Here is a 212,393-nt window from a genome sequence, read left to right as displayed (position 1 = left end):
ACCTTATTCGAAAACTGCGAACCAGCCTTGTCCTCTATACCATTACCTTGGTTCATAGCTGTAACCGAGGCTAAGCCAGATGCCATAGATGGTGGAGGATTGTTTTTTGTTTCAGGAAGACCCGCCCCTTTCTCAGCGATTTGGTCAAATTCCGTTAAACCAGGCATGACACTATTAGCAAATGTTGCTCCAACCATACAAACTAGCGCAAAAAATACAATTAACTTTTTCATTGTGAAATAAATAGACATAAACGAGATATTTGGCAGAGAGTATCTACTATTTGAGATAATTATGCAAATTAAATTAGCTATTTTTTTCGCATAATGCTACTATTTTTAGAAATTTGCACAGTTAAAAACACACCATATAAAACAATATGTCGGCAGAATTCAAAAAATCTCTAATAGAACACAAAGCTGTGATATGGGGATTACTCAATAGAGAGATTACCACCAAGTTTGGTGATAGCTACTTCGGCTATGCATGGATAGTTATAGAACCAATGCTTTTTATAATAATGTTCTACGCCATGTACACGTTTTTAGGAAGATCTACAGGCAATATGTCTATACTACTTTTTCTCCTAACAGGAATAATTCCTTTTTTCTTTTTTAGAAATTCATTCCAAGGCGCATCTGGCGCCATCTCTGCTAACCAGTCATTACTGGCATACAGGCAGGTCAAAATTATTGATACTATTTTAGCCAGAATACTACTCCAAGCAGTGACATCTGCAATATCAACAATAATATTAACCGCACTAATAATATACCTAAATAGTGGCACAACCATTTACCACCCTATTCGCATAATCTACATAGTATTTATATTACTAGCACTTACACTGGGGGGGTCATTGATACTCGCTGTAATCTCATATTACTATATAGATTTACCTAAGTTTATGGGGATAGTTAACCGCATTTTGTTCTTTACTTCTGGAGTGTTTTTTAGTTTAAATGACTTCCCTCCAAATATTGCTTACTATCTTTCATTTAACCCAATTCTTCAAATTATCGAATTTATCCGCTCTGCATTTAGTGTCGAGCATCTTAATACCTATTTAAGCTACAACTATTTGATTACTTTTACAATTTGCACTCTTTTTTTAGGTATTTTGTGCTACTATGTGGCAAGAAAAAATATTATAATGAATGCAAGATCAAGGTAACTTACAAATATGATACAACTAGTAAATGCTACTAAATTTTATAATATTCGTGGTCATAGGCACTATATTTTAAAAGATGTTAATTATACTTTTCCTGAAGGCAAGAGTATAGGCATACTTGGTCGTAATGGCGCTGGTAAATCCACATTTTTGCGTATGCTTGGTGGTCTTGAATACCCAAACTCTGGGAAAATAATTACTACCAGCTCGATATCATGGCCTGTAGGACTAACCGCAGGTTTTCAAGGTAGCCTCTCGGCACGTGAGAATATCAAATTTGTTTGTCGTATTCACCGCAAAAATCGTCGTGAGATGAAGCAGATTGAAGAATTTGTCTATGATTTTGCAGAGATTGGAGAGTTCTTCGATATGCCTATCAAAACATATAGTTCCGGTATGAAAGGTAGAGTAAATTTTGGATTATCTATGGCTTTTGAATTTGATTACTATTTAGTCGATGAGGTGACGGGAGTAGGAGATCCAAAATTTAAGAGCAAAGCTAAATTAGAATTTGACAGGGTAAAAAAGAAATCGAATATCATTATGGTTACACATAGTATGACCGAATTAAAAAAAAATGTTGATATTGCTGTACTACTAGAAAATGGTAAAATAACTATATTTGAAGACATTGACGGAGCTATTGAAGCTTACCAAAAATAAGTATCCTACTGGTAATAACACAACGAGCAAGAATAAAACATGAAAAATAAGCTTAAGAACTCATATAACATAATATTTAGATCATTATATAAAAAAATCAGCAAGATCTTTAAAACTAGAAGCCTACGAAAAGATTTAAGCGAGAAATATAATAACATAACCTTGAAAGTGAAGAACTATAGCAATATAACTTACTGTTTTAGCATAAGAAATAGTTTTGTTTCATTTGTAATACTACCCACATTAATTGTTGCATTGTACTACATTCTCTTAGCTACTCCAAGGTATGAGAGTCAAGCAATAGTATCTCTAAGGCAAAATAGTACTATGCCTATGGTTGATACATCACTATCAAGCATACTTGGTGGTGGCGGATCTGATACTTCCGCAAATAGCTACCTACTGATAGACTATATCCTATCTCCACAAATGCTAGATACCCTACAAACAGATCTAAACATCAAAGCAATGTACCAAAGTCCCAAAGTAGACTTTTTCTCACGCTTATCACGCAATGCAGATCAACTTGATTTTCTAGATTATTATAACAAAATGGTATCTCTAAGTTATAATCAACAATCAAATGCTATAACAATAAATGTGCAAGGCTATACCGCGGAACAAGCACAAAAAGTGTTAGACACCATCACTAAAGATAGCCAAGAAATAATCGACCATATCTCACACACTTTAGCTGAGAATAGAATGAAGTTTAACAAAGAGCAACTTGATATAATCAAAGTCAAAGCCATGAAAGCACAAGATGCTCTAGTTGAATTCCAAAATAGCCGTGGAATAGTCGATCCAGAAGGGTCTGTATCAACTAAAGCTACTGTAATAGGTACTTTACAAGGACAGTTAACAGCTGCAGAGACACAGCTAACGAGTCTAAAATCATATTTATCACCAAACTCTAGTGAAGTGAAAGCTACAGAACAACAAATCATCGCTCTAAAAAAACAAATTGATAAAGAAAAAGCTGACTTCTTAGCAGAAGATAAAGAAAGTCAAAAGCAATCGCAGCTTGATGATATGGTATCTAATTATACATGGTTAAAACTAAATGCTGAATTTGCAATGACAGAATACCAATCAGCACTACAATCATTTGAAGCGGCTAAATTAGATAGCCAAAATCAACAGAGCTATCTTGTAAATGTTGTCAAGCCAACTTTACCAGACTCTGCCAAATATCCACGCATTATATATAATCTAATCACCATATTTGTGATATTAAGTGCATTATATGGCTTAGGGCGTATGATTATCACAATTATACTTGAAAATCGCTAAAGCTAAAATATGCAATATACGTTAGCAAATCCTGTATACATATCTGGCAAAGGTCTACATACGAATAGACACAATACCATCATCATTTCTCCTGCTCCTGCTAATACCGGCATTATGTTTTGTATAAATGGTAAAACCATACCCACTCACTATAGTCATGTAATGGATAAACCACTATGCACATGTATAGCTGCCGATAAGCAGCACTATATTCGCACTATAGAACACTTATTAGCAGCACTATTTTGTATAGGCATCGATAATGCTTACATATACTCTCAGACAGATGAGATACCAATACTAGATGGCAGTTGCAATGGCTTTTATCAGCAATTACAACTAGCCAGTATTCAGCAAAATAATTTCCCAGTTAAGAAGCTTATAATCAAAAAAACCATAGAGTACCGCCAAGGCAATAGATATATCCAGGCTTCCCCAAGTGAAAACTTTAGCATCAATCTTCAGATAAAACCAAAGTGTGGCTATCAAAACTACAATAAAATAATCACCCCTAAAACACTAGTTACAGACTGCATCGATGCACGTACTTTTGGGCCGCTATACAAAGGTATTCTAGCAAAAATCTTTACAAAATTTAGTAAAACTCCAGTTGCTCAAGGTGCAAGTACTCATAACACGATCTTACTGACTAAGAAAAAGTCATATGTCAAAAACGGTTTGCGTCATATAGATGAACATGTTCGTCATAGAGTTATGGATTTAGTGGGCGATCTAATGCTAAGTGGAACACGCCATATTAATGGACATTTCGAAACCTTTAGCACCTCTCATGCGATGAATGCTAAACTACTTGAGAAAATTTTCGCAGATGAAAGTAATTTTGAATGGTGCGCTAAAGATTAAGATCCAAGAGTTTAGAACCCAATATCAACTAACAACTCTATTATTAGACTCACTTTTGACGCTTGCATTAACACAGCTCTGACTAGCATTAAAGCTCTTAGGATAAATATTAGCGCCATCTATACCATCAGCAATCAAATGCCAAGTACTACCATCTTTGTCAAACATTTGAGTATATACTCCATTACCCTTAATACTAACCATCTGAACATCTCCAGTATTATTCATGAATTTTAATTTCGCCTCTCTATCTTTAGGTAAGTTTGTGACAGCCACATCAACTCTCGCAGCAGCAACAGGCCAACTATCAAAATCAAGATTAATATTACTAGTTTTATCCTTAAATAAAGACACCTGTGAATCTGGAGCTTTATACACTCTACCATTTGCAATATAGATATTCGCTATGACTGTGTCCTTACCTTCAGCAACAGGGATATCATAAATTGTATTTTTCTTATTAAATATAAGCGTACCCTGATACAATACAGACCCTTTAGAATCAACAATTTTAACTCCCACATTTCCTGATATAGCTGCCTTTGGATATATATTTAAACTAGCTGCATGAGAATTCTTATATTTTATCGATACCTTTTTGACTTCAGCCATATCTAAATTAATGACACCTTGACTAGCATATCCCTGGCTTGAACCAATGCCCTCAACAACAATGGTAAACTGACCTATAGGAAGATTAACTTTTTTGTTAGTCCCCCAATCAAGATTCTTAAGATCTGCAACTTGGTTATGATTCTCATCATATATAATGATATGTGGTTTATTTGAAGAAGCTATAAATACTGGTTTTGATGGTATACGTAAATTCAATACAGGTTGCAATACATCTTGACAGTATACCCAGTGATCATTACTCCCAGGAGAGTCCACAGTCCACCAATCATTTTTTAATTGATATACTTTATTATTGTACCTAACAAAATCACCAACAGAATATCCGTGCCAATTCTCCCTAGATGCTCCTTTGAACTGCTTGACTAGTCTTGGAATATTATCACATTGAGCAGAATCATCAGCATAAGCTATACTTACAATGCCATATAAACATAGAAGCAAACCTAATATACTCTTTTTCATAAAAATTAATTCCTTAATTAAATTTGATCATAGCCAACAAAACCGAAACTCTAACTAGCCATATGCAATTGCTAATACTACACTACATAAAGTAGTTCAGATTAATCTGAGTATTGTAACAAGACTAGTTAGAACCATCAACATTTTCATCACTAAAGACAATTAATTTAATACCCAAAGATCATTAAGTTTATCAAGATAACCTCTGTAAACCAAACAAAATAAGGCTCAGACTGAACTTAGTCAACTTATTTTTATAAAAATTCGCCATTCTGCTTTAAGGTAATACTTGACCTAATAGTTTATAATTTAGTTATTTTTTATATTTAGATCTGAATTATAAGATTCTCACCTACGTAAGGAGGATAATTTATGCTAGAGTTCTTAACGCTGCACTCTTAGCACTTTCTTACATAGGCGCTATAAATACTCTCGCTGCAAAGGCAATCTGGAACACAATCTGTGATATCGTCGCCAGAATAGGTAATGCCTCTGACATTCCCTCATTCGGAACTATTATCTGATCGCCACCCTTAACCGCTGTAGTATATGACATCCATGATGTAAACATTCCCGTATCTACTCGCTCCGCCGTACCATTCTCATGAAGCAATAATACATAACCAGTTTCAGCACTATCTGTATAACCACCAACAGCATTAATATAGTCTTTAACACTAAACTTCTCATTGTAATTAATAGCCATCGGCGCCATTACCTGACCACTAATTGTAACCACCTGATTCTGGTTAGGAATATTTATCACATCATTATTCTGTAGCGCTATATGTTCCCACTTCGTCTTGGATCCTACTATAACTTGACCTTTAGGTTGCACCTGCTTCGCTTTCTCAACAAATGTTGATACCAAGCCAGCATACTGCTGCTGCATTAGCAAACCATCTTTTGTCAATGCACTCTTAGTATATGCTTGCTGCTCTAGATAGTTCAAACTAGCATCAATGGCTGCCTTCTGCGCTGCCGCTACGCTCTTTCTAAATAACTGCAAGTCATCAACATTTGCATTTGATCTAAACTTAAGCTTCTCTACTACATCTTCTAATGTGGTTCCTATCGGCACTACAAACTGATGTGGCCCCAATACAGCTCCTGTCACAGATATCGTAATCTGCTTAATATTCTGATCTGATGTTAACGTAATCTGCTCACCACCCTTAACAACCTGATCACCTACCGCACTTAAGGGAATATATTTATTAGTAGGGTTCAGACCTCTATTATCCTCTATAAGTACATAAGTAGCTTCTGGTAACACACCAACCAACTTAAGTAAACCAGGCAAATCAAACTCTCCATTCTTAGGCTCATACATTGCTGGCGACTTAACTTGACCTATAACTGAAACGGATGCAGCCTTTTGTCTAACTACTATACTGTCACCTTGTTGCAGTTGTGAAAATGGTATAATACCATCAACTAAAAAATTATATAAATCAATATGAGAAATAACCTTGCCATTTCTAATCAAATCCACATGTCTAAAACTTCCCTTATCAGGCTGTATACCTCCAGCCTTACACAAAAAATATAATACCGAATCAGATGACATACCATCGTACAAACCAGGCTTAGATATATATCCCGATACAAATATCTGTACCGGTTGTGCACTCATCAGGTTAGCATATACTGTTACGTTTTTCTCAAACGTCCTCTTAATTGCATCTCCTATAACCCTATTTAGATCCTTATTCGGTATATCTGCCACATGAACAGGTCCAACCTTTGGAATAAATATATTACCCTGACTATCTACCTCTGCTACCGCAGCATACTCAAATGCTCCCCATAACGTGATAGAAACCTTATCCCCTATACTTAGTAGATAATTAGGATTATATAATGCCATCTGCGGTAAGTTTTGACATTGACTACTAAACAAATTAGCTCCAAACACCTGCAAACTATTTAACTGTGGTATAACATCTTCATTAATCACCTTATTCGAAAACTGCGAACCAGCCTTGTCCTCTATACCATTACCTTGGTTCATAGCTGTAACCGAGGCTAAGCCCGCATTTTTATTAAGTTGCGCATCATTAGTTTGTTTAGAAGATGCTGGAACTCCTCCTTGTGCTGTTGCAAACTGATTTGTAATTGCATCCATAGAACTTTGAGCTGCTGCTAGTGGGTCAGCTGCATTTGCTTGAACAAAGACTAGCCCTATCAGCGCCATTAAAATTAGAACCCTTTTTTTCATAAAAACTCTCTTAATTTAAACATTTAATTCTCAATAGAGAGAATACTAAATTAGCACAATATTATGTCTTAAAAATACTTCATTTTCAAACTTATTTAGGCTCTCTTAATAATAGCTAAATGATTAAATAAGATCTACATAATAATTCTAAACAGTGGTAAAATACCATGTTATGAGCGTGACATATATAAATAGTAGATATGAACATAACTCCACACTCGAGAAGTTTTCTGTTTCTTCAGGGGCCCATTTCTCCTTTTTTTAATGATTTAGCTCATGAATTTTGTCGCGAAGGTTATCATCGTGTACATAAATTAAGACTTTGTGAAAGTGATAGCTTATGGTGGGATTTCTCTACTATTGACTACAAAGGTAAATTTGAAAACTTTGAAGCTTTTATGATAAAGGAACTGCAACATTTTGAAATCACAGACATACTACTACTTGGAGATTGCCGTCCTTATCACGCTAAGGCTATAGAGGTTGCAAAGAAGCTTAATATTGATTTTTGGGTATTTGAAGAAGGCTATATTCGTCCTGACACAATTACACTAGAGCATAACAAATATGCTAATGCTCGTAATCAGACTCCATCAGATAAAAGTTTTTACGAGAACTACCAAGTTGTTCGCAACTACCCACTCATACGCACCCAAAATCCCGTGTCTGTACGCTTAAAGTGGGACTTAGTCTATCATCTTAAAAATGGTTTATCTCCTTTTAGTTTTAGAAATTATAACCACCACCGTCAAGTAAAAATATATCGCGAATACATCGGCTGGATCATAAGATTCAGCAAAAAATTTTTTACAGATCGATTAAGTCTACCAAACAAACTAGAAAAAATAACAGATAAAAAATTCTTTTTGGTACCACTCCAGCTCAGTCACGATTATCAAATTCTGGAACATTCAAAGTATCAATCCACTTTAGAGATGATTGATGAGGTTTTAATAAGTTTTGCCAAAAATGCTAATGATGATACATTATTAGTATTTAAGCTTCATCCTTTTGACACAATGGTTGTCAACCCTCTAAAACATATTCAAAAGAGCATAAAAAAACATCCTAGCATAAAATCTAGAGTAATCACGCTAGATGGTGGTCATTTGCCTACTCTGATCGACAACTCTCTTGGAGTTGTTGTTATAAATAGTACAGTAGGCTTGCAATCCTTAGCTCATGGAAAACCTACAAAAGCACTTGGTAGAGCAATATATAATTTTAATGGACTGGTCGACACTCAACATCTAGATAGTTTTTGGCTAAATCCACAAAAGCCAGATAAAGGAATCGTTATAAATTTTAAGCGTTATTTACTTGACCATAACCAGTTTAATGGTAGTTTTTATAGTAAACATGGTATTAGTATTGCAGTACCATTTGTAACACACAAAATTTTAGGAAATTAGAAGCAATGAATGTTTTGATAATTGGTGCCTCCAGAGGCTTAGGTAAACATCTAGCAATCAATTATGCTAAAAGCAAAGCATCTCTAACTCTGATTGCGCGCAATCAACAAAACCTTGAAGAAACTAGCTCAATATGTAGAAAGTTAGGAGCACAATCTGTCAACTTGAATATTTGTGATTGTGGAGATATTGAGCAATTAAAAGCAACCCTAAGTAATATCATAACAAAACAAAATATAAACCTATGTATTTATGCTGCCGGAATCACATCAGTAATTAATGATAGTTTTGAAAATACAGATCATGCTAATGAGCTACTTAAAATAAACCTTAATGGTGCAATTGCTACAACAAACATTTTACTCCCTAAAATGCTTGAGAGAAATTATGGACAAATAGTTTACTTCTCTTCGCTTGCTTCATACTATGGTATGGCTTATTCACCAGTATATTGTGCTAGTAAAGCTGGACTTCGCGTCTATGCAGAATCTGTGCGTCAATATTGCCACAAAAGTAATGTAAAAATATCTGTAATAACGATGGGATTCGTAGATTCTGATATGAGTAGACAGTTCATGCGTCCAAAACCATTTCTTGTACCCACGCAAAAAGCAGCTGACTATATCTATAAGCGTATCAATAAACACAAAGCATACATTCGCTTTCCATGGATCTTACAATTAGCTATTAGAATACAGAGCATCCTTCCTTATAAGCTTGCTGACTGGTTTATGATAATATCAGGATATGGTAAGAAATAGTATGTCAAGTACTATAATTATAATATCTATTACTATCCTAGCAACCATTTTAAATAAATCTATAAAGTTAGGTTTTTATAATGCTCTAGCATTTTGCTGGATATATTCTTTGATCGGTATATTCATATATAGCTCTATCCTTTGTCTAATTATTAGCATAGTATTACTAGGTGTAATTTCAGGTATAGATTCAGCCAAATATAAAATTTTAAAAGAACGCTTTCAATATGAAGATCTTTTTTTATATAGCCAAGTATTTCGTTTTCCTAAATTTTATATCCCTTTTGTCGGAGCAGTACGTTTCTGGACACTAACGATTGGTATATTATGTGCGACTGGACTAATATTCTATCTCAATTACATATGGTTAAATAGCTTCGATATTTACATTTGGTTTACAAATGTTATATTTTTCATAACAATAAATATCATAATACACAGACTTGTTTCTATAAGTAGAGAACTCGCTTTTGTTGAGTGCATATCACAATTTGGTATGCATATGACCGTGATAGTATATATATATCGCAATAGGGCTAAAATTACAAAGCTTAAGTCCCCTAGTCTCCATATAGAAAATCTACCTAAAACTATCATTACTGTACAGTCAGAATCATATATTTTAGCAGATCAAATCTTTGACTTTAAATTCTCCAATGATAACCATGCATATAGTACAGGAAAGCTTGAAGTTCCTTGCTATGGCGCATACACAATGCGTTCTGAGTTTGCATTTTTGACAGGTATTACAAATAGCCAGCTAGGACATGCAAGCTTTAACCCTTATAGAAAAGCATATAAAAATATAACCCAAACCTACATCAAACAACTAAAAAAACTTGGATACTACTGTGTAGTAATACATCCTTTTAACAAAAAATTTTTTAACCGTGAAAAAGTCTTCAAACATCTTGGTTTTGATGAGTTTATTGATGAGTTTTATTTCAATAAAATTGATATCTTCACTCCCGATGCTCAACTAACTGATTATATCAAGCAGTACTTAGATCAACATTCAGACCGAAAAATTTTCATGTTTGTGATCACAATAGCGGGACACGGTCCATATACTCTACCACGCAACGACCCTCGGGTTTATAACGCTAATAATAGCGATGATGAAGTTAATGTATACCTTGATCTCAACTACAAAGCCACACAAATGTTAAAATCGCTAGAGCAACAAATTAATAAAGATAGTATGCTGATATGGTATGGCGATCATAAACCAAGTATTCAAAACTGGAGCTTTTCTCAGTCAGAGCTATATCAAACCAACTACATTATTATCACCAATCCAACAAATAGCTCTCATAACATACAACAAGATATATCTATTGAAAATCTATTAGAATATAGTCTAAAAAGGTATTCAAGCTCTTATAGAAGTGAAATAGCTTAATAACAATGCTATAATCTTTATTATTTTTGGTGTTTCATAGCTTAATGAAAAGAGCGGTTTTTTATATATCAGGATTTGACCCAAGAGGAGATAAATTCTATAAAAGAGTTTTCAAAAATGAGTTAAGTAAGTTCTCTAAAAACAATCATCTTGAAGCTGTTTTTTCACAAAGAAATAACTCAGAATATAAGATCAAATCAAACAATGCTAACTGTGATCTATTCCTTTTGAGCTGGATAGATATAATTCAAAAAATATACCAAAAATCTAGATTAAAAACTTGGTATGCTGCTTTTGTGTCGTTTTTATATATTATTTCTAATAATAAAGTGTTGAAAAATATCACTCCATACAAATATCAATTTATATTTAGCTCTCTAGTATTTACGGATCTAATTGTATACGGTTGCTTATCATTAAGTATTTTAATACTACTAATAAAGCAACTATACATATATGCCATGATTATGTTAGTTACAGCATCTTTTGTAATATTTTTATATAAAAAGATTATCCAAAAAATCATACCTGACAAGATTAGAATATGGGTACAGGGATTTATATCTCTAGGATACTTTTCAAATAAATACCAAAGCAATTTTATAAAAAATGCTCAATACCAAGCTAGCAAAATAATGCGGATTATAGATTCAAATAATCATGATGAATACATAATAATCTCTCACTCAGCTGGAGGATATCCACTAATATTTATTCTAAATATACTTCCCGTTGAATATTTTAAAAAAATCAAAATTATAACTTTAGGTCACTGCATACCTGGATACATTAACCTAAAGCATCTCCAAAATTATAGAGATAGCCTAATACCTAAACTTCAACAAGCTAAAACCATATGGCTAGATATATACTCCCCTGCGGACCCTGTATCATCTATGCTAAATACAGAAAAGGCTTTTGCAAATCTAGGTATTACAAGTCAGAATAGTAAATTCTTTAATATGTACGACCAAGAAACATATACAAAACTAAAACAAAACCCTCTGATAATACATTTTCAATATATTATGAGTGGTGACATATCAAATAACACTCTAAATTTTTATAAAATTTTGACTTCCACGAAACCTATAACTAACTACGATATATAAATGATGAATAAAATTAAAGAAAAAAATTACAATATTTATGCACCATTTCCTCCGTACTATACTGATGAAAAAGTACCGCTGAGAAAACTTCTTAAGGCTAAATCTTTTATAGAATTCTATAAAGAAAGGCATTATAAAATGAAAATGGGGTATCCAAAAAAAAAGACTGGTAAAAAAGAGATATCTTTATGTGTTAATGAATATGTCTTAGATGTTTTATCTGATTACAAGAGATATCCTAAAAGTAAAAATCTACATAGACTTTTGAGCCCTCTGTTAGGCAATAGTATTTTCACTACAAATGGCGACATCTGGCGTTTCCAAAGAAATATTATGAATAAATCTTTTGCAGCCTTACAACCTAAAAAGACTTTTTCACTAATGGCTGAAGCAACCAAAGCTCTTATAGATCTAATCGATAATAAATCTAAGGACTCTAATATTATTGCGATAGACTCAATGATGACATATGTTACAGCCAATATTATTTTTCGTACCATTTTCTCTATCGATTATTCATATGATAATGCTATAAGACTATTTAATGATTTCAACCTATACCAAGAAACTTCATACCTACTAAATAGCCCATACAAGTACATTCTATATCCGTATTTAAAATATAAACAAAAAAAATATGTAAAAAAGATACACAATCAATTCTATCCTGAAATAGCTAAAAGATATCACACAGATGATACTAATCAAAACAATGATATTCTAGGTAATTTAATCTTAAAAACTGATGAAAAAACTGGCAAAAAGTTTTCTCAAAAAGATTTAAATGAACAAATTTGCATGCTTTTTTTAGCAGGACATGAAACATCTGCCACGGCTCTCACTTGGGCTCTGTATTTAATATCACAAAGTGAAGAACTCCAAAAAGACCTATATCATGAAGTACAAGCTTCACTTGAAAATGGCAAAATAACATATTCTTCGCTAAGAAACATGCCTTTAATGACTGCTGTATTTGAAGAAACATTACGCCTCTATCCACCAGTAATAGGATTACTAAGACAAAGTTCTGAAGATGTCGTAATGTATAATAAAAATCTCGTAAAACCACATGATGAAATATTAATCCCATTATGGATACAACATCGCCATACAGATAAATGGGATAATCCTATGGAGTTTAATCCATATAGATTTTATAATAAAAAGTCTTCAAATGTATGTCCTGTGTATATGCCATTTGGAAAAGGCGATAGAGTCTGTATTGGATCAGCATTTGCTCTTCAAGAATCATTACTAATTCTAAGCACTATCATCAATAAATATAGGCTTGAAAATCTCACAAAGGATGTAATGCCTATAGGTCGTGTGACACTCAAACCTAGTCAGGCTGTTAATGTTAGATTTATAAATAGATAAGTTTAATATTATATTTATAGTCTACTGAGACTAATATTTCTATCAATGGAATAGCACATATATAGCTAAAATTATATATAAATAATACTTTATCAAATTTATTTCTTTATAAATATGTGAGTCAATATTATTAATTTTGTATTGAATAAATTTAAGAATGAGTATAATTCATTATTATGATTGCAATATATTTAGACTGGTTGAAACAAACTCGCAAACATTGGTCCCATAACGATAGTTACTGGGATTTTAGGTCAAAACTCGCTAAGACAAACAATTTTCTACTAGTACAGTTACAATATCAAATTAATACAACTGAGTATAGTTTTTCTCCTGGTAAAGCTATTATCAAAACTACCGGTGACATAACAACTTTATATGATGCTAAAGATTCTCTAGTGCTTAAGTATATTGCTGAAAATATCAAAAATAATTATACATTTAATAAATATATACTTTCTAATAAAGGTAATGGTGGCGTATCAAGAGCAGTTAAAACTATTAATCGTTTGATAAAAACTCATAAATACATCTATAGAACAGATGTTAAAAAATTTTATGAATCTATAAATCACGAAATATTGATCAGTAAACTACCTAAATATACATCCAATATAATGTCTAGATTGATAATAAAGCACTTAGATACTCCACAGTGGTTTTGTGGTGAATATAACACGATGAAGCAAGGGATATCAAAATCATCACCTTTATCTCCCGTACTTGGCTGCATATATCTTGATGAATTAGATCAGGCTATGAGTGAGATGATAGATATCAAATACCTAAGATATGCTGATGACTGGATAATTTTGGCCAAAACTAAGCACAAACTACGCAAGGCTGTAAAAAAATCTAAACAGATGCTAAGTAAATTAAAGCTAAAAGAACATCCAGATAAACTGACTATAGAAACTATAAGTTTCGATACTAAACAAAAGTTTGATAGTAACAATAAATTAAACTCAAAACCTTTTGCTTTTTTAGGTGTAGAATTCGATTATAATGGTGCTAAGGACATCAAAAAACAAACAAAGCGAAATTTCTTTGTAAAAATTTCCAGACTTTATGAGTGCATTCAACAACTAGCAAAGGCTAAAGCATATTTAAATAAAGAGAATGCCAAAGGTAAAAGGCTTTATGATTATATCAATTTGTTTGAATTGGAGGTGATTAAGAAGTTCACTAGGTCTCTAATTGGATTTAGGCGGTACATATTCCATATTTTGAAATATGCTAATTAGTGACACTATGCTGGAAAGCATCCTATATCAAATTCGAATGAAAAAGAATCGCTAGCATTTACATTCGTATAATAACTGTTGAATGCGTTTGTGACCCAGATAGTGCCGTTCCAATTGATCTGGGCCATGTCAATACTTTCGAAGCCAGGATTATATATATGAACTTCTCCCCACGCTGGGTCGAAGTCCACTGGCCATATCCAACTGTCATCGCAAATAATTGTTAAATTGTTATTTTGATCAACTCCAAAGGTGCCATTTGCACTTGCTTTATTTACATTAAGTGCATCAGCAACGTTCGTCATTGTCTGACCTTCAGGTAGCGGGTATGCATCATTATAAATAAAAGTGTGACTTACAGTAGACGGCATAACAATATCCTGAGGAGCTGACTGCTCAATTGATCTTTCAATTGTAACGCTAGTAGCTCCAATTCCATGAGCTACCACCTGAACAATATATGTGCCAGACTCAAACCCCGGAATAGCTGTCAGATCCAAAGTCATACCAGAGCTTGTTTGATCTAAACTAGAGTATACTGCCTCAAAAGTACCTGGCTTAACTAGATAAATATCATAGTATAGGGTTTCTCCTGCACCATCTACTATTTCAGCATTCCATCTTGCTTCTAGTATAGTATCTGATACTGTAAACGATGGTGTCTGATTCCATTGCACCATTAAATATCCTATTGGGCATCGCTATACCATCTTGCAGTACAGCAACATCATAATTATCCACTGGATCGCCTGCATCATTAGCTGCAGCCCATTCACATGTAACCGATTTTGATTGTGCACTACATGCTGGAGCTGTAGTCCACGTAATAGCCGCTTGTGACCACATCGGCAATAACAACCCCGCAAAACCTATACTTGACAATACTTTACTTCTTAATTTCATTATTATTCCTTTTTTTAAATTAATTAAAGATTATAACAAGGTAAGGTATAAAAAATACAAATAAGAATTGTTGATGTATTTTTATCAATCGATAAATTAAATTAGTATATTAATATAGAACAATTATGACTCACAATTAAATTCACATTTAAACTATAAGTATCTGACAAAACGTCTACTTTTGATTCAAACCTTTAAAAAAATATTTTATTACTTGACTTGATAATCCAGTACCAATTATTGGAGAAATAGTTTTTTCGAGAATAATATTTTTAAAACTATATTTAGAAGTAAGTTTAACCTGAGATGACTTATCATCTATTTTCTTAAATTCCCAATGTCCTTGCATAACCTTAAATGGCCCACCTTGCATTGATACTTCTATATTATTATCATCTATAATTTTATAATCTGTAATTAATTCCACTTTCAATAACGGTATCTTAAGCTTTATCAATGCCTTTTGAAAGGTAGGCGTTTTCTTTAATAATTCTGCTTCAGAATAACGCATTGGAATGAAGTTCTTATAATTATCAACATCTAACAATAAAGATGTTACTTCATCAATAGGATAATTAAACTTTTGAGTTTTTACAGATTTTTTCATAATATCAACTTTCCTTAAAACCAAATAGTAACATTTAACTAAAGCTAACCGCTATCACATATCATTCTATCAGGTAATCACTGAGCTATGTCAAAAGTATTTACCATAAAATTTAACAAATAACTTACTTATAAAGTATACAATCTATAATGTTTTAAAAAATTATTCAATGTCCTTTCTTAAGAAATAGATTTTAAGCTTTGTTTCACTTATAACACACTCCTGATAAACCTTAAATCCAAGTTTTTTATAATATGAAATATTTTCTGACTTACTCGTCTCTAGCAATAATGGAACTTTTTTTATCTTAGCTTGTTGATAACCATACTCTATAACTTGTTTAGCTAAGCCTTGACCTCTACAATACTCATCTGTACAAAGATATATAAGGTGCAGAAACTCCTTATCATGGCGCGACTTCTCAACCCTCGCTTGTATCTTGAGGATTCTGATAATTCCTCGAATACCAAACTCCTTTAACATCTTAAGATTTGCTACAATGTGAAATTTCCACGAAAGCTTTGTCTTACCAATATAAGCAAAAAGCCCTACACTTTTGAGATTATCATCACATGCTATAAAACCTTGTGTATATGCGTGATCGAGATTATAAAGCATAAAAGCATCATAGCACTTGGTCTCTAAAAGGTTAGCTTTATCATTGGTCGTAAAGAACTCTCGAGTATGTGGGTCTGTTGTAAAACTTTTTTTCAGTAGCTTTAGTAAACTTAATCTAGTTTGAGTTCTTAAAACATTTAACTTATTTGAGAAAACTTGCATATCTATTTCACAATACTATATTTTGTTTTAGGCATTCTACAGTATAATCAAGCTGCTCTTTAGTATGTTCACTTGATATAAAAAAACGGAGTCTCGCCTTTCTTTCTTCAACCGCTGGGTACATTATAGGCATCGCATTAATATTATAATCATCAAAGAGCTTATTTGATAATGCTACTGCATTGCGTGAGCTGCCTACAATAACTGGTATAATAGCTCTACCAATAGAGTCACCAGTATCCAAACCATGATTCTTTAACTGAGTCAAAAGATACTCACTATTATAATGCAATCTATTAACCCTATCAGGTTCAGCTAACATAAGTTCTAACGAACTAATTGCCGCCACTGTATTAGCTGGTGATAAACCAACACTATAAACTAGTCCTGGAGCATAATGACGCAAAATATCTATGATTACATTATTTGCAGCTATATATCCACCACAACTACAAAGCGTTTTGCTTAATGTCCCCATCCAAATATCCACTTCTTTAGGTGAAAAATTATAATGCTCAAAGATACCTTTACCTGTCTTGCCTAAGACTCCTAAACCATGAGCTTCATCTACCATCAATACTACACCATACTCTTTTTTTAGCTTAATAATCTCTGGTAAATTTGGGATATCACCATCCATACTATACAAGCCTTCAACAACTACAAATATCTGCTCATACTTATGGGCATTTAGCTGTAATAATTGAGAAAGATGATTAATATCGTTATGTCTAAAACCAATTGCTTTTGCAACCGATAACTTTACACCTTGGATTATACTATTGTGGGCTAATTGATCATATAATATGAGACTTTTATCATGAGTTAAACAACTAATTACTGATACATTTGTTGCATGACCACTTACAAAAACAATAGCATCCTCAGTTTGATACAACTCTGCCAATTTATCTTCTAGCTTTTGATGAATAACTCTTTGACCTGCAACAATTCGACTTGCAGAAACTGTTGTACCTTCTTCAGCTAGCACTTCTGTTACAGCTTGAATTGTTCTTGGATCACCATTTAGCCCTAAATAGTTATAAGAGCCATAGTTTATTAGCTCTCTAGCAGCATAATTAATTTTAGCACCCGCAACTCCTTGATAATTACGATATAAAGGATCGGCAATTCCAAATTTTTTGACAGTTTCGCGCATATACTGCAGCTCTTGATAAAGGGGATGTGCTCTAAAATCATAATCTGCTTTTTGCTCAGATAAATCTTCCAATGTTGTTTGTGTTTGTAACACTCTTGATTTAACTTGAGATAGGTTACCAAAAAGTTTTTTTGCCATTAGCTCTCCCCATGTCTTTGTTTAATTATATCAAGAATATCATCTGAATTACTGTCTTGATTATCATCTGCGTAAATATTGCGTAAAATCATATCTACAATATCACCAGATGTTTTTAACTGTGCAATAGACATAGCTGAGATAGTAATTCCTGTAAATTTTTCTTCTAAACTTACAGCAAGCTCAAATGCCATCAAAGAGTCCATACCAAGATCACGAAGATCTGTAGATAATGCAAGTCCATTTATATTCACACCTAATATACTAGCAACTTGAGCCAAAACATTAGTCTGTACTATTTTTATACTTTGCTGTTTTGAAGATGCTCGTAAAGTACCTAAATCAAGACTAGATATAGTTTTAATTTGCTCCTGATCTATCACCTCTTGATAGCGTAAAGTTTTTAGAATAGGCAAAACTTTGGCAATTCTACTACCTTCAAACTTTGATGCAATTATGTGAGACTTGGCATTTAGCAAAATCTCATTAATAATTCGTTGAGTATCAATACTAGACAAAGGTGTAAACCCTAAACCACTCTCCATGAGCTTTTTGATACTTTGATCTCTTGTTAAAAGACCAAAATCAGCTATAGGCCCCCAAGCTATATATTGAGCAACAAGACCTTGCTCTCTACGCTGTGCAGCCAATCCCTCTAAATATGCATTAGCCGCTACATAATTTGATTGATTAATATTGCCAACAACTGTAGCAATTGAAGAGAACATTATAAAATGCTCTAATCTCCAGTAATTAGAATATTTACTCAGCCACTGTCCTCCTAGGGCTTTAACTTCAAAAACCTTATCAAAACTATGCTCTGACATATCAGAAAATGCAATATCATCATATACTACAGCAGCATGTACTATACCTTTTAGATCTTCACCTCTTTGGTACAAGTCCACCATCAAATCTCTAACACCAATTTCATTACTTACATCTAAAGATAATATTTCATAACCAACACCAATTTCATCAAGCTTATTTCTATTCTCTATAGAAATAGTACCACTACGATTAATCAATATTAGTTTTGTTGCCCCATATTTTGCAAGTTCCATAGCAGTATAAAAGCCAAAACCTTGTGTTCCCCCTGTTACAATATAAGTACCACTAATATTAGCTTTTTCATTGCTCCACATATCTAAATAAATTCTATCTTTAGTTCGCATATTTACTATAACTTTACCAAGCTGTCTTCCTTGCTGCATACATCGAAATGCTTCTTGAATATTATCCATAGTAAACTCTTGATAAGGTAAAGGCATAAGAATTTGATCATCAAAATATGTTGTCAATTCTACGAGCATTTGTTGTATAAGCTCTGGCTTATATTTGATTAACTGATCAAGATCAATACCGGAGAAAGTTATATTATTGCGAAAAACTTTCATTGCTAAAGAGTTATTATCAAATATATCCCTTTTGCCAAGTTCTACAAAATGGCCAAATGGTGCCAAAACAGACAAACTTGCTTCAAGAAGATCATTTGATAATGAGTTTAATACAATATCAACTTTGAGATCAGAATTTTCAAACTCGACTAAAAAATCAGTACTCCGAGAATCATAGGCAGCTGTAACACCTAAAGACTCTACCAAAAGTTTTTTCTCAACAGAACCCACTGTTGTATAAATATCTAGTTCTAGTAAATGTGCAACTTGTATTGCAGCAAGACCTATAGCCCCAGCCCCTCCATGAATCAATATCTTTTGCCCTGGTTTTGCTTGAGCTAGCTCTTTAATAGCATAATATGATGTCATAAATGCAACAAGCATAGTTGATCCTTGCTGCATAGAACAAGTTTCAGGTAATTTAGCAATAAAGTTTTGGTTAACAACTAATTCTGTAGCAAAGCTTTGCTGAGCACATCCAAAAACCCTATCACCAATTTTGAAATCACTAACATTATTACCAATAGCTATAACTTCACCACTAAATTCCATACCTAAGTATGCACCTAAATAACCAAACTCTAATGATTCTTGTGGAATTAGTCCTAAACTATACATAACATCTCTGAAGTTTAATCCTGTATAGTGCACCTTAATACAAACATCTTCAACACCACAGTTTTGGGGCTTTTTAGTCAGCCACTTAAGATGAGTAAATGAGCCTCTATTTATAATATCAAGTTTATACTCATGCTCTGGAGCATTTAATTTAAAAGGCTTGAGATTATGCTGATATACAACACCATTATCTACAAAAATTTCTTGAGCAAAATACTTATCTTCAAGAATAAAATTCCAATCTAGTACTTCATCTATTTTTTTTGCAACAACCCTAGTTATACCAACCCCAGGATTCTCATTAACAAACACTCGTAATGATGCTAATAGTGACTGGTGTAATGGTGAGGATAGGACTCCATCACACCATGAGCTTTCAAGAATAACTATATTATTCTTTGATGAGCTAACATGGATCTGCTGCAATATATTATAGATGCAAGAATAATCACAGCTTTTATCAATAACAAAAACCATTGGCAATTTTGAATCTTCAACATGAAAAATATTGCTAAGTTGAGTAGTACCGTAAATATTTTTTTGACAATGTAACTTTTGAGAATCTTCTAAGTATGCTTTCGCAACAAAAGGTTTCTGTAATAAAATCTCTACACTTAGTACACATTGCTTAGTTGTCGCATCACAACTACGAACTTGCGATAAAATATCATCAACAGTACTTCTAGAAACACCTTGAATTCCAGAGTCAAACATACTCGTGAATACTTGACTCTCCAAGCTTGCAAGCCAAATGTAAAACTTAGCTATACCACCAGACTTTAACTTAGATAATACCAACTCAACATAGTCATTCTTAGCAAAACTAGGATGTGACTCTATAAAAATACAGTCGTATGTGTCATTTACAGTATCATATAGATCACTCCATCCTGTAGAGTATTCAATCTCAAAATTCTCTGCTGTAACCAGCTCAAACATTTGTCTTTGAATACCAGCACCAATTACTAACACTTTTAACGGAGTTTCGATATTATTATATGCTTTGTGTAACTCTCCAATAATATCATCAATACCTCTAGCCATACTAGAGACTAGAGCTATTTTCCATAATGTATCTATATCTTTCAGGGTCTGTGTGAGCTTAAAATCATTTATCTCAAGTGATAATAATGCTTTATAACAAAGCAACATCGGTTTTAAGAGGTTTGGATACTCCACAAAAAGAAGTTGTAACATTTCTCGTATTTGATTATCTACGAGATCTAAGCCAGGAAAATCTTTAAATATTTTTGCTACTGAAGAACTGTGTCCACTAATCTGACCATTTTGTATATCTTGATGAGCTTTCTTAGCAATTAAAAGTTTTATAAAACCTACAATTACCTGTTGCTCCTGCACTTCAATATCATCATATTTAAGACATGGTAAACTAGGAGACCTAACATATTGATATTCTAAGCCAGCAAAAGGCTTAAGAGATTCAGCTAAGCAATCTTGTGGTAACAATCCTTTAATACCATTTGCAACTCTCTCAAATCTAGCACCTTTAATAACACTTATTAACTTGTTTTCTAAATCAGTATAATAAACATCTGCAACAATGAGATTTGAGCTCTTATATCTAAGCTTAATGACGGCTCTATCAATCCTTGTCTGTGTTCTTAAAATATAATTAAAATCAAACCCTGTAGGCAAGAACAAGTTTGATTGAGTACTCTCAAATTCAAAAAGTAATGAAATGATAGCTTGGAAGCCTCCATCTATACCAAATGGCGATTGAGCATAATTTTGAGCATAATTTTCTTCATTAAAGAATACTATTGCCGAATTTATACCTAACTCTATTTTGTTTACTATTGCAAACTTATCTATATAGTTAAGCCCTATACGCCTACAGTTAGCATAATGTTTTGCTGCTGAAACAACAACATTAGATAAATCTAGGTTCTTAGGTACAATTGGTTTGGAATCAATATTTTGCAATAAATAACGAGCTTTAACATGCAAACTTTCGTTATTACCGTATTGTGAAACACTCTTTATTATAACTGAACCATCTTGATTACTAGTACTAATAAGAGTGCGCATATCATCTTTTTGTAGCAACAATGGAGCATATATCTGTATATCCTTAAGAAGGATGACATTTGTGTCGTCTAATTCATTTGCTTTTCTTACAAGCTGATATAGCAATTCCAACCATGCCGAAGCTGGTAATACAACATCTTCTCCAACTTGATGTCCATGGAAATCAGTCGCAAGCTGATAATCAAGATAGCTTACCCATGTTTTAGCCTTATTAGTAATTTGCCAACCTAATAATTCGCTCCCAGAATATATCATTGATTTGTTATTTTTTGCATACCAATGATATTTCAGATCTAATTGAGACCTAATAATCTCGGTATTTCTGCTATAGTGAGCCGTGGTATGCCATAATGCTCCTGATAGATACAGCTTATCAATAATATCTCGACTAACTAATCTAGATTTCTCAACAGTCGAAAAATAATTAACTTTAAAACCATCACTAATCTTATTAAGATAGTTCTTCAATACTACCTTAGGCGTAACTTCTATAAATGTATCAATAGATGAATTTAGCAAGTTTGTTATCGCAGTAGCAAAATCAACTGGTTCTACAATATTTTTCCACCAATACTCAGAGCTACGCAATTCTTCAATCGATAATTTTTTGGCAAAAACAGTTGAAATAAAGTCAATGGAAGTATCAGAAGCATAACCATCCAAACAAGGAAATCTGACATCAAATTCAGATTTAACCTCTTTATCCATATATCTCGAATGAAAAGGATACTCAACATCTAAAAAGCGATGAAATATACCCTGTGTTTCACAAAATTCAGCCAAGACATTCAACTCTTTAAAATCACCTGCTATTGTCAACGAGTCTTGACAGTTAATAGCAGCAATATCTAAATCACTAAGCTCTAAATCAACAATTAACGACTTATACTCATCTCTTGTAATATTAACTGCTAACATAGCACCTTTGCCACGTGTTATAGCTTGGGCATTACTACGCGCTACCACCAATCCATATGCCTCTGACAGAGACAATACTCCACTAGTATATGCCGCAGCTATTTCACCAACACTATGTCCCGAAACAGCTTGTACATTAACTCCGCTATTTAATAGATATTTTACTATAGATACTTGGAATATAAATAACGCTGGCTGAGCAATTCTAGTATCACTATAAGATCCACTATCAATATCTAACCAATCTTTTAAACTCATCTCACTAATTTCTTGAAGTTCAGAAACAGTATTTTCAAGATAGCTTGTTAGCTCACTAGACTCATGCAACAATCTCAACATACCAGAATACTGGCAACCATTTCCAGCAAATAACAAGGCAATATTTTTAGAAGCAAAGTCTATATCATAATCTCTAGATTTATTATCAGAAAAATCTTTAAAACTATCATACAAAGCAAAAAATCCTTTAGTGCCCCTATAGCATTGAGAGGCTATTGAATTGCTATAGTAACTCAACTGATTATTTATAGTTTCCTTAGTTAACTTTTTTTGATCAGCTAAAAGCTTAGCACTGTGTGTCTTTACAATTAATTTATTAGAGAAGTACTCTGCTATTTCATATCTCTTTGTTGGAGATTCTTCTAGATATGCTTGCAACAACACATGCGCGTTAGTTCCACCAAAACCAAAAGAGTTAACTCCAATTAAACTTTCTTTATTAACATCGATATCTACAATTTCATTAGGTATTTCAATATTATTACGCTGCAATTGTAATTTAGGATTTGGTTCATCAAAGTGTATATTTGCTGGGACTTTTTTATTTTGCAATATTAGTAATGCTTTTATGATGCCTGCTAGACCAGAAGCAGGCTCTAGATGACCAATATTTGATTTTATAGACCCAGTTATAAGACTAGATTTCTTCTTTGATGCTATTGCTTCTGCAATAGCCTGGATCTCTAGAGGATCACCTACAGGGGTGCCTGTCCCATGCGCCTCAATATAAATCAAATTGTTTAAATTTACTCCATCGTAAATACTCTTTAATAAATCACGCTGTGCCTCATAACTAGGCAACGGTAGACCTGATGTTTTACCATCACTATTCACAGCAGTTTTATTGACCAGTGCATATATACTATTGCCATCAGCAATAGCTTTTTCATAATCTTTGATAATAACAACAACACAGCCTTCTGACCTGACATATCCATCTGCTTCAGCTGAAAAACTTCGACATCTGCCAGAAGGCGACATCATATGAGCCTTAGAAAAACCAATAAATGGCGTATGGTGTAATAAACAATTTACTCCACCGACTATAGCGGTATCTATTTGATTCGCTTGAATCGCTTTTACAGCTATATCTAAAGCTACTAAAGAAGACGAACAAGCTGTATCAACGACCATACTTGGCCCTTTGAAATTAAAACTGTAGGAAACGCGATTAGCTATAATGCTTTTAGCAGCCCCTGTCATGGTATATGAATTAATTTCTTCCCCGTTCTCAACAGAGAAATAACTATAGTCTGGGTTTGAAGCCCCAACATACACCCCATAGTTTTCTCCCGAAAGCTTTTCAGGTATATATCCAGCTTTTTGTAGAGCGAAGTAAGTATGATTAAGTAACATCCGTTGCTGGGGATCAATTTTACTAGCCTCTCTTGAGCTTATATTGAAGAGAGTTGAGTCAAATTCTTCAATACCTGGAATTACTCCTGCTGAAAAACTATATGACTTGCCAGCTTTTTTCTTTGATAAATGCAAAAATCTTTTTTTATCGATTCGTGAATTTGGTATTTCAGAAACCAGATCTCTTGACTGCTCCAAAGCTTGCCACAGATCACGATCACTACTTATACCTTCAGGTAGCACAAAACTATAGCCAATTATCGCAACTTTTTTCATAAAGTATTTTTTTTATTAATCTAAAATTATTTTAACACAAACTAACGTAAAATTTATTTAACAAACTTTAATAGACTATCTTCTATAGTAAATAATCAATATTATCCTCATTATCAAATGAATCTAATATGTAATCAAAATCAACAGAAAAGCCAATCACCTTAAACACTTCAGCAAGCTTGTCGTTAAGTAGAAGTTCTTTGATATCATTAGCATATCTCAGTTGATCTTTAGATTTAAGATTCTTAGATACATCATCAAAAACATCTGCAATACCAGCTTTTTTGAGAAAATTTGCTTGTGTCATATAACCATCTAACTGAAATCCTGCTTCTGTTGCAGCTTCTGCAACAGTTGTAAAATCAACATGTGCCGTAATATCTTGCTCGCCAATATTAATAAATGGATCATAATTAATCTTATGCTGATGGTAACACGCTAAAGTTCCCATACATCTTTCTTTTGAATAGTATAAACTCCTATGATAACCATAGTCGCACAAAAATATCATACCACTCTCTAAAATATCATATAAAGACTTAATCCATGGACGGATCCAAGTATTTATCTCACTAGTGTAACCATCTTCAAAATTGATATTATCAAGCAATACTCTATTAGCCTCATACTCAAAAAGCTTATCATTTCTAGCCATATCAGCGAGTTTAAACTTATTATCAACCCAGTCTACACCTTGCTGTATAAGTTGATTATTTTGAGCTGTGAAAATATCTACTGACATAGCATCTAAGACTTCATTTGCAAAAACTACTGCCTTAAGCTTATGCTTTGGAAGCTCTGTTACCCACTCAAACCTATCATAAAGCTCAGGAATATTTTTCCTTACATTTTCTTGTTGCTTAGATTTTAGATCATTACTTAATTCAACTATTATATATTTGTCAGGTAAGCTACCTAGACTATTAAGCTCATGCATACAATCAACAGCAAACTTACCACTACCTGCTCCGAATTCTATAACATTAGAATCACTACCCAATTCTGAAATTACTAGTGCAAACTGCCTTGCAAAAGTACGCGCAAATAGAGATGTTTGAGACGTTGCCGTAATAAAATCTCCAGTTGAAGATATTTTTTCTTTAGACCCAGAGTAATAGCCAAATTTAGGATAATACAAAGCTAAATGCATAAAATCCCTAAATACAAGGGGTTTGTTGGTAGTTTTTATTTTTTTTAGAATCACATTTTCAATAGACACAAAACAATAACTATTTTCAGTAAAAATATAATTATTTTAAGTTTAAAATGGATTTTAATCAAAAAATATATGACTTTCTAAAAAAAAAATATTAAAATCTGTGCTCAAATGATTTTTTACGATGAAGGCGTAGATGAGCGTGATACAAACTTATCCAATTGGTATAACTGGTGGTATAGCTAGTGGCAAATCAACGGCAACAAAAATTCTAAAAGAAAAAATGAATTTAAATGTTGTATGTGCAGATACAATAAGTAGAGAGATTACCAAAAAACCTTCTGTAATTAAAAAAATAGCCGAGAAATTTGGCAACGATGTAGTAATGAACAAGCAAATAAATAGAGCTATGCTCAGAGCGATCATTACCGAATCTAAAGAGTCCAAAAAATGGCTTGAAGACTATTTACACCCAGTTATCAATAGAGAAATAAAAAAACAAGTAAAAGAATCAGACACTGTAATGACTATCGTCGACATTCCTTTACTAGGACCATATAATTTTCGACACTACGACTATCTTAAAAATGTAATAGTTATCAAAGCAGATCTTGAGACTAGAATTAGAAGACTAATGGAACGTGATGGCAAAAATAGACAACAAGCAGTTGCATTCATAAATCTACAAATATCTGATAATGAAAGAGAAAAAATTGCTGATTTCATTATAGACAATACAAACCTAAATGATCAAGAATTAGAAGATAAACTAATTGCGACAATTAATAACATTACAAACTTGACTAACTAACAATAGTCATATATAATACGCTTCAACTTTTGCACCCATAGCTCAACTGGATAGAGTACTCGGCTACGAACCGAGCGGTTAGGGGTTCGAATCCCTTTGGGTGTGCCATAGTTTCTGCGGGAATAGCTCAGTGGTAGAGCACAACCTTGCCAAGGTTGGGGTCGCGAGTTCGAGCCTCGTTTCCCGCTCCAAAAATTAATACATTCCTATTCTTTTCAAATTTCATAAAAAATAGTCAAAACCAACAAGCATATGATTTTGTATGTGGCTAAATTGCTTGTTTTGTATTGATTAATACCTAACAAAACACATCCCTTGCAAATATGCATAATAGCTATGCGATATTCTAGATATAAAAACATACTCCTTCATGATTATAATTCCAATACAAAATCAAGGTTTTTTAAACATAAACAAAAAAGGAAGTATCTCATGATAAAGAAAACCATTATAACAAGCTTACTTATAGCATCATCAGCGATAGCTTTTGCTAACAGCTCTGTTCCATCAAATACTAGTTCCACAAACTCTAGTAATAGAGTAATGGCCGGATATATTGATGTTGCTGCTATGGGTGCAGCAAGCAATGTCGACTTCTCTCAAGTAGCTAAAGATGGCTATAATGAAGTAATCATATCTTTCGCAACTATTGATGCAAATAATCAAATATTTTTTGACCCTAGCTATTCGGAGTTTGCTGTTCAAAAAGTACAAGAAGCAAAAGCTGCTGGATTAAAAGTTCTTGTCTCTGTAGGTGGTGAAAACAACACTTACACGCCTAATGGTACTGATGCAAAAGGTCTTGCTCAAAATATAGTTAACTTCCTAAATAAATATGGTCTAGATGGTATTGATTTTGATATCGAAATAGTTGAAACAGCAACTAATAATGGTACATATCTAAGAGATGTAATCGCAAACATAAAAGATATTGATAGCTCAAAACAAGTAGTAATAGCTCCTCAAATCAATGGTGACAAGCTTGTTTCAAAAGAAAATAGTGAATTTTATGCACCACTATTTAGTCAAGCTAATAAAATATTAAACTTAGTTGATTACGTATTTGTACAGAACTATAATACAACTCCTGAACAAAATCCTGAATTTGTTCAAAATGCATTCAAAATTACTACTGACTATATCGGGGCAAAAACAGCAAAAGTAGTTATCGGCTACCCTACTGCTGCTCAAGGTGCTGGTGCTGCCACAGTATATTTCCCTCATTTTGACGGCGATTATAATAATCCTCCTGCAAAATCTTCAGCACTAACTACTTACGATGCTATGAAATCAGTATATGATAATTTAGGTAATATTCCACAAAATAATAAATTTGCAGGTTTTATGGGTTGGTCTTTAAACGTTGATTACGCTCCAAGCATGTATACTGGCGCTGATAAGTTTCCAGCTCATGGTAAAGGTGACTTTGCTTACTATATGTCTCCTTGTGCTCTAGATAGCGAAAAATGTAGTGCCATTAAAGAGGAGCGACCAGTTGATCAAGTAGCTGATATTTTGATAAATAACAACAGCACAGCTTACGGTTTCGACGGAATAACTTTTACTGATGCCAATGGCAAATCAGAAACTACTAATGGCTGGATTGGTGTAAAAACATCCAATAACAATGCTACTTCACCAATTGGAGCAAGCGTAACAGTATCTCCCTTAATTGGATGGTATACTAAACCTCTAAAATGCCCTACTAAAATGGATACTACAAAAGATAAAGTTGTTGAAATAAATGTTACTCAGAATGCAGCTACAGGAACTTTAAATATTGTTTGTGAGTTCCATAAATAAATTTCTCAGTATTTTCTTACACTTCTAAAAAATCATTTTTCATCTTTATTTATAATTATAAAAATGTGAAAAATATTTTAAAATATATCTAATTTTAACTTATGCAGCATGCCAATCTTTCCTTTGGTTCTATCAATAATTTTGACAAGTTTTAATTACCCCTAGGTCTTATAGCCCTATCTTTGTGATTTTTAAATTTAGTCGATTTTATTTCGCCTGTACCAGTCCAAACAAGCTTCTTATATGATAAAATTGTGAGACTGTTATTCTAATTTTTAATTATTAAATGTCTAAAAAAATAGTTCTTACAGGTATAACACCCTCTGGTACGCCTCATCTAGGAAATTATATAGGCGCTATTAAGCCCGCAATAGAAATGTCTCAAAGTAATGAGTATAATTGCATGTACTTCATAGCTGATCAGCATTCATTGATAAAGCTTTGGGATAAAAAACTACGCCAGCAATATATATATGAAATAGCTTCTTCATGGTTAGCATTAGGACTTGATCCTACAAAAGCTTCTTTTTATCGTCAATCAGATATACCTGAAATCATGGAGCTAACATGGATTATCAGTACAACCACTGCTAAAGGTCTACTAAATCGTGCACATGCATACAAGGCATTAGTAGATCAAAATATTCAAGAGGAAAATGCCGATCCTGATAAGGGCATAACTATGGGTCTATTTAACTATCCTGTCCTTATGGCTGCAGATATTATGATGTTTGATGCAGACTTAGTTCCTGTAGGAAAAGATCAGATCCAACATATTGAAATTGCTCGTGATATTGCAAATAGATTTAATCATATATATAAAAATCTAATACTAAAAGCGCCTCAAGCCCTAACTAGTGAAGACAGTCAAACAATACTTGGTTTAGATGGTCGTAAAATGTCAAAGAGTTATGATAATACTATACCTATATTTTCTACAGAGAAAAAGCTTAGAAAACAAGTCATGAAAATCATCACAAACTCTCAAACACCCGAAGAAAAAAAAGATCCAAAAAACTGTACTGTATTTGCAATATATAAGAGTATTGCTACTAAGGCTGAAGTTTCTTCTCTAGAAGAAAAATACTTAGCTGGTGGATTAGGTTGGGGAGATGCCAAGCAAATACTTTTTGAAAAAATAAATGAATATTTGACAGATGCACGAGAGAAATATGATTACTACATTAACAATCCCAAAGTTGTAGATGATATTCTTAATCAAGGTGCAGAGAAAATGCGCCCTCTAGCTATGAATAAACTTAGCGAAATTAAAGATTTAATAGGAATGTAAAATGATGCAGAGGTTAGATAATATAATTATAGCTAACTATAGCATTCATTCTTTGGCTCTTATATGCTGGGCAAAGAAAAATTTACACAATAACTTTTGCGTATTATCTGTAGATACTGGTTTTGCTGCTGAGAATTGGAATAGCTATTTAGGTAATGTATTCGCGTGGTTAAAAAATGAAGATATCGAGTTTTATCACCTAAAATCAGAAAACTCTTTTCAAGAATTAGTTAAAGCACGTAAGCAATTTCCTTCTCAGAAATTTAGCTGGTGTGCTGGCTTCTTAAAAGGTATCACACTGTTAAACAAAATTGATGAAATTGATCCTGATGCTGAAGCTACTATACTTCTGAGTCACCGAAAAGACTTATCAAAAGTTTCACAACTTTTGAAAGACCTGGAAGAAGAGGAAAAATATGACTATAGATCACTAGAGTACCCTTTATTGGATCTAAATCATGATGATATTTTAGAATTAACTAAAAATCTACCTTTTAAAGCGTTTTACCATAGTCTTGAATGTCAACCTTGTATACACTTAACACAACAAGAGTTTGAAAAGATAGCAAAAGCAGATATAAAAAAAGTTTCAGCTCTAGAAAATGAGACAGATAGTTTTATGTTTAATAATGTACCTTTCGACAAATTAGATAACCATGCCTTTATTCATGGCAATATTTTAGAAGAATTATCAAAAGCCTGCAGTTGGGAATATAGCTGTGGGCTTTAGGGGAATAATATGAGTGAGTTTTTTTTATTTAGTTTACTTACTGTCGTAGCTGCACTGATGAGTTACATCAATACAAAATTTCTGAAACTACCAAAGGCAATTGGATTAACAATATTATCAATAACCTTTTCAGCACTATGTGCTTCTTTTCTTAGTCCTTCAAACTTTTTAGTAGTTGCTCTATCTAGTTTTGATTTCAAAAAAACAGTTTTGGATGGGATGCTGTCTTTCTTACTATTTGCAAATGCTCTGCACTTCAATATGATCGATCTTAAGAAAGAACTTAAAGCCATATTTGGACTTGCTAGTATTGGCTTAATTTTATCAGCACTAACAACAGCAACTCTAATCTACGGATTCTGCTTATTGGTTGGTTTTGATATAAGCTTTGGATACTGTTTGGTATTTGGTGCGCTTATTTCACCTACCGACCCAATAGCTGTCATTAGTACCCTTGCTGGTAATAAATCAATACCTAAACATCTCAAAACACGTGTTGTTGGTGAATCATTATTTAATGATGCTACTGGTATTGTATTATTTGTAATACTTTCAAATATTGTGTTTTTTGGTAGTGGAGGAGACTTCGGTCAAGGAATAACTAGCTCAGGTGTCAACTATATTTGGATTATTACTAAGCAGATTGGTATTGAAGCTGGTGGTGGAATACTGCTTGGATATATATTTGCAAAAGTAGCTTTAATCTTCCTAAAAACAAATGACGATTCTGAGACATCAATTTTTGTAACACTGGCTATAGCTAGTATGGGTTATGTAATTGCTCACAGTCTACACGTATCTGGACCAATTGCCATGGTTGTTGCAGGTCTAGTTATAGGTAATAGTCTTTCTGATCGTAAAAAAACTCATCCAAATCAGGTTGAAAAAATTGATAAATTTTGGATGATTATTGATAATATGTTGAACTCATTTTTATTCATATTGATAGGTCTAGAACTAACTAGCATACCTTTCGATCATGGTGCTTTCTGGGTTGGCGCTGCGGGTATATTTATAGTAACATTTGCTAGATTAATCAGTATCTCAATCCCTATAACAGTTATAGATAAAAAACTATCTAGAGCATCTGCTAGAGACAACCTTCTTGTAGCATGGTCTGGGGTCCGAGGGGGAATATCTTTGGCTTTAGCACTATCACTACCTGATGAGGGTCACGTTATAGTCAGTATAACTTATACTGTCGTGATATTATCAATATTAGCGCAAGGCTCAACACTAAAAATAGTTCTAAATATGATATATCCTCATAACCCAACTAAACAAGCAGCAAACACATCTACCGAGCTAAAATAAATTATTAGCTATCTTCTCGAATTCTGTGATGTTGATGATGCAAACCGTTAACTAGCTCTTTACGCTGCTGTTTTGCTATATGATGAAACTCTTTGATAGTAAGACTACCATCATCTTCAAAGGCAGATTGAATAGTTTCTTGTGAATAGGAAATCTTAATCAAACAAGACATAAAAACAATTAGTATAAGATTTTTTCTCATTATTCAACCGACTAATAATTACTTTGTAAACGTCTATTATTAGCGCCATTTTCAGCATACATACTTTGCCCCATAGTTGATGACATTAAACTATGATATTGATAATTTCTACCATAAAAATCAAAGTAATTATCTGTAAACTCTTCTGGGAAAGCTGCTTGTAGCGTATCTTGATATGGTTGTGAATAATCTTCATAGCCATATTGCCTATTACCATTCCATACAATTTGCTTTGGAATATTATCAGTATTTATTACAGTAATAGCGTCATCTGCCAAATTCAATTTAGTTGCTCCTTTTGACGGAGTATTAGTAAACTCTGGCACTCCGTTACTATATGATTCATAAACAGCACCATACCCATTTAGACTGATTAATGTAATAGTAAGCAATATAAATAATCTCATCCTAACTCTTTATAAAATTATTATTCTTCTTTAATATTGCCAAAGCTTGCTCATAATCACAATCATTTAATATCATTACAATCGCTACTTTTACAGACTTATTAGCTTTCATATAAAAATCTTGGGCTGTCACATAATCAACCCCTGTTGCCTCACAAATGATATTCTTAGAGCGCTCAACCAATTTTTCATTAGTTGGTTTAACATCAACCATCAAATTTTGATACACCTTGCCAACCGATACCATAGATAACGTTGATATTATGTTTAAAATAAGTTTTTGTGTTGTTCCCGCCTTAAGCCTAGTTGACCCAGTTAAAACTTCAGGACCAGGTACTGCCTCAACATTATAATCAGCATAACTAGATATCTTAGCTTGCTTAGTACAGCTAATCGCAATAGTAGTAGCACCGATAGAATTTGCATACTCAAGAGCTCCTATAACATAAGGTGTTCTTCCACTAGCTGCGATACCTATTACAACATCTTTAGCTGTCAAATTTATTCTTAGCAAATCTGCTTTACCAAAATTAGGATTATCTTCAGCACCCTCTTGGGCTTGAATAAAAGCTTTTTCGCCACCTGCGATTAATCCAATAATAGTATTATAATCAACACTAAATGTTGGTGGACACTCAACAGCATCAAGTATTCCTAATCGACCACTTGTTCCCGCACCTACATATATGACTCTACCACCCTTTTTCAAGGCCTGTGATGTAACCTCAACTATCTTAGCAATATTTAGACTTTGCTCTTTTAATGCTTCAATCACACCATACTCTTCATCTATCATTAGATTCACAGATTCTTGGACTGACATCGAATCAAGGTTAAAGCTTCTTGGATTTCTTTTCTCTGTATTTATATTTTTTAACATACTCATATTTTAACTTCCTTAACAATTCCTAATGGGTAGAGATATTTACTTTCTAAATAAACTGGAGCGGCAGGTTCTATTTCTTCCTCCTCAGCTTTCTTATTTTTCTTTGCTTGCTCTTTCTTTCTTTCAGCTATTGATTTTGATTTATTTCTAGATTTATTTGACTTATCATTAACTTCAGACTTATCTTCAGGTTCTGCTTCGTCACCCAACTCATCTTTTACTTCTTGAGCTTTAAAATCTAATGCTTCTGATTGAATATATATTTTATTAATTGTATTTTTGATAGCATCAAAATCAGCAAGAATCTGAGGAGACTGAGGTCCTAAATCAACCTCTTGAAGTACATCAAAATCATAATTAAGTTGCATAACCTTATCTGGAGTAAATACAAATAGATAACCAAACTTAGGTATTACAAGTTGAATACCATTATCATCTTCATCTTCCGTATCCTTACTCTTACTTTTATCTCCACCAAGTCTTTTAGGTTTATTCTTTTTTTTCTTAGGAAGTCCTACTACAACATTAGGATTATCATTATCTTCGAAATTAAATTCTTTTTCTAAACCATTAGAACCAAAATCTAAGCTAACAAAACTACCAAAACCTTTTTGATATTCATATCTATGAAGTTTATTTGGTTCATACGTTATGATATACATTGACTCATCAGATTTAGAAACTATAACAGGTTTACCAAAACTCTCACCATCTATATATGTATCTAGACTCTTGCCAACCCTGTGATCTCCATTAAAATTAAAATCACTAATCCCCATAATAGTTTTACTTTCGTTATTCGGATGAAATATTAAAACCATATTTGCTTCTAGATTATTTGCCATATCAGGCACTAAAAGTTTTATATTATCTTCATCTAAATCGCCTTTGAAATTAATTTTTTCTGCTAACTTAAGAACGTAACTTTTATTTGTTGTAGAGTATTCAGAATAATACACTTCTAAAACCTGTCTATTACCCTTTTTTTGACTATCTTTTCTTACTAGCATAATTTCTGGAGCACCGTCACTATTATCAAAATACCAAACCACTCCAAGAATATTATCTTTGACAAATTGAGCTCCTGATGATGAACGACCCTTACCACTAGCTACCATGACCGCCTGCCATTTCCCAATTTCATCACCAATTTTTTTATTATCTTTGGCTAAACCTTTAACATCTTCACTAAGTAAATCATCTAATGCTATGCTAGAAGTAAATAATTTATCAGTATCGTATAATAATAAATATAAAGTCCATTTTCCCTTTTCGAGATTCCAACCTATCTTAACCTTATAATCAGTTCCCATACCATCAGGAATTGCAACCCCTATCTTGGCTTTATCCGTGAATATATTTAGTTGCTTATTTTGCTTCTCTACAAAACCAATAAAACCTTTTGGTGCGTCTTCGATAGTACCATCACTCTTTAAACGATAAATCCTCTCTTGATAATTAGTCATTGCTTCGGGATTTATCATTGGAACATTTATAGGTGTATAATCACCATCAAAGTTTTGATATGTATTAGCTGCCAATGCGTTATAAATGATTCTCTCTGTTAAATCTACTTTTGTACCTTGATTAAAAGCCTTATATATAACATCATAACTTTTATATTCTTGTGACTGAAATAGTTCTGCATTTGTCATAGTCGGAAAAAATGATGATATATCATCTTCGTTTACAGTTATTTCAAACTTACTTTTGCCAATCTCAAACTCACTAGACTTCGTGAAATTAATATCATCTTTCGCCTTAGAAATGTATGACTCTCCTAATACTTTATCATTACTATTTTTGATAATACTCTTAGTAGTCAACATACCCATTTTAAATGTATATAAAAGACCTCCAAGCATCACCATAATTACAAATGAGAATATCAAAGCCATCAACAGTGCTGAGCCAGTTATTTTTGTGTTTAACTTCTCATTCATATATACACCTAATCTTGACCTAATATATAAATTTTATTTGTTGCTTGTCCGGCAACTTTAAAAGAAATTTTAAGTGCTGCTGTAGAATCACTTTTTATATTCACAAGCTCTTTTTCCAATGATTTCCAATTTATTTTGGCATTTCCTTGATGAATATCTGAATTCATAACATACTCAATTTTCAGATCTGTTACATTACTTATTAATTCATATATTTGTGAATCATCTGCATTTTGCTTCACATATTCATAGAGTGAATATATTTCATTACCTTCTTTATCTTTTTTGTTAGTAGCAGCTACAAAGAATACTTCTAAGATATACTTTCCAATATAGTCACCCGTCTTAAACTTATTTTCTACTCGCCTAGTTGTAGAAACAAAATCGTATGTAACAGCTCCAACTTTGACCAAGTCACATTCATAGGAATTGCATAACACAAGATAATCATTCATTGAGAGATCTTTCTCAGGCAAAGTATCCTTTTGAAACTCATTTACTTTGAAAATATTATTTGATGAATTTGACTTCAAAGTAGAGTCTAGACTACTTCTTTGAATCATCAGAAAGTCAGTTTCAGGTTGTACACAATGTATATCTTCATTAATGTTCATATTTCGCAGAGCTTCATCATTTAACATTCGCTCTTTGCATAGCTCGGTAGACATACTCAGTCCCTTAGGTAAGCTCTCAAAGTTTTGCGCTGGCGCTTTGCCAATTGTTATTATACCCATTTTCCCGAAGATATCTTCAAAGTTATCCCCTGAGTTATCCACAAGCTGTTGATAAATATCTCCATATTTAGTTGTAAACCCTGCTTGCCCGATTGCATTATAGAATATCTGCTTAACTAATAATTGATCAGAGTTTATTCTATGCTTATCGCTAAGTTTTATATATTGCTTTTTCATATCAATATATATACCAATGGCCATACCCATTACTATAGCTGCTATAACCATTGCTACCATTAGTTCTGGCAAAGTAAAACCTGATGATTTTTTAACTCTCTTCGCTATCATTAGCTTTTACATCTCTTTCAATAACTTTAACCCTATCAGCTACTTGCATTTGATTATCAATAGCTGCTATGTTTACAACTTTATATACAATATCAACATTATTAGCAGCATCTTTTTTTGTTTTTTTATCAGCTCTTTCTGCCATTTTTTTGATATCAGCAACACTTAATGATTTAAATCTATTCACAGGTTGTTCTTTTTCCTGTGGCTTAATATCGTTTTCTTTTTCTAGTACAACTGTTTTGATAAACTCTATACCATCATCTGTTTTAGTATCGTCTAATACTCCTGTTAGACGATATATACTGACTCTTTCATCAAGAACAGTAGCTATTTCATCTTTCCTATTTTCAAGAGTTATACTCACGAGAATACTATTTAATAATATAAAACCTGATGATAGTACAAACAACAAAATCAAGGCAGCAATCATTGATTCTACGATACCAAATCCAGCCTGTGATTTTGTTTTTTTTAGAAACATTGGATTAAATTTAGATTGAGGCTGAGAAAATTATGCTTCTTTGAATCTTCCGAAAGACATTAACTTATCATATCTTTTAGCATTTCTCTCATCTACTGTCATCTCTGACAACACTTTCAATTCAGCAGCAACTGCTTTTCTGATATTTGCAGCTGTTGTATCATAGTCTCTGTGTGCTCCACCTAAAGGCTCTGGTATAACTGCATCAACTATCTCTAGCTCTTTAAGGCGTCCAGATGTTATATTCATCATTTGTGTAACTTCAGATGCTTTTTCAGCTGTCTTGTGTAGAATTGAAGCACACCCTTCTGGAGAGATAGTAGCAAAGTAACTATACTGAAGCATAAGTAATCTATCACCCACACCTATACCTAATGCTCCACCAGAACAACCTTCACCAATCACAATACAAACCACTGGTACTTTAAGTGCACTCATCTCAAGTAAGTTTCTTGCAATTGCTTCACTTTGACCACGCTCTTCAGCTTTGATACCTGGGTACGCACCTGGAGTATCAATAAAAGTAACGATTGGCATATTGAATTTTTCGGCTAATTTCATCAATCTCAAAGCCTTACGGTAGCCTTCAGGATGCATCATACCAAAATTATGTTTAATCTTACTTTTGGTATCACGACCTTTTTCTTGTCCTATAACCATAACAGGTTTGTTATTCAATTTTGCTAAACCACCAATAACAGCCAAATCATCACCAAATGCTCTATCGCCATGTAGCTCTTGAAAATCCGTAAAGACTAATGATAGTAAATCTTTAAAATAAGGTCTATCCGGATGGCGTGATAATTGAACTACTTGCCAGTCACTAAGTTTAGAATAAGTAGACTCCATAAGCTCAAGTCTTTGTTTACCAAGTTTTTTGATTTCAGCTTCCGTTTTTTCATCTTCATATACGTGAGATAATGAGGTAATCTTGTCTTCAATTTCCTTTATCTTTGACTCAAAGTCTAAATAGTTCATTTAATTCTCCTCTCAAATTCAAATCAATTCATAAAAATAGCTACTTTATATTCTAAAGTATTTTAGCAAAATAAAAAAGCTACAACCAATGATTTTGAAGGTTTGTTATAGTATCTATTTATAATATAATCTCAAACATAATTTTTTTAAAATCTAGAATATTAACCACTATGCAAGAAGTTTCAAATCACACACCAATGATACAGCAGTATTTGAAAATTAAATCTCAATATCCGGATATATTACTGTTTTATCGAATGGGTGACTTTTATGAGCTTTTTTTTGATGATGCAAAAAATGCTGCAGAGCTACTAGATATAACTCTCACTGCTCGAGGAAAATCAAATGGCGATTCAATACCAATGGCCGGTGTGCCATATCACGCTGCAGAAGGCTACATCGCTAAAATTGTCAAAAAAGGATTATCAGTTGCAATATGCGAGCAAATAGGAGATCCAAGCACTTCAAAAGGCCCAGTTGAACGACAAGTTACACGCATAATAACTCCAGCAACTGTTTCAGAAGAAGCCTTCTTAGATAGCAACCAAGATAGCATTCTCGTAAGTATCTATGAAAAAAACAATAAATATCACATTGCATATACTAGCTATACTCAAGGCAAAATTTATCTTGTAAATACAATGAAAAATTTATCTGATCTAAAAAATCAGATATTAAAGCTCTCTCCTCAAGAGATAATTACAAACTCTAATAGCCTTGTAGAAAAGAATATTTTCAACAAACCAGTAAAAGTTTTGGAAGAATGGTATTTTAGTAATTTTGAGGCAAAAAAGCATATAATAGACACCTTTGATAACAGTTTTGCAAATAACATTCTAAACGCATACAAAAAAGAACAACTAACAGCCATCGGATCAATACTTGCTTATTTAACAAATACATTAAAAAGTATTCCTAAACACATTTCAGACATCCATCTAGATGAAGATCAAAACATACTAAATATAGACATTAATAGCAGAAATAATTTAGAGCTAGATAATAATTCAAAAAGTAGTCTTCTAAACATAATGGATAAATGTAAAACTAGTTTAGGTAGCAGACTTCTAAGAAGATACTTCAAAAATCCTACAAGGGATCTAAATAAAATTTCTTTGCGTCATAACGTTATAAAAGCATTAAAGGAACAACACCATTTCTTAAAAGTTCAGGATATTCTGTCTTATATAAATGACATTGAAAGGATAATTTCTCGCGTTGCTCTAGGAACAGTAAAACCTAAAGATCTAGTATCTCTTAATAGCTCTCTCGAGCAACTACCTAAACTCAAGAATCTACTTAAAGAAATAAATACCTCTGAAATTATAAATATAAATAAACACATCCATCAAATTGATGAACTAACAGAGCTACTAAACAAGGCTATTGTAGATAATCCTCCAGTGACCATTCGTGATGGTGGCGTCATAAAACATGGTTTCGACCAGGAGCTTGATGAGTTAAGAGGACTGAAAGATAACTCTTACGATTTTTTATTAAAATTTGAAACTCTACAAAAACAAAAAACAGGGATTAATACACTAAAAGTTGGTTATAACCGTGTACATGGTTATTACATTGAACTTTCGAAACAATATGCTGACAAAGTCCCAGCGGAGTATATCAGACGCCAAACATTAAAAGCTAGTGAGCGCTATATTACTGACGAGCTAAAAGCTTTTGAAGATAAGATTCTCTCAGCAAAAGAAAAAGCTTTAGCTAGAGAAAAGCTTATCTACGATACCCTATTGAATAAAGTCTTAGAATACTACTCTCAAATTCAACAAACTGCGGCCAGTATCGCAAAAATAGATGTCTTAGCAAACTTTGCAGAAAGAGCTATCAAGCTAAACCTAAATCAACCTAAATTCAATAAAACTGGCAAGTTAGATATAAAAGAGGTTCGCCATCTAGCGATCGAGCAAAATATTGATGAACCTTTTATACCCAATGATACCTTATTAAGTACAGACACTTATACATTAGAAATAATCACTGGACCTAACATGGGTGGTAAATCCACATATATGCGTCAAGTTGCCCAACTTATCTTTCTAGTATATATAGGCTCATATGTGCCGGCTAACTATGCGGATATTTACGATATAGACACCATATATACTCGGATTGGTGCCTCAGACGACATATCTAGTGGTAGATCCACATTCATGGTTGAAATGACTGAAACAGCTTACATTCTTAACAATGCTACTCAAAAGTCTCTAGTAATCATGGATGAAATTGGTAGAGGAACAAGCACTTTTGATGGCTTATCACTTGCAAAAGCTTGTGCAGAAAAATTTGCAAAAATTGGTGCATTTACTCTTTTTGCCACGCACTACTTTGAGCTTACAGAGTTAGTTAATCAATATCCAAATACAAAGAATATTCATTTTGAAGCTAAAGAATATAAGGATAATATCTATTTCATGCACAAAGCAGTCGCTGGTGCGGCTAAAAAATCCTATGGTATTCAAGTAGCTAAGTTAGCTGGTATCTCAAAAGATGTCTTAGAATCAGCAAAGAAAAATCTAGCTAATTTAGAAAAAGGACAAGCTAAATTAAATATCTCAGATCAACCCCAACAAAATCTCCAGCTTGATCAAACAACTATACAAAAAAATCATATTAAAGAGCGACTTGAAACAATAGATATCAACTCAATAACGCCAATTGAGGCTTTAAATATACTCTTTGAGCTAAAAAAGCTCTAATTTAGTTATATAAACCTTTTCAATTTGCTATAATTTTTTAGATATGAATTTGTAAAGTCTTAGGAAAAACAATGCAAAACAATGAAAATCAACCTTCTTTTTTAATTCAAAAAGTATATACAAAGGATGTTTCATTCGAAACTGTAAACTCTCCTGCTTGTTTTAAAGATCAGTGGGATCCCAGCTCAGATTTCAATATTGATATTAATACAAAAAAAATTAATGATGAAAATTTTGAGCTTGATTTGACAATCACGATAACCACAAAAAACAAGCAAGCAAATGCGTACATAGCTGAGGTTACTCAATCAGGTATATTTACGATTACTGGCATGAATGAAGAACAAGTAGAATCAGTGCTTAACACCTACTGTGCTAATACTCTTTTCCCTTACGCAAAAAGAGTTATTGATTCTTCGATAATTAAAGGAGGTTTTTTACCTCTTAATCTAGCACCAATTAACTTTGATGCCATATATATGCAAAAAAAAGCAAATCAATCTCAACAGCCAGCACACTAAGTTAAGAATAAATATGAATAATCGACAGAATAGCTTCATCAAAATTTTAGGATCAATAATGATCATAGTAGGTACTATGATAGGTGGCGGTATACTAGCACTCCCTATCATAACCGCTAAACTTGGTTTTGTGATAGGCTCTATTCTCATATTCTTAGTCTGGAGCATAATGACTTACACCGCTGTCGTTATCTCAGACATTTCTTGCTCAATGCCTTATGGCAGTAGTTTTAAAACTATAGCAGAGAAATATCTTGGTAAAGGTGGAGGCATAGTAGCAAGTATAGCTTTTTTAGTACTTATGTATTTTATTAGTACCGCTTATATCTCAGCTGCTGCATCATCATTATCCTCATCCTTCCCTAATCTTGATGAAAAAACATCATCGTTGATCTTTGTAGTCATTTTTGGAAGTATCGTAGTTTTAGGAACAAGATTTGTCGATTATGCTAATAGATTTTTTATAATCCTAAAAATACTCGTATTAGTAATTTTATGTGTTGTATTTAATAGTTATATCGAAGTTCCAAATCTTTTTGTAACTCCAGTTGATTTGGGAGTTTCGTTAATTATCGCAATTCCTGTTTTTACAACATCTTTTACATCTCATATTATAGTCCCTGCCTTGTCTGACTATCTTGGCAAAAATGCTAAAGATATGAAACGCATAGTTATTATCGGCAGTATCATACCGCTTATACTATATATTATATGGGTATTTACTATCTTAGGTGTACTACCACTACACGGTCCTGTAAGCTTCATGGATTCGATATTTAATCACATTCCAGTTGATAAAGCTAACATCGGTGATATTCTAAAAACCTTAGGAAGCAAGGTAAGAACTCCGACAACAGATGCAGTACTGCATATCTTTACTTATGTGGCTATTATGACATCATTTTTAAGTGTTAACTTATCTTTATTTCACTTTAACTTAGACACATATAAGTTATATAAAACAAAAAAAGTTATTGGATACTCAATAGCAACAATTCTAACTTTTGCCATTCCACTAATAATAAACCAAATGGATCCTAATATATTTATTTATGCCATGACATGCGTTGGCCTATCGATTGCTGTCTTATTGATGATTATGCCGGCTCTTATGGCGTTTAAGATAAATAGTCTTGGCGAGAGCTTTAACTATAAGATATCAACCTACAAAAGCTTATGGCTAATTTCTCTAGTTTCTGGTGTAATAGTAATATTGTGTGTAGTTCTGTAATTTAGATAATGACAAATATAGAACATATTGATAATTTCCTTGATAATTTACTTTACCTAAAAAATTACTCTCAAGAAACTATAAATAATTATCGCAGAGATTTACTCCAGTTAAATAGTTCAATAGTTGATAAAGATATAACAAAACTTGAAAATAATGATATTTTAATGTGGGTTAAAAAGCTTCATGCCCAAGGAAACTCATCAAAAACATTACAACGCAAACTGAGTTCTTTAAGAAGTTTTTTTAATTTTCTGATAAATAGTGAGTTAATAAAAAATAATCCTACAACTGGTATCAAGGCACCTAAGAGTAGTAAAAAACTACCTAAAGCTGTAAATACAGATGAGCTAGCCTATTTATTAGATATCAAACCAAGCAATAATATCGAAACTCGTGATATCGCATGCTTTGATCTTTTATATAGCTGTGGAATAAGACTTAGCGAATTATCTTCAATAGAACTAAAAGACATAAATATAAATCAAAAGAGTATACGTGTCATAGGTAAAGGCAACAAAGAGAGGATTGTATATTTTGGCAGTAAGACACTAACAAATTTAAATAAATGGCTAAATATTCGAGATACTTATAGCCCAAAATGTAACTATCTCTTCATCTCACAAAATGGTGAGCATTTAACAAATAGATCTGTCCAAAAACGGATTGAAATATTTGCTCAAAAATATGCAACTAAACACATACATCCACATATGTTACGCCACTCTTTTGCTACTCATGTTTTAGATTCATCTAAAGACTTACTTGCTGTAAAAGATTTACTTGGTCACGCAGATATTTCTAGCACGCAAATTTATACTCATCTAAACTTTCAGCAACTTGCAAGTGTTTTTGATAAAGCACACCCCAGAGCGAAAAAAAAATCATGAATATTTACAACTTAGCAGTAAGATCTCATATTGAGAATATTATAGATATTGAGTTTGAATATATTTTATCAAACCAAGATAATAAGTACTTATATGTCGAGGATAATATCCTAAAACTACATTACAAAGATAAAGAGCTATTTATAGATTTTAATAGTAGCGAAATTCTAAATAGGATAGATCCTAAAACTAAAAAATGCAGTATTGTCCAAGCAGTTGAGGGTCGCTCAAAAGACAAACTAAATATTCTAGATACAACAACTGGTCTCGGCAGAGATACATTTACACTAGCAGCTAGAGGACATAGATTGACTTCACTAGAGAAAGATTCCTATATTTACATATTACTCGTAGATGCACTTCATAGAGCAAGACAAACTCTTAACTTAAAAGACATTGCCAATCAAATAGACTTGATTAATATAGATGCTAATGAATATATAAATACTACTAATATTTCTTTTGACTGTATATATATAGACCCAATGTTTCCACCACGTAACAAAAGCGCTAAAGTCAAACAGGGAATGCAAGTCTTACACGATATTGCTTTTAATAACGATGAATCTAACTCAAATTTACTCAAGAATATTATCTTATCAAAAAAAACCAAAAAAGCTGTTGTAAAAAGACCTATTAATGCTGATTTTCTTTATGGCAAAAAACCAACATCTCAACTTAAAGGTAAAACGAATAGGTTTGATGTATATAGTCTATAACTGTATCAAATATTTCTCTTAGCATTTGTGTATGCTGCTACTATGATGATTCCAGCCATGAACAAAAGTACAGCTGATATCCAATAATATGGAATAAAATCTCTTATATTCTGAGGCGCATTGCTAATAACCATCGCAGAGTTTGCATAATTAACAGCATAGCTAATGAACACTACAGAAAAAAATAATAACCCTATGGCCAACCTAAATGCAACAAATATAGCTCCTATTACAATCAGCATGTAGCATAGATAATCAAAGCCAAATAATAACTCGTAATCAAGTATATATGGATTGACATATTTATACATCACACCAACCCATAATAACAAGACGATCAAACTAGCAACTATTGCTAGCAATCTTACTTTTTGAGTTGGTTTGGTATAGTTAGATTGTTTGAGCCAAATATATCCAGCAACTACAGTTGTTAATATCTGTGCCGACAAATAAATAGATGCGGTTGTAATCCCATATTTACCATAAATAAAAACTTTTATAATCAGACTAGCTAACACAAACATCCAAGCATACTTGTTTTTCTTATACAGTAAAATTGCAAACCCAAGTAAACACGCATTAGCTATACAATCATAAATCACATAATCCAATGTAATCATAATAGAAACCTAAATTTATCCTTAATTGATGTAGTATAAACATATATAATTGTAAATATAAAGTTTTAAGATATCTGTTTTATGATTTATTTGAAGTATATATACAAAATATTATTACTGAGCATTGTCACTAATGTTTTATACGCAAACCAAGATGACAATGTATATACATGGAGAGACTCTAAGGGTAATGTAGTATTCTCACAAACAGCCCCGATGTTCGATCAAGAATACGAAAAAGTCGGTGTAGTTCATAAAAATCAAATACAACAAAAATCTCCTGTAGAACAACAACTTGCTTCACTAAAACAGAATAACTTATATTTAGGTGCTCATAATACACAACAAGATACTCAACAGCAAAACGGTAGAAATTCAGAAGTAATTAAAGTAAAAATAATCTCACCAGCTAATGGAGAAAATCGTTTTGTACATAATGAGAAATTACCAATAATTCTGGAGCCCGCTTTGACAGCTGAAGATCATCCCATATTCATAATAAATGGTATACCTTATCCTGCTCACTTTCAAAATGGCGTTTGGAAAATCAATAGACCAAATCCTGGACCTGTAACAATTTCTGTTAGAGGTAGCACCAAGGATCATAAAATCATTACATCAAGTGACTCAGAATTCTATAGACGTCAGGTTTTAGGTAGATAAATTAACATATCTAGGCTTTTGATTATTATTAATTTTATATATACTTGAAGATAGTTAAAAATTTGAGAATTTAATAATGTCCAATTTTCATAAAATTATCTTACTTTTCCTTATAACATCTTTCACGTTTATATCTTTTGTCCAAGCAGCTAACCCAACTATTTACTCATGGCGCTCAGAAAATGGTAATGTTGTATTTTCAGAAGAAAAGCCTACCGATGGCACTGATTATAACATTATCGAGGTTGGTCAACCTACAGTTGTTGATACCAAAGCTAGCCAAGATATGATTTCAAATCAACCCGTTGAAATTAAGCAAAGCGATATCTCTAAACTAAATAACTTTAGTCTGGCTGAAAAAAATAAAGAAGTATTGGATGAAAATCAAGGAACTGGAGATCTAAATGTACAAATAACATCTCCAGCTAACGATGCTAATATTTTCACTAAAGAAGATAAGCTAGCCGTATCAACGAATCCTGCCATATCTGCTGATGACAAGCCAACTTTTATAGTTAATGGCACAGTTATGCCAGCGACATTTGAAGATGGTCAGTGGAAAATTGCTAGACCAACTCCTGGAGAGAATAAACTGACTATAGCGGGACAGACATCTGCTGGGAATGAAATTAAATCGATAAATGAAGTAACTTTTTATATCAAAAATGGTTGGTTACAACAATCTAAAAACACAGGAAACTATGCTGGAAGATAATTAATTTTACGTCTACTCTACTCATCCCAATTGACTTCTATAAATTTCTCAGGACTTTTTTCTTTTAAGTGACTCAAATTAGGGCAGTTTGATGTATGTATAACAACACCCTTTGAAACACTCATATATCCTTGAATTTCATCTGGATAAACAGGCTGACAACATTTAGCCATTTCATACTTCATACCATTAAATCCGGATACTAAAACTTTAGGAGTTTTGGCTTTAGCAGTAGTTACTCGATTTTGTTTTTTGACAAGCTTTTCTTCAGCTGAATATGTATCAAGTATATGATTAACAATACTATTAATCCTAACAGTACCGTTCTCAACAGCAACAAATAAGCTATCACTGCTTTTCATATTAAACTTATTAGCAACTTCTACAAAATCGACTTCTTTAAGATCATAACCTCTTAATTCTTTAAGAAGCCTATCTTTTCCTAAAACAATATTATCTTCTTTATTTTGCTCATTAAACCACTTTGTTACCCTAGATCTATTTCTAGCAGAGGTTAAATATCCTAAACTCTCAGAAGCCCAGTCTTTGCTAGGATTTGGCTCTTTCCCAGTTAGAACTTCGACCTTATCTCCTGTTTTTAGTTTAGTTGTTAACGGAACAATCTTACCATTTAATTTTACACCTTTTGTACGATGACCAACCATTGTATGTACAGAGTATGCAAAATCCAAAACCGTCGATTCTTCAGCTAAATCTATTAATTCATTAGCAGGTGTGAATACATAAAGTCTCTTACTTAGTTCTTTAGTAATTTGGCTATCATCTTCATTGATTTCTTTTTCCCACTCAAGAAGAGATCTCAACCATGCCACTCTTGCCTCGTATGATGCATCAAACCTCACACCTTCCTTATAACGCCAATGCGCAGCAAAGCCAAGCTCTGATTCTTCATGCATTTTATGAGTTCTAATTTGGACTTCAATATTTTGTTCACCAGCCCTGACCACAGTATGTATAGACTTATAACCGTTAGGCTTTGGATTAGCTATATAATCACTAAACTCCTCTGGAATAGGTAAATATAGGTTATTAACTTCAGCTAATACTTTATAACATTCATCTATATTGTTTGTTATAACTCTAACAGCAGTAATATCATAAAGATCATTGATATTTTGATAGCCTTTATTTTTAAACTTTTTGTATATACTATATATGTGTTTAACTCTACCTTGAACACCTGCATCTAGATTATACTTTCTAAGTATTTGTTTTAACTCTTCAATAACTTGATTAAGAAACTCTTCTCTTTCTTTACGTGTAAAACCTAAACTTTTGGCTATTTTTTTGTATTCTTCCTGTTCTAAAAAGAAAAAGGCTCTATCTTCAAGCTCCCATTTAACAGCTCCTAAGCCAAGTCTATTTGCTAATGGTGCATAGATATCTAGTGTTTCTCTAGCTATAACTCTTTGGGTGTTAGTATTTAGAGACTTTAAATGACGGATAGTACATAGCTTATCAACTATTTTAATTAAAACAATTCTGACATCTTCTATAATCGTCAAAAGCATTTTCCTAAAAGTATCGATCTGCTCAAGTGAAATATTATCGGAACGATACATTCTGATAGCTGACATTTTGCGTGTACCTTGCAAAATCTTAACCACCGTCTGATTGGTTGCTTTCTCTACATCTTCATCGGATATATCACCAAAATTATATAGCTCATATAAAATACCAGCTGATACCGATTCTTCATCTGCTTTGATTTTGAAAAGAACATATGCCATCTCGATAGCATATAAAAACGAGCTTATTCCTGTTGGATGACGTACTGATTCAGCACTCTTACTTTTTAAAAGTTCTAACGCTGCTGCTATAATCTCAAACTTATCGCTAGTATAAAAACTTTTAAGCTCGGATATCAAAAGGTCATCTTTTATCTGACCATCGCTATCCAAAAGTTTAGAGTCAATAACTTGCATAATTTCCCACTTTTTTTATAAAAAAATACAAAGTTAGTCTATAAGCCGGGTTCTGTAATAGACAGTCATTTATCTAGGCCTGTTGTCACCAACAAGCTCAAGCGACCTACCCTGCTACAATGCGAGCAACATTTTCGTAGCGCTATTTGGTCTTGCTTTAGATGGGGTTTACAATGCCATTGAGTGTTACCACCAATGCGGTGTGCTCTTACCACACCTTTTCACCCTTACCTTTTTGTAAAAAAAAGGCGGTTTATTTTCTGTTGCACTTTCCGTAGGCTCACGCCTCCCAGACGTTATCTGGCATCTTGCTCTATAAAGCCCGGACTTTCCTCACTTATAAAAAGTGCGACTGTCCGACTAACTTTGTATTATTAGCTTTCTCTCATCTTTGCTAGTTCAATATTATAATTAGATTTTACCGAATTATACTCTTCCTGCAAAGCAGATATCTTAGCATTATACTGCTTTTTTATTTTTATAATTTCAAACTCAAGATCCATTCTATCGTTATTTAATTTTAGTCTACACTTATTATATTCTTCTTGTAGAGCTATTCTATCATAACGAACAGCTTGTATTAGGTTAAATATCTCGACCATCTCAGCTGGAAACTGCTTAAGTTTATCAAGGCTAAATTCCTCAGCGTTAGGGCTCTTATAGCTATTTTCAAATTGATAACTACCACTATCATATGGTCTTTTTTTTAAATCAAAGCTAGGTTTTTTCATAGAAATGTAAAAGATTTAGAAGTTAATGAAATCATATATGTGGTAATCTACCAAACGCTACCAATAATTGCAATGCAATAATACCTACACCACAGAATAATATCAAAGATAAATAAAACTTACTAATAATACTATTTTGACCTTGCCTAGACCTTATAACCCAAACCATTAGTGCAGGTTGTACAATTAAAAGTACAGATACAAAAATACTTGCATATCCCAAAGCAGCTATAAAGCTGTTAACAAAGTATATTGCAAAAAACAACGGAGGTACTAACGTTATAATTAAAGTGATTAATTTTCTTCTAGAATTTAGCGCATATAAATCCTGATTAAATGAAAATAATGCCAATGCAACACCAAGAAAAGATGTAATAATTGCAAAGTTCTCAAAAAGTCTAATAAATACTAATGGAGCTCTTTGCCCTAAACTCACATAAGCTTCTGCTAGTGTTTTACCAGAATGACTAAGATCAATAAAGCCATTACTCCCATATAGATTTATAGTACCTAAAGTTGCCATAACCCAAACTAGATAAACAATTAGTGGTGCTAATGCTCCAATTGCTACTGTTCTTTTAAATACAATATCATTTTCAAAATAGTTCCTAATCGCAGGAATCACAATATGAAATCCAAAAGATGTTACAAGTATTGGGATAGAAAACCAAACATACTCAACACCTAGCGCTCTACTCTCTAGTACAGCTGGACGTATTTGTGGAGCTACAAAAGATATAAATAACACAAAAGCTAAAACTTTTAGACTTAAAAATAGCTCATTAACTCTAAATACAACTCTAATTCCTTTATAAATAAAAAATCCAAAAACAAATGTAAATAAAAACTTTGCAAAGCTATCATTACCAAAGCTAAACCAGCTAGTAATATAAGTTTTAAAGAGCTGACCACCCATAAAAATATAAGCTGTAAGGAGTGAGTATAATAACAGTAAATAAAATAATAAATTCATCACTCTACCAGACTTGCCTAGTATATTATGAGCAATCGAATCCATATCTGTACCTAATGGTTGTGAAACATTTGCCTCAACAATTAACAAAGCTGTCGCATACATGATGATCCAAACCAGAAACAATGCCATTAATGCATAATTAAACCCTACTGCTGCTACTGCAAATGGAATACCAAGCATGCCAGCGCCTATCGCTGTACCAGCTATAATAGCTATAGCACCAAATTGTTTAACTTTTGAAACCTGTTTCATCTAGAAAATATTTAACTTATCTTAAGATGAAATTATAAACATAATAGCTAACTAATGTACAGAGTGAAATAAAAATAGATATTTTAAAGAAAGAGAATGATATAACCCATGAACAACTATGTTTAAAACATAGTACCCGATCAAGCATTTACACAGTTAATTGGAAAGAGCTGCATTTTTTTATCATTTCATGATTTTTCTAAACTCAAAAAAAGTCTAGCAAAGTTAAATTTTAGATACAGGTAACTCTTTGAGTACTTATCAAACTTTTGACCAAATTTTAGCTGATTTGGTCTCACCAGGTGTATAATACTTACTCTTACACAACTTCGAAAGGTTACCATATTCACACAGATATTCTTTACCATCATGACTAACTACTGTGCCTGCAACATAATCTCCAATACTATCTGGATATTTATAAGTACTAGAACTAGAAACCATATCTGAATAATTCTTCTCTTCAACTTTTTCCCATACATCTGAACCATACTCACTACTAGGCTCATAAGTTATATTTCTACAAAGATCTGATTCAGGCCCAACTTTACAACGATAAATCTCATCCTTATGTAAAACCTGCGTCCCTCCCATATAGAATTTAATTCCATCGGGATATCTGTAGGTATTAACAGGCAATTCATGAGTGTTATATTTTACATTGTCTAATGATATATCCTTCCAAGCTTTATATGCTTGACTCAACTTAGGATCATACTTCAGACTATTACATAGCTTTTCTTTACCACTCATACATCTAAATTTCTTATTCCCAGATACGACAACCGTCTCATCAGTATAAGTGCCGATCTTATCAGGATAATTTATCTCTGTACTATCTAACTCAATCTGTAGAGTAGTGTCAGTGTTACCGAGCCTAGATTGTTTGATATCTTGAGCAACTTCTTCCCATATAAAATAAGAGAAACTACTATTAGGCGCATAAGATAGGTTGTTACACATATCTATATCTGTTGCTATACATTTATAAGTATGCCCTAAATAGCGAACTTCTGTCCCATATATATATGAACCTAACATATCAGGGTAATCTATATAGTCTTTATCATTAGCCCAACGTATAGTAGTAGCTTTCTTACGCGTTTCCGGTTTTGTTGGTTTTCTATAATTAACTATTCTAGGAAATTCTGCAGCATATATAGCATCTATAAGCTCTTTCGATGCTTCATAGCTAAGTACCGTTTTTTCACTAGGTTTGAAATTAGCTAGTACAAAACCATCAAAAGATGCTTTATTTTCCTTTATTTTATCGATTATTTTATTAACTTGATTACTCTTTAGTTTCTTAGAATCAACTAAAAACACAAGTTTAGAAGAAGGCAACATAATATCTTCATCACCAAGATATTTATCTTTGTTTGCTTCATAACCTTGATCAGTAGTTAGTGCCCAAGCTAATGAGGATATAAATGTAACATAGTTACTTAAAGGACTTACCTCTTTATATTTGTCACCACTTTTTTCATAACTGAAGAATGCATAAGGTGATTTCAAGCTATATGTATCTAAAAAAATGTATGTAATATTATCTAGTCCAACCGCATTAATCAAAAGCACATAACTATCATCATTGTAGATATTTTGCATATCCTTCTTGTTAATTGGAGAAATGATATACTGCCATTCTGGTGAAAAAGATAAAATAAAGTCTCTATCTTTAGATCTAATTGCTTGCACTAAACTCTTAATTTTTGTTGCTGCTTCTTGGATATCATTTTGATTTTTAGGAGTGTTTTTATCTAGGTCAAAATTAATTCCATCAAAACCGTAATATTCAATAAATCTTGCTAACTTATCTGTATCTAACTCGCTCCAATCAATACGAGAGTGTTCATCGCCCATAGATAGTATCACACGCTTACCATGATGATTCATATACGCAATAAAGCGTTTTATATTTTTCTTATCAGCTAGAACATAATTTTTATCAGAGTTATTATTAAAATCAAATACAAACCCTTCTTTATTCAAATCTTTAAAATATGAGATAAATACCATATTATAGACACAAATATCAGGATTTTTCTCACAGTAATCTGAATACTCTGGGATTAGCATACTTAGTGATGTGTTGCTTTTTTGAGCAGAAGATGAATTATTCTCATATACATCACTATCTAGAAATGACAACACACCTCCAACCACAGGTGCATGAGGAGTATTTTTTGACTTCTTGCACTGATTATTATATATACAATTTTTCAATTGCTTAGCAAAACCACCTTCTTTGTGATCATGTAATCCATAACTATCCGGTGAATAATCAAGATTTAGTGAATTACCAACCATTCCTGAGAATCTTACTCTATATTTAAACTTATGTATCTCTGGCAAAAGATTATCAATAGCTTCAACCGTACTTATAGAGTCCGTAGCATTAGTATCAGGATGATATATAGTATTTACTCCTCCAATTAATGCTGTTGTTGGCTCTTCTATAAGTATCTTCGTAGATGTTGGGATGTCATTTTTTTTAATGATGTCTGGATAACTATCTACTATATAACTTGATTTATTTTGTCCCAATTTCCCATATTCTTTTACAATTATATAATCAACATCTCCTGACTTAATTAATTTCGAATAATCGTTATTATTAGCTGATGTAACTAATAAGCCATGATTTACACTAGGATTAATAGCTATCACAATACTTGGATCTATCTTTTTTATCTCTTGTGTAACTTTTACTATGCCATCCGTCCCTATATATTTTGAAAATGAGTAGACTATACCTACAGCCTTATTCACTCTTACAAAATCAGCTATACTTCTTGCGATGCTCTGAATTTTGACATCAGTATCATATATACCTTCAACATTATTAATGCTAATTAAAGTTTTTATATTTTCTTTTTGTGCATCTGCAACTTTTGCTTTTAATATAATAGGAGTCTGTTCTAACTTACGAGTATTAGGATCCAAGAAACCTATTTGATTATCTTTGATACTTGAATATCCAACTATTAATAGATTATAACCATCATCATGAGCTTGCTTAATATTCACTTGTTTTGCAGATACTGGATACCTTAGATCTAAGACACCGGCTATTATTTTATCTGGAAGCCCTTTTAAGTTTCGTGAATTAGTTTCCTGTTGAGCATAAGACAAATAAAAAGATATCAGCAAAAATAATGATACTATTATTTTTTTCATATTATGATTATGTGTTTTTCTAAAAAGTTTAGATAGATTCTATCATAAATAGTCTTATGACACTTAAACATAAAAAATCAAAGATTAAATAATAAGAAAAGATTATATAGAAAATACTAATGAAATAGATTATTAACCAAAATGACCATAACCTACACAATCAAGACGCTCTGTGAAGCCATCATTATACACAAGCTCAATCTTAGCAATCTGATCTAAATACGAACGAAGATCACTAGCACCCGAACCCATGATTGGTGAACTATTAAGAATAGGTGTATGCTGATGATCTCCGATATCAAATTTAACAGGATTGTTTATAAGGTTATTCAGAAGCATTCTTGAGTTAATAACCTCTTCTGCATCATCTTTCTTCGTTATAACAACCTTATCCACCCCTGCATTTAGTCGCATTAACATCTCAATATATCCTGAAATTCTATTTAAGTTCTGCTCTTGAACGTCAGCTTTACACTCTACACCGCCATTTATAATATTAATAGTCTGTCCGAAGCCTGACTCACCAAACTTATTACCAATTTTTACTTTGTTGCCACCTTGAGTTATCTCTATATTTTCCCAATCAGGATCTAGCCCTTCAAGCATACTTGGCTTAACATAAAATTCGTACTCTTTGTTTGGACCACAGTTTTGAAGCCCTCGCTCACAGCCATCATTATAACGTAATGCCATATATGCAAGACCTGTAGCATAACCATACATCCCCGGTCTAGTATATGTACCAACCGTAGTTGTTATAGGGTGTACAAGAATATCAGGTGTATTATATAAAATATACTGATTCCCAAATATTGCTGAAGAATAAAAAATATAATTTTCAGGATAAGAGAGTTGCTTTGCTCCACGACCATAAAACTCTTGACCGTGATCACCAACACTATACCCTGAACATAATCCTGGTATTAGGTTACATGGAGTTTCAACCATCGTTGTCATTGCATATGGTAAACCTGTAAATTTAGAAGCATAACTTCCACCATTGGTCTCCTGAGCAATATTAGCAAAGAATGCTGCCAATTGTCTTTTATTCAATCTTGGATCCTCTGTATTTGCCAAGTCATGTAGCTCAGGATAGTTATTGACTAATAGTTTATATGCATCTATTAGATTCTCAAATGAATAGTACACATCACAACCACTATATGCAGTGAATGCTTCTCTAGCATAACAGTTTTTCTTTCTAGCCATAAACTCTTTATATGCGCTTTCATCATTTACAAAAATACTATACGTATCTCTTGTTGGGAAAAAAAGAGCATTATAGTATCGTTTTGCTTTTTCAAAAGCATTTCCATGAGTGTCTACTTTGCCTTGTAGAGCAGGATCATTTTTTGCAGCGTTTGCAAAAAGCTTAACAATACCGCTATTCATTACAGCATCATCTTCCTTGAAATTAAACTCTTTGATATAGTCAGGATATTTAATTTCAACAGGCTTAACAGGCACAGTCATGGAATCCTTTGCATCTTCAACTGTTATACTTTCAATATTACTAGCATTCAAGTTAGCATTATAAATAGCAACAGTTTCAATAGTTTTAGGGTTTAAGATTAGATCAGTGCTCATAAGTTTAATCATATCTCTAAAGCGACCTATTCTTCCCCCTGGATGTTCTTCAGTACCCTGAAGCTCGTTAGCACTATCATTTAACTCTTTTACTCTAGCATCCCTAGCTTGAGGAGAATCAAATGTTATCTCATCAATGAGATCAAACTCATTCTTAATAGTAGTTAACTCTTTAATAGCTATTTCAAGACTATCTCTTCTTGTATCTAGAATACTTTTCTCTTTACTACTTTCCGCAAATGTAATTTCCAGTTTGCTACCATCAATAATTTTTACACTAGTCTCTGCACCTGGTATTTGAGCAGAAATATGAGGTCCAAAGTCTTCTTTTGCCTTAATTATGATTTTAGATCTAGTCAAATTAATTGCTTTATCGTTGCAATACATTTTTATAACTGTATTACCACCAGTATTCTCGTAGCTATCTATATTACAAGAGTTATCTACTAAGCCTTTTTCTGCCAAAATTGTATTTGGCTCATTTTTTATATATGTGTTTTCTAGATACTTAGCATCTATTTCTACTGGTTCTACTTTCACAGCTAACACAGCATTTTTGCTAACAACTTGTTTCCATGCACTTCCCCATACTTGGCCTTCTCCAGGCTCAGAATAATAAGGAACCATTCTACAATTTACTAGGTCTAAACAAATATAATACTTATCATTATGTTCAACAACATCCGTTCTTTTATATGGATAGTTAGCCTTCCACTGTTCTAAGAATTCGCTCTTATAATCATCTACATCTAAATCTTTAAGCTCTACAGCTGTAAATCCCCATCCTATTGGCGAAGCACCCTCTCCAGCCCCATTTGCTATATAATACTTACCATTGTAAGTTACAATAGCACCTTTAATATAAGCTTTTCCTGACTCCCACTCAGGATAGTCTGTTTTTTTAGCAGCTTCTGCTTTGTCAGCAGCTTCTTTCGCTATCCTATCAGCTTCTGCTTTGTCAGCAGCTTCTTTCGCTATCCTATCAGCTTTAGCTTTGTTAGCAGCTTCTTTCGCTATCCTATCAGCCTCAGCTTTGTCAGCAGCTTCTTTCGCTATCCTATCAGCTTCTGCTTTGTCAGTAGCTTCTTTCGCTATCCTATCAGCTTCTGCTTTGTCAGTAGCTTCTTTCGCTATCCTATTAGCTTCTGCTTTGTCAGCTTCTGACTTAACTACTACAGCCTCTCCTTCATATGTAAAGCCCCAACCAGCAGGCGATGCTCCAACTCCAGCATCATTCGAACTATATAACTTACCGTTATATACAACGATAACTCCTTTACCATAGGCTCTTCCAGGCTGCCACACCTCTGGCTCACCTGAAGCATTACTACTTGTACTACCTGAAGTTGTAGCTTCTGACTTAGTTGTAGTATCTACACTCGTGTTTGAATTAGGAACTACAGCCCATGCCTGACCACCATGAACTCCTCCAGGTGCATATCCCGCACTACTACACCAACTAGCATACTGTTTACACTCATACAAAGTATTACCTACCTTTACTCTATCTCCCGCAGAATAACTACTCCCCGGTGAATACTCAGAATAGTTTCCTGCAAATGCAACACCTGATAGCGACATCGCCACTACTGATGATAATATTTTAAGTTTCATCTTTTAAATTAACTCCTATAACTATTTAAAAATACAGATCACTGATCAAATTAAAATATATAAAATAAGACATATTTAGTCCCTTCACATAAATTCATAACAACCTTACATTATTAAAACTGATATTCAATTATCAAAAATTGACAATGCTTATTAAAAATTACATGACTCAATGTTCCAAGCAATATATAATCAAAATTCAATTGATAAAAATCAAAGACTGATAAGACAAATAGAATCAATATCTAGGGTATAATTCACTGATGAGCATTCAAGGAAAAGCAGTATTTGCACTTTTTATAGTGACTATACTTTGGGGAACAACATTCCCTTTAATTAAGATCTCTCTTGAGTATGTATCACCAGGGCTTTTTGTAGCTTTTAGACTCGGGTTGTCATGCCTATTATTCCTACCTTTAATTTTAAGAGCTAAGTTTAATAATAAGCTCTACTTACTAAAAGTTGGAGCTATATTTGGTTCACTTGAAGGTATAAGTTTTTATTTTCAGACTCAAGGACTATACACCGTTTCATCAAGTGTTTCTGCATTCTTAACAGCTTTGAGTGTAATAATGATTCCTTTTATAGGAAGTCTTTTTAAGGTTGATCGATTAACAATTTACGGGATAGTTGCTTCTGGTGTTTCATTAGTGGGAATATACGCATTATCAGGAGCAAGTTTTGATAACTTTACTATAGGTTATCTCTGGTCAGCATTATGTGCATTGATGTATGCTATATCAGTGGTATATCTTAGCTATGAAACTAGAAAAGATCATCGCAGTGAAGCTTTTAAAGATCTACGCTTACTCATAATACTGCAAGTAGCATTTGGAATACCTATGCCTTTGATAACAGATCTATCATCGTTTATGTATCTTCATTTTAACTATATCTTAATAATCGCTATAGTTTTTTGCTCAATTTCAACAATCACTTGCTATTACTTACAAAACACTTATCAAAAACACCTAAGCATGTCTCAAGTTGCGGTTATATTTTCTTTCGAGCCTATTTTTGCGACAATTTTTGGGAAGCTTATCAATGATGAAAAAATATATTTATCAACTATTATTGGAGGCTCATTAATACTTGCGAGCTACTTTATAATTGAGATAGGAAATAGAAAAAGACAAAAATAAAACAGATTATATCCCCAATTTCATTTTAATTAAATCTAGGTATTAGATCCATGCGCATATTCACAATAGTATAATCACCTGGATTATTTAAACAACTATTATTACTCATAATACAATATGACTCTTTTGCTGCTTTTGTAAATAAAAATTCAAACACTGGTGTATTAACCGGATATTCTTTAGGTATTTTAGTGCTGCCTATAGCTGACTTAAGATTTGATTTAACCAGTGATGAAATAATATCAAACACTCCGTACGAAGATAATATATCATCAGAATAAATATTATCTTTAATATCAGCTATTATCCTTTTTTTATTTTTTGAAGGAATAATACTTATGTCATTATTAATAAAAACCGCATCATCTCCATTACTTAAATAATCTAATCTAATATCTTTTGCAGAAGTAAAGCTTTTAGAATCTTCAAAAGCAGCATCAAAAGTTGAAACTATATAGACACCGTTTTTTCCAAAAGCAGATACCTTAAAATGATTATTATTTGTCATAGATATCAATAAAGCTGTATTATCTTGATCAACTCCTAAACCTATATGCTTATTAGTATCTCTCATAGCTGATATAAGTCTACCAAGACGCCCTCTATCTCCAAAATGAGTATCAGTAATAACTTCATAAGGCAATATATTCAAACCAAACATTTTACCGCCATTTTCCTGATGCTGTATTTCAACTAATTGAGGATTTGAGTTAGTCCTTTGGTCTGCAAAACTGGTACCATCTAATCTACCATCTTTTACTTGTTTCTGTGCAAGACCCTGACTTTGATTAAAATATAAAATACCAAAAGAATCTTTTGCAGAATCATCGACTCCACCAAAAGTCATATTCCCCATAACTGCCATACCAGCAGATGTTCCAACAATTAAAGCGCCTTCATCATAACGTTGAGCTAAAACATTCATTAATGAATTATATGATCCATCATCTTTTAACCATGTTCTTGAATGATATGTCTGATTACCACCATTAAAAAATATAATATCTGCCTGCTCTATGATTTTGGCATTATACCCACCTTGTTCGGTATTAATGTCTGTGTTAGTTTTATAATTATCAATCTGTGCGTTGATATGTGCTGTCACAAAGCCATTGTCTTCAAATATTTTTTTATAGTATGGGTATACTATACTTTCTGCTGCATTTGTATTATCCGCAGCTGATGTTACAACCGCTACTTTAGGGCATTTTGTTGTATTCCAGCTACCACAAGATACTTCTCTATGTAACTGAAACCCTATTGAGTTTGCCATATCATTATATATTGCAGGATATGTGTCATCGAGATTTCCACCAACTAGAAAGATTTTTTTATCTATAGCTTGTGAGCAATTAATCGACAAAACGATTAATGACATCAAAGATATTACTTTTTTCATAATGTATTACAAAACCACAGTTTTATTAGAATACTCTTTAAACTCTTGGATCAAAATTCATTTTCTCTTGCATTTGCTTATAGAGCTCTTTTTTCTCATCAGTATCAGCAAGTGGTAATTTAACATCATAAACAATATAGAAATCTCCATCACCAAGACCTTTGCCTTTGATACGCATTTTACGACCCGATTGACTACCCTCCGGTACTTTCATTTTCTTCTTACCATATGGAGTATCTATCTCCAATGAGGTACCAAGAGCCGCCTCCCAAGGAGCTATATTAACATGCTCATAAATATCATTGCCATCAACTTTATAGTTCTTATGATCTACTACTTCAACTTTGATATACAAATCTCCAGCTGGAGCATTTGCTCCAATGCCTGCACTACCTTTACCTTTGACACGTAGTTTTTTACCATTACCCATAGCTGGTGGTATTTTAACATCTACACTTTTGTGGTGCATGGTTGGCATACCATTAGCACCTGCTTCTTGATAGCTATATGAAACTGTTCTAGAACCACCTTTAATAGCATCCTCAACATTCAAGCGTAAAGAAATATTTATATCTTCACCTTTTCTGGCTCTTGGTTGACCTCCACCAAAGCCTCTTGCTCCAGCTCCGCCACCACCAAAAAGATCTCCAAAAATATCTCCTAAATCCTCGAAATTGAAACTTTGAGAGCCTCCTCCTTGAGAGAAACCTCCAAAACCACCTCCAGCTCCGCCAAAACCGCCTTGCTGAACTTTATCCCAGTTTTCTCCATACGCATCATAGAGTTTTCTTTTTTCTTTATCACCTAAGACATCATAAGCTGTTTGAATTTCTTTAAATTTATCCTCAGCTCCTTTTTCTTTGTTTACATCAGGATGATATTTTTTTGCTAACCTTCTATATGCTTTTTTTAGTTCTGCTTCTGAAGCATCTTTACTAACTCCAAGTAAAGAATAATAATCTGCCATATTTTAAACTCCCAAATACTTTCAAACACATCCAACAAATAAACAATATGGATATATAGTTAATGTTATAAAATTTCCTGCTATTAGATATAGGGATTAATTAGCGAAAAACAAGTGATATGGTTAAATTATCTAAAAATTATTAAGAGTTGAATATATTACTTATTACTAGCAAATGAATATATAAACCCAGCCAATAAAGCCCATGGACAATTAAATATAAGATTAGCATAAAACACATCATCTCCAGCGTTTGATGCGAAAAAGCCATCGCCGGAATAAGGCATTCTTATCATATAGTTAAAAAGTATAACTATTAAAGCCATAACAGCACTTCTTATCCAAATATTCTTTGGGAATGGTGAAACAAGAATTAACGCCCATACACCACCCCATATCATCATACGGTATAGCTCTAGCTTTAGATCTTCATTTAAATTTAAGCCATGAGTTGTAACCAAAATCCAAATAATCTCTATAACCAATCCACTGATTAATCCTGCCATATAGGCAGTAAATACGTTACTTAACAAATCTCTAACACTATTCATAACAGTTTCTCCAATTCTATTGCTGAATCGTCACAATACTATAAATGACACCAGCAAGTATTGCCCATAAAGAATTAAAAACGATATTCATAACAAATACTGCAGTTCCGGCATTTATAGCAAAGAAACCTTGACCAGCTAACGGCATCTTAACCAAAAAATTAAATAATATAACAGCCAAACCAATAACTATACTTTTAATAAGAATATTTTTGGATATCGGTAATGCAAATAATATAGCCCAAACACCACCCCATACCATTAAGCGATAAAGCGTATATTTAAATTCATCATTAAGCTCAACTCCATGCTGACGAATAAATATAAATAGAAAATATAAAACACAGGCACTAATTAATCCTGCCATAAAGCCCACAAAAGTTTTGTTTAAAAAATTTCTCATTATAATTGCTCCTTAATTTTTTCATGACAATAAAATTCATAACAACGATAAAGCGTAGTCCATAAGACTAACAATGTATAAATCAAACCTAGGACAAATACTGTGCTCGGTAATAGAATCATAACTATAAAAAAGATAAATGTTTCGGCTCTTTCAATCAAACCTGGGCTATAGTAAAAGCTTTTAGAAGACTCTTTTTGACTGAATATCCCTACTAGTAAAAAACTACTAATACAAACAATAATAGACATCATCATTAATAAACCAACCCATGCAATATTAAGTTGATTAATAAAAATAACGATAATAATAAAACTCTCTACAAAACGATCACTTAATATATCTAGCATAGTTCCAAATGATGATGAGCTATTTTGTAGACGCGCAACTGAGCCATCTAAAATATCTAGATATCCTGATAACAATAACAAAAAAATACACAAGTATTGATTTATAAAAAATGATACTGCAGCAACTAAACCACAGATTAAAGATAGTATTGTAACCACGTTAGGAGCTATTATAGGCGCTACAAGCTTAGCGACATTATAAACGAAGATTTTCTGAAAAGTTGGCCTGATTTTTTGTTCTATCATAACCTTTTACCAAATACTTTCATTAACAGTCTAACTAAGCGTCTAACTTTGTTACTATATAGCTTCGGTGTGAAATAACTTCCGGCAATTCTTTTATTAAGCTCACTCAAGGTTGGATATGCCACAATATGAGATGCTATATCTTTTATCTTTAGTTTATTTTTGATTGCTAAAGTCCATTGTACAATTAGCTCACTAGCGCTTTCACCAACAATAGTAACCCCTAATATATAACCTTTTTTATTGACCGCTACCTTAACTAACCCATTGGTTGCTAGACTTGCGACTGCTCTATCATTATTTTGATATGACAAATTCAGAACTTTTGCACCTTGATCTTGAGCTTGTGAGATATCTTGACCAACATACGCTATTTCTGGGCTAATATATATAGACCATGGCAAGCTACTATAATCAACTTTTGCAGGTAGCTTAAATAAGATATTTTGGATCACTATACCAGCATGATAGCCAGCCACGTGAGTGAACTGATACCCTCCGGTGACATCGCCTATAGCATAGATATTTTTATGGTTTGTTCTCAAGCGCTTATCAACCTCTATACCTCTAGAGGTATACCTAACACCCACATTATCTAAATTTAACTTAGCTAAGTTTGGCTGTCTCCCAGCTGCAACTAATAAATGAGAACCTTCGTAGTACTTATCGCCACAACAAATATTTATCTGTTGATTTTGCTGTTCAATCTCTGTGATATTTACATTTGTAATTATGTTGATACCTAGACGATCAAATTCCTTAATCACAACTTTGCGACATTCACTATCAAGCATACCTAAGATAGTATCTGAAGCTTCAAAAATTGTAACTTGGCTACCAAGCAAAGCATAAGCTTGCGCTAACTCTACACCTATGGGTCCACCACCGATAATCATTAAATGTTCTGGTTTTTCTTTAAGCTCAAAAATTGTTTCATTGGTTAGATAATCAATTGTATCTAAACCTTTAATATTAGGAATACTTGCTCTTGAACCTGTAGCTATAACAATATATTTAGCCTTGATAATATTATCACCCGCCTTGACTGTATAGCGACCAACTATCTCCGCATGTTCTTGGATAACTTTGACCCCTAATTTCTCAAAACGTTCGATTGAGTCATGTGGCTCTATTTTTGCTATAGTAGCTTTGATATGTGCTTGCACCTTAGCGTAATCAATATTTATGCTATCTACATTTATGCCAAAATCAGGAGCCTTATTTAATTTTGCAATAACTCTTGAAGCTTCTATGATCGCCTTAGATGGCACACAACCATAATTAAGACAATCACCTCCCATCTTACCACCTTCACAGAGAACTACACTTGCACCCATTTGTACTGCACCAGCAGCTATAGAAAGTCCGCCGGAACCACCACCTATAATACAAATATCTGTTTTAATCATAGCTACTTTCTCTTTTTAATAATTACTGGAACAATTGACAGTACTGCCAAGGCTATTAATGGCAAAATAAATTGTGGCTCTAATATGATACCTAAGTTAATATCTGCTCCTTGCTGAATTACATAAGCAAAGCTTGTACCAACCCATACATAAACAACACTACCAGGAATTATCCCCAGTAGTGTTGCCCAAAAAAAATCTCTGAATTTCACACCAAACATACCCGCTGCGATATTTATAATAAAAAATGGAAATATAGGTATCAATCTAAGTATTAATAAATAGTTAAAGACATCTTTTTCAAAACCTCGTCGCATTTTTTCGATACTACCTTTAGCCTTGTTTTTTAGCGAATCTCCCAACGCTATTCTAACAGCAATGAAAACTACACTTGCTCCTAATGTTGCAGCCAATACAACAATAATTGAACCCAATACCAAACCAAATAGTAAACCACCTAACAAAGTCATAATAGTAGCCCCTGGTATAGATAATGCTACAACAACTATGTATGCAACCGAAAACACTAACACACAAGCTAAAAAATGCTGATTAGCAAAGTCTAATATTGTTTGATAGTTATTTTTGAGTGCTTCAAGAGATAAATATTGCTGCCCACCAAAACTAAAGAAAGAGATTATGCCAATGATTAGTACTGCTATTGGAAAGAATTTATAAAATTTACTATTTGCCATTACTTCGCTATTATCTAATGTATCTAAATTACATAATATACTTATGCTCAAAGAAACTCATCAAATTTATTTAGCTGCAATTAACAAAGAAAATTATAAAACAGTATTCTATGCTGAAGAGATTAAAACTCCTATTGGTAATCTCATTGCTATTGCTGATGATAATTACCTATATGCTTGCTTTTTTATTAGTGATTCAAATATCTATGCTATAGAAAAATTATTAAAAACTTATAATGCAAAGATATCATTCAAAACAAATGACATAATCAACCAAACTAGAAATCAGCTTGATAAATACTTTAACAAAGAATTAAAATCATTCTCTATCCCCCTACAACTAACAGGCACTGACTTTCAAAAACAAGTTTGGCACGAACTGATAAAGATCCCTTATGGGGAAACTATCAGCTATCTTGAAGAAGCTACAAATATCGGTAAACCAAGCGCTTTTAGAGCTGTAGCTAATGCTAATGGTAAGAATTTATTACCGATAATTATTCCCTGTCATCGAGTAATCAACTCCAATGGTAAACTTGGTGGCTATACTGGTGGATTAGATAAAAAAGAGTTTTTGTTAAATCTAGAATCTAATTAGCGATTAGAAGTAACTATTGCATATAAGATTTTATTACAAAATTCTCTTTCTATGTAACCAAATCCATATCAATGGAATTGCGATAATTACAATATCCGCGACAACCAAAATCATTGTGTATTGGAAGACATTTTTAACATGTGAAAATGCTGGTGGAAATAATCCAAGTATAAAGCCTAACATACACATAAATATTGCAACTAATGACATAGTTACGAGTAGCCAATTAGAGTTTCTTCTACCTACATGAAATACTCGATGAGTATGTGGTTGTGTAAATCTAAGTCTAATCGCCGCGGCAAAAACCATTATCCACATAACTACAGTAAACTGTGATGTAATAGCAATTAATAATGCGAATGCTGCATATACTGATGGCATTACTAAAAATACAGATGATAACACTAAAACTATCAGAATTTGTATTACAAGCATATTTACTGGCATACCAAATCTATTTTTACCAGCCATAATTTTTGGGAAAAGCTCCTGTTCTGCTGCTGTCTGCATACCACGAGCAGGCCCTAACACCCATGTACTAAGAGCCGCTAACATACCCAAACTTATCATTATCACAACTACTGGCTTAACATTGCCCAAGCCTATTATGTTTAATACTTGTGAGATACCCTGTATCAGACCATTTAAAACATTAACATCTTGTACAGGAATAATAATAGTTAAACCAACTGTTGTTAAAATAGTTAATGATACGATTATCAAAGTAGCTATTAGTATTGATTTTGGAATATTTTTCTGAGGATTTTCGATATTCGTCATATGGAAAGCTACTGACTGAATACCAGAATATGATGACAATGTCTTAACCAAAAGAGCATAAGTACCTACAGAAAATACTGGTAAAAGATCACTAAAGCCATGATATTCTAAATTACTTTGCCCAGTAACTAAGAAATATACTGCACCAGAAACTAATAGTATTCCTGGAATTATCATACCAAATACTGCACCAATAATATTTAGCACAACAACTTTTCGTAATGGTAAGCAGTTAAACAAACTTATAACGATAAATACAGCAACCATCACCAACCAAAAAGTAACACTTGTTTGAGTATTCTCAGCAAAACCTCTAAAACCAATATATGAAAATGTTGCAATTAGTGCTGTCACAGAACTTGGGAAGCCTACCACATTATTAAACCACTCTAACCACATTGCAAGTACACCGGCTTTTTCACCAAGACCTGCCTTAACCCAGCTGAATACACCACCATTATTTTGCGTTATCATACTACTAAGCTCAGCACAGATAAGCGATGTTGGTAACAAAAATGTAACTGCAGCAATTAGATAAAAGAAAACACTCTGTAAACCTATTGTTGCCATATAAGCTATCGAACTTAAACTAATTATCGCTGAGATATTTAGCATTGTTAGCGATAGTGTCGAAATTTTTTTGTTAGATATATGCATAATTCAAATAAACCTTATATAAAATACTCTTGAACAGTTGGTCTTAAATTGTATTCACTAGCTAAAACCTTACCATAAGCTCCTGCTGAATATATTGCTAATAAGTCACCACGCTTTATTTTAGGAAGCTGATAATATTTTGCAAATACATCACTGGATTCACAGATAGGCCCAACTATATGATAATGCTGCTTTTCATCGACACTTTCATCGACCAAAGCCTCAATCTTATGTTGTGCTTGATACAATGCTGGTCTAATAAGCTCTGTCATACCTGCATCTATAATCGCAAAATGAGTATCTTGAGTCACTTTATTAAACAATACCTGTGATACAAGCACCCCTGACTGTGCGACTAATGATCTACCAAGCTCAAAGTGTAATTTAACATCATCACAGTACTCAAAAAATTCTCTAAATCTAGCAAAATAGTTATCAAAGTCTACTATAGGATTCTGTTGTGGATTTTGATAATCAATCCCCAAACCACCACCAAAATTAATATGTTCAATATCAATATCATTTTGCTTGAGAAGTTTTATATGCTCATTTGTAGTTATAGCTAATGATTGAAAAACCTGATAGTTCAATATCTGTGAACCGACGTGGTAATGCAACCCTATAATACTTATGTTGCTAAAGCTTTGAAAATCATTTTTTAACCAGTTAAGAATATTATCAAAAGCAATACCAAACTTATCATCAAATTGCCCTGTACTTATATAATGATGTGTCTGTGCATCTATATTTGGATTTACGCGTAAGCAAATATTTACCTGTTTATTCTTCGAGGATGCTATTTCATTAATGACTTCTATCTCTTCTAAAGACTCACTATTGAAAGCAAAGATATTATTATCAATAGCTAACTCAATCTCCCAATCAGCTTTGCCAACCCCTGCAAAAACAATATGCTGAGGATCTACATTCTGCTCAAGTGCTCTTCTAATCTCGCCGCCACTTACACAATCAATCCCCATACCATATTTCTTAGCGATATTTACTATCTTTGAATGATGATTTGCCTTAATTGCATAATGAATCTCAGCGTTTTTGAAATTTTTATCTAATGCTTTTTTTGCACTAGCAAATGTATCTTCTAAAAGTCTACTATCATATATATAACATGGTGTCGTGAGTTTATGCTCTTTTATATAATTAGCTAGTCTTACTTTATCAAAAGCTATATAGTTACTCATTTAATTATCCTTTTTAATATAAAATCGGCAACTGCCAATCATTTTGTACTTGTTTATAAACATCTTGAGTTAATTGCACCAATATAGGATTTTTACTCACATCCAAATAAGACTGAATCTCTCTAATATCATCCTCTGCTGTAGCAGTACATCCTTCTGTACCTGTCGTCGGAGACTTCCAGATATGCATAAAAATACAAGAGCCTTTTTTGGCTATCGCTGGATTAGTATTGTACAAAATCTCTATACCATATTTATAGATAGCAATCTCTGACATATTTTCAGCTGAGAGCCAATCTTTATCATCAATAAGATTACTATTAACTATCTGGTTATAGTATTTTGAATTACTATCATCAACACACTCGATTCCAGTTTTTAGCTGTACATATTCAACTGCTGAGATATTAGCAAATCCAAAATTTTTACCAATATCGAAAATACCTGCTGGTGATTTACTATCGCCTTCTTTTTTTAAATCTGCATATGCTAGACTTTGATATACGTTATCCGCCCATGTTAAGCCATTCTTACCAACTACCACAGCAGTTGCTGATTTCTTTGCTAACCAATTATTTTGATTGTCTTTTTCAAAAAACCAAAGCCTCCCTGATACACTCTGCCATTTTGATGTAGTTACTACAATTAATTGCTTAGCCTTTGGTATTTTTTGTACACTTGGATTTTGACTAACCATTTTTGCCCTCCTAAACTATAATTTCAATCAATAAATAAATTTAAAGAATAAGAGGTTTCCGCTTAGTGTATGTTTTATGGTTCTTTGGTATTAATAAATAATTTGTTTTGAAATAAAATTTTGAAATATACATACACTATTCTCCTACTGTTAGAGGTTCCAAATACGACTCATAAAGTTATAACCAAATGACATACTCATGCTCTATTCCTTTTGGTTTAATTTAACGAAAAATATCATTTATCTAATTAGACTAAACAATAATCAATTTTTTGTAAAATATTTTTATATATGAAATTAGATTATTTGATTTTTATTAATAAAATATTATTATAAAATCATGTTAATTAAGCCAAGTTCGTTGTAAACTGATTTGGTAAAATGCAAACTTGTACATGTAGGATATTCTCTTATATGATTCATCATGAAAATTCATGAGTGAGTCTACCTCGTATATAAGAAATATTCTAAATAAATTTTCAAATCACAAAGGAGATGCATAAATGGATGCTCAAAAATATATTGATAGCGTAATCGCTAAAGTAGAAAAAAGAGATGGACATGAAAAAGAGTTCATTCAAGCTGTGAAAGAAGTTTTTTCTACTCTTAAGCCAGCATTAGAAAAAAATCCAAAGTTCATCGAAGAAAATATTCTAGAAAGAATCGTTGAGCCAGAAAGAGGAATTACATTTAGAGTTCCATGGATTGACAGAGATGGCAATGTTCAGGTTAATAGAGGTTACAGATATCAATTTAATGGTTCAATAGGTCCTTACAAAGGTGGTATTAGATTCCACCCTAGCGTATATTCTGGAATCATTAAATTCTTAGGTTTTGAGCAAATATTTAAAAACAGTTTAACTACACTTCCTATGGGCGGTGGTAAAGGTGGTTCTGACTTCGATCCTAAAGGTAAAACTGATGCAGAAATCATGAACTTCTGCCAAAGTTTCATGACTGAATTACAACGCCATATCGGTCCAGATATCGATGTTCCTGCAGGTGATATCGGTGTTGGTGGTAGAGAAATCGGCTACATGTATGGTCAATACAGAAGAATCCGTGGAGCTTTTGAAAACGGTGTATTAACTGGTAAATCTCTAGAGTCAGGCGGTAGCTTAATTCGTCCTGAAGCTACAGGTTATGGCGCTGTTTTCTACTTACAAAACATGCTTAAACATGATGGTGAAACTATGCAAGGTAAAACTGTTGTAGTTTCTGGTTATGGTAACGTATCTTGGGGTGTATGTAAGAAAGTTGCTCAGTTAGGTGGTAAAGTTGTTACTATCTCTGGTTCAAAAGGTTTCGTACATGATCCAGCAGGTATCACTACAGAAGAAAAAATTGATTTCTTATTACAAATCCGTGAAGGCAAAGTTTCTATGCAAGATTATGCAGAGAAATTCGGCGCTACTTTCCATGCTGGTCAAAAGCCTTGGGGAGTTAAAGGAGATATCGCTATCCCTTCTGCTACTCAAAACGAGATCGATGTTGAAGATGCTCAGAAGCTTATCGATGCTGGTGTTAAATATGTTGTTGAAGCATCTAACATGCCTACAACTAACGAAGCTATCGAATTCCTAATGGAAAAAGGTGTAATTCTAGCTCCAGGTAAAGCTGCTAACGCTGGTGGTGTTGCTACTTCTGGTTTAGAAATGTGTCAAAACTCTGCTAGAATAGCTTGGACTGCTGAAGAAGTAGAAGCTAAGTTAGAGCAAATTATGGCTAATATCTTTGATGCTTGTAAATTCGCATCTGAGAAATATGGTCTTGGCTACAACTTAGTAGCTGGTGCAAACCTTGCAGGTTTTGAAAAAGTAGCTAATGCTATGATCCAACAAGGTAGATATTAATATCTAAGAATATATTACTTATATACTGCTAGTGACTATTCAATCACTGGCAAAATCTGCTAAAATCATTCTCTCAAAGTTCTTTCTTAAAAACAAATTGATTAAACAAGATAACTTTACGACTAATAATTATCAGCATAAGATAAGAATGCTTGTATTACTTTCATTCCCGATACTAATGGGTATGAGTATAGATTTATTTGCACCATCCTTACCTGGTATTAGTGCTTCTCTTAATACAACTGCTTCTATTTCAAAAATGGTGATATCTATATATCTGATAGGATATGCTATAGGTAATCTCCTAATAGGTATCATTACTGATGGTATAGGTCGTAAAGTTCTACTTAGGACATCATGCGTACTATTTGTCATAGTTAGCTTATTACCTACTCTAATACCAAATGAATATGTATTGCTAGGCTCACGATTTTTTCAAGGATTTCTGATGGGATCAATGGGAGTTGTTACTCGAAGTGTTTTTTCAGATATTCTGCCACCTGAAAAGCTTCTAAAACTTGGACCAACAATGGGATTTTTATGGGGATTAGGACCTATAGCAGGACCTATAATCGGTGGTTTCTTACAAGATGCTTTTGGTTGGAAATCTGGATTTTACTTCTTTAGTATCGTAGTAGCCTTGCTGACAATATTAGTTTTTATCTATATCCCTGAAACGCTTAGCAAAAAATCAAAACTAAGCACAACTAAAATCAAACAAGATATAATAGAAGTTATAACTAATAGAGAATTTATGACTCTCTGTGTAGCCATGGGAATAGCTTATTCACTTATCATTAGTTTTAATACTTTAGGCCCTTTTTTAATTCAAGATGTAATGGGATATTCTGCTGCTTACTTTGGTAAATTAGCTATATTTTTAGGCTGTGCCTTTCTACCAGCACCGATACTTGGGCGTAAATTATTAGATCATTACTCTGTTGGTAAGATATTTTTTGTAGTTATCCATTTATTCATAATCTTAACTGCTATTTTCTTTATAATTAGCTTGATAAACAATAGTATATCTTTGATTATTATTGCTACTATGGCTGTTTATTTCACATGTGGATCAATCTTTCCACTATCGATGGGAAAAGGTATCTCAATGTTTCGACATATCCCTGGAACTGCAGCAGCAATTATGTATTTTGTGAATATCTCAATGACTAGTTTAACATCATTTTTACAGAGTTATGTGCATGCTCATAATGTTACAAACATTATAAGTATTTACTTGGTTTTAATGTTTATAATTGTTGGGTTATACTGGTATAAACTAAAGGATCTTTAAATTTCATGTCTATCAAAAATTATGATGTAATAATAATTGGTGCCGGTGCAGCTGGGCTTATGTGTGCTATAGAAGCAGCTAAAAGAGGTCGTAATGTACTGGTATTAGACCACGCCAATAAAGTAGGCAAAAAGATTCTAATGTCTGGTGGAGGGAGATGTAATTTCACAAATTACAATATCGCAGCGGATAGATACTTAGCTGATAATCAGCACTTTATGAAATCTGCACTATCAAGATATACTCAATGGGATTTTATCAGTCTAGTTAGTGAATATAATATTCCTTATCATGAGAAGACTCTAGGCCAACTTTTTTGTGATAACAAAGCTAAAGATATCGTTAATATGCTGTTAGATGAATGCCAGAAGTATCAAGCTAAGATACAGTTGTATACGACTATTGATGACATTACAAAAAAAGAAGATGTGTTTTATATAACAACCAGCGCTGGTAAATATATATGTCAATCACTAGTGATTGCTACTGGTGGGTTATCTATACCTACTATGGGTGCAACTGGATTTGGTTATAAAATCGCCAAAAAATTTGGCTTAAGAATTAATCCTCAAAGAGCTGGTCTTGTGCCTTTTATTTTCAACTCAGAAGATCAACAAAAATTTGGACAATTACGTGGAGTATCAACTTACTGTAGAGTTACTAATAATCGAGCAAGTTTTGATGAAAATATACTTTTTACACACAAAGGATTAAGTGGTCCAGCAATTTTACAAATATCATCTTATTGGCACTCGGGAGAGAGTATCGAAATTAATCTTTCCCCAAATGTAAATATTAGTGATTTTTTAACTTCAAAAAAAGAACTAGGCTCAAAAGTCATTCTAAAAAATACTCTATCGGAACTGCTACCGAAAAATCTCATTAGTACATTTTTTGAAAACCAACTACTCGAAAAAAGAATATGTGATTTATCTGCAGAACAAATAAATAAAATTCACCAACAGCTCCATCAATGGATAGTATACCCACAAACTACAGAGGGCTATCGTACAGCAGAAGTTACATTAGGTGGTATTAGTTGTGATGAAATATCATCAAAAACTCTTGAAGCGAATAAAGTCAAAGGTTTATACTTTATTGGCGAGGTTATTGATGTAACTGGATGGCTAGGTGGATATAATTTTCAGTGGGCTTGGGCTTCTGGATGGGCATCGGGACAAGTTGTATAAATCTAATCGCTAAGCTATAATTAACTAAATATTTTTCGGGTCAAATATTTTAATATGAAAATACCTAACGAGAAAGAATTCGCTATAAAAAAAGCTATTCTAAAAGCCATTGAGCAAGGCTATAGCGTTGCTCAGTTAGCGGATGGTTTTGGAGTCTCTAGAAGCCTGATATACAAATATCGTAGAGTACTTAAAGATCAAGGTTTCATCAGAAAAAATGAAAATGATATGTATATCATTACTGAAAATAAATTTTCTACGAAACCAGAAACTCCTAAGACCGCTAGTCTTGATCTAAAATATGCTGAGTTAAGTGACCCTGATACTTATTCTGAACAAAATCAACCTATCGAAACTGTAGATAATGAAACTTTTTCTGATGAAAGTCATCAGCAAGATAATAGTTTAGCAACTATAGAATCAATTCAAGATTCCGTAGAACAAATGAAAAGACTTAATGAACTCAAAAAAGCTAATAAATTAAGAGCAAAAAAAGGGTTTTTGAATAAGGTCTTTGGAAAAATTAAAAAAATTATTTAGTAAAGGAACTACCATGTCAAAACTTATAGAAAATATTGCGGAATTTGCACATAAAAATCACATATCAGAAGAAACTGTAAAAGAATTAATTACTCATTTTACTAATGATGCTGAGAAAATTCAGAAATTTATTCTAGAAAAAACAGAATGTATTTTTGATGCTAACATTAGAGATTTAGAGCTTAAGGAAGCTCTTAAGAACCTTAAATAATACTTTTCTTCTGAAAGAATTCTCTAAGCTGCTTGTTTTTGGCCAGTATTTCCCAAATTCTTCAATGAGTTTTTAGCATTAACAATATTTGGACTATAAATATCCTTAGAATCTTCTAGAGCCTTTCTTACTGTACTTATATCATGCTCCGGAAACTGCGACTCTTGTAAATTAGCATATAACAACGCAATAATACCAGCAACATGAGGAGTAGCCATAGATGTACCCTGCATATAACCATACTCATAATTATTTAGTGTAGAATAAATCTGTGCTGTTTTGCCATAATTATAACTATCACCACCAGGAGCTCTAACAACCAGACTGTTTACTCTCCATTTTAGAATTCCATCCGGAGCATAGTATGTAGAGTAAGGTGCCAATAATCCTTTTGGTCCTGTAGATTCAACAACTATCGCATTTATATCTCTACAGCCTGATGGTATGTCATTAAATAAGTTTTTACCATCATTACCTGCAGCAATAACTACTGTTACACCTCTTTGATGTGCAGTCTGAATAGCCTCTTTCCATGCTGGGCATAGTGTACCCATATAGTTATCTCTCCACTCATCTTGACTAACTATAGGCTGTCCAGTATATGGATCAATCCTAGACATTCCCAGACTTAGATTAATAACTTTAACGGGTGCTTTGTTGTTCTCTAAATATTGGCCACTACTATTTTTTGCATATACCTGCGCTCCAGCGGCCCATTTGACAGATTCTAATATAGCATAAGTATCACCACTACCATCATCTCCTAGAGCTCTAATAGGCAAAATCTTAATACTATCTATTGGCCCTGCCACACCTTTGACTTTAGGGCCATTTGCAGCAACTGTTCCTGCTACATGTGTGCCATGAAAGCTGCCATTATCATAGATATTACTAGATATTCTAAGCTCTCTATTTTTCATAAAAAAATAATAATGCTTATAATCTCTATCTATCTTTTTTGATATATCTTCAGGAGCGGCATAAGCTAATCCTGAATCAATTACTGCAACATCAACTCTCTTTGAGTTATCTAAAACCAAGTCCCATGCTCCGTATGCATCAATTCCACCAGTGACTTCTTTGGGGCTATGCATATCCCATTGTTGTCCCCAACTTATGATGTTATTTTGAAAGTCAGTTGTATTAGTCGCTTGTGTATTATTTAAATCATACGCATACATTTTTGAATTTTTTGGGATAGCATATTCAACATTGGGGCTATTATCCATAAAACTTTTAGCCGCTGCATAAGTATCACTATTTGATACCCTTTGAGCTGCACTGCTTGATTGAGTCTTTAAACTAGTAGTAGTTGGCTGTAAAGGCTGACCATCGCTTACTTTTACAATTTTTGTTCTTGAATCTATCTCTTCAAGGACTTGATAATTTTGAGCTTGGCTAGTACCTACAGCATTAGCACTAAATACAGCTCCATTTTTATTTTGATTATCTTTATATTTAACAATTAGCTCAATATCGTTTGCATACGCTGAGGCATACAGAGAAGCTCCTATTAAAAATATTTTCTTAAACATATTTTATGTCCTTAAGTTTTATATTTCACAAATTGTAAACCATTATTTATTTTAATGATTTACAATATCATTATATAAAAACAAAGTTTTTTAAATATTTTTACAGCAGCTTAAATATTTAAATTTTTTCTTATTTTGACTATTTAATAGACTTAAAATAAACTAACTCAATAAAGTGATTTTGATTTTATAAATATGGATAACAAAAAAAATATTCTAATAACTGGTTGCTCCCATGGTGGAATTGGTTATGCTACAGCTATCTATCTTCGAGATAAGGGATATCAAGTTTTTGCTTCTGCTAGAAAGCAAGAAGATGTAGATAAGCTTAAAGCTGAAGGCTTTGATACTTACTTGATAGATGTCACTAATTATCAGCAGGTTGATCAGGCTTTAGAGGCTATTTTAGCTAAAACTGCTGGCAAATTAGATGCTGTATTTAATAATGCTGGATTTGGACAAGTTGGCGCATTAGAAGATATCGATACGCAATTTATCAAAAAGCAGTTTGAAACCAATGTATTTGCTGTACACAATCTAACTAATAAAGCTATAAAAATTATGCGTAAACAAGGTCATGGAAAAATAATACAACATAGTTCAATATTAGGGCTTATTGGCATGAGGTATCGCGGATCATACGTGGCTAGTAAGTACGCTCTAGAAGGTATGACTGATACTATGCGACTTGAGCTTAGGGATACCAATATTTTTATTAGTCTATTAAATACTGGTCCTGTAACAAGTAAATTTAGAGAGAATGCACTAAAGACTATCGATAATGTTGAAGTAGAAAACTCACCTCACAATAAAGAATACTATAGAATAATGCTTGGTAACCACAAACCTATCCCATTTAACTTACCAGCAATTGAAGTAGCCAAAGTTGTTGAAAAAATTCTTATAGCAAAAAAACCAAGACCTAGATACTTTATAACAAAAGCAACTTGGATAATGGCAACATTAAAAAAAATATTGCCCACAAATACTCTTGATAAAATTTTAAGAAAATATTAATTAGTATTTTTCCGAATATCTTCTTGAATCATAGTCATTATAGAACCATAGTTTGGTGTTATATACTTCTCACTCGAAGCAAATGTACCTTTAGCTAATTGCTGACTTTGGAGTTTATCTGTTAGTAAAATAACTCCTAAATTTTCTTTAGGATCTATGACTGTAACCATACCGGTAAATCCTGTATGACCATAAGATTTATTACTTGCATAATCTCCCATCATCCAAGTCATTTTTTTATTATCACCAGCGAGTCTCCAGCCTATACCATAAGTATCGTCTGTTCCTACAGGTGAAATAAATAAATCTATAGTTCTTTGATCAAATAAGGTTACATTATCATAGCTACCATCATTTAATAAAACTTTAACTAAAATTTCTAAATCTTCAACACTACCAAACAAACCAGCGTGTCCAGATACTCCTCCCATACTATAAAAGACTTTTTCATCATGAGAGTTACCTCTTATGGGAGTTTCACGCATATTATTATATGGCGATTTCTGACCATACTGATCAACAGACCAATTACCTATTGCTGTTTGGGCTATTTGTTCAACGCTAATCCCTTTATTTAAAGGATTATAAGTTAAATCTATCCCTAATGGTTGATAAATTTCTTGTTCAACATATTGATTTAGCGGCATTTTTGTAATGTTTTCAATAATTGTTCCCAAGAGTATAAAATCTGTATCACTATATATATTTTTCGTACTAGGATCATACTCCCTTGGTACAACAAGATGATTTGGATTATTACCACTATCATTTCTACCTGTTATGAAATCTATAGTTGTTGCTCTATCTTGCGAATAGAAACCATTTTGTTCTACTGTTTTACCATTATACATAACATCATTTTTATTATAAAAATTTACTTCAGGACCAAAACCTGCTGTATGTTCAGCAACTTGTTTAACTGTAATATCTTTATAAGGATATCCTTCTATATAGTCAGCAACTGGCTTATTAAGATCTAACTTCTCTTGATATACTAAATGCATCATAGAAAAGACCGTTGAATAAATTTTTGTTAAAGATGCTAAATCGAATTTAGTATCAATAGTCATTGGTATTCTGCTTGATTGCTCCAAATAACAACCTACTGGAATACTATAATCAATATTCGTAGTACAATTAGGCTTAAACATATTTCTATAGCCATATGCTGTTTGTTTTATTACTTCACCATTTTTTATAACTGCTAAAACAGCTCCACCAAAACCATCATTAACATCATTACTAATAGTTTGATCGACATTCTCAAAAATATTAACTTCTGAGAATCCTTGACCAGCACATGCTGTACCCAATAGAAGCAATGATACTGAAAAAATATTTTTAAACATAAGAAAATTCATAAAATTATTATTTGAGGAGTAAATATAAACCAAAAAACTTAATTTTAATAGTTAATTATTTTAAATTAATAAACATTGAATTATAATTTATTTAATTACTCCTATATTTATATAATGCCCAACCTACTAATATAAAAATCATTGGCCCTAAGATCAACTCAGATTCATATAGCACAATATCATAAAAGCTTGTCATTTCGCTTGGTGGTTGAAAGCTAAATATTATACCTAATGATGTCGATGCAAATACTAATACTGCAAATAAATATTTTATCCTATGATTCATAAGCTTGATATAAGCGATTACAAGATATAAGTAAGGGATAAAATAAAGTACAGTCGCCATAAGAATCAATATTTGATACATCGCATCAACTGACGGCAACAAGTTTGTAAATATAACTATAAATGTGACCAATACACCCATAAATATCAAAGCATTTCTTGGAGAGTCATGTTTGTTCGTTTTATGTAACCAATCCGGCAAAATCCCTTTAGGAGTACATTTAAAGAACATAATAACAGGTGCTAATAACCAAATACTAACTGCGGCAAATTCAGCAAATGTTAATAAAAATGCCATTAGCTTAGGAAACCATGCCCAATAAAATTGATGCCCTATAATCTCAAATGCAGTCATCAAACCAGATGCCTTACCAATATCATCAGGTGATGCTACCAGATTCAGAGCTACTGTACCCAGTATATATAGTCCAAGTAATATAAAAGCAGATAAAATCAAACCATTGTAGAGATTTTTCTTAGCGTCTCTAACAGAGTTGGCAAAAGTAGGAATTATCTCAATACCAGCCATAGCAAACATGATAATAGTCAAAGTAGAAAGATTATCCCACGAGCTACCATGAGGAACTATATTAACCACAGAAAAATCAGTAGCACTATGTCCTACAGCTAAATAAGCTGCAACCCCTAAAATGATTATCACAATAGCAGGTATAAACGAACCTAAAATACCTCCGATATCTACTAGATATTTGTTTGCCTTTAGACCATAAAAGCTAATTACCGTAATCAACCAAAAAGCTATCAATACAACTACAGTGATATAATAATGATTTTCGACCAATTCAGGCTTACCAATAAAATAAGCAAAATTTGTGGCCAAAAATATTAGAACTGCTGGATAATAAAATATCGTATTAATCCAATAAAGCCACGCAACCATAAAGCCTGACTTTTCACCCAAAGCTCTAGTAGTCCAAGCATACATGCCTCCCTCATCAGGATATTTACGTGATAGTTGTGTAGCTATAACGACTAGTGGTAAGAAAAATACCAAAGCACCAAGTATCCAAAAAAATATTGCTGATGCTCCTAAACCTGCAGCAACAGGTATCCAACGGATACCAAAGTTAGCAGTGACCGCCATTATAGTGACATCTTTTAACCCAAGAACTTTATTATCTGTTGAGATTGAACCCATAATAATATATTACTCGTTAATAATTCATAGAATGATTATATACATCATAATTAAGAATAAATATTCTATAAGCTTATTTTTTTAATGATGAATTTGATTTTTAGACAAGAGAAATATGAAAATTTAAATATAATCTTTAGATGATATCCAAAATATATCTAACAAGAGATACTTTTGGATATTAAGACTAATATTACATCATGCCTGGCATACCACCCATGCCACCCATAGGCATAGCTGGAGCATCTTCTTTGATCTCAGCAACCATAGCTTCTGTAGTGATCATAAGACCAGCGATTGATGCAGCATGTTGTAGAGCTGAACGAGTAACTTTAGTAGGATCTAAGATACCCATCTCAACCATATCACCATAAGTATCATTAGCAGCATTATAGCCATAGTTACCTTCTTTAGCTTTTACTTCGTTAACAACTACAGAAGACTCACCGCCAGCATTTGATACGATTTGTCTTAATGGTGCTTCGATTGCTTTTTTAAGTAAGGCGATACCGTGATTTTGGTCATCATTTTCACCAGTTAAGCCATCAAGAGCTTTTTGAGCTCTAATAAGAGCAACACCACCACCAGCAACGATACCTTCTTCTACAGCTGCACGAGTTGCATGAAGAGCATCATCCACACGATCTTTTTTCTCTTTCATCTCAGCTTCTGTAACAGCACCAACTCTAATTACAGCAACACCACCAGATAGCTTAGCTAATCTTTCTTGTAGCTTCTCTTTATCATAATCAGAAGTAGCTTCAGCAACATTTGCTTTTAATTGATTAACTCTATTAGCAATAGATTCTTTATTACCAGCACCATCAATGATAGTAGTATCATCTTTAGATACTTGTACTCTACTAGCTGTACCTAAGTGCTCCATATTAGCTTCTTCTAGCTTCATACCTAGATCTTCAGATATAACTGTAGCACCTGTTAAGATTGCGATATCTTCTAGCATAGCCTTTCTTCTATCACCAAAACCAGGAGCTTTAACAGCACATACTTTCACTACACCACGCATATTGTTGACAACTAAAGTAGCTAAAGCTTCACTCTCAACATCTTCAGCGATGATCAGTAGAGCTTTACCTGACTTAGAAACACCTTCTAATACAGGAAGTAACTCACGAATATTAGAGATTTTCTTATCAACTAGTAAGATATATGGGCTTTCCAAATCAGTAGTCATGTTCTCTTGGTTTGTCGCAAAATATGGAGATAAATAGCCTCTATCAAATTGCATACCTTCAACCACATCAAGCTCATCTTCAAAGCCTTTGCCTTCTTCTACAGTGATCACACCTTCTTTACCAACTTTTGCCATAGCTTCAGCGATAAGCTTACCTACAGTAGAGTCAGAGTTTGCAGAGATTGTACCAACTTGCTCGATAGATTTAGTATCTGAACAAGGTTTAGAAAGTACTTTTAGCTCTTCTACTAATTTAGCAGCAGCTTTATCGATACCTCTTTTTAGATCCATAGGGTTCATACCCGCTGCAACAGCTTTTAGACCTTCCGTAAGTAGCGCTTGAGCAAGTACGGTAGCTGTAGTAGTACCATCACCTGCTACGTCTGCAGTTTTGGAAGCTACTTCTTTAACTATTTGAGCACCCATATTTTCAAACTTATCTTCTAGTTCGATCTCTTTAGCAACAGATACACCATCTTTAGTAATTGTTGGTGCACCATAAGCTTTATCTAAAACAACATTACGACCTTTAGGACCTAAAGTAACTTTTACAGCATTAGCTAAAGTATTAACACCATCTAGCATTTTTGCACGAGCTTCATCTGAAAATAAAACTTGTTTTGCAGCCATATTTAATTTCTCCTTTGAAATTTGTAAGATTTTTTAATTATCCGATAATACCCATGATGTCATCTTCTCTCATCATCAGAAGAGTCTCATCATTTACTTTCACTTCACTGCCTGAATATTTACCAAATAGTACTTTATCGCCTACTTTGACATCCATTGGCTGAGTAGAACCGTTGTCTAATTTCTTACCATTCCCAATAGCTACAACCTCACCTTGACTTGGCTTTTCTTGAGCACTACCAGTTAAGATAATTCCACCTGCAGATTTTGCTTCTTCTTCTGCACGACGTACTAATACTCTGTCTTGTAATGGACGAATGTTCATAACAATCTTACTCCTTTGTTAATTATTGTTATTTTGTTTTTTTAAAAAAATGTTTTCAATTTTGTGCAACTTAGAAATCCACATATTCTAAGTACTTGCAAGACTACATATTGAGCCAAAAAAGTCATTTTCAAGAATTTTTTGTATTTTTTTTGTTAGAATTGCTTCATAAAAATTTATTTGTATCTAAGCTGGTTTATTTTGTTAAAGAAAAGTATGAGCTTCACTGCTCGATTAATTCATACCATTGGTTTTGAATTTTTTGGTATAGTAATATTTACTCCATTTGCTATGTTTGTTTTACATAAAGATATGTTTCATATCGCTGGACTTGCTATTATTGTGTCGATAATAGCAATGCTTTGGAATCTTATTTATAACTATATATTTGATATAATCGAACGTAAAGCAGGAATGTGTCGTTCAAAAAGAGGCGTTATCATAAGGGTATTACATGCTATTCTTTTTGAAGCTGGGTTATTGATTGTAACAATTCCGCTTGTTGCATATATGTTAGATATGGGGTTAATAGAGGCTATTATTGTTGATATTGGCTTTGTTATTTTTTATCTTGTATATGCTTTTGTGTATAATTATATTTTTGATAAAATATACTTCTCGATAGTGTTGAAATAACATTTGCACTTATAATAGTATGGTTAAATTCTCTAGTCAGAACAAAATTAAACAAATTGTTGAAATATATAATCTAAGATCTGATCAGAGTATCACTTTAATAGATATCAATGACTATCAACAATCTACAGAAATAACTTGTGGTCCTGCAGCCATTATGAGCTTACTAAATTATTATGGATTACTAGATGATTTAGAAGTAAATAGGCAGACAGAACTTAAGTTTGCAAACAATGCTGATACTGGAAACATATATGGTACAAGAGCTACAAAACTAGCTGAAATATTAAATGGATATGATCTTATTGTCGATATAGGAACACATGGAACAATTGCTCAAATAGAAGAAAACATCAGAAAAGGTATTCCTACCCTAGTAAACTGGTTTGATTGGGGAGGTCACTGGGCCTTGGCGGTAGGGTATCAAAAATTAGGACAAACTATAGAAGAAGATAAAGATCTTATCTTTCTAATTGATCCAGCTTCTCAACACACAAATATTAAGTCACCTTATGGTTTAACTATATTAAATCCAAATAAGTTTGAAAAAATGTGGATAGATTCTGAAGGAGTTACTGGAATATATATTACTGCTAGACCTAAAACTTATAAGTATTGAACATTTATTTACTGCATAATTATTAATGACTTTTAGATAGCTTTCTATTATCCTAAAATTATTACACCCATAGCTTAACCGGATAGAGCGTCGCCCTCCGGAGGCGGATGCGGGGGTTCGAGTCCCTCTGGGTGTGCCACAGGTCTTATTAATCAGCTTAGTTTTCCTTTTTTCACCATTCTTAATATGAGCAATAGTAACAATGCAAATAGTGATGTAGTTATCATAGTTAAAGCAATCGGCAAAGCAGATGTTGCAGGAAATGACATAGCAATACCAACTACTATTGCACTTAATGATAACTCCATTGTTCCAAACATCGCAGAAGCCACCCCTGCAATTTCAAAAAATGGTTCCATACCTCCACTAGCTCCGGCTCCTGCAGCAATAGCACAGCCAAAAGCAGCAAAAAAACATGGTGCAAAAAACATCCACAAACTCAAGCCAAATCCAACATAAGAAGCTAATGATAAAATCCCAGCAATCAATATACATACCACACCAACTATCGTAGTTCTGAAAACACCTAAATGATTAACTATCACCCCAGCAAACACAGCACCTGCCAAGTAAGCAATTCCCGTAAACGCAAACATGATATAGATTTTTGTATAAGGATCTTCTAAATAAACTATGATGTAAGGAATCATAGTAAAAAATATTAAAAATGCTGACATTCCTGATACTGCTGAAATTGAGTACGCCCAAAATTGTAGAGACTTAGATACTGTCCAATATCTAGAAATTATATCAAAAGAGAATTTCTTTCTTCTCTCAACAGGTAAGCTTTCTTGAACAAAAAATAGAATTATAAAAAGAGACATTACAGCAAGAATAAACAAAAAAACAAATATAGACTGCCAATTGAACAGTAGCGCTAGAGTAACACCAATTGGAGGCCCGAGTATTGGAGACATTGAAACTATGGCATCTACTAAATTGTATACCATCGAGCTTTGTTTTCCTGAGAAAGAATCTCTAATTATGGCAAAAGTTACAACACTTAATCCACAAGCTCCTGTCGCTTGAATTATTCTGGAGAATATTAAAAATTTAACTCCTGGAGAAAGTATACAAAATACTGTTCCAGCTAAGAATAATACAGCAGACATAAGAATTACTTTATATCTTCCAACCTGATCAGACAATGGTCCTAAAATTAGCTGACCAACTCCGGATACTATAAGGAATACAGAGACTGTTAATTGAGCCATCGACTGTGTTGTATGCAAACTCTTACCCATAATAGGTAATACTGGAATATATGCTTCCATAGCTAATTCACATGCAAGAATCGGCGGAGCCAACACCAATACTGTTTTTAGAGGAGAATGTTTCCACATATTTGAAATAACTATTTTTAACAAAACTCAATTCCTATACAATATCAAATTTTTTTAAAAAAATACAATTCACAAATCACGATTAATTATAAAATAGATAAGTTTAAATATTCGCTAAAAATTTGCTTATTTTGTTACTACATAGAAAACATTGCACCCCTAATTTAACTGGATAAGGTAGCTCCTCTAGAGTGAATTTGTGGGATAGATCTCTTTAAGGTAAGTCATATAAATATACCTAACTCTTACAAATAAAAATACTATCAAAATGTTTAATAGTTACAACCAAGAAAAGATTTATTGAAAAAAGTTTACACAAAAACTATAATCTACACAATTGTTGATAATAATTATCATTTATGGAATAAGTAAATGTCAAAATACAAGACTAAAACACAATATTTAATTAGAGGGTATCTGCATAATTGCCCTGTCGCATACAGAAACAGGCTTTTATCCTTAGGGTTACTACCTGGAAAAATCCTTGAGATCAAGCGCAAAGCTATTTTTGGTGGCCCATGCCAAGTCAGCGTTAGAAATGCTGATATTTCAATACGTATAAAAGAGCTAGATTTATTAGATCTAGAGGAGATCAAATCATGAGATATGCCTTAGTAGGTAATCCAAATTGCGGTAAGACAACAATATTTAATGTCCTTACAGGACTTAACCAAAAAGTTGGAAACTGGTCTGGTGTTACAGTAGATAAAAAAGTAGGATATTTTAAAGTTGACGATCAACAAGTTGAGATTGTTGATATTCCTGGCATATATAGTCTATCCGCATCAGATAATAGTTCTATAGATGAGCAAATAGCATTTAACTATGTTATCCAAGAAAAACCAGATGCTATCATAAATGTGTTAGATGCATCTAATCTTGAAAGAAGTATGTATCTGACTATTCAGCTATTAGAATTAAATGTCCCTATGATCTTAGCCATCAATATGGTTGATGTTGCTAATAAAAATGGCATCGTAATCAACTTTGATGGCTTGTCTAAACTCTTAGGAATAAATGTTTTTCCTGTGATAGGATCAAAAGGTGTAGGTATAAATGAGCTTAAAAATGCTCTTGTAAAACCACAACTAACTCCACATTATGACCTAAGATCTCACTACTCCAAAGATATATTAGCATTAGATAATCAATTACAACAACTACGCCAATCTGATATTGCAAATCTATGGTTAGCAGGAGAGCTCTATGAAGGTAGAACTATTCAGTTAGAGCATGACTCTCCGGATATTAATATTAATTCACTACTTACTGAACATGCCAAGCTAATAACAAACTCAGGACATAAGATACCTGAAATTCGTTATAGTATTGTTGATGACATTATTGAAAAAACTGTAAATTATACAACTTCAAAATCTCGTAGAAATATAACCCAAATATTAGATTCTGTATGTATGAATCGTTTTTTAGGTATACCCGTGTTTCTTATGATGATGTATCTAATGTTCTTTTTCTCAATTACGTTTGGATCTGCTGTTCAACCTTTATTTGATGACTTTACAGCATCAATATTTATAGATGGTGTAGCATACTACTCAAATGCTATTGGTCTACCTGAACAGTTGACCATGATACTCTCTCAAGGCTTAGGTACAGGTATTAATACTGTTCTTGCTTTTATTCCACAAATAGGATTCTTGTTTATATTTCTATCTTTACTTGAAGACTCCGGATATATGTCAAGAGCTGCATTTGTTATCGATAGATTTATGCAATCTATAGGATTATCTGGCAAAGCTTTTGTACCCATGATTGTCGGTTTTGGGTGTAATGTTGCTTCAATAATGGCATCTAGAACATTAGAAACCCGAGAGGATCGTCTAATGACTATTATGATGGCACCATTTATGTCATGTGGAGCTAGACTTGCTATCTTCTCGGTGTTCGCAACAGCATTTTTTCCAGAGCATGGAGCATCTGTAATATTTTTATTATATTTACTAGGAATTATCGCTGCAATTCTGACAGGATATGTTATTAAATTCACATTCCTGAAGAATGAAGCAACTCCTTTCGTACTAGATATACCAAAATATCACTTACCACACTTTAGTACAATTATGCTTTATAGCTGGAATCGCTTAAAATCATTCCTACTTAAAGCTGGTAAAGTTATTGTCCCAATAGCTATTATTATTGGTAGCCTAAACAGTATTAATGTTACTAAAAACGAATCAGCTCTTAGCTATGCAGGTAAACAAATAACTCCAATATTTGCACCTATGGGAGTTAGTGATGATAACTGGCAAGCTACCGTTGGCTTAATGACAGGAGTACTTGCAAAAGAGGTTGTAGTAGGTACGTTAAACACTCTTTATACGCAAGATGATAGTCAAGGTATTCCTGATAGCTATAGCATTACAGATAACTTCAAAAATGCTATTTATACAACTTGGGATAACCTTTTCAACATGGATCTAAACCCAATCACAAGTAATGAGGCAGATGCTAATATGAGTAGCTCTGCTATGGGTAATATGACAAGTAAATTTAGCTCTGGGCTAGCTGCATTTTCATATCTACTATTTGTATTGCTATATATACCATGCATCTCGGTGATTGGTGCAACAGTTAGAGAATCTACTCGAGGCTGGGCAATACTATCTATACTATGGAGTTCAACTATAGCCTACACTTCTGCTGTAGTTGTATATCAACTTGGTAATATATTCAATACCCCAGTCAAATCAATTATATATAGCACAATTGCCATAATTGGATTAGGTATTGTAATTGCTATAATGAGATATCTCTCAACTAGAATCAAGTTTGTAGCAAATTTAACTGGTTGCTCAACTTGCCAAGTTAGAAAATAAATCATATTTTAACTGTTAAATATTCACATCAAAAAGTAAATAATAATCAAATCTTGAATATATAACTGTCTTCAAGATAAGAAACTCCCTCTTATTAAATGATATTGATTATCATTATTAATTATATATAATACTAAATTATCTTCATTTTTTGGTATAAAAATGTTTGAACTTTTCAAAAGAATATTAATTCTCATATTTGGAATATCAGTTGCATTTGGTTTTTCGAATGCCAACAATGCAATCCTTTCACAAGATGGTCCTTTGGGCATAGTTAGTATTGGTCAACAACAATTAAAAGATAATTCATCTGAACAAGCTATACCTAAAGAATCTTCAAAAAATACTAATGATTCCAGTATTGATGATAAAACAGCAATGCAAGAGATGAAAAAAGAAATGGCAGAAATGCGTCGTCAAATGCAAGAAATGAGAAAGCAACAAAAAGAGCTTGAAAGTTTAGCGAATAACAAATCTCAATTCACCACATACTCATCAAAAGTTAATACCGAAATTCCCATGAACTCCTCTGTTGAGGAACCAGAACTAGGTGGTAACACCACTGCTGTAGATATTCTAGAAAATGTCAACATAGAAGGCTCAATTATTGATAACAAAACAAATACATTCGGAGGTATATTTAATGATAAAGGAGGAGTTGATGTTGGTGGAGCTCCAGCTATTACAACAGGGGGTAAACTTACTTTCTTGGGTTCTTATTCTGGCAACAATAGTGTTCCAATAGGACAAATCCCAGACAACTTATTTGCTTCAACATTGCTAGGTCAAAGAGAGCAATTTGATGATTATTCAATATTTTTTGGAGCCTTTCTTGAAGCTGATGCACAAACTTTCTTTGGTAGCAAAGGAATCAGAGATATTCAAGGTAATATTCTATCTGCAACTGGACAAAATATCTATTTAACTACAGCAAACCTATATTTCCTATCAAATATTGGACACTATGTAACGGCACAATTTGATTTTGATACTGATGAATCTGGAAATTTTGGACTAGGCAATGCTTTTGTTATTTTTGGAAACTTAGATGCCTCGCCTTTTTTCGTGACTGTAGGTAAAAGCTATCTTTCTGTCGGTGCTTATGGAGGTGGCGGTCCCTTAACTAACGGTATTACACAAAATCTTTTTGAACCAGGTCAAGTAACTAACATATCCATAAATTATAAAGATGATATTTGGAATGCTAATATTGCAATATCGGGATCTGATGATAGGCGTGCTAATTTTTCGACTGGTATTTTCTATGCTGACAATTGGTCTAAAGACTTAGCAGTTGGTTTAAATGCTGGATATATATACAATTTAGCTGCCAGCTCAGATTCCGGAGATTTTGAACAATTCCTAGATCAAATAGATCATCAAACAGATAATATTGGTTCCTTCAATATAGATGCTAACTTTACATACAACATGTTTGGAGGTCTCTTAAACCTTGGTAGTGGTTGGGCAACAACAACCAATAAAGAAGACTTTAATGGCAATGGTAATAATGTACTTGCTGGAGGTTGGTATGTTGCTGCTAACTATTCATTAACATTAGGGGATAAAGATACCAACTTCGGTGTTTCTTATGGACAAACATACAATGCTGCTCAAATTCCGATGCAGCTAGCATCATCTCCTATAAGCTTTGATTTATCAACATCAGGCATTAAAGAGCAACTTATTTTTTCAGCACAAAGAGCATATTTTGATGATAACGTTTTGTTTGGGCCAGAATATGTCTATCAAAAATTATATGATGGTAATCATATGAATACTATTACTCTAGACATGTCTGTTTATATTTAATTTTATATGAAAGGAGGATTTAATGAATAAACTAATAAAATTTTCTTACATATTATTGCTATGTATAGCAACTATATCATGTGGGATTATATCAAATGATAAATTCATATTTATAGGTCATGGAGCTACTACTCCAGATTACCAACTATACTATGATAAAACTAAAAGTTTATTTATTTTAATTAATAAGAGAGATGGTTGTTTTCAAAAAGATGATACTGGAACTTGTTTAGCTTTTACTCATGAGCAAGCTGAAGTATTTAGAAAAAATGTCTTACATAAAATGATTGAAATTAAGTCAGAGATTGAGAAAAAATCATTAACAGAAAAGCAAATTGAAGAAATCAAAAAATCAGGACTTGCAACTTCTAGTATAAAGCTTAATATTGGTGATGTTTATGCAACACCTGTTAGACAAATTCTAATAAATAGAAAGCAAGAGTATAGCTTAATCAGAGATAGCTATAAATTACGTGCAAGAATAGGAGCAATAGTTGTACCTGATGGTAAAGAAACTTATATAAAAATTGCTTATAGTGTGAGTTTTCCTGAAATAAGAGAAAGATATGGCTTTGAGTTAAGACCATTTATTATAGATCCTGACTATTTTTATACGCATATGACAGAAGATGCTATTAAAAAAGCTTTAACCACGCAAAGAACAGTTTTAAAAGAAAATAAGAGTGTCAACAATACATTAAATAAATATTTAAAAAAAGTGGCTAGCCAAGATAGCTAGACTACTTGCCACTAGAAAATTTTAACTCTTCACAATATAGAGTTATAATTAATTATGGATAATACAGGGAGACTATAATGGAACTTAAATTAGATAATAAACAAGAAGTTATAAATCAATTAAACAATATATTAGAATTAGAAATGTCTGGAATTGTACGCTATACACACTATTCTTTAATGATTATAGGACATAATAGAATCCCTATAGTCAGTTGGATGCAATCTCAAGCAAAAGAAAGCTTGACTCATGCTACTGAAGCAGGTGAATTAATAACACACTTTGGTGAACACCCATCTTTAAAAATTGCAAACTTAACCGAGACATATCAACACAATATTAATGATATATTAATTGAAAGTTTAGAGCATGAGAAAAGAGCAGTAGAAGCTTATTATAAACTTTTAAAACTTGTTAGTGGAAAATCTATAATACTAGAAGAATATGCTAGAAAACTTATAATTGAAGAGGAAACGCATATTGGTGAAGTAGAAAAAATGCTAAGAAAACCAGAATAACTAATCAATTCTAACTTATATAAAAAATACTGTCTAATTGCTTACATCTTCGCTGTTGTACAAGCTTCAGGATGGATTATAAAGTATCTAATAATCTATAATAGTGCTAAAATTCAGATGTAAATCTAAGTTTAAGGCTTGCATGCTTAATAATAATTTAAAAACTACTGTTGCAATAATTGGTGCTGGTCCATCTGGCTCAGTTGCAGCAGCAATACTAGTCAAAAAAGGTTATGATGTAATTATCATTGAAAGACAAATATTCCCAAGATTCTCAATTGGTGAAAGCCTCTTACCTCAATCAATGCAGTATTTTGAAGAGGCTGATATGCTTGATGTCATCAAACAACAAGCGATATTTCAGCATAAAAATGGGGCTGCTTTTAATAATAATATTAACTCTATTTCTATAGATTTTAATCAAAAATTCACAGCAGGTTATGGTAATACTTTTCAGGTTAAACGAGGGATTTTCGATAAAGCTTTAGCTGATAAAGCTCAAGAACTAGGTACAAAAATATTTTATAATATTGAAGTTATCCATGTAGCTGAAGAAATAGACAATATTATTCTAACCATCAAAAATCTTGAAACTCAAGAACAATATAAATTAGAAGCTGATTTCATACTTGATGCTAGTGGTTTTGGGAGAGTACTACCAAGATTACTTAATCTTGAAAAACCTTCTAACTTTCCAATGCGACAATCATATTTTTGTCATATAGAGGATAATATTACTGATGAAAGTTTCGATCGCAATAAAATTCTTATAAGTGTTCATCCAGAGCATCGAGATATTTGGTACTGGCTAATACCTTTCGCTGACGGAACATCATCTATCGGCGTAGTTGCAAAGCCGGAAAGCTTCATTGATAGCAATACCAATATGCAAAATCTAGATAGCTTTATAAAGCAAATGCCATATTTAGCAAACTTAACATCAGCCTCGACACTGAAATCTGATGTTCAAACTATCAAAGGTTACTCATCAAATGTTTCTAAACTTTATGGCAAAAGATTTGCTTTACTTGGTAACGCCGCTGAATTTTTAGACCCTGTATTTTCATCAGGTATAACCATTGCGGTTAAATCAGCATCCTTAGCAGTAAATGCTCTTGATAGACATCTAAAATGTATTGAAGTCGACTGGCAAAAGGAATTTGTTGATGAGTTGTATATAGGTATTAATACTTTTAGAGAATTTGTTAGCGCTTGGTATGAAGGCAGCTTGCAGGATATAATATTTCATAAAAATAGCAGTCCAAATATAAAAGAACAGATCATATCAATCTTAGCTGGATACGCTTGGGATAAAAATAACCCTTTTGTGAAAAATCCTAGACAAGGGATTAGAGCTTTATCAAGATTGTGTTGTTAAAATACTATTTGATAACAACCCCTTTCAATGCAACTCCAGACATTAAGAGACCATCACCACAAACATAAGTATCTTTACTTGATGTAGGATTATTTTTCCAGTTAGATTCGATATCTGCAACCCCTTTACCACCTGCAGCTTGTGATTGCTCTTTTAGATCAACTAGCGCTGAATAAAAAGCCCAATTACAAGACTTCTCATAATGTTTAAATGCTCCATTAGTTCTTTTGCTAGTATATATTGTTCCTTCTGCTGAATAATCAAATGGTTTAGAATCTTTACCAAAATAAAACTTAAAATCACCAAGCTTATTTTTGACTTTCTCGGGCATTACTTCCATAGCATTCTTGATACTTACATCATGAATATCATCTGAAGCATAAACAGATAAAGGTAAAACAAAACAGCCTGCAGCAACCAATGAAAGTAATATCTTTTTCATATTATATTTCCTATAACTTTTAGAGAATTGTGTTAAATTTGTATTAAATATCATATCAATTTTGTGACTAAAGTATAATCTTTATTCTAAAATTTTTTAAAAATCAAAGATGTATTAACTCCACCAAAAGCAAAGTTATTAGTCATCACATACTCAGTCTCTATATGTTGTTTATCTACAAGATAATCTAAACTAGCACACCTTGGATCGACATTTTGTAAATTCACATTTGGGATAAACACACCTCTATTCATCATCTCTATAGTTAGCCATGCTTCAAGCGAGCCACTAGCACCTAATGTATGACCAAAATAGCCCTTTAATGAACTAATGCTAATATCCCTACCAAAAACTTCACGCGTAGCAATACTCTCAGCTATATCTCCAACCTCTGTTGATGTGCCATGAGCATTAACATAACCTATCATATCTGGCGTTATCTGTGCATCTTCTAAAGCAAGTTTAAGAGCAATCTGCATTTTTTCAGCTGTCGGTTGTGTAACATGCTCAGCATCACAATTTGTACCATAGCCCACAACCTCTGCATAAATTTTTGCTCCGCGCTGTTGAGCATGCTCTAATGACTCTAATATCAAAGTAGCACTTCCTTCACCAATAACCAGACCATCTCTATCTTTATCAAAAGGTTTAGGTGCAAGGCTTGGAGTATCATTCATCTGGCTTGTCGCAAATAATGTGTCAAATATTGCAACCTGACTTACACAAAGCTCTTCCGCTCCACCAGCAACCATCACATCCTGCATACCATACTTAATAGCTTCATAAGCATACCCTATAGCTTGACTACTTGAGGTACATGCACTAGATGTTGGGATCAATCTACCAGTTAATCCAAAGAATAAAGCTATATTAACTGCACAAGTATGACTCATACCTTTGATATAAGTTGTTGCATTAACATTGCCAATTTTTTTGTCAGTAAGAATCATCAAAAGATCAGACAATGGTTGTGGACTGCCAGAGCATGATCCATAAGCAACACCTGTTCTACCACTAGTTAATATATCTGTCTTACCAAGTAAATCAGCATCTACTAATGCCTGCGAGGTTGCTACTGTTGCTAACTTTGACACCAAACCCATACCACGTATTTTTTTACGTGGATAATTTGGCATCTTAAAATCCATTACAGGAGCTGCAAGTTTAGTATTAAGACCTTGAATATCATCCCAAGGCATTCTCTTAGTTGCGACTTTTCCAGCCAATAGTGATTCAAAAATAGTATCAGCATCACTACCAAGAGCTGTCACTCCCGACATACCAGTAACAACAACCCTATGCATTAAGCAAGCCCTCCATTAATAGAAATTACCTGTCTTGTTATATAAGCCGCAGCATCCGACATCAGATACTCTGCTAAGCTTGCTACCTCATCTACACTACCCGCCCTTTTCATTGGTATATGCTTGATAATCTCATCATAATGTTCAATATCATCAGTCATTTCTGTATCTATCAAACCAGGTGCTATACAATTTACTGTAATTTTTCTTTTTGCTAACTCTACAGCTAAGGCTTTTGTAGCTCCAATAATACCAGCTTTTGCAGCACTGTAGTTGACCTGTCCTCTATTACCCACGATACCAGATACAGAAGCCATAGTAATAATCCTGCCACCTTTTCTAAGCTGTATCATTGGCATAACACAAGGCTTTAAAACATTATAAAAACCATCAAGATTAGTATCTATGACTCTTGACCAATCATCTTTTGTCATAGCTGGAAATGCAGTATCCCTACAAAGACCTGCATTATTAACCACCCCATAAAATGCACCATAGTTTTCAATATATTTGCCTATAGCTTGTTCTGTTTGCTGATTATCAGAAATGTCAAAACTTATAATATCCGCTTGAAAACCCTTATCAAGAATACTATCACGAACGTTTTCAGCACCAACTTTGTCAGTGTTGTAGTGTATAGTTATATGCCTATTTTCAGCCGCAAGTTTCAGTGCTATAGCCTTACCGATTCCTTTACTAGCACCTGTGACTAATATTCTTTTCATATTTTATATTTCTCTATTAATAACTTTTTTTACATCTTCAAAACTTTGTGGCTGGTAAGCATTGATCGTAAGTGATGCAACTTCTTGTTTATTCAATACCACTTTGCAACTAAACACCCCTGTACCTTTATCAAGAATAATACATTCAGCAAATATATCTAAAACACTGCCAGTTTTATATCTTTTGACATCTGTATTATAGCCTCTCACACTCAATAAAAATGCTACTGGAGGCTCATCAGTACTAGCAACAGATGTAGCAAGCTTACTAGCTCTACCATAGGAAGCAGCGGTTTGAGCCATGATTTCAACCGCTACCCAGTGTGGTATACCATTTAATTGCTTATCGAAGAATATATTATCATCAGTCACAATAGTTCTACAATGCACCGTATTGTCTTCAAAACCAACAAATTCATCAACAAGTCTCATAGGTGGTTCATGGGGTATCAAATCGGCAATATTATGCATTTATTTCTTTCCTATAATTACACTTACGTTATTACCACCAAAAGCAAACGAATTACTCATAAAATTTGGCTTGTGGTATCGAATATCACTAGTTATTATACCAATATCAGAAATAATATCCTTATCTGAATCGTATTGCTTTGGTAGTTTTTTGTTAGAGTTATAATTATCTGATAATAATAGCCAACATATCCCTACCTCTGTAGCTGCTGCTGCACCTAGTGTGTGACCTGTCAAAGATTTAGTAGAGCTACACGCAACAGGTGCTTTAAATATATCCCTTACTGCATTACTTTCCATATTATCATTCAGTATGGTTGCTGTACCATGCAAATTTAGATAACCGATATCATCAGGAATTAGATTTGCAGAGATCAATGCCTGTATCATAGCTAATTTAGCTCCTTCACCACTAGGATCTGGAGCTGTAATATGATAACCATCTGATGATTCTCCAACACCTAAAAGTGCTATTTCTGAGCAATCTCTAGACAGAATAAATGCTGCAGCACCTTCACCTATATTTATACCGTCTCTTTGACTATGAAAGGGTAAACACGAGTTTTGAGATATAGCATCTAAACAATCAAAGCCATTTAAGGTTAACTCACAAAGAGTATCACAACCAACGACAATAACTGCATCACACAAGCCCTGTTTTAATAATCTAGCAGCTGAAGCAAATGCTTTACCACTTGATGAACAAGCGGTTGATATAGTAAATGCAATATTTTCAAGCTGATAATATTCCTTCAAAAACTCACTCAGACCAGCGGTTTCTTCTTGCTTGTAGCTAAATTCTTTAGGGAATTGACCTGATATAAACTTATTGGTTAAAGCTCGTTCACCATTATCTATACCTGAAGTACTAGTACCGCAAACTACAGCTATTCTATCAGCTCCGTATTTATCTATAATTCTACCTATATCTTGATCTATTTGCATACAGGCATGAAGAGCCATTTGGTTATTACGACAATCAAACTCTTTTAATCGTTGAGGAATTTCTGGGAGCACCTCATCACTCACGTGCCCTACAATTGTCTTGCGACCCGACAATAGCTTCTTATCAGTCACTAAACCGGTTTGATTATTAAGCAATGATTGCAAAATAGCTTGTTTAGAATCACCTAAACAATTAATTATTCCTAGCGAATTTAGATAGATTTCTTTGTCACTCATATTCTACATAATTTTGAATAACTTCTTGTAAGTATAAATACAATTACAATTAGTTTAAATACAATTAAGTGTATGTTAACTGTATTTAATACTTAAAAAATTTATAGAGATACATTTTTTTGCTTCAATATGATAAATTCTAATGAAAATAATTTAGAAGATACTAAATGAAGTTTTATATAGATTCATTGCTAGTCATAGCTCAAGGAAAGAATGATATCTCTGATTTTAAAGATGTATCATACCTTGAAATGATAAAACAGGACATCAACATCGATACTAGCCTAATAGCTACAGCCATGAAAAGAAGATGTAGTAAATCTAGCAAAATCGCTCTTGCAGTATCCATACCTCAAATCCATAAATATGAAATAGGCGCCGTAGTATTTGCATCTCAGCATGGAGAACTAGCAAACACATTATCTATATTCAAAGATATTTCTAATCAAGAAATCCTTTCACCAAATGCGTTTTCTCAATCAGTACATAACACTCCTTCTGGACTTCTATCAATCCAACGTAAACTAAAAATACCATTTAACTCAATAGCTGCTGGTACTGAAACTTTTGAAATGGGTTTAATTGACGCTATCACGCAATTACAAGACCATGATAATGTTTTATTCACTTGTTATGATGATAATGTACCGGAAATATTTGATGAACTTAATATCTCAGATAATCTTGCTTATGGAATTAGTTTTGTCATATCAAGAGAACCACTATCACAGTCAGGTATAGGCCTAAAATTAGAGATTAATAACAACAAAACATTATTACAAAAATTTAATCAACTCCCATCTGCAATTATTTTTGCAAACTGGTATGCTTGTAATGAACTTAATCCATTATTTTTGAAGAGTATATCTATAGAGAAGATTTAATTATGTATAAATACTTAAATAGGTTTTATCGCAGAATTGCTACAGGAATATGTTTCTTTTTATTTAGCTTTTTTGGCGCAATATTAGGCTATATATATTTCCCCCTAGTTAGAATATTTATAAAAGATAAAAGTGCTCGCACGATACATGCTCAATACACAATAAATATTAGTTTTAAAATTTTTATTGGAATTATTCATCATTTTAGAATCATTCGATTTGAGTTTGAAGGTATTGAAAAACTACATCAAGATAGAGGTTGTATTTTTATAGCTAATCACCCTACTTTAATCGACTATGTTGCAATAGTATCCAAACTCAAACTTTGCGACAATATTGTCAAACAAAGTTTATGGGAAAATCCATATTATAAGCATGTAATAGAAACAGCTGGATATATCCCAAATATCAATCCTGATCAAACATTCTCGCGCTTAAATGAAATATTTGCAGAAGGTAGAAATTTGCTAATGTTCCCAGAAGGTACTAGAACTAGCCCTAACCAGTTACCAAAACTAAAACGAGGAGCTGCGCAACTAGCAATTAGAACAAATACTCCTATAAGAATGATACATATTTCATGCTCTCCTGTTACTTTGACAAAAAATACCAAATGGTATAACATTGCCGAAACAACACCGTTGTTTAGAGTAATTGTGGGAGATAAGGTTAATCCTCAAGATTTTATTGATGAGGCAGATGGGATACCATCTCTAGCTGCTCGTAGGCTAACTAAATTCTTACAGCATAATCTCTCTACTAAATTAGATTTTTTATAAAATAGGTACTTTAGAAACATGCAACAAGAAATAAAAGAAATGATCATCGAGGTACTAAATCTTGAAGATATTGCAGCTGATGATATTGATGCTAATGAAGCACTTTTTGGAGATGGTTTAGGACTAGATTCAATAGATGCTTTAGAAATAGGGGTTGCGTTAAAAAAACGCTATAATATAAGTCTTGAAGTTGCTGATGAAGATGTCAAAAAACACTTTGAATCTGTGGCATCTCTGGCTAAATTTGTAGAAGAAAATAAATCTTAAGGATATACTAATGAGCTTTTCTAAAGAACAAATTTTCGCACAATTACAAGATATTCTTAATAATCTTTTTGAAATAGATAAGGATGATGTCACTCTAGATTCAACACTATATGGAGATCTTGATTTAGATAGCATCGATGCAGTTGATCTAGTAGTACAGCTTCAAAGCTTCACAGGTCGTAAGTTTAAACCTGAGGAATTTAAATCTGTTCGTACTGTTGGAGATGTTGTTGATACTATAGTTGCAGCTCTAGCACAAGACTAAATACACACTTAATGAAATCTATACTTAAATTCTTTATACTGATAGTAATTATATTATATCCATTTATAGTATATATTGGCCTAAATTCACTCTCAGTAAAGTATCTTGGTTTAATTGTTGTCTTAATATTTATACTAAGATTACTAATTTTAAAAAAGGATCCTAGCATTACTTGGAAACTTATTACTGTTATAGGAATACTTCTTGCAGGCATAGCCATCATAGTAGACAATATCACCGTTATGCTACTATATCCTATCTTTGTTAGTATTATCCTCTTCTGCATTTTTTGTTATTCATTATTCCAAGACAAAAGCCTGATTACAAAACTTGCGATTCGTATGAACAAAGAACCTCTACCAAATTATGCAATAAAGTACACTTGGTATGTGACATTATCATGGTGCATTTTTTTTGCTATAAATGCCAGTATTTCAGCATATACTATTATATTAGGCTCGGTACAATTATGGACGCTTTATAACGGTTTTATTAGTTACATCCTTATAGGATTAATGATGCTTAGTGAAACTATAATTAGAATTGTTGTTAGGAGATATTTTGAAAAGCACGCTTAAATCGATACTAGAATTTTATGCACAAAATCCTTCTGAAATTATATTTACCAAAGATTCAAATAATATCATCGCAAAAGAGTTTTTAAATGATATAAAAACTTTAGCAAATCATCTCGATATCACTCTAAGCAATAACAGCAAAGTCGCACTATCTATTAATGATATTTACTTATTTTGTTGTACATGGATAGCATGTCAGTTTTTAGGTAAAACTACTATTATACTACCAAATAACAAATCTGGCACAATTACCAAACTTGCAAAACATTATGACTCTTTAATAACTGATAATGATCTTGATTTATCAGCAAAAATCATCAATGAGTATACATTAAAGGATTGTGAAACTATATTTTTCACATCTGGATCTACAGGTGAATATAAAAGCTATAGCAAAACTATAAACAATCTTGAACAAGAGTCATCAGCGATCAACAGTGTCATACAAAGCTTTAATCTTAAGAATATCAATGTGCTTACAACAGTATCACATCAGCACATGTATGGCTTTAGCTGGGCTATAATATGGCCACTGCTACACCAAAAAATCATCTACACAGAAAGACTATTTGTACCCGAACTTATCCACAAAAAGCTACTTCAAGATAACAATATTTTGGTAACAACTCCTGTAATTATTTCTCACCTTGATGGCAGTATTAGTAGTCCTATCACTAACTCTTTGCTCATTTCATCAGCTAGTGCATTAAGTACTGGTATCGCGATTAAATTTCAAAATAGTTACAACATTCCTATTCTTGAAGCTTACGGCAGTAGTGAAACTGGTGTTATTGCATATAGGCAACAGTTAATTGATATACTATGGAAACCTTTTGATAATGTTTGTATCAGTTCAGAGTCTGATCAACTAGTTGTTAGATCCCCGTTTTTTAAGCAAGAAAAACAACTAATGGCAGATATCGTTGCATTATCCAACGATAAATTTGAACTAAAAGGTAGAATTGATAAGATTGTCAAAATTGCTGGTAATCGTTTATCAATATCACAAATGCAAAATATATTAATCGAGCATGACTTAATACAAAATTGTGCATGTATCAAGCGTCAAAGCTATCGCGAATACATAGCAGCAATAATATGTCTAAATCAAGATGGACAAGACTTATTACAAAAATTTGGTAAACAAAATTTAATTAAACAAATAAAGAGCTATCTATTAAACTATTACTCAAATGTAGTTATACCTAAACAATGGCGCTTTGTAACTGAAATTCCAACTAACTCTCAAGGAAAAAGAACTCTAGAACTATTAGTTGAATTATTAGATGATAATTAAATAGGTTAGAGCTTATAAGTTTGATAAGATTTAAGCTTATTAAGGAGACTTTATTTAAAATTTATGGCGAAATAAACTATGAACAAACATCTTAAGATAAATAATATACAAAATATTGATGATTGCTGTGTTTTAGTATCAGCGCAAGTACTCCACGAGTGTGATTTTTTTAAAGGTCACTTTCAAGAGCAGGCCATTTTACCGGGTATTGCTCAAGTTGATTTTGTCATAAATTTGGCAAGCCAGATATTCGGTATTGATAAACCCTCTTTTGGTAATATTCCACAAGTAAAATTCAAAAAAGTTATATTACCTAATGATGATATAGAGATAAGAATCACAAATAGCAACAATACAATTGTTTTTGAAATTTCTGTAGATAATCAAACAGCATCTCAGGGTAAAATAAAATATGAGAAGTAATAGTGATTGTAATTTATGTATTGTAGTACCAATCTATAACCATGGAAAACAACTACGTAATACCATTAAGAATATTGCTAGATATAACTTACCAATCATACTTATAAATGATGGTAGTCAAGATAATACTATAGAAATCATGAGAGAAGTTGCTAGTGAATTTAATAATATTATTTTGACAGAATCACTTGATAAAAATCAAGGTAAAGGTGTTGCTGTAAGTCATGGTGCTAGCTTGGCTTTTAAAATGGGTTATACACATATGCTTCAAATAGATGCTGACGGTCAACATGATTCAAATGATATCCCTAAATTTATACAAGCAATGCAGCAAAACCCTCAGGCACTAATATCTGGTATGCCTATCTATGATAATAGTATTCCCAAAAGTAGACTTCATGGTAGAAAAATTACAAATTTTTGGGTAGCAATAGAAACTCTATCGTTTGATCTCAAAGAATCAATGTGTGGTTTTCGTATCTATCAACTAGAGGCTTATACAAAGCTTATGCACAAAAAAACTTTCTCAGTGAAGATGGATTTCGATATAGATGTAATCGTGAGAATGTACTGGCTAGGTCTTCCTATAGTCTATATAAATACGAAAGTAATTTACCCTCAAGATGGTTACTCCAATTTTAGAATGTTTCGAGATAATGTCAGGATATCTTGGACTCATACAAAATTAGTTACCGGTATGATTATTAGATTACCAATACTATTATGGAGAAAAATCAGGTGAAACATTGGACTAAGATAAAAGAAGCCGGTGGTCTATTTGGACTTAGAACTACTTTTATTTTATTTCGTTTATTAGGTCGTAGACTTACCTACTCAATCATGTCAGTAGTTATGATCTATTATTTTTTATTGTACAAAAATGCACGTAACTATTCTTTTAAATATATTAAACACCTCGATAAAAATATTAAAACTTCAAAATTATGGTTTTATAGCTTTAGACATTTTTTAGCATTTGGTGAGATGGTTATAGACAAAATAGCTGTTTGGAGTAATAAGATCACTATAGATAATGTAGACTTCTCACTACAAGATCGCAAAACTATGAACCAAGCTATCAAATCACAAAAAGGTGGTGTTATTTTTACTGCTCACCTTGGTAATCTTGATGTTGCAAGATCTCTAGCAGACTTTGATAGTAGTATGAAGATAAATGCTCTAGTATTTAGCAAGCAAGCTCCTACATTTAACAAACTTTTGACAAAGATTAATCCTAAATACTCGATCAATATGATATGTATACAAGATGTTACTCCAGATTTGGCGATTGAGTTATATGAGCGTGTTGCTAATGGTGAATTTATCGTTATACCCGCAGATAGGACTTCTATAACTAAACCAGAGAGAAATCTTAGATTATCATTTTTAGATGATATGGCATTTTTCCCACAAGGTGCATTTATATTAGCAAGCATTCTAAAATGCCCTACATACTTTATGCTATGTCCAAAAAAAGATCGCAATAACTTTGATTTTATTTTCAAAGAGTTTGATCAAAATAGCATTATTTTAAATAGAAAAACAAAACAACAAGATTTAGAAAAGTATGCACAAAAATATGCCAAAATGCTTGAATCATACTGTAAAAAGTATCCAAAACAATGGTTTAATTTTTTTGATTTTTGGCATCAAGGAGAATAAGTAAATGCTTAAAGATAGTTTATTCACACATGTTTACAAAATGACTATCCCATTTTTTGATGTTGATATGCTCGAAATTGTTTGGCATGGTAATTATATCAAGTACTTTGAAATGGCTAGATGCAGTATGCTCAAAGAAATTGGCTATGATTATATAGCTATGAAGAAAGATGGCTTCGCTTGGCCTATAGTTGATATAAAAGCCAAATTTATTAAATCTGCAAGATTCGGACAAGATATTGATATTTATTGTGATCTAATAGAGTTCGAGAACCGATTAAAAATAAACTATACTATTTTAGATAGCTTAACTAAAATAAAGTTATGTCAAGGTTATACTACACAGCTTGCTGTGGATATTAACAAAAAAGAAACTTGTTTCGTAACACCTCATCAGTGGCAACAAAAAATAAAAGAGATTATTAAAAAATGAAGAGACTATTTACTTTTATTAGCATTTTTTTAACTATTGTAGCTCCTTTATATGCTTTAGATCTTTCTAAAGATTCTGACTTTCAAGCGGTTGAAAAGCAATTAACCAAAGACACTAATATCTCGGGTAAATTTATACAAATCAGACAAATTGCAGGCTTAAACTCAAGTTTAAAATCATCAGGAACATTTAAACTAACCAATGATGGATCTCTGCTATGGCAACAGCAATTACCAATCAAAACTACAATGCAAATGTCTAAAAATAAGCTTACACAAACTATTATGGATAATCCTCCTACTATTCTTACACGTGATGACCAGCCAATAGTTTTCACATTCACTAGTGTTTTTATGTCTGTATTTAAAGGCGATACAAAAACTATATCAGAATTTTTTAATATCAATTTTGAGGGTAATACTCAAAACTGGACTATAACCCTCACACCGAAATCTAGCCCTCTTAATAAAGCTATAAAAGAGATAACTCTAAAAGGTAATAGATATATTACAAATATTGACGTCGCTGATACCCAAGATAATATAATCAAAATACAACTTTTTGATATTACAACGAACTAAATATCATGGTTAATAAATATCTTATCCGTCTTATTATTTGGGGCGTAATTGTTCTAAGTAGCATAATCCTATTTATAGTTATTATTACAAAAGGACTAAACTTAAATACAAACATTCTAGCTTTGTTACCAAACCAAGAGACATCACCTGAACTTACCTCAGCATCAAACAAATTTTCTGACCGTATAAGTAATGATGTTGTATTCTTAATAAGTTCTAAAGATCAAACTAAAGCTACAAATGCTGCAGCAAAGTTTAGCCATTTACTAGAACAAAGTAACAACTTCACAGCAGTAAATACAGGAATAAACCAAGACCAGCAATTATCTTGGGCAAAATTTTATTTCCCATACAGGCTACAACTACTTAGCGATAAAGACCAACAGCTATTAATTGATAAAAAATACCAAAGATTGTACCAAAATGCTCTGGCAAATATATATAACCCAACAGGAGTGGTTAATCGTAACCTACTTAATAATGATCCTTTCTTTACATATCAAAACTATCTTTTAAACTTACCTAAACCAAGCTCCAACTTGAAGCTTAGAAATGGCTTTCTAATAGCTGAAAAAAATAATACTTATTACGTTCTTATTAAAGCTGAAATTAAAGGACAAAGCTTTTCATTAACAACTCAAACTGAAATTATCAAAAGCATTAATAATGCTATCACACAAATTAAATCAAATGATATTAGTGTTCTAAAAACTGGTATGCTCTTTTATGCAAATGCTGGAGCTGAAGATGCTCATCATGAGATAAATACTATTGGTATTGGTTCTATGATAGGCGTATTGATTTTGATAATTCTAACATTTAGATCAATTATTCCTCTTTTTTTTACATTATTTTCAATCCTTTGTGGCTTTATTGTTGCGTTTGTTGTTACACACTATATATTTGGTAGTGTTTTCTTATTTACGCTAGTTTTCGGTGCAAGTTTAATTGGTATATCTGTTGACTATGCTTTCTTTTACTATTCCGAGAAGCTTTTAGCTGATGCTAATTGGACTCCAAAAACAGGACTAAATCGTATTTTAAAAGGTATAACATTAGGACTTTTAAATGTTGTTATAGCTTTTTTAGTCATAGCAATTGCACCTTTTCCTGGACTACATCAACTAGCAGTTTTTGGTATCGTTGGCTTAGCTGTGTCATACCTAACAGTGATATGTTTTTTCCCATATATTATCAATATCAAATCAAAAAGCTATAAGAGTATCCCTTTATTATGGCTTACGGATAAATATCTAAATTTATGGAAAAATATTAGTACAAAAAAAATTATTATTATCTTACTAGCTCTAGTAATAATAATTATTGCAGGAATATATAAAATAAAGCCTAATGATGATATTCATATATTACAATCTACACCTAAAGAGCTCCGAAATGAAGAACAACGGCTTAAAAACATAATTGGCAGTGATATAGGTCTCAGCTATATTATCGTATTGGCTAAAGATGATAATGCCCTTCTGTCAAAAGCTAATCATGTAACAAGCATTATTCGTAACAACTTCGTTAATATTAAAAATCCACTAATTAGCATAAGTGACTATGTACCGAGCTTAGAGCCGCAACAACAAAACTACAATCTTATACAAAACTTTATTAATACCAAATATCCAGAAGAATACCTTAAACAAATAGGTTTCTCAGAGGCCCAACAAGTAAAAGTGATAGATGAAATCAAAACTACAAAATTTGATACTTTAGAGCTACCTGCATGGCTAAATAAGCCCGTTTCAGCACAGATGAGATTTTTGTGGTTAGGAGACCAACCAAATGACTATAAAGCTTTAGCAATAGCACTTTCAAAAGATATTGATATTACTAAACTACAAAGTTTGCTTAGCTCTATCGATGACGTTTATGTTGTTGATAAAGTAAGTCAGATAAGTGATATTTTTGGTCATTATCGTAATATAATTTCTTACATAATGGCGATTGTGTTTGTCTTACTATGGTTAGGATTAACTGTTAGATATTCTTTTAGAAAATCTATAGTTTATATTGTAGTACCATTATTATCATGTTTCATATCTATAGCATTCCTTGGATTACTCAATATCCCTCTGACATTATTTAGCATCCTTGCGATAATACTTGTCTTAGGAATAAGTATGGATTATGTTCTATTCTTGGCTGAGAGTCATAATAGATTCAATAGTACTATGCTAGCATTAGCACTATCAGCTATTACTACTATCCTATCATTTGGACTTTTAGTATTAAGTAATACTCCAGCTATTGAGTATTTTGGTCTAACTGCATTAATAGGGATTTCGGTAGCATTTCTATTAGCTCCTATAGCAATTAAGGTACAAGGTTATGAAAATAAAATTCTTTCAACTATTTTTATATTTATCTTTTTAAGCGGTTGCTCATTGTTGCAAACAAGACAGCAAATCGATGTAAAAGTAGCTATAACACCAGATACAACTGTAACACTACCCCAACCACAACAACTAGGTATTGATAAAACAATATCTCAAATAGTCTCTGCTACATATTATGATAAAGATGGCAAACAAAAAAACCTAACAACAAATATGATTATTGAAGCTAACTCAAAACATATCGTAATGGTAGCGTTATCGGCTTGGGGAGGTTCTTTATTTAAGCTTGATTATAATGGCAAAGATATCCAAAGCAGTAGCCTGCCAATGCCAAACCAAAATATTGGTGTTAAACAAAGCCTCACAGAGTTTATTATAAGCCAGGCTCCTATCGATATTGTCAAAGAAATGTTTGCCAATACAAACATTAGCTTATCAGAAAAGGTAAATGAAAGGATTCTTACTTCTAAAGATGGCAAAAAAATTCTAACAATAAGATACAGTGATAATAATAAAATAACTATTCATAATTATCACTACAACTACACTATTAATATAACTGATCTAAATTAATGGTTGATGCTATTTTACTTTGCAAAAACACTATCAAAACCATAATATTGTGCAAACTGCTCGTTATTCCACCCCCACTTCCTAATATATTCAGGATCATCTGATTTAGGAATTAAATCAATATAAATAATTTTAGTATTAGCTCTTAGTGGAAGTTTTGTTAATAAAATATCCTTCTCACTAGTTTGTTGATAGTGTCTCACTTCGTTCATCCTAAGATGATTATAATATCCTAATTGAAGATAGGCATAAAAAAACTTGACTGCAATAAATAATAAAGCAATAGCAAAGAATAAATATAACTTATCTAATAAATATGAAAAACCTGAACGAAATAAGTATTTACATATAATATAGAAATATATAAGCATATATAGCATCTCAACTCGTACTTCTAAACCAAACATAATAAGAAATGTTGTCAGAGAAACCGATGCTAAGCATAGAATTGTAAGAACCTTAGTTTTTATATCCTTTTCAAAAGCAAAAACCATAAATACAGCAAGAATAAATGGTAATGAAAGTTCAAATTTTGAAAAAAACTTCATAGTTGTATCAAATAAATTATGAAATATACATCCTAAAAGAGATTGTCCCGCAAGCATATCACTAGTTCTAGCAAAGTTTCCAGGCGCTACCATCATCACGATACCCGCAATTATAAATGGTATGACAAAATATAAAGTATTTTGATTTAGTTTATCTTTTTTTACAATTTGATGAATTATATAATGAAAGCAAATGGTAAAAATTACCATAAAAAATGCTTCATTATATAAACCTAGAAAAATTCCTAAAATAATACTTAATATTCTAGAATGTTTGTTTTCTACGAAAAGAAAATAGAAACCCCAGACAACTAAGCTTATACCCCAGAGATACTGAATGCCTATAGTTTTCCACATTGCATTACCTAAAAAAGTATTTTCTATGAAGTAGCCCATGAATAGACAAACATATATAATGAATTTTCTAGATAGAATACTAACTTGATCTCTAAATATTAATTTATATAAATAAATAACTAATACGGTTAGTGCAAGAGCATTTAGCATATCTACAACATAAATCAAAGAAGGGTAACTTTTATTAAAAAGAATATAAACTGGTAACTGTGCCGAAACTCTACCAGTCCAATAGAAATAATCACCTCTAATGTGAAACCATATAGTTCCATCATGAAGAGCATTTACATTTGATCGCCATAGATCATCCATCATCAAAGGCTGACACAAATTTATAATTAAAAAATAAGTGAATATCGAAAGACAAACAAATATTTGATATTTTATATTTGATTTTGTACTAAGCATCTATAAAGTTTAAACAATTTACATAGTAAAAAAATATTATATATAATTTCTGATCAAAAATAATGATTTTTCTGAAAAGTGCTGACTTAGCCTTGACACGGCACATGAATCAAAAGTTACCGTTGCTTCCTTCCAGACCTGGCGGGGTTCACAATCTATCATTGCGTGGAAACCAAGTCAGCGTTAGGTATATTACTAGATATATCCTAAAATTACAAGCTAACAAAGCAAATTCCATTATCTAAGATAAATTGGTATTATTATCAAAAATAGTCAAATTTAACAAATATCATGATAATAGTTATATCGCCTGCTAAAAGTCAAAATTTTGAAACCGCAATAACAAAGTATCAATTTACACAACCAATATTCAAAGATCAGATAACTAAACTTATAAATACCCTTAAACATTATGAAGTTGATGAGATTGAAAAGCTAATGAAAATCAGTCCTAAACTGGCTGAAGAAGTATTTACTAAACATAACGATTTTGACCCTAAAAGTTATAACGAGTCAAATTCAAAAGCTGCCATTTTCACATTTAGTGGCGATGTTTACAAAGGTCTTGAGGCAGATACGCTAGATAAAGAAACTATCGAATATGCTCAAAATCATCTTTTGATGTTATCTGGACTATATGGACTGATACGCCCTCTTGATTTAATGCAAGCTTATAGATTAGAAATGGGTACAAAAATTAAAATTGATGGCAAAATTCTATATAAGTACTGGCAAGATAAGGTCACAGCTCAATTAAATGAATACTTCAGCCAGCAACAAAATAAAGTTTTGATAAATCTTGCTTCTAATGAATATTCCCAAGCGATAGATAAAAAATCTTTAGATGCAAAATGGCTAGATATTGATTTTAAGGAAAATAAAAACGGTACATATAAGACTATAGGGATTCATGCTAAAAAAGCACGTGGTTTAATGACAAGATACATTCTTGAAAATAGAATAGAAAATATCAGTAATATTAAAAATTTCAATGTAGCTGACTATAAATATAATCCAGAACTTTCAAATGAAAATCTTATGTGCTTTACGAGATAGTTTATGAAAATTAGAATACTCTCTTTAGGAGAAAAACCACCAAAATGGGTTAGCGAAGGTTATGATGAGTACAAAAAGCGCCTAAGTAAATCAATCCCTCTTGAACTGATTGAATTGCCAATAGCTAAACGAACTAAAACTGGTAATCCCAAACTTTGGATGGAACAAGAAGCTAAAACTATTCTTACTAAACTTAGCGATTCTGATCATTTAGTAATTCTTGATGTTAACTCTAAAATAATTTCAACAGAAGAACTAGCTGAAAAAATGCAAAATTGGAAATTTAACAATCCAAATGTTGTAATTCTAATTGGCGGTCCAGATGGTATAGATCAAAGTATCAAAAATATTGCTAAAGAAAAAATATCCATATCAAAAATGACTTTCCCTCACCCTTTAGTACGTATTATTATTGCTGAACAGTTGTATAGAGCTTATACAATATTAGAAGGCCACCCTTATCACAAATAACTACCAAGTCTAGCTTTTGTACATCTATCTTTATGATTTAAGTCTTTAATAGTTTGAATATCACAGAAACCATACTGAGAAAATATACTTGCTAGATCATTCGCTTGGGTGAAGCCATGTTCTATATACAAATATCCCCCTTGTTTTAGAAAGTCACTTGCCTGGGATATGATTATTCTAATATCTGCTAAGCCATTATCTGTAGCAAATAATGCTCTTGATGGTTCATATTCCCTAACACTATCATCAACATTAGCATCGTCAATATCTATATATGGTGGATTTGATACTATGATGTCAAACTTAGTCTCATCTAAACTTTCATACCAACTACTTTGCATAAATTCAACATTAGCAATATTATTGGCTTGAGCATTTTTTTTAGCAACATCTAAAGTCTTAGAGTATAAATCAACAGCTACAACTTGACTCTTAGGGAGCTCCTCAGCTAAAGCTAAAGCAATCGCGCCAGAGCCCGTACCAAGATCTAATATTTTTAGTTGAGCATTCTTATCTTGTATATCATCTAACACTGCAGCAACTATAACTTCAGTATCTGCTCGGGGTATAAGAGTATCTTTAGTTACATATAGCTTTTGATTCCAAAAATATTTATAGCCAAGAATATAAGCTAATGGCTCACCTGCTAAAAGACGTAAAATTTTCCCATTTATTTTTGTAAGTATGGCACTACCTAACTGCTTATCAGAATTTAGATAAAGATAAGTCTTATCAACACCCAAAACATCGCAAATAATCATTTGCAGATCATGTTTTATTGAAACATCAGGTTGATTAAACTTAACTGCACTTGACGCTAATAACTGAGATATTGAGATATTACTCATCTGACATAGTTGCTAGAAGATCAGCTTGATGCTCTAAGATTAGTGGCTGGATAATACTGTCTAGACTTCCTTCCATAACCTCATCAAGTTTATAAAGAGTTAAGTTAATACGATGGTCAGTAACTCTACCTTGAGGATAATTATACGTTCTAATTCTCTCAGATCTATCACCACTACCAACCAAACTCTTACGTGTATCAGATTGCTCTTTTTGTTGTTTATCAATCTCTGCTTGCAAAAGTCTTGATTTAAGCATTGACATAGCAGCTGCACGGTTTTTATGCTGTGATCTTTGGTCTTGACATTCGACAACAACACCTGTTGGAATATGTGTAATTCTAATCGCTGAGTCAGTCTTGTTGACGTGCTGCCCTCCAGCACCTGATGCTCTAAAAGTATCTACTTTGATATCAGCTGGATTAATATCAATTCCCTCAACTTCATCTGCTTCAGGCATAACTGCAACAGTACATGCTGAAGTATGAATTCTACCTTGTGACTCTGTAGCAGGAACTCTCTGTACTCTATGAGCACCTGATTCAAATTTTAGTTGTGAATATACACCATCGCCATATATTCTTGAGATAATCTCTTTGTAACCACCATGCTCACCTTCACTAGCTGAAACCACTTCAATTTTCCAGCCTCTTTGCTCAGCGTATTTTGAATACATCTTAAACAAATCACCAGAGAATATTGATGCTTCATCACCACCAGTTCCAGCACGAATCTCTAAGAAAATGTTAGCATCATCATTAGGATCACGCGGTAGAAGAAGTATCTGCAACTCATCTTCAAGTCTCTCGATAGCCTCATTAGCTAATTTTAATTCTTCTTTTGCCATTTCGACAAGCTCTGCATCTTTCTCATTGAGCATTTCATAGGCTGCTTCTTTATCTTCAAGAGCTTGTGTATATTCTTTAAATGCCTTAACAATAGGCTCAAGATGAGAATATTCTTTTGATAAATCTCTAAACTTATTCTGATCAGAAATAACATTAGCTTCACCTAACAATGCGCTAACTTCTTCATGTCTTTCTATCAAACTTTGCAGTTTTGTCTTAATAGAATCTTTCATTTATTTTTCCACATTTAAACCAAACATTCGTTTCATACATACTAAACAATCACTTCTACCCTGCTTAGAAGCCTCTTTCATACCGACCACAGGATAGTGTAATACTTTCTTTTTAATCTCATAAGCAAATCTCTTAAGCACTTCCTCAGGATCTTTACCATTTCTTATTTTTGCTAAGCTTTTTTCTAATGATAAATCCACTAATCCATCTGCTTTTTGAAATAGCTCCTTAATAGCACTATTTGAAATAATCGCTTTTTCTTTTTCTAAATAATCTTCTAGTGATTTTACAATAATTTTTTGAGCTCTTGAGCTCTCATGTTTCCTTTTATCCTTATTGCCTTCTATAACTGTATTAATGTCATCAACGCAATAATATGCATTCTGTTCTAAACCTCCTAGTTTAGGATCTAATGCTTGTGGTATAGAGATATCAATAAAAACTCTTGGTTTTTCTCCTACATCATCACATTTGACTATATACTCAGTAACATTAACTGCAGCGATTATAATATCTGCTTTTTTAATTAATTTAGGCAAATCTGATAAATAATATGCACTAGCATTATCAAAGGTAGATGTGATTTTTTCGGCTTTCTCTATTGTTCTATTAGCTAACATAATATGTTTAGGATTAAGAGCTGTCACATGGCGAAATAAAAGCTCCCCTGTTTGACCAGCACCGATTATAAGCACATTTTTAGTAGAAATATTATCCAACTGCTTTTTGGCCAAAGTAATTGCTGAAAATGCTACTGATACTGGACAGTGTCCGATTCTAGTTTCACTACGAACTTTTTTAGCTGTTGCAAAAACTTTCTGAAAAACTCTATCTAATTCTTTACCAATAGCGTGATTTTTTTTACTAAGAGTGTATGAGTCTTTAACTTGTCCTAATATCTGTGGTTCTCCTAAAACCATCGATTCTAGACCACAAGCTAATTTCATCAAATGCATGATTACTTCTGTACCTTGACGTAATTTAAAGTAATCTCTTATTTTAAAATCAGGATTCCTAACATAGCTTTGCCACCAAGCTAAAATATCATCGACAACTCTTAAATCTGCTATTTCAAGATATACTTCAGTACGATTACATGTTGATAAAATTACAGCATGAATAACATCATCTATAGCTAATATTGATTTATATAACATTGATACATCAAGTCCTGAAAGCGCAAACTCGCTACGAACCTCTATTGGGGATTTTTTATAATCAATTGCTAAAGATATTAATGCCATATTCAAATAATTTTTAAATGTAAATAATTACTAATTAACTTAGAAAAACAAAATCATATTTTAACATAAAAGACCAAGACATTACATTCTAATCTGATTAATAAACTTAGAACGTTAAGGACTTTTATGTTAAGATGTTGTAAGTTTGCTATAAACAAATTTAATTTGTAGACATTAATAACTATGAAAAATTTATCAAAAAAACAAAGCCAAGCTCTATACACAATAGTAAGTATAATAATTGTAGCCATCATTTGTACTATAATTTTACAGTTTTATAACTCTGGTAATGAAAAGCGCATGTTTGAAGCGTCTGACATGTATCAAAGAGCGCTAATTGCAAATGAAAACCCTAAATCTCCTACAAGTGTAAAAATAGCTAAATTTGAAGAAGTTATAAAAAACTACCCTGATACTAGCTTTGGCATATTTGCTAGTTGGCAATTAGCTGATTTATACACCGCTCCTACTGACTTAGATACTAAAAGTTTTAATGTTAACCTATCTAATCTTCCTAAAGCTATTGATGTATTGCAGCAAAGTGCTCAGTATAACCCTAAAGACAGCTTGACAGACATTACAAGAGTAAGACTTGCTAAGCTTTATATATCAAGTAACAATCCCGATAATGCTATCTCTACTCTTCAAAGCATTAGCTCTCTAAATAGCAATGCATATCCATTAATGCTACTAGGTGAAGCTTATAATGAGAAAAAAGATAAAGATAGAGCATTAGATGCTTGGAGTAAAGCGCTACAAGATCCTAACAGTTCGCCAGAATTCAAACAAATAGTTACCCAACTTATAAATAACGCTAATTAATCATGAAAAAATTATTTTTATTAACAACGCCTTTGCTACTATCATTATTAGTCGCTAGTTGTTCTGAGAGTAATGTCCCACCACCGACACCATTAGCTGAAAAACCTCCTAAGGAGGCTAAGGTGAAAGTTAAATGGAGCAGATCTACGGGTAATGGTAATGGTAGTTTACCAATATATAATGTTTCCCCGGCTTATGCCAATGACATGGTATTTGTTCCTAATCAAAATGGTATGGCTTATGGTTTAGCAATTACAAATGGTAAAATAATTTGGAAACATGATACGGGTACTACGCTTTCATCTCAACCAAGCATTATAGCTAACGCGGTAATATTTGGTTCTATAAAAGGAACTTTAACAGCTGTTGATCAAAAAGATGGTCAAATACTATGGCGGACAGATGCTCCAAGTAGTATTTTTTCTCAACCAACAATATATAGCAACCACTTATATACTCATACTCACGATGGTTCTGTGACTTCTTTTGATGCCACCAACGGCTCAAAAGTGTGGAATGTAACAAATAATATTCCAGAGATAACGCTACCAAGTGACTCATCTCCCATTATACTTAATGACACTGTGATGGTAGGGTCTGCTTTTGGTACGGTACTAGGCTTTACTCTAGACAATGGCGATAGAACTATCAATTTGCCAATTGCTATTGCTCATGGCTCATCTCCTGCTGATAAGATGGTGGATATCACATCAAATCCAATGTTGTATGATAACTATCTAATCTTCGCTGCTTACCAAGGTGCTATTGTGGCTCTAGATAAAGATACAGGTAAAATGCTCTGGGCTAAGAAAGCTTCTATAATTAATAATATGGCTATTAATAACGGTGTGATCTTTACCGTACAAGCTAATAGTGAGCTTAAAGCATACGACATCCAAACTGGCGACACTGTTTGGACACAAAGTACACTAGAGTGGCGTAAAATAACAGCGCCGATATATTATAAGGGACTGATTGTAGTTGCTGATTTTCAAGGTTATTTACACTTTTTCAACTCATTAAATGGCGATTACTTAGGTAGATATAAACTTACTCCTAAAAGCGACTTTTTTGACTATGGAATTTCAGGGCAATTAGTTCCAACTGAAAAAGGTATACTTGTAGAAGCTGATAGTGGTACTACATATTTAGTTGATGCTCATAGTGATAGAGTTGTTTATGAGAATATTCTAGGTGACTATAAAATCGATCAAGGTCAAAATGTTGAGGTTATTTATCCCCTAGAGCAACCAAAAGCAGCTCCTATGGAGGATACTCCAAAAGATCTATCTGGCAAAGAAGCTGACTCCGATAAGTCTAAAAACAATATTAGCTCCGTAGCAACAACCACAGCTATTGTAGCAGATGCTAATGATAATACAGATATATCAAGTTCGACTAACCAAAAAGTAACAAATGCTAACAACAATACAAATTCAGAAGCACAAAACCCTGACTCTTCGATAGCTGAAGGTGTCGTCACATCAAATGAAACATCACCTACACAAAAAGGCAAAACTGCTACCATAATAATAGGTAACTTTAATAAAGGTGATTCTGACTAATGTATAAAGGCATACGACCATCAATTTTCATCTTGATTCTAATGGTCTCTTTGGGACCTTTTGGTGATACTATTTATGCTCCTGCACTACCAGAAATCAAAACCATTTTAGGCACAGACTACGCTCATGTACAACTAACTATAACATCTTATCTATTTGGTTATTCCGTTAGTCAGCTTTTATACGGTCCTTTTTCAGATAGGTTTGGACGTAAGCCTGTAATGTTAGTAGGTTCAGGATTTTTTATCATTAGTTCAATAATATGTCTACTCAGCACTAATATTGACACTCTAATTTATGCAAGACTACTTCAAGGCTTTGGCGCGGCTGCTGGCGGTGTAATAGCAACGGTTGCAGTCAAAGATGCTTTTAAAGTTAGTGAGCAAGGTGCGATATTTGCTATTATGAATATTGCCTTTGCTTTAGCTCCTGCATTTGGTGCTATTTTAGGTGTTTTCCTTAGTCCTAACCTGATATTCTGGATATTATTAGTTGCTGCTACATTTTTATTTGTTCAAGTAACTGTTTTTTTCCCAGAAACAGTAAAAGAAAAAAATATAGATGCACTAACCTTAAGAACTTTCTTTAAAAATTATTTTTCCCTTTTCAAAGATCATCAATTCTTCTTTGCAACCTTTGTATTAGGAATAAATATTAGTGTGATATACGCCTGTTTAGTTACAGCTCCTGATATTTTTATAAATATTTTAAAGCTTGAAAAAGCTAATTTCTTGTATCTACTTACAATTATGGTTACTGCTGTAGTATTAGGATCAATTATATGCTCAAAGCTAAGTCGTATAATAGCCTACAAGCATCTAGTTAATTTTGGTATGCTTTGTACTTTAATATCAGGGTTACTCTTTATTTATGCCTTCCATAAATTAACAGGATTAACTCTATCTATAGCTTTAACTGGTGTTCTTTCTCTCACATTTATAGGTGTATCATTTAGTGTGCCTTTATTAACACCAATAGCATTGGAGAACTTTACTGCTACTGCTGGAGCAGCATCTTCAGTTATGGGTTTTATGCAGATGGGAATTGCTTCAATAACTACTGCTGTAATTAGTCAAATTGATTTTGGTAGTGAATTCACTTTAGCTTTTGCATTTGTACTGCTGCCACTTATTGGACTAATAATATTTTTTCCTTACAGCTGCTATTTCCTCAAAAAGTAAATATCCAAGACCTTTATACCTTAGGTTTACGAATTAAAATAATTATATGATAGAATCTACTTTAAATAATATATTTCAAATATCTAACAAGTTATAAATGCAAAACTATAATGCTAAATCTATCGAAGTTCTTACCGGTTTAGATCCTGTAAAGAAAAGACCTGGTATGTACACCAATACCGAAAACCCAAACCATCTTATACAAGAAATTGTTGATAATAGTGTTGACGAAGTTTTAGCTGGATATGCTAGTAAAATAAATATCACCTTATATGATGATAATAGTATTGAAGTAGCTGATGATGGTCGTGGTATGCCTGTAGATATCCATCCAGAACACAAAATGTCCGGTATCGAGCTTATTATGACCAAACTACATTCAGGTGGTAAGTTCAGCAACAAGAACTATACCCACTCTGGTGGTCTTCATGGAGTTGGTGTTTCTGTTGTCAATGCCTTATCAAGCAAACTTGAGGCAGAAATCAAACGTGATGGTAATGTTTATCAAATAACTTTTGAAGATGGTCTAAAAACTAAAGATTTAGAGATTATTGATAGCGTTGGTAAAAAAAATACTGGCACTAAAATTAGATTTTGGCCTAACAAAAAATATTTTGATGATATCAAAGTTAACGTTAAAGCTCTTAAGAATCTCTTAGAAGCTAAAGCAATACTCTGTAAAGCTCTTACAATTAAATACTCAAATGAAATAAAAAAAGAGAGAATCTCTTGGCATTTTGAAACTGGGTTAAAAGGTTACCTTAACTATAAGTTAGAAGCTGAAACACTTCCTCTTGAACCTTTTATGATAGATAATTTTTCAAATGGTGATTCTTATTTAGATGCTGTATTTTGTTGGTGTGAAGATCCTTTAGAAAGTATCAAAAACAGTTATGTTAACCTAATTCCAACACCGCAAGATGGCACACATGTTACAGGTCTTAAAAATGGTGTTTATGAAGCTATTAAAACCTATATTGAAAAAAATTCTCTTGGAATAAAAAATGTCAAAATTACAGCAAATGACTCATTTGCTAAGTTAAATTACGTAATATCCGTAAAGATAACAAATCCTCAGTTTGCAGGTCAGACAAAGGAAAAACTCTCCAATAAAGATGTGACTTCATTTGTAACTACAGCTGTCAAAGATTTGCTAACAATATGGCTCAATCAAAATCCTGAAGAAGCCCGTCAAATCATCGAAAATATTAATAGCGTTGCACAAAAAAGAATTAACGCTGATAAAAAAACTACTCGTAAGCGTATTATGAATACTTCGATTCGCTTGCCTGGTAAACTTACAGATTGTATCAGTTCTGATATAAACTCGACTGAACTTTTTATAGTAGAGGGTGACTCCGCTGGAGGTTCCGCTAAACAAGCACGTGATAAAAACTTTCAAGCAGTCCTACCTCTTAAAGGTAAAATTCTAAATAGCTGGGAACTTGATGCAGATACTATTATGAACTCTCAAGAAGTTCATAACATTGCTACAGCAATTGGCGTTGATCCAGATAGTGATGATATTTCTGGTTTAAGATACAACAAGATTTGTATCCTTGCTGATGCTGACTCAGACGGTCTACATATTGCAACTCTTTTATGCGCCATGTTTCTCAAACATTTCAGAAAACTTATAGAATATGGGCATATTTATATTGCTCAACCGCCGCTATTTAGAATTGACATAGGTAAGAATACTTTTTATGCTCTTGATGAAAATGAGAAAGAAAAGATTTTAGCTGAGAATGCCAAGCTAACAAGTAAGATAAATATCATGCGATTCAAGGGTCTTGGCGAGATGAATCCTATCCAATTACGTGAATCAGCTATGGATGTATCATCTAGAAGACTTTTACAGCTTACAATCTCTAATACTTATGATGATGCTGAAATTTTAGATATGCTTTTGGCGAAAAAAAGAGCCAAAGACCGTCGTGATTGGCTTGAAAATCATGGTGATAAAGCTGAAATTGAATAATATTTTTCCCTCTTTACAAATAAGGAGTATAATTAAAAATAATACTTAGCTTAAAGGAAGATTAAGTGTCTGTTTTATACTCAAAAAATTTTGACTCTTTTGATTGGGGTTGGCTTGTAATAAGCTTTGGAATGGCTCTAGGTGCTGGTATAGTTTTGGTACCAGTTACAGTTGGAGTATCTGGCATACTTATATATTTGATATCTGCATTATTTGCCTATCCTGCTATTTTTTTATTTCAAAAACTATATATGAACACTCTATTTGATACCAAGGAATCAAAATGCTACAGTGAAACCATAAAAGACCTATTAGGTGAAAAATGGAGTATTGTTCTTGGTTTTTTGTATTTCATAATGATGTCCATATGGACTATAGTTTATGCTGAGACAGTAGCGAATGCTCTTAGCGATTATCTATATCACTTTAATATAATAAATATTAGACTCGATAATAGTAGCATTTATAGCTTGATATTAATGATCATTTTAGTAGCTATTGGAACAAAAAGTAAAAATCTACTATTCAAAGCATCTACTTTACTAACCCTTATACTTCTATGCTCTGTTATTGTGGCAGCTATATATGTCATCCCTGAGTGGAACTTCTCTCAGCTGAGTATCTATCCCAAAGGCTGGGAAGCTGTACCTAAAACAATAATTATGATTCCATTTTCTTTAACAACCATATTATTTATACAATCATTAAGTCCTATGGTGATGGGATATAGAGAGCAATATTCTAAGGATAATGATTTAGCAAAGTACAAAGCTCAAAGAACTATGAAAATAGCTTTTTTTACATTATTGATAATTGTTTCTTTTTATGTTCTTTCTCTGGCTTTAATTATTCCTCAAGATCAAGCAATTTTGGCTAAGAATCACAATCAATCAGTATTTTCAATACTTTTAAAAATCTATAGTCATAATACATTTTTGCAAATACTCGGAGTAATTATAAATATTTGCGCTATTTTAGCAGCTTTCTTAAGTATTTTAACAGGAATGAGAGAGTCATTACGAGGTGTATTATTAAATATCACAAAAAAATTCTTTGATAAGAGAAAATTCTCTTCAAATCAAATAGAAGCAACTATTATTATTTTGATAATATTGTTAACGTGGTTATCTATTATATTTAAAATACCTATTTTCTATTTAGTTCCATGGTGCGGTCCTATATTTGGTATCATAGGTTGTTTAATACCGGCCTATATTGTTTTTAAGGTAGATAGATTTGCAAAATATAAAACTATTTCTGTTTACTATATAGTTTTAGTTGGAATTATTTTGTGTATATCGCCACTATTATCTGCATATCTTTAATGGTAAAAGATAATTTAGTTTCTCATTTAGAAAAACTTATAAAATAAAAGATGTTTTTTGATAAAAGATACTGCAACCTAGAGTTATTAAAATCTGCTTTATTTACAGATATCTGCCAATTTTCCTGTCATTACCCCTAAGATAGCATCATCTGTTTCATTCATTCCTTTACCAGTAGCCAAAATTGCAATATTTTTGATTGTATCTTCAACATCATCACCAACAATACCGTCATGTGGAGTCACCGTATTACCAAGCATTGCAGCATTTACAGCATCAAATGCTGCATATACTGAGTTTGCTATCTTAATAGAGCACGATGAATTAGCGCCATCACACATAATACCAATAATTCCTGCTAAAGCATTAATAATAGATTTCTCAACCTTCTCTTCTGATAAATCCAACATCATCGCTAATCCCCCTGCAATACCTGCAGATGCGCATGTTGGTCCACATAGAGCTGATAGCCTACCAATGCTAGACTTAATATAGACTGTTGAAACAATCGCAAAGAATAAAGCCCTATAAAGTTCCTCTTGTGTCTTACCCTTTGACTTTGCAAACTCAATTAAAGGTAAGGATAAAGTTAAACCTATATTACCACTACCCGCAGCTGTCATCACAGGCAATGCTGAGCCACCCATTCTTGCATCACTACCAGCTGATGCTGCTGATGCTGCACGATTACGGATATCATCTCCATAAAAACCATTATCAATACCTGAACGAATATTTCTGCCTGTCTGGATACCATATTGATGCACCAAACCCTCATTCGATATATTAGAATTGTCTTTAACAATTTTATCTAACATATCACTGATTTTAGATGTATCTAATTGTGATGCAATTTTATAAATCTCTTTAATCGAGAATTTAGAGATTATTTCATCTACAAGATTGCTCTTATTATCTGTATCATCAACTTCATAAATAATTTCATCATTCTTTTTGATTAAAGTAATATTTGTATGCGTATACTTAAACTCAACTATAACCTTGTCTTGTTTATAATACGCTTCTATACGAATATATAGCTTTATAGGCTTAGATGCATTAAATACTTTGATGCAATCTTTTTGTAAATATTCTTGTACTTTCGGAAGCTCTGCTTTAGTTACCCCAGAAATAACCATAAGCTCTTTAGCTGCATTACCAGCAATTGTACCCATCGCGACAGAAGCTTCTATACCAATCATTCCACCACTATTTGGTACAGTTACACTTTTCACATTTTTAATCATATTACCAGAAGCAAAAACATCTATCCTATCAGGTATATGTCCTAGCACATCTCTTGTTTTTGCCGCACAATATGCCAAAGCTACAGGTTCTGTACATCCTTCAGCTGGTACAACCTCTTTATACAACAAATCTATCAATTGTTGTTCTCTACTCATCTCTGTGATCTCCTCTAGACTAAAAATCTACCTTTAACCAATCAAAATGTTTTTTGAAGAATTTATTAATTCTGCCAACTACTAAAAATATTTTATATTATAATTACTTTTATTTCACCATAACATTATTTGCGTACTTTATTTAGGAGATATAAGTAATGAAACTGTTCAATTTGAATAAATTTGACTTTGAATGGCTAAGTATTAACTTTGGCATGGCTATTGGCGCTGGGATATTAATGGTTCCAGTAAGCATAGGTATTGTCGGTCTACCATTATTTATAGTAGCTGTGCTAATAACATACCCTGGTATATACCTATTACAAAGACTATATATAAGAACTCTTTTTGCCTCCAAAGAACCTAAGGTTTATAGCGAGATTATAAAAGAAGTTCTTGGAGATAAAGCCGAAATATTATTATCCATAACTTATCTTATTATGATGCTTATTTGGACTACTATATACGCAGAGGTTATTGCACAAACATTCTCTGATTATGCTTATAGTTTCAATCTAACAGACAACCCAAATATAAAATCAAATCTTTTAGTGAGCTTTTTATTTGTAATAGCGCTAATGCTTATAGGATTTAAAAGCCAGAAATTTCTTGTCAAGTCAATAACAGTATTTGCTGTAATACTGGTAGTAGCAATACTAGGAATCACCATTTCACTAGCCCCCTACTGGGATTTTGCAAATACTACATATACTCCTGGACTAGGCGTTTCTATCCAGAAGCTTATAATCTTAATTCCATTTACACTGACTTCGATACTTTTTATACAAACACTATCTCCAATGACTATAGCCTATAAAAAACATTATGCAACAGATATTGCTGAGAAAAGAGCCGTACATGGAATGAAAGTGGCATTCATAATATTAACATTAATTGTTATATCTTTTATCCTCTCATTTTCAATGACCATCTCTCATGATATGGCAGTGTCAGCAATTGAAAACAACTACTCAGGTCTCGTGTTGTTGAAAAAAAATGGTGTATCAAATTCATGGTTGGACACTTTTGGTGGAGCTATAAACATTTTTGCAATTCTAACTTCGTTTTTGAGCATCCTTTATGGAATGAAAAATTCTTTACTAGGTATTTTATTCATAATTACAAAGAAAGTTAATAGAAGACGTAGTGAAAAAATTCTAAATCTTATCTCTATAATTTGCATATTTCTTATAACATGGAGCGCTATTGTATTTGAATATCCTGTATATGTTTTATTACCTCTATGTGGTCCAATATTTGCTATAATCGGCTGTTTCATACCTGCTTTTATTGTGTATAGAACACCTTCTCTACATCACCTAAAAGGACTATCATTAAATTTTGTAATAGTCGTTGGAGTAATTTTGGCAATTTCACCTTTGCTGACATCTTTCTTAGATTAAAACTCAACCATATCCCAACTAAAAAAGGTACCTGGATCTGTTTTTCTATTTGGGGCAATATCTTGATGTCCAGTTATATCTTTCACAGATGGATATGCCTCTTTTAAATCTTTTAATAAAATATTTAGCACTCGATACTGCTCACTTTTATAAAAGTCTTGAGCTGTTCCTTGCAATTCTATTCCTATTGAGAAATCATTACAGCCTTCTCGACCATTAAATTTACTGATACCAGCATGCCAAGCTCTATTTTTTATAGAAACAAATTGTATTATCTCACCATCTCTTTTTATGTAAAAATGTGCGGACACTTCAACACCATTTAAACTTTCAAAGCTCGTATGTTGCTGACAATCAAGATTATTTGTAAAAAATTTTTCAACATTAGTATTATCATACTTGCCTTCCGGTAAACTTATGCAGTGTATAACCACTAGACTAATATCATTAATATTAGGTCTTTGGTTAAAGTTTGGGCTTTTTATATGTTTAGCTTTTTTATACCAGCCTTTATCAAACATTTTAGTATTTAAAATTACTTGTGATAGTATTATACTTTACCAACTAATTCGGTAATTTTGAAATAAATTTAACTATGAAATGCCTTGATTGTAAACTTGCAAAAAAAACTTTTTTATACGGTATAATAACATTAATAGTCGTAATATTTAGTTATAATTTTTTAGATGTAAAAGTAGCAAACCTTATACACACCAGTGATTTTTTTGGTACCGCTATTAGTACTGCAGCAGCCCTAACATCTCAAATTTTTTCACCTAAAGTTTGGGCTATCATCACAGCTGTTGTTACACTAGTATGCGTTTATAAACATCTAACTAAAAAACCATCAGAAAAACTGTATATTATGTCATTAACACTAATAATGACTATTTTAATTACTACTATAGTCAAAGTCATACTAGCCAGATACAGACCAGAAATGTTACTCTTTGATAATAGATATGGCTTTCATTTTTTATCTTTCAAAAAAGCTTATAACTCTATGCCCTCCGGTCATACAGCATTAACTTTTGCTGGCTTACTTGCCATAGCCAACTTTTTTGACAAAAAACTTATCACAGTCATAGCTTTAGCAATATGTTGTTTCGTTGCTGTTAGTAGAATTATTATATTAGATCACTTTATCTCTGATGTAATAGTAGCTGCATATATAGGTATTTTTACCTACTTGTGGTCAAAAGCATTTGTTGAACAAAATAATGTAGCCTCATAATGAGTGAAAAAACAAATAAAACAAAACAAGCTCTTCTCTTAGCTGGATTAAAGCTCTTTGGAGAATATGGAGTCGTATCGACTTCTACTCGTATGCTTGCAAATGAGGCGAATGCTAATATATCTTCTATAAAGTATCATTTTGAGAGTAAAGAAGGTCTATATCAGGCTGTCATAAAATATATAGTCTCAAAAATAATGTCTGATAATAAAGAAGCTATGAGCTCAATTATGCTAGAAATTAACAATCCTAAGCTATCTAAACAAAAAGCTAGAGAAATCTATAAACAGTTATCTCTAAATGTAGCAAAAACTCTGATTGGTAATGAAGAGTCTAGAGATTGGGCAAAGATAATTATTCGAGAACAAGCCAGCCCTACTTCTGCTTTTGATATCATGTATGAAGGTCAAATGAAACCCCTTCTAAATACTGCTTTAAAATTAAGCTCCGTAATTTATGACTGCCAAATTGATAATAAACTAGTTATTAGGCAACAGATAGTACTTGGACAAATACTAGGGTTTGTTGTTGCTCGAGAAAGCTTTAAAAGAATGAGCAATATCAATAATCTATCTGATATTAAAGATGAAATTTTACAACAGGTTTCAATATGTATTGATGCTGTTGTAAATACTCCATTAGAAAACTAATTCTACTTATTAAAAGCTGGATTACTGTAATCTGGTTTATTATAGTTATCAACGTTATAACCACTGCCTAATGCCTGATATAAGTTCACGATGCTGACTAAAGTGTTTAGTTTAGCTTGATTTGCTTCCATTTCCTGATTAATCACATTCAATGAAATTGCTACTGTATCAGCTTTACTTACATCTCCAACTTCAAATTTCTTAGCATATAACTTATTCTGCAGATATACAGCCTCTAAAGCATTTTTCTGTTTATCAAGATTATTAAGATATGCCGTATGTTCTGAAAGAGAATTATCTACATCTTTGAACGCTTTTCTTAAAGTATCGATATAATCATAATATCCTTGATAGAATTGTGCTTTAGCTTTATTGGTATCAGCTAGAATACTCAAATTAAATATAGGGACAGTTGAAGCTGCTTGAGCTGCCCATGCCCAGGCATTAAATGTAGCAAGTTGCCCTAAAGCAAGCGTTGCATTACCAAAAGTACCAGTCAAATCAATACTTGGGAAAAACTGCGATCTTGCCAATCCAATATTCGCATTGGCTGATTGGAGCTTGTATTCTGCAATAGCAACATCTGGTCTATTTAGTAAAACTTGTGAAGGTAGGTTTATTGGTACTTCAACATTGGCGTTAATATCACTAATTTTACGATATGAGCTAACATCGCCAGGATTTTTATTAGTCAATATTCTTAAAGAATTTTGTAAATGAACGATATCATTTTTAATAGTTGCTATCTTTCCTTTTTGCGACTCAAGTTGTTGCTTTAAGAAGTGTTGTGAAAATGCAGAATCAGAGCCAACCTCATGTTCTCTTTTATAGAAAACATACAAAGTATCAAGCTTATTAACCATTTCCTGTTGAAGCTCTAACTGTTGATTAGCCATTAATAATGAAAAGTATGTAGCTACAACTTGGCTAATTATTGACATACGGATAGCATTTTTTGCATTTAGTTGCATCTTTTTACTTAAGCGAGAAATCTCCCCTAACTTAAATTGCCTAACGATGTTTATAGTATAGCTAGGAAGTATACCTGCTGCACCACCACCAAAAGTTGCTGATTGAGGCATATTTAGATTAGGCACACTTGAACTATAATTAGTCCCAAAAGTCTGGCCAATAACACCCCCACCACCAACACTAGCTGTTGGTAACCAACCATAATTTGCTTTATCTATTTCAGTTTGAGCCTCAACTATACTACCAATAGCAACTTGAAGCTGGTTATTATCTCTAAGAGCAGTATCAATCAAGCTATTCAAAGTTGGATCATGAAATTGACGCCACCATGCTAGATTAGTAAGGTCAATATCATTAGTTTTTATAGTTTGCTGACTATGCCACAATTCAGGAGTTTTAATTTCTGGCTTATCATACTTAGGATTAAAGAAACTGCAGCTCGAAATAAAGCTTACTGCTAAAACTGTACTTAATGAAATTAGTATTTTTTTCAAACTTTAACTCCATATGACATAGTCGTTTCATAAAAGATATACATTAATTTAGCGTAAAAAATTTATAAAGTAAATAAATAATTCAAACAATTGATTGAATTATTATTGTTTTCCTAAATATTCTGTTTATAATTTGATTATCAAACTAATTTTTAGATGCGTAAGTATGAATAAATTTAAAAAAATAATAATTCTATCAACAATCTTAATAATTATTATTCTAAGTGGTGTCCTCTACTATTTTTTTCAGCCTGATCAGAAAGTTATTCCTGGTTATGTATCTACCAATATAAGATATATAGCTTCAGAAGAATCTGGAAAACTTCTTCAATTAAATGTTACAGAAGGCCAATCTGTAGATAAAGGTACATTACTATACTCTCTCGACTCAAAGAGAAAATTATCGAAAAATGAAGTATCAGCTTCAGCTAATATAGTAGGTGCAAATGCTGACTTAGAATATGCCAAAGATCAATATTTACGACAAAAAGAGCTCCTAAAATATCAAGGCACTTCTAAGAAAGATTATCAATCAGCTTACGCCAATTACATAAAAGCTAAAGCTAGAGTTGATTCTGCAACAGTTAAATCTATAGAAAAAGCATATGTGTATCAAATATATTATCGTCCGGGAGAGATAGTAGGAGCTTATAACCCGGTATTATCTCTTATAAATCCTAATGATGTATATGTTGTATTTTATGTATCTAAATATGATATAAACAAAATACATTTAGGTGATGAGTTAAATATATCTACAGATACAGGTTCTTCAACTACTGCCATTGTCAAATATATATCAAAAGATGCTGAGTACACTCCTCCTTTGCTATATGGCATAAATGCTGACTCCGAGATATCCTTTGAGGTTAAAGCCAATATCAATTATAAAGCAGATGAATCTAATATTCATGTAGGTGAACCAGTAAGGATTGTTTTATAATGAGTAATGAAGATAATTTTGTCATTGATGTAAAAAATCTCACAAAGACTTTTGGTGACAAAAAAGTTGTAAATGGTATTTCACTAAAAGTTAGAGAAGGTGATATTTACGGATTCTTAGGGCCTAATGGTTCAGGTAAAACAACTTCTATTCGTATGGTTTGTGGCTTACTTCCAATTACCAGTGGCGAAGGTACTTGTTTAGGCTTTGATATTGGTACACACGGTCATAAAATTAAAGAACGTGTTGGTTATATGACACAAAAATTCACCCTTTATAATGATTTAACTGTTCGAGAAAATCTAAAAATTTTTGCAAGATTACATGATCTGAAAGATGTAAAAGTAGCTGTTGAGAAAGTTATTGATGATCTTGAAATAGGAAAAGCAAGAGCCAATCAAAGAACAGGGCAATTATCTGGAGGATGGAAACAAAGACTTGCGCTAGGTGCCGCGATAATTCATGATCCAAAGTTACTACTTTTAGATGAGCCTACAGCTGGCGTGGATCCTAAGGCTAGACGCCATTTCTGGGACTATATATCAACCCTCTCAAATAAAGGTATAACTACTCTTGTTTCAACACATTATATGGATGAGGCTGAAAGATGTAACAAACTATCATATATTGCTTACGGCAATATGCTTTCAACAGGAACACAAAAAGACATCATCAATAGTTGTGGTATCAAAACTTACGATATAGCTGGAACAAATGTTTTTAGATTAGTATTAGAACTACAAAGCAAGCCTGAAATAGAACAAGTATCTATGTTTGGCTCCACCGTACATTTAAGTGTTAAAAATGATAGAGATATTAATCACATAATAAATAAATATAAAGAATATCACTGGCAAGAAATAGAAACTTCTCTTGAAGATGCTTTCATTTATTTAATGAAAAATGAAAAGGATAATTTTGCATGACAAAGTATTTTAGTTTTAATAGGTATTACGCAATTTTACTTAAAGAAATCATTCACATGATGAGAGACAAGTTAACTATTGGATTGTTAATTGGTATACCGCTTATTCAACTTATCCTATTTGGTTTTGCCATAAACTTAGATCCAAAGCATTTAAGCACAGCCATAGTAAATAATGATCACACTATTCAAACCAATTATCTAATTAGTAAGATTAATAATACAAACTATTTTAATATTAAATATCAGCTACAATCACGAGATGAAGCCCTAAAACTAATGCGTCAAGGTAAAGTTCAGTTTATAATTGATATTCCTGCAAATTTCACCAAAGATATTTATGCAAATAGATCTCCAGAAGCATTAATAATCAGTGATGCAGCCAGTGCAACCCCTGGCGGCGCTGCATTAGCTGCGATAAATGCAGTTAAAGAAATAAATAGTAATTATTTTACAAAAGGAAATCATTTATCACTTAATAAAACTCCTTTTAAATTTGTCATACATAATAAATATAATCCAGAAAATAAAACTCAAAATACAATTGTTCCTGCTTTAGCAGGTGTTATATTAACTATGACTATGGTCATGGTTACTGCTATGACTATTACTAGAGAAAAAGAATATGGAACTATTGAATCACTTTTAGCCACTCCTGTTAATTCTATAGAAATAATATTTGGTAAGATAACTCCATACATATTAGTGGGATACTTTCAATTAATACTTATTATATTTTTTGCTAAGGCAATATTTGATATAACGATTATTGGTAGTATCCCATTATTACTACTAGCGACTTTACCTTTTATTTTAGCTAATTTACTTGTTGGTATTACTTTTTCTACAGTTGCAGAAACACAGCTTCAAGCAATGCAGTTAACATTCTTCTTCTTTTTACCATCAATATTACTATCAGGATTTATGTTCCCATTTGATGGTATGCCAGAATGGGCTCAAGTAATAGGAAATCTACTACCTTTAACTCATTATTTAAATATTATTAGAGAAATTTTACTTAAAGGTGGTAACTTATTTGATGTTTTAAGTAGCATAATGCCACTAGTCGCATTTATATGTTTAGTATCAATTATATGTATAAAGCGTTATAAAAATACTATATAAAATATTTAAACTTAGGAGAAAAAATGAAAAAAGTAATTTTTTTGTTTGATAATAATAACTGTTTTGGCAAGTAGCTGTACTAAATATAATAATTTTATGGATAGTATGTACAAATCTGATAACAATATTAAAATTCAAAATCTTGAAACAACCACTGATCTAAAAGCAGCTAATGCTGACGCCTATGCATTTGCTAATATAAATTTAGTCCATATACAAGAATCTCATGAGATAAATGGCTACTGTTAAATTAGATATTGATAAATCATACAATAACGATATCTACTTCAAATGGCAACCGCCAGAAAATTCAAAATGTTATGCAAATAACTTTATGCTTATAATTAGTCAAAAGCATATAACTGACGTGGAATCTGTTCTAGATAGAGATAACAAAGTATGTGATGGTATTTGGACGGCAACTGTCTATAACGAAGAAAGTAAAAAATCTTTGGCTAAAGCACATCTATAGAAATTTAGTCTGTACAATATTCTTTGAAATAAGTCAGTGCTTTTCGATAAACATCTTGCTTGAAATAAACCACATGATTTATTGGATACCAATAACTTACCCATCTCCAATTATCAAACTCAGGCGAGTCGTTAGCCTCTAAGTTAATATTACTTTCTGAAGTTTTTAACCTTAATAAAAACCATTTTTGTTTCTGCCCTATACATACCGGTTCTTTACTTCTCACAAGTGAATCTGGAATATCATATTTAAACCAATCTCTAGTAGATGCAATTACTTCAACATCATGAGGGCGTAAACCAACTTCTTCGTACAACTCTCTATACATAGCCTGCAATGGTGTCTCACCTGTTGTAACTCCTCCCTGAGGAAATTGCCAAGAAGTTCTGCTCTTTCTTTGACCCCAAAAAACTCTATTTTGTCTATTTAGTAAAACTATCGCTACATTCGCTCGATACCCACTTTTATCTATCATTATTCAAAGAAAACTATCTTCTACCTAATCTTATTGTAAACTAATTTTTCTAAGTTTGATAATTTATAATTAGATTTAATTCATAACAATATGATCTGTAAATATTAATAAAATAAGCATTTTTTGATTCTTTACTTATCTTCATCAGCTAAATCATTTAACATAGTTATTAATACTCAAGTAAACACTCTTAAAATAGTGATTCCAAATACTCTTAGCAATAGCTTTTTTATTCAAGCTAAACAAACTCCTAACGATATAGCTATCACTGATGAAAATATTGAACTTACATATCAGCAAACAGCTAATCAAATCACAAATTTAGCAAAATATTTATTAGAAAATGGCTATAATCAGCATAGTATAATCTCAATATATAGCTCAAAAAGATATGAGATCATTATTGCGTTTCTCGCAATATCAGCAATTGGCGCAAGCTGCGTACAACTAGACAAATCATTTCCTTTACCTTTACTTAAGGATATCATAAATGATACGAACTCAGATCTAATTTTATGTGATGAGATACCAGATATTAAATCAGTTAAATGTATAGATTATATAAATATCATCTCAAAATGTGATGACTCTTACATTCAAGAATCTATAGATATAAACATAGATCCAGAAAAAGATTTTTGGCTAGTATACTCATCAGGTACTACAGGCAAAAATAAAGGCATCTCAATATCTCACAGAGCGATACTTGAATCATACAAGATTAGAGAAACTATCAAACCCTATGATAGTAGTAGTTCAATTGGTTGTAATATTTATTATCTCTGGGAAGCATTTAGACCCTTATTAAAAGGTGGAAAAACTAATATAATTCCAGATACAATACTTTATGATTTTAAAGCGCTTGCAAAATATATCAAAAATAAGAAGATCAATGAAATTCTCTTTACACCTTCGTATCTTGAAACACTACTATCCACTTCTGAAGATACTGCTATAGAAATATTTAATAATATTGATACATGTTGGTTAAATGGTGAAGTAGTTTCTAGTTGGTTACAATACAAACTAGAAAAGTTCATGAGCTCCACAAATATATATAATCTGTATTCCATATCTGAATGTCACGATGTTGCAGTATATAAATTACACCCAAATGATAAATATTTAGAAGAAGATGGCATTGTACCTGTTGGTCATGTACTACCAAAGGTTGATGCTGTTGTACTTGATGAAAATAAAGAAATAGTTAAGAATGGTCAAAAAGGAGAAGTATATATCCATTCTATAGGATTAGCTAATGAATACATCAATAGACCAGACCTTAATACAGAAAGATTTATCACTGCAGCAAATAGCCCTATCAAAAAGCGCCTTTATAAAACTGGAGATTTTGGCAAGCTATCAGATGATGGACAGTTAATAACAATATATGGTCGATGTGATTATATTATCAAACTAAGAGGTTATACCCTTTCACTACCATTTATTGAATCTGTTATTAAGGATAAACTTGACATAATGCACTGTATAGTCGATAAAATTGGTGCCACAAGAATGTCAGAATCACTAATTGCATATTTAGAGATCCCCAAAGAGAATCAAGATACTTTTCGCCAACGATGGAATCTAAAAGATAACAATAAACCATCTAAAAAACTACTAGATAAAATTGCTCCTTATCTAGCTCACTATATGCTCCCTAAATATATTGTTCTACTCGATGAAATACCTCTTAACAGATACTCAAATAAACTTGATAGGAATAGCATTAAACATGATGATTTAATCATTGAAACTCAAGAAGTTCAATCAATCAATAATTTGCAAGACTATAAAAGACTATGGTCAAATATCTTAAATATATCTGAAGATGATATATCTCTAACAAGCTGTTTTTTTGAGCTTGGCGGATCATCCTTATCTGCAATGTTACTTATAAGTAATCTAAAAGAGCTTGGCTTTGATATTACTATCAGCAATTTTGTTGAAAAAAGTTCTTTGCAAGATAGTTATAATCTAATAACAAATAATAAATCCTCAACAAAACAAAAAATCGCTCAAGAGATCTTGGATGATATTAATAAATTTACAACCGTAATAAAACCAAATATTTGCCAAGATTTACCCTCAACAAATACTGGAAATATCTTATTGACAGGCGCAACAGGATTTTTAGGCTCTCACCTTGTAGCTCAATTAATATCAAATGAGAAAATACAAACAATTTACTGTTTGGTAAGAGCTACAGATAAAAACCAAGCAAGACAAAGAGTCGAAAAAACTCTTAAAAAACTCGACGTTAAAACAAACTCAAAAATAGTATATTTAAATGGAGATATTACTAAAACAAACTTTGGTTTAGATAGTAAAAAATGGTTAGAACTATCTAAAGAGATAAATACTGTTATTCATACAGCAGCATCTGTTAACCTACTATTACCTTATAATGCTTTGAAACCAAGCAATCTTGATGGAACAGCACATTGTATTGATTTTTGTCTTACGAATAAAAGTAAACATTTAATATACATATCCACTAATGGAATATTCCCATTACATCTGAATAAAGTTTTTGATGAATCTAACTCCATTGATTGGATTGAATCACTAGAGTCTGGCTACTCACAAACAAAGTGGGCAGCAGAAAAACTCGTTCATAAAATGATTGAAAAAGGTCTTAATGCAAGTGTTTTAAGACTAGGAAATATCTCACCTCAAACACCTAGCTATATAAATAAATCTGATACGAACTGGTTACTACTAAAAGAAATAATTACCCAGAAGAAAATACCTCAAAATATAAACTTAGAAATGACTCCAGTAGATCATATAACTAAGATTGTAGAACATATTATATTGACTAAGCCAGACTACAACACCCTTAATATTACTAACAAAAATTTTCTTAACACAAACATATTAGCTAAATGTTTCAATTATGAAACTATCGAATATAATAATTGGCTTGATGCTATTATAGATGACTCAACAAAGTTCTTAGCAAATGATAAGCTAAACATCGACTCATCAATATGTAACTATGATAGAACCAATTACCAAAGAATCATGAAAGAGATTAATACAAATTATTCAGAAATAACTGCTGAATATATAAATAATATTTTTCTAGGAGGTAAAAATGAGCCTACTTACAAATAAACATGTATTAATAGTCGGTGCCTCTAGTGGTATGGGTAAAGCTATTGCTAATGCATGCCGAGAAAAGCAAATGAAAATATCTTTATGCTCGCGTCGTGAGATTGATATTCAAGGTGATAGTACATTCTTTCAATCAGTAGATATCCAGAATTTAGCTCAAGTAGAGAGTTTTATAAACCAAAGTATAGATAACTTTGGTGAATTTGATTATGTGATTAACTGTGCAGGTGTTATGTATTATCAATGTATAGAGAATAGAAATTACCAAGAATGGATGACTACCATAAATACTAATGTCATAGGATTTACTAATCTTTTATACTCTGTACTACCATCACTAATCAAAAATAAAGGCATGCTGATTAACATAACATCTGATGCTGCTAGGCAAGCCTTTCCAGGTCTAGCGATTTACTCAGGTTCAAAGGCTTTTATGGAATATACACTTAGAGCCATTCGTTTGGAGTTAATTGATAAAGATGTCAGAATTATCAACATCCAACCAGGTAATGTTGCTACTCCATTGCAAAACATGTCTACAGATAGTGAGGCTGTCAAAAAATATGCTAGTGATGATTCAGATAATTTCATACAGCCACAACAAATAGCTGAGACAATAGTTTTTGCGATGAATCAACCCAAAAATGTTGCCCTAAATGAAATACTAATAGAACCTCAAAAAGAGCCTATCCGCGGATAACTTCAAACTATATAAACATCTATACTTGTAATATTTCATTCAATTAGCTAATGTATAGATAAATTATTCTTATTCTCAGGATTTTTTGGTTTGAATTTTAAAAAACGAGCTTTTCTATTTGGCTCGCTATCTGGAATATTTTGGGGTCTTGACTATACATTAGCAGGACAAGTTCACACACTTCTCACAATGACTTTTTTAGTTTCAATGTGGCTTACATCAATACATGATTTGGGAGTTGCAGCAACTGTTAGTATCATATCAAAATCATCTGTAAAAAAAGTTAAAGACCTAAAGCTTTGGCAAATTATAAGTATATGCTGTATCCCACTTCTAGGTGGACTTGCGATGACTATGTATATGCTTTCAACAAGAGATATCTCTACTGGGACAGCGATTATAATATCATCATGCTATCCTGCTGTAGGAATGATAGGTGCGCGGATATTTCTTAAGGAAAGTTTAACTCCTCTAAAGATATCTGGATTTATAATTGTTTTAATTGGTATTGCCCTAACCACATATAGTGAATTATTTGATCAGGCAAATAGTATTATAGGTCTTAGCTTTGCAATTTTAGCAGCTATTTTTTGGGGACTAGAAGGCGTTATCTATAAAATGGTTTTGAATGCCGATGTCTCGGCAAATACATTACTTTTTCTACGTAAGATCTCTACAATTATAATATTCTTACCATTCACTTGGATTATAATCGATACCGTTAGTATTTATGTGCTATTACTTATAGCTGCTATTGGTGTTATTGGCTATATTGCAGATCTAGCATATATGCAAGCATTTAAGTACTCAAATGTAACTTTAGCAATGTCACTAAATATTACTTATATTATTTGGGGGCCTTTATTTGCATTTATGCTATTTGATCAAAGCATAAGTATTTTACTTCTTATAGCTTGTGCTGTTTTAATATTCATAGGCAATTATCTAATATTTAAATCCAAATCAATTTACTAAAAAACTGAATTTTCTCCATATAAATAATTAGGTAACTGAAAGGTATTAAGAGCATAACCTCCGACTAGATCAGATGATTGATCTCCTATTGAGATAAGTATCTTATACCCCATAGATTCAATATAAGCCCTTCTCTCTGCCTTAAAATTTTTAAAGCCCTTGGAATCATATTCTGTCAAGTTATTTGGAAAAACAAATACATCTTCAAAACCTACATAACCAGCATTAGACAATGCCTGTTTTGTCGCTTCTAGATGCTTAGCAAAACGCGCACTTATGAAAAATATTTTAAGGTCTTTAGCAAGACAGTAAAGATAAAAGTCTAAAGTAGCCTTGATTGGATAAGCACTAGTTTTTGCAAGTAGTTCATCCCAAATTTGATGATTCTCCTGTTGAGGAAAGCCTTCTTCTTTAAAAGGATAATAATGATTCAATGAAGTTTCATCAATATCAAGAACTATAGCATGATTTTTTAATGAAGATTGAGCATCTATTATTTGCTTAGCTTTCTCAAGTATAGTTCTTACATCATCTTCATGAGCATGACTCTCATAATAAGAAATAACTTGTTTTTTTGTCATATATAAGTTTATTTCAGACCTAATTCTTTTAATCTTTCTTCTAGAAATATCCCAGCTTGAGGATATTTCTCAGATAGATATACTTCTGGCTTAGGATGTATAAAGCAAGGTGTTGAAACTCGATCAAGATTCTCTATTTCACCTTCTGGCTTTACAACTCTATGCTTAGTTGCAATATACTCACCATTAGTCATTTCTTGAAGCATGTCACCGATATTTATAACTAGAGACTCACTATCACATGGCACATCATACCATTGATTAGTTACTGGCGATAAAACTTGTAAACCTGGTGAAGAAGCTATTGGCAACAATGTAATTAAGTTGATATCTTCATGAGCTGCAGCTCTTACTGCGCCTGGCTCTTCATCACCTTTCATAGCAGGATAATGTAATATTCTTAACAACGTACTCTCATAAGAAACAGTATCTCTTAATCGTTGTGGTAGCTTACTAGCAACAGCTGGATCCATATGCTCATCTATCCATTCAAGAAGTGTCTCGCCAAGCTTCATCATTTTTTCAAACATTTCTCTAGCTGCATTACTCACTTCCTTAGGGTAACGACCATTAGGAAAATATAAATGATAGAAGTGCTTAATGTCTTTTACTGTTTCACCCTTTGCAACCTCAGAAACATCTTTTGGAAAATATCCATCTTGATTTTCAACATCAAATAAGTATTTATCAGCATCACCTGACTTTAAAAAATCTTGCCACTCATTATAAACAGTTTGGATAAGATTCCAGTCAATGGGATGAGTCTTTAAAACCGCAAAACCAGTTTCTTTCAAAGACTTTGTAAACTCTTCAGCTGCATTATCTGCATAATAATCAACGCTACGGATATTCATTTTTACTCCATTTTTTTAGAGGGAAACAATTCAAGGACTGCCTCAATTATATCAATAATACTTTTATGTTTCATTAATTTGATGATATCTTAAATAGGAAAACTTACTCACATTAACTTCTAAAATTTCTTCTTTTTGATTTTTTCACGCAAGTATATCTCTAACTTATCAAGTAATCTTGCAAGTTTTTTACTTATTGCAATAAATGGCAATAGGGCTAACCCTATAAAAAACAATCCTGGCCCTGGAGTAAATAGCATAATTAAACCAAGTATCAAAGCCACAATTGAAGTTATTAAAAATATTAATAAAACTAGAGGATTAGATAATTTTTTACGAGAATATCTGTGCAATAAATAAAACCTTTTTCCTGGTTTAGCTTTTACTATAGTTTTAAGTTTTAATATCACTTTTAAATATACCTTCTAAGTTAAGCAAATAACGCTAGCTCTAATAATTTTAACCTCTTGGATGATGTTTTTGGTATATTTCTTGTAAGCGATTTTGGGATATATGTGTGTAAATAGTTGTTGTTGACACATTACTATGACCTAACAACAATTGAACCGATCTAAGATCAGCACCATGATTGAGCAAATGTGTTGCAAAAGCATGTCTTAAAGTATGTGGAGATATATCTGTGTTTATGCCTGCAATAAGTGCATAGCTCTTAATACGATGCCAAAAAGATTGACGAGTTATTCTCTTTGAATGTTTGCTAATGAAGACAGCTTTCTCTTTAAAATTCTTAGCTAAAGACTCGCGCGACTCTTCAAAATACTTGTGTAAATATTCAAGCGCATATTCCCCAATGGGTACAATTCTCTCTTTTGAGCCTTTACCCATTACTTGTATTACCCCAATATTCAAATCAATATCATGAATATTTAGACCAATTAACTCACTAACTCTCAAACCGGTAGCATACATAAGCTCTAGCATTGCTTTATCACGAATACCAATATCATCTGTTAAGTCAGGAGCTTGAAGTAGTCTTTCGACATCAGTCTCTGTCATATCTTTAGGCAACTTTTTAGCTAACTTCGGCAAGGTTAATTTTGTAGTAGGATTAGTAGTAACTTGACCTGTCGATATAAGCCAGTTATAGAATTTACGTAATGTAGATATCATACGTGCATTAGATCGACTACTATAGCCATTCTTAGAACGATAAGATATAAAAGCATATAACTGCTCAAAATCAAGATTAATTAATTCTGCTTGCGAGAAATAATTTTGTAAAAACTTTAGATCTGTACGATAAGATGAAATAGTGTTTTGACTTAAGCCATGCTCAAGCCAAAGATTATCAAGAAAAGCATCAACAGCTGTAGACACTTTTTGATTTTCCTAGAGTTATACTTTTTCTTTAATTCTAGCAGCCTTACCAGTAAGACCTCTCATGTAGTATAGCTTAGCTCTACGTACATCTGCTCTCTTCTCAACAGTGATACTGTCAATTAGAGGTGAGTGAGTTTGGAAAGTTCTTTCTACACCCATACCTGAAGACATTTTTCTTACTGTGAAAGCAGAGTGAAGACCTCTGTTTCTTTTTCTAAGAACAAAACCTTTAAAAGCCTGGATTCTTTGCTTATCACCTTCTCTAATCCATAGGTTAACAGTGATTGAGTCACCTGGATTAAATTCTGGAAGATCTGTTCTGATTTGTGACTTTTCTACTAATTCAACAAATTTATTTTTCATTATTTTCTCCTTTTGTGCTTACCATATCCATTTTATAATCATTTATAATTTGCTTATCTTCTTCAGATAGGCATAGGCACTCGATTAAATCTTTACGACGCTCATAAGTCCTTATCAACTTCTGTTTACGCCTCCATTTTGCTATTTCCTTATGATTACCAGATAACAAAACACTAGGTACTGAGTTACCATCAGGCAAAACAGCTGGTTTTGTATAGTGTGGGTAGTCTAAAAGACCGTCATAAAAAGAATCCTCAATCATAGAATCCTTATTGCCCAACACCTCTGGCAATAGTCTTATTAGACTATCCATAACTAGCATAGCAGGGAGCTCACCACCACTTAATACAAAATCACCCACAGAGATTTCCTCATCGACATGATCTTGTATCAGGCGCTCATCAACCCCTTCATATCTACCACAAAGCAGTATCAGCGAATCATTTTGCAAAAGCTCAAGAGCCTTCTTATGATTAAATACACCACCCTGAGGTGACAAGTATACTACTTTTGAATTATAACCTAAAGTACTTTTTGCATCTTTGATTGCCTGTGATAATGGTTCATACTTCATAACCATACCAGCTCCACCACCAAAACTAGTATCATCTACAGTTGCATGTTTATCAGTTGTATAATCTCGAGGGTTAAAGCATTTTATAGATACCTTAGAGTCTTTTATCGCTCTAGCAGTAATTCCAAAATCATTTATTGCCCTAAACATCTCAGGAAATATAGATATTATACCAAATTTCATTTTTCACAAATTTCTTTAGAAGTTAAATAACCAAATCTAATTGTAGTTATTAAAATAAACAAAAACAAATATTTGAACAATTTAAAGTTTTTTTGTAGTAACAAGATCATTAGTCTATCATAAATAACTGACATAACAGTGCACTATCACTGCATTAAATGATTGATTAGATTAATAATCGTATTCCCAATCAACAACGATTTTTTTTGAATTAAGATCTTCACTAAGAATATATTGCTTAGCATAAGGAATAAGATATTCATCAGAATCTTTCTTGCAAACTAAGACTTCATTAGCACCAGTCTCGATAATGCCAACTACTTTACCAAATGAATCATTCGTAGTATTAACGACAGTACATCCAATTAAATCTGTAAAGTAAGCTTCGTCGTTACCAACTTTTGGTAATGCTTCTTTTGGCACTCCAATTAGAGAGTTAACATATTTCTTTGCGGTTTCTGCATCATTAACACTAGCAAGCTTGATATACAGTTTATCTGCTCGTCTTAAGACACTCTCATCTTTAAGTGGTTGCCAAACACTATTAGCTGGTAACTGGATATACCAGTCGCCATAACTCAAAAGTGTTTCTATTGAACTTGCTAAAGGATATAAGTTAAGCTCGCCATCAAGCTTATATGTAGCACCAACTTTAGCTATTTCTATAAAATTTTGCGACATAAAAAGAAAAGTAATTTGATTCTATAAGTATGAATTAAGCAACTTTTTTAGCTTCTTTGATTAAACTAGCTACTCTATCTGAAGGTTGAGCACCTTTAGCAAGCCAAGCTTCAGCTTTAGCTACATCAAGCTTTAATCTTTCTTCACCACCTTTAGCCAAAGGATTAAAGAAACCTAATTTCTCAATAAATCTACCATCTCTTGGGCTTCTTTTATCAGCAACTACGATTCTATAAAAAGGACGCTTTTTAGCACCACCACGTGCCATACGAATTACTACCATTTATTTATTCTCCGGTTTTATATTTTAATTTTTTAATTATTAAAATTTATTAGCTAAGCTTAGCAGCCATAAACCTAGCAAAAATTATGCAAAAATTTAATAGCAATACTTTAAAGTCTCTTAACTAAAATGTCAATAGTTGACTTCATATAAACATAATATATAATACCCGAAGTCGCTGAATTTAACAAACAACTTGCTTGCGACACTAAATAATAAGCTAAAGCGTTTCTACTAAATTTTTATTCAAATTTTTCTAGAGACCTTTTAGCAAAACTAAAAGGGAGAACAGAATGTCAAAAAATTATTTATTCACATCTGAGTCAGTTTCAGAAGGACATCCAGATAAACTAGCTGATCAAATATCAGACGCAATCTTAGATGAAATTTTAAAACAAGATAAAAACGCTCGTGTTGCGTGTGAAACTTTAGTAAAAACTGGTATGGCACTAGTCGCTGGAGAAATTACAACTTCTGCTTGGATTGATATTGAAGAGTTAGTTAGAAAAGTAATCGTTGAAACTGGATATGATAATGCAAATAAAGGTATTGATGGCAGGACTTGTTCTGTAATTAATGCTATTGGTAAACAATCCAGTGACATTGCCCAAGGTGTTGATCGTGGCTCACTAGAAGATCTTGGTGCAGGTGATCAAGGATTAATGTTTGGTTTTGCTACCAATGAAACACCAACTTTGATGCCTTCTGCAATTTACTATTCTCACCTACTAATGAGAAAACAAGCTGAGCATAGAAAATCAGGTAAACTTGCATGGTTAAGACCAGATGCAAAAGCTCAAGTAACTTTAGCATATGAAAATGATAAACCTAAGTTTATTGATACAATTGTTTTATCTACTCAACATAGTGAATCAATATCACAAAAAGATTTACACGATGCTGTTATCGAAGAGATTGTAAAAGAAGTAATCCCTGCTGAACTAATTACAAAAGATACAAAGTATCACATTAATCCAACAGGTGTATTCTTAATAGGTGGTCCTCAAGGAGATTGTGGTCTTACAGGTAGAAAAATTATTGTTGATACTTATGGTGGGGCTGCTCATCATGGTGGTGGTGCATTCTCTGGAAAAGATCCATCAAAAGTTGATCGCTCTGGTGCATACATGGGTAGATATATTGCTAAGAATGTTGTTGCTGCTGGACTAGCTGATAAATGTGAAGTTCAAATTGCTTATGCGATTGGCGTAGCAAAGCCTGTTTCTTTAATGGTCAACACTTTTGGTACAGGTAAGATTGCTGATAGCAAAATTGAGCAACTAGTTGCAGAAACTTTTGATCTTAGAGTTGGTAAGATTATCGAAAATCTTGATCTACTTAGACCTATTTATCGTAAAACATCTAACTATGGTCATTTTGGTCGCGAGTTACCAGAGTTTACTTGGGAAAAAATAGATAAGGCTGATAGTCTTAAATCTGCTTCGAAAATCTGATTTCTTCTTTATATTTTATATCTTCTCTGTATTTCAATAAAATCTAGCATATATATTATTAGAATTTATCACAAGAATATGACTCTATACTTTTCGAGGTAACAGTAAGCTTTTGATTAAAAATATATAGCTAGATATTGTTGAATAATTAGATAAGTCTAGATATACTACTGAACTCTTACTTTTCTAGTATCTATTTTTCAATCTAATAGAAAATACAAAACGGTAAAAAAAGACTTATATTTGGAATATATAATTAACTTTACTAGAGACTGTCAACATAAACTTTTAGAGGTTCTCATAAGGCTTCTGGATTAGGAGACCATGACTATTGAAGTTTTATTTATAGACAACCTTTTAAAACAATATCCATAGCTAAAAATAACAAATAGTAAAAGGCTAACCACAAAATCTAGTAAACCTAGAATATAAGCTACTTAGTCAAATATTACTTTAAGATATCATATAGATAAGAACAAGTTTAGTAACTAATTTATCAATTTTTAGTGCATAGCTTTTAAACTTATGCTTAAAAGAGGCTACAGAGAAAGTTTTAAAAGAGAAAGCTTAAGAAATATTTATTAGACTATGCCATAGTACTAGCTTTGTTATATTTTTTCTTCGCTTGAATAAATTCGATTTTCAAATCTTTATATTTAGATTTTATCTCTTTTATATCAGCTTTAGATAGTACATTTTCTTTCTTCGCTTTTAGATATTCTTGCTTAGCACTATACATACTTTTCACATTAGCAACCAACTTAGCATATAGCTCTTCAATGCCCAAGTCAAATGTCTTATTTTTTTTAGTTAGAGCTTCATCCAACTTAACCTTCGCTTTTGCAATTTCAACCAAATGCTTAGGCGTAGTTTTAAGATCATAACACCAACCTATCTTTGCTAACCCTGCAATAAACCATTTTGATGGATCAAGATCAAACCATCTGATACCATTTCTATAATCACCAGCAAAAGCATGATGATAGTTATGATAACCTTCTCCACCAGTCACTATAGCTGTTATCCAACTATCTCTCGCTGTATTTTTTGTAGAGTATGGTCTTTTACCAATAGTATGCGCTAAAGAGTTAATACAAAAAGTCGCATGATGAACTAAAACAACTCTAAGTAACCCACCTAAAATTAGAAAACCTAAAGCACTCTGCCAAGCTGCTGTTAACGTACCGCCTGTTAAGAATCCAAATATGAATCCTATTAATGTAGGCAATCCAAAACATGCTAAAATAGCTAACACAGTATAATGATTATGTTGGAACACCACAGCCTTATCTTTTAGAAGATCATTAACTCCTCTAATTTCTTGGACATCAGGACTACTATGTCTAAATAACCAACCAAAATGTGAAAAATAAAAACCTTTTGTAGCTGCATACGGATCTTTTACAGGATCATCAACATCTTTATGGTGCTTTCTATGATCTGAAGCCCACTGAATTATACTATTCTGTAAAGCTGCTGTCCCAAAAACCATAAGAGCATAACTTACTATCTTATTAGCTTTATAAGTTTTATGTGACCAAAGTCTATGATAGCCCATTGTGATACCAACACCTGTAAGTGCATAGAAAACAATTAAACAAACATAGTCTGAAGTTGAGAAGCCATAAGTCATCGCATACCACGGTACAGCAATAATTGTAACTAACGGAAGAAGTAATAATCCGAAGATACTTTTCCAAACTATACTACCTTCTTTTTCGATGGTTTGATGTATTATTTCATTATTATTCATTTAGAACCTTTAACCTTTTTTTGAATTTAATCCACTTGATGTGGATACGAGAAATTAACTACGACATTATGATATCATGTATCTGATTTTTTTGATAGTTATTTATAGTAGGCTTAAATTTGAGCTCTTGCTTTAACATTGATTTCTAAATTAGAATCTTTAAAACCATTGATATATCTATAAGCACCAGCAAGAGCAATCATTGCGCCATTATCTGTACAGTATTTCATCGGAGGGAAAAATATCTCATAGCCTTTTTTCTTCGACAGTATATCTAACCTAGAGCGCAGTAATTTATTCGCACTAACCCCTCCAGATATAACCAATCTTCTGTTTTCTGTCTTCTGCAAGGCTTTTTCACACTTTGATATTAAAACATCTATAGCCGCATCTTGAAATGCATAACATAAATTCGCTTTATTTTCATCTGACTGATCTGCTTCACTATACCAAGTATTCAATACAGCCGTCTTTAGACCGCTAAAACTAAAATCTAAGTTAGGCTTATTTTTCATTGGTCTAGGTAGATCATACTTTTTTTTATCTGTAGCTTTATCAGCAAGATTAGCCACCTCGACTCCACCAGGATATGACATTCCCAAAAGTTTAGCTGTTTTATCAAATGCTTCTCCGGCAGCATCATCAATAGACTCACCCAACAAATAGTACTCACCAAGCTCTCTCACTTCGAACAATTGAGTATGGCCACCGGATACCAATAACGCAACAAATGGATATTCTATATCACTACTTTTATCTAAAAGAGGAGATAATAAGTGTCCTTCAAGATGATGTACAGCTACTGTATCAATATTATGTATCAACCCTAATGTTTTAGCAAAAGTTGCTCCTACCATTAATGCACCAACCAATCCAGGCATAGCTGTATAGGCGATACAGCTTAAGTCATTAAAATTAAGATTAGCATTACCCAGCAATTCTTTGGTTAGTACATTTAGTTTTACAATATGTTCACGAGAGGCAAGTTCTGGAACCACACCTCCATATTTCTTATGCAATCCTATCTGACTATATAATGCATCTGCAATAAGAGTTTTAGATGAATAATCATAAATAGCCAAACCCGTTTCATCACAGGAGCTTTCTATACCTAGAACAAGCATTATTTCTTAGCCGCCCCAGCGCCACCATTTGTCTTTGTAATCTGAATGAACTTAGTTATAAATGAACCCACAACCAAGCCAATAACAAAGGTTATAGATAAAAGTACCATAAGAGGTAACGTTGCACTACCAAATATATAGTCAAAACTAACATTACCGGTATTCAATATAGATAAAAACACAATTACAATAATTGCTAAACCAAATAGGATTTGCCAAAATAGTTTTTTAATTGTACTAAACATTAGCTACATTCTTAAATAAATATACTGACAATATTATAGTTAATTTTTTTGAAATTATAAAACTTAATTTAAAGGATATTTTAGAAAATTCTTTGGTATTACATTTATAAATATGTAATACCTTGATATAAATAATTACTAGAAATCTAAAGATTCCAAAGCATTCCTTAATGATTCTTCAATATCATCATTAATATCTTTATCTTCTTTTTCAATCTGCTTCTCAAATACAGTATCTTCAGTGTTAAATGATGATGCTGTAAACAACATATTATCTTCTACACCTAGCTCTTCTCTCATCTTCTCAATCTTATTAGACTCTTTTCTAACCGCTAAACCCGTACCTGTAGGTATTAACCTACCAATAAGAACGTTTTCTTTAAGTCCTCTTAGCTGATCAACTTGAGAATGTATTGAAGCCTCAGTTAATACTCTAGTTGTCTCTTGGAATGATGCCGCAGACAAGAATGACTCCGTAGATAACGATGATCTAGTGATACCCATCAGTGTAAGCTCATACTCAACTAATCTTTTATCTTCCTTAGCTAGTCTATCATTTTCTTCAAGTATTCTTACTAACTCAATACTTTCATCTTTGACAAACTTACTATCACCTTCATCAAGAATTGTTGCTTTTCTTAACATCTGTCTAACGATCGTTTCAATATGCTTATCGTTAATTACAACACCTTGCATACGATATACAGACTGAGCTTCAATCAAGATATAGTCAGCAAACGCTTCTAAACCTTTGTACTTAAGAAGATCATGTGGATCAGTAGGACCATCCGCTAAAACATCACCTTTAGATACCTGCTCACCATCAAAAACTACTAGATGTCTAGATTTAGGCAATAGTATCTCTTCAGCAATATGACCACTCTTATCCAAGATTTCTATCCTTTGCTTTTCTTTAGTATCTCTATTGCCCAATCTAACCATACCATCACAAGGTGATAATATTGCAGCATCTTTTGGACGTCTAGCTTCAAAAAGTTCAGCAACTCGAGGAAGACCTCCTGTAATATCTTTATTCTTAGAACCTTCTAAAGGAATCTTAGCAACAACATCACCAATCTCTAATACTGAATCATCAGTAACGTTCAATACAGCACCTACCGCTAATGAAATTGATTTAAGCTCATTACCTTTTTCATCAACAACTTTAACAACTGGTTTTAGATTCTTAGATGTTGTTCTTTGAGATATTGAAGTTATCTCAATAGTTTGCTGACCAGTTAAATCATCATATGTATGTTTTGATGTAATACCATCAATAACATCTTCCAAAACAACTTTACCAGCAACATCTGTAATTAGCGGCTGAGCATGAGGATCCCAAGTAGCTATAACATCACCAATCTCAACACCCTTACCACTTGCCAAAGGAACAACTGCACCCATAGGGATTTTATGTTGCTCTCTGACACGACCCATAGTATCAGAAACTATGATTTCACCAGCTCTAGATATTACTATGTTTTGACCATCTTTATTCGTAACTGTTCTGATGTTTTTGAACTTAATCTTACCAGCAGTTTTAACTTTAATATCAGACACTGTAATACCTAATGATGCCGCACCACCAGTATGGAATGTTCTCATCGTAAGCTGTGTACCTGGCTCACCAATTGACTGAGCAGCAATTACACCAACAGACTCACCGACATTGACTTTTCTTTCACGAGCAAGGTCACGACCATAACACTTAGCACATAAACCTCTACGAGTTTTACATACTATAGGTGATCTAACTTTAATCATGTCAATTCCATTATCATCAAGTATCTCAACAAGATTTTCATCAAGTAGAGTACCAGCTTCTAATAGAACAACTCCCTTTTCAGTCACAACATCAGCAGCTAACGTTCTACCTAAAGCTCTCTCAACTAGAGGAACTTTAACTTCACCATCTTCAACAATAGCTGAGAACATTAAACCATCATCAGTGCCACAATCTTCTTCGATAACAACTAAATCTTGAGCAACATCTACAAGTCTACGAGTTAGGTAACCAGCATTAGCTGTCTTCAATGCTGTATCTGCTAGACCTTTACGAGCACCGTGAGTAGATGTAAAGTACTGCAATACTGACAAGCCTTCTCTAAAGTTTGCCGTAATAGCAGTTTCAATCATCGTCCCATCTGGTTTAGCCATTAGACCACGCATACCTGCAAGCTGTCTCATCTGGTTATAAGAACCCCTCGCACCTGATTTTGCCATCATATATACAGAGTTAAATGATTCAATTTCTTTATTCTCACCATTTACCATCACAGTATCTTTTGAAATCGCATCCATCATCAAAGCACCAACCTCATCAGAAGCTTTGCTCCAAATATTGATAATATTGTTGTATCTTTCATTCTCTGTAATTAATGATGACTGATACTGTTCTGTAATATGCTTAATTTCTTTTTCTGCTTCTTCTACCTTAGCTTCTTTAATTTCAGGTATCGTCATATCATCAACACCTACAGAAACACCTGATAATGTCGAATATTTAAAACCTGCATACATCAGTTTATCAGCTAAAACTACAGTTGCCTTGCCACCTAACACTCTGAATGCTTGGTTAATTATTTTAGAAATTTCTTTCTTAACAAGCACTTTATTTAATAGCGAGAATGACAAACCTTCAGGCAATATGTTTAAAAGCAATGCTCTACCTACAGTAGTATTAATAACACCTTTCTCGTTGTAAGTATTGCCTTTAGTATCAAAAACTTGTCTATCTATTCTAAGTTTAATTTTAGCATGAATATCGATAGTGCCAGAGTTATATGCTCTACTAACATCATCATAGTTTGAAAATAGTTTACCCTCACCTCGAGCACCCTCTTTCTCTCTAGTGATATAGTATAGACCCAATACAATATCCTGAGTAGGAGTAATAATTGGCTGACCAGATGCTGGAGATAAGATGTTATTTGTAGACATCATTAATACTCTAGCTTCTAATTGCGACTCAACAGTTAAAGGTACATGAACAGCCATTTGGTCACCATCGAAATCGGCATTAAATGCTGCACAAACTAAAGGGTGCAACTGTATAGCCTTACCTTCGATTAGCTTAGGTTCAAATGCTTGAATACCAAGTCTATGAAGTGTTGGAGCACGGTTTAGTAACACTGGATGCTCATTAATAACAACTTCTAAAATGTCCCATACAACAGCTTCTTCAAGCTCAACCATTCTCTTAGCTTGTTTGATGGTTGTTGCATAACCACCTAATCTTAACTTAGAGTATACAAAAGGCTTAAATAGCTCTAATGCCATCTTTTTAGGTAAACCGCACTCATGTAATCTTAATGATGGGCCAACTGTAATTACAGAACGACCAGAATAATCTACACGTTTACCAAGTAGGTTTTGACGGAAACGACCCTGCTTACCTTTTATCATATCTGCAAGAGATTTAAGCGGACGCTTATTTGAACCTGTTACAGCCCTACCACGTCTACCATTATCTAGTAACGCATCTACAGCTTCCTGCAACATTCTCTTCTCATTTCTAACGATAATATCAGGAGCATTTAGATCTAATAGTTTTTTAAGTCTATTGTTTCTATTAATTACTCTACGATATAAATCATTAAGATCAGATGTTGCAAATCTACCACCCTCAATTGGAACTAATGGTCTTAAATCCGGTGGTAAAACTGGTAATACAGTCATTACCATCCACTCAGGTTTATTGCCAGATGCTTGGAAAGTTTCAAGTAGTCTTAATCTCTTAATGGCTTTCTCTTTTTTAGCTGTAGATTTACTCTCTTCATATTCAGCTTGTAGTGACTCAATCTCAGTTTCAAGATCTGTATCTGCCAATAAGTCTCTGATTGCTTCTGCACCCATAGATGCTTCAAACTCATAGCCATAGTTCTCTAAAGCTTCAGCATACTCATCATCAGTAAGAAGCTGTTTTTTCTCTAGAGGCGTCATTCCTGGATCAGTAACAATATATGACTCAAAATATAGAACTTTTTCTACATTTTTAAGAGGCATATCAAGGAATAGACCTATTCTAGAAGGCAGAGATTTTAGATACCATATATGTACCACTGGGCATACTAAATCTATATGACCCATTCTTTCTCTACGTACTTTAGCTTGTTCTACCTCAACACCACAACGCTCACATACTACGCCACGATGCTTAAGTCTTTTATACTTACCACACAAGCATTCATAATCTTTTATTGGACCAAAGATTTTAGCACAGAATAAACCATCTCTCTCAGGCTTAAATGTTCTATAATTTATAGTTTCTGGTTTTTTAACTTCACCATGAGACCATGAACGAATGACCTCTGGAGATGCTAAAGATATTTTAATAATATCAAACTTTTTACTATTGTAATTTTGATGTAGGATACCGTTATTCACAGGTAATTCTCCTATACTTTTATTTTAAATAACAAAAAATAAGTAGCTTTAAATTAAGATGCTTATTCTTCCTCAGATGAGTAGTCAAAATCCATATCTATACCCAATGCTCTAACTTCATTTCTTAAAACATTGAAGGATTCTGGAACATCTACATTCATAGTTAACTTACCATCAACTATATTCTTATACATCTTAGATCTACCAGTTATATCATCCGACTTAACCGTTAACATCTCTCTTAGAGTATAAGCAGCACCATATGCTTGTAACGCCCAAACTTCCATCTCACCGAATCTTTGACCACCAAATTGCGCTTTACCACCTAACGGTTGCTGCGTAACTAGGCTATAAGATCCTGTTGATCTAGCATGCATTTTATCATCTACCAAGTGGTCTAACTTAAGCATATACATATAACCAACAGTTACATGTCTATCAAATGGCTTACCAGTACGACCATCAAATAGTTTCATCTGACCATTTGTAGCGAAACCACCTATTTTTAGTAGAGACTTAATATCTTCCTCTTTTGCACCATCAAATACAGGAGTTGCAATTGGCACTCCCCCTTTTAGATTTTCGCAAAGATTCAGTATTTCTTCGTCATTTAAAGCTTTAAGATCAACTTTTTTATCACCAACACTGTTGTAGACTTCTTCTAAAGTTTTTCTTAACTCTGCTGCTTTTCTTGTTTTTTCTAGAGTTTGATCTATTTTCTTACCTAAGCCATAAGACGCTAATCCTAAGTGAGCCTCAAGAATCTGACCGATATTCATACGCGAAGGAATACCTAGCGGATTCAAACAGACATCTACTGGAGTACCATCTTCCATATATGGCATATCCTCAATTGGTAGTACTCTTGAAACAACACCTTTGTTACCATGACGTCCAGCCATTTTATCACCTGGCTGAATACGTTTTTTAATCGCAACAAAAACCTTAACAGTTTTAAGTACACCAGGAGATAGCTCATTGCTTTGTGTGATAGATTTTTTCTTAGCTTCAAATCTAGCATCTACAGCTATTTTTGCTTCTTCATAGTACTCTCTAGCATTCTGTACTTTTTGCTCAAGTTTTTCATCTTCAAAAGAGATTTCTAACCACTTAGAAAAAGGTAACGTTGCTAAAAATTCTTTTGTAAGAACAGCGCCTTTCTTAAGTCCTTTTGCTTTTTGTATCTTAGCGCCAACCACATCTGTCTCGATTGATGATTTAACTACAGATTCAATTACAGCAAATTCTTCATCGAAATCTTTACGTGCCTTATCAATTAGTTCTTTCTCAATTTTAAGAGCTCTTTTGCTCTTACCACCTTTATCATTCTCAAAGACCTGAACATTGATTACAGTTCCTGAAGTACCGCTAGGCATTCTTAATGAACTATCAGCAACATTTGATGCTTTTTCATTAAAAATTGCTCTTAGAAGTCTTTCTTCAGGAGTTAACTGTTGCTCAGCTTTTGGCGTAATCTTAGCGACAAGAATATCACCAGCCTCAACATTCGCACCTATGTGAACAATACCTGACTCATCAAGCTTAGCAAGACTTGACTCACTGACATTTGGAATATCTGCCGTTACTTCTTCAGGACCTAACTTAGTATCACGAGCTACACATGTGAACTCTTCAATATGGATACTAGTATATTTGTCATCTTTTACTATTCTTTCAGAAAGTAAAATTGAATCTTCAAAGTTATAACCATTCCATGGCATGAAAGCGACCATAAGGTTATGACCAAGTGATAACTCACCAAAATCAGTTGCAAAACCGTCAGCCAAAATATCACCAGCCTCAATCTTATCTCCAACATTAACTATTGGACGCTGATTGATACAAGTATTTTTGTTTGAGCGTTTAAACTTAGTCAAGCTGTAAATATCAACTAACTTACTTGTTTGAGATTTTTCAGTATCAACTTTAACAACTATTCTATTAGAATCAACTTCTGCTATCTCACCAGCATTTCTTGCAATAATACAGTTACCAGAGTCTCTTGCAACAATCTTTTCCATACCAGTACCAACCAGAGGTTTTTCAGATTTAAGAGTTGGTACCGCTTGACGTTGCATGTTTGCACCCATCAATACCCTGTTAGCATCATCATGCTCTAAAAATGGTATTAATGCTGCAGCTGCTGATACCATCTGCTTAGCAGAGACATCCATATACTGAACTCTACTTGACTCAGTAAATATTGCTTCACCACCTGAACGACACTGAATAAGATCTTCTACGAAGTGATTATTTTTATCAAGTTTAGTTGATGCTTGTGCAATCACATAATGATCTTCATCGATAGCTGATAAGTACTCAATTTCATTAGTCACTTTACCATTAACTACTTTTCTATATGGTGCTTCTAAAAAGCCATAATCATTAACTCGTGCATAACTTGCCAATGAGTTAATCAGACCAATATTTGGACCTTCTGGAGTCTCAATAGGACATAATCTACCATAGTGAGTTGCGTGAACGTCACGAACCTCAAAACCAGCTCTATCACGTGATAAGCCACCTGGACCCAGTGCTGAGATTCTTCTCTTGTGAGTTACTTCAGATAGAGGATTATCTTGATCCATAAACTGTGATAACGCACCAGATGTAAAGAATTCTTTAATTGCTGCTGTAATTGGCTTAGAGTTCACAATATCTTTAGGCATAAGCTTATCTTTATGAACTAGAGACATACTTTCACGAATACCTTTCTCTACACGATAAAGACCTATTCTAAATTGATTCTCAACCATTTCTCCAACAGAACGCACACGTCTATTACCTAGATGATCGATATCATCGACTTTGCCTTTGCCATCGCGGATATTAATAAGCTCTTCGATAACACCTACAATATCACTATTTTCTAGAGTGTAAATATCTCCAGATACCTTATCAGAACCTAATCTTGCATTTAGCTTCATTCTACCAATATCAGATAAGCTATATCTACTTTCGATAAAGAATAGTCCCTCAAAAAGAGCTTTCACAGAAGCTGCAGCTGGAGGATCGCCTGGTCTAAGAACTTTATATATTTCTACAAGTGCTTCATCTGTATTTTTAGTAAGATCATATTTAAGAGTATCTGATATGTACCTACCTCTTTCAGTAGTTATAAAATCAATAACTTCTAATTCAAGCATGCCAACTTCTACACATGATTCTAACAAATTTTCTGTAACATCGTCATTAGCATAAGCTATTACTTCACCTGTAGCCTCATTAACGATATCTTTTGCCACTCTAAGAGTGCTAACTAAATCAAAATCAATAGCTACAGAGTCAACGCCTGCATCTTTAATCCTCTTAATATCTCTAGATGTTAATTTTTTGTTTTTCTTTATAATTGTATTGTCTTTTTCATCAATAATGTCAAACTTAAGCACTTCACCTTTCATACCAGAAAGATCATCAAGCTTAAGTGCAAAGCCTTTATTATTAAAACTAATTGTCTTACTATCAGAGAATTTATTTAATATTTCTTCTTGCGTATATCCAAGAGCCTTTAAAATTACTGTAGCGCAAAACTTTCTTTTTCTGTCAATTCTAGCCCACACAACACCCTTTGAGTCAAACTCAAAATCAAGCCATGAGCCTCTATATGGAATAATACGTGCCGAAAATGCTCCTTCCTCTGAATCATCCTTACTAAAGAACACACCTGGAGATCTATGTAATTGTGAAACAACCACTCTTTCTGTACCATTAATTATAAAAGTACCATTAGTCGTCATAAGAGGAATATCGCCCATATAAACATATTCTTCTCTAATATCTTCTACGACTTTCTCATTAGGAAGAGCCTCTTTATTATATACAACCAATCTCAACTTCACATTTAATGGCGCATCGTATGTAGCACCGCGCACTTGACACTCTGTTTCATCAAAAGTGGGCTCACCAACTTGATAATCAACATAGTGAAGTTCATATTGACCATTTTTACTTTCAACTGGAAATGATTGCTTAAGCACTAATTCAAGACCAGAGTGAAGTCTACCTTTTGCATCATTTGCATTTAAAAACTTTTTGTACGACTCTGTTTGAATGGAAAGTAAATATGGTACATCTAAGATATGAGGAAGAACCCCAAACTCTTTGCGAATTCTTTTTTTCTCAGCGTATGAGTAAGACATCAAAAACATCCCTAAGATTTTGTTTACACAAAATAAAAAGCAAATATGATTATATTTGCACCAATATCTATGTATCTTTCAATACTAGAAAGACTAGGGGCCAAAATTGACCACTAGTCATAAATTTCTAAAAATTATAATTTAGAATTTTATTATTTAAGCTCAACTTTAGCGCCAGATTCTTCAAGTTGCTTTTTAAGAGCTTCAGCTTCATCTTTAGATGCAGCTTCTTTAACTGTGAAAGGAGTACCTTCAACAGCATCTTTAGCTTCTTTAAGACCAAGACCAGTAGCGCCTCTTACTGCTTTAATAGCAGCAATTTTATTTGAACCAGCATCAACTAAAACAACGTCAAATTCAGTTTTCTCTTCAGCAGCTTCAGCAGCAGCAGCTGGAGCAGCAGCAACAGCAACAGCAGCAGCAGCAGATACACCAAATTTTTCTTCCATCATTTTAACTAAATCACATACATCCATTACACTCATTTCAGCAACAGCATTTAGGATATCTTCTTTTGTTATAGACATTTTTATAACTCCTATTTATTTAACAATTAATTCTTTTTTAGCTTTTCTATAAGCCAGTGCAATTATTTACTATCTCCAACAGCAGCAAATACTCGTACCGCCTGAGACGGAATCTCATTAAGAGTACGAACAAACTTAGTAACTGGTGCTTGCATAACATTAAGTAATGTAGCAAGTGCCTCTTCCCTAGTAGGAAGCTTAGCAAAGTCATCTAACTTTTCAGGACCAAACAGTTCACCAGACATAGCTAAATTTTTCACTTCAAAAGCATTATGATCTTTTTGGAAGCTTTTAAATAGCTTAGCTGCCGCACCTGGCTCATCCTTAGAAAGAGCAAGAACAAGAGGACCTTTAAGAGCATCACCAAGACACTCAAAATCAGTTCCTTTAATTGCTAAACGTGCTAAGTTGTTACGCACAACTCTTAAATAAACTCCAGACTCACGAGCTTGCTTTCTTAATGAAGTCATTTCATTAACAGTCAAACCACGGTAGTCTGCTACTGCTGCAGACAATGCTGAGGACACTTGTTCAGCAACTTCAGCAACAATTGCTTTTTTATCCTCTATTCTAAGTGCCATATCGACTCCTTATTTATTGTCCACACTTTATTTAATTAACACGATATTTAGACCAAAAAAGGTTGTCAACATCGTCTGCGTAGGATAAATATTAAGTCAAGCAAGCCCGACTCCTACGGTCTTTGATCGTTGCATTTTCATACAACCCAAAGAAATTGCAAAGCAGTATATTATATATTTAAATCCGAAAAGTCAACACTTATTCCTGGACCCATTGTACTAGATACAGAAACTTTTTTCAGATATATACCTTTTGATACTGATGGTTTTGCTTTTTTAAGATCAGCTAACAGCTGCTCTAAATTTTGTTTTAAAGCATCACTAGTAAAGTTTACCTTACCAATAGTAGTATGAATTATACCTGCTTTATCCACTCTATATCTAACTTGGCCTGCTTTAGCATCTCTAACTGCTTTAGCAACATCCATAGTTACAGTACCAACCTTAGGGTTTGGCATAAGACCTTTAGGACCAAGGATTTGACCAAGCTGTCCAACAACTCTCATTGAATCAGGAGATGCGATAACAACATCAAAGTCCATATTACCTTTTTTAACTTCGTCAGCTAGATCTTCCATACCCACAATATCTGCACCAGCTTCTTTAGCAGCATCAGCGGCAGGACCTTTTGCAAAAACTGCTACTCTAACAGTTTTACCAGTACCATTAGGAAGAACAGAAGCCCCTCTTACAACTTGATCAGATTTACGCGGATCAACACCAAGAGCAACTGAAACATCAACAGACTCAACAAACTTAACAGATGAAACATCTCTTAAAATATCAAAAGCTTCTGATACAGGATATTTTTTCTCAGCATCAATCTTAGCTGAGATTTCTTTCATTCTTTTTGAAATTTTAGCCATTATTCAACCCCTTCTACTTTTACACCCATACTACGTGCAGAACCCGCAATAATTCTTACAGCCGCATCAATATCTGCAGCTGTTAAATCAGGATCTTTAACCTTAGCAATCTCTTCCAATTGCTCACGAGTAATAGTACCAATAAAGTCTTTTGAAGGATTTGACGAACCAGACTTAACCTTGATAGCCTTCTTAATTAAATAAGAAGCCGGAGGAGTCTTCATTTCAAAAGTAAAACTACGATCACTATACACTGATATTTCAACAGGTATTGGCATACCAGGTTCCATACCTTGTGTCTTAGCGTTAAATTCCTTACAGAATCCCATAATATTAACACCATGTTGACCCAATGCAGGACCAATTGGTGGACTAGGATTCGCCTTCCCTGCTGCAACTTGCAACTTGATAATAGCTTCTATTTTTTTCTTAGCCATTTATTTTTCTCCAAATTTAGGTTAATAGCACTTATATAAAGATATAAGCTCCCCACTATCTTAGTAAATCGCTACTAAGACTCTTTTTCAACCTGTGAAAACTCAAGCTCAACAGGAGTAGATCTACCAAAGATAGATACTGCCACTCTTAATCTTGATTTTTCATAGTTAACTTCTTCAATAACACCAGTAAAATCATTGAAAGGTCCCTCAAGAACTCTAACAACTTCTCCAACATGGTAAGTTTTTCTCAATCTAGGTTCAACAGTAGAAGTGCTTCCCTCTACAAATCCTAATATCCTTTCCACTTCAGCCTTGCTTAAAGGAATTGGCTTACCTCGTGAACCAACAACAGTTAACACTCTAGGTACAGCCTTTATGACATCCCAAGCTTCTGTTGTCAAATCAGCTTCAATCAAAACATATCCAGGAAAATATTTTCTTTCACTCTTACGTTTCTGACCACCTTTCATTTCAACAACATTCTCTGTCGGAACAAGTATTCTACCAAAGTTTTCTTTTAAGCCTGCTATTTCTATATTTTCTTCTAGCTGAGTTTTCACTCTTTTCTCATAACCTGAGTGCACTTGCACAACATACCAAAGCATATTTACATCCCTTTATTAACCCAGAAAATACTGAATAAAACTCTCAAATATAACACCAAATAAAGATATTATTAGTGCAAAAATTATAACCACCACTATAACCATAGCAGATATCGTCATCGTCTCTTTGCGTGTAGGCCACACAACCTTCGCCAACTCAAGCTTTGAAGCCTGGAAAAATGCCCAAAAGCGACGCCCCTGATTCGTAAATCTTGCAACAACTAAAGCCACCAAAACTACAACAACCGCCAAAGATGTATTATAGGAACTATAACTTCCACCAAGCACATCAGAGTACATAGTAATCGCAACACCAAAGACTATAATTGCTACCGCCATTATCCACAACAACAAGCTACTTGACTTAGAAATCTTCTTAATTTCACTAGTCTTCGTAGCACCACTAACCCACACTTTATTCAAACCTTGATTTTTTTTCACAAGATATCCCTTTCTTAAAAAAGTATTTACATAGAGAAATTACAAACGTAGCCAATAAAATATCATACCGAATAAATAATATCAAGAAATAAAAAAGGCGATGTTGCAAAAATCACAACACCGCCCTAATTATATGGCAGGCCAGGAGGGACTCGAACCCCCAACTTGCGGTTTTGGAGACCGCTGCTCTACCAATTGAACTACTGACCTATATTTTTTTATTAAACTATCTATTATTCGATAATTTTAGCAACAACACCAGCACCAACTGTTCTACCACCTTCACGGATAGCAAAACGTAGACCCTCGTCCATAGCGATTGGGTTGATTAAAGTGATAGTCATCTTAATGTTATCACCAGGCATTACCATTTCAACACCTTCTGGCAACTCAACAGCACCAGTAATATCTGTAGTACGGAAGTAGAACTGTGGTCTATATCCTTTAAAGAATGGAGTATGTCTACCACCTTCCTCTTTAGAAAGAACATATACTTCAGCCTCAAACTTAGTATGCGGCTTAATTGAACCTGGCTTACATAGTACTTGACCACGCTCAACATCATCTCTCTTAAGACCACGAACTAGGATACCCACGTTATCACCAGCTTCCCCTTTGTCAAGAAGCTTACGGAACATCTCAACACCAGTTACCGTAGTTTTTTGAGTTGGACGAATACCAACAACTTCAACTTCATCACCAACATTGATCACACCACGCTCAATACGACCAGTCACAACTGTACCACGACCAGAGATTGAGAACACATCTTCAATTGGAAGAATGAATGGCTTAGCAGTGTCACGCTCAGGAGCTGGAATATAATCATCCATAGCAGCAACTAGCTCAACAATTTTCTCAACATATTGCTCTTCACCCTCGATAGCTTTAAGAGCAGAACCCATGATAACTGGAGTATCATCACCAGGGAAATCATACTGATCAAGAAGCTCACGAACTTCCATTTCAACCAATTCTAACAACTCTTCGTCGTCAACCATATCACACTTGTTTAAGAAAACAACAATGTACGGTACGCCAACCTGACGAGAAAGTAGAATGTGCTCACGAGTTTGTGGCATAGGACCATCCGCAGCAGAACATACCAGGATAGCACCATCCATTTGAGCAGCACCTGTAATCATGTTTTTAACATAGTCCGCGTGTCCTGGACAGTCAACGTGAGCATAGTGTCTATTTGGAGACTCATACTCTACGTGTGAAGTATTGATAGTAATACCACGCGCCTTTTCTTCAGGCGCATTATCGATCTCATCAAACTTACGAGCTGAACCACCGTTCTTTTCAGCCATAACTTTAGTGATAGCAGCAGTAAGAGTAGTCTTACCATGGTCAACGTGACCAATTGTACCTACGTTTACGTGCGGCTTCGAACGTTCAAATTTTTCTTTAGCCATTTCTATGCTCCATTTTTTTTCAACAAAAAATAATAAATCAAATATGGTGCTCACAACCAGACTTGAACTGGTGACCTCTCCCTTACCAAGGGAGTGCTCTACCAACTGAGCCATGCGAGCTTATTAATAATGCTTATTTTATATTTTATTTTAGGTGGAGCGGGTGATGGGAATCGAACCCACGCTATCGGCTTGGAAGGCCGAAGTTCTACCATTGAACTACACCCGCATGGTGGAGGGAGCAGGATTCGAACCTGCGAAGGCTGAGCCGTCAGATTTACAGTCTGATCCCTTTGGCCGCTCGGGAATCCCTCCCCTAAAACTTTTAGATAACTATAAAGTTTATTTGACTAAAAATCAAGCTTTTTTATGATAATTTGCATTTTGCTTCGCAGAAACAACTTATCTAACAAAAAACTAAGTTTATATTACTATGTGTAGATATAAATGTAAAGCTCTTATATCTTTTTTTATAAAACTATGCATTGTTTTTGTGCCCTTGTCATAGCTACATACAATATCTGATTTCTTTCGGTATAATTCTTGTTTAAAGCAATATCTTTTAAAAGCATAAATACCTTTTTATATGTTGATCCCTGTGCTTTATGGGCTGTAACCGCAAAGCCATAGTCCAAATCTTTTTTTATTATATCGCTTTTAGCTCTTAAGCCTCCATCGGAATATCTTTCAATATCAATCATTAATAAATTATTTTTTCTAAACTCATAATATACTGACCACAATCTATCACTTCTAGCAATTTTTAATAAATTATCATGAATCTCAGCATACTCGTTGAGGTTTTCACTACTATCTGAATCTATTATAAAAATACTTTTCTCATCAAAACCTCGATAAATTCTCGCTTTCTCATGTACTTTTACGGTATAGCCAAGCAACCCATTTATATTTTTTTGTCTATCGGACACTTCGACCACTTTATAATCTACACAATTATTTATTAAAAAAGATTCTTTAGCACTAGCTTTTATCGCTCTATAACCTATTAGGACATCCCCCTTTTCTATTAAATTAGCATTTTGTCCAAAAACCAAGTCCCTGATTATCCTATTTGATTGCATAACTGTTCTATTACGCCAAGCTATTAGTTTTGCATAATTTAAATCAGCTTTTGCATACGAAGAGCCAAAAACCTTCTTAATCTCATCTCTAAATTGAGCATTTGAATTAACAAATAACACACCATCGCCATTTTTGCTCAGTATACTTTCTTTTTTATCCAAAAAGATTGGTAACTCTTCCCCAATATTTCTAAGTTGCTGACTTAGCTGTGCTATAGGATTATCATCAGATTGACGCATAAGTTGCGTAAGTTCGTAACTATTCTCTAACTGAAAAATTGGACTCTCTTGATCTCCTACAGGAGGTATTTGCGCTTTATCTCCCAAGAATATAACCTTAGATGATAATGACTTAGTAATTTCAGCATCAATAAGTTCAAACAATGATTTATTTATCATGCTTGCTTCATCTACTATTATTAAATCATAGTTTTTGATAGTAGCTTTATTAATTTGTCCAAAAACTGGTTCATTTGGGTTAAAATCAACAAGATTTATATCAGGTTGCAATCCAAGCAAAGAGTGGATCGTATACCCAGGTGCAGAAGTTGATTGTGAAATAACAGCATTTGCCTTACGGGTTGGTGCTGAGACTATTGCCCTCTTAGGATACTCATCCAAGATCTTCTTAACAACAGTAGTCTTACCTGTACCTGCATATCCTGAAAGTAGAAAATAAGTATCTTTACTCTTGAGGAATTTTTTTATATGACTAATTGCTTTTATTTGCTGATTATTGAGAATTATTTTTTGACCATTTGACAGGTATAAATAATTTTCGGAATTAAGAAAACTTTTTTGCATTACTTATTTTCTGATTCAGAGAACCTTGTAATAATCCTAGAAAGAATTAGATTATTTGGCACAACAATTTCATTACCATCATCATCATCAAGTTTTGTATACAAAAATCCAATAGATTTAATAACCCCGACAATCCCACCTAGATCAACCCTCTCACCTATCTCAAAAGGCTTACTAAATGCAAGCATAATACCTGATGCCACGATATTGTAAGACGTCTTAAGAGACATAGAAATACCAAAAACAACCCCTGTTAAAACTCCTGTGACTGGCGATATAGGCACTCCAAGTTTTGCCAATGCGATTACTACGACCAAAACCAAGAAGATAGTATATACAACACTAGACAAGAATTGCGATACTGTTTTGTCATAATCTTCAAGCAAACGATAGACTAATTTTTTGATATACTTAGATACCCAAAAGCCTATAGCTAAAATTAGAATTGAAATAAGTAAATTCATCCACAATGAACTTTCGACACTAATTTGATCAAACATTTTTTTTACTCTCCATGTATATTCTTTTAGCTCTAGTAAGCATAAAAACCGCTATACAACTAAGGACTATCGATATTGTAGCAAACGAAATTTCCTCGGCAGCTGTTTCATGCTTCACAGCACCTGTCAAAGCATTTAATATAAAAACTCCATTCTCAACAATAAATAATGCCATACTTATAGCAAATGCAGATAAGCATATAGAAAACCTATATAAAAATGCTGATATTGCAAATAATAACAATAACGGATAGATAACTATCTGTAAAGCATCTATAAAAAAATGTCCAAATGCTGCAACACAGTCAAAATTATATTTTATGGTGAATATATAAATTAAAGCAAAAACAAAAAACGTTGCAAATAGTATAAGAGCATCCTTACTGAAAATATTATCATTAAAATCAAAATATCTTTTTCTTGAAAATAACAGTCCACATACCGTAACAAATGCAGCTCCAGAGATAAATCCATCATAGGAGAAGGTATTTTCTAGATAAATATGATGAGCAACATATCCATAACTACCCATCCCCAATAAAGATATTGAAAAACATATCCAAAATGCCACATCCCAAGGTTTTCTTTTTGCAAAGATATAGCTTAAAATCACGCAACATAAAAATAGCATAATTGAAATAAACAATCTCAAAAGATCATCAGCTAGTAGTGGTAGATAAATCATCTCACACATTTTATTAGAAAACTCCTTTTGTCTTCAGGAACAGATATAAACCTGTGGCAATGACACTCCCTAAAACAGGACCAAGTATCGGTACCCACGCATAGCTCCATTGAGAAGAACCTTTTCCTTGTATCGGCATAATAGCATGAAACAATCTTGGACCAAAATCTCTAGCAGGGTTTATAGCATAACCCGTCGTTCCGCCCAACGATAAACCAATCACAACCACAACAAATGCAACAGGTATACCACCTAAAGCACCCATATCTATTGGATATGCTGTCGCAATTGCTGGATCGCCAACTTGGACAACTACTCCATGCATAGCCAATATTGCTAAAACTAAAACAAAAGTACCAATAACTTCACTAGCAAAGTTAGATGGCAAATGTTTGATAGCCGGAGAAGTACAATGTGTCGCTAGCTTCAAGTCTGTATTATCAGTTGCTGAATAATGAGGGTAGTACATAGTCCAAACGAGTAACTGCCCAAGCATAGCTCCAATAATTTGACTAACAATATATGGAGCTACCCAAGCCCATGAAAATTTGCCTGCTAGAGCAAGAGCTATCGTGACTGCTGGATTCATGTGAGCACCACTAATTGGACCTGCAACCAACACTCCTATAAATACGGCTAATCCCCAAGCCAATGTTATAACAATCCAACCTCCATTATGAGATTTAGTTTTGTTTAAAACTACTCCCGCTACAACACCATTACCTAAAAGAATAAGTAACATTGTGCCTATTGCTTCTGCTATACATGCTTCTAACATAAAAAACCCTTATTTATACAACTCATCCACATCAAAGTTTTTAGCGAACTCTTTAAAGCTAGAAACTTGCTGATCTTGCCATGACTGATCTTTACCAAGCTCTTTTGCCATAAGCTCTGCTACTACTGAAGCTGCAGCAATACTAGCTTTGATATCCAAAAACGCTGCCCTAGTACGACGTGCTAATACATCTTCGACGCTCTTAGCCTTTTCAGCTCTCACATGATAAATCACCTCTGCCTGATAGTACGGTAGATCACTATGTAGCAACCTATGATTATCTAACTCTTTTTGAATGATTTTGATATCTTCAACATTTTTGCCATAAACTTTTAAAGGATATGCATCTTTTGGCTCAATAGCATCAACAAGTAACTCATCAGAAGTTTTGGATATTTTTTGAGCAATTTTTTTGGTTTCAATAAAATCTAAAACATCTTGCCCCATTCTTCTAAAGATTGTCCATTTACCACCAACAACTGTTATTAAGCCATCCTTTGACTCTACAATCTCATGTTTACGCGAGATTTTTGCTGTATTTTTAGCATTCTTTGGAGATACTAGAGGTCTTTGACCACAATATACAGACTTAATATCATCAATAGTAGCTTTTGTTTTTGCATACTGATTAAATGTCTCTAGGATAAAGTCAATCTCAGATTTTTCCGCTCGTGGCTCAATACTCGGAGCTTCCTTCTTTATATCCGTGGTACCCACTATTAGATGATTATGCCAAGGTAAGATAAATAATACACGACCATCCTCTGTCTCTGGAATTAAGATTGCATGCTCTGTAGGAAACTTTTCTCTATCAAAAACAATATGTGTACCTTGAGCAACCGATACATATTTATGAGAATCTTGCTGATTCGCTATATCTATAGTTTTATCAGTAAAAGTACCTGTTGCATTAACAATGTGTTTAGCTGTAAATTCTTTTTGTTCGCCTGATAAAGTATCAATTACTTTTACAGTATCTAATTTTGAGTCTGTTGAACTAAATATCTTTTCTACTTTATGATAGTTAAGGGCAACACCGCCTTTAGATTCAAAAGTTTTCATCAAAGAAATCAAAAGCCTAGTATCATCAAATTGACCATCGTAATATACTAAGCTCTTTTTAAGTTTTGAATCATCAATATTCGGTAACATTGCCAATGTTTGCTGTTTGTTGAGATTATAGCTTTTACCAATTTTGTATTTACCTGATAAAAACTCATATAGCTTAACTCCTATAGTGTATTTGATAGTTTCAAAATAGCTGCGAGTTGGAATAAGATAAGCTTGCTTATGAGTTAGATGTGGAGCATTATGCAAGAATGAAAAACGCTCTTCTAATCCCTCTTTCACTAAAGCAAAATCAAAATTCTCTAGATACCTTAAACCACCATGTATCAACTTAGTTGATTTTGAAGATGTACCTTTACCAAAATCATAAGCCTCTAAAAGCAAAGTTTTATAGCCTCTTGAAACCGCTTCAATAGCACAACCAAAACCGGTTGCGCCGCCACCTATTATTATTATGTCGTATTCTTTCTTCATTTATATTTAAAATCTTTGTATTTAAAAACTATTTGCTCTCTTGTCGAGCTACCTTAAATCTAGCCAATAAAATATTACTCAGCCCAAGCCATACTTCTTTGAACCGCTTTTTTCCAGCCTTTATAATCGTGAGCTACAGTTTGAGGATCTTTTTGCGGCTCAAAAGTTTTTTCTGTTGTAAGAATAGTTTTAAGTTCTTCTTTATCTTTCCAGAATCCTACAGCTAGACCTGCTAAGAATACCGCACCTAAACCTGTAATCTCATTAATTTTAGGCTTAGAAATTTCTGACTGTAAAATATCTGATTGAAATTGCATCAAGAAATTATTTTGCACTGCACCTCCATCAACACGAAGACCTGCCAGATCAAGACCTGTATCTTCTTTCATACAATCTAAAACATCTTTTGCCTGATATGCTATAGCTTCAAGCGCTGCTCTAATAATATGCTCACGTTTCGTATCTCGAGTAATACCAACAATAGTCCCACGAGCATACATATCCCAATATGGTGTACCAAGCCCAACAAATGCTGGCACCAAGTACACACCATCAGTTGAGTCAATTTTTGTTGCGTAATATTCACTATCTTCAGCAGAACGTACAAGACCTAGACCATCTCTAATCCATTGGATAACTGCTCCTGCAATAAAAACACTCCCCTCTAAAGCATAAGTTGGTTTACCATCCTCAGCCCAAGCGATTGTAGTTAATAGACCAGCATCAGAAAACACGGGCTTATCACCAACATTCATTAAAGCGAAACATCCTGTACCATAAGTATTTTTTGCCATTCCTTCTTCAAAACAGCAGTGTCCAAACAATGCTGACTGCTGATCCCCTGCTACACCGGCTATTGGGATTCGCGCTCCTCCTAGAGTGCTAGGGTGTGTATGTCCAAAATCTCCACTCGAAGATCTAACCTCTGGCAACATCGATACTGGAATATCTAAATACTCTAGAATTTTTTTGTCCCATTCAAGTGTATTAATATTGAACAACATTGTTCTTGAAGCATTTGAAAAGTCAGTAGCGTGAACTTCACCCTTAGTTAAATTCCAAATTAACCAAGTATCAATTGTTCCAAAAAGCAAATCTCCTTTTTCTGCTTTTTCTCTAGCTCCGTCAACATTATCTAAAATCCATTTGATTTTTGTAGCAGAGAAATATGCATCAACAATAAGACCCGTGTTTTTACGGATATATTTTTTAAGATCTTCGTTTTTGTTAATTTCATCACAAATATGTGATGTTCTACGGCACTGCCACACTATAGCATTATATACTGGTTGACCTGTATTTTTATCCCAAACAACAGTTGTTTCTCTTTGATTGGTAATACCAATTGCTGCTATATCTCTAGGAGAAACTCTAGCATACTCAAGAGCTTCTCTAACAATACTACTTTGTGATGCCCATATCTCCATTGGATCATGCTCTACCCAACCACTTTTTGGATAAATCTGTGTAAATTCTTTTTGTGCTATTTTTTTGATATTTCCTTTTTTATCAAAAATTATTGCTCGTGAACTAGTAGTACCCTGATCTATTGCTAATATAAATTGCTTGGACATGAAAATTCCCTTATAAAAAAATAATAAATTCCTAAAAAGATATTCTAAGCTTTTTTCTCTTTAATAAAAAGAGACAATAATACAGATAAAAACATTAATATAGGCAAAATGAATAACGAATATTTAAAAGCTTCTAACTGTCCATAGCCATAATTTTCAAAAAATGAAACCATATATCCAACAAATGGCTGAAGTACAGCACCACTTAAAGGTATAAATAAGTTAACTGCAGCAATACCAGTAGCTATATACATTGGGCTGATGTGTTGACGCAAAATTGTAAAATTAAGAACGTGAGCTGCTTGCATCCCACCCCATAGCACGCATAATATACACATAATTATTGGATTAACATGCAGATATACAACAGCCACAACGATAAATAAACCAAAAATTGAAGCCCATGTTAGTAAGGCTTTTTGTTTGTTTAACAACGTTGCTACAACTCCCCATAAAGGGCTAAAAATTGCAATCCCAATAAATATCATAGATGATGCTAAACCAGCATAGTGCTCAGGATATCCATCCAAACTCAAGAATCTATAACTCCATAAATCTGCAAAAATAGCTGTCGTACCATAAATTGTGAAACAGAAAAATCCATTTAGTAAAATTTGCTTTATCTTAAAAACTATAGGAATATCTTCAATCTTAGTATGAGTGTCAGCTAATTCATCAGTATCAGTCTGATTATGAGGTTCTTTAAAAGGTATGAAAAACAATACACTTAAGAACATAACTATTGAAACAACAAGAATTCCAGACATTATCACCTGAATACTAAAATGGTTTGCTAGAATGACTAATGGTAGACCAGTAAGAGTACCTGCACCATACATAAGCATCTGAGTCGCCCCTGTGAATAGAGGAAAAGTTCTCTTAGGAAGCCATATAGCTATCGCTTTTAGCGCAGATAAGAAAGCAAATCCTCCACCAATACCAGCTAACACTCTATATAAAATAAGATATTCTGAAGATGTAGCCATAGTTGCGATAAGAACCCCTATAGAGAATATCAAAGTACTTATTGCCATGATCTTTTTGACGCCAAATTTATCAAGCAAAATACCAGCTGGAAGCTGTGAAGCAACATACGCCCAATAAAATGCCGAACTTAGTACGCTAATTTGTTCTGCTGTTAAGTTATATGGTGTTGTAGAAAAATCATTATAGAGTGAATTTCCTGAAGCTCGAATTATAAACTCAAGCGCATAAAAAAACGCGCATATAAACCATATTGTAAAACCAGCCCTTGTAATTTTTTGCATAATTTAATAATTTATAAATTTGATGTAAAAAAATTATGCTCCAAAACCCCACACATGTAAATAAAATAATATATTGGATAATCAAACTAATTATTATGAAAGAAAATGGTTTAATCTAGAAATTCCACTCAAAACCTGTCTTTAACATTTTTGAACCTTTATACTGAGCTCCATCAAAGCCTGTAAACATATCTGTATTATCAGCCATCTCTCCAGTTAAGTTATACTGCCCTTCTAATACTAGTCCAAAATTTTCTGACATATTATATTTAGCTCCAGTTCTACCACTCGCAAAGGCGGCTATTCTAGATCCGGTATCATAAGCTGAATTGATATTATTTAACTGATATGGATTAGCTCCTAAGACTGTGCCACCATAGAGCTCAAACTTATCATTCCACAATTTTTTAACTAACTTTGTTTCCTGCGTATAAAATTTTGTGTCTTTAAGATCTCCCATAGATCCCTGAGCTATTAAATTAGTAGAGCTAGTATACGCATCAAAAGTAAGAGTATCCGTAATATTTATAGCATTATCTGAAACATTTACTAAGAATTCAGATGCATTGTCTCTATCTATCACCTCATTACCACGCTCAGTACTTGGGCGATAAAAAGCATCATTTGCTGTTATATAATATTTACCTGTTTTTGGATTAAGATTATTATCAGAATAGGCAAAAAAAGAACTTAAGAACAATAAAATAAAAACTATATTCTTTTTCATAATCACTACCCTCCAAAATTTTCATTACAATTCATTAGAATTATAGCACACAAGCATAAATATAATTTAATAATGATTTAATGGATCATAAACTACTTTTTTAAATTTTACACCACGTATAAGATATACTTATCTGAAACATAACATGTTTTGTAAAAGGAATTTAAATTTAATTATTGATTATGGTAATTTCATGTATCGCAATTTTTTAAAACTTTCCATTCTCTGTTTGATAATAGGTTACAGCTACAAGTGCTTTGGCAATAATGATTCACAAAACATTTCATCAATGTCTGCTGAAGATTACCAAAAAGAAGCTCAAAAATATAAAGAGCTTTATGAAAAATATCAAAAGCTCGCTCAAGAAGCTAAACAAAAAAATTATACTAATAACGATGTGATAAATAGCAAGCCTAAAAAAAGTCAAGTTAAAATAAGCTCTGATAACAATGAATCAAAAGATACGATTACGCCAGAAAAGCAATTTGATTCGGAGATTGTAGAAAAACCATGGAAAGGTACAAACTTTGGTCTTGGAGGCACAATTGCAACAGGTGATAGTGCTACAACAAACGTAAACGCCTTATTAAACATAAACTATAATCCTATCAAGCCATGGAATAATAAACTGTTTTTCAACTATATTTATAGTACTGATAATCGAGAGAGCAAAAGAAGCGTAAAAATTAATAAATCACAAGTAAAAGCAGAAACATCTTGGGATTTTAACAAAAAAAATGGTACTTATGGAAGACTTACATACTTAAATGATGAACTTAGCTCATATCAATATATTTTCACAGAATCATTAGGCTACAAAAGAAATCTTTTTGAAAATAAAAGTATGAATTTAAGTGCCACTGCAGGACCAAGCTTCTTACAAAGTAAGAAGGTTAACCAAGGTCAAATGAACGGTTTTGGTATGCAGGCGACTGTTAATTATGTGTGGAACTTCACTGATAAATCAAATTTCAAACAGAACTTCTTATATAATTTCGATCAAACAAACAAATCAATTTATCAAAGTATTTCCGCTCTTTCAGTAGAGCTATACAAAGACTTAAGTCTTCAATTAACATTCCAATTAGATGGTACAACTCTTGTCGCACCAGGAAAACACCAAATAAATACCATTACATCTACAAACATAATGTACAATATTTAATTCGTTAGCAATCTACTTCTACTTTTTCATTAAAAATTTTTAATTAGACATTTATAAATAAAGAAGATAAATTCAAGTTATGATTTATTGATTCTAATTTCAATGCAAAAGCTTAAGTTATCATTAATACTGGTTGTCGGAATCAGTTTTTACTGTTACGAGTTCTTCTTGAGAATACTCACTGGCGCATATCAAGAACAAATAGTTGAACACTTTAATATCTCAACTCATATTGGATTTTCTTTCTTAGTTTCTAGCTATAATATTACATATCTACTGATGCAAATACCCGCAGGGATATTACTTGATAGGTATGGTAGCAAAAAAGTATTAATCAGTGCTACGATTCTTTGCGGGATTGGTAATATTATTTTTGTCTCAGGGGGGTATGAGTTAGCATTATTCGGTAGACTGCTAGTTGGACTAGGATCTTCGTTTGCATTTATTGGTGTTCTAAAGCTAACTTTAGAGAATTTTGAGTCAAAGTATTTCCCGATTATCACAAGTCTTGTTATATCTTTAGGTACTCTTGCGGCGGCATTTTCTCAAAACATAAGTGTAATTATCTCTCACTATGACACTTCTTGGATAAATATTTTTATCTATTCTGGTGCAATAGCTTTACCATTAGCTATATTTTTTCAGCTTATAATTCCACATGAAAAATACTCTTCCGCTCTTATGCCCAAATTTAGTGAAATACTAAAAAGAGGTAAACAACTAATAAAAAATAGTTTGATCTGGAAAAATGCAATATGGGCAGGATTACTATATACGCCAACAGTGATTTTAACATCACAGTATGGAGTACTATATTTCAAGCAATCTTATGGTTTTGATAACATATATTCAACAACTATGATAACCGCCATTTTTGTTGGATGGATTATTTTCTCTCCAATAATGACACATCTATGTAATAAATTTAGCGGTAAAAAAATTATAACTATCTCAATAGTTGGGATTTTATTAGTATCTATCCTAATTAACGCACAATTATTCAAGAACTATGCAATTAGTATAGCATTCTTATTTGGAACTTTTTCAGCATCACAAGTTCTAGTATGGTACTACTTTAATAAAATATGTCCACCAAGTTTCGCTGCGGTTGGAATTGCTATCACAAATATGCTCATAACGTTAGTCATAGAAATTGGACAACTTAGTGCTGGACTGGCTATTGATAGTGGCGATCACTTTAATATAAGTGCAAATACAAGTATAACGATTGCTTTTGGCATTGTTCTAGCTTTAGCATTTATTATCATGATAAGCATGCTCAAAAAAATCAAAGATGACTCTTAGAGTTTAGATATTATGACAAGCCACATAAACATCTTCCTTAACCGATATTAAACTTGGATGCTCTTTCTTACAGATATCTGCAGCTATCTTACATCTTGTATGAAACGCACAACCTTTAGGTGGATTAAGAGGAGAAGGTAATTCTGATTTTTCTATTTCAATTGTTCGTTGTCTAGCTAGTTGTGGATCTGCAATTGGAATAGCATTTAGGAGTACTTTTGTATACGGATGCACAGGATTATTATAAATACTTTGTTTAGGAGACACCTCAACCAAACTACCAAGATACATCACAAACAATCTATCAGAAATATGCTTAACTATACTCAAGTCGTGTGCAACAAATAATATCGTAAGTTTAAAGTCTTTTTGTAGTTCTTTTAGAAGATTTACAACTTGTGCTTGTATTGATACATCTAACGCACTGACTGGTTCATCACAGATAAGTAGCTTTGGCTCGCAAATTAATGCCCTTGCGATACCTATCCTCTGACACTGACCTCCAGAAAACTCGTGTGGATAACGATACATCTGTGATTCATTCAAACCAACTTTTTTCATCATTTTGAGAACTTTTTCATCAACTTCTTTTTTACTCAAATTCTTATTAAAATTAATCAAAGGCTCTGCAATAATATTTCTGACTACCATTCTCGGGTTAAGACAAGCAAAAGGATCTTGAAAAATCATCTGAATATCCCTTCTTACGCTTAACCATTGTTTATGTGATTTATACTTATGTAGAGGGTGCTCACCTTTCCAAATAACCTCACCAGTAGTGATCTCGTTAAGCCCAATCAAGGCTCTTAGAAGTGATGACTTACCACATCCTGACTCACCAACTATACCGATAATCTCGCCTTCTTTGACATTGAAACTGACATCCCTTACAGCTGTAACTTTTTGGGTAATTTTGCCAGTGATTGTTTTTTTTATAGGAAATTCTACGGTGAGATTTTTGACTTCTAGAACATTCATCTATTTATACTCCTTAACAAGGTGGCACGCTGTGCGTTGATCTGCATATGAAATCAATTCCGGCTTGGTATCTCTGCATATATCTACAGCAAAATCACATCTTGTAACAAATGGACAACCTTTTGGCATATTATGAATATTTGGCGTTTCACCAGGAATAGTCTGCAATATATCCACATCCCTTGTAATACTAGGCATTGTATTTAGCAGACCTTTTGTATACGGGTGCTGTGCATTTGCAAAGATATTATCTACAGTACCTTGCTCCATAATATTACCACAATACATAACCATTACATCATGACAAATCTCAGCTACCACACCCAAATCATGAGTGATAAATAACATAGACATGTGGAGTTCTTTTTGTAAATTAGATAATAACTGTAAGATTTGACCTTGTACCGTAACATCTAAAGCTGTTGTAGGCTCATCAGCAATTAGTATTTCAGGTGAACAAAGTAGTGCCATAGCAATTACAACTCTTTGACGCATACCCCCAGAAAACTCATGTGGATATAATTTAAGCCTATTCTTTGCATCTGGAATTTGCACCGCATCCAACATTTCTAAAACTTTTTTAGTAGCATCTTTATGAGACATCCCCTTATGTATTATTAAAGGCTCTAAAAGCTGCTTGTGAATAGTTAAGTACGGATTTAAAGAAGTCATTGGATCCTGAAAGATCATTGATATTTTATCACCACGAATTTTATTTAAATTCTTAACGGGCATATTTATAAGATTTTGATCGTGAAACAAAGCTTGTCCCGATACAACCGCATTACCTGCCAGCAACCCCATAAGTGATAGTACCGTTTGACTCTTTCCAGAACCAGATTCGCCAACTATGCCAAGAGTATGACCTTTTTTAAGATCAAAGCTGATATCTCTGACAGCAGAAAATATACCATCGTCTGTCTTAAACCCAACATTTAAATCTTTAATTTGAAGTGCTAAATCTTTCATCATCTACCTCTTACTCTTTGGATCTAGTGCTTGTCTCATTGCATTACCAACAAAATTTAGAGCTAGAAGTGTTATGGTTAAAAAAGCGGCTGGATAGACTAACAACCACCAATATCCCATAGTTATATATGATGCCCCATCACTTATCATCTCTCCCCAATCTGTCATTGGTGGTTGCACACCAAGCCCTAGGAAACTTAAAAAAGCTGATAGCATAAGTACTGTAGGAATTGTCAAAGTGATATATACAATAATAATTCCAATAAGGTTTCTGATAATATGCTTAGTGACAATCTTACGATTAGTAAGACCACTAACTTTGGCAGCTTCAACAAACTCTTTGTGTCTAAGTGCAATAGTTTGTCCTCTAACAACCCTAGCCACATCAAGCCATGATACTACACCGATTGCAACAAATATCAGTATAAAATTCCTACCAAACAATGTGACTAGCAATATTGCAAAAAATAAAAATGGTAACGCATACAAAGCATCTACAATTCTCATCATAAAACCATCTATCTTACCACCAATGAAGCCTGCAAAAGCGCCCCATAATGTACCAATTACTACTGAAACAATAGTAGCAACTATCGCAACTTCAAAAGAAATTTGCCCACCAACAAGCACTCTAACAAACACATCTCTACCAATTGCATCAGTGCCAAAGAAATGCTCAAAAGATGGTGCTTGAGTTGTGCTATACAAATCTATATGAGAAAAATAATTATCTGGATAAAACCAAGGCACAACAAAGCAGGCAACTAGAATAGCTACTATTACAAATAGTGAAAATACTGCCACTTTGTCTTTTTTGAATCTTATAAATGCATCTTGAAAAAGACTCTGTTTTTTATTTGCCATTATTTGACCCTCGCTTTAGGATCTATAAATCCATATAAAATATCTACAATCAAATTAAAAACTACAACTAAAATACTATAAATAATAGTTAAAGCTAATACTATAGAATAATCTCTATTTGTCGCTGCATTTACCATCTGTGTACCCATACCTGGTAATGCAAATACTTTCTCAATAATAATAGTACCCGTTAGAATACCTGCTGCAGCTGGACCTAAAAATGAGATAGATGGCATCAAAGATGGTTTGATAGCATGCACTAGCACTATTCTAGTTTTTGATAGTCCTTTCGCATAAGCTGTACGAATAAATGGTGAGTTAAGTGTTTCTACAATACTATTTCGCTGGATTTGAGCTAGTATACAAATAAACGGCAAACTCAAAGCTATAACTGGTAGAACTAAATGTCTAAAATCCATACCCCATTGACCTGGTGGTAACCAATGTAGCTCTACGGCAAATATAAGCACTAAAACTGGCGCTGTAATCACTGTTGGTATAGCAATAAAAGTAACAGAAAAAATACTTACTATTCTATCCAAGATACCATCTTGCTTTAGTCCAGCAATAGTACCTAAAGTTAAACCAAATATAGTAGTCACAATTAGAACTATAGTTCCAAATTTCACAGATAACCAAAAACCACTATCTCCATCTGCTGGAAATATCAGCTCATTAACAGATGCACCAATATTTTTATATGATAAGCCAAAGTCAAAATGAAATATTAAATTTTTCAAATAATTTAAATACTGTTGCCATAAAGGTAAATCCATACCATACTGATGATGTAGTTTATCTAGGACTTGTTGACTCATTGCTCTATCCGAAGAGAATGGATCACCCGGTGTTAGATGCACCAACAAAAATGTAATTGTAATAACAAAGAATACTGTTGGAATTGCTCCTAGTATTCTTTTTAAAATAAATTTCATCATAATATTTCTACCTTGTTAGAAAATTATACTTCTGACTGCTTAATCGAAAGCTGCTTAGCTCTATATCTACCCATGACATTTTCTTCTGGTTTAAAGCCTTTTACATACGGTTGTACAAGCTGTATAGCAGGCTGAGTAAACAATGGTATAGTTGGATACCCTGCAGTTTGTTTAATTATCAACTCTTTCTGTAGCTTATAAAACTCATCCATAGAATTAGTAGTTAGTGACTTATTATAAATTTCATCAGCTTCTTTATCACAATAGTGTCCACGGTTATTGTCACTATCACATGTATACATCTCAGTATAAGTATTCGGCTGGTTAAAATCTGCAATCCAAGCCATTCTAGCAACATCAAAATTACCATTTTTTAAGCTATCAAGATATACCTTCCAATCTTCATTGAAGATACTAACTTTAACCAAATCTCCAAAATCTTGTTGCCACGAGCCCTGTAAAATTTGCGCCATTAAACGGTTAACATCAGAAGTATTGAAGTTAACAGTAAACTCAAGTGGGTGTTTTTTTGAATAACCAGCTTCTTTGAGAAGTTCTCTTGCTTGTTTTATTCTTTGCTCTATAGGTTCATTTATCCAATCATAATCAGGAATATCTTTTGCCAGATCTTTGTATCTACCTCCAGCTATAGCCTCTGGTATAACCAAGTAAGAAGGAATAACCAAACCTTTCTTAACACCTTCGGCGATACCTTTTCTATCAATAACCATACTTAAAGCTTTACGCACTCTAATATCTTGGAATTTAGGGTCTCTCATATTAAATATAAAGTAAGCTTGAGAAAGCATTGGTGCTGGCTGAAATTGATTATTTGTAAAGTTTTCCTTATACCACTCTGCTGTATTAGCAGGTAGTGTATTATAGGTAAGACTTTCTCCTCCGGCTTTGTAATTCTCTAAATCACTAGCAACATCATTGATCATTAGATATTTTACAGAATCAATACTTACATTTTTAGCATCCCAGTAATTAGAAGACTTCCCTGCCAAAGCATAACCATTGTGTATCCATTTTGTTAGCTTATATGCACCATTACTTATGATAGTATCTGGTTTAGCAGCCCAGGAATCTCCATACTTTTCTATCGCCTTTTTATTCACCGGAAAAAATGCATATATAGTAAGAGAGTCTAAAAATGTTGGATTAGGTTCTGTGAGTTTGATCTGTAGAGTATATTTATCTAGGACTTTTACTCCGAGTGACTCTGGAGACTTTTTGCCAGCCTGAATAGCTACAGCATTTACAATCGGGTTAAAATATGAAGCATAAGCACGTGTTAAAGTCTCTGGTGTTACAGATCTTCTGTATGAATAGACATAGTCATCAGCTGTCACAGGATCACCATTAGTCCATTTAGCATTTTTTCTTAGATAAAATGTATAAGTCTTACCATCTTTGGATATCTTCCAACTAGATGCTCCCGTTGGGATAACCTCTGACTTCTGATTATAATCAACTAAACCTTCAAAGATATCCTCAATTACTCTACTTGAACTATTATCAGAAGATTGCTGTGGATCAATTGACGGCATATCAGAGCCTATATTTACAACAAGTTGATTATTATCCTTTGTTGATTGTCCAGCATAAGGATCAGTATTTCTATCCGAATCATTTGAACAACTAGCTAATATAAGTACACTAGCTAAAGATGAAAGTATTAATGTCTTCTTGAACATAATCTAATGTAAAAAATGTTAATTATTTCAATCTAAACTATTAATTTTTAAAACTCAATGATTATACATACTAGGATTGTATATTTTTATACCTTAACAAGATTAGCAATATCTGCCAATAAAATTTTCTGACCGACATCTACACCAAAGTCTACAGTATAAAACTCTTTTGAACCTTGAGATTGTGCTTTAATAAAAATCCCCTTACCAAAGACTTTATGGAACACCTTGTCTCCTTTTTTGAACTTATTACCTTTCGTATCATTTGACTTAAGAAAGTCAAAAGGAGATACTCCAAAATTTGATTTTTGCTTTAACTTTGGTTTATTTTGAGATCCTACAGTTAGTTTACCCTCATTAATATGTTCAGAGTCTATTTCCATAAGAAAGCGTGATTTGACTTGGAAACTACTTCTGCCAAAGATATTACGCACTTGAGCATAGCTAATGGTTAGAGCCTTCATAGCTCTTGTAACAGCAACATAAAATAGGCGTCTCTCTTCAGCTAGCTTTTCTTGGATTTTTTTAGATTCAGCACTAGTATATGCTTCTTCAGCATTAATAATTGAACTTGGTGGAAATACTCCGTCTTCTGCCGCCACTAAGAAAACATAGCGAAACTCCAAACCTTTTGATGCGTGTATTGTCATTAACTGAACACTATCTGTATTTTCATCAGCTTGCATCTCACCAGCTTCTAGCACCGCAAAAGACAAAAAATCTTGTAGTATATCAGTATTATCATCAAGTAGCTCTATCTGCGGTTCAAAATCTTTAGCCGCACTTATTAACTCTTTTAAGTTATCAATTTTTTGACGATCTTTTTCAGTATCTTTTTCTTGATATGATGCCAACAAACCACTTTCGTTGATTACCATTTCAAGAAGCTTATCTAGACTTAAATCATTGATTTGTGATGAAATAGTATTTATAAGCTCTATAAACTTTAACAGAAGAGATGCCGTTCTTTTTGTTACAATTTCTTTCTGGATAATATCTATAGTGGCTTGCCAATATGACACATTATTAATCTGTGAGAAATTACGAATTGTATCTAAAGTTTTATTGCCAATCCCTCGTGTTGGTGTATTAATAATTCTCTCAAATGCTAAGTTATCATTACTTGTAACGGCTAATCTTAAATATGCTAAGGCATCCTTGACTTCAGCTCGATCAAAGAAACGAAAACCTCCATAAATCCTATAAGGTATACTTGCATAAATACAACTCTCCTCAAGGACACGCGACAAGTAGTTTGAGCGATATAAAATTGCTATATCAGAATAGTTAACTCCTGCATCATGTAATTGGCGAATTTTATCTATAATATATTTAGCTTCATCACGCTCATTAACTGCACAATATACTTCAACTTTTTCGCCATCTTCAGCAGCAGACCATAGTTCTTTTGACATTCTATTATCATTATTTTTGATTACAGAATTAGCTACTTTCAGAATATTCTTCGTTGAACGATAGTTTTGTTCTAATTTTATAATTTCAACATCATTTAAATCTGCGACATATTTGTGAATATTATCAACAACAGCACCACGCCAGCCATATATTGACTGATCATCATCGCCAACAGCCATCATGTAGTTATTATCTGTAACAAGTAACTTCAACCACATATATTGGACTTGGTTAGTATCCTGAAACTCGTCTATCAAAATATACCTGAATAAACTCTGATAGTATTCTCTAAGCTGTTGATTAAAAGAAAACAACTCATATAAATACAAAAGTAAGTCAGCAAAATCTAAAGCATTATCTAACTGCATCCTCTCTTCATAAGCAGTATAGATATGAGCATAATTAATATCATACTGCTTTGTTAATTTGTTACTACGAACAGCCTTGTCTTTTTGTTTATTAATAAAATTTTGCAATAATTTTGGTGGATACTTTTTATCATCAAGATCTAAACTTTTAATTACTTTTTTGATTAATTGAGCCTGCTCATCTTGATCAAGAATTCTAAAGTTCTTATCTAGGCCTAATTCATGAGCATGCTTACGTAATAACCTATGAGCGATACCATGGAAAGTACCTATCCACATACCAAAAGTTGAAATCCCAAGCATTTTCTCAACTCGGTGTTGGATTTCTTTAGCTGCTTTGTTTGTAAATGTTACAGCCAAAATGTTTTCTACAGATACTCCTTTATCACGACAGAGATATGCTATACGAGAAGTTAGAACTTTTGTTTTGCCACTACCCGCTCCAGCAAGTATCAAAGAGTTACGATCCTCTAGCAAGGTCGCTTTTTTTTGTTGGGGATTTAACCCTGAAAGAAAGTCTTTATTAGACATTAGAATTAATATTTTATATAACTAGATAAACAGTATTTTAACAAAAAACATTCTACTAATGTGAAGTTTCAATAACTAAACTTATTACTGTTATGAATTAGAGCTAAATAATGCTTTTGTGAAGTTTTTTGCATTAAATACTTGCAGATCATCAATCTTCTCACCAACACCGATAAATCTAAGTGGCAGTCCCATTTTCTTAGCTATTGAGAAGACTATACCGCCTTTTGCAGTACCATCAAGTTTAGTGATTGTTATACCTGTTAGGTTAACAATCTCATTAAATGCCTCAGCTTGACTAAGAGCATTACCACCAGTTGTAGCGTCTACAACAAGCATTGTTTCATGAGGTGCAGAATCATCAACTTTTTTGATTACTTTAACAACTTTTTTTAGTTCTTGCATCAAATTGTCTTTATTATGTAAGCGTCCCGCAGTATCTGCTATTACGACGTCGATACCTCTAGATTTTGCAGAGCTTATAGCATCATAAATAACTGACGCGCTATCAGCTCCTTCTTTTTGATAGACAACTTGGGTATTATTTCTATCGCCCCATTCACGAAGCTGTTCAACCGCTGCTGCACGGAAAGTATCTCCAGCTGCAAGTATCACTGATTTACCTTCAGATTGTAGTTTTTTGGTAAGCTTACCTATAGTTGTTGTTTTTCCTACGCCATTTACACCGACAATAAGTATTACATAAGGAGTATTTTCATGGTTAATCTGTAATGGTTTCTGACACGGCAAAATAATTTCTGTCAATTTATCTTGTATTATTTCATTAAGCTTATCTGCTGTCTGAAGTTCATTTCTCGCAACTTTACCACGTAAATACTCAACAATTTCATCAGTTGCTTCAACACCAACATCAGAAGTTAAAAGTTGCATTTCGATATCTTCTAAGAGCTCTTCATCAACCACCTTTTGACCCATAAGAATGGTGCTTAAGCCACTTCCAAACTTACTTGCTGTCTTTGATAGACCTGATTGAAGTCTTGAAAATAGTCCTTTTTTATTATCTTGTTCCTGAACTCTTTCTATCTCAGAAGATGATTGAGTTTCTTTCTTTTTTTTAAAAAACATCACTATACTCTAGAAAAATTATTATAAAATTTGACTACTCAAAATACTTATCTCTAAGCTTTGCTATTTTTTGATGTAAAGGATCAAACATGCTCACAATATTTTTAGATTTGATAAAGTGAACCTCTCCTTCAAAAGCAATCTCGTCGCCTGCTTGAGCATAGACCTCTAAAAGTTTATAACGCAAATCAATATTATTAGGATTTTTCTCTAAAGAATCTTGAATCGTTATACTTGCTTCAACATACTTTTCACTATCTAAAAATTGCTCAACAAGCTCATTTACATATTGTAGCTCTTGCTCAGCTTGTTGTTTAGCGTCTATTTCCTGAATTTCTGAATCACCACTATTACTTAAAAGCGATTCATCAGTACTAGTTTCAAATACAACTCCTCGCTCTGTTTTAACTACAATATTATTATCCCTATCCGCGTATAAATCATTTGCAATTTCAGCAAACTCACTACCTGCATTGATATCTAAATTATCTTGATTATCATGTTCAGAGTCTTCTAGATTAACCCCTGCTTGAGTACTAGAACCAGCCTTGTTAGGATTATTGAAAAAATCAAATTCTTCCTGGGGACCATTATGAGATCTTCGAGAGCTATAAAATTCATTGCCTGATACAACAGGAGAAATACGTGACATCAAATGATCACGTTTCTTTCTTGATATAATTTCAAGCTCTTGCTCTTTTTTTGTACTTCTTGTTTCCCAAAATCTTCTACCAATAATAATAACTACCGCTAAGACTACAACATAAACTATAAATTTAAATAAAGATCCTAAAAATGAGAACGAACTTTCCTCATAAGATTCATTTTCTTGAATATCTGTTGGATTTATTTGGCTATCTAAATTATTCTTATATGATTGCCGAGTGTTTTCTTCTCCAGGGATCAAAGTTGGAATTTTATCTTCACTTAATACATTTGGATTTGATGAGCTATCAGACTCAGGATCGCTTGAAACCATTGTTTGATCACCAAGCTTAGGCGTAGTTGACACAGAAGAAGACTGATTATACGAGCCTTGAATCATCTGATTTCTTGTTAAAGTTAGACCATCCTCAACTTCACCTTTTGTAGTAGGAATCGCTAGTTTATCACCAATTTTAATTCTATTATCAACAATTCCTGGAATCTCTGACTTATTTATGCCTTTAATTGCATCTGTTAATTCCGAAGTACTTACACCACTTATTGAATGACTTTTGGCTATCTTATATAGATAGTCATTTGACTTAACTGTGTATATTTCCATTGCAAAAACTGGCATTGCCATAGCTAATGCACATCCAACAGCAATAACCTTATTGATACCCTTAAACATCTAGCACCCTAATAAAATAATGAATAAATACTCGAAAATTATAGCACATTTTTTCCACTTAAAAAGTATATGATTCTAATGCTCTCTTGTAGCACTAAATATAATATCAGGATTTTTATCTTGAGCTAGCTGTAAGTTAACCCCCGTTGGAGCAAGATATGTAAGATACCCAGCACCATCATGTGATAAATTAACTTCGTATTTTTTCTTAAAATCGTTAAGTTTTTTCTCATCATCACAAAAGATCCAGCGAGCTAAAGAAACATTAACACCTTCATAAGAACACTTAACGTTATATTCAGAAGCAAGACGCTGTGCAACCACGTCAAACTGTAATACACCAACCGCCCCTAGAACTAAGTCATTAGAAATCATTGGTTTGAAAACTTGTGTAGCTCCCTCTTCGGAAAGTTGTACCAATCCCTTTTGCAAAGCTTTCATCTTAAGAGGATCATTCAGCTTAACTCTCTTGAAAATTTCAGGCGCAAAGTTTGGAATGCCTTTAAATTTAAGCTTCTCTCCTTGAGTAAAACTATCACCTATTTGTATACTACCATGGTTATGCAAACCAATAATATCTCCAGCATAACCCTCTTCAACCTGCTCACGTTCACCAGCCATAAATGTTAAAGCCTTCGAAACCTGCATCATTTTACCAGTTCGCTCATGATAGATTTTCATACCCTTCTCATACTTTCCAGAACAAATTCTAAAAAAAGCTATTCTATCACGATGCTTATCATCCATATTCGCTTGTATCTTAAAGACAAAACCTGTTAACTTATTCTCATCTATATTTACAAGCCTTTCATTTGTCTCGCGTGGCTGAGGTCCTGGTGCATAAGTTGTAAAGCCATCCATCATCTCTTTCACACCAAAATTTGCCAATGCTGTACCGAAATAAACTGGTGTTAACTCTCCTTTTAAAAAAGCTTCTTGATCAAATTCATGACTAGCACCACGAACTAAATCTATCTCCATTTCTAAATCATCAAACAGATCTGCACCAATTTGATCTCTAGCATTAGCTAAGCCTTTAATTTTCTTGTAAGGATGAATTTCATGACCATGCCCACCTTCAAAAAGGGTAACTTCATCATTATATAAGTCATATACACCTTTAAAGAATTTACCCATACCTATTGGCCAATTCATCGGTGCACACTTAATTTTCATAATATCTTCAACCTCATCAAGAAGCTCCAAAGGATCTCTTGTATCTCGGTCAAACTTATTCATAAATGTTACTATTGGTGTATCTCTAAGACGACAAACGTTCATAAGCTTGATTGTTCGATCCTCTACACCTTTAACAGCATCTACAACCATCAAAGCCGAATCTACAGCTGTTAATGTACGATAAGTATCCTCCGAAAAATCCTCATGCCCTGGTGTATCAAGTAAATTTACAACTTTACCATTATAGGGAAACTGCATAACAGATGTCGTAATTGAAATCCCTCTTTCTTTTTCCATTTCCATCCAGTCAGATGTTGCATGAACACCACTTTTCTTAGCCTTTACTGTTCCTGCTGTTTTAATAGCATTTCCAAATAAAAGCATTTTTTCAGTAATAGTTGTTTTACCGGCATCTGGGTGAGAAATAATTGCAAAAGTTCTTCTTTTTGCAATTTCTTTTAAAATATCATTCATAACTTGTATTTTCTTACATAAATAAAACTAACAGAGATTTTACTAGAAATATTTTTATTTAAAACTAAAAATATTTATCTAAGATGGCGTAGATTTCTTTTTCGATAACATCTATAGACTGAGAAGCATCAATTTCATGTGCATTATCATTTTTTACTACCAAATTTCTGAAAACAGCTCTTGTTCTATCAAAGAATGCTAAACCTGCTTTCTCAATTCTATCAGGAGAGCCTACTTTACCTGCTCTAGCCAATCCAATAGCAGGATCAATATCTAAATATATTATTAAATCAGGCTGACAATCTTTTAAAAATGTCTCGTTAAGAACATTTAACTTATCAAAACCAAGCTCTCGTCCTCCTCCTTGATAAGCAATGCTAGACCAGTAGAACCTATCTGATACGACATTAACTCCCTTACTTAGAGCTGGAGCTATAAGATTTCTATAATGTTGTATTCTTCCAGCATAAATCATCAGTAGTTCACTATCCGGATGAATCTCTTCATCATAATCATTATGTAGAACTATACTTCTTAATTCTTCAGCCACTTTAGTACCACCTGGTTCACGTGTATATACTGCAACTAAAGATTTAGAGTCTAAATATTTCTTAATAAAACCAATGGCTGTACTTTTGCCAGCACCATCAAGACCTTCTATAACTATAAATTTTGACATATCTTATATAAACAATCCAACAATCACTGCTGATAGAAAGCTGACTAGAGTAGCTCCATACAACATTTTTAAACCAAAAGCTCCAACTATCTCTCCAGACTTTTTACTCAAAGAATATATTGTACCAACAACTATTCCGATCGAACTAAAGTTTGCAAAAGATACTAGAAATACAGAAATAACCGCCTGAGTATGTAATGATAAATTAGCCATATTATCTTTAACCATTAACATCGCTACAAACTCATTTGATACTAATTTCGTACCCATCACCTTTCCAGCAAATAAAAGCTCACTTGCAGGAATATGTAAAACCCATGCAAACGGATAAAACAAATAACCTAATAAGTTTTGGAATGAAATACCTAATGTACTTTCAAAAACTGAATTTAGTGTTGCTATTAAAGCCATAAAACCAATTAAAATTGCCGCGACTACAACGGCTATTTTAAAACCATCGAGAATGTATTCTCCTAATACTACAAAAAAAGCTCTTTTACTGTCCGTATCATAATCAACCTCTAACTCTTCATAACTAGATTCTTTTTTGTAATCATAAGGATTTATGATATGCAGTACAAAAAAAGTGCTTAGCATATTCATAATAATTGCTACACATACATATTTTGCATCTATCATAGTCATATATGATCCTAATATCGACAAAGATACTGTCGACATTGCCGTAGCTGCCATTGTATACAAAACATTTGGTGATAGATGCCCAATAATATTTTTATATGCTAAGAAATTCTCTGCTTGACCAAGTGATATTGAACTTACAGCATTAAATGATTCTAACTTACCCATGCCACTAACCTTAGATAATAAAAACCCTACACCCCTAATAACTAAAGGTAAAATCTTAAGATACTGTAATATCCCAATAAGCGCAGAGATAAAAACTATTGGCATCAAAACATTTAAGAATAAAACAAAACCATTGTTCTCATTAGTATCAATATTACCAAAAACAAATCTTACACCTACTTGAGATTTATCGATTAAAAAATCAAAAACATTGGCAAAACCATTCATAATGATAACACCAAAGCGCGTTTCTAACAAAATCACACACATCACTAGTTGTACAGTTATTATTATAAATAAAGAACGATACTTAATAGCTTTCCTATCTGAGCTACAAATAAAGGCTAATAAAAAAACAACTCCAACTCCAAGAACGAAGAATAAAATTCTTGAGATCACAACCTTACCTTTACACTATTAATCCAACTACACATGCTGATAAAAAACTCACCAGCACTGCTCCATAAAGAATTTTTAGGCTAAACTTCGAGACTTTAACTGATGCCTCTTTACTTAGTGCTTGAATCGCTCCTATGATTATCCCAATAGAACTAAAGTTTGCAAATGAGACTAGAAATACTGATATAACGGCTTTAGTATGCTCTGTAAACTGCTGTGACTGGGTACTCATCATCTGCATTGCTACAAATTCATTAGTTACCATTTTCGTACCCATAAGTTGCCCTGCAGCGTGCAACTCATTGCTATTAATATCAAGTATCCAAGCCATAGGATAAAACAAATAGCCTAATAAATCTTGAAAGCTTAGACCAAATAGACTGCTAAATATCGCATTCAACATCGCAATTAAAGCAATAAAACCAATAAGCATTGCTGAAACAATAACTGCAACCTTAAAACCATCTAATATGTACTCGGCAAGCATCTCAAAGAAGCCTTGCTTCTCTTCTTCAAACTCTTCATGTAATTTATCATAACTAAACTCTTCAGATGCTTCATAAGGATTAATAATGTTTAACACAAAGAAAGTCCCAAACATATTCATCACCAGCGCAACACATACATACTTAGGATCTAATAATGACATATAAGCACCAGCCACCGCTAAAGATACTGTAGACATTGCCGTTGCAGACATTGTATACAACACATTTGAAGGAAGATGACCAATAATTTTTTTATAGTTAATAAAGTTCTCTGACTGCCCAACTGCTAGTGAGCTAACAGCATTGAATGATTCTAATTTACCCATACCTGTAACTTTTGATAGAATCCAACCTATACCCTTAATGACAAGAGGTAGTATTTTGAAGTATTGTAAAATACCAATCAGTGAAGATACTAGAACAATAGGCATTCCCACATTGAAAAAGAAGATAAAGCCATTTTTAGACATATCAGTAAGATCACCAAAAATAAATGCTGACCCTTCATGAGCATAATTAAGTAAATTCTCAAAACCATCAGCAATAAAACCGACTACTTTTATACCTATCTGAGACTCGAGCATAAAAAAACCAAGAGCTATTTGTACGACCAAAATAACCACAAGATTTTTATATCTAATTTTTTTCCTATCGCTACTCCATATATATGCCAATATAAAAACAACGATAATACCCAATATAAAAAACAATATCCTAGTAGCCACTACCAATTTCTCCATTTAAAAGATTATCGAGCAAACCACTAACTCCGAATCTAAAAGTATCTGCTACTACATAATTCTTAGACATAATCTCTTCTGCTAGTTTAATATATCCTATAGCCTGAGCTTCATCTCTAATACCACCAGAAGCTTTAAAACCAACCTCATACCCAGAGTTTTTTATCGTCTCTAAAATCACTTTAGCTGCTTCTAGGCTTGCACCTTTTGGAGTTTTACCAGTAGATGTTTTGACAAAATCAGCTCCATTTACTATCGCATCATGGCTTGCCTTACTAATTAAACTATCTTCAATCAACTCGCCAGATTCAATTATGACTTTCAAAACACGATCTTGACATACATTTTTGACTTTCTCGATCATATCACATGATTTTTGTGAATGGCCTTTTTGGATATACTCATTATAGTCAATTACTAAATCAATCTCATCTGCTCCTAATGATATCGCTTCTTTAGCTTCTAAGACAACATCTTCAACTGAGCCACTCCCCTTAGGGAAATTAATTACAGTTGCAACTTTGAAATCACTACCTAAAGTTTTTTTGACTACAGGGACAAATTGTTTGTAAACACATATTGCAGCAACTTCGCCTAAAGAGTTTTTAGCTTTTGTGCATAGCTTGACAATATCAGTATCAGTATCACTCTCACCTAACTGAGTCAAATCCATTAATGATATTATTTTTTGTTTAGTTGTCATTATTAGCTCCAAATATTGACTTACCATACTTTAGAGGCTCAACACCCATATAATCAGCAATTGTTTGACCAATATCAGAGAATGTATCTCTTGCACCGATAAACTCTGCTTCGATATTTTTACCCCATAATAAAAACGGCACACATTCTCTTGTATGATCTGAACCTGGCGCGGTTGGATCACAACCATGATCTGCTGCCAGTATAACAATAGTATCTTCATCTAACTTAGCATCTAAATCTGTAATTCTTGAATCCAAATACTCTAATGCCTTACCATATCCTTTAGGATCTCTACGATGACCGTAGCTTGAATCTAAGTCAACAAAGTTTGTAAACACTAATGTATTTTCTTTTGCTGATTCATACTCTCTAATCGTATTATCGAATAACTCTTCTAACCCAGTTGCTTTTACTTTCTTAGATATACCTTGATTAGCATAAATATCAGCAATTTTACCTATTGAAACAACTTTACCACCTTGATTAGTTAACTTATCAAGTAATGTTGGTGCCGGTGGCAATATTGAAAAGTCTTTACGACTGCCTGTACGAGTATATTCATCGGCAGACTCCCCAATAAATGGACGAGCAATAACTCTACCAACTTTCATCCCCATCTCATCAAGAATTTCTCTAGCTATTTTGCAGATATTCAATAATTTATCTAAACCATAATAATCTTCATGAGCAGCAACCTGAAAAACGCTATCCGCAGATGTATATACAATAGGCTTCTTAGTAACACAACTCTCGCAACCATGCTCTTTTAGAACTTCTGTTCCTGATGCATGTCCAGCATCTATAAAACCATCTGTAAGCCCAGCTCTTTCAACCCATTTATCAATAAACTCTTTGTCAAAATAACCCTGATCGCCTTTATTTGTAAAATAATACCAATCAAACATAACCGGCACGCCAGCTAGCTCCCAGTGACCACTTGGTGTATCCTTACCTTTACTAACCTCAGCACAATAGCCATACTTGGCATTTTCAATAATATCTATATTACCAACTTGTTGACTGAATTCTTTACATCTATTGTATTCAGCAGCTTTCAACAAACCTTTTTTTGCTAAATTTGGTAACTTGATACTCATACCATTATTAGTAAAGTAATCAATAATGTGGCCTAAAGTATCCGATCCCTCATCGCCAAAATCAGCAGCATCAGGTGCTTGCCCTATACCAAATGAATCAAATAATAAAATGACCGTTTTTTTATTCTTTAACATATCACTAAACACCTTTTTTGTTATTCTCTAGGAATGCAATTCTAATCCCTCGCAGAATTAAATCTGGGGATATCTCATCAAAAATTCCTTCATCTTTAAACAATCCTGCAAATCCTCCTGTTGCTATAGTATAAACAGGAGCTCCGAATTCTTTTAAACTTCTAGTTTTAAGCTCTCTTAAAGCTCCTAAATGACCGTAATACAAGCCTGAACGAATATTAGTTTTCGTATCATAACCTATAGCAACTTCTGGTTTGACAATAGTTATTGACGATAACTGTGAAGCTCCTTGACACAAAGCATTTAAAGAAAGTTTAACTCCCGGCATAATTGAGCCACTCAGATATTTCTTATCTTTAGTCACCAGATCAAATGTTGTAGCCGTACCTAAGTCAATGATTAGTAAGTTTTTATTCGGATAATCTGCTATAGCTCCGATACAACTAGCTATTCTATCAGCTCCGACCTGATGAGCCTCAACAGCTGTCATATCAAGATCAGTTGTTTCCATACTAATAAAAAATGGCTTCATACCAAAATATTTTATAACAGCAGAGCCTAAAGAATAATTCAAATGAGGAACTACTGAAGATATCGCACATCCTTTGATCTTACTTAAATCAACTGCGTTCTCTCTTAATGCTTGTCTAAGAAATACACCAATCTGATCTGACGTTGAATCTACTGATGAAGTTGCATATCTAATCTGAGAAATTATATTCTCACCCTCAAAAACACCAATGTGTATGTGAGAATTTCCCACATCCATTACTAGCAACATAAAACATCCTATAGTTAACTATTACCTAATGTGCTTGATCCCAACTCTCACCAGAATCGACATTTACCTCTAGAGGAACATCTAATTTTACAGATGTCTCCATTATACTTTTTATTTTTGTAGTTATTTCATTAAGCTTGGCTTTTCTAACTTCAAACACCAACTCATCATGAACTTGCATAACCATTTTTATATCATCATTATACTCTTGCGAAATCATTGTGTTAACATCTATCATAGCTTTTTTGATGATATCTGCAGCCGTACCTTGCATTGGAGCATTAATCGCTGCTCTTTCAGCAGCATTTCTTTGGATTACATTTTTAGAGCTAATATCTGGCAAGTATAATCTTCTTCCTAAGATGGTTTCAACATAACCATTTTGCTTTGCAAATTCTTTGGCTGTTGTCATGTACTCTTTTACACTTGGATAGCGATTAAAATAAACATCAATATATTCCTGAGCTTCTCCACGTGGTATTTCTAATTGTTTAGCTAACCCAAAAGCACTCATACCATAAATAAGTCCAAAGTTTATTGCTTTAGCTCTTCTTCTTTGCTCACTGGTAACCATATCAAGACTTATACCTAAAACCTCAGCCGCAGTAGCACTATGAATATCTAAACCTTGATTAAAAGCTTTTAAAAGATTTTTATCCTTTGACAAATGCGCCATAATTCTCAATTCAATCTGAGAGTAATCTGCAGCAACTACACAAAATTCTTGTTCTGCGATAAATGCTTGTCTTATCTTACGCCCTTCGGGACTTTTAATAGGAATATTTTGTAAATTTGGATCTGATGAAGACAATCTACCGGTTACAGTTCCTGTTTGATTGTACGAAGTATGAACTCGGCCATTCACATCAAGCATTTTTGGTAATTTATCTGTATAAGTATTTTTTAGCTTTGATAAATGGCGATACTTCATTATTAGGGCTGCTATTTCATACTCTTCTGCTAGCTGAACTAGAACTTCTTCAGATGTTGAAGCCTGACCTTTAGCTGTCTTTTTAACAGGCGGAAGACCCATTTTTTCAAACAAAATCTCTCTTAACTGCACTGGGGAAGATAAATTGAATTCTTGACCAGCAAGATCATAACACTTAATCTCAAGCTCTTTGATAGAGTCTTCAAGATTAGCACTCTGCTCTATAAGTTTATCAGCATCTATCTTAACACCAATTTTTTCCATATTATTAAGAATAATAGTCAATGGCATTTCAACTTTAGAATATAGACTATATAAGACTTCATCATCTTTTAGCATTTTCAAGAAATGATTATAAAGTCTAAATGTAATATCAGCATCTTCAGCAGCATATTTGGCTACTTTTTCTATATCTATTTGATCTAATGTCAACTGATTGCGACCAGTTCCAGCTAATGCCGTATATGCGATTGGCTCAATACCTAAATGCTCTTTTGATAAGCTATCCATATCATGTTTACCACTACTTTTTAGCACATATGCCATAATCATAGTATCATTAACTTGATTGACTATCTCAACTCCATATTTTGACAAAACTTTTTCATCAAATTTAAAATTGTGTGCAACTTTAGACTTTTGAGAATCTACGAAAATAGCTTTTAAACTATCTAAAACAATCTCTAGTTCTAATTGCTGTGGAACTCCAAGGTATCTATGCTGCAAAGGAATATAATAAGCTCGACCCTCTTTTGCACAAAATGATAAACCAACAAGATTAGCTTCATAAGTATTCAGTGAATCTGTCTCTGTATCAAATGCAAAACTACTGCTATTTTCTAACTCTCTGACTAAATCATTAAGCTGTTCTAGTGTTGTAACTATCTTATAGTCAATTTCTATATTATCAGATTGCGGTTTTGTTAATTTTACTGAAGATTGAATACTTAAATCTTTAAGTAAAGATTTAAATTCATAACGCGTAAATACCTCATATAGATACTCTTTATTTGCATTTTTGCACTTTAAATCTTCTATAGATAGATTAAGTTCCACATCACACTTTATAGTCGCTAGTTCATAAGATAATTTAAGTAATTCAATATTATTGCGTAAGTTTTCACCTACCTTTCCTGTTATTTTATCCTGATTAGCAATTATACCTCCAATGTCTTGATACTCTTGTAACCACTTAATTGCAGTCTTAGGTCCAACCTTAGGTATCCCTGGGATATTATCTGAAGAGTCTCCCATCAAGGCTAAATAATCTATAATTTGATCTGGTCTAATTTGATATTTTTCCAATACCCCTGCGATATCAGTGGTTACGTTTTTCATAGAATCATAAAGAACCACATTATCCGTAACTAACTGCGCCATATCTTTATCGCCAGTAGATATAATGACATCATAACCTTGCTTCTCAAGATCTCTTGCCAATGTTCCTATTACATCATCTGCTTCAACACCATCTTTTATTATCAATGGAAAGCCCATATTCTCAATAATTTGATGTAACGGCTGTATTTGCACCCTTAGCTCATCATCCATTGCTTTACGATTTGCTTTATATTCAGGATACATTTCATGACGAAAATTCTTACCTTTAGGATCAAAGACTACTGCAACATACTCGGTATCATACATAGCTGACAATTTCTTAAGCATGTTAATCACACCTATAATAGCCCCTGTTGGCTCGCCTTGACTATTAGTAAGGTTTGGTAAGGCATGATACGCCCTAAAAAGATATGATGACCCATCAACTAAAACAATTTTTTTCATAGATTTTGTAGCTACTTTCTTTATCAGGTTAATAGTAATATATATGCTTTGGTATATCAAACTGATTCACACTCTAGATTCCTATTCTAGTGGCAAATTTTCAATTTAATCAATGGTCAACAAAGCTCTAAGGCTATATCAAGATACCACCAATTACTCTTGGCAAAATCTTTACATTTAATCGCATCCTTATAAGTCATAATAACTATCTGTTCAGGATCAAAATGTTCAAAATCCTTAGCTGTATATTTATGATGATCTCTGAAGATATGCTCATGATAGATATTCACCCCAAGCTCATCCAACGAACTAAAAAACTTATCAGGGTTACCAATACCTGCAACAGCATCTATTGATTTACCATAGAAACTATCTATGGGTATGTTTTGTTTTGTTACAAGATTTACAAATTTTGTCGCCTTGATTTTAACTTTGACAATATTAGAGTTATACTCTAGCAACTCACCATAGTTTTGGTCATCGAGATTACCTATAGCAATTATCTGATCTACAGATTTTAATCTGTCGACTGGCTCACGTAGAGGTCCAGCTGGCAAACACCTCTGATTGCCAAACATCCTCGTTGAATCTACTACTACAACCTCTTTAGTTCTAGCTAGTTTATAATGCTGCAGACCATCATCGGATATAATAACATCGGTATCAGGATAATTCTTTTCAATATATTTAACAGAATCAACCCTGTGTGGAGATATTACTATTGGTACTTTACCACCTAATGCATCAAATAACATCGCAGGCTCATCACCACATACGCTTGCAGGCGTCTTTGAATCTACCTCAAAAGGATATTTTTCTGCCGTTGCACCATAGCCACGACTGATTATAACGGGGTTCTTACCTTGCTCTAAGTACTGATTAGCAAACATCCTCACTACCGGTGTTTTACCTGTTCCACCAACGGAAATATTACCCACTATAATTACAGGAATTTTTGACTCATATTGATTATTCTGCAGCTTGATTTTACGATTATGAGCAATTTTTGAGAAAATAAAAGCGATAGGACTTAAAATATAACTGAGCACCCCTGGTTGAGGTTTATACCAAATATTATCTATCATTAGTGTTACTGAAGTCCTGATTGATATAGCCTAGTATAAAGTCCACCTTTCGCTAGAAGCTCTTCATGCTTACCACTTTCAACTATTTTGCCATCATCCATTACTACAATCTTATCAGCATTCTCTACAGTGCTTAATCTATGTGCAATAACTATAGTGGTACAAGATTTAGTCAAGCTTTCTAATGCTTGTTGAACTACTCTTTCCGACTCATTATCAAGCGCACTTGTTGCCTCATCAAATATTAGTACTGGAGCACTTTTCAACAGAGCTCTAGCAATTGATAATCTCTGACGTTGACCACCTGACAGCTTAGAACCATTATTACCAATATTAGTATGAATGCCATCCGAAAGATCTTGAACAAACTCATAAGCGTTAGCTCTTTTAAGAGCGTCTATAACCTCGTCTTCAGAAACATCTCTTGAAAGTCCAAATGCTATATTGTTAAATACAGTATCATCAAATAAGTGAACATTTTGTGAAACCATCGATAGATGCGATCTTAAGTTTTCTAAAGTCAAATCTCTTATATCAACATTATCTAATAATATTTGACCTTTTTGCTGGGTATAAAATCTTGAGATAATGCTAGTAAGCGTTGTCTTACCACTTCCTGACTTACCAACAAAAGCTACTGTTTCTCCAGCCTCAATCTCTGTACTTACTCCATTAAGAACCTTATGATCTCCAAATGCAAAACTAACATCTTTAATCGTTACTTTACCACGGACTTTTTCAAGCTCTTTCTTACCTGTTTCTTTCTCTGCTGGGTAGTCTAAGATATAGAATATATCTTCTGTAGCGGCCACTGCTTTTTGAATAACCACATTAACCTTAGTAAGATTCTTAATTGGTTTTAGAATAGCAGCCGCTGCTGCAAAGAATGATGCAAAAGAGCCTGCTGTTAACCAAGATGATCCACCACCTTCATTAGTCCCAAAGATTGCTATTGTGAACAATGAAAAAGCAAGAACCAGTGAGGCAATAATCTGTATAACAGGCGATGTAAGAGCATCTAGTGCAATTGTTCTAATCTGCTGAGAATAAGTATAATCAAGATTTTTAAAAAACTTATTTTGTTGCTTCTGTTGCGCACCAAAGATTCTAATCTCTTTATAGTTTCTTATCGTTTCCTCTGCAGTGTGAGTTACGTTACCCATTGATGATTGAGTATTTCTACTCAAAGATCTAAACCTCTTATTTATTATAGAAATAAACAAGCCCAGAAATGGCCCTATAATTATCAAGAATAATGATAATTGCCAACTTGAAACCACCATCACTATTATCAAGCCTATAACAAAAGTACCATCTTGAACAACTGTGATAATAGCTGTTGATGTAGCTTCAGTAACTTGATCAACATTATATAGAAGTCTTGAGATAATCTGACCTGAAGAGTGTTTATCAAAGAAACTAGCAGGTAGATTCATAAATCTTTTGTAGATGTCTTTTCTAAACTTATAAACTACTTTTTGCCCTAAGGATCCTATAAAGTATTGTGACAAAAATGACCCTACTGATCTCAAAGTCAAAAGCCCTACCATACCAACACCCATAAGCATAAGTATACTAGCACTTTGTTTAGTAATATCCCCTCCTGGCCCAAAACCATAATTTAATATTGGATTGATAAGATATATCATTGAAGCATCAGCAGCTGAAAAAAATATACTTCCTATTGCCGCAATAACTAGAAAATACCATAAGTTCTTAACTTGAAGTAGCAGCCTTTTATAAAGAGTACCCACTCTTTCTTTATTTGTCATTTCACCACTTAAATTACCCGAACCTTGAGATTTAAGATCAATTTTGTCAATCATATTTGCCATAGAATATAAAAAGCTATTAAAAAACCAACGCGAATAACAAATAATTATACACTTTTTTCTGTTAACATAAAGCAATCAAAAAAGATGTTTATCAAGCTATGGAATTTTATCTAGTAGGTGGAGCTGTTAGAGACATACTACTTGGCACAACGCCAAAAGACAGAGATTGGGTAGTAGTCGGTGCCACAGAAAGCCAAATGATCAAAGCTGGCTTCACAAAAATACCATCTAGTTTTCCGGTCTTCCTACACCCAAAAACCAAAGAAGAATATGCCTTAGCTAGATCAGAAAAAAAAATAGCCAAAGGTTATCATGGTTTTGAAGTTGATTTTTCAAGCGATATCACCTTAGAAGAGGATTTAAAACGTAGAGACTTGACCATCAACTCTATGGCAATAGATAAAAACAATAACATAATCGACCCCTTTAACGGTCAAGATGACATTAAAAATAGAATACTTCGACACACATCAGAAGCCTTTATTGAAGATCCTTTACGTGTAGTTAGATTAGCCCGCTTCAAAGTCCAACTTAGTGCTTTTAGTTTTTCAATTGCTGATGAAACAATAAACATAATCAAATCCATTATTAAATCAGGAGAACTAAACTACCTAACCAAGGAGCGCGTGCATATAGAGTTTATCAAAGCACTTAGAAATCCAAAAATTTTTTTTGAGACATTAGATGAGCTTGACTCATTACAAATAATATTCCCAAATATTAAAAAATCTTTAATTGCAATCCCAAATAAGAATTTCTTTAGAAATAAAACATACCTAAATTCATCAAATGAAGAAAAAATATGCCTATGTTTGTTAAACCTAGAAGATGATACAATAAACAACTTAAAACTAGAGTTATTACTAACAAATAAGCAAATCAAACTTCTAATTGCCGCAATAACTATAAGAAAAATTCTTGAATCCAGAAGCATCAATGCAGAAAGTGCTCTTAAAATAATAAAAAGAGCAAATCTCTTAAGAGATAAAAAGCTACAACAAAACGCTTTAAACATTTTTGAAAAATATTCAGAAATAGATAATTCAAGATTCTCTCACTCAACCATCAAACAATTTAAAAGTACTCTGAATATTATAAATACAATAAATATCAAGACATTAATAACGACAGTACCAAAAGAAAATCTAGCAAACACCATTGAGACCCTTTATATGGATATTATAAAAAAGCAATTAAATCTATGATACAATTACAAAAATTTCTTTGAATTTAAAAAGTTTAATAATGAGATTTATATTTAGACACATTTTTTTATTTAACACTGTTATTTGTTTTATTGCGTTAGTCGCAGTGGTGTTCACAATTATTGGCTTAGGATGGAAACCATGCCCTATGTGCCTGATACAGCAACTATGTGTACTTTGCACAATGATATTTAGCATTCTAGGGCTGATCAAAAATAGTTCAAAAGGATTCAGTACAATAGTACAACTAGCAATTATCTTGATTATTGTTGTAGGTTGCTATATCGCTGCCGATCAAGCTTATTTACAGTATTTCTCCTCAACAATATCAGATGATCCTACAGGCTGTGGGGCTATTAGCAACCCTTTCCTAATTGATGCTACAAAATCATTAACAGGAACTGTCAGTAGCTGTACTAGCATTGCTGAAGAGATCTCTGGTGTTAGTTTGGCTGTATATAGTTTGATATTTTTCATTTGCTTATTAGTCATAAATTGTGTCAGTTTATTTGTAAGAATATTTAAAAAATAGTGGGATATAACAGTGGATTTTAAAAAAACTTTTTTAGACCTTAAAGAGAAAATTAATTCTAGTAAGAAAAACTACTCGATTTTTGTACTGGCAACTATTGTTGTTGCTTGGCTCATACTCGGTAAACTTGGAATATCGTTAGCAATTGTCTACTTTATTTTTCAAATTAACTATATTAAAACAAAACTCTCCTTACTCAAAAATAAACGTTCTGCTTCAACAGCAGTTGTAGTAGCAACGTTAATCCTTTTTGGGGCTATTTTTGGTTTTGCTGAATTTATTCAAAGCATGATAAAAAAAGGTATGGCTTCATATGTACCTCAACCTGTAGCTGTAACATCTTCTGTTGTAGAAAAGACCGACTGGAAACAAGTCATAAATACCATTGGTGAAGCACAAGCTATCCAATCCACCGAGATTTCTTCTCAATCTGGTGGTATTGTAAGTGAGATCAATTTCAAAAGTGGACAAGAGGTTAAAGAAGGTGATCTTTTATTCAAATTAGACACTAGTCAACTAAAAGCTAGTCTAGAAGAAGCACTATCAAACCTTAAACTTGCTAAAATTACTAAAGATCGTTATAACAAACTTGTTGAACAAAGAGCAACCTCAAAAGAATCTGCTGATAAGGCTAATGCTGATTACCTTTCTAAGTTAGCACAGGTTCAAAATATAGAATCACAAATTGGTTTTAAAGAAATTAGAGCTCCATTTGACGGTAAAATAGGTATTAGAAACATAAGTTTAGGACAATATTTCAACAACGGCGATAATGCTGCTACACTTACCAAAATTGATCCTATATTTATTACATTCCCTGTACCACAAAACAAAGTTAGTATGATTAGCGTTGGTCAAGAAATTAACTTCTATTCTGACTCATACCCAGGAGAAACATTTACTGCGAAGATAACAGCTATAAACTCTTTTATTAATGATTCAAATAGATCCATAACCGTTCAGGCAACATACCAAAACTCACACCACAAAATCGTCCCAGGAATGTTTTTAACCGTTCATGTTAGTCTACCTGTTAAGCAAAACTCTATTGTAATCCCTAGAAATGCGGTTTCATACAGCCTTTACGGTCAATCAGTATTCACACTTGAACCCGTGATGAAAGATGGTAAACCTGTTATGGCATCTTATACATCTACTGCTGATGGTGGTATGAAAACAGTTGATACTGACAAAACACTATACAAAGTAGGGCAAGCTAATGTTGAAGTTTTAGAAACAAGAAATAACTTAGCACTAGTCAAAGGCTTAGAGCCAGGTACTACCATTATCACATCAGGACAAAATAAAGTGCATAAAGGAATGGATGCAATACTGAACAATAGTGTAAAGATTGACAACAATATATATAATCAGGGAATCCAGTAATGCGTTTAATTGATCTCTTTATTAGAAGACCTGTTCTATCTCTTTCAATAAGCTTTATGATCATTGTTGTAGGAGTTGGTTCATTTTTTCAATTACAAATTAGACAATATCCATACATAGATAGTGCTACTATTACAGTTACAACAGCCTATCCAGGTGCAAACCCTGCTACAATCCAAGCTTTTGTAACTAGACCAATAGAGGCAGCTGTCGGCTCCTCTAAAGGTATTGATTATATGACATCATCATCTGCGCTTGGCTCAAGCACTATTACTGTTTATGTAAAACTTGGGCAAAACACTAACGATGTACTTTCAGAGGTAGTCCAGAATGTAAACTCTGTGCTTAACCAACTTCCTCAAGATGCCTATTCTCCAGCCATTAAGCTAAACCCAGCAGACAACTTTCCTTCCTTGATCTTAGCTTTCACAAGTAAGACCATGAATACTTCGGAAATATCTGCATATATCAACTCCGAGCTAACACCTAAACTACTTGCTCAAGGGGGGCTTTCATCTGTTGCTGTTTGGGGTAATAAGCCCTATGCAATGCGTATATATCCAAATAAAACTCGCATGGCAGAATATGGAATCACTCCGACAGAATTAGCTACAGCTGTAGGTTCAAATAGCTTAGTTTCAGCTGGTGGTCAAATACAAGGACCGTACTTAAACTATACTCTTAATCCTGAAACAAGTATGTCTACAGCTCAAGAGTATAGAAACTTAATTATCAAAAAAAGTGATAAACAAGTAGTACGACTTAAAGATGTTGCTAAAGTTGAGCTTGGAGCTCAAGACTATAACTCTTCAGTATATTTTGACGGTAAAAATGCAGTTCTTGCTGGTGCAGTTGTATCTCCAGAAGAAAACCCACTAGATGTCGTTGATAGACTAGTTGAAGAGTTACCAAATATTAAGGCTGCCCTACCAAATGGTTTAGATGTTAACATTGCATATAACCAAACAACATTTATTGAAGTTTCTATTGAAGAGGTTTTACATACATTATTTGAAGCTGTGATAATTGTATCTGTAGTAATGTTTTTATTCCTAGGATCATTTAGAGCTATTGTCGTTCCAATTGTTGCCATTCCGCTTTCAATTATTGGATCATTCTTTTTGATGTCGCTTATGGGCTTCTCAATTAATCTTCTAACCCTTTTATCCATGATTCTTGCAATCGGTCTTGTGGTTGATGACGCTATTGTTGTACTAGAAAATATCTATAGGCATATTGAAGAAGGAATGGAGCCTTTTGCAGCTTCTATCAAGGGAGCTAGAGAGATAGCCAACCCAGTTATATTAATGACCCTAACCCTAGTTGTAGTATATGCTCCAATCGGTATGATGGGTGGCTTCACAGGACAACTATTTACCGAGTTTGCTTACTCTCTTGCTGGTGCAGTTGTAATATCCGGTATAGTTGCATATACACTCTCACCAATGCTATGCTCTAAAATCCTGAATAGAGAGATGATGAGCACTAAATTAGTAAAATTTATTGATAAACTTTTTACTAAACTAACAGCTAAATATAAATCTATACTTATATTTGTATTAGATATAAAGCCTGCCATAGCAATAGTCGGTGCGATTGTATTAGCAAGTTGCTTTATAATGGGTAAAGGTATTAAATCTGAACTAGCTCCCAATGAAGATATGGGCTTCTTAGGAATTATGGGTCAAGCACCATCTTCTGCTAATATTAATTACTTAGAAGCTTTCGGTACAAAATTAGCTAGCACACTAGATGAAGTTCCAGGCAAGCAAGACACTTTTATTCTTAATGGTGTAATGGGCTCAAATGTAATCTTCGGTGGCTTTATTATGCAACCATGGGATAAAAGAGAAATATCTCAACAAAAAGCTGCCAATATTGCTCAAGAAAAAGTTACAGGGTTACCAGGTATTCAAACCTACACATATCAAACGCCAGCTCTTCCAGGGATACCTAGAGGCGCTCCACTATCTTTAGTTATTCAAAGTGTTAATGATTATGAAGCTATTGATGAAATTACTAATAAAGTAATAGATAAAATGATGAAAAGCGGATTATTTGTATTCGCTCAGAGTGATCTTAAATTTGACAACCCTGTTGTTGATATTAGTATTGATCGTGAAAAAGCTGGTATATTAGGCATTACTATGTCTGATATTGCCAAAACATTAGGTTATTCTTATGCTGGAGGATATATCAACTATTTCTTCCTAAAAGGATATAGCTTCCAAGTAATCCCTCAATTGGCTCGTAATGAAATGTTAACTCAAGAGCAGTTAGGTAATATATACATCCGTTCAGATGAAGCTAGTGATTTGTTTAATTCCGAGCTTCCTTTATCTGCACTAGTATCTTTCAAAACTGAAGGCCAACCTCTCACTTTAAATACATTCCAGCAGCTTAATGCATCAACAATTTCAGCAGTTATGGCTCCAGGAGTAACCCAAGGTCAAGCTATTGACTATGTTAAAAGTGTGGTTAGAAGTGAGTTACCGGAAGGATTCTCATTTAACTTCTCTGGCTCTGCTCGTCAGTATATTGAGAACGGTAATACTATGATGGTAGCTTTTGCATTTGCAATTGTACTTATTTTCTTAGCATTATCTGCCCAATTTGAGAGCTTTAGAGATTCTCTAGTAATCTTAGTTACTATACCAATGGCCATATCTGGCGCACTAATACCTTTATATGTTGGTCAGTATATGGGTGCTGGATGGGCATCACTAAATATATATACCCAACTAGGGCTTGTAACATTGATTGGTCTAATATCAAAACAAGGTATTATGGTTGTTGAGTTCGCCAATCATTTACAAAAGCATGAACGTATGAGTAAGTATGATGCTATTGTAACATCATCATCACAACGTCTAAGACCTATTTTGATGACAGTATCAGCAATGGTTGTGGGTGTCATCCCATTAGTAACGTCCTCAGGTGCCGGTGCTATTAGTAGAAACTGTATAGGCGTAGTTATTTCCAGTGGACTGGTAATAGGAGCGATTTTCTCTCTATTTGTACTTCCTGTAGTATATATGTATATCGCTAGTGATAAATCTATTGATGTAAAAACTGATTCTGAACAACAAAAAATCATCGACAATCTTTCAGAATAATTTCTTAATAACATCTTTTGTTATTAGTAAATTTATATTTTTTTTGATAGACTAAAAATTATGTTCAAGTTTATAAAACTTTCGAAATGAGCAAAAGCCACCTTCCTCAAACCAAACTATTGGCTACTTTAGCATGGGTAATATGTTTAATTGCGACTCTTAATTATAGTTACGACTTCTTTATTCGAGCAGCTCCTGGTGTAATGGGAGATGACTTAATTCGCGATTTTGGTATTAGTCATACACAGCTTGGGATGTTATCTTCAGCATACTTCATATCTTACACGATAATGCAGATTCCTGCTGGTGTGCTTTTAGACAAGTATAATCGTAAGGTAGTAATTACTATTGCTACAGCATTCTGTGTTCTTGGCAACTACCTATTTTCTGCCACAAATGACTATGAAATTGCTTACATTGGCAGAATATTTATGGGTATAGGTTCTGCTTTTGGATTTATTGGCGCTGCTAAAATGGCTGCAATGTGGCTGCCAGAAAGACTTTTTTCAACATTTATAGGATTTGCTACAGTTGTTGGCATCTTAGGCGGTTTAGTCACTGATACAATGTTATCTAGTTTAGTTTCTGAATTAGGATGGAAAGAGGGTAATGCTGTGTTTACATATATTGGTATTGGGATATTACTACTAATAGCTTTATTTATTCGTGATAATCCAAAACATGTTCAGAAATTTACTCACTTAAGTGAAGCTAACTTTAAAGAGACTATCACTAAGGTTTTTAAAATCTTCTGCAATACAAAATTTTGGTCAGCAAGCATAATTGGAGCCGTATTATTTATACCAATTAATGTTCTAGGCTCTTTGTGGGGTGTTGGTCTAATTCAAGCTAAATTTAGTCTTGATCAGGAAACTGCTTCACATATCAATGGTGTATTATTTATTGGTGCTGCAGTAGGCTTCACCATAGCAGCAATTGTAGCTTCACTAACAAATAGATATCGTCGTATGTTAATTCTGAGCATAGTATCTCTTGCTGTTCTTTTAGCTATCATTCTGTATATCCCTATGAATTTATCAGTATTTACTCTGCTATACTTCTTACTTGGTGCTGCAGCTGGACCTCAAGCAGTTACATTTGGTATAGCTAAGATAATATCTCCAAAGGGAACTGCAGGATCTGCAACAGCTGGTGTGAACATGATAAATAATTTCATCCCTATCATATTACTACCACTAGTAGGATATATACTTACTCATTTTGGGACACTTATTGGAGACTCGACTTCAATATATACAATTACAAGTTATCAAAATGCTCTTGATATGGTAATAGTATTTTTATTAATTTGTCTTCCAATTGCTATGGTTATTCCTAAAGAAATAGATGCTGATCTTAATCACTAATATAATAGCTCTTTAATCTTCTATATAATTTAAATTTTCTGGATACGGATTTAAGTAGCTCTGCTTCTCTAGATAGGGTATATCTAACTCTATTAGATACATCCTTATTACACTAACAGGTACTTCCCAAGAAATCTTACAATCACGATATTTATTAAGTAACTCCTGTAAATACTGTCTTTGCGCCTTTGAAATTTTTTTATTTATTTCTCTAAGAACATTCTGAAGCGCCATATAATGAGCCCCTCTTTTAGCTGGCTTAGCTATTGCTTGCATAAAAAGTTCTATATACCTGTGTTTAATGGTTTCAATATTAATTTTATTGCCTGCTTCTGAGAGCATATTACCGAGTTCTTTCTTGACCTTGTTATTGTGCATACGCAATAACACCTTCTGCTTTGAATGGTATTCCATCATTTGAGTAATATCAGAACAAGCCATAAACTCAGTTTTAAGACTATGGTAACAAAATACCTTACGCAAGAAGTGATCTCGCAATGTTCTATCTGTTAATTTACCATCATCTTCAATCGGCAAAAGAGGATCACACTCCCTCAATGCTCTAACAAAAAGGCCATCTGCTTTTATGCCTGTATAACCATGATTTTCGTCAAAAACTCGTGCAGTCTCAACTCCACAACTTGGGGATTTTGCCTTCAAGATGAAACCATAGACATTATCAAGCTTTGATATAAGCATATCGACAGCCTTCTGAATTTCATATGTAACATCATTATGAGTCTTATTAGTTTTTATGGATAAAATACTTTTCTGAATATCTTCAACTAAAAACAAAGTAGGTCTTGGAACACCTAAACCAGCAGCAACCTCAGGACATACTATCTTATAATCAAAATACTCAGCATATATTCCAGTTATATATGATTTATGACAATTGCCACCATTATATCGAACATTATTGCCTACTAAACAGCTGCTAACCCCTATTGGTATTTTATTCAAAACTCTCACCAAATTTTGTAAAGGATAGTTAAGATTATAAATAAGATATAGAGATAATAAAGATATTTATTCAAAAGATGTTGCTATGTTAAGAATCTTATTAAGACGTTCATCAGTATCAGCAAGCACTAAAATCATAACTTTATTATTTAGATCAAGATTGCCAATACAAGTTATAATTACACCTTCACTGTCACCATATGTATAGTCAATACCATTATCTTTAAGATACTGATAATAATCATCTATAGTAGAGCCCTTAGGGACAAGTACATTATTATGTCCAACCCAAGGCTTATGCTCACCATTGCGTAAATCATAAGCCAAGAAGCCCGCATATATAGCGCCTGTTTGTCTAGCATTAACTTCTAATACATAAGGAACTATTTGACCATTAATTTCACGAATAAGAAGATCAACACCAACTACACCTCTAGCCCCCATATCACGGAGAATTTCTGTCATTTGATCACAAAGCTCTATAACAGCTGGTTCTTCACCAAACCTTGACTTATATTTATTACCTAGATGTGTCTGACCATCAAGCATTTGATCACTTAGTCCTAGGCAAACGTCATCTTCTTTTTTGTCTGCAATACTCACCTGGAATGCTGGAGAACCTAAATTATCAAGCCACGGATCAATCATAAACACTTCTACTCTATGCATAAGCTTTAGGATATCTCTTAATTCTTTCTCGCTTTCAAATCTATGGATGCCATATCCAGAACAAGCTCGAGGCATAATCACAGCACATTCATAAATACCTTTATTCTCATAATCACGATATATTTCTAGTGCTCTTTTCACATAATCATCATCGCTAATTGTAGATACAATATTAACACTAGGAACTAATATCCCCTTATCATGTAACATTTGTCTAAGGAATGATTTATCATTCAAAAACTGTGATAATGCTTCTGACAAACCATAATTTTTATTATATTTGATTCCAATCAACTCAATCGCTGTAGCCGCTGTAAATGGCACAATATGTGTATATTCAGAATCACTAAACTCAGGAATCTGATCAGCATAGTTCATAACTATAGTAGATAACCTGTAATGCTCCATCAGCTTATCTAAGAATATAAAGTTATCCATAGTTATATATGTAAGACCAATATTATTAAAATAACTAACAATTTTCTCAACTTCACCCTGTGTCTTTTTAGGTAGGATAATTTTGTGATCTTTCGCAAGCAAACATAATGTACGTGTAACATATTTATTTACAAATGAGCTTACTAAATCTGCGCCATATATATCTGTAGTATTAGGTATATGAATAGCTTTTTTACCCCATATTCTCTCAGAGACAGCATTTGTCTTTTTTATTGCCATATTTTAAGCTCCTATTAGTTGTTTCTGCCGCTTATATGCTACAGCTTTAGCAAATGCGTCCGCCATCGATGCTAATTTATCCCGATCTACTTCTAAATTAGCTATATCATAATGCTCATCAGCAGTTGTTGTTTTAGACAGTAGATCTTTTGGTATATCGATACAAACTGCCTCAAGCTCACACACAAGATAATGTGCCACCAAATGCTCCGCTAATATATACGGCTTGTCATACTCTATATCAATACCAATTTGCTTTAATTCATGAGATAGAGATTCAATCAAGTCTTTGGAGGCAAATATCCCATTGCGAGCATCTCCCGTAAAGAGTTCTGTAACTCTTTTTTCACCCTCTTTGTGAGCATTTTTATATAGCTCTATATATCTTTTTAATGTCTCTGGAGTTTCTATAACAGCTTCTGAATACCTTTCTTGTACTACATTTGGCGAATAACTAGACATCGTATGTAAATCTATTGCAACTGCATTGTAGGTCTTGGCAACAGCTACTATATGACATAATTTCTGCATATACTTATCAAACAGCTTCATTAGCTCTTGTTTTAGCTCAATATGCTGATCATAATTTATAATATTTCTTATACAATTTGGATATAGTCTTCCAGCATCAAGTATAGAGCGAGGAAAAGAAGGCTCAGCAATAAGTGTATATAGCCCATACTCACTGTACAATCTCTGCGCTATCGCTTGAGCAAGATCATGGGTACCAAAGTCACATTCTATTGCTAAAAAGTCATCTAACTCTTCTTTACTAAGCTTGACAAGTTGTCCAATAGCAGGAAAATCTAAATCAATAAAATCTTTACCTAACTCTGCGTGAGGGCATGTGATAACTAAGTCAAACTTCAAATCCTCTAGAGTATAGAAATATAGAGTAGCTGCTTCATAATACTTTGTATAAAAAGGCTCAACTACTTTATTCATGCTATCCAACAAAACTACATCAATATTATTTATGATAATATTTGATTATAACAATTATAAAACTAATAATAAAATTCAAAATTGATTATAATCATTTTTACTAAATATTTAAATTTGTGAAGAGCATGTTTTTTAAGAATAAGAAAGAAAGCTCTATATTAAGTTTTCTTGTGGTTTCTTTCGCCAGTTTCTTTGCGATCTTTATGCTTGTTATATCTATTTTTAGCTTTTATCAAGTTAAGCATCAGAATAACTCTCTTTTTAACTATCAACTAAAAACCGCAGCACAAGTTATTGAAACTGTCCTAAAAATATATCCATTAGAAGATGACGAAAATACTACAGATATGATCGTTAATAAAATATCGTCTTCATTTTTAAATATTAAAAACAATAACGAAAGCGTTGGCTTTATCGTATATGATAGAAAACATAAAAAATTACTTTTAAAAACGTCAAATTTACCATCATTTCATAAAAACTATGATGGTATTACATCTACAACAGGGTTTGAGTGGATTTATACTGATAATGATGGTGCTCAAAAACATTGGTATACTTATACGCTAAGAACTGACAATGGTGATGTAATAACAGTGTTTGTAAATAATGCGGATAAAGATAAACTTTCTCGTCAAATTATCTTTAAATTTGCAATACTTCTAGCATCGATTTATATAATTCTTATTGGATTTATTTACTATATACTAAAAACAGCTCTTGACCCATTAGAAAGGATAAACAAGCGCGTAGCAAAGATTAATCCTCGCAAAAATGAAAAGCTTAATGAAGATATTATACCTTTTGAGATAAAATCTATCGTTGAACAAATTAACTCATTAATAGAAAAATTCCACGCAACTTTAGAACGAGAAAAACGTTTCTCAGGAGATGCTGCACATGAGCTTAAAACTCCTATTGCAGGAGTAAAAACATTGGTAGAAATAGCACTTGCTTCTGATGATATACATGAAATCAAGCAAAAGCTAGAGAGGATAAAAAGCTCAACAAATAGATACTCTCATATTATTGACCAATTATTAACATTAAGTAGAATCCAGCCAAATGAACAAATTACATTTGGTAAAAAACTTATGATAAACACTGTTCTTGAGACATTCATCGCTGACAACGCCATTAAGGCTATCGAAAAAAATATAGAAATTGTCTTCTATCCTTCACATGAACAACTATATTGTTATAGCAATGAATACTTATTAGGAATAATGTTTAAAAATTTAATATCTAATGCTATTAAATACACTCCTGATGGTGGACTTGTTGAAATACATTCTTTCCAAAAAGATGATAACATTGTCGTTGAAATTAAAGACAATGGTATAGGCGTGCCTCCTGAAAATATTGAACGGATTTTTGATAGATTCTATCGAGAAACAGGCACAGGTGAGGAGGGAAGTGGACTTGGATTAGCAATAGTTTCTGAAATCGTAAGACTCCATGACGGTAAGATATTTGCACAGAATAATACTGATGGCAAAGGTATAACTGTTACAGTAAAAATCCCTATTGAGCATAAACAAGAAGATTAAATATATCTCTCTAGAGCCTTTGAGATCTCATGATCATCAAATTCAAAACCTTCACGCTGTAATTTAGTTGGCTTTATATTTTGACTAGATAATAAAAGCTCTTCACCCATCTGACCAAACATTAGTTTAATTATTGTACTTGGATCTTAATTATATGTTTTTTAGCTAGATACTTACCTAGAAGCTCTATTAAATGTCTGTGTTGGCAAGCTTCGGGCGATGTCAAATTATATATTTCTTTTTTATCCGGCTTATTATCTATAATAAATTCAACCACTCTTGATAAGTTATGAACACTTATCCAAGTCATATAATTATGTCCTTTACCAAACTTGTCAAAAAACCAAATTTAGCAGGCATAATCATTTTTTCAAGAACACCTCCATTTCCAATAACAACTCCAAAGCGCATGATTGTATATCTAACTAGCTGAGACTCTATCAAGCATTTCTCCCAACTATCAACAACCTGTTGACCAAAAGTTAAGTTATCAAACTTTCTATCATGCTTATCTTCATCTTGAGGTATATCAGAGAAATTATAATATCCAATGGCACTAGCATTAATTAGCCAAATATTTTTATTACCTATAAGCTCAACCAACCTAGTAGTTAGCTCTACACGACTAGATATAATCTTATTCTTAACAGAGTCACTCCAACGCTTCTGACCAATGTTATAACCACATAAATTTATAACAATATTAAAATCAGATATCTTAACCTCATCAAGCTCAGACCAAGTTACTAAATCATCATAATATCCGATCTTAGCCTTTTGTGATCTAGTAAGTAGAGTCAATCTATATTTCGAACTTAATTGTTTTGATAGCTCTCTACCTACAAACCCAGATCCACCTGCTACTACCATTTTCATAAGAGTTCCCAATGTCTCAATTTATACTTAGTATTATATTTATAAAATCTGATTAAGTAACATTACAATTTCTTAATCTAGATTATGCTTACTTGAGAATAGCGAACTATTGTGAGATTCTAATTATAGTAGCCTCCAAGCTGTAAATCTAAACAGACTAGAGTATAGATCACTACATGCTTGGCATTATGCAAATATAGGTAAACAAAATACTACTAACTACTTTTATTGATACAAACCAAAATATCTCAGCATATGGTGAACTAGTGTATAAAAGGTCATGTTGAATCAGCATTCACTAGTGTCTGTATGTTAGCAAATCGAATTAAAGAAATCTCTAAATCCTATGCAAAATAATATTTTACCTTACTACTATATATTTAGCGGCTTCTTCTGGAGTTATTGTTCCTGCCTTAAGAAGATTTTCAATACTTTGCTCCATAGTGGCCATACCTTTTGCTGTACCAGTCTGTAGTGCTGTATAGATTTGAGAAAGCTTGTTTTCTTTTATCATGTTTCTTATACCTGTATTAGATATAAGAACCTCATACGCAGCTACACGACCTCCTCCTTTACGCTTAAGAAGACGCTGAGATATTACAATCTGTAAAGATTCTGCTAACATATTACGGACTAATTCCTGCTCAGCTGGTGGAAATACCGATATCACTCTATCCACAGTTTTAATCGCTGACATGGTATGCAATGTTCCTAATACTAGGTGACCTGTTTCAGCAGCCTCAAGAGCCAAACGTATTGTCTCTAAATCACGCATCTCTCCAACTAGGATACAATCTGGATCCTCCCTTAATGCTGATTTCAATGCAGCATTGAAGCTTTTAGTATCTCTTTTAACCTCACGCTGATTGACCAAAGCTCTTTGACTTGTATGTACAAATTCAACAGGATCTTCAATAGTCAAAATATGAGAGTCTTCTTTCTGATTTATCTCATTAACTAAAGCTGCTAAGGTACTACTTTTACCCGAACCTGTAGGTCCTGTGACAAGAATCAATCCTCCTTGCTTCGCTTGTACATCCTTAAGAATCCGTGGTGCTCCAAACTGATCTAGAGTAGGGATCGTATTTTCTAAACGACGAAATACTGCACCATAGCCACGATTATGAAAAAAAGCATTAACCCTAAATCTTGCATCATTATCTTTATCATCGATCGAAAAATCACATTCATAAGTTTCTATAAGCTCATCTTTTTGATCATCTGTCATGATCTCCAAGAGCATTTGTGAGATCATCTTATCATTTAATATAGGAGATGTTTCGATATCGATCAGGTCGCCATCAATTCTATACTTGGCTTTACACCCAGATGACAGATGTAAATCTGATGCTTTTTTTTGCACACAAAGAGTTAGTAGTTTTCTTATCATATATAAAAATATAATTAATAATTATAGTGAAACTTTATCACTATTAAAGAATAAAAAAAATAGAGAACTAAATAATTTTCAGAGATTAATTATTTGAATAGTTTTTTAAAGAAATTAGCCATTTTTGAAAATGGACAAGAAGACTCTGATGAATCTCCAGAACAAGTATTACTATCAGTATTTACTGAACTAGATTTTTTTTTTTGATTCATGATATCTTTAAGAACTGTTTGTAAAATACCACCATTCTTCAAGTAATCAACATCAACATCCGCATCTAAACGAGCTAATGCTTCAAACGTTGTAGTATGTGCAGTTTTTGGATGTACAGCTTCTACAACTACTCTTTGACGAGGTTGAATATTGTTTAAATTCTTGATATTAAACATTTCCGAACCATCTAAACCTAGAGTCTTAGCATTTTGACCATCGACGTATTCAAGAGGTAATACACCCATACCTACAAGGTTAGATCTATGTATTCTTTCATAACTCTCAGCTATAACAACCTTAACACCTAGTAAGAATGTACCTTTAGCAGCCCAATCACGTGATGAGCCAGTACCATACTCTTTACCAGCCAAAATTACTAAAGGAATATCTTTTTCCTTATATTTCATAGCTGCATCAAAAACATACTGTTGTGAACCATCAAAATGATACTTAGTATATCCACCTTCAACATTATCTAAAAGTAAGTTACGGATACGGATATTGGCAAAAGTACCTCTCATCATAACTTCATGGTTTCCACGACGTGAACCATAAGAGTTAAAATCTTTTTTCTCAACACCATGAGATTTTAGATATTGTCCAGCAGGATACTCTTCTGGAATTGCTCCAGCAGGTGAGATATGATCTGTAGTTACAGAATCACCTAACATAAGTAGAGTTCTAGCTCCTTTGATATCTAAATCATCATTACCTTCCGCAAACTTCTCAAAGAAGTTTGGACATTGAATATAAGTAGAAGAACTATCAAACTCATAAAGCTTACCTTCAGGAGCATCAAGTTTTTGCCAATCTTCTGTTCCATCAAGTACAGTAGCATAAGCCTTTTCAAACATTGCCGAGTTGATTACATCAGACTGAATTGCAGCAATCTCTTCTGTGGTTGGCCAAATATCTGCTAAGTAAACATTATTGCCTTCAGCATCTGTTCCAATAGCATCTTCAACTGGATCAAAGTCAACTGTACCAGCTAAAGCATAAGCAACAACATGAATAGGAGAAGCTAAATAGTTCGCTTTAACATGAGGATTGATACGACCTTCAAAGTTACGGTTACCAGAACTTACAGAAGCTACTACAAGATCAGCTTCATTAATAGCTTCTACTACAGGCTCATCTAGAGGACCAGAGTTACCAATACAAGTAGTACAACCATACCCAACAAGGTTAAATCCTAAATTCTCAAGCTCTGGCAATAGGTTTGCCTTTTCAAGATATTGAGTAACAACCTGGGATCCTGGAGCTAATGATGTTTTAACAAAAGGTTTAACTTTTAAGCCTTTCTCATTTGCTTTCTTAGCTAGTAATCCAGCACCTAACAGTAATGAAGGGTTAGATGTATTTGTACATGAAGTAATTGCAGCAATAGCAAGTGAGCCATGAGTGATTTTCTCACCAAGACCTTTTACTTCAGCAGACTTTTGTAATTGCTCATCAGTTAAACCAAAACCATGTAAACCTTGCTCGTGAACTAAAGCTTCTTTGAAAGCCTTTTTCATATCATGGAAAGTAACTCTATCTTGTGGGCGCTTAGGACCAGCGAGATTAGATTCAACTTCTGATAAATTAATTTCTACATAACTAGAGTATTCAGGTTCTTCTGCTGGATTTTCTCTAAATAATAGTTGCTCTTTATACATATCACGTGCAGCATCAACAAGTTCACTACGATTTGTATTGTTAAAGAAGTCTAACGTGACTTCATCAACAGGGAAGAAACCAATAGTAGCACCATACTCTGGAGCCATGTTTGCGATAGTCGCTCTATCTGGTAGAGATAAACTCTCTAAGCCTTCACCATAATACTCAACGAATTTACCAACAACACCGTGCTTTCTAAGTACTTCAGTAATCTCAAGTACTAAATCTGTCGCTGTAACACCAGTCTTTAGTTTACCAGTAAGCTTAACACCTACTACATCAGGTAGAACCATGTAATATGGTTGGCCAAGCATAACAGCTTCAGCTTCAATACCACCTACACCCCAACCTACTACACCAACACCATTGATCATAGTAGTATGTGAATCTGTACCCACTAATGTATCCGGATAAATAACATCTTCTCCATCAACATTCTTAACCAATGCACCCTTTGCAAGATACTCAAGGTTTACTTGGTGAATAATACCCATTCCAGGCGGTACAACTATGAAATCATCAAATGCTTTCTGAGCCCATTTAAGTAAACTATATCTTTCACCATTTCTTTCAAATTCTTTAGCAACGTTTTGCGCTAAAGCTGTTTTTGTTCCATAGTAATCAACTTGTACAGAGTGGTCAATTACCATAGCTGTATCTACAAGAGGATTAATCTTGTCAGCATCGCCACCAGCATCTTTGATAGCCTTTCTCATTGCTGCCAAATCAACTACAGCTGGTACACCTGTGAAGTCTTGCATCACTACTCTAGCTGGCATATGTGGAATTTCAGGTCTTGAGCTAGCTTTAGCGTCCCAATCTAAAACCTTATGCATATCATCTTCTTTTACTTTATACCCATCTATATTTCTTAGTTGGTTTTCAAGTAATACTCTGATAGAGTAAGGAAGACGAGTTACATCTTTACCAAGCTCTTGAGAAAGTTTCTTTAAGCTATACAGAGAGTATTTCTTTCCTTTTTCCTCTATCTGTAGCTTAGTGATATTTTTAATATCAGACATGCTTTAACCTCCGTAGATACTAATTAATTTTTGCATAACACGCGTATATTTTAACCTGTTAATGACTATTTGTATATAAAATATAATCTTTCAACTATTTTGCATCACTTTAATAATGAAATATCAAGCCTACCTTTTTTGAAAGGTGGACACCATAAATAGCTTGTCTCAATAATTTTAGAAAATTTAAAGACTCCGTCAACAATACCATCACTACCTCCGAGCATATTGCCCATCTGTAAATTGAATGATCTAAATGATAATGCAAACGCAGAGAACATAAACCCTCCATTTAGATTATTATCTGACCAAGGCATTGATCTTCTTAGCAATTCTGCTTCCGGATCAAAGTTTTCTTTGGCAGATCTCTTAACATGAGCGAAGTCTTTCAAATCCTTAAATTGATGAGAATCATCCAGAGACCTACCTATACATTCTTCTTTAGCTGATTGACTTGCATTATTTAACCAATCAAAGTCATGTAACCATTGTTGAAGAACCCAAAAACTCGACCCCTCTAACTCACCTTCTGGTATTATTGATGATGGAACAATCTCTTCACCTTTAGGATTCTCAATACCATCTTCAAATCCTGATAAATCATACTTGCCATGATAGGTATAGCTAGAAACTATTTTTTCTACAGTAAAGAAATCCTGTAATGCTTTTCTAATGTTTAGTGCATTATGAAATAGCTCTCCTCGATCATCTCCTCTTAACCAAAGTACCAAGTCATAACCATCATTATCAGGCATTCTTTCACTATTGAATTTAGCTCTTTTGAAATTATCATCACTAGGAAGATCAAACATTTGCAAAAGATCTTTACCAAATCCAGCAACTACACTCTTACCATCAACAAACTTTTGTAATACCTTTAATCCAAACTTAACATCATTCTCTTTATTGATACTAAACATCATATATAAAGCAGATGATGGTAAGCCTTCAACAATTCCCAATTGATATTTAATTATTTCCACTGAACTTTCCCTTATAAAATTCTCTTTAATAGTTATAATATAAACAACTACTATAAAACTCCACAAACTAATGTTAAAAAAACAATTATCTTACTTTATTATTATAGGTATATTAGCCTCAATAACTAACTTCGTTATTGTATGGTTCTTGGTTGAACTTGATATTTTCAAGCCTATGGTAGCAAATTTTTTTGCATTTCTTATTGCTTTTAATGTCAGCTACTTTGGACATAGATTTTTGACATTCTCAACAACAACTCAATCACATAAAAAGGCTGCCACACAATTTTTCATTAATGTCATGATAGGTTTAGCTCTTAATGAAAGCATATATTATGTATTGCTTCATCTTTTACATATACAATATTTACTTGCACTATTTATAACAATGGGATTAGTTGCTGTATATACTTTTGTTGTTAGTAAATTTCTCATCTTTAAGGCATAAGATGTTTAATATAAACAAACAAATAGGAATATACATACACTTTCCCTGGTGTGTACGTAAATGCCCTTACTGTGATTTCAACTCACATGCAATCAAAGATGATACATACCTCTCACAAGATTATTACAAAAAACTAATTGCCGACTTTGATACTCATCTAAAAGATCTACAAGATAGAGAAGTTATAAGTATTTTTATAGGGGGCGGTACCCCTTCACTTTTTAAGGCAGATTATCTCGGCAAAGTTTTACAACATATAAAAAATAATGCAAAGCTTAGTCCCAACTGTGAAATAACCCTAGAAATGAATCCTGGTACTGTCGAACGTGGATCTATTTCAGACTATGCAAATATCGGTATAAATCGTATCTCCATTGGTGTGCAAAGCTTTCAAAATGAAAAGCTAAAGTTATTAGGTAGAATTCATAATTGTGACAATGTTTATACAGTCATCGAAGAAATTAATAATTCAACCATTTCGAATTTTAATATTGATATTATGCATGGTCTCCCTAATCAGAGCTTTAAAGATGGAATTTTTGATATTTCTCAAGCAATCGTAATGAAGCCAACACATATATCTTGGTACCAACTAACTATAGAACCAAATACTCTTTTTGCAGCAAAGCCTCCAAAACTACCAGACGAAGAAACTCTAGAAAAAATTGAAATAACTGGTAAAAAACTACTCCAAGAAGCTGGGTACTATCAATATGAGATATCAGCTTATGCAAAAAATAACTTAAGATCAGTTCATAACTCAAATTACTGGAATTTCGGTGACTATATAGGTATTGGTGCTGGAGCTCATAGTAAGATTACAAATCTTCAAACCAACGAGATTAAAAGAACTTGGAAACACAAACATCCCAAAATATATTCACAGGCAAATAACTATATAAAAGATTCAAATGTTGTCAGTCAGGATGATTTAATCTATGAGTTTATGCTCAACACCCTTCGCTTACGAGATGGTTTCGGCTTTGATCTATTTGAAAGGCAAACTTTTTTACCAAGGAGTATTATACAAAACAATTTACAAACAGCTATAGACAGAGGTTTACTCAAAGTAAATAAAGATAATATCAAGCCTACAGATAAGGGCTACTTATTCTTAAATGACTGTATAAATATATTTATTTAATCATCATATTCAATTTGAGATATCTTACCACTAATAGCATCAACATATACTTTAACCTCTTTATTAGCAGTATCTACACATTCAACCTCATAAACATCACTTTCGTCTTCAACGCCTGTAATAGTTTTACATCTATCATTAGGTACTGCAGCTATAGCATCACTCATATTGATTTCTTTTGAGTCATTTTTTGGCAAAGGAACTTTACCTGTATTCGGATCTATATACAGATACTCTTCTTTGCCGACATCATTAATAACTTTTGCCTTATATATTCCATCATCAAACTCGATTTTATTGATACTTGGGTAGCCTTGAGAGTATATATTTGCAACAACCTTACTAATGGGAACTGCTGTTGATGATGGAGTATCATCTGCGTACATAACTGACATAGATATTACCGTCAATAAAATCATCTTAGAAGTTATTAGAACCTTTCTCATTTTTAACCTATTTTTTCAAAGATGATTTTAAGTTACCATTATGAATTTATAATATCAATGATATATAGACCAATAGCTATTGACCAAGAACAGTACTAACATAATTTTTAGCATGTTTTCGAAGAAATTCTATTAACTTCGTTCTATTTCTAACATGCTTTGATACTATTACTGCTTGCTTGTCATGAAATGTTTCTGTTGTAATTCCATCTACAGCAACAATAGATGAATTTGATATCTGTGCATAATTATCTAACAAAACACCAACTCCCAAACCCTTCTCAATCAGAGAAACTTTATGTAAGTCATCCTCAACAAGATACTTTATCTTTTTAATACTTTGACTTGTATCCTTACCATCTACTGTAACATTTAAGCTAAAAGATAATTGATCTCTTCGCATAATAAAAGGAAGCTCAAAAACCCTTAGAGGATTCGCTTTCAAATCATACTTATCTAATAATTCTTGATTAACATACACTTTAGATGGTAAATTCACCGAATCTATAGTTGCACAAACCATCCAATGGTCTTGATCTATTTTCTCAAGATCTTTAGATGATATAAGAGCTATATCATAATTGTTTAATTGATAAATATAGCTATTAGCTTGATACAATAAGTAACTATCAAAAGTAAATGTATAATCATCCTTAGTATCTATCTCATGAATATTTCGAGAAATATAATTGACAAATGTTCTAGTACCAAAAATGCGTATATACTTTAGCTTATCAACGCCTTTGTATTTACTAGAAAGAATACTATTTTCTAAATCTATATATAATCTATGGCAAGATGCATAGTATTTTTTACCGTACTTCGTTATTTCTACTTTATTGCTACCTGATTGAATTAGTTTGACACCTAGATAACTTTCCAATAATTCTAACTTATTTCTAATAGTATTAACTTCAACTGAATAATAGCTCTTAACTGCTGCATAAGACCCTAACTCTACTAAGGATATAAAGTATCTCGTACCCTCTATTACATTCTTGTCTACAACTTCTTTAGCATGTTTACTCATAGATAGTTCAATTAATTATATACCTTTTAATACACTACTGTTATGTTATCAATAAAGAAAAATATTTAATAGATAATCTTAATGATATATTTACTTAAACTAACAAATATAAACACTCTAAATCATATTCTTTGAAAAAACTATGCATTTAAAATAGTATTTACATAGCTATCTACCTGTCTTCTTAGAAACTTAATGATTTTTGTTTTATTCGAAATATATTTCGAGACTATTACAACAACTTTTTCATGAAAAGTTTCACTTATAATATTATCTAAGGCTACTATATCTGACTTAGAAATTTGCGAATAATTATCTAATAAAATACCTGCTCCAAGTCCCTGCTCAATAAGCATAACCTTATAATTATCATCCTCGACAATATATCTTATATTCTCAATTGCCTTACTTGTAGTTTTACCTTTAATCTTAACATTAAGACTAAATGCTGTATGATCTCCACGCAAAATAAAAGGTAGATTGAAAATATTTTGTGGATTATTAGTTAAATCATATCGACTCATTAACTCTTGATTAACATAAATCTTTGATGGCAGACTAATTGAATCAACAGTTGCGCAAACTATCCAATTATCCTGATCTATTTTTTCTAAATCTTTAGCGGCTATAAGAGCTATATCATAATTACACAATTGATATAAATAGCTAGCTGTTTGATCAAATAAATACGTATCCGAAGTAAAAATATACTCACATTTATCATCTATTTGATGAATATTAGGCAAAATATATTCAACAAAAGCTCTTGTCCCAAAGAGCCGAATATATTTTAGTTTATCAATACCCTTATATTTACTAGAAAGTATGGTATTTTGCAGGTCTGTATATAGTTTGCTACACGATAAATAATATTTTTTACCACAATCTGTTATATCTATTTTATTACGACTTGGACGAGTTAATTTAACTCCTAAATAACTTTCAAGAAGTTCTAATTTATTTCGAACTGTACTAATTTCAACAGAGTAGTAATTCTTTACTGCCGTGTACGAGCCTAATTCAACTAAAGATATGAAATATCTTGTACCTTCTATTACATTCTTATCAACAACTTTTCCATAATTTTGGCTCATACTAAAAAAACTAAAGAACAATATGTATTTGTTATATTATCAGAAAATTATCTTT

185 protein-coding genes, 7 tRNA genes, 2 other RNA genes and 2 pseudogenes are annotated in these 212,393 nt (G+C 33.0%); 82 read left to right on the top strand and 114 right to left on the bottom strand.

The features are described from left to right. Positions 1 to 233, bottom strand: a pseudogene (locus tag ACKTR7_RS04070) (polysaccharide biosynthesis/export family protein); the annotation flags it as partial. A 146-nt stretch (positions 234 to 379) separates the two neighbouring features. Here ACKTR7_RS04070 and ACKTR7_RS04065 point away from each other — a divergent pair. Genes ACKTR7_RS04065 through lpxC form a run of 4 tightly spaced genes read left to right on the top strand, consistent with a single transcriptional unit; the run spans position 380 to position 3,994 of the window. Beyond that, complete coding sequence (locus tag ACKTR7_RS04065) at positions 380 to 1,174, top strand: ABC transporter permease (RefSeq protein ID WP_407877132.1); 795 nt, start codon at positions 380 to 382, stop codon at positions 1,172 to 1,174. Between the two features lie 9 nt (positions 1,175 to 1,183). After that, the gene (locus tag ACKTR7_RS04060) at positions 1,184 to 1,837 is read left to right on the top strand and encodes an ABC transporter ATP-binding protein (protein ID WP_407877131.1); all 654 of its coding nucleotides are present in this window, start codon (positions 1,184 to 1,186) and stop codon (positions 1,835 to 1,837) included. A 39-nt stretch (positions 1,838 to 1,876) separates the two neighbouring features. Beyond that, the gene (locus ACKTR7_RS04055; RefSeq protein WP_407877130.1) at positions 1,877 to 3,130 is read left to right on the top strand and encodes a sugar ABC transporter; all 1,254 of its coding nucleotides are present in this window, start codon (positions 1,877 to 1,879) and stop codon (positions 3,128 to 3,130) included. A 9-nt stretch (positions 3,131 to 3,139) separates the two neighbouring features. Then, positions 3,140 to 3,994: a UDP-3-O-acyl-N-acetylglucosamine deacetylase gene (lpxC, locus tag ACKTR7_RS04050; protein ID WP_407877129.1), complete on the top strand. Its 855-nt coding sequence runs from the start codon at positions 3,140 to 3,142 to the stop codon at positions 3,992 to 3,994. 24 nt (positions 3,995 to 4,018) lie between these two features. Here lpxC and ACKTR7_RS04045 read toward each other — a convergent pair whose 3' ends face one another. Beyond that, entirely contained in the window at positions 4,019 to 5,092 is a 1,074-nt protein-coding gene (locus tag ACKTR7_RS04045) for a hypothetical protein (protein ID WP_407877128.1), read from the bottom strand. Between the two features lie 409 nt (positions 5,093 to 5,501). Continuing rightward, positions 5,502 to 7,313 (bottom strand): polysaccharide biosynthesis/export family protein, encoded by a 1,812-nt coding sequence (locus tag ACKTR7_RS04040; protein WP_407877127.1) that lies wholly within the window; start codon positions 7,311 to 7,313, stop codon positions 5,502 to 5,504. 200 nt (positions 7,314 to 7,513) lie between these two features. Here ACKTR7_RS04040 and ACKTR7_RS04035 point away from each other — a divergent pair, with 200 nt between their 5' ends. The 6 genes from ACKTR7_RS04035 (at position 7,514) to ACKTR7_RS04010 (ending at position 14,621) form a co-directional block, all read left to right on the top strand. Then, on the top strand, positions 7,514 to 8,725 hold the full coding sequence (locus tag ACKTR7_RS04035; protein ID WP_407877126.1) for a capsular polysaccharide export protein, LipB/KpsS family: 1,212 nt from the start codon (positions 7,514 to 7,516) through the stop codon (positions 8,723 to 8,725). A gap of 5 nt (positions 8,726 to 8,730) precedes the next feature. After that, the gene (locus ACKTR7_RS04030) at positions 8,731 to 9,486 is read left to right on the top strand and encodes an SDR family NAD(P)-dependent oxidoreductase (protein ID WP_407877125.1); all 756 of its coding nucleotides are present in this window, start codon (positions 8,731 to 8,733) and stop codon (positions 9,484 to 9,486) included. Position 9,487: 1 nt separating this feature from the next. Next, on the top strand, positions 9,488 to 10,888 hold the full coding sequence (locus tag ACKTR7_RS04025) for an LTA synthase family protein (protein WP_407877124.1): 1,401 nt from the start codon (positions 9,488 to 9,490) through the stop codon (positions 10,886 to 10,888). 44 nt (positions 10,889 to 10,932) lie between these two features. After that, a complete protein-coding gene (locus ACKTR7_RS04020; RefSeq protein WP_407877123.1) occupies positions 10,933 to 12,000 on the top strand; it encodes a hypothetical protein in 1,068 nt (355 codons plus the stop codon). Then, complete coding sequence (locus tag ACKTR7_RS04015; RefSeq protein WP_407877122.1) at positions 12,001 to 13,377, top strand: cytochrome P450; 1,377 nt, start codon at positions 12,001 to 12,003, stop codon at positions 13,375 to 13,377. Positions 13,378 to 13,553: 176 nt separating this feature from the next. Beyond that, positions 13,554 to 14,621 carry a reverse transcriptase/maturase family protein gene (locus ACKTR7_RS04010; RefSeq protein WP_407877121.1) on the top strand — a complete coding sequence of 356 codons (1,068 nt, stop codon included), beginning with the start codon at positions 13,554 to 13,556 and terminating at the stop codon, positions 14,619 to 14,621. A gap of 5 nt (positions 14,622 to 14,626) precedes the next feature. Here the strand turns inward: ACKTR7_RS04010 and ACKTR7_RS04005 are convergent, their stop codons facing one another. The 7 genes from ACKTR7_RS04005 to ACKTR7_RS03975 all read right to left on the bottom strand — a co-directional run bounded on the left by ACKTR7_RS04005 (position 14,627) and on the right by ACKTR7_RS03975 (position 26,320). Then, complete coding sequence (locus ACKTR7_RS04005; protein WP_407877120.1) at positions 14,627 to 15,301, bottom strand: DUF3281 family protein; 675 nt, start codon at positions 15,299 to 15,301, stop codon at positions 14,627 to 14,629. Continuing rightward, entirely contained in the window at positions 15,231 to 15,524 is a 294-nt protein-coding gene (locus ACKTR7_RS04000) for a hypothetical protein (RefSeq protein WP_407877119.1), read from the bottom strand. The genes ACKTR7_RS04005 and ACKTR7_RS04000 overlap by 71 nt, the downstream gene beginning before the upstream one ends. 175 nt (positions 15,525 to 15,699) lie before the next feature. Beyond that, positions 15,700 to 16,131, bottom strand: coding sequence for a type II toxin-antitoxin system RatA family toxin (locus ACKTR7_RS03995; RefSeq protein WP_407877118.1), 432 nt, complete (start codon positions 16,129 to 16,131; stop codon positions 15,700 to 15,702). Positions 16,132 to 16,293: 162 nt separating this feature from the next. Further along, positions 16,294 to 16,911, bottom strand: coding sequence for a GNAT family N-acetyltransferase (locus tag ACKTR7_RS03990; RefSeq protein WP_407877117.1), 618 nt, complete (start codon positions 16,909 to 16,911; stop codon positions 16,294 to 16,296). Between the two features lie 7 nt (positions 16,912 to 16,918). Next, a complete protein-coding gene (locus ACKTR7_RS03985; protein ID WP_407877116.1) occupies positions 16,919 to 18,208 on the bottom strand; it encodes an aminotransferase class I/II-fold pyridoxal phosphate-dependent enzyme in 1,290 nt (429 codons plus the stop codon). After that, positions 18,208 to 25,101 carry an SDR family NAD(P)-dependent oxidoreductase gene (locus ACKTR7_RS03980; protein WP_407877115.1) on the bottom strand — a complete coding sequence of 2,298 codons (6,894 nt, stop codon included), beginning with the start codon at positions 25,099 to 25,101 and terminating at the stop codon, positions 18,208 to 18,210. The genes ACKTR7_RS03985 and ACKTR7_RS03980 overlap by 1 nt, the downstream gene beginning before the upstream one ends. 82 nt (positions 25,102 to 25,183) lie before the next feature. Beyond that, positions 25,184 to 26,320 (bottom strand): class I SAM-dependent methyltransferase, encoded by a 1,137-nt coding sequence (locus ACKTR7_RS03975; protein ID WP_407877114.1) that lies wholly within the window; start codon positions 26,318 to 26,320, stop codon positions 25,184 to 25,186. A 133-nt stretch (positions 26,321 to 26,453) separates the two neighbouring features. Between ACKTR7_RS03975 and coaE the strand changes: the two genes are divergently transcribed. The 7 genes from coaE to ACKTR7_RS03940 all read left to right on the top strand — a co-directional run bounded on the left by coaE (position 26,454) and on the right by ACKTR7_RS03940 (position 32,206). Beyond that, a complete protein-coding gene (gene coaE, locus ACKTR7_RS03970; protein ID WP_407877113.1) occupies positions 26,454 to 27,068 on the top strand; it encodes a dephospho-CoA kinase in 615 nt (204 codons plus the stop codon). Positions 27,069 to 27,099: 31 nt separating this feature from the next. Continuing rightward, positions 27,100 to 27,176: transfer RNA gene (locus ACKTR7_RS03965), tRNA-Arg, on the top strand. An 8-nt stretch (positions 27,177 to 27,184) separates the two neighbouring features. Beyond that, positions 27,185 to 27,259 (top strand) — tRNA-Gly (locus ACKTR7_RS03960). A gap of 241 nt (positions 27,260 to 27,500) precedes the next feature. After that, positions 27,501 to 28,871, top strand: coding sequence for a glycoside hydrolase family 18 protein (locus tag ACKTR7_RS03955; RefSeq protein WP_407877112.1), 1,371 nt, complete (start codon positions 27,501 to 27,503; stop codon positions 28,869 to 28,871). A 286-nt stretch (positions 28,872 to 29,157) separates the two neighbouring features. Next, complete coding sequence (gene trpS / locus ACKTR7_RS03950) at positions 29,158 to 30,162, top strand: tryptophan--tRNA ligase (RefSeq protein ID WP_407877111.1); 1,005 nt, start codon at positions 29,158 to 29,160, stop codon at positions 30,160 to 30,162. Between the two features lie 4 nt (positions 30,163 to 30,166). After that, a complete protein-coding gene (locus ACKTR7_RS03945) occupies positions 30,167 to 30,892 on the top strand; it encodes a hypothetical protein (protein ID WP_407877138.1) in 726 nt (241 codons plus the stop codon). A 9-nt stretch (positions 30,893 to 30,901) separates the two neighbouring features. Continuing rightward, positions 30,902 to 32,206, top strand: a complete 1,305-nt coding sequence (locus ACKTR7_RS03940) for a cation:proton antiporter (RefSeq protein ID WP_407877110.1) — start codon at positions 30,902 to 30,904, stop codon at positions 32,204 to 32,206. A 4-nt stretch (positions 32,207 to 32,210) separates the two neighbouring features. Here ACKTR7_RS03940 and ACKTR7_RS03935 read toward each other — a convergent pair whose 3' ends face one another. From ACKTR7_RS03935 to ACKTR7_RS03905, 7 genes are read right to left on the bottom strand one after another with little or no spacing between them, the layout of a single operon-like run. Beyond that, positions 32,211 to 32,408, bottom strand: a complete 198-nt coding sequence (locus ACKTR7_RS03935) for a hypothetical protein (RefSeq protein ID WP_044526786.1) — start codon at positions 32,406 to 32,408, stop codon at positions 32,211 to 32,213. Positions 32,409 to 32,419: 11 nt separating this feature from the next. Beyond that, positions 32,420 to 32,815 (bottom strand): hypothetical protein, encoded by a 396-nt coding sequence (locus ACKTR7_RS03930; RefSeq protein ID WP_222830541.1) that lies wholly within the window; start codon positions 32,813 to 32,815, stop codon positions 32,420 to 32,422. A gap of 1 nt (position 32,816) precedes the next feature. Continuing rightward, complete coding sequence (gene murQ / locus ACKTR7_RS03925; RefSeq protein WP_407877109.1) at positions 32,817 to 33,701, bottom strand: N-acetylmuramic acid 6-phosphate etherase; 885 nt, start codon at positions 33,699 to 33,701, stop codon at positions 32,817 to 32,819. Continuing rightward, positions 33,698 to 35,644 (bottom strand): hypothetical protein, encoded by a 1,947-nt coding sequence (locus tag ACKTR7_RS03920; protein WP_407877108.1) that lies wholly within the window; start codon positions 35,642 to 35,644, stop codon positions 33,698 to 33,700. The genes murQ and ACKTR7_RS03920 overlap by 4 nt, the downstream gene beginning before the upstream one ends. Before the next feature lie 8 nt (positions 35,645 to 35,652). Then, a complete protein-coding gene (locus ACKTR7_RS03915) occupies positions 35,653 to 36,666 on the bottom strand; it encodes a PilW family protein (RefSeq protein ID WP_407877107.1) in 1,014 nt (337 codons plus the stop codon). Beyond that, positions 36,647 to 37,150 (bottom strand): pilus assembly protein, encoded by a 504-nt coding sequence (locus ACKTR7_RS03910; RefSeq protein WP_407877106.1) that lies wholly within the window; start codon positions 37,148 to 37,150, stop codon positions 36,647 to 36,649. Before ACKTR7_RS03910 ends, ACKTR7_RS03915 begins: the two co-directional genes overlap by 20 nt. Before the next feature lie 30 nt (positions 37,151 to 37,180). After that, on the bottom strand, positions 37,181 to 38,128 hold the full coding sequence (locus ACKTR7_RS03905) for an acetyl-CoA carboxylase carboxyltransferase subunit alpha (protein ID WP_407877105.1): 948 nt from the start codon (positions 38,126 to 38,128) through the stop codon (positions 37,181 to 37,183). A gap of 170 nt (positions 38,129 to 38,298) precedes the next feature. Between ACKTR7_RS03905 and mutS the strand changes: the two genes are divergently transcribed. From mutS to ACKTR7_RS03880, 5 genes are all read left to right on the top strand, one after another. After that, a complete protein-coding gene (gene mutS / locus ACKTR7_RS03900) occupies positions 38,299 to 40,842 on the top strand; it encodes a DNA mismatch repair protein MutS (protein ID WP_407877104.1) in 2,544 nt (847 codons plus the stop codon). Between the two features lie 71 nt (positions 40,843 to 40,913). Beyond that, the gene (gene secB / locus ACKTR7_RS03895) at positions 40,914 to 41,363 is read left to right on the top strand and encodes a protein-export chaperone SecB (protein WP_407877103.1); all 450 of its coding nucleotides are present in this window, start codon (positions 40,914 to 40,916) and stop codon (positions 41,361 to 41,363) included. 13 nt (positions 41,364 to 41,376) lie between these two features. Then, the gene (locus ACKTR7_RS03890) at positions 41,377 to 42,594 is read left to right on the top strand and encodes an amino acid permease (RefSeq protein WP_407877102.1); all 1,218 of its coding nucleotides are present in this window, start codon (positions 41,377 to 41,379) and stop codon (positions 42,592 to 42,594) included. A gap of 8 nt (positions 42,595 to 42,602) precedes the next feature. Beyond that, positions 42,603 to 43,484 carry a site-specific tyrosine recombinase/integron integrase gene (xerA, locus tag ACKTR7_RS03885; protein ID WP_407877101.1) on the top strand — a complete coding sequence of 294 codons (882 nt, stop codon included), beginning with the start codon at positions 42,603 to 42,605 and terminating at the stop codon, positions 43,482 to 43,484. Continuing rightward, the gene (locus ACKTR7_RS03880) at positions 43,481 to 44,203 is read left to right on the top strand and encodes a class I SAM-dependent methyltransferase (protein ID WP_407877100.1); all 723 of its coding nucleotides are present in this window, start codon (positions 43,481 to 43,483) and stop codon (positions 44,201 to 44,203) included. Before xerA ends, ACKTR7_RS03880 begins: the two co-directional genes overlap by 4 nt. Positions 44,204 to 44,208: 5 nt before the next feature. Here ACKTR7_RS03880 and ACKTR7_RS03875 read toward each other — a convergent pair whose 3' ends face one another. Continuing rightward, the gene (locus tag ACKTR7_RS03875) at positions 44,209 to 44,823 is read right to left on the bottom strand and encodes a hypothetical protein (protein ID WP_407877099.1); all 615 of its coding nucleotides are present in this window, start codon (positions 44,821 to 44,823) and stop codon (positions 44,209 to 44,211) included. A gap of 81 nt (positions 44,824 to 44,904) precedes the next feature. On the opposite strand from ACKTR7_RS03875, the gene ACKTR7_RS03870 reads away from it, so the two are divergent. After that, on the top strand, positions 44,905 to 45,486 hold the full coding sequence (locus tag ACKTR7_RS03870; RefSeq protein WP_407877098.1) for a DUF4124 domain-containing protein: 582 nt from the start codon (positions 44,905 to 44,907) through the stop codon (positions 45,484 to 45,486). A gap of 76 nt (positions 45,487 to 45,562) precedes the next feature. Beyond that, positions 45,563 to 46,201: a DUF4124 domain-containing protein gene (locus ACKTR7_RS03865; protein ID WP_407877097.1), complete on the top strand. Its 639-nt coding sequence runs from the start codon at positions 45,563 to 45,565 to the stop codon at positions 46,199 to 46,201. A 17-nt stretch (positions 46,202 to 46,218) separates the two neighbouring features. On the opposite strand, the gene ACKTR7_RS03860 is transcribed toward ACKTR7_RS03865, so the two are convergent. The 6 genes from ACKTR7_RS03860 to ACKTR7_RS03835 all read right to left on the bottom strand — a co-directional run bounded on the left by ACKTR7_RS03860 (position 46,219) and on the right by ACKTR7_RS03835 (position 56,487). Beyond that, the gene (locus tag ACKTR7_RS03860; protein WP_407877096.1) at positions 46,219 to 48,147 is read right to left on the bottom strand and encodes a RelA/SpoT family protein; all 1,929 of its coding nucleotides are present in this window, start codon (positions 48,145 to 48,147) and stop codon (positions 46,219 to 46,221) included. Positions 48,148 to 48,172: 25 nt separating this feature from the next. Continuing rightward, positions 48,173 to 48,515: RNase P RNA component class A (gene rnpB, locus ACKTR7_RS03855), an RNA gene on the bottom strand. Positions 48,516 to 48,521: 6 nt separating this feature from the next. Continuing rightward, the gene (locus tag ACKTR7_RS03850; protein ID WP_407877095.1) at positions 48,522 to 48,878 is read right to left on the bottom strand and encodes a hypothetical protein; all 357 of its coding nucleotides are present in this window, start codon (positions 48,876 to 48,878) and stop codon (positions 48,522 to 48,524) included. Positions 48,879 to 48,909: 31 nt separating this feature from the next. Next, positions 48,910 to 50,106: an amino acid permease gene (locus tag ACKTR7_RS03845; RefSeq protein WP_407877094.1), complete on the bottom strand. Its 1,197-nt coding sequence runs from the start codon at positions 50,104 to 50,106 to the stop codon at positions 48,910 to 48,912. 261 nt (positions 50,107 to 50,367) lie between these two features. Continuing rightward, a complete protein-coding gene (locus ACKTR7_RS03840; protein ID WP_407877093.1) occupies positions 50,368 to 53,286 on the bottom strand; it encodes a glycoside hydrolase family 18 protein in 2,919 nt (972 codons plus the stop codon). A 132-nt stretch (positions 53,287 to 53,418) separates the two neighbouring features. Continuing rightward, positions 53,419 to 56,487 carry a glycoside hydrolase family 19 protein gene (locus ACKTR7_RS03835; RefSeq protein ID WP_407877092.1) on the bottom strand — a complete coding sequence of 1,023 codons (3,069 nt, stop codon included), beginning with the start codon at positions 56,485 to 56,487 and terminating at the stop codon, positions 53,419 to 53,421. Between the two features lie 263 nt (positions 56,488 to 56,750). Between ACKTR7_RS03835 and ACKTR7_RS03830 the strand changes: the two genes are divergently transcribed. Further along, on the top strand, positions 56,751 to 57,629 hold the full coding sequence (locus tag ACKTR7_RS03830; RefSeq protein WP_407877091.1) for a DMT family transporter: 879 nt from the start codon (positions 56,751 to 56,753) through the stop codon (positions 57,627 to 57,629). A gap of 25 nt (positions 57,630 to 57,654) precedes the next feature. Here ACKTR7_RS03830 and ACKTR7_RS03825 read toward each other — a convergent pair whose 3' ends face one another. The 7 genes from ACKTR7_RS03825 to ACKTR7_RS03795 all read right to left on the bottom strand — a co-directional run bounded on the left by ACKTR7_RS03825 (position 57,655) and on the right by ACKTR7_RS03795 (position 63,649). Next, positions 57,655 to 59,028 carry a cyanophycinase gene (locus ACKTR7_RS03825; protein WP_407877090.1) on the bottom strand — a complete coding sequence of 458 codons (1,374 nt, stop codon included), beginning with the start codon at positions 59,026 to 59,028 and terminating at the stop codon, positions 57,655 to 57,657. 37 nt (positions 59,029 to 59,065) lie between these two features. Beyond that, the gene (locus ACKTR7_RS03820; protein ID WP_407877089.1) at positions 59,066 to 59,995 is read right to left on the bottom strand and encodes a DnaJ C-terminal domain-containing protein; all 930 of its coding nucleotides are present in this window, start codon (positions 59,993 to 59,995) and stop codon (positions 59,066 to 59,068) included. Positions 59,996 to 60,153: 158 nt separating this feature from the next. Continuing rightward, positions 60,154 to 60,546, bottom strand: a complete 393-nt coding sequence (locus tag ACKTR7_RS03815; RefSeq protein ID WP_407877088.1) for a membrane lipoprotein — start codon at positions 60,544 to 60,546, stop codon at positions 60,154 to 60,156. 16 nt (positions 60,547 to 60,562) lie between these two features. Then, positions 60,563 to 60,949: a membrane lipoprotein gene (locus ACKTR7_RS03810; protein ID WP_407877087.1), complete on the bottom strand. Its 387-nt coding sequence runs from the start codon at positions 60,947 to 60,949 to the stop codon at positions 60,563 to 60,565. Beyond that, positions 60,949 to 61,545, bottom strand: coding sequence for a CDP-alcohol phosphatidyltransferase family protein (locus ACKTR7_RS03805; RefSeq protein WP_407877086.1), 597 nt, complete (start codon positions 61,543 to 61,545; stop codon positions 60,949 to 60,951). Before ACKTR7_RS03805 ends, ACKTR7_RS03810 begins: the two co-directional genes overlap by 1 nt. Beyond that, the gene (locus ACKTR7_RS03800; protein WP_407877085.1) at positions 61,542 to 62,954 is read right to left on the bottom strand and encodes a dihydrolipoyl dehydrogenase family protein; all 1,413 of its coding nucleotides are present in this window, start codon (positions 62,952 to 62,954) and stop codon (positions 61,542 to 61,544) included. The genes ACKTR7_RS03805 and ACKTR7_RS03800 overlap by 4 nt, the downstream gene beginning before the upstream one ends. Before the next feature lie 2 nt (positions 62,955 to 62,956). Further along, on the bottom strand, positions 62,957 to 63,649 hold the full coding sequence (locus ACKTR7_RS03795; RefSeq protein WP_407877084.1) for a TVP38/TMEM64 family protein: 693 nt from the start codon (positions 63,647 to 63,649) through the stop codon (positions 62,957 to 62,959). Positions 63,650 to 63,692: 43 nt separating this feature from the next. Between ACKTR7_RS03795 and ACKTR7_RS03790 the strand changes: the two genes are divergently transcribed. Then, complete coding sequence (locus ACKTR7_RS03790; protein WP_407877083.1) at positions 63,693 to 64,247, top strand: methylated-DNA--[protein]-cysteine S-methyltransferase; 555 nt, start codon at positions 63,693 to 63,695, stop codon at positions 64,245 to 64,247. Positions 64,248 to 64,280: 33 nt separating this feature from the next. On the opposite strand, the gene ACKTR7_RS03785 is transcribed toward ACKTR7_RS03790, so the two are convergent. Genes ACKTR7_RS03785 through ACKTR7_RS03775 form a run of 3 tightly spaced genes read right to left on the bottom strand, consistent with a single transcriptional unit; the run spans position 64,281 to position 67,580 of the window. Then, complete coding sequence (locus ACKTR7_RS03785; protein WP_407877082.1) at positions 64,281 to 65,684, bottom strand: APC family permease; 1,404 nt, start codon at positions 65,682 to 65,684, stop codon at positions 64,281 to 64,283. A gap of 14 nt (positions 65,685 to 65,698) precedes the next feature. After that, a complete protein-coding gene (gene lysA / locus ACKTR7_RS03780; protein ID WP_407877081.1) occupies positions 65,699 to 66,883 on the bottom strand; it encodes a diaminopimelate decarboxylase in 1,185 nt (394 codons plus the stop codon). 13 nt (positions 66,884 to 66,896) lie between these two features. Further along, positions 66,897 to 67,580 (bottom strand): L,D-transpeptidase family protein, encoded by a 684-nt coding sequence (locus ACKTR7_RS03775; protein WP_407877080.1) that lies wholly within the window; start codon positions 67,578 to 67,580, stop codon positions 66,897 to 66,899. A 503-nt stretch (positions 67,581 to 68,083) separates the two neighbouring features. On the opposite strand from ACKTR7_RS03775, the gene gdhA reads away from it, so the two are divergent. From gdhA to ACKTR7_RS03750, 5 genes are all read left to right on the top strand, one after another. Then, positions 68,084 to 69,433, top strand: a complete 1,350-nt coding sequence (gene gdhA / locus ACKTR7_RS03770) for an NADP-specific glutamate dehydrogenase (RefSeq protein ID WP_222830515.1) — start codon at positions 68,084 to 68,086, stop codon at positions 69,431 to 69,433. 148 nt (positions 69,434 to 69,581) lie between these two features. Then, a complete protein-coding gene (locus tag ACKTR7_RS03765; protein WP_407877079.1) occupies positions 69,582 to 70,727 on the top strand; it encodes an MFS transporter in 1,146 nt (381 codons plus the stop codon). A 5-nt stretch (positions 70,728 to 70,732) separates the two neighbouring features. Then, entirely contained in the window at positions 70,733 to 71,917 is a 1,185-nt protein-coding gene (locus tag ACKTR7_RS03760) for a BaiN/RdsA family NAD(P)/FAD-dependent oxidoreductase (RefSeq protein WP_407877078.1), read from the top strand. 54 nt (positions 71,918 to 71,971) lie between these two features. Further along, positions 71,972 to 72,457 carry an FTL_1293 family small RNA FtrC-regulated protein gene (locus ACKTR7_RS03755; protein WP_407877077.1) on the top strand — a complete coding sequence of 162 codons (486 nt, stop codon included), beginning with the start codon at positions 71,972 to 71,974 and terminating at the stop codon, positions 72,455 to 72,457. A 13-nt stretch (positions 72,458 to 72,470) separates the two neighbouring features. Then, on the top strand, positions 72,471 to 72,668 hold the full coding sequence (locus ACKTR7_RS03750; RefSeq protein WP_044527160.1) for a hypothetical protein: 198 nt from the start codon (positions 72,471 to 72,473) through the stop codon (positions 72,666 to 72,668). 23 nt (positions 72,669 to 72,691) lie between these two features. Here ACKTR7_RS03750 and ACKTR7_RS03745 read toward each other — a convergent pair whose 3' ends face one another. Further along, positions 72,692 to 74,203: a S8 family serine peptidase gene (locus tag ACKTR7_RS03745; protein ID WP_407877076.1), complete on the bottom strand. Its 1,512-nt coding sequence runs from the start codon at positions 74,201 to 74,203 to the stop codon at positions 72,692 to 72,694. 195 nt (positions 74,204 to 74,398) lie between these two features. Between ACKTR7_RS03745 and ACKTR7_RS03740 the strand changes: the two genes are divergently transcribed. After that, positions 74,399 to 75,220 (top strand): SDR family NAD(P)-dependent oxidoreductase, encoded by an 822-nt coding sequence (locus ACKTR7_RS03740; RefSeq protein WP_407877075.1) that lies wholly within the window; start codon positions 74,399 to 74,401, stop codon positions 75,218 to 75,220. Here ACKTR7_RS03740 and ACKTR7_RS03735 read toward each other — a convergent pair. The 4 genes from ACKTR7_RS03735 to ACKTR7_RS03720 all read right to left on the bottom strand — a co-directional run bounded on the left by ACKTR7_RS03735 (position 75,217) and on the right by ACKTR7_RS03720 (position 80,175). Continuing rightward, positions 75,217 to 76,569, bottom strand: a complete 1,353-nt coding sequence (locus tag ACKTR7_RS03735) for a serine hydrolase (RefSeq protein WP_407877074.1) — start codon at positions 76,567 to 76,569, stop codon at positions 75,217 to 75,219. The two genes, ACKTR7_RS03740 and ACKTR7_RS03735, sit on opposite strands and share 4 nt — an antisense overlap. Positions 76,570 to 76,672: 103 nt before the next feature. Then, positions 76,673 to 78,025 carry an APC family permease gene (locus tag ACKTR7_RS03730; RefSeq protein ID WP_407877073.1) on the bottom strand — a complete coding sequence of 451 codons (1,353 nt, stop codon included), beginning with the start codon at positions 78,023 to 78,025 and terminating at the stop codon, positions 76,673 to 76,675. A 193-nt stretch (positions 78,026 to 78,218) separates the two neighbouring features. After that, complete coding sequence (gene groL, locus ACKTR7_RS03725; protein WP_407877072.1) at positions 78,219 to 79,850, bottom strand: chaperonin GroEL; 1,632 nt, start codon at positions 79,848 to 79,850, stop codon at positions 78,219 to 78,221. Positions 79,851 to 79,887: 37 nt separating this feature from the next. Continuing rightward, a complete protein-coding gene (locus tag ACKTR7_RS03720) occupies positions 79,888 to 80,175 on the bottom strand; it encodes a co-chaperone GroES (RefSeq protein WP_407877071.1) in 288 nt (95 codons plus the stop codon). Between the two features lie 216 nt (positions 80,176 to 80,391). Here ACKTR7_RS03720 and ACKTR7_RS03715 point away from each other — a divergent pair, with 216 nt between their 5' ends. The 3 genes from ACKTR7_RS03715 (at position 80,392) to ACKTR7_RS03705 (ending at position 81,569) form a co-directional block, all read left to right on the top strand. After that, positions 80,392 to 80,811, top strand: a complete 420-nt coding sequence (locus tag ACKTR7_RS03715; protein WP_407877137.1) for a PACE efflux transporter — start codon at positions 80,392 to 80,394, stop codon at positions 80,809 to 80,811. A 19-nt stretch (positions 80,812 to 80,830) separates the two neighbouring features. Next, positions 80,831 to 81,430 (top strand): C39 family peptidase, encoded by a 600-nt coding sequence (locus tag ACKTR7_RS03710; RefSeq protein WP_407877070.1) that lies wholly within the window; start codon positions 80,831 to 80,833, stop codon positions 81,428 to 81,430. Positions 81,431 to 81,493: 63 nt separating this feature from the next. Beyond that, positions 81,494 to 81,569: transfer RNA gene (locus ACKTR7_RS03705), tRNA-Arg, on the top strand. 13 nt (positions 81,570 to 81,582) lie between these two features. Here the strand turns inward: ACKTR7_RS03705 and ACKTR7_RS03700 are convergent. Beyond that, the gene (locus ACKTR7_RS03700) at positions 81,583 to 82,773 is read right to left on the bottom strand and encodes a multidrug effflux MFS transporter (protein ID WP_407877136.1); all 1,191 of its coding nucleotides are present in this window, start codon (positions 82,771 to 82,773) and stop codon (positions 81,583 to 81,585) included. Positions 82,774 to 83,145: 372 nt separating this feature from the next. On the opposite strand from ACKTR7_RS03700, the gene ACKTR7_RS03695 reads away from it, so the two are divergent. From ACKTR7_RS03695 to ACKTR7_RS03670, 6 genes are all read left to right on the top strand, one after another. Further along, a complete protein-coding gene (locus ACKTR7_RS03695; protein ID WP_004287111.1) occupies positions 83,146 to 83,376 on the top strand; it encodes a FeoA domain-containing protein in 231 nt (76 codons plus the stop codon). Then, a complete protein-coding gene (gene feoB, locus ACKTR7_RS03690; RefSeq protein WP_407877069.1) occupies positions 83,373 to 85,610 on the top strand; it encodes a Fe(2+) transporter permease subunit FeoB in 2,238 nt (745 codons plus the stop codon). Before ACKTR7_RS03695 ends, feoB begins: the two co-directional genes overlap by 4 nt. Before the next feature lie 162 nt (positions 85,611 to 85,772). Further along, positions 85,773 to 87,422 carry an LbtU family siderophore porin gene (locus tag ACKTR7_RS03685; protein ID WP_407877068.1) on the top strand — a complete coding sequence of 550 codons (1,650 nt, stop codon included), beginning with the start codon at positions 85,773 to 85,775 and terminating at the stop codon, positions 87,420 to 87,422. A 22-nt stretch (positions 87,423 to 87,444) separates the two neighbouring features. After that, complete coding sequence (locus tag ACKTR7_RS03680; RefSeq protein WP_407877067.1) at positions 87,445 to 88,161, top strand: FTN_0109 family protein; 717 nt, start codon at positions 87,445 to 87,447, stop codon at positions 88,159 to 88,161. A 77-nt stretch (positions 88,162 to 88,238) separates the two neighbouring features. Next, the gene (locus ACKTR7_RS03675; RefSeq protein ID WP_407877066.1) at positions 88,239 to 88,679 is read left to right on the top strand and encodes a ferritin-like domain-containing protein; all 441 of its coding nucleotides are present in this window, start codon (positions 88,239 to 88,241) and stop codon (positions 88,677 to 88,679) included. A gap of 142 nt (positions 88,680 to 88,821) precedes the next feature. Continuing rightward, positions 88,822 to 90,057, top strand: coding sequence for an NAD(P)/FAD-dependent oxidoreductase (locus tag ACKTR7_RS03670; protein ID WP_407877065.1), 1,236 nt, complete (start codon positions 88,822 to 88,824; stop codon positions 90,055 to 90,057). 4 nt (positions 90,058 to 90,061) lie between these two features. Here the strand turns inward: ACKTR7_RS03670 and ACKTR7_RS03665 are convergent, their stop codons facing one another. The 5 genes from ACKTR7_RS03665 to ACKTR7_RS03645 all read right to left on the bottom strand — a co-directional run bounded on the left by ACKTR7_RS03665 (position 90,062) and on the right by ACKTR7_RS03645 (position 94,181). After that, positions 90,062 to 90,499: an excinuclease gene (locus ACKTR7_RS03665; RefSeq protein WP_407877064.1), complete on the bottom strand. Its 438-nt coding sequence runs from the start codon at positions 90,497 to 90,499 to the stop codon at positions 90,062 to 90,064. 86 nt (positions 90,500 to 90,585) lie between these two features. Then, complete coding sequence (locus ACKTR7_RS03660; RefSeq protein WP_407877063.1) at positions 90,586 to 91,803, bottom strand: beta-ketoacyl-ACP synthase; 1,218 nt, start codon at positions 91,801 to 91,803, stop codon at positions 90,586 to 90,588. Next, complete coding sequence (gene fabG / locus ACKTR7_RS03655) at positions 91,803 to 92,528, bottom strand: 3-oxoacyl-ACP reductase FabG (protein ID WP_407877062.1); 726 nt, start codon at positions 92,526 to 92,528, stop codon at positions 91,803 to 91,805. Before fabG ends, ACKTR7_RS03660 begins: the two co-directional genes overlap by 1 nt. 3 nt (positions 92,529 to 92,531) lie before the next feature. Further along, on the bottom strand, positions 92,532 to 92,999 hold the full coding sequence (locus tag ACKTR7_RS03650) for an ApeP family dehydratase (protein WP_407877061.1): 468 nt from the start codon (positions 92,997 to 92,999) through the stop codon (positions 92,532 to 92,534). After that, the gene (locus ACKTR7_RS03645; protein ID WP_407877060.1) at positions 93,000 to 94,181 is read right to left on the bottom strand and encodes a beta-ketoacyl-ACP synthase; all 1,182 of its coding nucleotides are present in this window, start codon (positions 94,179 to 94,181) and stop codon (positions 93,000 to 93,002) included. A gap of 167 nt (positions 94,182 to 94,348) precedes the next feature. On the opposite strand from ACKTR7_RS03645, the gene ACKTR7_RS03640 reads away from it, so the two are divergent. The 12 genes from ACKTR7_RS03640 to ACKTR7_RS03585 all read left to right on the top strand — a co-directional run bounded on the left by ACKTR7_RS03640 (position 94,349) and on the right by ACKTR7_RS03585 (position 104,268). Continuing rightward, a complete protein-coding gene (locus ACKTR7_RS03640; RefSeq protein ID WP_407877059.1) occupies positions 94,349 to 95,065 on the top strand; it encodes a beta-ketoacyl synthase chain length factor in 717 nt (238 codons plus the stop codon). 2 nt (positions 95,066 to 95,067) lie between these two features. Next, a complete protein-coding gene (locus tag ACKTR7_RS03635; protein ID WP_407877058.1) occupies positions 95,068 to 95,844 on the top strand; it encodes a lysophospholipid acyltransferase family protein in 777 nt (258 codons plus the stop codon). An 18-nt stretch (positions 95,845 to 95,862) separates the two neighbouring features. Continuing rightward, a complete protein-coding gene (locus ACKTR7_RS03630) occupies positions 95,863 to 96,111 on the top strand; it encodes a phosphopantetheine-binding protein (protein WP_407877057.1) in 249 nt (82 codons plus the stop codon). Between the two features lie 10 nt (positions 96,112 to 96,121). Then, positions 96,122 to 96,376, top strand: a complete 255-nt coding sequence (locus ACKTR7_RS03625; protein WP_407877056.1) for an acyl carrier protein — start codon at positions 96,122 to 96,124, stop codon at positions 96,374 to 96,376. Between the two features lie 11 nt (positions 96,377 to 96,387). Next, complete coding sequence (locus tag ACKTR7_RS03620) at positions 96,388 to 96,954, top strand: COG4648 family protein (RefSeq protein ID WP_407877055.1); 567 nt, start codon at positions 96,388 to 96,390, stop codon at positions 96,952 to 96,954. Then, positions 96,938 to 98,251: an AMP-binding protein gene (locus ACKTR7_RS03615; RefSeq protein WP_407877054.1), complete on the top strand. Its 1,314-nt coding sequence runs from the start codon at positions 96,938 to 96,940 to the stop codon at positions 98,249 to 98,251. Before ACKTR7_RS03620 ends, ACKTR7_RS03615 begins: the two co-directional genes overlap by 17 nt. A 78-nt stretch (positions 98,252 to 98,329) precedes the next feature. Then, the gene (locus tag ACKTR7_RS03610; RefSeq protein ID WP_407877053.1) at positions 98,330 to 98,674 is read left to right on the top strand and encodes an ApeI family dehydratase; all 345 of its coding nucleotides are present in this window, start codon (positions 98,330 to 98,332) and stop codon (positions 98,672 to 98,674) included. Continuing rightward, complete coding sequence (locus tag ACKTR7_RS03605; RefSeq protein WP_407877052.1) at positions 98,664 to 99,416, top strand: glycosyltransferase family 2 protein; 753 nt, start codon at positions 98,664 to 98,666, stop codon at positions 99,414 to 99,416. The genes ACKTR7_RS03610 and ACKTR7_RS03605 overlap by 11 nt, the downstream gene beginning before the upstream one ends. Further along, entirely contained in the window at positions 99,413 to 100,336 is a 924-nt protein-coding gene (locus ACKTR7_RS03600; protein ID WP_407877051.1) for an LpxL/LpxP family acyltransferase, read from the top strand. Before ACKTR7_RS03605 ends, ACKTR7_RS03600 begins: the two co-directional genes overlap by 4 nt. 4 nt (positions 100,337 to 100,340) lie before the next feature. Beyond that, the gene (locus ACKTR7_RS03595; protein ID WP_407877050.1) at positions 100,341 to 100,769 is read left to right on the top strand and encodes an acyl-CoA thioesterase; all 429 of its coding nucleotides are present in this window, start codon (positions 100,341 to 100,343) and stop codon (positions 100,767 to 100,769) included. Continuing rightward, complete coding sequence (locus ACKTR7_RS03590; protein WP_407877049.1) at positions 100,766 to 101,350, top strand: LolA family protein; 585 nt, start codon at positions 100,766 to 100,768, stop codon at positions 101,348 to 101,350. The genes ACKTR7_RS03595 and ACKTR7_RS03590 overlap by 4 nt, the downstream gene beginning before the upstream one ends. A gap of 5 nt (positions 101,351 to 101,355) precedes the next feature. Continuing rightward, entirely contained in the window at positions 101,356 to 104,268 is a 2,913-nt protein-coding gene (locus tag ACKTR7_RS03585; RefSeq protein WP_407877048.1) for a DUF3261 domain-containing protein, read from the top strand. A gap of 14 nt (positions 104,269 to 104,282) precedes the next feature. Here ACKTR7_RS03585 and ACKTR7_RS03580 read toward each other — a convergent pair whose 3' ends face one another. Together ACKTR7_RS03580 and ffs are read right to left on the bottom strand one after the other, a co-directional pair. Further along, positions 104,283 to 105,581, bottom strand: a complete 1,299-nt coding sequence (locus tag ACKTR7_RS03580; protein WP_407877047.1) for a DUF6056 family protein — start codon at positions 105,579 to 105,581, stop codon at positions 104,283 to 104,285. 81 nt (positions 105,582 to 105,662) lie between these two features. Then, positions 105,663 to 105,759: signal recognition particle sRNA small type (ffs, locus tag ACKTR7_RS03575), an RNA gene on the bottom strand. Positions 105,760 to 105,872: 113 nt separating this feature from the next. On the opposite strand from ffs, the gene yaaA reads away from it, so the two are divergent. Further along, positions 105,873 to 106,637 (top strand): peroxide stress protein YaaA, encoded by a 765-nt coding sequence (yaaA, locus tag ACKTR7_RS03570; protein ID WP_407877046.1) that lies wholly within the window; start codon positions 105,873 to 105,875, stop codon positions 106,635 to 106,637. A gap of 3 nt (positions 106,638 to 106,640) precedes the next feature. After that, a complete protein-coding gene (rlmH, locus tag ACKTR7_RS03565; RefSeq protein ID WP_012280460.1) occupies positions 106,641 to 107,108 on the top strand; it encodes a 23S rRNA (pseudouridine(1915)-N(3))-methyltransferase RlmH in 468 nt (155 codons plus the stop codon). Here rlmH and prmC read toward each other — a convergent pair. Genes prmC through ACKTR7_RS03550 form a run of 3 tightly spaced genes read right to left on the bottom strand, consistent with a single transcriptional unit; the run spans position 107,099 to position 110,279 of the window. Further along, a complete protein-coding gene (gene prmC / locus ACKTR7_RS03560; RefSeq protein ID WP_407877045.1) occupies positions 107,099 to 107,956 on the bottom strand; it encodes a peptide chain release factor N(5)-glutamine methyltransferase in 858 nt (285 codons plus the stop codon). The genes rlmH and prmC overlap by 10 nt on opposite strands. Further along, positions 107,949 to 109,034, bottom strand: a complete 1,086-nt coding sequence (gene prfA, locus ACKTR7_RS03555; RefSeq protein ID WP_407877044.1) for a peptide chain release factor 1 — start codon at positions 109,032 to 109,034, stop codon at positions 107,949 to 107,951. Before prfA ends, prmC begins: the two co-directional genes overlap by 8 nt. Beyond that, a complete protein-coding gene (locus ACKTR7_RS03550; protein ID WP_407877043.1) occupies positions 109,035 to 110,279 on the bottom strand; it encodes a glutamyl-tRNA reductase in 1,245 nt (414 codons plus the stop codon). A gap of 183 nt (positions 110,280 to 110,462) precedes the next feature. Between ACKTR7_RS03550 and ACKTR7_RS03545 the strand changes: the two genes are divergently transcribed. The 5 genes from ACKTR7_RS03545 (at position 110,463) to ACKTR7_RS03525 (ending at position 117,153) form a co-directional block, all read left to right on the top strand. After that, a complete protein-coding gene (locus ACKTR7_RS03545) occupies positions 110,463 to 111,101 on the top strand; it encodes a YfgM family protein (protein WP_407877042.1) in 639 nt (212 codons plus the stop codon). 2 nt (positions 111,102 to 111,103) lie between these two features. After that, the gene (gene bamB, locus ACKTR7_RS03540) at positions 111,104 to 112,666 is read left to right on the top strand and encodes an outer membrane protein assembly factor BamB (RefSeq protein WP_407877041.1); all 1,563 of its coding nucleotides are present in this window, start codon (positions 111,104 to 111,106) and stop codon (positions 112,664 to 112,666) included. Then, on the top strand, positions 112,666 to 113,847 hold the full coding sequence (locus tag ACKTR7_RS03535) for a multidrug effflux MFS transporter (protein WP_407877040.1): 1,182 nt from the start codon (positions 112,666 to 112,668) through the stop codon (positions 113,845 to 113,847). The genes bamB and ACKTR7_RS03535 overlap by 1 nt, the downstream gene beginning before the upstream one ends. Before the next feature lie 97 nt (positions 113,848 to 113,944). Then, on the top strand, positions 113,945 to 115,828 hold the full coding sequence (parE, locus tag ACKTR7_RS03530) for a DNA topoisomerase IV subunit B (protein WP_407877039.1): 1,884 nt from the start codon (positions 113,945 to 113,947) through the stop codon (positions 115,826 to 115,828). 65 nt (positions 115,829 to 115,893) lie between these two features. After that, positions 115,894 to 117,153, top strand: coding sequence for an aromatic amino acid transport family protein (locus tag ACKTR7_RS03525; RefSeq protein WP_407877038.1), 1,260 nt, complete (start codon positions 115,894 to 115,896; stop codon positions 117,151 to 117,153). Positions 117,154 to 117,251: 98 nt separating this feature from the next. Here ACKTR7_RS03525 and ACKTR7_RS03520 read toward each other — a convergent pair whose 3' ends face one another. Next, positions 117,252 to 118,556 carry an L-cysteine desulfidase family protein gene (locus tag ACKTR7_RS03520; RefSeq protein ID WP_407877037.1) on the bottom strand — a complete coding sequence of 435 codons (1,305 nt, stop codon included), beginning with the start codon at positions 118,554 to 118,556 and terminating at the stop codon, positions 117,252 to 117,254. Positions 118,557 to 118,714: 158 nt separating this feature from the next. Between ACKTR7_RS03520 and ACKTR7_RS03515 the strand changes: the two genes are divergently transcribed. Continuing rightward, positions 118,715 to 119,959 carry an aromatic amino acid transport family protein gene (locus tag ACKTR7_RS03515; protein WP_407877036.1) on the top strand — a complete coding sequence of 415 codons (1,245 nt, stop codon included), beginning with the start codon at positions 118,715 to 118,717 and terminating at the stop codon, positions 119,957 to 119,959. Here ACKTR7_RS03515 and ampD read toward each other — a convergent pair. After that, complete coding sequence (gene ampD / locus ACKTR7_RS03510; RefSeq protein WP_407877035.1) at positions 119,956 to 120,480, bottom strand: 1,6-anhydro-N-acetylmuramyl-L-alanine amidase AmpD; 525 nt, start codon at positions 120,478 to 120,480, stop codon at positions 119,956 to 119,958. The two genes, ACKTR7_RS03515 and ampD, sit on opposite strands and share 4 nt — an antisense overlap. Before the next feature lie 74 nt (positions 120,481 to 120,554). On the opposite strand from ampD, the gene ACKTR7_RS03505 reads away from it, so the two are divergent. Both ACKTR7_RS03505 and ACKTR7_RS03500 read left to right on the top strand, forming a co-directional pair. Beyond that, positions 120,555 to 121,193 (top strand): phosphatase PAP2 family protein, encoded by a 639-nt coding sequence (locus tag ACKTR7_RS03505; RefSeq protein WP_407877034.1) that lies wholly within the window; start codon positions 120,555 to 120,557, stop codon positions 121,191 to 121,193. Next, positions 121,193 to 121,843 (top strand): CerR family C-terminal domain-containing protein, encoded by a 651-nt coding sequence (locus tag ACKTR7_RS03500; protein WP_407877033.1) that lies wholly within the window; start codon positions 121,193 to 121,195, stop codon positions 121,841 to 121,843. The genes ACKTR7_RS03505 and ACKTR7_RS03500 overlap by 1 nt, the downstream gene beginning before the upstream one ends. Before the next feature lie 2 nt (positions 121,844 to 121,845). Here ACKTR7_RS03500 and ACKTR7_RS03495 read toward each other — a convergent pair whose 3' ends face one another. Further along, positions 121,846 to 123,309, bottom strand: a complete 1,464-nt coding sequence (locus ACKTR7_RS03495) for a TolC family protein (protein WP_407877032.1) — start codon at positions 123,307 to 123,309, stop codon at positions 121,846 to 121,848. A gap of 166 nt (positions 123,310 to 123,475) precedes the next feature. Between ACKTR7_RS03495 and ACKTR7_RS03490 the strand changes: the two genes are divergently transcribed. The 5 genes from ACKTR7_RS03490 (at position 123,476) to ACKTR7_RS03470 (ending at position 126,774) form a co-directional block, all read left to right on the top strand. Continuing rightward, complete coding sequence (locus ACKTR7_RS03490) at positions 123,476 to 124,252, top strand: HlyD family secretion protein (RefSeq protein ID WP_407877031.1); 777 nt, start codon at positions 123,476 to 123,478, stop codon at positions 124,250 to 124,252. Continuing rightward, on the top strand, positions 124,252 to 125,178 hold the full coding sequence (locus ACKTR7_RS03485) for an ABC transporter ATP-binding protein (RefSeq protein ID WP_407877030.1): 927 nt from the start codon (positions 124,252 to 124,254) through the stop codon (positions 125,176 to 125,178). Before ACKTR7_RS03490 ends, ACKTR7_RS03485 begins: the two co-directional genes overlap by 1 nt. Continuing rightward, on the top strand, positions 125,175 to 126,302 hold the full coding sequence (locus ACKTR7_RS03480) for an ABC transporter permease (protein ID WP_407877029.1): 1,128 nt from the start codon (positions 125,175 to 125,177) through the stop codon (positions 126,300 to 126,302). The genes ACKTR7_RS03485 and ACKTR7_RS03480 overlap by 4 nt, the downstream gene beginning before the upstream one ends. A 105-nt stretch (positions 126,303 to 126,407) precedes the next feature. Then, a complete protein-coding gene (locus ACKTR7_RS03475; protein WP_407877028.1) occupies positions 126,408 to 126,551 on the top strand; it encodes a hypothetical protein in 144 nt (47 codons plus the stop codon). Next, positions 126,538 to 126,774: a hypothetical protein gene (locus ACKTR7_RS03470; protein WP_407877027.1), complete on the top strand. Its 237-nt coding sequence runs from the start codon at positions 126,538 to 126,540 to the stop codon at positions 126,772 to 126,774. Before ACKTR7_RS03475 ends, ACKTR7_RS03470 begins: the two co-directional genes overlap by 14 nt. A 4-nt stretch (positions 126,775 to 126,778) precedes the next feature. Here ACKTR7_RS03470 and ACKTR7_RS03465 read toward each other — a convergent pair whose 3' ends face one another. Then, positions 126,779 to 127,249 (bottom strand): RNA pyrophosphohydrolase, encoded by a 471-nt coding sequence (locus ACKTR7_RS03465; protein ID WP_407877026.1) that lies wholly within the window; start codon positions 127,247 to 127,249, stop codon positions 126,779 to 126,781. A gap of 123 nt (positions 127,250 to 127,372) precedes the next feature. Here ACKTR7_RS03465 and ACKTR7_RS03460 point away from each other — a divergent pair, with 123 nt between their 5' ends. The 3 genes from ACKTR7_RS03460 (at position 127,373) to ACKTR7_RS03450 (ending at position 132,044) form a co-directional block, all read left to right on the top strand. Next, on the top strand, positions 127,373 to 130,369 hold the full coding sequence (locus tag ACKTR7_RS03460; protein ID WP_407877025.1) for a non-ribosomal peptide synthetase: 2,997 nt from the start codon (positions 127,373 to 127,375) through the stop codon (positions 130,367 to 130,369). After that, complete coding sequence (locus tag ACKTR7_RS03455) at positions 130,350 to 131,069, top strand: SDR family oxidoreductase (RefSeq protein ID WP_407877024.1); 720 nt, start codon at positions 130,350 to 130,352, stop codon at positions 131,067 to 131,069. Before ACKTR7_RS03460 ends, ACKTR7_RS03455 begins: the two co-directional genes overlap by 20 nt. 90 nt (positions 131,070 to 131,159) lie before the next feature. Beyond that, positions 131,160 to 132,044, top strand: coding sequence for a DMT family transporter (locus ACKTR7_RS03450; RefSeq protein WP_407877023.1), 885 nt, complete (start codon positions 131,160 to 131,162; stop codon positions 132,042 to 132,044). Here the strand turns inward: ACKTR7_RS03450 and ACKTR7_RS03445 are convergent. The 8 genes from ACKTR7_RS03445 to rpsP form a co-directional block, all read right to left on the bottom strand. After that, complete coding sequence (locus tag ACKTR7_RS03445; protein ID WP_407877022.1) at positions 132,041 to 132,625, bottom strand: HAD family acid phosphatase; 585 nt, start codon at positions 132,623 to 132,625, stop codon at positions 132,041 to 132,043. The genes ACKTR7_RS03450 and ACKTR7_RS03445 overlap by 4 nt on opposite strands. A gap of 8 nt (positions 132,626 to 132,633) precedes the next feature. Beyond that, the gene (locus ACKTR7_RS03440; protein WP_407877021.1) at positions 132,634 to 133,479 is read right to left on the bottom strand and encodes a 2OG-Fe(II) oxygenase family protein; all 846 of its coding nucleotides are present in this window, start codon (positions 133,477 to 133,479) and stop codon (positions 132,634 to 132,636) included. A gap of 119 nt (positions 133,480 to 133,598) precedes the next feature. Further along, on the bottom strand, positions 133,599 to 133,889 hold the full coding sequence (locus ACKTR7_RS03435; RefSeq protein WP_407877020.1) for a hypothetical protein: 291 nt from the start codon (positions 133,887 to 133,889) through the stop codon (positions 133,599 to 133,601). Between the two features lie 49 nt (positions 133,890 to 133,938). Then, complete coding sequence (gene xerD, locus ACKTR7_RS03430; RefSeq protein ID WP_407877019.1) at positions 133,939 to 134,817, bottom strand: site-specific tyrosine recombinase XerD; 879 nt, start codon at positions 134,815 to 134,817, stop codon at positions 133,939 to 133,941. 18 nt (positions 134,818 to 134,835) lie between these two features. Continuing rightward, positions 134,836 to 135,183 carry a 50S ribosomal protein L19 gene (gene rplS, locus ACKTR7_RS03425; RefSeq protein ID WP_013922421.1) on the bottom strand — a complete coding sequence of 116 codons (348 nt, stop codon included), beginning with the start codon at positions 135,181 to 135,183 and terminating at the stop codon, positions 134,836 to 134,838. After that, the gene (trmD, locus tag ACKTR7_RS03420) at positions 135,173 to 135,940 is read right to left on the bottom strand and encodes a tRNA (guanosine(37)-N1)-methyltransferase TrmD (RefSeq protein ID WP_407877018.1); all 768 of its coding nucleotides are present in this window, start codon (positions 135,938 to 135,940) and stop codon (positions 135,173 to 135,175) included. Before trmD ends, rplS begins: the two co-directional genes overlap by 11 nt. A 171-nt stretch (positions 135,941 to 136,111) precedes the next feature. Continuing rightward, entirely contained in the window at positions 136,112 to 136,621 is a 510-nt protein-coding gene (gene rimM, locus ACKTR7_RS03415) for a ribosome maturation factor RimM (protein ID WP_407877017.1), read from the bottom strand. 34 nt (positions 136,622 to 136,655) lie between these two features. Then, a complete protein-coding gene (gene rpsP, locus ACKTR7_RS03410) occupies positions 136,656 to 136,904 on the bottom strand; it encodes a 30S ribosomal protein S16 (RefSeq protein ID WP_004287066.1) in 249 nt (82 codons plus the stop codon). 293 nt (positions 136,905 to 137,197) lie between these two features. Here rpsP and metK point away from each other — a divergent pair, with 293 nt between their 5' ends. Then, a complete protein-coding gene (metK, locus tag ACKTR7_RS03405; RefSeq protein ID WP_407877016.1) occupies positions 137,198 to 138,358 on the top strand; it encodes a methionine adenosyltransferase in 1,161 nt (386 codons plus the stop codon). A gap of 586 nt (positions 138,359 to 138,944) precedes the next feature. Here metK and ACKTR7_RS03400 read toward each other — a convergent pair. The 24 genes from ACKTR7_RS03400 to ACKTR7_RS03285 form a co-directional block, all read right to left on the bottom strand. Continuing rightward, positions 138,945 to 140,111, bottom strand: coding sequence for an acyl-CoA desaturase (locus ACKTR7_RS03400; protein WP_407877015.1), 1,167 nt, complete (start codon positions 140,109 to 140,111; stop codon positions 138,945 to 138,947). Between the two features lie 113 nt (positions 140,112 to 140,224). After that, a complete protein-coding gene (gene tsaD, locus ACKTR7_RS03395; protein WP_407877014.1) occupies positions 140,225 to 141,235 on the bottom strand; it encodes a tRNA (adenosine(37)-N6)-threonylcarbamoyltransferase complex transferase subunit TsaD in 1,011 nt (336 codons plus the stop codon). Beyond that, entirely contained in the window at positions 141,235 to 141,480 is a 246-nt protein-coding gene (locus tag ACKTR7_RS03390; protein WP_407877013.1) for a lipopolysaccharide assembly protein LapA domain-containing protein, read from the bottom strand. The genes tsaD and ACKTR7_RS03390 overlap by 1 nt, the downstream gene beginning before the upstream one ends. A gap of 138 nt (positions 141,481 to 141,618) precedes the next feature. After that, on the bottom strand, positions 141,619 to 145,866 hold the full coding sequence (rpoC, locus tag ACKTR7_RS03385; RefSeq protein WP_407877012.1) for a DNA-directed RNA polymerase subunit beta': 4,248 nt from the start codon (positions 145,864 to 145,866) through the stop codon (positions 141,619 to 141,621). A gap of 62 nt (positions 145,867 to 145,928) precedes the next feature. Then, positions 145,929 to 150,005: a DNA-directed RNA polymerase subunit beta gene (gene rpoB / locus ACKTR7_RS03380; protein WP_407877011.1), complete on the bottom strand. Its 4,077-nt coding sequence runs from the start codon at positions 150,003 to 150,005 to the stop codon at positions 145,929 to 145,931. A gap of 152 nt (positions 150,006 to 150,157) precedes the next feature. Further along, complete coding sequence (gene rplL / locus ACKTR7_RS03375) at positions 150,158 to 150,532, bottom strand: 50S ribosomal protein L7/L12 (RefSeq protein ID WP_407877010.1); 375 nt, start codon at positions 150,530 to 150,532, stop codon at positions 150,158 to 150,160. 62 nt (positions 150,533 to 150,594) lie between these two features. Then, positions 150,595 to 151,113, bottom strand: coding sequence for a 50S ribosomal protein L10 (gene rplJ, locus ACKTR7_RS03370; RefSeq protein ID WP_004287058.1), 519 nt, complete (start codon positions 151,111 to 151,113; stop codon positions 150,595 to 150,597). Between the two features lie 170 nt (positions 151,114 to 151,283). Beyond that, positions 151,284 to 151,979, bottom strand: coding sequence for a 50S ribosomal protein L1 (gene rplA / locus ACKTR7_RS03365; RefSeq protein ID WP_044526877.1), 696 nt, complete (start codon positions 151,977 to 151,979; stop codon positions 151,284 to 151,286). Continuing rightward, complete coding sequence (gene rplK / locus ACKTR7_RS03360; RefSeq protein WP_012280431.1) at positions 151,979 to 152,416, bottom strand: 50S ribosomal protein L11; 438 nt, start codon at positions 152,414 to 152,416, stop codon at positions 151,979 to 151,981. Before rplK ends, rplA begins: the two co-directional genes overlap by 1 nt. A gap of 74 nt (positions 152,417 to 152,490) precedes the next feature. After that, a complete protein-coding gene (nusG, locus tag ACKTR7_RS03355) occupies positions 152,491 to 153,024 on the bottom strand; it encodes a transcription termination/antitermination protein NusG (RefSeq protein ID WP_407877009.1) in 534 nt (177 codons plus the stop codon). 15 nt (positions 153,025 to 153,039) lie between these two features. Continuing rightward, positions 153,040 to 153,465, bottom strand: a complete 426-nt coding sequence (gene secE, locus ACKTR7_RS03350) for a preprotein translocase subunit SecE (protein WP_407877008.1) — start codon at positions 153,463 to 153,465, stop codon at positions 153,040 to 153,042. Between the two features lie 134 nt (positions 153,466 to 153,599). Next, positions 153,600 to 153,675 (bottom strand) — tRNA-Trp (locus ACKTR7_RS03345). 23 nt (positions 153,676 to 153,698) lie between these two features. Next, positions 153,699 to 154,883: an elongation factor Tu gene (gene tuf, locus ACKTR7_RS03340; RefSeq protein WP_004287053.1), complete on the bottom strand. Its 1,185-nt coding sequence runs from the start codon at positions 154,881 to 154,883 to the stop codon at positions 153,699 to 153,701. Positions 154,884 to 154,927: 44 nt separating this feature from the next. Beyond that, positions 154,928 to 155,003 (bottom strand) — tRNA-Thr (locus ACKTR7_RS03335). 35 nt (positions 155,004 to 155,038) lie between these two features. Continuing rightward, positions 155,039 to 155,112 (bottom strand) — tRNA-Gly (locus tag ACKTR7_RS03330). A gap of 1 nt (position 155,113) precedes the next feature. Next, positions 155,114 to 155,198 (bottom strand) — tRNA-Tyr (locus tag ACKTR7_RS03325). A gap of 155 nt (positions 155,199 to 155,353) precedes the next feature. Further along, a complete protein-coding gene (locus ACKTR7_RS03320) occupies positions 155,354 to 156,769 on the bottom strand; it encodes an ATP-dependent DNA helicase (RefSeq protein ID WP_407877007.1) in 1,416 nt (471 codons plus the stop codon). Continuing rightward, positions 156,769 to 157,269 carry a mechanosensitive ion channel family protein gene (locus ACKTR7_RS03315; protein WP_407877006.1) on the bottom strand — a complete coding sequence of 167 codons (501 nt, stop codon included), beginning with the start codon at positions 157,267 to 157,269 and terminating at the stop codon, positions 156,769 to 156,771. Before ACKTR7_RS03315 ends, ACKTR7_RS03320 begins: the two co-directional genes overlap by 1 nt. After that, a complete protein-coding gene (locus tag ACKTR7_RS03310) occupies positions 157,262 to 157,963 on the bottom strand; it encodes a hypothetical protein (protein ID WP_407877005.1) in 702 nt (233 codons plus the stop codon). Before ACKTR7_RS03310 ends, ACKTR7_RS03315 begins: the two co-directional genes overlap by 8 nt. Before the next feature lie 4 nt (positions 157,964 to 157,967). Beyond that, on the bottom strand, positions 157,968 to 158,732 hold the full coding sequence (locus ACKTR7_RS03305) for an MIP/aquaporin family protein (protein WP_407877004.1): 765 nt from the start codon (positions 158,730 to 158,732) through the stop codon (positions 157,968 to 157,970). A 9-nt stretch (positions 158,733 to 158,741) separates the two neighbouring features. Then, on the bottom strand, positions 158,742 to 160,274 hold the full coding sequence (locus ACKTR7_RS03300) for a glycerol-3-phosphate dehydrogenase/oxidase (protein WP_407877003.1): 1,533 nt from the start codon (positions 160,272 to 160,274) through the stop codon (positions 158,742 to 158,744). A gap of 74 nt (positions 160,275 to 160,348) precedes the next feature. Next, positions 160,349 to 161,848 (bottom strand): glycerol kinase GlpK, encoded by a 1,500-nt coding sequence (gene glpK / locus ACKTR7_RS03295; RefSeq protein ID WP_407877002.1) that lies wholly within the window; start codon positions 161,846 to 161,848, stop codon positions 160,349 to 160,351. Positions 161,849 to 161,892: 44 nt separating this feature from the next. Beyond that, positions 161,893 to 163,116, bottom strand: coding sequence for an MFS transporter (locus ACKTR7_RS03290; RefSeq protein ID WP_407877001.1), 1,224 nt, complete (start codon positions 163,114 to 163,116; stop codon positions 161,893 to 161,895). Between the two features lie 115 nt (positions 163,117 to 163,231). Further along, positions 163,232 to 163,843, bottom strand: coding sequence for a hypothetical protein (locus ACKTR7_RS03285; RefSeq protein ID WP_407877000.1), 612 nt, complete (start codon positions 163,841 to 163,843; stop codon positions 163,232 to 163,234). Between the two features lie 289 nt (positions 163,844 to 164,132). On the opposite strand from ACKTR7_RS03285, the gene ACKTR7_RS03280 reads away from it, so the two are divergent. Then, positions 164,133 to 165,008 carry a DUF481 domain-containing protein gene (locus ACKTR7_RS03280; RefSeq protein ID WP_407876999.1) on the top strand — a complete coding sequence of 292 codons (876 nt, stop codon included), beginning with the start codon at positions 164,133 to 164,135 and terminating at the stop codon, positions 165,006 to 165,008. A gap of 102 nt (positions 165,009 to 165,110) precedes the next feature. Further along, positions 165,111 to 166,313 (top strand): MFS transporter, encoded by a 1,203-nt coding sequence (locus ACKTR7_RS03275; RefSeq protein ID WP_407876998.1) that lies wholly within the window; start codon positions 165,111 to 165,113, stop codon positions 166,311 to 166,313. A 3-nt stretch (positions 166,314 to 166,316) separates the two neighbouring features. Here the strand turns inward: ACKTR7_RS03275 and ACKTR7_RS03270 are convergent, their stop codons facing one another. The 18 genes from ACKTR7_RS03270 to msbA all read right to left on the bottom strand — a co-directional run bounded on the left by ACKTR7_RS03270 (position 166,317) and on the right by msbA (position 189,622). Then, the gene (locus tag ACKTR7_RS03270) at positions 166,317 to 167,291 is read right to left on the bottom strand and encodes an ABC transporter ATP-binding protein (protein ID WP_407876997.1); all 975 of its coding nucleotides are present in this window, start codon (positions 167,289 to 167,291) and stop codon (positions 166,317 to 166,319) included. Then, complete coding sequence (locus ACKTR7_RS03265; protein WP_407877135.1) at positions 167,292 to 168,260, bottom strand: ABC transporter ATP-binding protein; 969 nt, start codon at positions 168,258 to 168,260, stop codon at positions 167,292 to 167,294. Between the two features lie 3 nt (positions 168,261 to 168,263). Next, the gene (locus ACKTR7_RS03260; RefSeq protein WP_004287040.1) at positions 168,264 to 169,124 is read right to left on the bottom strand and encodes an ABC transporter permease; all 861 of its coding nucleotides are present in this window, start codon (positions 169,122 to 169,124) and stop codon (positions 168,264 to 168,266) included. Then, complete coding sequence (locus tag ACKTR7_RS03255) at positions 169,124 to 170,062, bottom strand: ABC transporter permease (protein WP_211490388.1); 939 nt, start codon at positions 170,060 to 170,062, stop codon at positions 169,124 to 169,126. Before ACKTR7_RS03255 ends, ACKTR7_RS03260 begins: the two co-directional genes overlap by 1 nt. Before the next feature lie 23 nt (positions 170,063 to 170,085). Beyond that, on the bottom strand, positions 170,086 to 171,762 hold the full coding sequence (locus tag ACKTR7_RS03250) for a peptide ABC transporter substrate-binding protein (protein WP_407876996.1): 1,677 nt from the start codon (positions 171,760 to 171,762) through the stop codon (positions 170,086 to 170,088). An 86-nt stretch (positions 171,763 to 171,848) separates the two neighbouring features. Further along, the gene (locus ACKTR7_RS03245; protein ID WP_407876995.1) at positions 171,849 to 174,077 is read right to left on the bottom strand and encodes a UvrD-helicase domain-containing protein; all 2,229 of its coding nucleotides are present in this window, start codon (positions 174,075 to 174,077) and stop codon (positions 171,849 to 171,851) included. Between the two features lie 90 nt (positions 174,078 to 174,167). Then, the gene (gene ftsY / locus ACKTR7_RS03240; RefSeq protein ID WP_407876994.1) at positions 174,168 to 175,163 is read right to left on the bottom strand and encodes a signal recognition particle-docking protein FtsY; all 996 of its coding nucleotides are present in this window, start codon (positions 175,161 to 175,163) and stop codon (positions 174,168 to 174,170) included. A gap of 34 nt (positions 175,164 to 175,197) precedes the next feature. Continuing rightward, a complete protein-coding gene (locus ACKTR7_RS03235) occupies positions 175,198 to 176,499 on the bottom strand; it encodes a LysM peptidoglycan-binding domain-containing protein (protein WP_407876993.1) in 1,302 nt (433 codons plus the stop codon). Between the two features lie 75 nt (positions 176,500 to 176,574). Beyond that, positions 176,575 to 178,152 carry a peptide chain release factor 3 gene (locus tag ACKTR7_RS03230; protein ID WP_407876992.1) on the bottom strand — a complete coding sequence of 526 codons (1,578 nt, stop codon included), beginning with the start codon at positions 178,150 to 178,152 and terminating at the stop codon, positions 176,575 to 176,577. A gap of 64 nt (positions 178,153 to 178,216) precedes the next feature. After that, positions 178,217 to 178,831, bottom strand: coding sequence for a dTMP kinase (gene tmk, locus ACKTR7_RS03225; RefSeq protein ID WP_407876991.1), 615 nt, complete (start codon positions 178,829 to 178,831; stop codon positions 178,217 to 178,219). Between the two features lie 3 nt (positions 178,832 to 178,834). After that, a complete protein-coding gene (locus tag ACKTR7_RS03220) occupies positions 178,835 to 180,040 on the bottom strand; it encodes a NupC/NupG family nucleoside CNT transporter (protein WP_407876990.1) in 1,206 nt (401 codons plus the stop codon). Positions 180,041 to 180,050: 10 nt separating this feature from the next. Beyond that, positions 180,051 to 181,253, bottom strand: coding sequence for a NupC/NupG family nucleoside CNT transporter (locus ACKTR7_RS03215; RefSeq protein WP_369850695.1), 1,203 nt, complete (start codon positions 181,251 to 181,253; stop codon positions 180,051 to 180,053). Then, a complete protein-coding gene (gene deoC, locus ACKTR7_RS03210; RefSeq protein ID WP_407876989.1) occupies positions 181,243 to 181,998 on the bottom strand; it encodes a deoxyribose-phosphate aldolase in 756 nt (251 codons plus the stop codon). Before deoC ends, ACKTR7_RS03215 begins: the two co-directional genes overlap by 11 nt. After that, the gene (locus ACKTR7_RS03205; RefSeq protein WP_407876988.1) at positions 181,961 to 183,205 is read right to left on the bottom strand and encodes a phosphopentomutase; all 1,245 of its coding nucleotides are present in this window, start codon (positions 183,203 to 183,205) and stop codon (positions 181,961 to 181,963) included. The genes deoC and ACKTR7_RS03205 overlap by 38 nt, the downstream gene beginning before the upstream one ends. Before the next feature lie 4 nt (positions 183,206 to 183,209). Then, positions 183,210 to 183,986 (bottom strand): type III pantothenate kinase, encoded by a 777-nt coding sequence (locus ACKTR7_RS03200; protein ID WP_407876987.1) that lies wholly within the window; start codon positions 183,984 to 183,986, stop codon positions 183,210 to 183,212. Between the two features lie 25 nt (positions 183,987 to 184,011). After that, positions 184,012 to 186,702 (bottom strand): DNA polymerase I, encoded by a 2,691-nt coding sequence (polA, locus tag ACKTR7_RS03195; protein ID WP_407876986.1) that lies wholly within the window; start codon positions 186,700 to 186,702, stop codon positions 184,012 to 184,014. Between the two features lie 116 nt (positions 186,703 to 186,818). Continuing rightward, positions 186,819 to 187,787: a tetraacyldisaccharide 4'-kinase gene (gene lpxK, locus ACKTR7_RS03190; protein ID WP_407876985.1), complete on the bottom strand. Its 969-nt coding sequence runs from the start codon at positions 187,785 to 187,787 to the stop codon at positions 186,819 to 186,821. 5 nt (positions 187,788 to 187,792) lie between these two features. Next, complete coding sequence (msbA, locus tag ACKTR7_RS03185) at positions 187,793 to 189,622, bottom strand: lipid A export permease/ATP-binding protein MsbA (RefSeq protein ID WP_407876984.1); 1,830 nt, start codon at positions 189,620 to 189,622, stop codon at positions 187,793 to 187,795. 98 nt (positions 189,623 to 189,720) lie between these two features. Here msbA and ACKTR7_RS03180 point away from each other — a divergent pair, with 98 nt between their 5' ends. From ACKTR7_RS03180 to ACKTR7_RS03160, 5 genes are all read left to right on the top strand, one after another. Beyond that, on the top strand, positions 189,721 to 190,827 hold the full coding sequence (locus ACKTR7_RS03180) for a CCA tRNA nucleotidyltransferase (RefSeq protein ID WP_407876983.1): 1,107 nt from the start codon (positions 189,721 to 189,723) through the stop codon (positions 190,825 to 190,827). 40 nt (positions 190,828 to 190,867) lie between these two features. Next, on the top strand, positions 190,868 to 191,359 hold the full coding sequence (locus ACKTR7_RS03175) for a disulfide bond formation protein B (protein WP_407876982.1): 492 nt from the start codon (positions 190,868 to 190,870) through the stop codon (positions 191,357 to 191,359). Between the two features lie 12 nt (positions 191,360 to 191,371). Further along, positions 191,372 to 192,745 carry an efflux RND transporter periplasmic adaptor subunit gene (locus ACKTR7_RS03170; protein WP_407876981.1) on the top strand — a complete coding sequence of 458 codons (1,374 nt, stop codon included), beginning with the start codon at positions 191,372 to 191,374 and terminating at the stop codon, positions 192,743 to 192,745. Further along, entirely contained in the window at positions 192,745 to 195,861 is a 3,117-nt protein-coding gene (locus ACKTR7_RS03165; protein WP_407876980.1) for an efflux RND transporter permease subunit, read from the top strand. Before ACKTR7_RS03170 ends, ACKTR7_RS03165 begins: the two co-directional genes overlap by 1 nt. Positions 195,862 to 195,947: 86 nt before the next feature. Continuing rightward, positions 195,948 to 197,228 (top strand): MFS transporter, encoded by a 1,281-nt coding sequence (locus ACKTR7_RS03160; protein WP_407876979.1) that lies wholly within the window; start codon positions 195,948 to 195,950, stop codon positions 197,226 to 197,228. 12 nt (positions 197,229 to 197,240) lie between these two features. Here ACKTR7_RS03160 and ACKTR7_RS03155 read toward each other — a convergent pair whose 3' ends face one another. From ACKTR7_RS03155 to ACKTR7_RS03145, 3 genes are read right to left on the bottom strand one after another with little or no spacing between them, the layout of a single operon-like run. Then, positions 197,241 to 198,200, bottom strand: a complete 960-nt coding sequence (locus tag ACKTR7_RS03155; RefSeq protein WP_407876978.1) for a YbgA family protein — start codon at positions 198,198 to 198,200, stop codon at positions 197,241 to 197,243. 57 nt (positions 198,201 to 198,257) lie between these two features. Continuing rightward, on the bottom strand, positions 198,258 to 199,538 hold the full coding sequence (locus ACKTR7_RS03150; RefSeq protein ID WP_407876977.1) for an ATP-grasp domain-containing protein: 1,281 nt from the start codon (positions 199,536 to 199,538) through the stop codon (positions 198,258 to 198,260). Positions 199,539 to 199,541: 3 nt separating this feature from the next. Then, positions 199,542 to 200,495, bottom strand: coding sequence for a hypothetical protein (locus ACKTR7_RS03145; RefSeq protein WP_407876976.1), 954 nt, complete (start codon positions 200,493 to 200,495; stop codon positions 199,542 to 199,544). Positions 200,496 to 200,608: 113 nt separating this feature from the next. Here ACKTR7_RS03145 and ACKTR7_RS03140 point away from each other — a divergent pair, with 113 nt between their 5' ends. Further along, entirely contained in the window at positions 200,609 to 202,033 is a 1,425-nt protein-coding gene (locus ACKTR7_RS03140) for a sensor histidine kinase (RefSeq protein ID WP_407876975.1), read from the top strand. Here the strand turns inward: ACKTR7_RS03140 and ACKTR7_RS03135 are convergent. From ACKTR7_RS03135 to ACKTR7_RS03120, 4 genes and pseudogenes are all read right to left on the bottom strand, one after another. Beyond that, positions 202,030 to 202,909: pseudogene (locus tag ACKTR7_RS03135) on the bottom strand (TIGR01777 family oxidoreductase). The gene ACKTR7_RS03140 and the pseudogene ACKTR7_RS03135 overlap by 4 nt on opposite strands. A 361-nt stretch (positions 202,910 to 203,270) precedes the next feature. Next, positions 203,271 to 204,299 (bottom strand): type IV pilus twitching motility protein PilT, encoded by a 1,029-nt coding sequence (locus tag ACKTR7_RS03130; protein ID WP_407876974.1) that lies wholly within the window; start codon positions 204,297 to 204,299, stop codon positions 203,271 to 203,273. Positions 204,300 to 204,388: 89 nt separating this feature from the next. Next, on the bottom strand, positions 204,389 to 207,193 hold the full coding sequence (gene acnA, locus ACKTR7_RS03125) for an aconitate hydratase AcnA (RefSeq protein WP_407876973.1): 2,805 nt from the start codon (positions 207,191 to 207,193) through the stop codon (positions 204,389 to 204,391). 104 nt (positions 207,194 to 207,297) lie between these two features. Then, entirely contained in the window at positions 207,298 to 208,176 is an 879-nt protein-coding gene (locus ACKTR7_RS03120) for a Dyp-type peroxidase (RefSeq protein WP_407876972.1), read from the bottom strand. 70 nt (positions 208,177 to 208,246) lie between these two features. Here ACKTR7_RS03120 and ACKTR7_RS03115 point away from each other — a divergent pair, with 70 nt between their 5' ends. Further along, positions 208,247 to 208,624 (top strand): GtrA family protein, encoded by a 378-nt coding sequence (locus ACKTR7_RS03115; RefSeq protein WP_407876971.1) that lies wholly within the window; start codon positions 208,247 to 208,249, stop codon positions 208,622 to 208,624. Position 208,625: 1 nt separating this feature from the next. Next, positions 208,626 to 209,768, top strand: coding sequence for a radical SAM family heme chaperone HemW (gene hemW, locus ACKTR7_RS03110; RefSeq protein WP_407876970.1), 1,143 nt, complete (start codon positions 208,626 to 208,628; stop codon positions 209,766 to 209,768). Here hemW and ACKTR7_RS03105 read toward each other — a convergent pair. The 3 genes from ACKTR7_RS03105 to ACKTR7_RS03095 form a co-directional block, all read right to left on the bottom strand. Beyond that, positions 209,765 to 210,214, bottom strand: coding sequence for a PepSY domain-containing protein (locus ACKTR7_RS03105; RefSeq protein WP_407876969.1), 450 nt, complete (start codon positions 210,212 to 210,214; stop codon positions 209,765 to 209,767). The two genes, hemW and ACKTR7_RS03105, sit on opposite strands and share 4 nt — an antisense overlap. Before the next feature lie 76 nt (positions 210,215 to 210,290). Further along, positions 210,291 to 211,244, bottom strand: coding sequence for a LysR family transcriptional regulator domain-containing protein (locus tag ACKTR7_RS03100; protein ID WP_407876968.1), 954 nt, complete (start codon positions 211,242 to 211,244; stop codon positions 210,291 to 210,293). A gap of 140 nt (positions 211,245 to 211,384) precedes the next feature. Then, positions 211,385 to 212,338, bottom strand: coding sequence for a LysR family transcriptional regulator (locus ACKTR7_RS03095; RefSeq protein WP_407876967.1), 954 nt, complete (start codon positions 212,336 to 212,338; stop codon positions 211,385 to 211,387). Positions 212,339 to 212,393: the final 55 nt, after the last annotated feature.

The organism is Francisella sciaenopsi, from assembly GCF_045862875.1.
GTDB classification, from domain to species: Bacteria; Pseudomonadota; Gammaproteobacteria; order Francisellales; family Francisellaceae; genus Francisella; species Francisella sciaenopsi.
The sequence above is the reverse complement of the archived record's forward strand: the minus strand, read 5'-3'. Positions and strand labels throughout refer to the sequence as shown.

Coding starts and splice junctions, on each gene's coding strand:
- ACKTR7_RS03680 (WP_407877067.1), top strand. CDS start 87,445: ATGAATAAACTAATAAAATTTTCTTACATATTATTGCTATGTATAGCA.
- ACKTR7_RS03650 (WP_407877061.1), bottom strand. CDS start 92,999: ATGCATAATATTGCCGATTTGATACCCCATGAACCACCTATGAGACTT.
- ACKTR7_RS03640 (WP_407877059.1), top strand. CDS start 94,349: ATGAAGTTTTATATAGATTCATTGCTAGTCATAGCTCAAGGAAAGAAT.
- ACKTR7_RS03825 (WP_407877090.1), bottom strand. CDS start 59,028: ATGAAAAAAGTAATATCTTTGATGTCATTAATCGTTTTGTCGATTAAT.
- ACKTR7_RS03865 (WP_407877097.1), top strand. CDS start 45,563: ATGTCCAATTTTCATAAAATTATCTTACTTTTCCTTATAACATCTTTC.
- ACKTR7_RS03590 (WP_407877049.1), top strand. CDS start 100,766: ATGAAGAGACTATTTACTTTTATTAGCATTTTTTTAACTATTGTAGCT.
- nusG (WP_407877009.1), bottom strand. CDS start 153,024: ATGCTTTGGTATGTTGTGCAAGTGCACTCAGGTTATGAGAAAAGAGTG.
- ACKTR7_RS03765 (WP_407877079.1), top strand. CDS start 69,582: ATGCTTGTATTACTTTCATTCCCGATACTAATGGGTATGAGTATAGAT.
- ACKTR7_RS03790 (WP_407877083.1), top strand. CDS start 63,693: ATGCTCAAAGAAACTCATCAAATTTATTTAGCTGCAATTAACAAAGAA.
- ACKTR7_RS03910 (WP_407877106.1), bottom strand. CDS start 37,150: ATGTTTCTAAAAAAAACAAAATCACAGGCTGGATTTGGTATCGTAGAA.
- rplK (WP_012280431.1), bottom strand. CDS start 152,416: ATGGCTAAGAAAAAAATAGAAGCTATTATCAAGTTGCAAGTTGCAGCA.
- rimM (WP_407877017.1), bottom strand. CDS start 136,621: ATGTCGCAAAATTTTATAGAAATAGCTAAAGTTGGTGCTACATATAAG.
- ACKTR7_RS03700 (WP_407877136.1), bottom strand. CDS start 82,773: ATGTGGAAACATTCTCCTCTAAAAACAGTATTGGTGTTGGCTCCGCCG.
- ACKTR7_RS03830 (WP_407877091.1), top strand. CDS start 56,751: ATGAGCATTCAAGGAAAAGCAGTATTTGCACTTTTTATAGTGACTATA.
- ACKTR7_RS03470 (WP_407877027.1), top strand. CDS start 126,538: ATGGCTACTGTTAAATTAGATATTGATAAATCATACAATAACGATATC.
- ACKTR7_RS03270 (WP_407876997.1), bottom strand. CDS start 167,291: ATGAATGTTCTAGAAGTCAAAAATCTCACCGTAGAATTTCCTATAAAA.
- ACKTR7_RS03440 (WP_407877021.1), bottom strand. CDS start 133,479: ATGAATATCCGTAGCGTTGATTATTATGCAGATAATGCAGCTGAAGAG.
- ACKTR7_RS03795 (WP_407877084.1), bottom strand. CDS start 63,649: ATGGCAAATAGTAAATTTTATAAATTCTTTCCAATAGCAGTACTAATC.
- prfA (WP_407877044.1), bottom strand. CDS start 109,034: ATGAAAGATTCTATTAAGACAAAACTGCAAAGTTTGATAGAAAGACAT.
- ACKTR7_RS03630 (WP_407877057.1), top strand. CDS start 95,863: ATGCAACAAGAAATAAAAGAAATGATCATCGAGGTACTAAATCTTGAA.
- ACKTR7_RS03715 (WP_407877137.1), top strand. CDS start 80,392: ATGAGCTTCACTGCTCGATTAATTCATACCATTGGTTTTGAATTTTTT.
- ACKTR7_RS03625 (WP_407877056.1), top strand. CDS start 96,122: ATGAGCTTTTCTAAAGAACAAATTTTCGCACAATTACAAGATATTCTT.
- ACKTR7_RS03290 (WP_407877001.1), bottom strand. CDS start 163,116: ATGCAAAAAATTACAAGGGCTGGTTTTACAATATGGTTTATATGCGCG.
- ACKTR7_RS03250 (WP_407876996.1), bottom strand. CDS start 171,762: ATGTTCAAGAAGACATTAATACTTTCATCTTTAGCTAGTGTACTTATA.
- ACKTR7_RS03670 (WP_407877065.1), top strand. CDS start 88,822: ATGCTTAATAATAATTTAAAAACTACTGTTGCAATAATTGGTGCTGGT.
- ACKTR7_RS03595 (WP_407877050.1), top strand. CDS start 100,341: ATGCTTAAAGATAGTTTATTCACACATGTTTACAAAATGACTATCCCA.
- ACKTR7_RS03390 (WP_407877013.1), bottom strand. CDS start 141,480: ATGTTTAGTACAATTAAAAAACTATTTTGGCAAATCCTATTTGGTTTA.
- ACKTR7_RS03665 (WP_407877064.1), bottom strand. CDS start 90,499: ATGAAAAAGATATTACTTTCATTGGTTGCTGCAGGCTGTTTTGTTTTA.
- ACKTR7_RS03955 (WP_407877112.1), top strand. CDS start 27,501: ATGATAAAGAAAACCATTATAACAAGCTTACTTATAGCATCATCAGCG.
- ACKTR7_RS03845 (WP_407877094.1), bottom strand. CDS start 50,106: ATGAAACAGGTTTCAAAAGTTAAACAATTTGGTGCTATAGCTATTATA.
- ACKTR7_RS04025 (WP_407877124.1), top strand. CDS start 9,488: ATGTCAAGTACTATAATTATAATATCTATTACTATCCTAGCAACCATT.
- ACKTR7_RS03985 (WP_407877116.1), bottom strand. CDS start 18,208: ATGGCAAAAAAACTTTTTGGTAACCTATCTCAAGTTAAATCAAGAGTG.
- ACKTR7_RS04060 (WP_407877131.1), top strand. CDS start 1,184: ATGATACAACTAGTAAATGCTACTAAATTTTATAATATTCGTGGTCAT.
- ACKTR7_RS03475 (WP_407877028.1), top strand. CDS start 126,408: ATGTACAAATCTGATAACAATATTAAAATTCAAAATCTTGAAACAACC.
- ACKTR7_RS04045 (WP_407877128.1), bottom strand. CDS start 5,092: ATGAAAAAGAGTATATTAGGTTTGCTTCTATGTTTATATGGCATTGTA.
- rpoB (WP_407877011.1), bottom strand. CDS start 150,005: ATGTCTTACTCATACGCTGAGAAAAAAAGAATTCGCAAAGAGTTTGGG.
- ampD (WP_407877035.1), bottom strand. CDS start 120,480: ATGTTTGATAAAGGCTGGTATAAAAAAGCTAAACATATAAAAAGCCCA.
- feoB (WP_407877069.1), top strand. CDS start 83,373: ATGAGATATGCCTTAGTAGGTAATCCAAATTGCGGTAAGACAACAATA.
- ACKTR7_RS03245 (WP_407876995.1), bottom strand. CDS start 174,077: ATGTCTAATAAAGACTTTCTTTCAGGGTTAAATCCCCAACAAAAAAAA.
- ACKTR7_RS03160 (WP_407876979.1), top strand. CDS start 195,948: ATGAGCAAAAGCCACCTTCCTCAAACCAAACTATTGGCTACTTTAGCA.
- ACKTR7_RS03315 (WP_407877006.1), bottom strand. CDS start 157,269: ATGTTTGATCAAATTAGTGTCGAAAGTTCATTGTGGATGAATTTACTT.
- ACKTR7_RS03850 (WP_407877095.1), bottom strand. CDS start 48,878: ATGAAAAAACCTAGCTTTGATTTAAAAAAAAGACCATATGATAGTGGT.
- ACKTR7_RS03775 (WP_407877080.1), bottom strand. CDS start 67,580: ATGGTTAGTCAAAATCCAAGTGTACAAAAAATACCAAAGGCTAAGCAA.
- ACKTR7_RS03870 (WP_407877098.1), top strand. CDS start 44,905: ATGATTTATTTGAAGTATATATACAAAATATTATTACTGAGCATTGTC.
- ACKTR7_RS03095 (WP_407876967.1), bottom strand. CDS start 212,338: ATGAGCCAAAATTATGGAAAAGTTGTTGATAAGAATGTAATAGAAGGT.
- bamB (WP_407877041.1), top strand. CDS start 111,104: ATGAAAAAATTATTTTTATTAACAACGCCTTTGCTACTATCATTATTA.
- acnA (WP_407876973.1), bottom strand. CDS start 207,193: ATGTCTGATATTAAAAATATCACTAAGCTACAGATAGAGGAAAAAGGA.
- trpS (WP_407877111.1), top strand. CDS start 29,158: ATGTCTAAAAAAATAGTTCTTACAGGTATAACACCCTCTGGTACGCCT.
- ACKTR7_RS03685 (WP_407877068.1), top strand. CDS start 85,773: ATGTTTGAACTTTTCAAAAGAATATTAATTCTCATATTTGGAATATCA.
- parE (WP_407877039.1), top strand. CDS start 113,945: ATGCAAAACTATAATGCTAAATCTATCGAAGTTCTTACCGGTTTAGAT.
- ACKTR7_RS03130 (WP_407876974.1), bottom strand. CDS start 204,299: ATGATAAGAAAACTACTAACTCTTTGTGTGCAAAAAAAAGCATCAGAT.
- ACKTR7_RS03515 (WP_407877036.1), top strand. CDS start 118,715: ATGAAACTGTTCAATTTGAATAAATTTGACTTTGAATGGCTAAGTATT.
- ACKTR7_RS03805 (WP_407877086.1), bottom strand. CDS start 61,545: ATGATAGAACAAAAAATCAGGCCAACTTTTCAGAAAATCTTCGTTTAT.
- ACKTR7_RS03285 (WP_407877000.1), bottom strand. CDS start 163,843: ATGAAAAAGAATATAGTTTTTATTTTATTGTTCTTAAGTTCTTTTTTT.
- ACKTR7_RS03745 (WP_407877076.1), bottom strand. CDS start 74,203: ATGTTTAAGAAAATATTTTTAATAGGAGCTTCTCTGTATGCCTCAGCG.
- tmk (WP_407876991.1), bottom strand. CDS start 178,831: ATGTCAAAATTTATAGTTATAGAAGGTCTTGATGGTGCTGGCAAAAGT.
- ACKTR7_RS03280 (WP_407876999.1), top strand. CDS start 164,133: ATGTCTGCTGAAGATTACCAAAAAGAAGCTCAAAAATATAAAGAGCTT.
- trmD (WP_407877018.1), bottom strand. CDS start 135,940: ATGAAATTTGGTATAATATCTATATTTCCTGAGATGTTTAGGGCAATA.
- ACKTR7_RS03815 (WP_407877088.1), bottom strand. CDS start 60,546: ATGAATAGTGTTAGAGATTTGTTAAGTAACGTATTTACTGCCTATATG.
- ACKTR7_RS03935 (WP_044526786.1), bottom strand. CDS start 32,408: ATGAGAAAAAATCTTATACTAATTGTTTTTATGTCTTGTTTGATTAAG.
- ACKTR7_RS03300 (WP_407877003.1), bottom strand. CDS start 160,274: ATGAAGAAAGAATACGACATAATAATAATAGGTGGCGGCGCAACCGGT.
- ACKTR7_RS03610 (WP_407877053.1), top strand. CDS start 98,330: ATGAACAAACATCTTAAGATAAATAATATACAAAATATTGATGATTGC.
- ACKTR7_RS04020 (WP_407877123.1), top strand. CDS start 10,933: ATGAAAAGAGCGGTTTTTTATATATCAGGATTTGACCCAAGAGGAGAT.
- ACKTR7_RS03485 (WP_407877030.1), top strand. CDS start 124,252: ATGAGTAATGAAGATAATTTTGTCATTGATGTAAAAAATCTCACAAAG.
- ACKTR7_RS04035 (WP_407877126.1), top strand. CDS start 7,514: ATGAACATAACTCCACACTCGAGAAGTTTTCTGTTTCTTCAGGGGCCC.
- ACKTR7_RS03490 (WP_407877031.1), top strand. CDS start 123,476: ATGAATAAATTTAAAAAAATAATAATTCTATCAACAATCTTAATAATT.
- ACKTR7_RS03400 (WP_407877015.1), bottom strand. CDS start 140,111: ATGAATAATAATGAAATAATACATCAAACCATCGAAAAAGAAGGTAGT.
- ACKTR7_RS03880 (WP_407877100.1), top strand. CDS start 43,481: ATGAATATTTACAACTTAGCAGTAAGATCTCATATTGAGAATATTATA.
- ACKTR7_RS03860 (WP_407877096.1), bottom strand. CDS start 48,147: ATGCAAGTTATTGACTCTAAACTTTTGGATAGCGATGGTCAGATAAAA.
- lpxK (WP_407876985.1), bottom strand. CDS start 187,787: ATGATAGATAATATTTGGTATAAACCTCAACCAGGGGTGCTCAGTTAT.
- rplS (WP_013922421.1), bottom strand. CDS start 135,183: ATGAAAAATAAATTTGTTGAATTAGTAGAAAAGTCACAAATCAGAACA.
- ACKTR7_RS03890 (WP_407877102.1), top strand. CDS start 41,377: ATGAATAATCGACAGAATAGCTTCATCAAAATTTTAGGATCAATAATG.
- rplL (WP_407877010.1), bottom strand. CDS start 150,532: ATGTCTATAACAAAAGAAGATATCCTAAATGCTGTTGCTGAAATGAGT.
- ACKTR7_RS03265 (WP_407877135.1), bottom strand. CDS start 168,260: ATGAAAGATTTAGCACTTCAAATTAAAGATTTAAATGTTGGGTTTAAG.
- yaaA (WP_407877046.1), top strand. CDS start 105,873: ATGATAATAGTTATATCGCCTGCTAAAAGTCAAAATTTTGAAACCGCA.
- ACKTR7_RS03750 (WP_044527160.1), top strand. CDS start 72,471: ATGTCAAAACTTATAGAAAATATTGCGGAATTTGCACATAAAAATCAC.
- ACKTR7_RS03205 (WP_407876988.1), bottom strand. CDS start 183,205: ATGTTAAAGAATAAAAAAACGGTCATTTTATTATTTGATTCATTTGGT.
- ACKTR7_RS04005 (WP_407877120.1), bottom strand. CDS start 15,301: ATGGTGCAATGGAATCAGACACCATCGTTTACAGTATCAGATACTATA.
- ACKTR7_RS03605 (WP_407877052.1), top strand. CDS start 98,664: ATGAGAAGTAATAGTGATTGTAATTTATGTATTGTAGTACCAATCTAT.
- lysA (WP_407877081.1), bottom strand. CDS start 66,883: ATGAGTAACTATATAGCTTTTGATAAAGTAAGACTAGCTAATTATATA.
- ACKTR7_RS03585 (WP_407877048.1), top strand. CDS start 101,356: ATGGTTAATAAATATCTTATCCGTCTTATTATTTGGGGCGTAATTGTT.
- ACKTR7_RS03635 (WP_407877058.1), top strand. CDS start 95,068: ATGTATAAATACTTAAATAGGTTTTATCGCAGAATTGCTACAGGAATA.
- ACKTR7_RS03580 (WP_407877047.1), bottom strand. CDS start 105,581: ATGCTTAGTACAAAATCAAATATAAAATATCAAATATTTGTTTGTCTT.
- ACKTR7_RS03255 (WP_211490388.1), bottom strand. CDS start 170,062: ATGATGAAATTTATTTTAAAAAGAATACTAGGAGCAATTCCAACAGTA.
- ACKTR7_RS03915 (WP_407877107.1), bottom strand. CDS start 36,666: ATGATAGCGAAGAGAGTTAAAAAATCATCAGGTTTTACTTTGCCAGAA.
- groL (WP_407877072.1), bottom strand. CDS start 79,850: ATGGCTGCAAAACAAGTTTTATTTTCAGATGAAGCTCGTGCAAAAATG.
- ACKTR7_RS03760 (WP_407877078.1), top strand. CDS start 70,733: ATGTCTATCAAAAATTATGATGTAATAATAATTGGTGCCGGTGCAGCT.
- lpxC (WP_407877129.1), top strand. CDS start 3,140: ATGCAATATACGTTAGCAAATCCTGTATACATATCTGGCAAAGGTCTA.
- ACKTR7_RS03320 (WP_407877007.1), bottom strand. CDS start 156,769: ATGCAAAAAAGTTTTCTTAATTCCGAAAATTATTTATACCTGTCAAAT.
- deoC (WP_407876989.1), bottom strand. CDS start 181,998: ATGGTAAGTCAATATTTGGAGCTAATAATGACAACTAAACAAAAAATA.
- prmC (WP_407877045.1), bottom strand. CDS start 107,956: ATGAGTAATATCTCAATATCTCAGTTATTAGCGTCAAGTGCAGTTAAG.
- polA (WP_407876986.1), bottom strand. CDS start 186,702: ATGAAAAAAATTGTTTTAGTTGATGGGTCATCATATCTTTTTAGGGCG.
- ACKTR7_RS03820 (WP_407877089.1), bottom strand. CDS start 59,995: ATGGCAGATTATTATTCTTTACTTGGAGTTAGTAAAGATGCTTCAGAA.
- ACKTR7_RS03260 (WP_004287040.1), bottom strand. CDS start 169,124: ATGGCAAATAAAAAACAGAGTCTTTTTCAAGATGCATTTATAAGATTC.
- ACKTR7_RS03455 (WP_407877024.1), top strand. CDS start 130,350: ATGAGCCTACTTACAAATAAACATGTATTAATAGTCGGTGCCTCTAGT.
- ACKTR7_RS03545 (WP_407877042.1), top strand. CDS start 110,463: ATGAAAAATTTATCAAAAAAACAAAGCCAAGCTCTATACACAATAGTA.
- ACKTR7_RS04000 (WP_407877119.1), bottom strand. CDS start 15,524: ATGAAATTAAGAAGTAAAGTATTGTCAAGTATAGGTTTTGCGGGGTTG.
- ACKTR7_RS03800 (WP_407877085.1), bottom strand. CDS start 62,954: ATGATTAAAACAGATATTTGTATTATAGGTGGTGGTTCCGGCGGACTT.
- metK (WP_407877016.1), top strand. CDS start 137,198: ATGTCAAAAAATTATTTATTCACATCTGAGTCAGTTTCAGAAGGACAT.
- ACKTR7_RS03620 (WP_407877055.1), top strand. CDS start 96,388: ATGAAATCTATACTTAAATTCTTTATACTGATAGTAATTATATTATAT.
- mutS (WP_407877104.1), top strand. CDS start 38,299: ATGCAAGAAGTTTCAAATCACACACCAATGATACAGCAGTATTTGAAA.
- ACKTR7_RS03645 (WP_407877060.1), bottom strand. CDS start 94,181: ATGAGTGACAAAGAAATCTATCTAAATTCGCTAGGAATAATTAATTGT.
- rplJ (WP_004287058.1), bottom strand. CDS start 151,113: ATGGCACTTAGAATAGAGGATAAAAAAGCAATTGTTGCTGAAGTTGCT.
- rpsP (WP_004287066.1), bottom strand. CDS start 136,904: ATGGTAGTAATTCGTATGGCACGTGGTGGTGCTAAAAAGCGTCCTTTT.
- ACKTR7_RS04055 (WP_407877130.1), top strand. CDS start 1,877: ATGAAAAATAAGCTTAAGAACTCATATAACATAATATTTAGATCATTA.
- ACKTR7_RS03535 (WP_407877040.1), top strand. CDS start 112,666: ATGTATAAAGGCATACGACCATCAATTTTCATCTTGATTCTAATGGTC.
- xerA (WP_407877101.1), top strand. CDS start 42,603: ATGACAAATATAGAACATATTGATAATTTCCTTGATAATTTACTTTAC.
- ACKTR7_RS03550 (WP_407877043.1), bottom strand. CDS start 110,279: ATGGCATTAATATCTTTAGCAATTGATTATAAAAAATCCCCAATAGAG.
- fabG (WP_407877062.1), bottom strand. CDS start 92,528: ATGAAAAGAATATTAGTCACAGGTGCTAGTAAAGGAATCGGTAAGGCT.
- ACKTR7_RS03465 (WP_407877026.1), bottom strand. CDS start 127,249: ATGATAGATAAAAGTGGGTATCGAGCGAATGTAGCGATAGTTTTACTA.
- rplA (WP_044526877.1), bottom strand. CDS start 151,979: ATGGCTAAAATTTCAAAAAGAATGAAAGAAATCTCAGCTAAGATTGAT.
- ACKTR7_RS04065 (WP_407877132.1), top strand. CDS start 380: ATGTCGGCAGAATTCAAAAAATCTCTAATAGAACACAAAGCTGTGATA.
- ACKTR7_RS03115 (WP_407876971.1), top strand. CDS start 208,247: ATGTTAAAAAAACAATTATCTTACTTTATTATTATAGGTATATTAGCC.
- ACKTR7_RS03675 (WP_407877066.1), top strand. CDS start 88,239: ATGGAACTTAAATTAGATAATAAACAAGAAGTTATAAATCAATTAAAC.
- ACKTR7_RS03105 (WP_407876969.1), bottom strand. CDS start 210,214: ATGAGAAAGGTTCTAATAACTTCTAAGATGATTTTATTGACGGTAATA.
- ACKTR7_RS03710 (WP_407877070.1), top strand. CDS start 80,831: ATGGTTAAATTCTCTAGTCAGAACAAAATTAAACAAATTGTTGAAATA.
- ACKTR7_RS03480 (WP_407877029.1), top strand. CDS start 125,175: ATGACAAAGTATTTTAGTTTTAATAGGTATTACGCAATTTTACTTAAA.
- tsaD (WP_407877014.1), bottom strand. CDS start 141,235: ATGCTTGTTCTAGGTATAGAAAGCTCCTGTGATGAAACGGGTTTGGCT.
- msbA (WP_407876984.1), bottom strand. CDS start 189,622: ATGGCAAATATGATTGACAAAATTGATCTTAAATCTCAAGGTTCGGGT.
- ACKTR7_RS03230 (WP_407876992.1), bottom strand. CDS start 178,152: ATGAATGATATTTTAAAAGAAATTGCAAAAAGAAGAACTTTTGCAATT.
- ACKTR7_RS03505 (WP_407877034.1), top strand. CDS start 120,555: ATGAAATGCCTTGATTGTAAACTTGCAAAAAAAACTTTTTTATACGGT.
- ACKTR7_RS03445 (WP_407877022.1), bottom strand. CDS start 132,625: ATGACAAAAAAACAAGTTATTTCTTATTATGAGAGTCATGCTCATGAA.
- ACKTR7_RS03875 (WP_407877099.1), bottom strand. CDS start 44,823: ATGATTACATTGGATTATGTGATTTATGATTGTATAGCTAATGCGTGT.
- ACKTR7_RS03165 (WP_407876980.1), top strand. CDS start 192,745: ATGCGTTTAATTGATCTCTTTATTAGAAGACCTGTTCTATCTCTTTCA.
- murQ (WP_407877109.1), bottom strand. CDS start 33,701: ATGAGTATGTTAAAAAATATAAATACAGAGAAAAGAAATCCAAGAAGC.
- ACKTR7_RS04030 (WP_407877125.1), top strand. CDS start 8,731: ATGAATGTTTTGATAATTGGTGCCTCCAGAGGCTTAGGTAAACATCTA.
- ACKTR7_RS03100 (WP_407876968.1), bottom strand. CDS start 211,244: ATGAGTAAACATGCTAAAGAAGTTGTAGACAAGAATGTAATAGAGGGT.
- ACKTR7_RS03180 (WP_407876983.1), top strand. CDS start 189,721: ATGGAATTTTATCTAGTAGGTGGAGCTGTTAGAGACATACTACTTGGC.
- ACKTR7_RS03940 (WP_407877110.1), top strand. CDS start 30,902: ATGAGTGAGTTTTTTTTATTTAGTTTACTTACTGTCGTAGCTGCACTG.
- secB (WP_407877103.1), top strand. CDS start 40,914: ATGCAAAACAATGAAAATCAACCTTCTTTTTTAATTCAAAAAGTATAT.
- ACKTR7_RS03310 (WP_407877005.1), bottom strand. CDS start 157,963: ATGTGTGAGATGATTTATCTACCACTACTAGCTGATGATCTTTTGAGA.
- ACKTR7_RS03730 (WP_407877073.1), bottom strand. CDS start 78,025: ATGGGTTCAATCTCAACAGATAATAAAGTTCTTGGGTTAAAAGATGTC.
- ACKTR7_RS03755 (WP_407877077.1), top strand. CDS start 71,972: ATGAAAATACCTAACGAGAAAGAATTCGCTATAAAAAAAGCTATTCTA.
- ACKTR7_RS03785 (WP_407877082.1), bottom strand. CDS start 65,684: ATGCATATATCTAACAAAAAAATTTCGACACTATCGCTAACAATGCTA.
- ACKTR7_RS03945 (WP_407877138.1), top strand. CDS start 30,167: ATGCAGAGGTTAGATAATATAATTATAGCTAACTATAGCATTCATTCT.
- ACKTR7_RS03930 (WP_222830541.1), bottom strand. CDS start 32,815: ATGAGATTATTTATATTGCTTACTATTACATTAATCAGTCTAAATGGG.
- ACKTR7_RS03305 (WP_407877004.1), bottom strand. CDS start 158,732: ATGTTAGAAGCATGTATAGCAGAAGCAATAGGCACAATGTTACTTATT.
- ACKTR7_RS03980 (WP_407877115.1), bottom strand. CDS start 25,101: ATGAAAAAAGTTGCGATAATTGGCTATAGTTTTGTGCTACCTGAAGGT.
- ACKTR7_RS04015 (WP_407877122.1), top strand. CDS start 12,001: ATGATGAATAAAATTAAAGAAAAAAATTACAATATTTATGCACCATTT.
- glpK (WP_407877002.1), bottom strand. CDS start 161,848: ATGTCCAAGCAATTTATATTAGCAATAGATCAGGGTACTACTAGTTCA.
- ACKTR7_RS03150 (WP_407876977.1), bottom strand. CDS start 199,538: ATGGCAATAAAAAAGACAAATGCTGTCTCTGAGAGAATATGGGGTAAA.
- ACKTR7_RS03175 (WP_407876982.1), top strand. CDS start 190,868: ATGAGATTTATATTTAGACACATTTTTTTATTTAACACTGTTATTTGT.
- tuf (WP_004287053.1), bottom strand. CDS start 154,883: ATGGCTAAAGAAAAATTTGAACGTTCGAAGCCGCACGTAAACGTAGGT.
- ACKTR7_RS03740 (WP_407877075.1), top strand. CDS start 74,399: ATGGATAACAAAAAAAATATTCTAATAACTGGTTGCTCCCATGGTGGA.
- ACKTR7_RS03520 (WP_407877037.1), bottom strand. CDS start 118,556: ATGAGTAGAGAACAACAATTGATAGATTTGTTGTATAAAGAGGTTGTA.
- hemW (WP_407876970.1), top strand. CDS start 208,626: ATGTTTAATATAAACAAACAAATAGGAATATACATACACTTTCCCTGG.
- ACKTR7_RS03235 (WP_407876993.1), bottom strand. CDS start 176,499: ATGTTTAAGGGTATCAATAAGGTTATTGCTGTTGGATGTGCATTAGCT.
- ftsY (WP_407876994.1), bottom strand. CDS start 175,163: ATGTTTTTTAAAAAAAAGAAAGAAACTCAATCATCTTCTGAGATAGAA.
- ACKTR7_RS03500 (WP_407877033.1), top strand. CDS start 121,193: ATGAGTGAAAAAACAAATAAAACAAAACAAGCTCTTCTCTTAGCTGGA.
- ACKTR7_RS03200 (WP_407876987.1), bottom strand. CDS start 183,986: ATGTTGCTAGTAATGGATGTGGGAAATTCTCACATACACATTGGTGTT.
- ACKTR7_RS03695 (WP_004287111.1), top strand. CDS start 83,146: ATGTCAAAATACAAGACTAAAACACAATATTTAATTAGAGGGTATCTG.
- ACKTR7_RS04010 (WP_407877121.1), top strand. CDS start 13,554: ATGATTGCAATATATTTAGACTGGTTGAAACAAACTCGCAAACATTGG.
- ACKTR7_RS03995 (WP_407877118.1), bottom strand. CDS start 16,131: ATGAAAAAATCTGTAAAAACTCAAAAGTTTAATTATCCTATTGATGAA.
- ACKTR7_RS03920 (WP_407877108.1), bottom strand. CDS start 35,644: ATGAATGAGAAGTTAAACACAAAAATAACTGGCTCAGCACTGTTGATG.
- gdhA (WP_222830515.1), top strand. CDS start 68,084: ATGGATGCTCAAAAATATATTGATAGCGTAATCGCTAAAGTAGAAAAA.
- rlmH (WP_012280460.1), top strand. CDS start 106,641: ATGAAAATTAGAATACTCTCTTTAGGAGAAAAACCACCAAAATGGGTT.
- ACKTR7_RS03140 (WP_407876975.1), top strand. CDS start 200,609: ATGTTTTTTAAGAATAAGAAAGAAAGCTCTATATTAAGTTTTCTTGTG.
- ACKTR7_RS03905 (WP_407877105.1), bottom strand. CDS start 38,128: ATGAACTATTTAGACTTTGAGTCAAAGATAAAGGAAATTGAAGACAAG.
- coaE (WP_407877113.1), top strand. CDS start 26,454: ATGAGCGTGATACAAACTTATCCAATTGGTATAACTGGTGGTATAGCT.
- ACKTR7_RS03810 (WP_407877087.1), bottom strand. CDS start 60,949: ATGAGAAATTTTTTAAACAAAACTTTTGTGGGCTTTATGGCAGGATTA.
- ACKTR7_RS03720 (WP_407877071.1), bottom strand. CDS start 80,175: ATGAACATTCGTCCATTACAAGACAGAGTATTAGTACGTCGTGCAGAA.
- ACKTR7_RS03990 (WP_407877117.1), bottom strand. CDS start 16,911: ATGCAAGTTTTCTCAAATAAGTTAAATGTTTTAAGAACTCAAACTAGA.
- ACKTR7_RS03835 (WP_407877092.1), bottom strand. CDS start 56,487: ATGAAACTTAAAATATTATCATCAGTAGTGGCGATGTCGCTATCAGGT.
- ACKTR7_RS03275 (WP_407876998.1), top strand. CDS start 165,111: ATGCAAAAGCTTAAGTTATCATTAATACTGGTTGTCGGAATCAGTTTT.
- ACKTR7_RS04040 (WP_407877127.1), bottom strand. CDS start 7,313: ATGAAAAAAAGGGTTCTAATTTTAATGGCGCTGATAGGGCTAGTCTTT.
- ACKTR7_RS03660 (WP_407877063.1), bottom strand. CDS start 91,803: ATGCATAGGGTTGTTGTTACTGGTATGTCGGGAGTGACAGCTCTTGGT.
- ACKTR7_RS03840 (WP_407877093.1), bottom strand. CDS start 53,286: ATGAAAAAAATAATAGTATCATTATTTTTGCTGATATCTTTTTATTTG.
- ACKTR7_RS03735 (WP_407877074.1), bottom strand. CDS start 76,569: ATGTTTAAAAATATTTTTTCAGTATCATTGCTTCTATTGGGTACAGCA.